228 protein-coding genes, 1 tRNA gene and 4 pseudogenes (1 of these 233 cut by a window edge) are annotated in these 230686 nt (G+C 29.9%); 153 read left to right on the top strand and 80 right to left on the bottom strand.

From position 1 onward, the window contains the following. The 3 genes from radA to SR63_RS05775 form a co-directional block, all read left to right on the top strand. Window positions 1-407: the end of a DNA repair protein RadA gene (gene radA / locus SR63_RS05785; protein WP_002854001.1), read on the top strand. The gene continues 934 nt to the left of window position 1, outside the view; the window shows 407 of its 1341 coding nt (coding positions 935-1341); its start codon lies off the left edge, out of view; it ends in the stop codon at window positions 405-407. Between the two features lie 68 nt (window positions 408-475). Further along, a complete protein-coding gene (locus tag SR63_RS05780) occupies window positions 476-1156 on the top strand; it encodes a F0F1 ATP synthase subunit A (protein ID WP_002858390.1) in 681 nt (226 codons plus the stop codon). Beyond that, window positions 1153-1344, top strand: a complete 192-nt coding sequence (locus SR63_RS05775) for a membrane protein (RefSeq protein WP_002852856.1) — start codon at window positions 1153-1155, stop codon at window positions 1342-1344. The genes SR63_RS05780 and SR63_RS05775 overlap by 4 nt, the downstream gene beginning before the upstream one ends. A gap of 21 nt (window positions 1345-1365) precedes the next feature. Here the strand turns inward: SR63_RS05775 and metF are convergent, their stop codons facing one another. The 5 genes and pseudogenes from metF to luxS all read right to left on the bottom strand — a co-directional run bounded on the left by metF (window position 1366) and on the right by luxS (window position 7078). Continuing rightward, window positions 1366-2214, bottom strand: a complete 849-nt coding sequence (metF, locus tag SR63_RS05770; RefSeq protein WP_002859283.1) for a methylenetetrahydrofolate reductase [NAD(P)H] — start codon at window positions 2212-2214, stop codon at window positions 1366-1368. Window positions 2215-2223: 9 nt separating this feature from the next. After that, window positions 2224-4488, bottom strand: coding sequence for a 5-methyltetrahydropteroyltriglutamate--homocysteine S-methyltransferase (gene metE, locus SR63_RS05765; RefSeq protein WP_002877092.1), 2265 nt, complete (start codon window positions 4486-4488; stop codon window positions 2224-2226). Between the two features lie 11 nt (window positions 4489-4499). Beyond that, window positions 4500-5270 (bottom strand): MetQ/NlpA family ABC transporter substrate-binding protein, encoded by a 771-nt coding sequence (locus tag SR63_RS05760; RefSeq protein ID WP_002877094.1) that lies wholly within the window; start codon window positions 5268-5270, stop codon window positions 4500-4502. A 10-nt stretch (window positions 5271-5280) separates the two neighbouring features. Beyond that, window positions 5281-6272 (bottom strand): annotated as a pseudogene (locus tag SR63_RS05755) (isopenicillin N synthase family dioxygenase). A gap of 311 nt (window positions 6273-6583) precedes the next feature. After that, complete coding sequence (gene luxS / locus SR63_RS05750) at window positions 6584-7078, bottom strand: S-ribosylhomocysteine lyase (protein ID WP_002860433.1); 495 nt, start codon at window positions 7076-7078, stop codon at window positions 6584-6586. Between the two features lie 114 nt (window positions 7079-7192). Here luxS and gatB point away from each other — a divergent pair, with 114 nt between their 5' ends. From gatB to SR63_RS05735, 3 genes are read left to right on the top strand one after another with little or no spacing between them, the layout of a single operon-like run. Continuing rightward, entirely contained in the window at window positions 7193-8611 is a 1419-nt protein-coding gene (gene gatB / locus SR63_RS05745) for an Asp-tRNA(Asn)/Glu-tRNA(Gln) amidotransferase subunit GatB (RefSeq protein WP_002868575.1), read from the top strand. Next, window positions 8608-9504 (top strand): NAD(P)H-dependent glycerol-3-phosphate dehydrogenase, encoded by an 897-nt coding sequence (locus SR63_RS05740; protein ID WP_075888380.1) that lies wholly within the window; start codon window positions 8608-8610, stop codon window positions 9502-9504. Before gatB ends, SR63_RS05740 begins: the two co-directional genes overlap by 4 nt. A 9-nt stretch (window positions 9505-9513) precedes the next feature. Continuing rightward, window positions 9514-10692 carry a metal-dependent hydrolase gene (locus SR63_RS05735; protein ID WP_100644170.1) on the top strand — a complete coding sequence of 393 codons (1179 nt, stop codon included), beginning with the start codon at window positions 9514-9516 and terminating at the stop codon, window positions 10690-10692. Here SR63_RS05735 and SR63_RS05730 read toward each other — a convergent pair. Continuing rightward, a complete protein-coding gene (locus tag SR63_RS05730) occupies window positions 10689-12215 on the bottom strand; it encodes an inorganic phosphate transporter (protein ID WP_002864548.1) in 1527 nt (508 codons plus the stop codon). The genes SR63_RS05735 and SR63_RS05730 overlap by 4 nt on opposite strands. A gap of 141 nt (window positions 12216-12356) precedes the next feature. Between SR63_RS05730 and SR63_RS05725 the strand changes: the two genes are divergently transcribed. Next, complete coding sequence (locus SR63_RS05725) at window positions 12357-13163, top strand: inverse autotransporter beta domain-containing protein (RefSeq protein WP_002877100.1); 807 nt, start codon at window positions 12357-12359, stop codon at window positions 13161-13163. Here SR63_RS05725 and SR63_RS05720 read toward each other — a convergent pair. Next, window positions 13160-14536 carry a cation:dicarboxylate symporter family transporter gene (locus SR63_RS05720; RefSeq protein WP_002898517.1) on the bottom strand — a complete coding sequence of 459 codons (1377 nt, stop codon included), beginning with the start codon at window positions 14534-14536 and terminating at the stop codon, window positions 13160-13162. The two genes, SR63_RS05725 and SR63_RS05720, sit on opposite strands and share 4 nt — an antisense overlap. A gap of 268 nt (window positions 14537-14804) precedes the next feature. On the opposite strand from SR63_RS05720, the gene cetC reads away from it, so the two are divergent. The 17 genes from cetC to argS all read left to right on the top strand — a co-directional run bounded on the left by cetC (window position 14805) and on the right by argS (window position 32345). Beyond that, window positions 14805-15299, top strand: a complete 495-nt coding sequence (cetC, locus tag SR63_RS05715) for an energy taxis response protein CetC (protein ID WP_002855880.1) — start codon at window positions 14805-14807, stop codon at window positions 15297-15299. A gap of 120 nt (window positions 15300-15419) precedes the next feature. Further along, complete coding sequence (cetA, locus tag SR63_RS05710) at window positions 15420-16799, top strand: bipartate energy taxis response protein CetA (protein WP_147498397.1); 1380 nt, start codon at window positions 15420-15422, stop codon at window positions 16797-16799. Window positions 16800-16816: 17 nt separating this feature from the next. Next, window positions 16817-17314, top strand: a complete 498-nt coding sequence (cetB, locus tag SR63_RS05705) for a bipartate energy taxis response protein CetB (RefSeq protein WP_002866200.1) — start codon at window positions 16817-16819, stop codon at window positions 17312-17314. Between the two features lie 85 nt (window positions 17315-17399). After that, window positions 17400-19259, top strand: a complete 1860-nt coding sequence (mnmG, locus tag SR63_RS05700; protein ID WP_002877107.1) for a tRNA uridine-5-carboxymethylaminomethyl(34) synthesis enzyme MnmG — start codon at window positions 17400-17402, stop codon at window positions 19257-19259. Further along, complete coding sequence (locus tag SR63_RS05695; RefSeq protein ID WP_002877108.1) at window positions 19260-20546, top strand: arsenic transporter; 1287 nt, start codon at window positions 19260-19262, stop codon at window positions 20544-20546. 89 nt (window positions 20547-20635) lie between these two features. After that, entirely contained in the window at window positions 20636-21139 is a 504-nt protein-coding gene (gene petA / locus SR63_RS05690) for a ubiquinol-cytochrome c reductase iron-sulfur subunit (RefSeq protein WP_002852880.1), read from the top strand. Between the two features lies 1 nt (window position 21140). Then, window positions 21141-22391, top strand: coding sequence for a cytochrome b (locus tag SR63_RS05685; RefSeq protein WP_147498396.1), 1251 nt, complete (start codon window positions 21141-21143; stop codon window positions 22389-22391). Further along, entirely contained in the window at window positions 22388-23512 is a 1125-nt protein-coding gene (locus tag SR63_RS05680) for a cytochrome c1 (RefSeq protein ID WP_002866195.1), read from the top strand. Before SR63_RS05685 ends, SR63_RS05680 begins: the two co-directional genes overlap by 4 nt. 125 nt (window positions 23513-23637) lie before the next feature. Next, window positions 23638-24801: an SAM-dependent methyltransferase gene (locus SR63_RS05675; RefSeq protein ID WP_002866194.1), complete on the top strand. Its 1164-nt coding sequence runs from the start codon at window positions 23638-23640 to the stop codon at window positions 24799-24801. A 115-nt stretch (window positions 24802-24916) separates the two neighbouring features. Next, the gene (gene rpsB / locus SR63_RS05670; protein WP_002853455.1) at window positions 24917-25708 is read left to right on the top strand and encodes a 30S ribosomal protein S2; all 792 of its coding nucleotides are present in this window, start codon (window positions 24917-24919) and stop codon (window positions 25706-25708) included. Continuing rightward, the gene (tsf, locus tag SR63_RS05665) at window positions 25708-26781 is read left to right on the top strand and encodes a translation elongation factor Ts (RefSeq protein WP_002866193.1); all 1074 of its coding nucleotides are present in this window, start codon (window positions 25708-25710) and stop codon (window positions 26779-26781) included. Before rpsB ends, tsf begins: the two co-directional genes overlap by 1 nt. 12 nt (window positions 26782-26793) lie before the next feature. Beyond that, on the top strand, window positions 26794-27429 hold the full coding sequence (locus SR63_RS05660; RefSeq protein ID WP_012006736.1) for an ABC transporter ATP-binding protein: 636 nt from the start codon (window positions 26794-26796) through the stop codon (window positions 27427-27429). Next, window positions 27416-28183 carry a flagellar biosynthetic protein FliR gene (fliR, locus tag SR63_RS05655; protein WP_002855878.1) on the top strand — a complete coding sequence of 256 codons (768 nt, stop codon included), beginning with the start codon at window positions 27416-27418 and terminating at the stop codon, window positions 28181-28183. The genes SR63_RS05660 and fliR overlap by 14 nt, the downstream gene beginning before the upstream one ends. A 56-nt stretch (window positions 28184-28239) precedes the next feature. Next, entirely contained in the window at window positions 28240-29880 is a 1641-nt protein-coding gene (locus SR63_RS05650) for a hypothetical protein (protein ID WP_002866190.1), read from the top strand. Between the two features lie 2 nt (window positions 29881-29882). Further along, a complete protein-coding gene (gmk, locus tag SR63_RS05645) occupies window positions 29883-30500 on the top strand; it encodes a guanylate kinase (protein WP_002866189.1) in 618 nt (205 codons plus the stop codon). Window position 30501: 1 nt separating this feature from the next. After that, window positions 30502-30741 (top strand): twin-arginine translocase TatA/TatE family subunit, encoded by a 240-nt coding sequence (locus SR63_RS05640; protein WP_002877135.1) that lies wholly within the window; start codon window positions 30502-30504, stop codon window positions 30739-30741. Between the two features lie 11 nt (window positions 30742-30752). Then, window positions 30753-32345 carry an arginine--tRNA ligase gene (argS, locus tag SR63_RS05635; RefSeq protein ID WP_002866187.1) on the top strand — a complete coding sequence of 531 codons (1593 nt, stop codon included), beginning with the start codon at window positions 30753-30755 and terminating at the stop codon, window positions 32343-32345. Window positions 32346-32362: 17 nt separating this feature from the next. Here argS and SR63_RS05630 read toward each other — a convergent pair whose 3' ends face one another. Together SR63_RS05630 and SR63_RS05625 are read right to left on the bottom strand one after the other, a co-directional pair. Next, entirely contained in the window at window positions 32363-32671 is a 309-nt protein-coding gene (locus SR63_RS05630) for a DMT family transporter (protein WP_002780599.1), read from the bottom strand. Further along, window positions 32671-33012 (bottom strand): DMT family transporter, encoded by a 342-nt coding sequence (locus tag SR63_RS05625; protein WP_002777281.1) that lies wholly within the window; start codon window positions 33010-33012, stop codon window positions 32671-32673. Before SR63_RS05625 ends, SR63_RS05630 begins: the two co-directional genes overlap by 1 nt. Before the next feature lie 108 nt (window positions 33013-33120). Between SR63_RS05625 and SR63_RS05620 the strand changes: the two genes are divergently transcribed. The 5 genes from SR63_RS05620 to SR63_RS05600 all read left to right on the top strand — a co-directional run bounded on the left by SR63_RS05620 (window position 33121) and on the right by SR63_RS05600 (window position 36814). After that, window positions 33121-33828, top strand: a complete 708-nt coding sequence (locus SR63_RS05620) for a YebC/PmpR family DNA-binding transcriptional regulator (protein WP_002866185.1) — start codon at window positions 33121-33123, stop codon at window positions 33826-33828. A 9-nt stretch (window positions 33829-33837) separates the two neighbouring features. Then, window positions 33838-34320, top strand: a complete 483-nt coding sequence (locus SR63_RS05615; protein ID WP_002869004.1) for a peptidylprolyl isomerase — start codon at window positions 33838-33840, stop codon at window positions 34318-34320. A 163-nt stretch (window positions 34321-34483) separates the two neighbouring features. Next, window positions 34484-35893, top strand: coding sequence for a DUF3373 family protein (locus tag SR63_RS05610; protein ID WP_002866183.1), 1410 nt, complete (start codon window positions 34484-34486; stop codon window positions 35891-35893). A gap of 10 nt (window positions 35894-35903) precedes the next feature. Beyond that, the gene (locus SR63_RS05605) at window positions 35904-36131 is read left to right on the top strand and encodes a hypothetical protein (protein ID WP_002822505.1); all 228 of its coding nucleotides are present in this window, start codon (window positions 35904-35906) and stop codon (window positions 36129-36131) included. A gap of 80 nt (window positions 36132-36211) precedes the next feature. Beyond that, window positions 36212-36814, top strand: a complete 603-nt coding sequence (locus SR63_RS05600; protein WP_002866182.1) for a DedA family protein — start codon at window positions 36212-36214, stop codon at window positions 36812-36814. Here the strand turns inward: SR63_RS05600 and SR63_RS05595 are convergent. Further along, window positions 36811-37737, bottom strand: a complete 927-nt coding sequence (locus tag SR63_RS05595) for an L-lactate dehydrogenase (RefSeq protein WP_002866181.1) — start codon at window positions 37735-37737, stop codon at window positions 36811-36813. The genes SR63_RS05600 and SR63_RS05595 overlap by 4 nt on opposite strands. Window positions 37738-37803: 66 nt before the next feature. Here SR63_RS05595 and SR63_RS05590 point away from each other — a divergent pair, with 66 nt between their 5' ends. The 7 genes from SR63_RS05590 (at window position 37804) to SR63_RS05560 (ending at window position 43305) form a co-directional block, all read left to right on the top strand. Further along, window positions 37804-38580 carry a threonine/serine exporter family protein gene (locus SR63_RS05590; RefSeq protein ID WP_002866180.1) on the top strand — a complete coding sequence of 259 codons (777 nt, stop codon included), beginning with the start codon at window positions 37804-37806 and terminating at the stop codon, window positions 38578-38580. Then, window positions 38577-39071: a threonine/serine exporter family protein gene (locus SR63_RS05585; RefSeq protein ID WP_002853757.1), complete on the top strand. Its 495-nt coding sequence runs from the start codon at window positions 38577-38579 to the stop codon at window positions 39069-39071. Before SR63_RS05590 ends, SR63_RS05585 begins: the two co-directional genes overlap by 4 nt. 70 nt (window positions 39072-39141) lie before the next feature. After that, entirely contained in the window at window positions 39142-39405 is a 264-nt protein-coding gene (locus tag SR63_RS05580; protein WP_002866179.1) for a zf-TFIIB domain-containing protein, read from the top strand. Between the two features lie 73 nt (window positions 39406-39478). After that, entirely contained in the window at window positions 39479-40429 is a 951-nt protein-coding gene (gene czcD, locus SR63_RS05575; protein ID WP_002866178.1) for a CDF family cation-efflux transporter CzcD, read from the top strand. Further along, on the top strand, window positions 40419-40613 hold the full coding sequence (locus tag SR63_RS05570; RefSeq protein ID WP_002870481.1) for a heavy-metal-associated domain-containing protein: 195 nt from the start codon (window positions 40419-40421) through the stop codon (window positions 40611-40613). The genes czcD and SR63_RS05570 overlap by 11 nt, the downstream gene beginning before the upstream one ends. Continuing rightward, window positions 40613-42712: a copper-translocating P-type ATPase CopA gene (copA, locus tag SR63_RS05565; protein WP_002866176.1), complete on the top strand. Its 2100-nt coding sequence runs from the start codon at window positions 40613-40615 to the stop codon at window positions 42710-42712. Before SR63_RS05570 ends, copA begins: the two co-directional genes overlap by 1 nt. Before the next feature lie 71 nt (window positions 42713-42783). Then, a complete protein-coding gene (locus SR63_RS05560; RefSeq protein ID WP_002853472.1) occupies window positions 42784-43305 on the top strand; it encodes a DUF2165 family protein in 522 nt (173 codons plus the stop codon). On the opposite strand, the gene SR63_RS05555 is transcribed toward SR63_RS05560, so the two are convergent. Together SR63_RS05555 and rho are read right to left on the bottom strand one after the other, a co-directional pair. Further along, the gene (locus SR63_RS05555; protein WP_002877127.1) at window positions 43302-44831 is read right to left on the bottom strand and encodes a DNA polymerase III subunit gamma/tau; all 1530 of its coding nucleotides are present in this window, start codon (window positions 44829-44831) and stop codon (window positions 43302-43304) included. The genes SR63_RS05560 and SR63_RS05555 overlap by 4 nt on opposite strands. A 3-nt stretch (window positions 44832-44834) precedes the next feature. Next, window positions 44835-46133, bottom strand: a complete 1299-nt coding sequence (rho, locus tag SR63_RS05550) for a transcription termination factor Rho (RefSeq protein ID WP_002853705.1) — start codon at window positions 46131-46133, stop codon at window positions 44835-44837. Between the two features lie 109 nt (window positions 46134-46242). Here rho and SR63_RS05545 point away from each other — a divergent pair, with 109 nt between their 5' ends. Next, on the top strand, window positions 46243-48600 hold the full coding sequence (locus tag SR63_RS05545) for a heavy metal translocating P-type ATPase (protein ID WP_072238644.1): 2358 nt from the start codon (window positions 46243-46245) through the stop codon (window positions 48598-48600). Next, entirely contained in the window at window positions 48597-48803 is a 207-nt protein-coding gene (ccoS, locus tag SR63_RS05540) for a cbb3-type cytochrome oxidase assembly protein CcoS (protein ID WP_002877126.1), read from the top strand. The genes SR63_RS05545 and ccoS overlap by 4 nt, the downstream gene beginning before the upstream one ends. A 22-nt stretch (window positions 48804-48825) precedes the next feature. Here ccoS and SR63_RS05535 read toward each other — a convergent pair whose 3' ends face one another. After that, window positions 48826-49128 (bottom strand): c-type cytochrome, encoded by a 303-nt coding sequence (locus SR63_RS05535; protein ID WP_002852762.1) that lies wholly within the window; start codon window positions 49126-49128, stop codon window positions 48826-48828. Window positions 49129-49209: 81 nt separating this feature from the next. Here SR63_RS05535 and gmhB point away from each other — a divergent pair, with 81 nt between their 5' ends. The 4 genes from gmhB to gmhA are packed head-to-tail and all read left to right on the top strand — an operon-like array spanning window position 49210 to window position 52659. After that, entirely contained in the window at window positions 49210-49770 is a 561-nt protein-coding gene (gmhB, locus tag SR63_RS05530) for a D-glycero-alpha-D-manno-heptose-1,7-bisphosphate 7-phosphatase (RefSeq protein WP_002877124.1), read from the top strand. After that, entirely contained in the window at window positions 49771-50724 is a 954-nt protein-coding gene (rfaD, locus tag SR63_RS05525) for an ADP-glyceromanno-heptose 6-epimerase (protein ID WP_002877123.1), read from the top strand. Further along, on the top strand, window positions 50717-52102 hold the full coding sequence (rfaE1, locus tag SR63_RS05520; protein WP_002877121.1) for a D-glycero-beta-D-manno-heptose-7-phosphate kinase: 1386 nt from the start codon (window positions 50717-50719) through the stop codon (window positions 52100-52102). The genes rfaD and rfaE1 overlap by 8 nt, the downstream gene beginning before the upstream one ends. After that, on the top strand, window positions 52099-52659 hold the full coding sequence (gene gmhA / locus SR63_RS05515) for a D-sedoheptulose 7-phosphate isomerase (protein ID WP_002877119.1): 561 nt from the start codon (window positions 52099-52101) through the stop codon (window positions 52657-52659). The genes rfaE1 and gmhA overlap by 4 nt, the downstream gene beginning before the upstream one ends. Before the next feature lie 3 nt (window positions 52660-52662). On the opposite strand, the gene SR63_RS05510 is transcribed toward gmhA, so the two are convergent. The 3 genes from SR63_RS05510 to waaF all read right to left on the bottom strand — a co-directional run bounded on the left by SR63_RS05510 (window position 52663) and on the right by waaF (window position 56289). After that, window positions 52663-53640, bottom strand: a complete 978-nt coding sequence (locus SR63_RS05510) for a hypothetical protein (RefSeq protein ID WP_002866168.1) — start codon at window positions 53638-53640, stop codon at window positions 52663-52665. A 147-nt stretch (window positions 53641-53787) separates the two neighbouring features. Next, complete coding sequence (locus tag SR63_RS05505) at window positions 53788-55287, bottom strand: MBOAT family O-acyltransferase (RefSeq protein WP_002877116.1); 1500 nt, start codon at window positions 55285-55287, stop codon at window positions 53788-53790. Window positions 55288-55338: 51 nt separating this feature from the next. Then, window positions 55339-56289 carry a lipopolysaccharide heptosyltransferase II gene (gene waaF, locus SR63_RS05500; RefSeq protein ID WP_002866164.1) on the bottom strand — a complete coding sequence of 317 codons (951 nt, stop codon included), beginning with the start codon at window positions 56287-56289 and terminating at the stop codon, window positions 55339-55341. A gap of 58 nt (window positions 56290-56347) precedes the next feature. On the opposite strand from waaF, the gene SR63_RS05495 reads away from it, so the two are divergent. Further along, entirely contained in the window at window positions 56348-57166 is an 819-nt protein-coding gene (locus SR63_RS05495; RefSeq protein WP_002866163.1) for a glycosyltransferase family 2 protein, read from the top strand. Window positions 57167-57168: 2 nt separating this feature from the next. Here the strand turns inward: SR63_RS05495 and wlaTC are convergent, their stop codons facing one another. From wlaTC to SR63_RS05480, 3 genes are read right to left on the bottom strand one after another with little or no spacing between them, the layout of a single operon-like run. Continuing rightward, window positions 57169-58128 (bottom strand): class E lipooligosaccharide biosynthesis protein WlaTC, encoded by a 960-nt coding sequence (wlaTC, locus tag SR63_RS05490; protein ID WP_012006735.1) that lies wholly within the window; start codon window positions 58126-58128, stop codon window positions 57169-57171. Beyond that, entirely contained in the window at window positions 58125-59081 is a 957-nt protein-coding gene (gene wlaTB / locus SR63_RS05485) for a class E lipooligosaccharide biosynthesis protein WlaTB (protein ID WP_002869613.1), read from the bottom strand. The genes wlaTC and wlaTB overlap by 4 nt, the downstream gene beginning before the upstream one ends. After that, window positions 59074-59847 (bottom strand): glycosyltransferase family 25 protein, encoded by a 774-nt coding sequence (locus SR63_RS05480; protein ID WP_002866160.1) that lies wholly within the window; start codon window positions 59845-59847, stop codon window positions 59074-59076. Before SR63_RS05480 ends, wlaTB begins: the two co-directional genes overlap by 8 nt. A 70-nt stretch (window positions 59848-59917) precedes the next feature. On the opposite strand from SR63_RS05480, the pseudogene SR63_RS05475 reads away from it, so the two are divergent. Together SR63_RS05475 and SR63_RS05470 are read left to right on the top strand one after the other, a co-directional pair. After that, window positions 59918-60930, top strand: a pseudogene (locus SR63_RS05475) (hypothetical protein). Next, window positions 60927-62180: a DUF2972 domain-containing protein gene (locus tag SR63_RS05470; protein WP_147498395.1), complete on the top strand. Its 1254-nt coding sequence runs from the start codon at window positions 60927-60929 to the stop codon at window positions 62178-62180. The pseudogene SR63_RS05475 and the gene SR63_RS05470 overlap by 4 nt, the downstream one beginning before the upstream one ends. A 31-nt stretch (window positions 62181-62211) precedes the next feature. Here SR63_RS05470 and wlaRG read toward each other — a convergent pair whose 3' ends face one another. From wlaRG to waaC, 12 genes are read right to left on the bottom strand one after another with little or no spacing between them, the layout of a single operon-like run. Continuing rightward, a complete protein-coding gene (wlaRG, locus tag SR63_RS05465; protein WP_147498394.1) occupies window positions 62212-63297 on the bottom strand; it encodes a class E lipooligosaccharide biosynthesis aminotransferase WlaRG in 1086 nt (361 codons plus the stop codon). Continuing rightward, complete coding sequence (locus tag SR63_RS05460; protein WP_147498393.1) at window positions 63294-64370, bottom strand: glycosyltransferase family 2 protein; 1077 nt, start codon at window positions 64368-64370, stop codon at window positions 63294-63296. Before SR63_RS05460 ends, wlaRG begins: the two co-directional genes overlap by 4 nt. Further along, window positions 64367-65293: a hypothetical protein gene (locus SR63_RS05455; RefSeq protein ID WP_144743126.1), complete on the bottom strand. Its 927-nt coding sequence runs from the start codon at window positions 65291-65293 to the stop codon at window positions 64367-64369. The genes SR63_RS05460 and SR63_RS05455 overlap by 4 nt, the downstream gene beginning before the upstream one ends. Next, entirely contained in the window at window positions 65294-66043 is a 750-nt protein-coding gene (locus tag SR63_RS05450; RefSeq protein WP_251826679.1) for a class I SAM-dependent methyltransferase, read from the bottom strand. It abuts the gene before it with no gap. Continuing rightward, a complete protein-coding gene (locus tag SR63_RS05445) occupies window positions 66040-66891 on the bottom strand; it encodes a formyltransferase family protein (protein ID WP_014517058.1) in 852 nt (283 codons plus the stop codon). Before SR63_RS05445 ends, SR63_RS05450 begins: the two co-directional genes overlap by 4 nt. Next, complete coding sequence (gene wlaRB, locus SR63_RS05440; protein WP_144743124.1) at window positions 66888-67289, bottom strand: class E lipooligosaccharide biosynthesis 3,4-ketoisomerase WlaRB; 402 nt, start codon at window positions 67287-67289, stop codon at window positions 66888-66890. The genes SR63_RS05445 and wlaRB overlap by 4 nt, the downstream gene beginning before the upstream one ends. A gap of 21 nt (window positions 67290-67310) precedes the next feature. Beyond that, complete coding sequence (wlaRA, locus tag SR63_RS05435) at window positions 67311-67727, bottom strand: class E lipooligosaccharide biosynthesis 3,4-ketoisomerase WlaRA (protein WP_002932645.1); 417 nt, start codon at window positions 67725-67727, stop codon at window positions 67311-67313. Window positions 67728-67729: 2 nt separating this feature from the next. After that, complete coding sequence (gene rfbB / locus SR63_RS05430; RefSeq protein ID WP_144743122.1) at window positions 67730-68761, bottom strand: dTDP-glucose 4,6-dehydratase; 1032 nt, start codon at window positions 68759-68761, stop codon at window positions 67730-67732. Next, entirely contained in the window at window positions 68761-69639 is an 879-nt protein-coding gene (gene rfbA, locus SR63_RS05425) for a glucose-1-phosphate thymidylyltransferase RfbA (protein WP_002932653.1), read from the bottom strand. Before rfbA ends, rfbB begins: the two co-directional genes overlap by 1 nt. 10 nt (window positions 69640-69649) lie before the next feature. After that, on the bottom strand, window positions 69650-70351 hold the full coding sequence (locus SR63_RS05420; RefSeq protein ID WP_002869594.1) for a glycosyltransferase family 2 protein: 702 nt from the start codon (window positions 70349-70351) through the stop codon (window positions 69650-69652). Continuing rightward, entirely contained in the window at window positions 70348-71226 is an 879-nt protein-coding gene (gene htrB, locus SR63_RS05415) for a lipid A biosynthesis lauroyl acyltransferase HtrB (protein WP_002801091.1), read from the bottom strand. Before htrB ends, SR63_RS05420 begins: the two co-directional genes overlap by 4 nt. Beyond that, window positions 71216-72244 carry a lipopolysaccharide heptosyltransferase I gene (gene waaC, locus SR63_RS05410; protein ID WP_002866145.1) on the bottom strand — a complete coding sequence of 343 codons (1029 nt, stop codon included), beginning with the start codon at window positions 72242-72244 and terminating at the stop codon, window positions 71216-71218. The genes htrB and waaC overlap by 11 nt, the downstream gene beginning before the upstream one ends. A 65-nt stretch (window positions 72245-72309) precedes the next feature. Here waaC and SR63_RS05405 point away from each other — a divergent pair, with 65 nt between their 5' ends. From SR63_RS05405 to pssA, 18 genes are all read left to right on the top strand, one after another. Further along, window positions 72310-73104, top strand: a complete 795-nt coding sequence (locus SR63_RS05405) for a 3'-5' exonuclease (RefSeq protein WP_002877059.1) — start codon at window positions 72310-72312, stop codon at window positions 73102-73104. Between the two features lie 58 nt (window positions 73105-73162). After that, window positions 73163-74149, top strand: a complete 987-nt coding sequence (galE, locus tag SR63_RS05400; protein ID WP_002877060.1) for a UDP-glucose 4-epimerase GalE — start codon at window positions 73163-73165, stop codon at window positions 74147-74149. Then, on the top strand, window positions 74143-75837 hold the full coding sequence (pglK, locus tag SR63_RS05395) for an ABC-type lipopolysaccharide transporter PglK (protein WP_002877063.1): 1695 nt from the start codon (window positions 74143-74145) through the stop codon (window positions 75835-75837). Before galE ends, pglK begins: the two co-directional genes overlap by 7 nt. Then, window positions 75834-76913: a GalNAc-alpha-(1->4)-GalNAc-alpha-(1->3)-diNAcBac-PP-undecaprenol alpha-1,4-N-acetyl-D-galactosaminyltransferase gene (pglH, locus tag SR63_RS05390; RefSeq protein ID WP_072238645.1), complete on the top strand. Its 1080-nt coding sequence runs from the start codon at window positions 75834-75836 to the stop codon at window positions 76911-76913. The genes pglK and pglH overlap by 4 nt, the downstream gene beginning before the upstream one ends. Beyond that, window positions 76906-77835 (top strand): GalNAc(5)-diNAcBac-PP-undecaprenol beta-1,3-glucosyltransferase, encoded by a 930-nt coding sequence (pglI, locus tag SR63_RS05385; protein WP_002866141.1) that lies wholly within the window; start codon window positions 76906-76908, stop codon window positions 77833-77835. Before pglH ends, pglI begins: the two co-directional genes overlap by 8 nt. Continuing rightward, window positions 77823-78920, top strand: coding sequence for an N-acetylgalactosamine-N,N'-diacetylbacillosaminyl-diphospho-undecaprenol 4-alpha-N-acetylgalactosaminyltransferase (gene pglJ, locus SR63_RS05380; protein ID WP_002866140.1), 1098 nt, complete (start codon window positions 77823-77825; stop codon window positions 78918-78920). The genes pglI and pglJ overlap by 13 nt, the downstream gene beginning before the upstream one ends. A gap of 3 nt (window positions 78921-78923) precedes the next feature. Further along, window positions 78924-81065 carry an undecaprenyl-diphosphooligosaccharide--protein glycotransferase gene (gene pglB, locus SR63_RS05375; protein ID WP_002866139.1) on the top strand — a complete coding sequence of 714 codons (2142 nt, stop codon included), beginning with the start codon at window positions 78924-78926 and terminating at the stop codon, window positions 81063-81065. 9 nt (window positions 81066-81074) lie between these two features. Next, window positions 81075-82205, top strand: coding sequence for a N,N'-diacetylbacillosaminyl-diphospho-undecaprenol alpha-1,3-N-acetylgalactosaminyltransferase (gene pglA, locus SR63_RS05370; protein ID WP_147498392.1), 1131 nt, complete (start codon window positions 81075-81077; stop codon window positions 82203-82205). Next, entirely contained in the window at window positions 82198-82800 is a 603-nt protein-coding gene (gene pglC / locus SR63_RS05365; RefSeq protein ID WP_002853498.1) for an undecaprenyl phosphate N,N'-diacetylbacillosamine 1-phosphate transferase, read from the top strand. Before pglA ends, pglC begins: the two co-directional genes overlap by 8 nt. After that, the gene (gene pglD / locus SR63_RS05360; RefSeq protein ID WP_002853531.1) at window positions 82787-83377 is read left to right on the top strand and encodes a UDP-N-acetylbacillosamine N-acetyltransferase; all 591 of its coding nucleotides are present in this window, start codon (window positions 82787-82789) and stop codon (window positions 83375-83377) included. Before pglC ends, pglD begins: the two co-directional genes overlap by 14 nt. 97 nt (window positions 83378-83474) lie before the next feature. Beyond that, window positions 83475-84635, top strand: coding sequence for a UDP-N-acetylbacillosamine transaminase (gene pglE, locus SR63_RS05355; RefSeq protein ID WP_002866137.1), 1161 nt, complete (start codon window positions 83475-83477; stop codon window positions 84633-84635). A gap of 1 nt (window position 84636) precedes the next feature. Then, window positions 84637-86409 carry a UDP-N-acetylglucosamine 4,6-dehydratase (configuration-retaining) gene (gene pglF, locus SR63_RS05350; RefSeq protein WP_063674700.1) on the top strand — a complete coding sequence of 591 codons (1773 nt, stop codon included), beginning with the start codon at window positions 84637-84639 and terminating at the stop codon, window positions 86407-86409. Then, window positions 86409-87302 carry a PDC sensor domain-containing protein gene (locus SR63_RS05345; protein ID WP_002866135.1) on the top strand — a complete coding sequence of 298 codons (894 nt, stop codon included), beginning with the start codon at window positions 86409-86411 and terminating at the stop codon, window positions 87300-87302. The genes pglF and SR63_RS05345 overlap by 1 nt, the downstream gene beginning before the upstream one ends. 112 nt (window positions 87303-87414) lie before the next feature. Further along, on the top strand, window positions 87415-87807 hold the full coding sequence (locus SR63_RS05340) for a chemotaxis response regulator CheY (RefSeq protein ID WP_002866134.1): 393 nt from the start codon (window positions 87415-87417) through the stop codon (window positions 87805-87807). Window positions 87808-87829: 22 nt separating this feature from the next. Beyond that, window positions 87830-88675: a 50S ribosomal protein L11 methyltransferase gene (locus SR63_RS05335; protein ID WP_002866133.1), complete on the top strand. Its 846-nt coding sequence runs from the start codon at window positions 87830-87832 to the stop codon at window positions 88673-88675. Between the two features lie 3 nt (window positions 88676-88678). Beyond that, window positions 88679-90616 (top strand): ATP-dependent zinc metalloprotease FtsH, encoded by a 1938-nt coding sequence (gene ftsH, locus SR63_RS05330; RefSeq protein ID WP_002853468.1) that lies wholly within the window; start codon window positions 88679-88681, stop codon window positions 90614-90616. Further along, entirely contained in the window at window positions 90613-91230 is a 618-nt protein-coding gene (locus tag SR63_RS05325; protein WP_002866132.1) for a phosphatidylserine decarboxylase, read from the top strand. Before ftsH ends, SR63_RS05325 begins: the two co-directional genes overlap by 4 nt. Window positions 91231-91239: 9 nt before the next feature. Further along, entirely contained in the window at window positions 91240-91968 is a 729-nt protein-coding gene (gene pssA, locus SR63_RS05320) for a CDP-diacylglycerol--serine O-phosphatidyltransferase (protein WP_002859122.1), read from the top strand. On the opposite strand, the gene SR63_RS05315 is transcribed toward pssA, so the two are convergent. Continuing rightward, window positions 91959-92756 carry a ferritin-like domain-containing protein gene (locus SR63_RS05315; RefSeq protein ID WP_002866129.1) on the bottom strand — a complete coding sequence of 266 codons (798 nt, stop codon included), beginning with the start codon at window positions 92754-92756 and terminating at the stop codon, window positions 91959-91961. The two genes, pssA and SR63_RS05315, sit on opposite strands and share 10 nt — an antisense overlap. Window positions 92757-92845: 89 nt before the next feature. On the opposite strand from SR63_RS05315, the gene SR63_RS05310 reads away from it, so the two are divergent. The 3 genes from SR63_RS05310 to cetZ all read left to right on the top strand — a co-directional run bounded on the left by SR63_RS05310 (window position 92846) and on the right by cetZ (window position 95216). Continuing rightward, on the top strand, window positions 92846-93205 hold the full coding sequence (locus SR63_RS05310) for a methionine-R-sulfoxide reductase (protein ID WP_002826104.1): 360 nt from the start codon (window positions 92846-92848) through the stop codon (window positions 93203-93205). A 14-nt stretch (window positions 93206-93219) separates the two neighbouring features. After that, window positions 93220-93846, top strand: a complete 627-nt coding sequence (locus SR63_RS05305) for a MarC family protein (RefSeq protein ID WP_002866128.1) — start codon at window positions 93220-93222, stop codon at window positions 93844-93846. A gap of 80 nt (window positions 93847-93926) precedes the next feature. Then, on the top strand, window positions 93927-95216 hold the full coding sequence (cetZ, locus tag SR63_RS05300; protein ID WP_002861827.1) for an energy taxis response protein CetZ: 1290 nt from the start codon (window positions 93927-93929) through the stop codon (window positions 95214-95216). Between the two features lie 22 nt (window positions 95217-95238). Here cetZ and aat read toward each other — a convergent pair whose 3' ends face one another. The 13 genes from aat to sstT are packed head-to-tail and all read right to left on the bottom strand — an operon-like array spanning window position 95239 to window position 107487. Further along, window positions 95239-95886, bottom strand: a complete 648-nt coding sequence (gene aat, locus SR63_RS05295) for a leucyl/phenylalanyl-tRNA--protein transferase (protein ID WP_002826100.1) — start codon at window positions 95884-95886, stop codon at window positions 95239-95241. Further along, the gene (locus SR63_RS05290) at window positions 95861-97990 is read right to left on the bottom strand and encodes an AAA family ATPase (protein ID WP_063674698.1); all 2130 of its coding nucleotides are present in this window, start codon (window positions 97988-97990) and stop codon (window positions 95861-95863) included. Before SR63_RS05290 ends, aat begins: the two co-directional genes overlap by 26 nt. Continuing rightward, entirely contained in the window at window positions 97987-98277 is a 291-nt protein-coding gene (locus tag SR63_RS05285) for an ATP-dependent Clp protease adaptor ClpS (RefSeq protein WP_002856038.1), read from the bottom strand. The genes SR63_RS05290 and SR63_RS05285 overlap by 4 nt, the downstream gene beginning before the upstream one ends. Then, complete coding sequence (locus tag SR63_RS05280) at window positions 98277-98879, bottom strand: TlpA disulfide reductase family protein (protein ID WP_002856169.1); 603 nt, start codon at window positions 98877-98879, stop codon at window positions 98277-98279. The genes SR63_RS05285 and SR63_RS05280 overlap by 1 nt, the downstream gene beginning before the upstream one ends. Before the next feature lie 10 nt (window positions 98880-98889). After that, window positions 98890-99342 (bottom strand): SsrA-binding protein SmpB, encoded by a 453-nt coding sequence (gene smpB / locus SR63_RS05275; RefSeq protein ID WP_002852861.1) that lies wholly within the window; start codon window positions 99340-99342, stop codon window positions 98890-98892. Next, complete coding sequence (locus SR63_RS05270) at window positions 99339-100106, bottom strand: 4-(cytidine 5'-diphospho)-2-C-methyl-D-erythritol kinase (protein ID WP_002877773.1); 768 nt, start codon at window positions 100104-100106, stop codon at window positions 99339-99341. Before SR63_RS05270 ends, smpB begins: the two co-directional genes overlap by 4 nt. Beyond that, window positions 100103-100330, bottom strand: coding sequence for a carbon storage regulator CsrA (gene csrA, locus SR63_RS05265; RefSeq protein WP_002852854.1), 228 nt, complete (start codon window positions 100328-100330; stop codon window positions 100103-100105). Before csrA ends, SR63_RS05270 begins: the two co-directional genes overlap by 4 nt. Then, window positions 100324-101142, bottom strand: a complete 819-nt coding sequence (truB, locus tag SR63_RS05260; RefSeq protein ID WP_002866123.1) for a tRNA pseudouridine(55) synthase TruB — start codon at window positions 101140-101142, stop codon at window positions 100324-100326. Before truB ends, csrA begins: the two co-directional genes overlap by 7 nt. Then, on the bottom strand, window positions 101139-103214 hold the full coding sequence (locus tag SR63_RS05255; RefSeq protein WP_002866122.1) for an ATP-dependent helicase: 2076 nt from the start codon (window positions 103212-103214) through the stop codon (window positions 101139-101141). The genes truB and SR63_RS05255 overlap by 4 nt, the downstream gene beginning before the upstream one ends. After that, entirely contained in the window at window positions 103211-103648 is a 438-nt protein-coding gene (locus SR63_RS05250) for a hypothetical protein (protein ID WP_002866121.1), read from the bottom strand. Before SR63_RS05250 ends, SR63_RS05255 begins: the two co-directional genes overlap by 4 nt. After that, the gene (locus SR63_RS05245; RefSeq protein ID WP_002866120.1) at window positions 103642-105363 is read right to left on the bottom strand and encodes a M3 family oligoendopeptidase; all 1722 of its coding nucleotides are present in this window, start codon (window positions 105361-105363) and stop codon (window positions 103642-103644) included. Before SR63_RS05245 ends, SR63_RS05250 begins: the two co-directional genes overlap by 7 nt. Window positions 105364-105366: 3 nt before the next feature. Further along, window positions 105367-106254: an aspartate carbamoyltransferase catalytic subunit gene (locus SR63_RS05240; protein ID WP_002866119.1), complete on the bottom strand. Its 888-nt coding sequence runs from the start codon at window positions 106252-106254 to the stop codon at window positions 105367-105369. Window positions 106255-106263: 9 nt separating this feature from the next. Further along, complete coding sequence (gene sstT / locus SR63_RS05235) at window positions 106264-107487, bottom strand: serine/threonine transporter SstT (RefSeq protein WP_002866118.1); 1224 nt, start codon at window positions 107485-107487, stop codon at window positions 106264-106266. A 139-nt stretch (window positions 107488-107626) separates the two neighbouring features. Between sstT and metK the strand changes: the two genes are divergently transcribed. Next, complete coding sequence (gene metK / locus SR63_RS05230) at window positions 107627-108823, top strand: methionine adenosyltransferase (protein WP_002866117.1); 1197 nt, start codon at window positions 107627-107629, stop codon at window positions 108821-108823. 237 nt (window positions 108824-109060) lie between these two features. Here metK and SR63_RS05225 read toward each other — a convergent pair whose 3' ends face one another. After that, on the bottom strand, window positions 109061-110386 hold the full coding sequence (locus SR63_RS05225; protein WP_002877769.1) for an apolipoprotein N-acyltransferase: 1326 nt from the start codon (window positions 110384-110386) through the stop codon (window positions 109061-109063). Between SR63_RS05225 and yajC the strand changes: the two genes are divergently transcribed. The 15 genes from yajC to SR63_RS05150 are packed head-to-tail and all read left to right on the top strand — an operon-like array spanning window position 110359 to window position 126295. Continuing rightward, complete coding sequence (yajC, locus tag SR63_RS05220; RefSeq protein ID WP_002786346.1) at window positions 110359-110631, top strand: preprotein translocase subunit YajC; 273 nt, start codon at window positions 110359-110361, stop codon at window positions 110629-110631. The genes SR63_RS05225 and yajC overlap by 28 nt on opposite strands. Beyond that, window positions 110624-112204: a protein translocase subunit SecD gene (secD, locus tag SR63_RS05215; RefSeq protein ID WP_002866115.1), complete on the top strand. Its 1581-nt coding sequence runs from the start codon at window positions 110624-110626 to the stop codon at window positions 112202-112204. Before yajC ends, secD begins: the two co-directional genes overlap by 8 nt. After that, window positions 112204-113175 (top strand): protein translocase subunit SecF, encoded by a 972-nt coding sequence (gene secF / locus SR63_RS05210; RefSeq protein ID WP_002853635.1) that lies wholly within the window; start codon window positions 112204-112206, stop codon window positions 113173-113175. Before secD ends, secF begins: the two co-directional genes overlap by 1 nt. A gap of 9 nt (window positions 113176-113184) precedes the next feature. Then, window positions 113185-115614, top strand: coding sequence for a leucine--tRNA ligase (leuS, locus tag SR63_RS05205; protein WP_002866114.1), 2430 nt, complete (start codon window positions 113185-113187; stop codon window positions 115612-115614). Further along, window positions 115611-116123 carry an LPS assembly lipoprotein LptE gene (lptE, locus tag SR63_RS05200; protein ID WP_002860199.1) on the top strand — a complete coding sequence of 171 codons (513 nt, stop codon included), beginning with the start codon at window positions 115611-115613 and terminating at the stop codon, window positions 116121-116123. The genes leuS and lptE overlap by 4 nt, the downstream gene beginning before the upstream one ends. Beyond that, complete coding sequence (locus tag SR63_RS05195) at window positions 116107-117504, top strand: hypothetical protein (RefSeq protein WP_002858150.1); 1398 nt, start codon at window positions 116107-116109, stop codon at window positions 117502-117504. Before lptE ends, SR63_RS05195 begins: the two co-directional genes overlap by 17 nt. Continuing rightward, window positions 117470-118654: a folylpolyglutamate synthase/dihydrofolate synthase family protein gene (locus tag SR63_RS05190; RefSeq protein WP_072238646.1), complete on the top strand. Its 1185-nt coding sequence runs from the start codon at window positions 117470-117472 to the stop codon at window positions 118652-118654. The genes SR63_RS05195 and SR63_RS05190 overlap by 35 nt, the downstream gene beginning before the upstream one ends. Beyond that, on the top strand, window positions 118641-119543 hold the full coding sequence (locus SR63_RS05185; RefSeq protein ID WP_002866112.1) for a M23 family metallopeptidase: 903 nt from the start codon (window positions 118641-118643) through the stop codon (window positions 119541-119543). The genes SR63_RS05190 and SR63_RS05185 overlap by 14 nt, the downstream gene beginning before the upstream one ends. Further along, window positions 119480-119875 (top strand): polymer-forming cytoskeletal protein, encoded by a 396-nt coding sequence (locus SR63_RS05180; RefSeq protein ID WP_002868630.1) that lies wholly within the window; start codon window positions 119480-119482, stop codon window positions 119873-119875. The genes SR63_RS05185 and SR63_RS05180 overlap by 64 nt, the downstream gene beginning before the upstream one ends. After that, window positions 119875-122811: a DEAD/DEAH box helicase gene (locus tag SR63_RS05175; RefSeq protein WP_002877766.1), complete on the top strand. Its 2937-nt coding sequence runs from the start codon at window positions 119875-119877 to the stop codon at window positions 122809-122811. Before SR63_RS05180 ends, SR63_RS05175 begins: the two co-directional genes overlap by 1 nt. A 1-nt stretch (window position 122812) precedes the next feature. Continuing rightward, on the top strand, window positions 122813-123574 hold the full coding sequence (locus SR63_RS05170; protein WP_002856328.1) for an ATP-binding protein: 762 nt from the start codon (window positions 122813-122815) through the stop codon (window positions 123572-123574). Then, complete coding sequence (locus tag SR63_RS05165) at window positions 123571-124257, top strand: endonuclease III domain-containing protein (RefSeq protein WP_002866108.1); 687 nt, start codon at window positions 123571-123573, stop codon at window positions 124255-124257. Before SR63_RS05170 ends, SR63_RS05165 begins: the two co-directional genes overlap by 4 nt. Further along, window positions 124254-125066: a bifunctional hydroxymethylpyrimidine kinase/phosphomethylpyrimidine kinase gene (thiD, locus tag SR63_RS05160; RefSeq protein WP_002877760.1), complete on the top strand. Its 813-nt coding sequence runs from the start codon at window positions 124254-124256 to the stop codon at window positions 125064-125066. Before SR63_RS05165 ends, thiD begins: the two co-directional genes overlap by 4 nt. Further along, entirely contained in the window at window positions 125056-125688 is a 633-nt protein-coding gene (gene thiE / locus SR63_RS05155; RefSeq protein WP_002877759.1) for a thiamine phosphate synthase, read from the top strand. The genes thiD and thiE overlap by 11 nt, the downstream gene beginning before the upstream one ends. Next, window positions 125666-126295: a uroporphyrinogen-III synthase gene (locus tag SR63_RS05150; RefSeq protein ID WP_002877758.1), complete on the top strand. Its 630-nt coding sequence runs from the start codon at window positions 125666-125668 to the stop codon at window positions 126293-126295. The genes thiE and SR63_RS05150 overlap by 23 nt, the downstream gene beginning before the upstream one ends. On the opposite strand, the gene SR63_RS05145 is transcribed toward SR63_RS05150, so the two are convergent. From SR63_RS05145 to fliW, 5 genes are read right to left on the bottom strand one after another with little or no spacing between them, the layout of a single operon-like run. Beyond that, a complete protein-coding gene (locus SR63_RS05145; protein ID WP_002877757.1) occupies window positions 126292-126744 on the bottom strand; it encodes a hypothetical protein in 453 nt (150 codons plus the stop codon). The two genes, SR63_RS05150 and SR63_RS05145, sit on opposite strands and share 4 nt — an antisense overlap. Next, window positions 126741-127403 carry a hypothetical protein gene (locus tag SR63_RS05140; protein WP_002877751.1) on the bottom strand — a complete coding sequence of 221 codons (663 nt, stop codon included), beginning with the start codon at window positions 127401-127403 and terminating at the stop codon, window positions 126741-126743. Before SR63_RS05140 ends, SR63_RS05145 begins: the two co-directional genes overlap by 4 nt. Beyond that, window positions 127400-127702, bottom strand: coding sequence for a hypothetical protein (locus tag SR63_RS05135; RefSeq protein ID WP_002877750.1), 303 nt, complete (start codon window positions 127700-127702; stop codon window positions 127400-127402). The genes SR63_RS05140 and SR63_RS05135 overlap by 4 nt, the downstream gene beginning before the upstream one ends. Further along, window positions 127699-128430: a pyrroline-5-carboxylate reductase gene (locus SR63_RS05130; RefSeq protein ID WP_002855729.1), complete on the bottom strand. Its 732-nt coding sequence runs from the start codon at window positions 128428-128430 to the stop codon at window positions 127699-127701. The genes SR63_RS05135 and SR63_RS05130 overlap by 4 nt, the downstream gene beginning before the upstream one ends. Then, window positions 128430-128819 (bottom strand): flagellar assembly protein FliW, encoded by a 390-nt coding sequence (fliW, locus tag SR63_RS05125; protein WP_002877749.1) that lies wholly within the window; start codon window positions 128817-128819, stop codon window positions 128430-128432. The genes SR63_RS05130 and fliW overlap by 1 nt, the downstream gene beginning before the upstream one ends. Window positions 128820-128979: 160 nt before the next feature. Here fliW and bamD point away from each other — a divergent pair, with 160 nt between their 5' ends. Next, window positions 128980-129627, top strand: coding sequence for an outer membrane protein assembly factor BamD (bamD, locus tag SR63_RS05120; RefSeq protein ID WP_002877748.1), 648 nt, complete (start codon window positions 128980-128982; stop codon window positions 129625-129627). A 16-nt stretch (window positions 129628-129643) separates the two neighbouring features. Next, the gene (gene lon / locus SR63_RS05115) at window positions 129644-132019 is read left to right on the top strand and encodes an endopeptidase La (RefSeq protein ID WP_002868636.1); all 2376 of its coding nucleotides are present in this window, start codon (window positions 129644-129646) and stop codon (window positions 132017-132019) included. Between the two features lie 60 nt (window positions 132020-132079). Here the strand turns inward: lon and rpsR are convergent, their stop codons facing one another. The 10 genes and pseudogenes from rpsR to SR63_RS05065 form a co-directional block, all read right to left on the bottom strand. Next, window positions 132080-132340 carry a 30S ribosomal protein S18 gene (gene rpsR / locus SR63_RS05110; protein WP_002853032.1) on the bottom strand — a complete coding sequence of 87 codons (261 nt, stop codon included), beginning with the start codon at window positions 132338-132340 and terminating at the stop codon, window positions 132080-132082. Between the two features lie 10 nt (window positions 132341-132350). Then, window positions 132351-132902 (bottom strand): single-stranded DNA-binding protein, encoded by a 552-nt coding sequence (locus tag SR63_RS05105; protein WP_002877747.1) that lies wholly within the window; start codon window positions 132900-132902, stop codon window positions 132351-132353. Window positions 132903-132910: 8 nt separating this feature from the next. Then, window positions 132911-133288 carry a 30S ribosomal protein S6 gene (gene rpsF, locus SR63_RS05100; protein ID WP_002812868.1) on the bottom strand — a complete coding sequence of 126 codons (378 nt, stop codon included), beginning with the start codon at window positions 133286-133288 and terminating at the stop codon, window positions 132911-132913. A gap of 86 nt (window positions 133289-133374) precedes the next feature. Continuing rightward, a pseudogene (locus SR63_RS05095) lies at window positions 133375-134240 on the bottom strand (VirK family antimicrobial peptide resistance protein). Then, window positions 134233-135339: an RIP metalloprotease RseP gene (gene rseP / locus SR63_RS05090; protein WP_002877745.1), complete on the bottom strand. Its 1107-nt coding sequence runs from the start codon at window positions 135337-135339 to the stop codon at window positions 134233-134235. The pseudogene SR63_RS05095 and the gene rseP overlap by 8 nt, the downstream one beginning before the upstream one ends. Continuing rightward, window positions 135336-135872 (bottom strand): CDP-diacylglycerol--glycerol-3-phosphate 3-phosphatidyltransferase, encoded by a 537-nt coding sequence (pgsA, locus tag SR63_RS05085; protein WP_002877743.1) that lies wholly within the window; start codon window positions 135870-135872, stop codon window positions 135336-135338. The genes rseP and pgsA overlap by 4 nt, the downstream gene beginning before the upstream one ends. Before the next feature lie 124 nt (window positions 135873-135996). Then, a complete protein-coding gene (locus SR63_RS05080; protein ID WP_002877740.1) occupies window positions 135997-136602 on the bottom strand; it encodes an NAD(P)H-dependent oxidoreductase in 606 nt (201 codons plus the stop codon). Beyond that, window positions 136602-137222, bottom strand: a complete 621-nt coding sequence (locus tag SR63_RS05075) for an NAD(P)H-dependent oxidoreductase (RefSeq protein ID WP_014517039.1) — start codon at window positions 137220-137222, stop codon at window positions 136602-136604. Before SR63_RS05075 ends, SR63_RS05080 begins: the two co-directional genes overlap by 1 nt. 64 nt (window positions 137223-137286) lie before the next feature. Beyond that, window positions 137287-137712 (bottom strand): GNAT family N-acetyltransferase, encoded by a 426-nt coding sequence (locus tag SR63_RS05070; protein ID WP_002777060.1) that lies wholly within the window; start codon window positions 137710-137712, stop codon window positions 137287-137289. An 11-nt stretch (window positions 137713-137723) separates the two neighbouring features. Beyond that, on the bottom strand, window positions 137724-138812 hold the full coding sequence (locus SR63_RS05065) for a CinA family protein (RefSeq protein WP_147498391.1): 1089 nt from the start codon (window positions 138810-138812) through the stop codon (window positions 137724-137726). A 98-nt stretch (window positions 138813-138910) separates the two neighbouring features. Between SR63_RS05065 and ileS the strand changes: the two genes are divergently transcribed. The 25 genes and pseudogenes from ileS to SR63_RS04935 all read left to right on the top strand — a co-directional run bounded on the left by ileS (window position 138911) and on the right by SR63_RS04935 (window position 167146). Further along, entirely contained in the window at window positions 138911-141664 is a 2754-nt protein-coding gene (ileS, locus tag SR63_RS05060; RefSeq protein WP_002866092.1) for an isoleucine--tRNA ligase, read from the top strand. After that, window positions 141658-141768 (top strand): membrane protein, encoded by a 111-nt coding sequence (locus SR63_RS05055; RefSeq protein ID WP_002869114.1) that lies wholly within the window; start codon window positions 141658-141660, stop codon window positions 141766-141768. Before ileS ends, SR63_RS05055 begins: the two co-directional genes overlap by 7 nt. Continuing rightward, window positions 141765-143126, top strand: a complete 1362-nt coding sequence (gene gatA, locus SR63_RS05050; protein WP_002861786.1) for an Asp-tRNA(Asn)/Glu-tRNA(Gln) amidotransferase subunit GatA — start codon at window positions 141765-141767, stop codon at window positions 143124-143126. Before SR63_RS05055 ends, gatA begins: the two co-directional genes overlap by 4 nt. Window positions 143127-143135: 9 nt before the next feature. Continuing rightward, entirely contained in the window at window positions 143136-144593 is a 1458-nt protein-coding gene (gene guaB / locus SR63_RS05045; protein WP_002856408.1) for an IMP dehydrogenase, read from the top strand. Continuing rightward, window positions 144590-144763: an exodeoxyribonuclease VII small subunit gene (gene xseB, locus SR63_RS05040; protein WP_002853034.1), complete on the top strand. Its 174-nt coding sequence runs from the start codon at window positions 144590-144592 to the stop codon at window positions 144761-144763. The genes guaB and xseB overlap by 4 nt, the downstream gene beginning before the upstream one ends. Continuing rightward, complete coding sequence (locus SR63_RS05035) at window positions 144756-145538, top strand: carbon-nitrogen hydrolase family protein (protein ID WP_002866089.1); 783 nt, start codon at window positions 144756-144758, stop codon at window positions 145536-145538. Before xseB ends, SR63_RS05035 begins: the two co-directional genes overlap by 8 nt. Window positions 145539-145658: 120 nt before the next feature. After that, the gene (murC, locus tag SR63_RS05030; protein WP_072238648.1) at window positions 145659-146957 is read left to right on the top strand and encodes a UDP-N-acetylmuramate--L-alanine ligase; all 1299 of its coding nucleotides are present in this window, start codon (window positions 145659-145661) and stop codon (window positions 146955-146957) included. Beyond that, the gene (locus SR63_RS05025) at window positions 146950-147300 is read left to right on the top strand and encodes a hypothetical protein (RefSeq protein ID WP_002866087.1); all 351 of its coding nucleotides are present in this window, start codon (window positions 146950-146952) and stop codon (window positions 147298-147300) included. Before murC ends, SR63_RS05025 begins: the two co-directional genes overlap by 8 nt. Then, window positions 147290-149500 carry an endonuclease MutS2 gene (locus tag SR63_RS05020; protein WP_079254162.1) on the top strand — a complete coding sequence of 737 codons (2211 nt, stop codon included), beginning with the start codon at window positions 147290-147292 and terminating at the stop codon, window positions 149498-149500. Before SR63_RS05025 ends, SR63_RS05020 begins: the two co-directional genes overlap by 11 nt. 8 nt (window positions 149501-149508) lie before the next feature. Continuing rightward, window positions 149509-153349: pseudogene (locus tag SR63_RS05010) on the top strand (restriction endonuclease subunit S). Between the two features lie 42 nt (window positions 153350-153391). After that, a complete protein-coding gene (locus SR63_RS05005) occupies window positions 153392-154093 on the top strand; it encodes an SIR2 family NAD-dependent protein deacylase (RefSeq protein ID WP_002866083.1) in 702 nt (233 codons plus the stop codon). Continuing rightward, window positions 154086-154685: a LysE family translocator gene (locus tag SR63_RS05000; RefSeq protein ID WP_002866082.1), complete on the top strand. Its 600-nt coding sequence runs from the start codon at window positions 154086-154088 to the stop codon at window positions 154683-154685. The genes SR63_RS05005 and SR63_RS05000 overlap by 8 nt, the downstream gene beginning before the upstream one ends. A gap of 4 nt (window positions 154686-154689) precedes the next feature. Continuing rightward, window positions 154690-155787, top strand: a complete 1098-nt coding sequence (gene dapE / locus SR63_RS04995) for a succinyl-diaminopimelate desuccinylase (protein ID WP_002866081.1) — start codon at window positions 154690-154692, stop codon at window positions 155785-155787. Window positions 155788-155796: 9 nt separating this feature from the next. Next, window positions 155797-157860: an N-6 DNA methylase gene (locus SR63_RS04990; RefSeq protein ID WP_147498390.1), complete on the top strand. Its 2064-nt coding sequence runs from the start codon at window positions 155797-155799 to the stop codon at window positions 157858-157860. Window positions 157861-157864: 4 nt separating this feature from the next. Beyond that, window positions 157865-158590 (top strand): DUF3800 domain-containing protein, encoded by a 726-nt coding sequence (locus SR63_RS04985; RefSeq protein ID WP_022552310.1) that lies wholly within the window; start codon window positions 157865-157867, stop codon window positions 158588-158590. Beyond that, entirely contained in the window at window positions 158590-159093 is a 504-nt protein-coding gene (locus SR63_RS04980; RefSeq protein WP_002866078.1) for a hypothetical protein, read from the top strand. The genes SR63_RS04985 and SR63_RS04980 overlap by 1 nt, the downstream gene beginning before the upstream one ends. Window positions 159094-159218: 125 nt before the next feature. Further along, window positions 159219-160664, top strand: coding sequence for a restriction endonuclease subunit S (locus SR63_RS04975; protein WP_002866077.1), 1446 nt, complete (start codon window positions 159219-159221; stop codon window positions 160662-160664). Then, complete coding sequence (thiS, locus tag SR63_RS04970) at window positions 160661-160852, top strand: sulfur carrier protein ThiS (protein WP_002853007.1); 192 nt, start codon at window positions 160661-160663, stop codon at window positions 160850-160852. The genes SR63_RS04975 and thiS overlap by 4 nt, the downstream gene beginning before the upstream one ends. After that, complete coding sequence (thiF, locus tag SR63_RS04965) at window positions 160849-161652, top strand: thiamine biosynthesis protein ThiF (RefSeq protein ID WP_002853687.1); 804 nt, start codon at window positions 160849-160851, stop codon at window positions 161650-161652. The genes thiS and thiF overlap by 4 nt, the downstream gene beginning before the upstream one ends. 2 nt (window positions 161653-161654) lie before the next feature. Continuing rightward, the gene (locus tag SR63_RS04960) at window positions 161655-162431 is read left to right on the top strand and encodes a thiazole synthase (RefSeq protein ID WP_002866076.1); all 777 of its coding nucleotides are present in this window, start codon (window positions 161655-161657) and stop codon (window positions 162429-162431) included. A 2-nt stretch (window positions 162432-162433) separates the two neighbouring features. Beyond that, window positions 162434-163579, top strand: coding sequence for a 2-iminoacetate synthase ThiH (gene thiH, locus SR63_RS04955; protein WP_002873309.1), 1146 nt, complete (start codon window positions 162434-162436; stop codon window positions 163577-163579). Continuing rightward, entirely contained in the window at window positions 163569-164174 is a 606-nt protein-coding gene (locus tag SR63_RS04950) for a thiamine phosphate synthase (protein ID WP_002866073.1), read from the top strand. The genes thiH and SR63_RS04950 overlap by 11 nt, the downstream gene beginning before the upstream one ends. After that, window positions 164171-165061: a helix-turn-helix domain-containing protein gene (locus SR63_RS04945; protein ID WP_022552309.1), complete on the top strand. Its 891-nt coding sequence runs from the start codon at window positions 164171-164173 to the stop codon at window positions 165059-165061. Before SR63_RS04950 ends, SR63_RS04945 begins: the two co-directional genes overlap by 4 nt. 62 nt (window positions 165062-165123) lie before the next feature. Then, on the top strand, window positions 165124-165975 hold the full coding sequence (locus SR63_RS04940) for an ATP-binding protein (RefSeq protein WP_002866072.1): 852 nt from the start codon (window positions 165124-165126) through the stop codon (window positions 165973-165975). A gap of 7 nt (window positions 165976-165982) precedes the next feature. Then, window positions 165983-167146, top strand: coding sequence for an MFS transporter (locus tag SR63_RS04935; RefSeq protein ID WP_002866071.1), 1164 nt, complete (start codon window positions 165983-165985; stop codon window positions 167144-167146). On the opposite strand, the gene murG is transcribed toward SR63_RS04935, so the two are convergent. Next, window positions 167117-168145: an undecaprenyldiphospho-muramoylpentapeptide beta-N-acetylglucosaminyltransferase gene (gene murG, locus SR63_RS04930; protein WP_147498389.1), complete on the bottom strand. Its 1029-nt coding sequence runs from the start codon at window positions 168143-168145 to the stop codon at window positions 167117-167119. The genes SR63_RS04935 and murG overlap by 30 nt on opposite strands. Further along, the gene (ftsW, locus tag SR63_RS04925) at window positions 168142-169305 is read right to left on the bottom strand and encodes a putative lipid II flippase FtsW (RefSeq protein WP_002866069.1); all 1164 of its coding nucleotides are present in this window, start codon (window positions 169303-169305) and stop codon (window positions 168142-168144) included. Before ftsW ends, murG begins: the two co-directional genes overlap by 4 nt. 139 nt (window positions 169306-169444) lie before the next feature. Between ftsW and SR63_RS04920 the strand changes: the two genes are divergently transcribed. From SR63_RS04920 to SR63_RS04905, 4 genes are read left to right on the top strand one after another with little or no spacing between them, the layout of a single operon-like run. Then, window positions 169445-170890 carry an acetyl-CoA carboxylase subunit A gene (locus SR63_RS04920; RefSeq protein WP_147498388.1) on the top strand — a complete coding sequence of 482 codons (1446 nt, stop codon included), beginning with the start codon at window positions 169445-169447 and terminating at the stop codon, window positions 170888-170890. Between the two features lie 3 nt (window positions 170891-170893). Next, entirely contained in the window at window positions 170894-171145 is a 252-nt protein-coding gene (locus SR63_RS04915) for a hypothetical protein (RefSeq protein WP_002853000.1), read from the top strand. Then, window positions 171145-171864 (top strand): arginyltransferase, encoded by a 720-nt coding sequence (locus SR63_RS04910; RefSeq protein WP_002866068.1) that lies wholly within the window; start codon window positions 171145-171147, stop codon window positions 171862-171864. The genes SR63_RS04915 and SR63_RS04910 overlap by 1 nt, the downstream gene beginning before the upstream one ends. Further along, a complete protein-coding gene (locus tag SR63_RS04905; RefSeq protein WP_002866067.1) occupies window positions 171865-172671 on the top strand; it encodes an adenylosuccinate lyase in 807 nt (268 codons plus the stop codon). Window positions 172672-172695: 24 nt separating this feature from the next. Here SR63_RS04905 and cmeF read toward each other — a convergent pair whose 3' ends face one another. Genes cmeF through cmeD form a run of 3 tightly spaced genes read right to left on the bottom strand, consistent with a single transcriptional unit; the run spans window position 172696 to window position 177727 of the window. Further along, window positions 172696-175713, bottom strand: coding sequence for a multidrug efflux RND transporter permease subunit CmeF (cmeF, locus tag SR63_RS04900; protein WP_002877713.1), 3018 nt, complete (start codon window positions 175711-175713; stop codon window positions 172696-172698). Between the two features lie 2 nt (window positions 175714-175715). Continuing rightward, the gene (gene cmeE, locus SR63_RS04895) at window positions 175716-176456 is read right to left on the bottom strand and encodes a multidrug efflux RND transporter periplasmic adaptor subunit CmeE (RefSeq protein ID WP_022552307.1); all 741 of its coding nucleotides are present in this window, start codon (window positions 176454-176456) and stop codon (window positions 175716-175718) included. Continuing rightward, window positions 176453-177727: a multidrug efflux RND transporter outer membrane subunit CmeD gene (cmeD, locus tag SR63_RS04890; protein WP_022552306.1), complete on the bottom strand. Its 1275-nt coding sequence runs from the start codon at window positions 177725-177727 to the stop codon at window positions 176453-176455. The genes cmeE and cmeD overlap by 4 nt, the downstream gene beginning before the upstream one ends. A gap of 125 nt (window positions 177728-177852) precedes the next feature. Between cmeD and lepA the strand changes: the two genes are divergently transcribed. The 19 genes from lepA (at window position 177853) to SR63_RS04795 (ending at window position 197589) form a co-directional block, all read left to right on the top strand. Continuing rightward, window positions 177853-179649 carry a translation elongation factor 4 gene (lepA, locus tag SR63_RS04885; protein WP_022552305.1) on the top strand — a complete coding sequence of 599 codons (1797 nt, stop codon included), beginning with the start codon at window positions 177853-177855 and terminating at the stop codon, window positions 179647-179649. 76 nt (window positions 179650-179725) lie between these two features. Then, a complete protein-coding gene (mapA, locus tag SR63_RS04880) occupies window positions 179726-180370 on the top strand; it encodes an outer membrane lipoprotein MapA (protein ID WP_002882643.1) in 645 nt (214 codons plus the stop codon). Beyond that, the gene (locus SR63_RS04875; RefSeq protein ID WP_002877707.1) at window positions 180367-180942 is read left to right on the top strand and encodes a ComF family protein; all 576 of its coding nucleotides are present in this window, start codon (window positions 180367-180369) and stop codon (window positions 180940-180942) included. Before mapA ends, SR63_RS04875 begins: the two co-directional genes overlap by 4 nt. Window positions 180943-180982: 40 nt before the next feature. Further along, the gene (gene gyrA / locus SR63_RS04870) at window positions 180983-183574 is read left to right on the top strand and encodes a DNA topoisomerase (ATP-hydrolyzing) subunit A (RefSeq protein WP_002892244.1); all 2592 of its coding nucleotides are present in this window, start codon (window positions 180983-180985) and stop codon (window positions 183572-183574) included. A gap of 63 nt (window positions 183575-183637) precedes the next feature. Continuing rightward, window positions 183638-184153, top strand: a complete 516-nt coding sequence (gene flgP, locus SR63_RS04865; RefSeq protein WP_002866062.1) for a flagellar assembly lipoprotein FlgP — start codon at window positions 183638-183640, stop codon at window positions 184151-184153. After that, window positions 184129-184578: a flagellar assembly protein FlgQ gene (gene flgQ / locus SR63_RS04860; protein WP_002877704.1), complete on the top strand. Its 450-nt coding sequence runs from the start codon at window positions 184129-184131 to the stop codon at window positions 184576-184578. Before flgP ends, flgQ begins: the two co-directional genes overlap by 25 nt. A 56-nt stretch (window positions 184579-184634) precedes the next feature. Then, window positions 184635-185936 (top strand): fla regulon two-component system response regulator, encoded by a 1302-nt coding sequence (gene flgR / locus SR63_RS04855; RefSeq protein ID WP_002892246.1) that lies wholly within the window; start codon window positions 184635-184637, stop codon window positions 185934-185936. Next, window positions 185936-186967 (top strand): aspartate-semialdehyde dehydrogenase, encoded by a 1032-nt coding sequence (locus SR63_RS04850; protein ID WP_002866058.1) that lies wholly within the window; start codon window positions 185936-185938, stop codon window positions 186965-186967. The genes flgR and SR63_RS04850 overlap by 1 nt, the downstream gene beginning before the upstream one ends. 8 nt (window positions 186968-186975) lie before the next feature. Then, window positions 186976-187482, top strand: coding sequence for a YqhA family protein (locus SR63_RS04845; RefSeq protein ID WP_002852919.1), 507 nt, complete (start codon window positions 186976-186978; stop codon window positions 187480-187482). Between the two features lie 51 nt (window positions 187483-187533). Next, window positions 187534-187725: a mini-MOMP protein gene (locus SR63_RS04840; protein ID WP_002853004.1), complete on the top strand. Its 192-nt coding sequence runs from the start codon at window positions 187534-187536 to the stop codon at window positions 187723-187725. Window positions 187726-187733: 8 nt separating this feature from the next. Continuing rightward, entirely contained in the window at window positions 187734-188168 is a 435-nt protein-coding gene (locus SR63_RS04835; RefSeq protein ID WP_002853959.1) for a c-type cytochrome, read from the top strand. 30 nt (window positions 188169-188198) lie between these two features. Continuing rightward, window positions 188199-189314, top strand: a complete 1116-nt coding sequence (locus SR63_RS04830) for an ABC transporter substrate-binding protein (RefSeq protein ID WP_002866056.1) — start codon at window positions 188199-188201, stop codon at window positions 189312-189314. A 21-nt stretch (window positions 189315-189335) separates the two neighbouring features. Then, on the top strand, window positions 189336-190445 hold the full coding sequence (locus tag SR63_RS04825; protein ID WP_002853905.1) for an ABC transporter substrate-binding protein: 1110 nt from the start codon (window positions 189336-189338) through the stop codon (window positions 190443-190445). 18 nt (window positions 190446-190463) lie between these two features. Beyond that, window positions 190464-191360, top strand: a complete 897-nt coding sequence (locus SR63_RS04820; RefSeq protein ID WP_002852952.1) for a branched-chain amino acid ABC transporter permease — start codon at window positions 190464-190466, stop codon at window positions 191358-191360. Then, window positions 191360-192412: a branched-chain amino acid ABC transporter permease gene (locus tag SR63_RS04815; RefSeq protein ID WP_147498387.1), complete on the top strand. Its 1053-nt coding sequence runs from the start codon at window positions 191360-191362 to the stop codon at window positions 192410-192412. The genes SR63_RS04820 and SR63_RS04815 overlap by 1 nt, the downstream gene beginning before the upstream one ends. Then, window positions 192409-193179 (top strand): ABC transporter ATP-binding protein, encoded by a 771-nt coding sequence (locus tag SR63_RS04810; protein ID WP_002853599.1) that lies wholly within the window; start codon window positions 192409-192411, stop codon window positions 193177-193179. Before SR63_RS04815 ends, SR63_RS04810 begins: the two co-directional genes overlap by 4 nt. Next, window positions 193166-193861, top strand: coding sequence for an ABC transporter ATP-binding protein (locus SR63_RS04805; protein ID WP_002852965.1), 696 nt, complete (start codon window positions 193166-193168; stop codon window positions 193859-193861). Before SR63_RS04810 ends, SR63_RS04805 begins: the two co-directional genes overlap by 14 nt. Before the next feature lie 17 nt (window positions 193862-193878). Next, window positions 193879-197124 (top strand): cytochrome c biogenesis protein, encoded by a 3246-nt coding sequence (gene ccsA, locus SR63_RS04800; RefSeq protein WP_147498386.1) that lies wholly within the window; start codon window positions 193879-193881, stop codon window positions 197122-197124. Window positions 197125-197139: 15 nt separating this feature from the next. Beyond that, complete coding sequence (locus SR63_RS04795) at window positions 197140-197589, top strand: hypothetical protein (protein ID WP_072238654.1); 450 nt, start codon at window positions 197140-197142, stop codon at window positions 197587-197589. A gap of 2 nt (window positions 197590-197591) precedes the next feature. On the opposite strand, the gene SR63_RS04790 is transcribed toward SR63_RS04795, so the two are convergent. From SR63_RS04790 to tgt, 3 genes are all read right to left on the bottom strand, one after another. After that, window positions 197592-197668, bottom strand: a tRNA-Arg gene (locus SR63_RS04790). A 52-nt stretch (window positions 197669-197720) separates the two neighbouring features. Continuing rightward, complete coding sequence (locus tag SR63_RS04785; RefSeq protein WP_002866051.1) at window positions 197721-198488, bottom strand: magnesium transporter CorA family protein; 768 nt, start codon at window positions 198486-198488, stop codon at window positions 197721-197723. A 1-nt stretch (window position 198489) separates the two neighbouring features. Beyond that, the gene (gene tgt, locus SR63_RS04780; protein WP_002866050.1) at window positions 198490-199611 is read right to left on the bottom strand and encodes a tRNA guanosine(34) transglycosylase Tgt; all 1122 of its coding nucleotides are present in this window, start codon (window positions 199609-199611) and stop codon (window positions 198490-198492) included. A 29-nt stretch (window positions 199612-199640) separates the two neighbouring features. Here tgt and SR63_RS04775 point away from each other — a divergent pair, with 29 nt between their 5' ends. The 5 genes from SR63_RS04775 to SR63_RS04755 are packed head-to-tail and all read left to right on the top strand — an operon-like array spanning window position 199641 to window position 206577. Further along, window positions 199641-201041, top strand: a complete 1401-nt coding sequence (locus SR63_RS04775) for a COG3400 family protein (RefSeq protein WP_002866049.1) — start codon at window positions 199641-199643, stop codon at window positions 201039-201041. A 45-nt stretch (window positions 201042-201086) separates the two neighbouring features. Continuing rightward, complete coding sequence (aroB, locus tag SR63_RS04770) at window positions 201087-202142, top strand: 3-dehydroquinate synthase (RefSeq protein WP_002866048.1); 1056 nt, start codon at window positions 201087-201089, stop codon at window positions 202140-202142. Next, a complete protein-coding gene (locus tag SR63_RS04765) occupies window positions 202139-203710 on the top strand; it encodes a mechanosensitive ion channel family protein (RefSeq protein ID WP_002866047.1) in 1572 nt (523 codons plus the stop codon). Before aroB ends, SR63_RS04765 begins: the two co-directional genes overlap by 4 nt. Next, on the top strand, window positions 203707-204957 hold the full coding sequence (mtaB, locus tag SR63_RS04760; protein WP_002866046.1) for a tRNA (N(6)-L-threonylcarbamoyladenosine(37)-C(2))-methylthiotransferase MtaB: 1251 nt from the start codon (window positions 203707-203709) through the stop codon (window positions 204955-204957). The genes SR63_RS04765 and mtaB overlap by 4 nt, the downstream gene beginning before the upstream one ends. 3 nt (window positions 204958-204960) lie before the next feature. Next, on the top strand, window positions 204961-206577 hold the full coding sequence (locus SR63_RS04755; protein WP_002866045.1) for an AAA family ATPase: 1617 nt from the start codon (window positions 204961-204963) through the stop codon (window positions 206575-206577). Window positions 206578-206584: 7 nt separating this feature from the next. Here the strand turns inward: SR63_RS04755 and SR63_RS04750 are convergent, their stop codons facing one another. Next, a complete protein-coding gene (locus SR63_RS04750; protein ID WP_147498385.1) occupies window positions 206585-207001 on the bottom strand; it encodes a PepSY-like domain-containing protein in 417 nt (138 codons plus the stop codon). A gap of 97 nt (window positions 207002-207098) precedes the next feature. Here SR63_RS04750 and SR63_RS04745 point away from each other — a divergent pair, with 97 nt between their 5' ends. Together SR63_RS04745 and SR63_RS04740 are read left to right on the top strand one after the other, a co-directional pair. After that, window positions 207099-207617 (top strand): rhomboid family intramembrane serine protease, encoded by a 519-nt coding sequence (locus SR63_RS04745; RefSeq protein WP_002853517.1) that lies wholly within the window; start codon window positions 207099-207101, stop codon window positions 207615-207617. Continuing rightward, complete coding sequence (locus SR63_RS04740; RefSeq protein ID WP_002853673.1) at window positions 207614-208126, top strand: SixA phosphatase family protein; 513 nt, start codon at window positions 207614-207616, stop codon at window positions 208124-208126. Before SR63_RS04745 ends, SR63_RS04740 begins: the two co-directional genes overlap by 4 nt. A 14-nt stretch (window positions 208127-208140) precedes the next feature. Here the strand turns inward: SR63_RS04740 and rpoD are convergent, their stop codons facing one another. Further along, window positions 208141-210009 (bottom strand): RNA polymerase sigma factor RpoD, encoded by a 1869-nt coding sequence (gene rpoD, locus SR63_RS04735; RefSeq protein ID WP_002853451.1) that lies wholly within the window; start codon window positions 210007-210009, stop codon window positions 208141-208143. A gap of 79 nt (window positions 210010-210088) precedes the next feature. Further along, the gene (locus SR63_RS04730; protein WP_002866043.1) at window positions 210089-210970 is read right to left on the bottom strand and encodes a LysR family transcriptional regulator; all 882 of its coding nucleotides are present in this window, start codon (window positions 210968-210970) and stop codon (window positions 210089-210091) included. A 113-nt stretch (window positions 210971-211083) separates the two neighbouring features. On the opposite strand from SR63_RS04730, the gene SR63_RS04725 reads away from it, so the two are divergent. After that, complete coding sequence (locus SR63_RS04725) at window positions 211084-212181, top strand: YeiH family protein (RefSeq protein WP_002876863.1); 1098 nt, start codon at window positions 211084-211086, stop codon at window positions 212179-212181. A gap of 89 nt (window positions 212182-212270) precedes the next feature. Next, window positions 212271-212843, top strand: a complete 573-nt coding sequence (locus SR63_RS04720) for a hypothetical protein (protein WP_002853850.1) — start codon at window positions 212271-212273, stop codon at window positions 212841-212843. A 15-nt stretch (window positions 212844-212858) separates the two neighbouring features. Here the strand turns inward: SR63_RS04720 and rsmG are convergent, their stop codons facing one another. Both rsmG and ribA read right to left on the bottom strand, forming a co-directional pair. Next, a complete protein-coding gene (rsmG, locus tag SR63_RS04715; protein WP_002877903.1) occupies window positions 212859-213425 on the bottom strand; it encodes a 16S rRNA (guanine(527)-N(7))-methyltransferase RsmG in 567 nt (188 codons plus the stop codon). Then, complete coding sequence (ribA, locus tag SR63_RS04710; protein ID WP_002854114.1) at window positions 213426-213986, bottom strand: GTP cyclohydrolase II; 561 nt, start codon at window positions 213984-213986, stop codon at window positions 213426-213428. It lies immediately after the preceding gene. Between the two features lie 57 nt (window positions 213987-214043). Between ribA and hemB the strand changes: the two genes are divergently transcribed. The 6 genes from hemB to SR63_RS04680 are packed head-to-tail and all read left to right on the top strand — an operon-like array spanning window position 214044 to window position 219799. Beyond that, window positions 214044-215027 (top strand): porphobilinogen synthase, encoded by a 984-nt coding sequence (gene hemB / locus SR63_RS04705; protein WP_147498384.1) that lies wholly within the window; start codon window positions 214044-214046, stop codon window positions 215025-215027. Next, entirely contained in the window at window positions 215024-215944 is a 921-nt protein-coding gene (argF, locus tag SR63_RS04700) for an ornithine carbamoyltransferase (RefSeq protein WP_002866038.1), read from the top strand. The genes hemB and argF overlap by 4 nt, the downstream gene beginning before the upstream one ends. Continuing rightward, the gene (locus SR63_RS04695; protein WP_002853412.1) at window positions 215941-216432 is read left to right on the top strand and encodes a DUF2603 domain-containing protein; all 492 of its coding nucleotides are present in this window, start codon (window positions 215941-215943) and stop codon (window positions 216430-216432) included. Before argF ends, SR63_RS04695 begins: the two co-directional genes overlap by 4 nt. Continuing rightward, window positions 216419-217774 carry an oxygen-independent coproporphyrinogen III oxidase gene (gene hemN / locus SR63_RS04690; protein WP_002866037.1) on the top strand — a complete coding sequence of 452 codons (1356 nt, stop codon included), beginning with the start codon at window positions 216419-216421 and terminating at the stop codon, window positions 217772-217774. The genes SR63_RS04695 and hemN overlap by 14 nt, the downstream gene beginning before the upstream one ends. A 1-nt stretch (window position 217775) precedes the next feature. Next, complete coding sequence (locus SR63_RS04685; RefSeq protein ID WP_002877906.1) at window positions 217776-219041, top strand: (Fe-S)-binding protein; 1266 nt, start codon at window positions 217776-217778, stop codon at window positions 219039-219041. After that, on the top strand, window positions 219038-219799 hold the full coding sequence (locus SR63_RS04680; RefSeq protein WP_010891900.1) for a DUF5416 domain-containing protein: 762 nt from the start codon (window positions 219038-219040) through the stop codon (window positions 219797-219799). Before SR63_RS04685 ends, SR63_RS04680 begins: the two co-directional genes overlap by 4 nt. Window positions 219800-219801: 2 nt before the next feature. Here the strand turns inward: SR63_RS04680 and SR63_RS04675 are convergent, their stop codons facing one another. Then, window positions 219802-220008, bottom strand: coding sequence for a membrane protein (locus tag SR63_RS04675; protein ID WP_002853356.1), 207 nt, complete (start codon window positions 220006-220008; stop codon window positions 219802-219804). 234 nt (window positions 220009-220242) lie between these two features. Between SR63_RS04675 and SR63_RS04665 the strand changes: the two genes are divergently transcribed. Next, the gene (locus SR63_RS04665) at window positions 220243-221463 is read left to right on the top strand and encodes a CynX/NimT family MFS transporter (RefSeq protein ID WP_002866034.1); all 1221 of its coding nucleotides are present in this window, start codon (window positions 220243-220245) and stop codon (window positions 221461-221463) included. 1 nt (window position 221464) lies between these two features. Beyond that, a complete protein-coding gene (locus SR63_RS04660) occupies window positions 221465-222616 on the top strand; it encodes a M20 aminoacylase family protein (RefSeq protein ID WP_002866033.1) in 1152 nt (383 codons plus the stop codon). Window positions 222617-222619: 3 nt separating this feature from the next. On the opposite strand, the gene SR63_RS04655 is transcribed toward SR63_RS04660, so the two are convergent. Both SR63_RS04655 and jlpA read right to left on the bottom strand, forming a co-directional pair. Further along, window positions 222620-223360 carry a YaaA family protein gene (locus tag SR63_RS04655; RefSeq protein ID WP_147498383.1) on the bottom strand — a complete coding sequence of 247 codons (741 nt, stop codon included), beginning with the start codon at window positions 223358-223360 and terminating at the stop codon, window positions 222620-222622. 90 nt (window positions 223361-223450) lie between these two features. After that, the gene (jlpA, locus tag SR63_RS04650; protein WP_002866031.1) at window positions 223451-224569 is read right to left on the bottom strand and encodes a lipoprotein adhesin JlpA; all 1119 of its coding nucleotides are present in this window, start codon (window positions 224567-224569) and stop codon (window positions 223451-223453) included. Window positions 224570-224787: 218 nt separating this feature from the next. Between jlpA and SR63_RS04645 the strand changes: the two genes are divergently transcribed. Together SR63_RS04645 and SR63_RS04640 are read left to right on the top strand one after the other, a co-directional pair. Further along, window positions 224788-225627, top strand: coding sequence for a cysteine ABC transporter substrate-binding protein (locus SR63_RS04645; protein WP_147498382.1), 840 nt, complete (start codon window positions 224788-224790; stop codon window positions 225625-225627). Between the two features lie 40 nt (window positions 225628-225667). After that, the gene (locus tag SR63_RS04640; RefSeq protein ID WP_002861719.1) at window positions 225668-226915 is read left to right on the top strand and encodes an MFS transporter; all 1248 of its coding nucleotides are present in this window, start codon (window positions 225668-225670) and stop codon (window positions 226913-226915) included. Here the strand turns inward: SR63_RS04640 and SR63_RS04635 are convergent. Further along, complete coding sequence (locus tag SR63_RS04635; RefSeq protein ID WP_147498381.1) at window positions 226898-228166, bottom strand: M20/M25/M40 family metallo-hydrolase; 1269 nt, start codon at window positions 228164-228166, stop codon at window positions 226898-226900. The genes SR63_RS04640 and SR63_RS04635 overlap by 18 nt on opposite strands. A gap of 67 nt (window positions 228167-228233) precedes the next feature. Here SR63_RS04635 and SR63_RS04630 point away from each other — a divergent pair, with 67 nt between their 5' ends. Together SR63_RS04630 and SR63_RS04625 are read left to right on the top strand one after the other, a co-directional pair. Beyond that, window positions 228234-228761: a thermonuclease family protein gene (locus SR63_RS04630; RefSeq protein ID WP_002866029.1), complete on the top strand. Its 528-nt coding sequence runs from the start codon at window positions 228234-228236 to the stop codon at window positions 228759-228761. Window positions 228762-228769: 8 nt separating this feature from the next. Beyond that, a complete protein-coding gene (locus SR63_RS04625) occupies window positions 228770-228943 on the top strand; it encodes a hypothetical protein (protein ID WP_002866028.1) in 174 nt (57 codons plus the stop codon). Here the strand turns inward: SR63_RS04625 and SR63_RS04620 are convergent, their stop codons facing one another. Continuing rightward, entirely contained in the window at window positions 228944-229522 is a 579-nt protein-coding gene (locus SR63_RS04620; RefSeq protein ID WP_002866027.1) for a hypothetical protein, read from the bottom strand. A gap of 71 nt (window positions 229523-229593) precedes the next feature. Continuing rightward, on the bottom strand, window positions 229594-230484 hold the full coding sequence (gene cmoB / locus SR63_RS04615; protein ID WP_072238651.1) for a tRNA 5-methoxyuridine(34)/uridine 5-oxyacetic acid(34) synthase CmoB: 891 nt from the start codon (window positions 230482-230484) through the stop codon (window positions 229594-229596). Window positions 230485-230686 lie beyond the last annotated feature (202 nt).

The raw sequence follows: 230686 nt of genomic DNA, 5'->3' as shown, positions 1-230686 counted from the left end.
TGTGCGAAAGTTCTTATCCAAAACGCAGCGCTACAGGATATGAAAAAAATCGCTTAGATATGCTTTTGGCTTTGCTTGAAAGAAAACTTGAAATTCCTTTAGGGCATTATGATGTATTTGTAAATATTAGCGGCGGAGTAAAAGTAAGTGAAACTGCTGCGGATTTGGCTGTGGTTGCTGCGATTATTTCAAGTTTTAAAAATCGCCCTTTGAGCAAAGATAGTATTTTTATAGGGGAGCTTAGTTTAAATGGAGAAATTAGAGAGGTTTTTAGCCTTGATACGCGTTTAAAAGAAGCTAAAATGCAAAAATTTAAAAATGCCATTGTTCCTTCTAAGCCTTTGGAAGATATAGGGCTTAAGTGTTTTGTTGCTAAAGAACTTTCGCAAGTTTTAGAATGGATGTAAATTTTCATTAAAATATAAGTAAGATTTTGCTAGAATTCCGAGTTTAGAATAAAATTTTTGAGGAAACCATGAAAGATTTATTTTTATTTAGCTCTTTGCTTGATGCAAGTCATACTTTTTCTTATTTTTTTCACATAGGTTTGGTAGCTTTAATTGCTGTTATAGTGGCTATGATGGCTACTCGTTCTATGCAACTTGTTCCACGCGGTATGCAAAATTTAGGTGAGGCTTTTTTAGAGGGAGTTTTATCTATGGGTAGAGATACCATGGGAAGTGAAAAAGGTGCAAGAAAATATCTTCCTTTGGTTGCAACTTTGGGGATTATAGTGTTTTTTAGTAATATTATAGGTATAATACCTGGTTTTCACGCTCCAACTGCAAGTTTAAATTTGACTTTGTCCTTGGCTATTATAGTTTTTGTATATTATCATTTTGAGGGTATTAGGGCACAAGGTTTTGTAAAGTATTTTGCTCATTTCATGGGACCTATTAAACTTTTAGCTCCTTTGATGTTTCCTATAGAGATAGTCTCTCATCTTTCTCGTGTGGTTTCTTTGTCCTTCCGTTTGTTTGGAAATATTAAAGGCGACGATTTATTTTTAATGGTAATTTTAGCTTTAGTTCCTTACATAGCTCCACTTCCTGCTTATGTGCTTTTAACTTTTATGGCATTTTTACAAGCTTTTATTTTTATGATTTTAACTTATGTATATTTAGCGGGTGCAACTGTTGTTGAGGAAGGTCATTGATCTATATTTTAGAATTTTTCAAAGGTGCATCTTTAGCTTTAATGCTTTTTGGTGCACTTTTCTTCTTTTTTAAATATAATTCTTTTTTCTATCTTTGCTTGGGTATTATACCAGGTTTGCTTTTATCTTTAATTTTTGTTTTACTTATAGAAAACCATAAGCTAAAAAATGAAAATAAGTTAAGATAAAAGCAAAAAATAGTTTATTTTCTAAGCATGAAGCTCTTCTTTAAGCAAATGCTTTACAGCTTCATAAATTTTAATAGCCGCTTTGGATTTATTCATAGTATAAAGATGAATTCCATCTACGCCACTTGTGATTAAATCGACAATTTGATCGCAAGCATAAGCGATACCTGCATCTTCTAAAGCCAAAGCATTATTTTCATATTTTTCTAAAATTTTAACAAATTTAGGAGGGATTTTAGCTCCGCAAAGTTGAGAAATTTTTAAAACCTGTCTTTTGTTAGTAATAGGCATAATACCTGCGTAAATAGGTATGTCAATACCTGCTAAAGCACAATTTTGTTTAAAAGTATAAAAATCTTCATTATCGTAAAAAAGTTGAGTAATGAGCTTGTCTGTTCCTGCATTTACCTTAGTTTTAAGATGGTGTATATCCTCGATGAAATTTTTAGATTCATTATGTTTTTCAGGATAGCATGCGGCATAAATTTCAAAGTATTCTTGTTTTTTTATAAAAGAAATTAAATCACTAGCATAAGAAAAATCTTTACTTTTTTCTAAATTTTCACATATATCGCCTCTTAGAGCAAGAATTTGATTAAGATTTTTTTCTTTGCATTTTTGAAGTATCTGAGTGATTTTTTCTTTACTAGAATGGATGCAAGGTAAATGCACTATGCTAGGAATTTGATATTCTTCCTGGATTAAGCTTGCAACTTCTAAAGTATTTTGTGAGTTAATAGAGCCTCCAGCTCCAAAGGTTACGCTGATAAAATTAGGGCTTAATTGCCCTAAATCATCTAAGATAGCATGAAGATTTTTGATATTTTCATCCTTTCTTGGTGGAAAAACTTCAAAAGAAAAACTACACATGAAAACTCCTTATAATTGTTCTCGTATTTTTTGCGTAGCCGTAACTAAATTTTTAAGAGAGGCTATAACTTCTTCATAGGCTCTTGTTTTAAGTCCGCAGTCTGGATTGATCCAAATTTGCTCCTTAGGTAATTTGTTTAAAATTTTTTCTATAGTTAAACTTAATTCTTCTACGCTTGGAACTCTAGGGCTATGTATATCATAAACTCCTGGTCCCACCTCAGTTTTAAAACGAATAGCTTTTAGGGTATCTAAAAGACTTAAGTTTGATCTTGAAGCTTCAAAAGAAATCACATCAGCATCCATAGCGTCAATTTCTTTTAAGATATCACTAAATTCACTATAACACATATGAGTGTGAATTTGAGTTTTAGCTTTTACCCCGCTATGCACAAGATTAAAAGCAGGAATAGCCCAATCTAAATACTCACTATGCCAATCACTTTTTCTTAAAGGCAGTTTTTCACGCAAAGCCGCTTCATCAATTTGTATGATTTTTATACCTGCATTTTCAAGATCTAATACTTCATCTCTTATAGCTAAGGCAATTTGCTCAGTGCTTTCTTTTAGACTGATGTCTTCTCTTGGAAAGGACCAATTAAGTATGGTTACAGGTCCAGTTAGCATACCTTTTACGATTTTTTGACTTAAACTTTGTGCAAATTTAGACCAAGCTAAGGTGATAGGCTTTGTGCGTGATACATCACCCCAAATTACAGGAGGCTTAACGCACCTTGTGCCATAGCTTTGAACCCAGCCATTTTGAGTAAATAAAAAGCCCTTTAAATTCTCTCCAAAATACTCCACCATATCATTTCTTTCAAATTCTCCATGCACTAAAACATCAAGTCCTATTTCTTCTTGAATTTGTATGCATTCTTTGATTTTTTGTTGGTTAAATTCAGTGTAGTTTTGAGCTGAAATTTTTTCTTGCTTAAAGGCAAGGCGATTAGATCTTACATCGGCACTTTGAGGAAAGGAACCTATGGTTGTGGTTGGTAAAAGAGGGAGTTTTAAAAATTCTTTTTGGATTAAGGCACGTTCTTTAAAACTAGGCGTTCTGGTAAAATCTTCTTTTTTTAAAGCCTTAAGCCTTGCTTTGACTTTTTCATCTAAACGCTCTGGGATATTTTTAAAAAGCTCTTGATTGGCTCTAAAGAGCGGATTTTCTTCGCTAGAATTTAGAATTTCTTTTAAATCTTTAAGTTCTTGAAGTTTTTCTTTAGCAAAGGCAAAAAGTTTAAGATAGCTTGAATCTAATTTGCTTTCAAATTCAGTGCTATAAGGCACATGCAAAAGCGAACAAGAGGTGTTTAAGACGATATTTTGTGTATATTTTTGAAGTTCTTTAATAAGCTTTAGGCTTTTAGCATAATCATTAGCATAGATATTTTTGCCGTTAATAAGACCTGCAAAAAGGATTTTATCTTTAGCAAAGCCGTATTTTTGAATCAAGGCTAAGCTTTGTTTACCTTCGATAAAATCAAGACCCAAAGCATCAAATTTGCTTTCTAAAAGTTTAGGATAAATATCTCTTAAGTCTCCAAAATAGCTTTGAAGTAAAATTTTAAGATCTTTTTTGTGATTTAAAAGCTCTTGGTAAAATTCTTCAAACAAAGCGATATCTTCCTTGCTTAAATCATAAACCAAATAAGGCTCATCAAGTTCAAGCCATGTTACTTTAAGTTCATTTAGTTTATCAAAAAGCTCTATGTAAGCGTTTAAAAGCTTTTCTTTGGCGAGTTTTTGAGTTTTTTCATCTTTAAAGGCAATGAGTTTAAAAAGTGTGAAAATGCCTATTAAAACAGGCTTGCTTTCTATGCCAAGCTCTTTAGCTTCGAGATATTCTTTAAAAATTTTATCCCCTGTTAAAGCTATAATATCAGCATTATCGCACTCAGGCACCAAATAATGATAATTTGTATTGAACCATTTTTTCATTGCTAAGGCTGTAACATCTCCATTTTCTCCTTGATAACCTCGACTTTGAGCAAAGTATTCATCTAAAGCATCTAAATTTAAATTTTTATACTTTGTATGAACAATGTTAAAAAGCACAGCTGCATCTAAGACATTATCATAAAGTGAAAAATCATTACTAGGGATAAAATCAATGCCAGCTTTTTGAATTTCTTGCCAGTGTCTAATCCTTAAATCCTTAGCACTCTTTAAAAGCTCCTCTTTAGAACTTTGGTTTTTAAAGTATTTTTCAATAGCAAATTTTAATTCTCTATTTGCACCTATTCTTGGGTAAGAAATGATTGAATTTTTCATATTTGTTCTCCTTAAAATGTAGGGATTAAAGCACCCTGATATTTTTCTTCTATAAATTTTTTAACTTCATCGCTTTGCAAGGCCTTTACTAGGGCTTTGATTTTAGGAAGGTTTTCATTACCTTCTTTAACGGCGATGATATTGCCATATTCACTATATTTACTTTCTGTATAAAGCCCATCTTTTACAGGGTTTAAACCTGCTAAAATAGCAAAATTGCTATTAATAAGAGAATAATCTACATCATCTAAACTCCTTGTAAGTTGAGCGTCTTTTAACTCTACAAATTTAAGCTTCTTAGGATTTTTAGTGATATCTAAAGGAGTGATGAGCTCATTATCCTTAACTTCTATAAGTCCTTTGCTTGCTACAATGCGTAAAGCACGACTTTCATTTGTAGGATTATTGGGTATAGAAATGCTTTGTCCTTCCTCGGGGTTAAATTTTTTATGTTTTTTAGAATACACTGCCATAGGTTCTATATGGATACTAGCAACTTTTACAAGATGAGTGCCTTGTCTTTGATTGAATTCTTTTAAATAAGGCTCATGCTGAAAATAATTAGCATCTAACTCACCATTTTCAACCATTACATTAGGGATTACCCCATCATTGAATTCATAAATTTTTAAATCATAACCTTGTTTTTGAAGCGCTGATTTTATAAATCTTAAAATATCTGCATGAGGTGTTATAGAAGAGCCAACTTTAAGTTCTTCATTTGCCCATGCAAAACTGGTAAAAAGAGTAGCGACGCAAAAAGCTTTAGTAAATAAAGTCATTTTTTCTCCTTTACGCAAATTTAAATTTTTCTATCAAGTCACTATGATAAATACTTGCCACATCAGGATGAGAGCGTATCATTCTTTTAAAATAATTACTTGCAACATTTCTTAAAAGTGGATTTTAGGATCAGTATCCATACCTTTACTTTCTTTAGCAAGCTCTGGATTTAACTTAAAAATAGGTATATCCTTATCAAGCTGCACTCCAAGAAAATAAGCTATGCTAAAGCGTTCTTTTGGGCTTAAATTCACGCGGTGAATAGTAGCTTTTAAATAGCCATTGGTAGCTAGTTCTAAAAATTCTCCTATATTAACTACAACGCTATTTTCAAGTGGGGGTATACTAAGCCATTTACCATCTATAAAAGCCTCAAGTCCGCTTTGTTTTTCTTGAAAAACAAAAGTGATAAGCCCACCATCTTTATGTGAACCTACGCCTTGAGTGATATTTTTTGAGCTTTTTGGATAATGTATGATTTTACAATGTTCGTAAGAATTTTCTCCATAAAGTTTATCAAAAGCATTGTTAGGTAGATCAAGAGCTTGAGCGAAGGCTTTTAAAAGCTTTAAACAAGCTTTTTTGGTTTGTTTGTGCCAAGTTAAGAAAGTTTTTTTAAGTTCTGGAATTTCACTAGGCCAAAGATTAGGACCTTCTAGTCTTTGCCATAAGGGTGAGTTTAAATTCCAGTTTAAAGCATCTCTTTCTGTGCCTATATCCAGTTGTTCTCTATAATCCTTAGATCCTGCTGTGTATTCAAAACCTTCGCTAGTATAACCTCTAAATTGAGGAGAATGTACCATAGAAATAAGCTCTTTCGAACTTCTAGAAAGATTAAAAAATTCTTTGCCAAGTTTGAATAATTTCTCGTTTAAATTTTTATCTATACTGGTATTGATAAGATAAAAAAAACCTATTTTAGAAGCAATTTCTCTTAAATTTTTAAGAAAAGTGCTTTTATCTTTTTCATAAGCTTGTAAATCAAGTATAGGTAAGTTCATTTTTGCTCCTTAAATTAAAATTAAGGATAAGAAGATATTTTGAATTAAATTTTATTTAGAGAAATTTTTGTAAGTTAAGATTTTAAATGAGTATTTTGAAAAAATAAACTTTTTTGACTTTCTTACACATTATATCTCCTTATCCACTTTTTGGACCTTTGGAAACATAATGTTAAGCCAAAGGACGCACTAGATACTACACATCTCGCACATCAGTTTCATTTTTTCTCCTTTTAAAATAATAAAATTTCAAAATCATATATAAAAATATATTAATTAAAGCTTAATCGTCTAAAAAATAAAGATTCTTTTTAAGCATTCTCGAGTTTTAATTCTTTGTTATTCATTATGCTAATACCTAGATTTAAAACCTTTTGGGCAATTTGTTTGGCTTCATCTAAAGAATGCATTGCGCAAGTTCCGCATTGATAGATATTAAGTTCAGGAATTTTGCTTTGATCGCTTACGCTTAAAACATCTTTCATAGCTTCTTCCCAAGCTTTTGCAACACTTTTTTCATCTGGTGTTCCAATTAAACTCATATAAAAACCCGTGCGACAACCCATAGGTGAAATATCAATAATTTCAACTGAATTTGAATTAAGATGATCTCTCATAAATCCTGCAAATAAATGTTCTAAGGTATGTGTACCTTTTTCGCTCATAATGTCTTTATTTGGTATACAAAAACGCAAATCAAACACGCTAATATCATCACCCTTAGGTGTTTTCATAACTTTAGCTAAACGCACAGCAGGAGCTGGCATTTTAGTATGGTCAACTTTAAAGCTGTCTAATAATGGCATTTTAACTCCTTAAATATAAATTGTCTAAGAATTATAGCATTTAAAGTTAATATTTAAAGCCTTTCTAAAAGAAAAAAAGATAAAATAAAACATTTAAAAATTCAAGGAAATTTTATGTTTGAAGTAGTTATAGGTCTTGAAGTTCATACTCAGTTAAATACAAAAACAAAAATCTTTTGCTCATGTGCAACTTCTTTTGGAGAAGCTCCAAATACCAATGTTTGTCCCACTTGTTTGGCCTTACCAGGAGCTTTGCCTGTTTTAAATGAAGAGGCTGTAAAAAAAGCTATAGCTTTTGGAAAAGCTGTCAATGCAACAATTAATAAAAAAAGTGTTTTTAATCGTAAGAATTATTTTTATCCAGATTTACCTAAAGCCTATCAAATTTCACAATTTGATATCCCTATAGTAGAAAAAGGTGAGCTTTTTATCAATGTAAAGGGTGAAAATAAACGCATAGGTATTACAAGAGCACACTTAGAAGAAGATGCAGGTAAAAATATCCATGAAAATAATTTTTCTAAAGTGGATTTAAATCGTGCAGGAACTCCTTTGCTTGAGATTGTCAGTGAGCCTGAGCTTAGAAGTAGCGATGAGGCGGTGGCTTATCTTAAAAAACTTCATTCTATTATACGCTTTTTAGATATTTCAGATGCAAATATGCAAGAAGGAAGTTTTAGATGCGATGCAAATGTTAGTATAAGGCCTAAGGGCGATACAAAACTTTATACTAGAGTAGAGATTAAAAATCTTAATTCTTTTCGTTTTATCCAAAAAGCCATAGAATATGAGGTAAAAAGACAAAGTGAGGCTTGGGAAGATGGAACTTACGAACAAGAAGTAGTTCAAGAAACCAGACTTTTTGATACAACAAATTTAGTTACAAGAAGTATGCGTGGCAAAGAAGAAGCGGCTGAATATCGTTATTTTCCAGACCCTGACTTGCTTCCTGTTTTGTTAAAAGATGAGTTTTTGGATATTAAAATTCCTGAACTTCCTGATGAGAAGAAAGCACGCTTTATAGACGAGCTTGGTATAAAAGAAAGTGATGCCGAGGTTTTAATCAGTTCTTTAGAAATGAGTCGTTTTTTTGAAAGTCTTATTTCTCAAAATTTAAATTCTAAGCTTTGCGTAAATTGGTTAAATACTGAACTTATGGGACTTTTAAAAGGAGAATTGACTATAGAAAATTCTCCCGTAGATGCTCAAAAGCTTGGAGTTTTAATTAAACGCATAGAAGATGGCACCATCAGTGCAAAAGCGGCTAAAGATGTCTTAGCTTTTGTATTTGAAAATACTAGCGTGGAAATTGATGAAGCTATAGAAAAGCTAGGACTTAAGCAAGTAAGTGATGATTCAGCCATAGAAGCGGTGATTGAACAAATTTTAAATGCAAATGCCGATAAGGTTGCAGAGTATAAAAGTGGTAAAGACAAGCTTTTTGGATTTTTTGTGGGTCAAACAATGAAAGAAGGCAAAGGAGCTTTTAATCCTGCAAAAGTAAATGAAATTTTAAAAACAAAGCTTGGTTGATGCGTATAGCGGTTATTGGTGCGGGAAAATGGGGCAGTGCTTTACATCTAGCCTTAAAAGAAAATCACAATTGTTTTATTAGTTCTTTGCATCAGCGTGATTTAGAAGATTTTGTTAGCATAAAAGAAGCTTTAGAATGTGAATATCTTGTTTTTGCTTTAAGTTCTCAAGGGATGCGTGCTTGGCTTAAAGAAAATTTCATCAACAAGGGACAAAAAATTTTAATTGCTTCAAAAGGCATAGAAGATCAAAGTTGTCAATTTTTAGATGAAATTTTTTTAGATTTTGTACCAAAAGAAAATTTTTGTGTTTTAAGCGGTCCTTCTTTTGCTGCTGAAGTAATGCAAAAACTTCCTACTGCTTTGATGATTAGCGGGATAAATCAAGAGCTTTGTAAAAAATTTGCAAGTTTTTTCCCTGATTTTATTAAAACTTATATTGATAATGATGTTCGTGGTGCTGAAATTTGTGGTGCTTATAAGAATGTTTTAGCAATTGCAAGTGGGATTAGTGATGGGTTAAAACTTGGCAATAATGCAAGAGCGGCACTGATTTCAAGAGGGCTTATAGAAATGCATCGTTTTGGTAAATTTTTTGGTGCTAAAGAAGAAACTTTTTTAGGGTTAAGTGGGGCAGGGGATTTGTTTTTAACTGCAACGAGTGTTTTATCAAGAAATTATAGAGTAGGTTTAAAACTGGCGCAAAATCAAAAATTAGATAGTATTTTAGTCGAACTTAATGAAGTAGCAGAAGGTGTAAAAACTGCTTATGCTATAGAAAAACTAGCAAAAATGAAAGGAATTTATACACCTATTGTAAATGAAGTAGTGGCAATTTTTAAGGGTAAAAGCGTGCAAGAAGCAACGCAGAGTTTATTAAAGCAAAATGATTAAGGAAAAATCATGATAATTAAAAATGCAAAAATTTATGGAGATTCTTTACAAGATATAGAGATTAAAGAAGGAAAAATTACCAATATTGGTTCTAATTTACAAGGCGAAGAAATTTTAGATGCTAAAGGTATGACTTTACTTCCATCTTTTGTGGATTTGTGTGTGAGTTTAAAAAACGATAAATTTTCTTTAGCTAATTTAGAGCTTTTAGAAAATGAGTGTCTAAAAGGAGGAATTTCTAGTATAGTTTTGCGTGATTGCATGGATTTTGATGAAGAAAGTTTTGCTTTATTTTTACAAAATTTAGCTCAAAGAAAGATGCAAATTTTTTCAAGTGTGCGGGTTAAGGATGCAAACGGCAAGCTTAAAAATTTAGCCACTCTTTTAAATAAAGGTGCTTGTGCTCTAGAACTTGACAGCTCTTTAGATGCAAATACTTTAAAAGTAAGTTCACAATATGCTTTTATGAAAGACTCTCCAATTTTTGTGCGTTGTTATGATAAGGATTTTGATGATAATGGAGTGATGAATGATTGTGAAATGAGTTTTGAGCTAGGGCTTATAGGCATGAGTAAAATCGCTGAAACTAGCCAGATAGCTAAAATGAAAGAATTGGCTAAATTTTATAAAAATAAAGTTATTTTTGATCTTTTAAGTTTGAAAGATTCTTTAGTATTATTAGATGAAAAGGATTTAAAACTTGTAAGCATTCATCATCTTATCAAAGATGATAGTGCTTGTGAAGATTTTAATACGGCTGCGAAACTTATGCCACCTTTAAGAAGCAAAGAAGATGTTTTGGCTTTAAGAGAGGCTTTAAAAAAAGGAAAGATTAGCTTTTTAACTTCCCTGCATAGTGCAAAATCAATTTCTTTAAAAGATTTAGCTTTTGATGAAGCGGCTTTTGGAATTCATAGCGTATGCGAATTTATAAGTCTTTGTTATACTTTTTTAATCAAAGAAGGATTTTTAAATTGGCAAGAGCTTTGTCGATTTACAAGTAAAAATCCTAGTGAATTTTTAGGTTTAAATAGTGGAGTTATAGAAGTTGGCAAAGAAGCTAATCTAGTTCTTTTTGATGAGAATGAAGAAATTTTTGCTCCAAAAAGTTCTCTTTATTCTGAGGATAAACTTTTTGGAAAGATTAAAATGCATATAATTAAAGGAAAAAATATTTTAGAAACTTAAATTCCCAAAGATAGTTTAAATCCTAAAAATACAAGTGCTGCCATAATACCAGCGGCTGGTAAAGTGATAATCCAAGCCAATCCTATAGGCTTCATCATAATCCAATTTGCGTTTTTATTATACACTCCTATACCCAATATAGCACCTATGAGTATATGGGTGGAGCTAACAGGAATTCCAAATTGTGTAGCTAAGAGTATAACTATGCTTGCACCAAGTTCTGCAGAAAATCCAGTAGTAGGGCGTATGGTTGCAAGTTTTGAACCCACTGTAGTAATCACTTCTTTACCTAAAAACCAAAGTCCTACAACTAGAGCAACTCCAAACATAGCTAAAGCAGCAAAAGGTACAGGAGAAGTCGCGTTAATTGTGCCGTTTTTTAAGACATCTAAAATCGCTGCAAAAGGACCTATAGCATTGGCTATATCATTGGCTCCGTGTGAAAATGCAAAACTAGAGGCTGTAAATATTTGAAACCATGAGAAAATTCTATCAGTAGTTTTATTAAGTTCTGTTTTTTTAACGATTTTGACTATAGCAAATGTTACAACATAACTTATAGTTCCTATAATTCCGATAATCCAAAAGTTTTGTAAAATATCTAAAGTGCTAACATTATTTAAACCTTTAAATAAAAACATTGCCGAAATGATAGCAGCAGCAATACAAGCAATGATTGGCATATGAGTTTTTAAAATAGAGTAAATATCTATATCTTTTTCTTGATCCTTAAATTCCTTCATTTTATTTCTATAGAAATTATTTTCTTGTTCTTCCTCATCTAAAGCTATAGCGGAAAGTTCTTTGATTTGTTCTTCTTGGGATTTTGTTTTTAAATTTAAAAAGTATTCTTCTTTGAATTTTTTTCTTTCTTTTTTGATATTTTTCAAATCATCATTTAGTTTTTCTGATGGTTTTAAAATTTTCTTATCAATATATGAATAAATAATATAAGCTACAATACCCCCTAAAAGAGGAGAAGCTATCCAAGAAATAGCTATTCTTAAAATTTCACTCCATTTAACCATAGAGAGTGTTTGGATCCCATCAAATTTTAAAAGCCCCATCATAATGCTAGCACCTACAATTCCACCAACTATACTGTGTGTGGTTGATACAGGTAAGCCTTTCTTGGTTGCAATAAAAATCCAAACCCCAGAGCTTAAAAGTGCAGCAAGCATAATGATAACAAAAAGCATAGGATCTAAAGAATTTGGAAAAATAACAATACCGCTGCGTATGGTTTTAGTAACTTCTGCGCCTGCGAAGATTGCCCCGCTTAGCTCAAAAACAGCTGCTATAATTAAAGCTTGTTTAATGGTTACTGTTTTTGCGCCAACGCTTGTTCCAAAAGAATTGGCTACATCATTTCCACCTATATTAAATGCCATAAAAATGCCAAATATAGAAGCAAGAATAAAAAGAATCAATTGATGTTGCGAAATATAACCAAATCCCCAAATAACAAATGCGATAGTACTGATAATAAAAATAACAAAAGCTATGAGGTTGTCTTTTTGCATTAATAACCCTTTTTTATTTTAATTATACACTTATTTACTTTAAATTTGCTAATTTTATTTTTTAGTCTTTGTGGAATTTTTATTTATATTATTTTTTTATAATAAATACTCAAACAAGAAATAATAAGGAATATAAGAATAATGAGGGGTATTTTTTATATAATAGCATTGTTTTCTTTACTCAATGCCGATGAACTTACAGAGGCTTTAGCAAAAAATAATAATCAAAATTCTTGGGAGCACTTTGATTATGAAAATACCAAAGAAGCTCCAAAAATTCAAGAAGAGAATGTGGATTTTAAAAGCACTTTTGATAGCTTACTTTCAAAAACTTTAGAAAATAATAATGGTATAGATAAAACAGATGGGAATTTGGATTTTCAAAACGAAAACGCGCAGGTTAAAAATTTAAGTTCTCTTTATGAGGGGGAGAATAATTCTTTGCTTTTTCAAAAAGAACTTTTTGTGGCTCAAGATAATTATAATTACTCATGGGGTTTAATCAATCGTTATGAAAAAGATGATTTTTTATTTGGAGTTAATGGTTTTATTGATAAACAAAAAGAACAAAAAGATACTAAAAGCTTTGGTACAGAGTTTGGTTATAGTAAATTTATAAAGGCTTATAGTAATTATTATATACCCAATGAAGCAGAAAAAAATTTACAGCTTGGAATGAGTTTTGTAATTCCAACTTATACCGCTTTTGCTTTTGATATAAGTAAGGATAATGATAAAACTAATTATCAAGTATCTTACTCTCCTTATAGTGTATTTAGTTTAAATTTATTGCGTCGTGATTATAGTGCAAGAGAGACTGTTGATGATACTGTTGTTCAAGTTGGATTTAGTTTTAATTTCAATGAAAGTTTTTTAAAGCAATTTAGAAAAAAAGATAATACTTTAGAGGAGGTTAATCGATATGATTTCCTCCAAAGAACCCATTAGTTCATTCCAGCATTATGGAATTTTTCTGGATTATCCATAGCATAGCGGAATTTTTCCCAATCAATTTGTTTATCCCAGATGGCAACGATTAAGGCTGCTACTGAATTTCCACAAAGATTTCCAACCGCTCTCATTTCAGACATAAATTTGTCAACACCTAAAAGAATACCTATAGCAGTTACTGGTAGAACTTGTGCTAAGGTTGCATTTGCTTCTGAAATTTCCATATTTCCTAGAGCCGCAAGCGTACTTCCAAGCACTATAAAACCTGATCCAGTTACACCTACTGCACCTTTTGAGGCTATCATTAATACTATTAAAATACTGATTTCGTGTGCTAAACTTAAATTTACATTGAAAGCTTGTGCTAGAAAGATTAAGCTCATAGCTAGATAAATATTTGTACAATCAAGATTAAAACTATATCCCGTTGGTAAAACAAGTCCGACTGTTGCTTTAGAAAGTCCTGCTTTTTCTAGTTTTCTCATTAAAGGAGCAAGTGCAGACTCGCTTGAACTGGTTGCAAAAACGATCAATACTTCTCTTGAGATAAATCTCATAAATTTGAAGATATTTACTTTTGCAAAATAACAAATCAGACCTAAGATTCCAAATATAAAAACAAGACATGAAATCAGCATTACTAAAAGTAAATATGCTAAGTTGATCAAAGAGCCAATTCCGTATTGAGCTATGAGTACAGCCATTGCTGAAAAGGCGGCAATAGGACTAAAATACATAATGATTTGTAGAATTTTAAAAACAAAATTTTGTGCCACTTCAAAAACTCTTTGAATTGCCTGTTTATCTTCTATTCTCATTAAAGAAATAATCAAAGCAGTAATTATAGCAATAACTAAAACTTGTATGGTTTTTCCTTCTGTAAAAGGCGTGATAATATCAGTAGGCATAGCATCTTTTAAAATATGCATAATCTCAGAGCTCGCACTTACTTCTGTGGTTTGAGAAATGTATTTTTGAACGCTTTTTGTATCAAGTTGACTTGGATCAAGATTCATTCCATGGCCTGGTTGCATAACATTTGCCATAAAAATACCTATAGCAAGTGCTAAAGTACTTACAACTTCAAAGTAAATAACCGCTTTAGCACCAATGCTACCTACTTTTTTTAAACTTTCAAGACTAATGATGCCTAAAACCAAAGTAACAAAAATAATAGGACCTATAAGAACCTTTAAAGCACCTATAAAATAATCAACTCCTGGTTTGCTAGCAATGGCTAATTCTTTATCTATATAGCCAAGTACAATACCTGCAATAATGCCTATAATCACCCAAAATCCAAGACTTTTGATAATACGTTTATATAAAGGCGGTTTTCTTTCAGCTAAAGTTTGACTTAAAGTTTCCAAGTTTATTCACTCCTTTTGATCTTTGTAAAATATAATTTTAACAATGCGTATTGTAAATTTTAACAAAAAAACAAATCTAGAAATACTTTCTTTTATATGATATGATAATTTTTTATATAAATGTTACAAAATTTCTCATTATTTGCATTATAAAATTTAAAATATTTTTGAAAATTTTATAATTTTGCAATTCAGTTTGCTTTTTGTTATTTATTATTGGTAATAATTCTATTTTTGATTTATTTGTTTTATTGGGATGTTTTAAATTATGAAAGAAATAGTTTTGTCTGAAAATGCTTTAATTACTTCTAAAACAGATCTTAAGGGGAATATCATTTATGCCAATAATGACTTTTTAAAATACGCAGGTTATAAAGTTGATGAACTTTTGTATAAATCTCATAATATAGTAAGACATGAAGATATGCCACGCACTGTATTTAAATGTCTTTGGGATTATATTCAAAAAGGAGATGAAATTTTTGCATTTGTGAAAAATAAAGCCAAAGATGGTAATTTTTACTGGGTTTTTGCAAATGTAAGTGCTTCATTTGATACTAATGGAAATATCATCAATTATTATTCTGTTCGTCGTGCACCTAATAGAAAATCTCTTTCTATAATTGAAGAAGTTTATAAAATTTTACTTGAAAAAGAGCAAAAATCGGGCATTAATGCTGGAGTTTCAGCTTTAATGGATATTGTAAGTTCTTATAAAATGACTTATAATGAACTTATTTTTAACTTACAAGAAAATAATTAAATAAGATATATTTAATCTTTTTTATTGTATAATTTTCACCTAGAAATTAAAGTAATATATTATTAAAGTATTGTTTTGATTTATGACTTCAAAAAATTTTCAATAAAAAGGGGTAAATTTATGGTGAAAAATGGATTATTATTAACTATTTTTCTAAGTGTTATCGGTGTTTTAGGTGTCATTTTTATTCATAATTTTGTTGGAGCGATAATTTTTGTTTTAATCGCTGTTTTAATGATTTATTTGCTTAGACAACACAAAGATGAGCAAATAATGATAGATAAACTTTTGGTTCTTTGTAGAGAGTTAAAGGAGGGTAATTTCGACAATAGAATCATCTATGTAAAAACAAAAAGCAAAAAATTAGCCGAAATAGCAGATAATCTTAACAATACTATTGATGGGCTAGAAGCTTACTTAAGGGAAATTAATACTTCTATTTCATGTTCTCAAAAAGGTGAATTTTATCGCAAGGCTTTGCCTGAAGGTTTAAAAGGAATTTTTGCTCATAATATCGAATTTATAAATAAAGCTTTAGCAAACATAGAAGTGACAGCAAGATCTACTTTTAAAAATGCTTTATCAAGAACTTTAATGGATTTAAGCCTTGGAAATCAAAATAAAGACATGTCTCAAATTTCTAGCTCATTAAATCAAGATATTAGCATGATGAAAAATGTATATGATACAGTTGATGCCATTACTCATACAGCTACAGAAAATGGCTCAGAGGTGGATTCTTTGCAAAGTGCTATGGGTTCTTTAATGGATGTTGTAAATTCGAGCAAGGAAACAGTGCAAACTTTTGTGGCTAATTCCCAAAATATTACTTCAGTGGTTGAAGTAATACGCGATATAGCCGATCAAACCAATCTTCTAGCTTTAAATGCTGCTATTGAAGCTGCGCGTGCAGGAGAGCATGGTAGGGGCTTTGCGGTTGTGGCTGATGAAGTTAGAAAGTTAGCAGAAAGAACTCAAAGATCTACAAGCGAAATTTCTATTGCAATTCAGACTATGCAACAAGATTTTGTAAATATCCAAAGTGGCAGTGAGCAAGTTTTTAACATTGTTAGTGAATCTGAAGAAAGAATTAATAAATTTTCTCAAGCTTTTAAACGTCTAGAAGAAAATAGTAGTGCGCTTGGTGTTAATTTTGGATCCTTTGCAAAGAGATTGATTTTGTCTGTGGTTAAAATCGATCATATTCTTTATAAATCAAATATATATTTAAATTTAAATGGGGCTCAAAATTTCAATCTTGAAAGTGTAGATCCAATTTCTAATCTTTGTCAAGATGAGAGAGCTCAAGGTGTTATTAATGAGCTTAGTTCTGAAACTGAGTTAAATTTAGCTAAAGAATTTATAAAAGATAACGCTAAAAAAGCAATAGAAGAATCAAATCAAGATTATATCGATCAAAAAGCTTATGATGCGATTGTAAATGATATTAAATCACTAGAGCAAAGAAGTGCTGAAATCTTAGCAAAATTAAAAATATAAATTAAGAGGGTGGGAAAATGTCAAGAGAAATTTTTTTACAAGAAGATAGTTTAATTACTTCTAAAACGGATTTAAAAGGTAAAATAGTTTATGCAAATGATGATTTTTTAAAGTATGCAGGTTATACTATGGGTGAAGTTTTAAATAAACCTCATAACATAGTAAGACATGAAGAAATGCCAAAAACTGTTTTTAAATATTTATGGGATTATATGAAAGAAGGCAAAGAAATTTTTGCTTACGTAAAAAACAAAACCAAAGATAACAATTACTACTGGGTTTTTGCAAATGTAACTCCATCAATAGACATTAATAATAATATCATAGGCTATTATTCCGTTCGTCGTATGCCAAATAAAAGCGCTATTTCTACAATAGAAAGCCTTTATAGTGATCTTTTAAGAGTAGAACAGCAACAAGGTTTAAATAAGGGTGTTGAGATGCTTAAAAATTTCTGTAAAGATGCAGATAAAACTTATAATGAGCTAATCTTCTCTCTTCAAGAAGCTAAATAAATTTTTGTTAGACTTAAAACGAGTTTGTTTTAAGTCTAAATATTATATAATCTTTCTTTAAAATTCACATTTTTCAAGGCAAAATATGTTTGATGTCATTGTTATAGGTGGTGGACATGCAGGTGTTGAAGCAAGTGCTGCTGCTGCTAGAATGGGTAAAAAAACTTTACTTTTAACTACATTGATTGAGCAAATAGGAGCGGCAAGTTGTAATCCGGCTATAGGAGGGCTTGCTAAAGGGCATTTGGTAAAAGAACTTGATGCCATGGGTGGTCTTATGGGCGAAATCACCGATGAAGCAGGGATACAATTTCGCATTTTAAATGAGAGTAAGGGTGTAGCCGTTCAAGGAAGTAGGGCACAAATTGATATGGATAAATACCGTATCATTGCACGTAATAAACTTTTAAAACTTCCAAATTTAGAAATCTCTCAAGAACAAGCGAGTGTTTTAATCGTAGAAAATGATGAAGTTAAAGGCGTAAAAACAAATTTAGAAAATACATATTTTGCCAAAAAAGTGATCCTAACAACAGGAACTTTTTTAAATGGACTTATTCATGTAGGTGAAAATAAACTTCAAGCAGGAAGGGTAGGGGAGCTTGCTTCGGTAAATTTAGGAAATTATCTACAAACTTTGGGTTTGAAAATGGGGCGTTTAAAAACAGGAACTTGCCCAAGAGTGGATGCAAAAAGCATTGATTTTAGCGTGCTTGAAATTCAAGATGGTGATGTAAATCCTAAAGCTTTTAGTTTTCGTTCAAAAAATTTCAATCCTACTCAACTTCCTTGTTATATCGCACGCACTAATACAACTACACATGAGATTATTAAGAATAATTTTTATCGTGCTCCACTTTTTACAGGACAGATTGAAGGTGTAGGGCCAAGGTATTGTCCTTCTATAGAAGATAAAATCAACCGTTTTAGCGACAAAGAAAGTCATCATCTTTTTATAGAACCTCAAACTATCGATGCGACAGAGTATTATATCAACGGTTTTTCTACTTCTTTGCCTTATGAGGTACAAATTCAAATGCTGCGTTCTGTAAAGGGTTTTGAAGATGCTAAAATAACCCGTTTTGGTTATGCTATAGAATATGATTATATAGAGCCAACTGAACTTAAGCATACTTTAGAACTTAAAAAGATTAAAAATCTTTATTGTGCAGGACAGATTAATGGAACTACAGGTTATGAAGAGGCTGCAGCACAAGGCTTTATGGCAGGAATCAATGCAAGTTTAAGTATAGATATGAAAGAGCCTTTGATTTTAAGGCGTGATGAAGCTTATATAGGAGTTTTAATCGATGATTTGGTAGTAAAAGGTACAAAAGAACCTTATAGAATGTTTACTTCAAGAGCAGAATTTAGACTGCTTTTAAGGGAAGAAAATGCTATACTTAGACTTGGAAAATATGGCTATGATTTGGGGCTTTTAAGCGAGCAAGATTTTACTTATATACAAAATATTGCAAACAATCTTCAAAAAGGACTTGAATTTTTACTTTCTAAAGAATTTACGCCTAATAACCAAAATAATGCTTTTTTAGAGAGTTTAGGAGAAGATAAAATTTCTTCTATAGTCAATCTTCAAAAAATTGTTGCAAGAGCAAGTTTTGATATAGAAAAATTAAAAAAACTTGATCCTATGTTTGAAACTATGGATAATTATTCTTTAAGAGAAATTTTAAACGAGGCAAAGTATTATCATTATATCAGCATGCAAAAAGCTCAAGTAGAAAAAATGAAAAATCTTAGTGAGCTTAAAATTCCTGAAAATTTTGATTTTAAAAGTGTAAGTGGTTTGAGTAATGAGGTTGTAGAAAAGCTTAATCATCATAAACCTCCAACCATTTTTGCTGCAAGTCAAATCAGTGGAATTACTCCTGCAGCGTTAGATATTTTACAAATTTATATCAAAATGCAAAAGAAAAAAGCTTAAATGCTTGCTTTTTTTATTTTTTTATCTACTTTAGTTTTACTTTTTTGGCGTCCATGGAATTTACCTATTTGGGTATTTTCTAGTTTGGGGGCTTTTTTTGTTTTTATTTTTCAATTGGTAGATTTTAAAGACGCTTATTTTGTTTTTTCTTTGGTTTGGGATAGTTCTTTAACTTTAGTTGGGTTGATTATTCTTTCTTTTAGCTTGGAAGCTTTGGGATTTTTTGATTTTATTGCGAGTAAAATTTTGCATTTTTCTAGAGAGAAAAATCAAGAAAAAATTTATATCAGCACAAAAAAATTGATGTTATTTTTGTTGATTTTTGTCTTTTTTCTTTCTGCATTTTTTGCTAACGATGGAGCGATTTTAATCATTACACCTATTATTATAGCTTTATTTTCAACTCTTAAAGATTGTAAAAATCATGCTTTTATTTTAAGTTCTTTTTTACTTAGTCTTTCTTTTTTATGTGATGCAAGTTCAAATGCTTTGGTTATTTCAAATTTAACCAATATCATTACAGCAAATTATTTTAAGATAGAATTTTTAGAATTTGCTAAAAATATGTTTTTGCCCAATTTTTTTGTTTTACTTTCTACTATAGTTATGGTTTTTGTGCTTTATGTGAGAGTTTTGCCTAAAAGGCTTGAATTTAAATTAGTCAAAAAAGAGCAAATTTCATCGAAGTTGTTTTTTCTTTGCATAGTATTTTTATTTCTTTTTGTGATCAGTTTTTTTATAGGTGAAATTTTTGATATTAAAATAAGTTTTTTTGCTTTGCTTTGGGCGGGAATTTTTTGGCTTATTGTTTTAAAAATTCAAGGTAAAAAAAGTATTAAAATTCTTTTTGAAGCACCTTATGGAGTTTTGCTTTTTAGTTTTGGGCTTTATATGGTAGTTTTTGCTTTACATAAAATAGGTGTGAGTGAAATTTTGGTTAAAAGTTATACTTTTTTGATGCAAGATAAGAGTGGAATTTTTGGAGTGGCTTTGATTTCGGCTTTTGGATCTTCTGTGTTTAATAATTTGCCTATGGTTTTAATCGGAGATTTGGCATTAAAAGAATATTTTGAGAATTTTTCTTTTGATTCTTTGATGATTTATGCGCATCTTTTAGGAGTAAATATAGGCCCAAAACTTACCCCAATAGGTTCTTTGGCAACTTTGCTTTGGCTTGGAGTTTTGGCTAGAAAAGGCATTAATATTTCTTTTTGGCAATATTGTAAATTTGGCTTTTTGATAACTTTACCTGTGCTTGTTTTTTCTCTTTTTGCTCTTATTGTCTAAATATCAAAACTTGTTAAACAAAGAAAAAATTTATTTTAATTTCGATAAACTTTTAACTTGGTTAAAAAATAAAATCGAAAGGACAAGTTATGGCTACATCTGAGAGTAGACGAAGCTTTATGGGCTTTGCATTTGGAAGCGTAGCTGCTGTAGGCGGTGTTTTCTCGCTTGTTGCGATGAAAAAAACTTGGGATCCGCTTCCAAGTGTCAAAGCTGCAGGTTTTACTACAGTAGATTTATCAGGAATGCAAGATGGAGAGCTTAGAACTATAGAATGGCGTAAAAAGCCTATTTTTATATTAAAAAAAGATGCGAGTATGCCAAAAGATGAAAAACGTGATGTTGTGGTAGATAACGCAGCTTATACTGTGGTTATAGGACTTTGTACGCATTTGGGTTGTATACCTGCTTACCAACCAAGTGAGCAATTGTTTAAATGTGCCTGTCATGGTGGAGAATTTGACACAAGTGGAAAAAATGTCTTTGGACCTCCTCCAAAGCCTCTTGAAATTCCTCCTTTTAAGATTGATGGAACCAAACTTGTTTTAGGTGAAGAGGGTCCTGAATATAAAAAAATGATAGCGGAGGCTTAAGATGGCACAAATTAGAAAAGCTAATGGCCTTGTAGATTGGCTTGATCAAAGACTTGCAGTACATAAACTGCTTGATGTTTTAATGGTAAAGTATTGGATACCAAAGCAAATTAACTTTCTTTGGGCAATGGGGGTTATTTTAACCACTCTATTTGCAGTGCTTTTTATTACAGGACTTTTACTTGTAATGTATTATAAACCAGATACTGCGCTTGCTTTTGATAGTGTGAATAAGACTATTATGCAAGAGGTGGATTATGGATGGCTTTGGCGTCACATGCATGGTGTTGCCGCTTCTGTTGTATTTTTGATTATATACATACATATGCTAACAGGAATTTATTACGGTTCTTATAAAAAAGGTCGTGAGATGATTTGGGTTAGCGGTATGCTTTTGTTTGTTGTATTTTCTGCTGAAGCTTTTAGTGGGTATATGCTTCCTTGGGGACAAATGAGTTATTGGGCAGCTCAAGTAATCACTAATCTTTTTGGAGGGATACCATTTATTGGCCCTGAGCTTGTGATTTGGATTCGTGGAGATTATGCGGTTTCTGATCCAACTTTAACAAGATTTTTTATGCTTCATGTGTGCTTGCTTCCTATAGTTATCATTGCTATTATAGCATTTCACTTCTATTCTTTAAGAATTCCTCATGTTAATAATGAAATTTCTGAAGAACTTGACTTTGATTTAGAGGCTGAAAAATACATGGCAGGTGACACAAAGGGTTCTAAAGTGATTCCTTTTTGGCCAGGATTTTTATCAAAAGATTTTATGTATATAAGCTTTTTTATGATTTTCTTCTTTTATTTGGTCTGTTTTAAATTTGAATTTGCAATGGATCCAATTAATTTTGATCCGGCTAATGCGCTTAAAACACCAGCTCATATTTATCCTGAGTGGTATTTCTTATGGAGTTATGAAGTTTTAAGAGGATTTTTCTTTGATATTGCAGGTATTAAAGCTTTTGATATAGGTTTGGCTGCATTTGGTATTGCTCAAGCGATTTTCTTCTTGCTTCCTTGGCTTGATAGAAGTGATGTTGTAAAACCGGCTCATGAAAGACCTTTATTTTTCATTTGGTTTTGGATATTGCTTATCGATTTAATTGTTTTAACAGTTTATGGAAAATTACCTCCAACAGGTGTAAATGCTTGGGTAGGATTTTATGCTTCTATAGTATTTTTACTTTTACTTATTGTAGTTTTACCGGTTATTACTATTATGGAGAGAAAAGGAGCTAAACAATGAGAGAAATAAAAATATTTTTAGTTGTGGTAGTTTTTACTGCGCTTGTATATTGGGGGGTAGAGCCTTATGCTCATTCAGTGATGAAACCTCATGTTGCTCCTGCAAATTTTGATTTTGCTGTTGAAGATACTACTTTTGCAAAAGGTATAGTTGAAGCTAAAGAATTAGCTCTAAAAGATGCACAAGCTTCAGGAGATGCTAAAAGAATAGAGAGTGCAAACAAAGAACTTGAAAAAGCAAAAGAAGAATTAAGCAAAGTTGAAACACTTTGGGCAGATGTTGCAAAGATCGATTTTGCTAAGGGTGATGCAAAAAAAGGTAAAGAATTTTTTGAAAATAACTGTTTTGCATGTCATGGTGTAAAAGAAGATGGAATAACAGCTAATATTACTGATTCTTCTATGGGAGTAATACCACCTGATCTTAGTGCAGCTGGTGCTATTTTTGATGAAAAATTTTTAGCTGCTTTGATTATGCATCCTGCGCTTGCTTTAAAAGTAGATCATAAATTTGGTGATGCTTTTATTATGACAGCTTACAATAAAGATACTTCAGGAGAAAGTGAAGAAGCTACAAATGCAAATATAGCCAATGTAATTGCTTATCTTAAAGATGTGAGTGTTAAATTTGAAGCCAATGAAGATGCTACTATTAAGAAAGATGTTGAGGCAAAATATGCTAAAATGGAAAATAGTGCTCAAAAAGTGGCTTTAATGGAAAAAGATATAAAATTTGCTAAAGATAAAGCAACTTTTATTGAGGCTTGCGGACGTTGTCATGATATGAAATACGATAGCTTTTTTACTCCATCAAATCAAAATGATTTAAAAACTTATTTAGGTTCTGTTCCGCCTGATCTTTCTATGATGATAAGATCTCGTGGTGAGCAATATTTACATGATTTTATTAATAACACTCAAAAACTTCTTCCAGGAACCGCTATGCCAAGAGTAGGTTTAACAGAAGCTGCACAGGCTAAGGTTGTATCTTATATTGATCAAGTGGGTGATAGCAAGAAAGAAGAAAGAAAAACTACAGGAATTTATGTAATGATATTCTTTGTAATTTTAAGTATTTTTGCTATAGGTTGGAAGCGTTCTGTTTGGTCTAAATTACATTAATATTACATTTTTTGCCATTATTTAGTGATAATGGCAAAAATCTTATTTTTTCTTCATTTTTATTAATTTTTAAACCTAATTAAGAGATACTATCTAATAATAATTATTATTAATTGGAGTATGTCATGCTTGAAAAACAAATGATTAAATTTATTCTTTCAAAATGGAATTATGGAAATTTTAGAATTGTATTTTGGGATCAAGAAGAATTTCATGTGGGTAATCAGTCTGCTAAATTTTCTTTAATTTTCAAAGAAAAAATACCTTTTTTAAAATTATTTAGTGATACGAGTTTAGTTTTTGCAAAACATTATATGGAGTCTAAACTAGAAATAGAAGGTGATTATGATGAAATAGCTAAAGTTTTGTATTATTTTTCAAATAAGCGTTTTTTAAAAAATACAGAGGATATCTTGAGTAAAATAGCCCAAAAACAGGAAAGTAAAAATATTAAAAGTCATTATGATATAGGTAATGATTTTTATAAGCTTTGGCTTGATGATACTATGAGCTATTCTTGCGCTTATTTTAAAGAGCCTAATAATACTCTTTATGAAGCTCAAATTAACAAAATAGAACATACCCTTAAAAAACTTGATTTAAAAGAAGGAGAAAAGCTTTTAGATATAGGTTGTGGCTGGGGTTGGCTTTCTATTATGGCGGCTCAAAAGTATGGAGTTAAGGTTGTTGGAATTACTATTTCAGAGGAGCAGTGTAAAAAAGCTAAGGAAAGAGTAAAAGAACTTGGTCTTGAAGATAAAATAGAAATAAGACTTCAAAATTATCAAGATTTAGAATTTGAAAATTATTTTGATAAAGTTGTTTCTGTGGGTATGTTTGAACATGTAGGTAAAGAGAATTTAGGACTTTATTTCATGAAAGTAAAACAAGTGTTAAAACCTGGAGGTTCTATGCTTTTACATTCTATTTTAGCCATGTTTGAAGGAAAAACAAATGCTTGGATAGATAAATATATTTTTCCAGGAGGATATTTACCTTCTTTAAGAGAGGTTGTAAGTGCTATGAGCGAGTGGGATTTTCATCTTCTTTTAGCAGAAAGTTTAAGAATGCACTATGCAAAAACTTTAGATTTATGGGATGAAAATTTTAACAAAGTATTAGACAAGGTAAGGGAAAAATATGATGAAGAATTTATAAGAATGTGGGATTTGTACCTTCGTTCTTGTGCCTCTGCTTTTCGTGTTGGAAGCGTGGATTTGTTTCAATTTTTAATCACAAAAGAAATCAATAATAATCTAAGTCTTACCAAGGACTACATATATAAGTAAAAACTAAACTTAAATTTGATAAAATCTTAGCTTCATTTCACACACATCAATCCTTTTTAGCTTGTGTAAATTAAGGGATGTGGAGGAATAAAGCTAAATTTATAAGGAGAAACTCATGGTTAGTATGAGAGATTTATTAGAATGCGGTGTGCATTTTGGACACCAAACAAGACGCTGGAATCCAAAGATGAAAAAATTCATTTTTGGCGAGAGAAAAGGTATTTATGTAATTGATTTACAAAAAACTTTAAGATATTTTAGATATACCTATAATATCGTTCGTGACGCTGCTGCTGAAGGAAAAACTATACTTTTTGTTGGGACAAAAAAACAAGCAGGTGGAGCGATTAAAGAATACGCTGAAAAATGCGGTATGCCTTATGTAAATCATAGATGGCTTGGCGGTATGATGACAAATTTTGGTACCATTCGCCAATCAATTAGAAAATTAGAAGTAATTGAAAAAATGGAAGAAGATGGAAGTATTAAACTTTTAACTAAAAAAGAAGCTTTAATGCTTACAAGAAAAAAAGAAAAATTATTAGCTTATTTAGGTGGAATTCGTTATATGAAAACTCAACCTGATATGATTTTTGTTATTGACACAGTAAAAGAAAAAATTGCTGTTCAAGAAGCAAATAGATTAAGAATTCCTGTTGTAGCTCCACTAGATACAAACTGCGATCCTGACTTGGTAACTTATCCTATTCCAGGAAATGATGATGCAATCCGTTCAGTGCAACTTTTCTGCCAAGAAATGGCTGAAGCGATTAATGAAGGAAAAGCTTTAAGAGAACAAGATGGCGAAGCTTTAGCAAATGAAGAAAAAGAAATCACCGATGAAGAGAAAAAAGAAGTTTTAGATGAAGCGATGAGCGAAGAAGACTTCGGTGAGGAGCAAGAATAATGGCTGAAATTACTGCTGCAATGGTAAAAGAACTCCGCGAAAGTACAGGCGCGGGGATGATGGATTGTAAAAATGCTTTGAGTGAAACTAATGGAGATTTTGATAAAGCAGTACAACTTTTAAGAGAAAAAGGTTTAGGTAAGGCTGCTAAAAAAGCAGATAGACTTGCTGCAGAAGGTTTAGTAAGTGTAAAAGTAAGTGATGATTTTACAAGTGCAACTGTAAGTGAGATTAATTCCGAAACAGATTTTGTGGCAAAAAATGATCAGTTTATCGCTTTAACAAAAGATACCACAGCCCATATTCAAAGTAATAGCTTACAAAGTGTGGAAGAACTTCATTCAAGCATAATCAATGGCGTAAAATTTGAAGAATATTTAAAAAGTCAAATTGCAACTATAGGAGAAAACTTAGTTGTAAGAAGATTTGCAACTTTAAAAGCAGGTGCTAACGGTGTTGTAAATGGTTATATCCATACAAATGGCCGTGTTGGTGTTGTGATCGCTGCAGCTTGTGATAGCGCTGAAGTGGCTTCAAAATCAAGAGATTTGTTAAGACAAATTTGTATGCATATTGCAGCAATGAGACCAAGTTATTTAAGTTATGAAGATTTGGATATGACTTTTGTTGAAAATGAATACAAAGCTTTGGTTGCTGAACTTGAAAAAGAAAATGAAGAAAGACGCAGACTTAAAGATCCAAATAAACCTGAACATAAAATTCCTCAATTTGCAAGTCGCAAACAATTAAGCGATGCAATTTTAAAAGAAGCTGAAGAAAAAATCAAAGAAGAGCTTAAAGCTCAAGGTAAACCTGAAAAAATTTGGGATAATATTATCCCAGGTAAAATGAATAGCTTTATAGCAGATAATTCTCAACTTGATAGCAAACTTACTTTAATGGGTCAGTTTTATGTAATGGATGATAAAAAAACCGTAGAACAAGTGATCGCTGAAAAAGAAAAAGAATTTGGCGGAAAAATTAAAATTGTCGAATTTATTTGCTTTGAAGTTGGCGAAGGTTTAGAAAAGAAAACTGAAGATTTTGCGGCTGAAGTTGCTGCACAACTTTAAAAACGGTTAAAAATGGAACTCTTAAGAGCGGAAAATTTAAGCCATAGTTTTGATTATCCGCTTTTTGAGGGTTTAAATCTTGCTTTAAATACTAAAGATTGCATTGCTATTCAAGGGAGTAGCGGTTGTGGCAAATCTACTCTTTTGCATATATTTTCTTCCTTATTAATTCCAAAAAAAGGTGAAGTTTTTTTTAAAGGTTCTAGTCTTTATCAGATAGATGAAAACGAAAGATTAAAAATTCGCCGTTATGATTTTGGTATTATTTTTCAGACACATTATCTTTTTAAAGGTTTTTCAGCTTTAGAAAATATCGAACTTGCTAGTGTTTTATCGGGTCAAAATTTAGATGAGAAAATTTTAAAAAGATTAGGTATTGATACGCTTTTACATCAAAAAATAGGAAAGCTTAGCGGCGGACAACAACAGCGTGTGAGTATCGCGCGCGTGCTTTGTAAAAAACCAAAGATTATTTTTGCTGATGAAGCAACTGGAAATTTGGATTTTGATAATGCTAAAAATGTTATCGAGCTTTTAATATCCTATGTTAAAGAAAATGATGCAGCTTTATTTTTTGTAACTCACGATAACAAGCTTGCAAGTTTTTGTGATAAAACTTATACTATAAACGCCAATGGAATTTGTTAATTATTTAGGTGATAAAAATGTTGTAACTTTTATGTTGCTTCTTGCTAGAATGAGTGGTCTTATAGTTTTTTTTCCTTTTTTTTCACATAATTCTATTCCTATGGTGATAAAAAGTACTATAGTTTTATTTTTGACTATGTATTTATATCCTTTGGCTAGATTAGAATCTTTGCATTTAGATAGTTTTTTTGTTTTACAGCTTATTAGTGAAGTGATTTTTGGAATGATAGCAGGATTAATGCTTCAAATTATTTTTGCTATTATTATGATGGCAGGTGAGCAGATTGCTTTTACTATGGGATTTACTATGGCAAGTATATTAGATCCAAGTTCTGGAACGAGTATGCCTATCACATCTCAAATTTTAAATTTGCTTGCTTTGATGTTTTTTCTTGCTTTTGATGGTCATCATTTAATGCTTTTGTTTTTAAGTCATTCTTTAGGTTATATCAGTTTAGGTGGCTTTTATCCGCATGAGAATTTAATGCATTATCTAAATATGGGTATGTTTAATATTTTCATCATAGGTTTTACTATGAGCTTTCCTATACTTGGAATTTCACTTTTAGCTGATGTTATTTTTGGACTTTTGATGAAAACAATGCCACAATTTAATCTTTTAGTTATTGGCTATCCTATAAAGATAGCTTTAGGCTTTGTAGTTTTGATCGCTATTTTATTAGTTATGATGCAATATTTTAAAAATTTAATTTTAGAACTTTTCACTCATATGCAAACTCTTTTTTTCTCCTAAGGAAAGGATAAATGAAATTATCGTAAAATAGTGATTATTTTTCAAGGATTAAAGTGATGAAAATTTTACTTTTAAATGAAAACCCTGTAGTTTCAAGACTTGTAAGCCTTAGTGCTAAAAAAATGTCTTATGATTTTGAAGAACTTAATGCTTATAGTGAAAATTTGGGTAATTATGATGTGATTGTCGTAGATAGTGATACTCCAGCACCTTTAAAAATTCTTAAAGAAAAATGTGATAGATTGATTTTTTTAGCCCCGCGAAATCAAAATGTAGATATAGATGCACAAATTTTACAAAAACCTTTTTTACCTACAGATTTTTTAAATTTACTTAATAATAAAGATACAAACAAACATACATCTATTGATTTGCCAATATTAAGTAATGATGAAAATCCTTATGCTGATATAAGCTTGGATTTAGATAATTTAAATTTAGATGATTTGCCTGATGAAAATTCTTTAGATATAAATTCAGAGGGAATGGAAGATTTGAGTTTTGATGATGATGCTCAAGATGATAATGCAAACAAAGCTTTAGAAACTCAAAATTTAGAAGATGAAAATTTAGAACAAGAAACAACTAAAGAACAGACTCAAGAAGACATTCAAACTGATTTAGATTTAACTTTGGAAGATGGCGGAAGCCAAAAAGAAGACTTAAGCCAAGAACATACAGCTTTGGATACTGAGCCTAGTTTAGACGAACTAGATGATAAAAATGATGAAGATTTAGAAATCAAAGAAGATGACAAAAATGAAGAAATAGAAAAGCAAGAATTATTAAACGATTCTAAAGCAAATACATTAGAAATGCAAGAAGAGCTTAACGAATCTCAAGATGATAATGCAAACAAAGCTTTAGAAACTCAAAATTTAGAAGATGAAAATTTAGAACAAGAAACAACTAAAGAACAGACTCAAGAAGACATTCAAACTGATTTAGATTTAACTTTGGAAGATGGCGGAAGCCAAAAAGAAGACTTAAGCCAAGAACATACAGCTTTGGATACTGAGCCTAGTTTAGACGAACTAGATGATAAAAATGATGAAGATTTAGAAGATAACAAAGAATTACAAGCTAATATAAGCGACTTTGATGATCTTCCTGTGGTTGAAGAGCAAGAAAAAGAAATGGATTTTGATGATATTCCTGAGGATGCTGAATTTTTAGGTCAAGCAAAAGATAATGAAGAATCAGAGGAAAATTTAGAGGAGTTTTCTCCTGTTGTGGAAGAAGATGTTCAAGATGAAATGGATGATTTTATTTCAAATTTGAGCACTCAAGATCAAATCAAAGAAGAACTAGCTCAACTTGATGAGCTTGATTATGGTATTGATAGTGATAATAGTAGCAAGGTTTTAGAAGATTTTAAAGATGAGCCAATTTTAGACGATACAGAATTAGGAACAAATGAAGAGGAAGTGGTTGTGCCAAATTTAAATATAAGTGATTTTGATGCATTGAAAGAAAGTGATATACAAGAAGCTCTTGGAGAGGAAATTGTAGAAAAAAATGAAGAGCCTATAGTAAGCAATGCAACTAAAGATGATAATAGTGAAGAGATAGTTAATGAGCTTAGCCAAAGCATAGCAGGAGCGATCACTTCAAGTATTAAGGATGATACCTTAAAAGCTGCTCTTAAGGGTATGAATATGAATATAAATATAAACATTAGTTTTAAAGAGGATTAAAATTGCAAGGTTTTATTTTGTTGATTTCAGGTCCTAGTGGAGCTGGAAAATCAACTCTTTTAAAAAAACTTTTTGATGAATTTGAAGATGAGCTTTATTTTTCTATTTCTTCAACAACTCGCAAACCAAGAGAGGGTGAAAAAAATGGAATACATTATCATTTCATATCCCATGAAGAATTTCAAAAAGGTATAGATGGTGATCATTTTTTAGAATGGGCTAAGGTGCATGAAAATTTTTATGGCACTTCTTTAAAGCACACTCAAGATGCTTTAGATAATGGAAAAATAGTTGTTTTTGATATTGATGTGCAAGGATTTAAAATAGCCAGACAAAAAATGGCTGATAAGATTGTTTCTGTTTTTATTACTACAAAAAATAAAGATGAGCTAAAAAAAAGACTTATTAAGCGAAATACTGATACAATAATACAACTAGAAAAAAGATTACAAAACGCTAGTGATGAAATGAAAGAACTTAGCGACTATGATTATCTTATCATTAATGATGAGCTAAAGCAAAGTTATGAAGCATTGCGAGCGATTTTAATTGCCCATAAATTTAGAACCAAAGGGCAGAATCTAGGACAAATTCAAAATATTTGGAATGAAGGAGAATAAAATGGGTGGTTGGTCAAGTCCAAGTCATTGGTTGATTATTTTATTGATTGTTGTATTGCTTTTTGGAGCAAAAAAAATTCCAGAACTTGCAAAGGGTTTAGGCAAAGGTATTAAAACTTTTAAAGATGAAATGAATAATGATGATGAAGTAGCAAAAAATACTCAAAAAATAGAAGAAAACAAAAACACAACTAATAATACAAGTGCTGATGCAAGTATAGACAAAACAAAAAAAGCTTAAGGTTTAGTCTTTTGAAAAGTATTATTTTTAATGAAATTAAAAAGATTTTAGAGTGTGATTTTACACTTGAAAATCCAAAGGATAAAAATTTAGCACATTTTGCTACCCCTTTGGCTTTTTCACTGGCTAAGGAATTAAAAAAATCTCCTATGTTGATCGCTAGCGACTTAGCGAGCAAATTTCAAAATCATGATTGTTTTGAATCGGTTGAAGCTGTAAATGGGTATTTAAATTTTAGAATTTCCAAAACTTTTTTAAATGAACTTGCAAATCAGGCTTTAGCAAATCCAAATGATTTTTCTAAAGGAGAAAAAAAACAAGAAAGTTTTTTGCTTGAATATGTGAGTGCAAATCCTACTGGACCTTTACATATAGGACATGCAAGAGGCGCTGTTTTTGGAGACACCTTAACAAGACTTGCAAGACATTTGGGTTATAAATTTGATACAGAATACTATGTCAATGATGCGGGTAATCAAATTTATTTACTAGGGCTTTCTATTTTACTAAGTGTGAAAGAAAATATACTTCATGAAAATGTTGAATATCCAGAGCAATATTACAAAGGCGAGTATATAGCAGATTTGGCAAAAGAAGCTTTTGAAAAATTTGGTAAAGAATTTTTTAGTGAAGAAAATATCCCTAGTTTAGCTGATTGGGCAAAAGATAAAATGCTTATTTTGATTAAACAAAATTTAGAACAAGCAAAGATTAAAATTGACAGCTATGTAAGCGAGAGATCGTATTATGACGCTTTAAATGCAACTTTAGAATCTTTGAAAGAGCATAAAGGAATTTACGAGCAAGAAGGTAAAATTTGGCTTGCTTCTTCGCAAAAGGGCGATGAAAAAGATAGGGTAATTATCCGTGAAGATGGACGCGGGACTTATTTGGCAGCAGATATTGTTTATCATAAGGATAAAATGAGTCGTGGTTATGGAAAGTGTATTAATATCTGGGGAGCAGATCATCATGGTTATATCCCTAGAATGAAAGCTGCGATGGAGTTTTTGGGATTTGACTCTAATAATCTTGAGATTATTTTAGCACAAATGGTTTCCTTGCTTAAAGATGGAGAGCCTTATAAAATGAGTAAAAGAGCAGGAAATTTTATCTTGATGAGCGATGTGATTGATGAAATAGGAAGTGATGCTTTGCGTTATATCTTTTTGAGTAAAAAGTGCGATACTCATTTGGAATTTGATATTAGTGATTTGCAAAAAGAAGATAGTTCTAATCCTGTGTATTATATCAACTACGCACACGCTAGAATTCATCAAGTGTTTGCTAAAGCTGGTAAAAAAATCGATGATGTAATGAGAGCTGATTTACAAAGTTTAAATCAAGATGGTGTTAATTTACTTTTTGAAGCTTTGAATTTAAAAGCTATTTTAAACGATGCTTTTGAGGCTAGAGCTTTGCAAAAAATTCCTGATTATCTTAAAAATTTGGCTGCAAATTTTCATAAATTCTACAATGAAAATAAAGTTGTAGGTTCTATAAATGAAAATGATTTGCTTAAATTATTTTCTTTAGTTGCTCTTAGTATTAAAACCGCATTTTCTTTAATGGGTATTGAAGCGAAAAACAAAATGGAACATTAAAACAGCATTTTGCTGTTTTAATAATTTAGCAAAAATACTGCTATTATTACGATAATGATACCTAAAATTCCTATTTTGTTTAATTTTTCTTTATATAAAATCCATCCACCAAGACAAGTTCCTATGATGCCTATAGCACCCCAAGTTGAGTAAGCTATGCTTAAAGGAACATATTTTAAAGAAAAAGAAAGTAGGAAAAAAGCAAGTATAGCATTGACAATCGCAGCCAAGCCCCAAATTTTATGCTTAAAACCATCTGATTTTTTTAGTAATAAATTTGCTACGATATCTAACAATGCCGATAGAACAATGATAAAAATATACATTATTCTTTAACCTCGCCTATGTTAATCATGATAATTCCAACGATAGAAAGAACAATGCCTAGAATTTGAGTTAAGGTTAAACTCTCTTTAAAAACTATAAAAGAAACTAAAAGTATAAGAATAATCCCTAAAAGTTCCCATACAGCATAGGCTATGCCTACTTGAATTTTTTTAATCGCCTTGCCCATAAAAAAATAAGAAAAAGCTATAAATAAAGCCATAAATATATAGCCTAAAATTTGATTTTCCATTTTTAAAAAACTAGTACCTAAAACTTCAAATACAATAGCAGCAATCAAGAAAAACCAAGCAACAAAAAGTTCTTTTTTTGCGATATTCAAAAAGCTTCTCCCCAAAAATAAATGGTAAAATCATACCATTTAAAGCTTTAATTAGCCTTTTTAGTTTATACTTTTAAGTTTAAAAATCTTTAAAGAAAGTGAGAATTTATGGGACGAGCGTTTGAATACCGAAGAGCTTCTAAAGAGGCTAGATGGGATAAAATGAGTAAGCTTTTTCCTAAGCTTGCTAAAGCCATACAAGTAGCTGCTAAAGAAGGTGGCACTGATCCTGATATGAATCCAAAATTAAGAAGTGCTATAGCCACAGCAAAAGCAAATAATATGCCAAAAGATAATATAGATGCGGCTATTAAGCGTGCGAGTGGAAAAGATAGCGCAGATATTAAAAACATTCATTATGAAGGAAAAGCTGCACATGGAGCTTTGGTTATAGTTGAATGTATGAGCGATAACCCTACACGCACCGTGGCTAATGTAAAAGCTATTTTTAGTAAAAATGGAGGAGAAGTTTTACAAAATGGATCTTTAGGCTTTATGTTTGCTAGAAAAGCGGTTTTTCATCTTGAAAAATTTGCAGGAGATTTAGAAGAATTAGAACTTGATTTGATTGATGCAGGACTTGAAGAATTAGAACAAAATGAAGAAGAGTTAGTAATTAGCGGTGATTATACTGCCTTTGGTGAGCTAAGTTCTGCTATAGAAGCTAAGGGTTTAGTTCTTAAAAAAGCAGGGCTTGAGTATATACCAAACAATCCTGTAAGCTTTAGCGAAGAACAGCTTAGCGATATAGAAAAACTTTTAGATAAGTTAGAAGATGATGATGATGTTCAAGCTGTTTATACAAATATAGATTAAGGAGAAATAATGATAAAAACAATCGACACAAGCAAAGTAAATGAATACAAATTTGCTCTCATAGAAACTGAAAAAGGCACAATGAAACTAAAACTTTTTGGTGATGAGGCTCCACAAACGGTTTGTAATTTTGCTACTTTGGCTAATGAAGGATTTTATAAAGATTTAAATTTTCATCGCGTGATCCCAAATTTTGTCATACAAGGAGGTTGTCCGCACGGCAATGGCATAGGTGGGCCTGGATATGAAATCATTTGCGAATGTGATGATCAAGAACATAAACATGAGCGTGGAACCTTATCTATGGCACACGCAGGACGCGATACGGGTGGTTCTCAATTTTTTATTTGTCACAGCCCTCAAGCTCATTTAGATGGAGTTCATACTGTTTTTGGGCAAATTGATCCAAAAGATGAAGAAAGTTTAGAAGTTTTAGACTCTATACGCCAAGGAGATAAAATTTTAGACATAAAAATTTGCGATAAAATTTAAAAATTTAAAATTTTAAAACTTTTTTGAAACTACAATATTTACAAAGCTAGTCATAAGTTTGACTAGCTAAAAATGATTAATGTATAATTTTTTTTTAAACTTTTTTTTCTATAATCACAATTTTAATTTACTAAATGTAACAAAATTACAAGGAGTTATGATTATGAAAACTAAGTTTTCACTTATTTTAAGTGCCTGTCTTCTTTCATCTTCACTTTTTGCTAAAAATACAGATGATGAGATAACCAAGCTTCAAAAACAGCTTGCGCAAATTCAAGCTGAACTTGCAGAAATCAGAAAAGAAAGAGAAGCTCAAGCTAAGCAAAATGAAGCTGTAAAAGCTGAACTTGCTGATCTTAATGATAGAGCCGATGAAACAGAATTTCAAGCTGCTTTAAGCAAGGTTAAATTTGGACTTGAGTTTTCAACAGCGGTTTCAAATACAAACTATAAAGTTGGCGGACAAGATTATAGTGCTAATAACAAATGGATGAATGAGCTTCATTTAAATATGAATGCTGATATTAATGATAAAACCAAATTCTATGGTCGTTTGTCTATGGCTAAAAACTGGTCTCAAATGGGTTGGAGTGGAAGTCCACTTGATTTAGATGCAGGAAGAAATACAAGATCAAGTGGGCCTGTACTTTATGTAGATAGAGCTTATCTTGACTACTATATCACACCTGAGTGGATTGCAACCATAGGAAGACAGCCAGGAACCGATGGTCCAGGAAGTAATCTTAGAAACAATGCTTTAAGACAATCAACTTATCCAGCCTTGGCAATCAACGCTCTAGGTGATGCAGCAGTGATCACTTATAAACCTGAAAGTTTGCAAGATCATAAGGTAGCTATCCGTGCAGCTTATGGTAAAACTTATCAATGGGATGAAGAAAGTGGTAAAGTAAGAGACTGGATGAGCGATCAAAAAGATGCTGATGCAAATCTTTACTATGCTGCAGTAGAAGGAGAGCTTCCTATAGAAGGTATGGGAGATAATCTTATTATCTTCAATGTAGCTCATATGACTGATTTTGCATTGCCTATTCCAGGATCGACGACATTACTAGGTGATGATGATGGAGTTATTAATTTAGGTAATCTTACTTTAGCTAATATTCATTTTGAAAATTACAAAGCTTTTGGTACAAATTTTAATTATTTTGTATCTTTAGGGTATTCTAACGGAGCAAATGCACATACTCTAAGTGCAAATCCTACTGTACAATCTCAATTGGAAATTAATGAAAAAGATGGCTATGCTGTGCATGTAGGCGGACGCTATGATTTTACCAAGGCTTTAAAAGTAGGGTATGAGTTCTTCTGGGGAAGTAGATATTGGTATACTATGAGCCGTCCAAGTATCAATGATCCACTTAATATAAGAATGACAAGAGGAACGGCACATGATTTTTATGTGATTTATCAACTTGATAGATATCAATTCTTACGCTTAAGTTATACTAATATCCAAAATATTTGGGGTAATCGTGGCTTACCATTTGGTGGAGCGAAAAAAGATAAAGCAAGAGCTGATAATATCATGTTAATGTATAATGTAAAATTCTAAGGAGCAAAAGATGAGAAAAATACTTTTTGCAAGTTTATTACCTATCATTGCTTTGGCTGATTGTGCAAGTTTAATGGCAAAATACGAAGCTCCAGAGCCAGAGTCAAAAACAATGAAACAAGTTGAACGCTGGATTAATAAAAAAGTTAGCGATCCAGCTGATGCTGCTGTTTTAAAAGAGTGCATGATCGCTCGTGCAGCAGACAATCCAAATCAAGTTTCAGTTGCAGGTAAATAAAAAAAGCGGTGTAAAACCGCTTTTTACTGTTTAATCTTTTAAGCTACAATTTTTTAAAATTTTCTTCAAATAAGGCTAATATGCAAGAAATCATTTCTTTTATTGTTGAGACGGCTAGTGCTTGGGGGTATTTGGGTATTATTATCTTAATGACCTTAGAGAGTTGTTTTATACCTTTTCCAAGTGAAGTTGTTATGATACCTGCTGGATATTTGGCACATAAAGGCAAACTTGATATCACTCTTTGTATACTTAGTGGGACTTTAGGTTCTGTTTTAGGGGCTTTGATTAATTATTATATTTGCTTTTTTTGGGGTAAAAATTTTGTATTAAAATGGGGTAAGTATTTTGGTATAAATGAAGTCAAATTTGCTAAATTTGAAGAATTTTTTAACAAACACGGGGAATTTTCAACCTTTACTTGTCGTCTTTTGCCAGGGATTCGTCAGTATATTTCTATGCCTGCAGGTTTGGTAAAAATGAAACTTGTAAATTTTATACTTTTTACTGCACTTGGTAGTGCTATTTGGGTGGCTATACTTGTATTTTTGGGTTATTATATAGGACAAAATGAAGAGTTGATTAAAACTTATTTAACTCAAATTTTAATCATTATAATTGTTTTTGTGATTTTAGCAAGTTTAATTTATATCAAAATCAAAAAGCCTTTTAAAAAGGCTTAAATTTTATCTTTTACGCTTTGTATAGCGTTTTTGATTTGTTGTTTTGAATTTTCTAATTTTATTTTTTCTTTTTCATTGAATTTTAATTCAAAAACTTTTTCTATACCATCTTTTCCTATGATAGCGGGCATTGAAAAAGCCATATCATCAAAAACCACACTTACAGGATGTAAACTTTTTCTATCTTCTAGGATGGCTTTGGCTAAATTTGCACAAGAAGTTCCTATGCCAAATTCTGTCCTTCCTTTGCGTTCATAGATGAAATACCCTTCGCTAATCACAGCTTTTTCAAGTTTTTGTATGTCTAAATCTTTGCCTAATTTTTGCTTATAAAAATCTAATAAATTTTGTCCTAAAACGCTTGCATTAGAAAGTGCTGCAAACTGAGAATCTCCATGTTCGCCAATCATACAAGCAAAAATATCTTTTGAATTTATGTTTAAATCTTTGGCTAAAAATTTCTTAAGTCTTGAACTATCTAAATTTGTTCCACTGCCAAAAACATGATTTTTAGGTAATTGGCTTAATACTTGAGTGTAGTAAGTTATGGTGTCATTTGGATTTGTTGCGACGATGTATTTACCTTTAAAATTAGCATTTTTTAAGGTTAAGACAATGTCTTTAAGTTCGAGGATATTGTTTTGAAGTTCTACTAAGCGACTAGGTAGTTCTTTTAAACTTTCTTTTCTAAAAGCTAAAATGATAATATCGCAAGAAGCTAAATTTTCTAAATTTGGCACATGAAAAATTTTTGTATAAGAAAAATGAATGGCTGACATATCTTCCAAATCTCTTGCATGAGCTAGAGCTAAATCTTGTTTTATATCATATAAGTAAAGTTCTGAACAAATTCCTTGAGTAACTATGCTATAAGCACTAGAAGCTCCTACATAACCTAAACCAACTATACCGATTTTTGCCATTTTTTCTCCTTATTTATTTTAAAATTTGCTATAATTATAACAAATTCAATCAAAGATTATTAAAATATGGAAAAACCTGATATACAAAGATTAACTAATTTTTTAATCGTATATACTAAAACTTTGCTAGGTGCTGGAACTTATACAGCTAGGGTGGCAAAATGCGTAGGAAGAATAGCTGAGGTTTATGGCTATGAGATAAATATCAATTTCTTTTTTCATCATATCACTTTAAATGTTGTAGATATGGATGATAACTCCATTCAAAGAACTTATGTTATACCCAATCATCATGCCCATGTTAATTTTAAGCTTATTTTTGATTTAAGTGCTTTAAGCTGGGCTATATATGATCACAAATACGATCTTGAAAAAGCGAAAGTCGTTTTTGAGCAAATTTCTCAACAAAAAAAGCATTCTTATTTGCTTAATCTTTTATTTGTTTCTATGGCAAATTCGGCTTTTTGTAGACTTTTTGGTGGTGATTTTGGTGCTGGAAATTTAGTATTTTTTGCAACATTTGTGGGATTGTTATTAAGATATATTTTAACTAAAGCAAAGATTGATTTAAGAATTCAATATATTCTTTGTTCTTTTATCTCATCGTGGTTTGTATTTTTTGGGCTGGATATGGGATATACCAATACTTCTGATGTGGCTTTGGGTTCTAGTATCTTGTATCTTATACCAGGGGTATTTTTTATAAATTCTGTGATTGATATATTAAAAGATCATATTTTAATGGGACTTAGTCGTATTATCAGTGTAGGGATTTTGATTTGTTGTATAGCGCTTGGAATTTACATGACGCTTAGTATTTCGGATTTTGGGATTTTAAGATGATTGAATTTATTTTAAGAGATATGTTTTTTGCTGCTGTGGCGGGATTTGGTTTTGCTTATGCTTGCAACCCACCTTTAAAAACCCTTATTTTATCTGCTCTTTTAGCAGCAATTGCACATGGGCTTCGTTTTACTTTGGTGGAATATTTTCATTTTCAAACTTTAGCAATTGCAACTTTTGTTGCTTCATTTTGCATAGGATGTTTAGGAATTGCTTTAGCAAAAATCATTAAAACCCCTGCTGAAATTATCGCTTTTCCTGCTCTTATTCCTATGATACCTGGAATTTACGCTTATAAAGCGATTTTGTATCTTATTTCTTTTATACGCAGTGATGATTTGAAGGCTAAGTCTGAATTTTTGGTTCAATTTTTTGATTATTTTTTTACAACTGTTTCTGTGACTTTGGCTCTAGCTATAGGAGTGAGTGTTACTTTGCTTATATTTTTTGAACAAAGTTTTATGATGACTAGACATGCAAAAAAACATTAAAACTTGTTGCAAATTTGTTTAATATTTCTTTTTATAATTTTAAATTAAAAATTTTAAAAAAAGGTATTGTATGTTATGTCCAGTTTGTAATGTAGATTTGGTTATGAGTGATAGGAGTGGAGTTGAGATTGATTATTGTCCAAAGTGTCGTGGCGTTTGGCTTGATCGTGGAGAACTTGACAAAATCATAGAACGCAGTGTCCCTAATACAGCAAATTTTAACCAAGCTTCAAGACAAGAGTCAAGATATAATGACTCAGCTTATCATCAGCACAATGACTACTATAAAAAGAAAAAGAAAGAAAGTTGGCTAGGCGAGCTTTTTGACTTTTAATTTTATAAAAATAACAAATATTTATATCCTTTTTAGCTTAATATCTTAAAATGTCAAGCAAAAAGGATATAAGATGTATAAATTTTTATCACACGAGCCTTTAGCTAACAAATCTTGTCATCATAATCACGAAGAACATTCTCATGAACATCATCATTCCCATGCTGATGCAAGGAGTGTGGATAAAAAGATTTTAAAAATTTCTCTTTTAATGACTTTTTCTATGATGCTTGTGCAATTTATTTATTCAATCCTTTCAAATTCTTTAGCACTTTTAAGCGATACTTTGCATATGTTTTCTGATGTTTTTGCCTTAGCTCTTAGTTTTTTAGCCATTATAGCTGTAGAAAAATGGCAAGATCATCAAAAGACCTTTGGGTATTTTCGTCTTGAAGTTTTAGTGGCTTTTATCAATGCTTTAACCATTATTTTATCGGCTTTATTTATCATTTATGAGGCTATAGAAAAATTTATTAATCCAAAAGAAATTGATGCTAAAACCATGATAATTGTAGCTATTTTGGGCTTTTTGGTAAATGGGATTAATGCTTTGATGATGTTTAAGGGTGCAAATTTAGAAAATGTCAATATGAAGTCCGCTTTTTTGCATATGATGAGTGATTTATTGGGCTCTTTAGCGGTTATTATAGGTGGGATTGTGGTGTATTTTAGTGGTATTGTTTATATAGATACGATTTTAGCTATTGTATTATCAATCTTGCTTTTAAGATGGGCGATTATCTTGCTTAAACAAAGTGCTAATGTCTTGCTTGAAAGTTCTCCTGTGGATATAGAAAAAGTAAGACAAGTTTTGCTTTTAAATCCTAGTGTGGATGAGGTGGTGGATTTGCATATTACTCAAATTACCAATAAAATGTTAGTAGCTTCCATGCATTTAAAAGTAAGAGTTTGCGATCTAAAGGAATTTGAAAAACTATCTCAGGATTTATCCCATAAATTACTACATGAATTTGAAATCGGGCACATTACTATACAACCTATAAGGAGCGAAAATGAAATTTAAAGTAAAAAATGTTAATTGCATGAATTGTGTAAATTTGATCAAAAATTCTCTTGAAGATGAATTTGGAAATATAGAAGTGGATTTGGAGCAAAAAATTTTAAGTTTAAATTTAGAAGAAAATCAAGTATCAAATTTTACAAAAGAATTTCAAGATTTAGGTTTTGAGATCATAGAGCGTTTATAATGGAAGAATTGCGTATAAAAATAGGCAAAATGACTTGCGTTAATTGTTCTAATGCTATAGAAAGAGCTTGTAAAAAAATTGATGGTGTTAAAGATGCTAGTGTTTCTTATGTGAATTCTAGTGGGGTTTTTTTACTTGAAGATCAAGAAAAACGCAAAGATATCATCGCAAAAATTAAAAATTTAGGCTTTGAAATTTTAGAAGATGAACAAAGCTTAAACGCATACAAGGTAAAAAAACACTTAGAATTAAGAAAAAATTTGCTCTTAAGTATAGTTTTGAGTGTGATTATTATGTATTTTGAAATGTTTGTTAAAAGTTCTTTTTCGCAAAATATCCAAATGGCTTTGAGTTTTTTTGGGATATTTTATTGTGGGAGAGACTTTTTTTCTCATGCTTTTTTAGGACTTAAAAGTAAAAATTTAGATATGAACACCCTTGTAGCTTTGGGGACTTTGAGTGCTTTTGTGTATTCTTTTTTGGTGTATTTGCAAATTTTTAAAGAAGAAGATTTGTATTTTAGCGGTGCAATGATGATTATTTCTTTTGTGCTTTTAGGAAAATATCTTGAAAGTAAGGCTAAATTTAAAGCACAAGATTATCAAAGAATTTTAGAAAATATAGACACAAAAAAGACAAAAATTTTGCTTGAAGATGAAAGTATCAAAGAAATTTCAAGTTCTTTTGTCAAAAGTGGCGATGTGCTTTTGGTAAAAGAAGGAGAAAGCATTGTCGCAGATGGAGTGGTGCTTTTAGGGAGTGCAGAGCTTGATATGAGTTTTTTAAATGGGGAGTTTTTGCCTGTTTTAAAAAAAGAAGGCGACGAAGTTCAAGCAGGAGCAGTAGTTTTAAATGGTACTTTAAGGATCAAAGCAAACAAAAAGGCTATGGATAGTACTTTAGAACAAATCAAAAATCTAGTTTTTGAAGCAGGAAATATCAAAAGTCCTTTGGCAAATTTAGCAGATCAAATTTCTAAATATTTTGTAGGGGGTATAATATTTTTTGCTTTTTTAGTTTTTGTTTTTTGGGCGCTAAAAGCAGATTTAAATACAGCTTTTTTACACGCTTGTGCTGTGCTTTTGATCTCTTGTCCTTGTGCTTTAGGGCTTGCAACACCTATAGCTTTGGTTGTGGCAAGTTCAAATGCGGCAAAAAATTTCATTCTTATTAAAAATCCTGCCGCTTTAGAAAAATTAGCCTTAGTTAAGTATGCTTTTTTTGATAAAACGGGTACATTGACAAAGGAAAATTTGAGTATTTTTAAACACAATCTTTCTAAAGATGATTTTGATAAATTATGTCAAATTGAAAGTTTAAGCTCTCATCCTATAGCTAAGGCTTTGCATAAAGATCAAATTTTTGATTTAAAGGGTGAGGGAAGAGTGATTGTGGGTTCTGGTATAAAATACAAAGAAGATAGTGATATTTATCTCGCAGGTAGTGCGAAGTTTTTGCACGAAAATGAAATTGACACAAAAGAAAGTGATATCTTTTTTGATACTTTTAAAGAATATGTTAGGGTGTATTTTGCTAAGAATAAAAAGTGTTTAGGCGGTGTTTTGTTAAGCAATGCTTTAAAAGATGGAGCCAAAGAGCTTGTGTTAAATTTAAAAAAGCAAAATCTTAAAACTTTTATTTTAAGCGGCGATCATGTAAAAAATGTAGAAAAAATAGCCAAAGAATTACAAATAGACGAATTTTATGCTCAACTTAAGAGTGAAGAAAAACTACGAATCATTCAAAAATTTAAAAAAACTCTTTTTGTAGGAGATGGGATCAATGATGCGGCGGCTTTATCTGCCGCAACTGTGAGTATGAGTTTTTCAAAAGCAAATGAACTTGCAAAAAAAACAGGAGATTTTATCTTGATAAAAGATGATTTATCGGCGATTTTTAAATGTTTTAAACTTGCTAAAAAAACACGCAGTATTATTAAGCTAAATCTTTTTTGGGCTTTTATTTATAATGTGCTTTGCATTCCTATCGCGGCAGGATTTGTACCTTTTATCACTTTAAGTCCTCATATAGCAGCACTTGCAATGTGTTTTAGCTCTATTACCGTGGTGCTTAATTCTTTAAGACTTAAAAGAATTTAAAAATTTAATTTTTATTAAGAATATATTATATATAATTAATATTACCAAAATATATTATTAAAGGAGTATAAATGCAACAAAAATGTTTTTGCATAAGCAAAATGATTAGATTTTCAAAAATTATTATTTTGCTTACCGTTGCATCGTTAGCAGGTATAGTGGTTTTTGGAAATGTGACAGATTACAATTCTAATTTCCAATTTGTTTCGCATGTGATGAGTATGGATACAAAGCCTGATTATTTGGGTAATGCTATAGTTTATAGGGCTATTACTTCTCCTGTGATTCATCATATAGGCTATATAGCAATTATTCTTTTTGAAACTTTTATTACCTTAACAGCTCTAAAAGGTGCTTATGATATGTTTAAAGCTAGAAATTTAGATGCCCAAAGCTTTCATAATGCTAAGATTTTTGGGATTATTTCTTTAACTTGTTGTTGTATTTTATGGTTTTTTGCCTTCCAAGTAGTTGCTGCAGAATGGTTTGGAATGTGGATGAGCAAAGTTTGGAACGGTTTACCTGATGCTACAAGATTGGTAACTTATATGTTTTTAGCTTTGATTTTCATCTCTCTTAAAAACGATGATTAATTTTCTATACTAGGCTCTCCAAAACAATCTTTAAGAGCCTCTTTAAGATCTTCTTGTGGGTCAAATTTTTTGGCCCCTTCTTTAAGCATATTAATAGAACTTTGAATATCTATGTTTTTATTTTCATTGTTTGGTAATTCTTGAGTTAAGGATTGAAGCTTATTTTCATCAATTGTTAGTGCTTTTTGCACATTAATTTTAGCATTTTCTCCAAATTTAGCTTTAAAAAGTTCTTGTATGAGTTTAAAACCTTTATTGAGTGTATCGCGATTTTGTCCTTGTGCGTTTGAGCTTATATTTAAGGTATTGTTTTCAAAACTAATAAATTTTGTGCTTTGTTTAAAGCATTCTGCAAGATCAAAATCCCTATCATAAATACTATCAAGCAAGATTTCATAAGCATTTTTTTCTATTTTTTTCTCAAGATTAGGTATGATAGGAGCAGGTGTGATCCTAGGTGTAATATTTGTTGTATTTTCTTGTTTGATTTCTTGGATTTGTGCATCAATTTCTTTTAAATGGCTTGCTTCCATCATCATAAAAGCCATAACACAAAGCGTAAAGCCATCATCATCGCAAAGCATATTTTTAGCTTTTGATAAAATACGGAAAAATCTTTCATAAATTAAAATAGAAAATTCTGTACTTTTTGCAAAAAAGCTTTCTTTTAAATAAAAAAGCATTTCATCAATCACGCTTGAGGCTTCATAGTCTTGTAATTCTTCTAAGTATGCAAAAACTTTTTCCTTGTCTTTTGTTAAGATAGCCTGATAAAAGGCTTTGATTTTTTGAGGATCTAAAAAGCCTAACATATCGGTAATCTTGCTAATGCTGATTTCATTTTGGCAAAAAATAATGGCTTGATCAAGCAAGGTTAAAGTATCTCTTAAAGATCCATTGCCACTTCTTGCTATAAATTTTAAAGCTTCTTCTTCAAATTTAACATTTTCTTTAAGTAAAATTTCTTTAAGATGATTTAAAATTTCACTCTGTGGAATTTGTTTAAAGCGAAAATGTTGCGTTCTTGAAAGCACAGTAGCTGGAAGTTTTAAAGGATCTGTGGTTGCAAGTATAAATTTAACATAACTTGGGGGTTCTTCTAAGGTTTTTAAAAGTGCATTTGCAGCCTGTGGGGTAAGCATATGTACTTCATCAATGATGAAAATTTTAAATCTTGCCATAGAAGGGGTGTATTTGGTTTGTTCGATTAAGGCTTGTATATCTTCAAGCCCACGGTTACTTGCAGCATCTATTTCTATAATGTCTATATGTTTGCCTTCAAGTGCTGCAAGACAGTGTTTGCAAGTGCCACATGGAGTATCGCTTGGTCCTTGTTCGCAAACTAAAGCACGAGAAAAAATTCTAGCACTTGAAGTTTTTCCACTTCCTCTAAGTCCCGAAAAAAGATAAGCATGAGCTAAGCGATTATGATTTAGGGCGTATTTTAAACTTACACTAACTGTTTTTTGTCCTATGAGTTCATCAAAGGTTTTTGGCCTGTATTTAATCGCTAAAGCTTGAAGCATTTTTTACTCGTTCATTATAGATAAAAGTTCTACATTGTCTTTGGTTTTAAGCATTTTAGAATATAAAAATTTCAACGCTTCAACATCATCCATTTGAGAAATCGCTGAACGGATCGCCCAAATTTTTTGAAGATTTGCCACGCCTTGGAGTAATTCTTCTTTTCTTGTTCCTGATTTGATGATATTAATTGCAGGATAAATTCTTCTATCAGCGATATTTCTATCAAGAACTATTTCGCTATTTCCTGTGCCTTTAAATTCTTCAAAAATCACATCATCCATTCTTGAACCTGTGTCAATTAAAGCTGTAGCAACTATGGTTAAAGAGCCTCCATTTTCTATATTTCTAGCTGCACCAAAGAAACGTTTTGGTTTGTGTAGGGCATTAGCATCCACCCCGCCGCTTAGGACTTTTCCACTGCTTGGAGTTGCGGTGTTGTAAGCACGTGCCAGTCTTGTGATGCTATCAAGCAGGATAATAACATCTTTTCCTGTTTCTACCATTCTTTTGGCTTTTTCTATTACGAGTTCAGCTACACGCACATGGTTATAAGCAGGTAAATCAAAAGTAGAGCTAAAAACTTCGCCTTTTACACATCTTTGCATATCGGTAACTTCTTCAGGTCTTTCATCAACTAAAAGCACAATTAAATGCATTTCAGGATGGTTTTTTGCAATAGCAGTAGCAAGTTCTTTCATAAGTTCTGTTTTACCTGTGCGTGGTGGAGCAACGATGAGCCCACGTTGTCCTTTTCCTATAGGGGTAAAAAGATCTAAAACACGACCCGTAAGCTTCATCGCATCGTATTCGAGTTTGATTTTTTCCGTTGGAAAAATAGGGGTTAAGTTATCAAATAAAGGTCTTTCTTTGGCTTCTTGTAAAGGCAGATAATTGATCGCTTCGATTTTTAAAAGAGCATAGTATTTTTCTTGATCTTTAGGTTCTCTAACTTGTCCTGTAACGATATCGCCTACACGCAGAGCAAATTTTCTAATTTGTGAATTTGAAACATAAGCGTCATTAACACTATCGCTAAGATTAGAGTCCATACCTCTTAAAAAGCCATAACCTTCGGAAGAAATTTCTAAAATCCCTGTAAAAAGTATAAAACCGCCTTTTTTTGTTTGTGCTTTTAAAATTTCAAAAATAAGTTCTTGACGGCGAAATTCTCTTGGGTTTTCGATTTCACATTCATTAGCGATTTTAACTAGATTTTCTAGATCTAATAATTTTAATTCTTCGATTTTATAACCTTCCACTGGAACGTGGGTTCTTTGATGTTGTTTTTTTTCTTTTTCCATAAGTCCTCGTAAGATTTAGCAGAATAATTTTTGTAAAATGTGATTTTAGTAAAAAAATGCACTTTTTGTCAAATTTTGTTTATAATTATAAAAAATATTTTTTTAAAGAATGATTATGAAATGTGAACATTGCAAACTTGATTATAAACAAGCTCAAATGATAGAGTATAAGGGTAAATTTTTTTGTTGTAAGGGTTGTGAGAGCGTTTGGGAAATTTTACATGAAAGTGGACTAGATGAGTTTTATGAAAAGCTTGGAAATCAAACCCTAAGCCCTGTAAATTTTCAAAATGAAATGAAAAATTATGATGAGTTTATCACTAAAACCAAAGAAGGATTTAGTGAAATTTATCTCATGATACACGGTATAGAATGTGCAGCTTGTGTGTGGCTTAATGAGAAAATTTTAACCAAGCAAGAAGGAATTTTAGAACTTGATATCAATCATTTAAGCCATAAAGCACGCATTGTTTTTGATGAACAAAGCATTTCTTTGGTGCAAATTTTAAGACTTATTGAAAGTATAGGCTATAAAGCGAGTGCTTATGATGCGAGCAAGGCTTCAAAAAAAGCGGATTTATTAAAAAGGGAATTTTATTCTAAGCTTGTCGTAGCTATAGCTTGTGTGATGAATATCATGTGGATAGCAGTGGCAAAATACGCAGGACTTTTTAGCGGTATGGATAAGGATACTAAGGATATTTTAAATTTTGCTGAATTTATCCTTTGTTCTCCTGTGCTTTTTTATACGGGCTCTCATTTTTATAAAAGTGCTTTTAAAACTTTAAAAATGCATAGTTTAAATATGGATGTATTGGTGATTAGCGGAGCGAGTTTGGCTTATGTTTATTCTTTATGGGCTATGTTTTTTAGGGTGGGGGAAGTGTATTTTGATTCTGTGGCGATGATAATTTGCTTTGTGTTTATAGGAAAATATCTTGAGATGTTTAGCAAAAAGCGTGCTTTAGATACCATAGATGGGCTTAATGATTTTTTACAAAATGAAGTTTTAGTTTTCAATGGTAAAGAATTTGCTCCTAAAAAAGTTCAAAAGGTTTGTTTAGGGGATAGAATTTTGCTTAAAACTGGAGATAAAATTTTAATCGATGGGATTTGTAAAAGTGGTGAAATGAGTGTGGATACTTCTTCTTTAAATGGAGAAAGTATTCCAAAACTCATACAAAAAGAAGATGAAATTTTTTCAGCTTGTATGGTGCTTGATGGAAGTGTGGAGTATGAAGCAACAAAGCTTTATAAGGATTCAAAACTCAGTCAAATTATTCAGCTTTTAGAACTTGCAAGTTCTAAAAAAGCAAAACTTGAAAGTTTGGTTAATAGTCTTTCGGCTTATTTTTCTAGAACGGTTTTATTGATCGCTTTTATTTGTTTTGCTTTTTGGTTTTTTTACAAAGAAGAGAGTTTTGAAATTTCTTTAGTCAATGCGATTGCAGTTTTGATTATCGCTTGTCCTTGTGCTTTGGCTTTAGCAACGCCCGTGAGCAATCTTGTGGCCTTAGGTAGGGCTTTAAAAAAGCATATTTTATTTAAAAGTTCTAGTGTGATAGAAGATTTAAGCAAATGTGATTGTGTGGTGTTTGATAAAACAGGTATTTTAACTAAAATAGAGCTTGAACTTAAAGAGGTTTTTTTAGATAAAGTGCTTGATTTAAATGAGCTTTATAATTTTGTAAAACTTTCTAAACATCCTATATCTCAAAATATTGCGTCGTATTTAAAGCAAAAAGGAGCTAAGGATTTAAATTTGAATTTTAAAAAGCATTCAAGTATTCAAGCTAAAGGTTTAAGTGCTGAGTTAAATGAAGAGTTGCTTTTAGGCGGAAGTTCTAAATTTTTGCAAGAAAAGAGTATTGCAACTAAGGAATTTGATAATACTCATTTTATTTTTGCTAAGGAAGGTAAAATTTTAGCTTTTTTTGAGTTTGATAGTGTTTTAAGAGAAGGTGCAAAAGAGCTTATCGCTTATCTTAAAAAAGAAAAGAAAGAATTAATGATACTTAGTGGCGATCATCAAAAAGCAGTGGAAAAAATCGCTAGAAAGTTAGAAATTCAAAATTATCAAGCTTCTTGTCTACCCGAGGATAAGATGAAAGCTATAGAAAATTTAAGCAAAAATTACAAAGTTTTATTTGTAGGTGATGGGGTAAATGACGCTCTAGCTTTAAAATATGCAAGTGTTTCGATGACTTTAAGAGAAGGAAGTGATCTAGCTATAGAAAGTAGCGATGTTTTGCTTTTGAAAAATGACTTGCTTTCTTTAAAAAAAGCCATCAAATTATCTAAAAACACCTTTAAAATTATCAAGCAAAACCTTGCTTTTTCTTTGTTCTATAATGCTTGTACCATACCTTTGGCTTTTTTAGGTATGATTAATCCTTTATTTGCTGCTATTTCTATGTCTTTTAGTAGTATAATAGTCGTTTTAAATGCTTTAAGGATCAAAGAATGAATAGTATAATCATGATGATGATAGGAGTTTCTATCTTAGCGTTTTTTATCATTTTGGCAACTTTGCTTTGGGGGATTAAGAATAAACAATTTGATGATGATTATAAATTTACTACTTTAAATGATGATGAGGATTCTTTACGTGATGCTATAGAATTAGAAAGGCGTAAAAAAGAAGCTTTGAATAAAAAAAGGCTTTCTTAAAAAGAAAAGCCTTTTTTAGAAATTATTTTAAAGTTTCAATATGAGCTTCGATAGCTTTAAAATCTTCTTCAGTTAAACCTTTAAGGTTAAGTTTCATGATCGCACCTTGACCATAAGCATTTCTTTTGCCTTCTGAATATTCTTTCATGTATTGAAGTCTTTCAGCAGAAGAAAGAGTTTTTAAAGCTGGAACTTTGTTTAAGTAAACTTTGTCAGCATTTGCACCATGACATACTGCACATTTTTTAAAAAGTGTAGCACCATCTGCAGCAAAAGCAGAAACACCAAGACATGCCAAAGCAGAAACTACTAATAATTTTTTCATTTGTTTTCTCCTTAGTAAAAATTAGATTGCTAGGTATTATATATCTTTATTTTTAATAAAAATCTTAAGAAATTAAAGATAATGTTTATTTTCTTTTTAAAAAAGCTATATTATAATGTTTTTATGAAAACAAAAGCATTATTTTTAGATAGAGACGGTGTGATTAATATAGATAAAAAATATGTCTATAAAATAGAAGATTTCGAATTTTGTGATGGAATTTTTGAACTTTGTAGATATTTTTTAGCTAGAAATTATTTGCTTTTTGTAGCGACAAATCAATCAGGTATTGCAAGAAGATATTACAAGGAAAGTGATTTTTTAAAGCTTTGTGATTATATGCTTAAAGAATTTGCCAAGCAAGATGTAAAAATTGATAAAATTTATCATTGTCCGCATTTAGAAGGTTGTGAGTGTCGCAAACCTAAAGCAGGTATGCTTTTAAAAGCAAAAGATGAGTTTGATTTGGATATGAAAAATTCTATCTTTATCGGAGATAATCTAAGCGATATGCAAGCAGGGTTAAATGCTAATATTGGCACTTTGATTTTAGTAAATGAAGAAAAAAAAGAAGGCGATTTTTTTAGACAATTTAAAAATTTAAAAGAAATTTTGAGCTTTTTTAAAGAAAAGGACATTTAAATGAAAATAGCAATCACAGGTGGCGCAGGATTTATAGGTTCGCAACTAGCTTTAAATTTGCAAGAAAAACATGAAATTTTAATCATCGATAAAATGCGTAGTAGTGCGACTTTTGAAAATGGAAATTTGCAAAGTTTTGGGCATTTTAAAAATTTGCTTGAATTTGACGGAGAACTTTTTGCAGGCGATATTAATGATGAAAAAGTTTTAAAAAAGATTAAGGATTTTAGACCTGAAATTATTTTTCATCAAGCAGCAATTTCAGACACTACGGTTTTTGATCAAACTAAGGTTTTACAAACCAATTTAAATACTTTTAAAGATTTTATAGAACTTAGCATAGATCTTAATGCAAAGCTTATTTATGCAAGTTCAGCTTCAGTTTATGGCGATGCAAAAAGTCCGCAAACCGTAGGTAAAGATGAAAAACCAAAAAATCCTTATGCTTTTTCAAAATTGATGATGGATAAACTAGCGAAAAAATACTACGATAAAGCCCATTTGGTAGGACTTAGATATTTTAATGTTTATGGAAAAGGCGAATTTTATAAAAACAAAACCGCTTCTATGGTTTTGCAATTTGGCCATCAAATTTTAGCAGGAAAAAATCCATGCTTGTTTGAAGGAAGTGATCAAATTTATAGAGATTTTACTTATATTAAAGATGTTATTAGTGCCAATTTAATCGCCCTTGATTCAAAATGCGGGGTTTATAATGTAGGCAGTGGTAAAGCAAGAACTTTTCAAGATATAGTTGATATTTTGCAAAAAGAGTTAAAGACTGATTTGCCTTGCGAATATATCCCAAATCCTTATGTAAAATCTTATCAATTTCATACCGAGGCAAAACTAGATCAAACTTGGGATTATCGGCCAAAATTCACTTTAGAAGAGGGTATAAAAGATTATTTAGGCGAGATAAAAAGACTTTTTGAAAAGGAAGTAAATGCTTGAGTTTTTAAGTCAGCAAAAACCTAAAATTTTAATTATAGGGGATTTTATGGTGGATAATTACACTTGGTGTGATTGTTCGCGTATCAGTCCTGAAGCCCCTGTTTTGGTAGCTAAAACCCTTAAAGAAGATAAAAGATTAGGCGGGGCTGCGAATGTTTATGCAAATTTAAAAAGCTTGGGAGCTGATGTTTTTGCGCTCGGTGTTGTGGGTGATGATAAGAGTGGGAAATTTTTACAAGAAAATTTAAAAGGAGAATTTTTGATCCAAAAAGGACGCAAAACCCCTTTTAAAAATCGCATTATGGCACACAATCAGCAGGTTTTAAGACTAGATGAAGAAGACATAAGTGCAATTTTGCTTGAAAATGAACTTATTGCTTTGTTTGATGAAAAGATTAAAGACTTTAAGGCTGTGGTTTTAAGCGATTATGCCAAAGGTGTTTTAACCCCTAAAGTTTGTAAGGCTGTGATAAAAAAAGCTAAGGCTTTAAATATTCCTGTTTTAGTTGATCCTAAAGGCAGTGATTTTAGTAAATATAGCGGTGCAACCTTACTCACGCCTAATAAAAAAGAAGCTTTAGAGGCTTTGAAATTTGAAAATTTAGAGGGTGAAAATTTAGAAAAAGGGATTAAAAAATTAAAAGAAGATTTTGCTTTGCGTTATTCTATCATCACTCTTTCAGAAGCGGGGATCGCACTTTTTGATGAGGGTTTAAAAATTGCACCTGCTAAAGCTTTAGAAGTTTATGATGTAACAGGGGCGGGCGATAGTGTGATCGCAGTTTTGGCTTTTTGTTTGGCAAGTGGGATTGAAATTTTTAAAGCTTGCGAACTTGCCAATGAAGCCGCAGCTGTTGTAGTGAGTAAAATAGGTAGCATGAGTGTGAGTTTTGATGAGATTAAGAGTTTTAATCGTGTGGATTTTGAGAAAAAAATTAAAAGCAAAGAAGAACTTTTAACGCTTTTAAAACAAAATGATAAAAAGATCGTTTTTACAAATGGTTGTTTTGATATCGTGCATTTTGGACATATAAAATACCTTGAGAAAGCTAAAAGATTGGGCGATGTTTTGATTGTGGGCTTAAACTCAGATGCGAGTGTGAAAAGACTCAAAGGCGAGAGTCGTCCTGTAAATTCAGAGTTTCAAAGAGCTTGTATGTTGGCAGCTTTTTATTTTGTAGATTTTGTAGTGATTTTTGATGAAGACACACCTTTAGAACTTATAAGCTTTTTAAAACCCGATATTTTGATTAAAGGAGCTGATTATAAAGATAAGCTTGTTGTGGGTGCAGATATCGTTTCAAAGGTTGAATTAATCGACTTTGAAGAAGGATTTAGTACGAGTAAGATCATAGAAAAGATTAAGGATAAAAAATGATAAATTTAGTGGAAAAAGAATGGCAAGAGCATCAAAAAATCGCTCAAGAAAGTGAAATTTTAAAAGGACAAATCGCTAAAGCAGGAGAGCTTTTGTGCGAGTGTCTTAAAAAAGGTGGCAAGATTTTGATTTGTGGAAACGGTGGAAGTGCGGCTGATGCACAGCATTTTGCAGCTGAACTTAGTGGGCGTTATAAAAAAGAACGCAAGGCTTTGGCAGGTATAGCGCTTACAACCGATACTTCAGCACTTAGTGCTATAGGAAATGACTATGGTTTTGAGTTTGTTTTTTCAAGACAAGTGGAAGCTTTAGGAAATGAAAATGATGTTTTAATCGGTATTTCAACGAGCGGAAAAAGCCCTAATGTTTTAGAAGCTTTTAAAAAAGCAAAAGAACTTAATATGCTTTGTTTAGGGCTTAGTGGAAAGGGTGGTGGAATGATGAATAAGCTTTGTGACCATAATCTTGTTGTACCAAGCGATGATACAGCTAGAATTCAAGAAATGCACATTTTAATCATACACACACTTTGCCAGATTATAGATGAAGGTTTTTAATTTTCAAAAATTTTGATTTTTTATATACTCTACAAATGGTGTTAAGTCAAATTCTTTAATTTTCCTTTCCATTGTATTAAGATATTTAACTATATTTTGGGTATTTAAAATATGCGTATTATCTCTTATGGCATTAAGTTGCATAGAGTTCATATCAGTATTGTAGTGTGCAGGATCTTTATAATTTTTTATGTTGTCAGCGTAGTCCAAATCATCAAATCCATATATTTTTACATTAGGATATTTTTGAGTTTCTTGTATAATCCAACTTAAAATAGCATAATAGTTTGAAAATAGAACACTATCTTTATTATAATATTCCCCATAACTGAGTTTTCTATAGTTTAATCTTGAATAACTTGGTATAATAAGATAAAACTGCGTTTTTTGATATTTTTTAATAAAACTTAAGAGATATTTTTTTGTATAATTTTTAAAATGTGAAATATCTATATCAAAATTTGGTTGAAAATTTTGAGCTTGTAAAATTTCATTTTGAAAATTTTTATCATGCCACCATTCTTTACTCCAGTATTCAATACCTCCAAAGTGGTTTTTATTTTCTAAAAACCAATTTGTTAAAGTATCTAAATTATCTTTTCCTATACATTTTTCTTTTTTTGAAAAAAATATAGCACAATTAATAAAACGACTTGAGAGATATAATTTAAATAAATCAATAGTTTTATCATTGTAGAGTGAAATAAAGTTTTTGTCTTTGGGGGTTTCAAGTTCATTTAAAGCTCTGATGTCTAAAGAATAAATAATGTTTTTAATATCTTTATGTTTAAATAAATAATCTAAAATTACCGCTCTTAATGCAAATGTGCTTCCACCTAAAGATAGATTTATCCAATTACCTCCTAGTTTTTTGTTTGCTTCTTTAGCAGAGGTATTTTCAAGCATAGAAGTGCCTATTATGGCAGAATCAAAATCTTTGTACAGAATGAGTCCTCTAGCTTGCATTCTCATATCTTTCATGTAAGTTTCTTTTCTAAAATATGGTGGATGAAAGAACCAAAAAGGATCGCGAATATAAAGCAATGTAAAAAGAATTATTACGAGAGGCAAAGGACATAATAAAGAAAAAAGAATGAATTTTTTATTAGAAGCAAACAATATTTTTCCTTAAAAATTAAAATAGATAAATTCGGTATATGGTGTAGCAATAAGAGTAATTAAAGCTATATAAAATAAAAACATTACAATAAGGGAATTTTTAAAGCTCGACTTAAAATCTTGAAGCATATTAATGCTATTTTTAAAACAAATACATAGTATAAAGGAGACTAAAATAAAACCTACCATTGTATCATTTCCGCCTATTTTTTTAAATAAAAGCCCTGCTTTGAATTTTAACGGCAATTCCACCCAAATTACCCCAAACATTGATTTTAAGAGGTTTATAGCCCCTTGTAAATTTTCGCTTCTAAAGAAAATCCAAGCTATATTGATAAAATTGAAAGTGATAAACCAAGATATAATTTTATAAATTTTCGAATTTAAAAAAGTTTTGCCTTTAGCCCAAAAACTATAAATTCTATGGCTTATCATAGCTATAGCGTGTAAAATTCCCCATATAACAAAACCCCATCCGGCTCCATGCCATACTCCGCTTAAAAAAGCTACGATAAAAAGATTTCGTAGATTGATAAATTTTCCAAAGCGATTTCCTCCAAGAGGGATGTATAAATAATCTTTTAAAAATCTTCCTAAAGTAATATGCCATTTTCGCCAAAAATCAGCTATATTTAAAGCTTTATATGGAGAATTAAAATTTACAGGTAAAGCTATACCGAAAAAAAGAGCTAATCCTATAGCCATATCACAATATCCACTGAAATCAAAATAGAGTTGAAAAGTATACGAAAGGCTTGTTGCCCAAGCCTCAAAAATATTTAAAAAATTTCCATTTTGCACAACTGTAAATCCTGCATTTGCCCAAGAAGCAAAACTATCAGCTATGTAAACTTTTTTAAAAAGTCCTATAGAAAATATAAACAAGCCCTTTGCTATTAATTTCCAATCGATTAAAGCTTTTTCTTTATTAAGTAAAGAATGAAATTGCGGCATCATTTCTTTATGATGGACTATAGGACCTGCGATAAGTTGCGGAAAAAAACTGATAAATAAGCAATAATCTATAAAATCAACTTTTTTATTTTCTAATAAATCCTCAATATTACTTTTTTTATAACAGTCCACTAAAAATGCAATTTGTTGAAAAGTGAAAAATGAAATTCCTAAAGGTAGTAAAATATGTGGTAAAGGAATATTAAAGTCTAAATGAGCAAGTTTGGAAAAAAGATTAAAATTTTCCAAAAAAAAATCTGTATATTTAAAGATTGCTAGTAAGCAAAGGTTGAAGATAATACCTAGATAAAGTAAAGTATATCCCGCCCTATTATTTTCTTTTCTTAAGATAAGGTTTGCAAGAAAAAAATTTACCAAGGTTGAAAAGGTTAAGATGAAAATATAATCAATTTTAAAATAGGCATAAAAAAATAAACTAGCTAATATTAAAAATATTTTTGCACTTGTATAATATTGCAAAGCTTTTAATATGTAAAAGCCTACCAAAGTTAAAGGCAAGAAGGCAAAAATAAAAGTAAAAGAGCTAAAAAGCATAAACAACCTTATAAAATTTTACAATAGTTTTTTATTCTAACTAAAATTTTTTTATGGAGTGCTTAATTTTTTAATTTCTTCTATCACCTTTTCAGGCTTTAGATCTTTCATGCATTTATGGTGCTTTAAAGGACAGGTTTTTTGCATACAAGGCATACAAGCTAGATCTAAATGCACTAATTTTGCGTTTTGATTTTGCCAAGGTGAAGTTTGAGTAAATTTCGTAGGGCCAAAAATAGCCACGGTTTTTATCTTATAAACCGTACTTATGTGCATAGGACCACTGTCATTTGTGATGAAAAGATCGCAAAAAGCGATATTTTGACAAAGGGTTTTGATGGTGGTTTTATTGCAAAGATTTTTTACTTTTATGTTTTGTTCTTTTAAAATTTGATAAATTTCATTACAAAGTTCTTGTTCGGCTTTTCCTGCGCCAAAGATTAAAATTTCATGACTTTGGCTGAAATTTAAAGCCACTTTAGCAAAATAACTCGCATCCCATCTTTTTGCACTTCCAAAGCTTGCGCCAGGGTTGAGTCCTAGAATTTTTTTACCATTTTTTAAGATAAGAGGGTTTTGAAATTTTAGCTTAAAGGGAAGCTTTAAGTCTTTAAAATGAGCTTTTATACTAAGTGAGTTTTCTATAAAATAAAGGTATTTTAAAACTTGATGTTCTTCTTTGTGCTTGTTTTTGTCAAAAAAATATCTTTGTTTTGTTTTGAGAATATGCAAGATAATCTTAGAAGAAAACGCAGATCTAAAAGCAAAGCTAAGATCGATTTTACCAAGTTCTTTGCGTAAAGATAGGGCTTGTTTGTAGCGGGTTTGTTTATTTTCTATGATGATTTTAGAATTAGGAAATTCCCTAAAAAGTGCTGTGGAAACCAAAGAGCCATAAAGGATAAATTGGGTATTTTTAAAATGTTCTTTTATAGCGTATAAAGCAGGTGAAGCCATCACTGCATCGCCTAGCCAAGTGGGAAGGTGTATAAAAATTTTCATAAATTTCCTAAACTTTGATAGAATTGTTTTTATTATTTTAACAAAATTTAGGAAAAATATGCCACAACTTTCGATCATAATCCCGCTTTTTAATTCTTGCGATTTTATTTCAAGGGTTTTGCAAAGTTGTATAAATCAGACTTTAAAAGATATTGAAATTTTGATTATCGATGATAAAAGTAAAGATAATAGTTTAAATATGGTTTTAGAATTTGCTAAAAAAGATCCAAGGATAAAAATCTTTCAAAATGAAGAAAATTTAGGCACTTTTGCAAGTAGAAATTTGGGGGTTTTGCATTCTAGTTCTGATTTTATAATGTTTTTAGATAGTGATGATTTTTTAACACCTGATGCTTGTGAAATAGCATTTAAAGAGATGAAAAAAGGTTTTGATTTGCTTTGTTTTGATGCCTTTGTACATAGGGTAAAAACCAAACAATTTTATCGTTTTAAACAAGATGAAGTTTTTAATCAAAAGGAATTTTTAGATTTTTTAAGCAAACAAAGGCATTTTTGCTGGTCGGTTTGGGCGAAGTGTTTTAGAAAAGATATGATCTTAAAAATTTTTGAAAAAGTTAAAATCGATGAGCGTTTGAGTTACGGCGAAGATGTGCTTTTTTGTTATATTTATTTTATGTTTTGTGAGAAAATAGCTGTTTTTAAAACTTGCATTTATCATTATGAATTTAATCCAAATGGAAGATATGAGAATAAAAATCAAGAAATTTTAAATCAAAATTATCAAGATAAAAAGAAAAGTAATGAAATCATAAAAAGACTCTCCAGAGAGTTTTTATTTGATGAATTTCATCAGAAATTATTTGAAGTTTTGGAGAGAGAGGAAAAGAGTTTATGTATGAGAGCAAATAAGATTTAGCTTTATAATACTTTATGATTTTTATTTATAAATTTAAAATAGCAATATTTAATTAAATTTATAAATATATTTTTTATATTTTTATTATTAAAATCTTCTTTTAATTTTTCTTTGATTATTTTATAATACTTAATTTGATTTGTATTTATTTTTAATTTTTTTGCAATATTTTGTGGTATAAAATGATATAAAGAATCAAACCAAAAATAAACTTTTATAATGTTATAATTTTTTCGATAATTTCTAGCACACCATAAAAGCATTATTTGATCGTCATCAATTATTCCAAATGAGGTAAAATATTTTATACATTTTTGCATATGATGTTTAAATAAGAGCCAATTTTTTGATTTTGCGAATATAATACCACCCATTAAAAATGTTTCCATGGAAAAGTAAATGTTTGCTAAAGTTTGTTTATCATCATTTTTTATTGAAAAGAGATTAATTTTATTTTCATCTATACTATTTTGTTTTTGTAGATAAAAGTTAAATTGATCTTTATCTACGAAAAAATTTCCTCCATGATTAAAACCAAAATCAAGCCACATTATATTCTCATCAGTCAAACCTCTTTGTATAGCATCACATACAAAAAAAGGTTTTAAATACATAAGGTAGCAATACATAGGAGAAATACATTCTATATTGTTTGGATTTTTTCTATTTATACTTTGATCATAGTTTCTAAAAGTATCTATTATTTTTTTATAACCTTGTTCATCAAATTCTTGTAATTCTTTGGTTATTATTATGGTTTTGTCTTCTAAATTATGTTTTTTTCTTGTATCTAAAATTTTTTCCTTTATATTTTCTTGGGTGTATATAATCATTTTATTTTTGATACCTGCTAAAAATTCAAAATAAGATAAATATTTATCATTATCTCTTTCAAAATTTTTAATATCTTTTCTACCTATATCATAAAAAGCTGTTACTATCGTAATTTCATTATCGATCATATTGTATCCTTAAATAATATTTTATCTATCATGGAATGTTTTCTAATTTTTTTAAAAATTTTTAATGAATGTATGCTTGTTTTATTTTTTATATCATTCCATAATTTATCACTATATTTATCTTTTGCATGATATTGCAAGAGATGAATATCTGTATCATTTGTTATGTATAAATTTAAATTTAAATACTTTTTCTTTAAGGTGTCAAACAATATTTGAAACATAAAATAATATACTAATTTATTCTCATATTTCCAATAATTAATCAATATATCTTGCATTATCTTCATAATCTCATTATTTTTATTTGATAATATAAAACCATTTACAATATTAACTTTAAATTTCTCATCCCAAGAAAAAAAATTATAATTAAAATTTATCCAATTTTTGTAATCTTGCGGTTTTTTTGTAGATCTATGAAAAATAAAAAAATCTTGATCTAAAATTTCTTTTTGAATTTCTCCGCTTAAAAACATACCAGCGTCTAGCCAAATTCCACCATAATTATTGAGCAAAGAAACTCTTAATAAATCAGAAAAAATAGTTATCGTTTTTTCTCCAAATTTTTTATCATCAATTTTTTGATAAATAAAATCAGGAAATATTAAATAATCTTTTATATTATCTTTATCAAGTAAAACAACTTCATAATTACCTTTATATTTTTGAACAGATTTAAAACACTTTTTTATAATGCAAGGTGCATTATCAATACCTTGATACCAAAATTGCCATATTATTTTTTTACCATTTATATTCCGTGTTTTTTTTATCTGTATGTCATCTAATTTATTTTCAAAGTATTTTTTTATATAAGCATTTTCCAAATAATTAGCTATATTCTCATGTTCTTTTTGATGTAAGATCTTACCTTTTATAATTCTTCTATGTTTATTTAAGAAAAATGCAGAATAAATAAAATACAAGCTATATAATACAAAATTATTCATATTTTCTCAATTTTTTTAAACTAGGTATAAAAAATATGATTTTATTTTTTATCTTTTTTATATATTTTGAAATTTTACTTCTTTTTCTATATCTTCTTTTATTATCATCTTGCACATAAGTTTGGGCTCCAAATATCTCATCAGTAGTTATAACAACAGGATATAAAGCATATACATTTATTATATTATCATTACTAGTACAATGATCATATGGAAATATTATTTTTTCTAAGTATTTATACATTTTTAAGGCACCATTTTTATTGATATAATATCCATGGGTTCCATTGCCACCACCAACTAATCTTTTTGCATGATAAAAATCATCTATTTTATAATCATATCTTAAAGAAAATGGGCTTTCTATACGAAATCCATCGTCTAAATAAACTTGCCTATAATGACCAAGTAGGAATAATTCTAAATCTTTTGGAAATTTATCTTTTAAACTTAAAATATAATTTAATTTTTCATCAAAATAAGCATCATCTTCCAATATCAAACACTCATTTAAATTTAACTCAAACATTCTTTCAAAACATTTTTTATGGGATAAAGCACACCCTATCTCACCAAGACTTAAAGTTCTACCTAAATATTTTTCCGATAAAGAAAAATCACTAATATTTTTTACAAAATCACTATCCAACTCTTTTCCATCAACAGCTTGTATGATTTCATAATCTAAGTTATGCTTTAAACATAAATTCTGCATATATTCTTTTCTATCTTTGGCTATTTTTAAATTGATTATAAAAAATTTCATAAATAAAAACCTATCATAATAATTTATAAGATAAAATTATACTATAATATAAATAAAAAAGGTTATGACAATGATATATTATCCGTATTATTTAAAAAAATATTTAGCGAAGATTGCATGCTTGTTTATACCAAATAAAAATATAAGGGCAATAATTAGAGAAAAATTACTCAATCAATTTATGCAAATAAAACTTGATAATTTAAATTCGTATATTCCAAAAGATATAGTAGATAATATAGAAAAATATGATAATGAACATTTTTATAAAATAAATCACATTATAAAATCTAAACACAAAGGATTTTTTGATTTTGACGAAAAATCTAAAAATCCAACATCACCTTTAAATCCATGGGCTTATATAGAGTAAAAAATGAAGCATTAACTTTGAAAGCTTCGTTAAAAAGTATACTTCCGGCTATACAAAGAGGGATTATAGGATATAATGATTGCAATGATGGAAGCGAAGAGATAATCTTAGAATTTTGCAAACAGTATCCTTCTTTTATACCAGTAAAATACCCTTATGAAGTACAAATTGAAAATCCACAAAGTGAAGAAAATAAACTTTATAGTTATTATAATTATGTTGCAAGCTTTATTCCACAAGGAGAATGGCTTATAAAAATAGATGTTGATCATATTTATGATGCTAAAAGATTATACAAAAGTTTTTATATACCTAAAAAAGATTATGATATAGTGGTTTATTCTAAAATGGATTTTCTCATAAATGATGAAGATGCTTTTATAGTTAAGTATAAAAATCTTAATGCTATAATAAACAATAAGAGTAATGATCATTGGTTGATAAAAAATAATCATCTTAAATGGGCAGAAAGTATGCATGAAGATAGGTATTGTATGGAGTATTTGGATATAAAAAAGTTAAAAATTTATCAAACAGAATTTTTAAATTATCATTTTCCATATTTTAAGAGAAGCTTAGATAACAATAAGATAGAATTAATTCCCATAGATGATTTTAGTATCAAAGAATATAAAGATATAATATCGCCTGATATGGTAACTAAAGAAAAATTGCTATATTTAAAAAAATATATAAAGGAAAATCAATGAAAAAATCGAAATCCATACAAATAATCAAACAACAAGGAATAGCTGAATTTATAAAATATAAAAAAAATAAAATATACACTAAATATGAGAAAAAATTTAATATCAATATTTTTACTCCTTATTTATTAAAATTTTGTAAACCTTTAAAAGATGATTATAAATTTATATTATTTAGCTATGGTGTAAGTGGGCATTGGGCTTTTAAAAGTTTTTTAAAATATTGCGAATTAGATGACTTTGTCTTATATCAGAATAATTATAGTTATTATAAAGAATATAAGAATTTTAATAAAAAAAATTATTATGTAGAAATAGCTTGGTATCAAAGTATGCAGCCAAAATATAAGCATATAAGTAAAATTTTAAATAAAAATAAGCCTGTTGTAATTTTGACAAGAGATCCTATATCTAGATTAAAAACAATGGTTAATCATGGTTCTTATAAGATTGAAGAACTTGGTAAAAATGAATTAAAAAATTTTTATATAAATGAAGATATATTTGAAAATTTAGATAGAATAAGATATACAGATAAAAATGGACATAATGCTAATCTTAAAAAACCTGATTTATCATCTATCTATTTTATCGTAAACGAAGAGCTAAGTTTTAGCTATTTTTCAAATATAAATTTGATTAAAAACAAAAATATATTATATGTAGACACGAAATCAATTTCAAAAGATAATGCATTTGCCACTATAAAAACTCTTGCTAAAGAGCTTAATTTTAAAGAACCAAATGATAATGATGAATATAAATTTACGCAGAAATTTTGGAACGAATTGTATTATTTACTACCCTATAGACTTATTGTCAATAATGATATTTTGATAATAGTATCTGATGAAAATAAAGTATTTTTAGACAATGATAAGCATTATAATGAGATAAAAGATGATTTAATTGATATAAAAAAAGAACTTGTAAATACAAAAAGCAAGTTATTTGATAAAATTTCAATTAATATAGAAAATAAAAATTGGACCATTATTAAAGATGATAAAGCTTTAATCAATGATCTTAGAGAATATTTTGAAAAATTTATGATTATTTTAGAGAAAAAAGCGAATGAAAGACTTGAAAATATGGTAAAAGAAGAAGATGTTTTAAATTATTTAAAGGAGCATCAAGATTTAGGAAAAAAAATTAAAAATATTTTGGATTATGAATTGCAACATATAAAAGAGCATAGACCAGATATTATTAATAGTTGGGAATACTATAAAAAATTTCTTGAAATTTTTTAAAGAATAAGCAAATAAAATGGAGAGCGATCTATCAGACTTTCCATTTGTTTAATATATCAGCCACTTTTTTAAAATCATTTTCTTTCATGGTTGGCGATATAGGTAATGACAAAACTTCTTGATGGATGTTTTCTGTTACGGGTAGTTGTAAATGATTTAAATCTTTATAGCATTTTTGCTTATGAGGAGGGATAGGATAGTGTATAATAGTTTGAATATCATGATTATTTAGATAGTGTTGTAATTTATCTCTAAGTTTTGTTTTGACTACAAATAGATGCCAAACATGATCAAATTTATTACTAGGTAATATAATATTTTCATTTTTTATATTTTGTAGATAAAAATTTGCTATATTTTTTCTTTTATTATTGTCTTCATCTAAATATTTTAATTTTATATCCAAAAAAGCAGCTTGTATCTCATCTAATCTAGAATTTAATCCTATATATAAATTTTCATATTTTTTATGAGAGCCATAATTTGCTAAAGCTCTAATTTTGGATGCAAAATTATCATCATTGGTGCAAATACACCCAGCATCCCCTAAAGCACCTAAATTTTTACCAGGGTAAAAAGAAAAACCGGCGGCATCTCCCAAATTTCCAACTCGTTTATCTTTATAAATAGCGCCATGTGCTTGAGCACAATCTTCTATAATTTTTAAATTGTATTTATTAGCTAACAACTGAATTTTTTCCATATCACAAACTTGACCATAAAGATGAACAACCATGATAGCTTTAGTTTTTTTTGTGATCTTTTCTTCTATTAAATCAGGATTTATGTTGTAAGTATTGATATCAGGCTCTATCAGTATAGGTTTGCATTTATTATCAGTTATAGCTAAAATTGATGCTATGTATGTATTTGCGGGAACTATGATTTCGTCATTTTCTTTAAAGTTATAAGCTTTTATGATCAATCTTAAAGCATCAAGCCCATTTGCAACGCCTATGCAATGCTTAACCCCACAATATTTTGCAAAATTATTTTCAAATTTTTCACATTGCTTTCCAAGTATATACCAACCACTTTCTAGAATTTCTTTAAATTTTGTTATAAATTCAGTATTAAATCTATCATTTATTTGTTTTAAGTCTAAAAATTTTATCATTTGATTTCCATTATTATAAAATTAAAAATTAAAATAAATACAATTATACCTAATAATAAAGCTGTATAATTAAACATTTTTTTATATTTTCTATATTTTTTTATAAAAATATCCCCTGTATCACATTTTTTTGCTAATTGTAGATAGTCTTTAAATGTAAAATTATATTTTTCATATAAAATTTTAGCATTGGCATCATTTTTATAAAATTCCATTATTTTATGATAACCCCAATATTTTTTATATATGTTGTCAGATTCTAAAGCCATTATTCCTAAAAAAAAAGGCAATGTCTCTTGATAAGGTTTTATATTTGTTTTATTTACTTCTTTATGAAAAATTTGCTCTAATAAAAATATATTATCAAATTTTAGGTAAGTATCTAAGAGCATTTCTGTTTCTAGGTTTTCTCGAGTTGTTGTGATGCTATTATGAGCACTTATATTTGTTTTGTCCCTAGTTCTTCTGTATCTTATAAGTTGTGTTTCAAGTATTTTAATTTCGCCAATATTTAATATATCAATATGCATCTTCATATCTTGATAGTTGCACATTGAATTTGGTAAAGGATATAATTTTTCAAAAACATCTCTTTTTAAAGATAATCCAACTGATGTTAAGCAGTTGTATCGCATAAATAAATAATATAATAATTCTACCTTATTTCTTTGTTTTAATGGATATAAGTTCCCTAAAATTTCATTATTTTCATCTATACAAATCAAATTTGGATATACAGCTATAATATCATTATCTTTAAATGTTTTATAGATAATTTCTAAAGCATTTTTTTCTAATATATCATCACTTGCACAAAATACTATGTATTCTCCATTTGAGTTTTCAAAAGCTGTATTTAATGTGGCATTTATACCTTTGTTAAATTCATGTTTTATAAGTTTTATTCTTGGATCTTTAAATTTTTGAATTTCTTTTGTGCTATTATCACTTGAACAATCATCTACTATAATGAGCTCAAAATCACTAAAACTTTGCTCTAAAACACTTTGTAAAAAATAACTCACATATTTTTCATGATTAAAACATGGAGTTATGATAGATATTTTTTTCATTTTTTTACTTTATGTAAAAAATTTATTTTTGGCGAACAACTACACCCTATACTTTCTTTATAATCACATAATCCAAAATTTGGAGTAGTATGTAGAGTTGATGTGCCTATGTCAACTATTTTGAAATTCTGATTTTTATAATATAAAAATAAATTATAAGATAAAAAATTCATAGGGCGATATTTATTGCTATTTGTAGTATTTCCCCAATATACCACTCTAGCTATATTTTGGCTCATTATATGAACAATAGCAGATGCTATAGGTATATCATCTTTATATACTAAAAACAAATCTGTAGGTATAATTTTTGATGTCTGTTCTACATCTTCAATTGTCATATTTAAATTATAGTTTTTACTTTCTCTATTTTCTTTTATTATGTTAAAAACAATTTCTAATTTATTTGTTTTAATAAATTTTAATTTGTGCTCTAAAGATGAGTTTAAATTTTTTTTAGCTGCATGTTTTATTGTATTCAGATAATCATCTATATTTTTTAAATAAATTTCATAATTCACATCATAATCGTTTATGCTAAAATTATTAGATATTAACGCATTTTGCAATTTTGTTATATGGCTGTAGTTATAAAATAATGGTGGTGTATTAAAATATATATTTTTTTTACAATTTTCATTAGCCCATTTAATTATAAGTTTAATAGCTTCATGATAATACAACATTTTATTATCTTTTGATATGTTTATTAAACATGAAAATGGTGCTGAAAAAGGAAATAGCATATCATTTTCTTTAATACCACAAGAAATAATAAATCTATTTTTATTATTTTTAAATAAAAAATATTTCACATCATTTACTTTATATTTATTATAATTTATAAAACTGACTAAGTCAAAATATGAAAATGTTAAATCAAAATTATGATATTCGCTTTCTGTTATTTCTAATATATCCATTCAAATCCTAATATTTACAAAAATTTCAGCACCAAATTCATGCATATAATCATTTAATTTGTATAAACCATCTAGTAATTTTTCATCTATAATTTTATTTTCTAAGCATAATGACATTTTAGAATGATTAAAAGGTTTTATAAAATACGAACCACTATCTAATATACACCCCCCCCCGCCAATATGATTTTTTACGAATTGTGTGAGTTTATTTAAATCAAATGTTGTATTTTGTTGAAATTTTATGGCTGTATTTGTCAAATTTCCAAGTTTATTTATCAAACCACTCTCATAAGCCCAAAGCAAATGAAAAGAATTTGAATTCGGGACATTTATATGAATTATAGTTTCTTTAATACATATTTTTAAAATATCTTTTAAAAAACTATCAGGATTATTTACTTCGTGTAATAAGCTGCTACATATTATAAAATCAAAATTATTATTTTTCAATGTTTTTGTTATATTTTCCAAGAAATCATTAAAAATTTCTATATTATCCTTTTCTTTAAAATCGCTTATAGCTTTATTATAAAACGCATCAGACGGTTCTATTATAATTGCTTTATTAAAATTTTTATAATAATTAAAAATAGAATCCATGCCGCATCCTATTTCTAAAATGTTTTTAGGATTGTATTTGTTTAAAATTTCTAATACTTTTTTTCTTCTATAATAAACCATTATTTCTTCAAAATCATGCTCTTTACTTGTGTAATTTTTAGTATATTGTTTGATATTTCTTTTCATAATCTAACCCCTATTTGTAAATTACAATTGCTTAATATAATCTTTATATAAGAATCTTGAGTTTTTATATAGGTATATTTACTATCTTTATTTACAACTGTACCAGGTATGCCTAAATATTTAGTAGTATTTGTATATTTTAGCTCTGTAATTTCGTGTAAATTATTATTATATTTAACAAATAATCCAGTTCCACCAGGTTTTGAAAATATTCTAAATAAATTATAAAAATATTCAGATTTTTGATTCCAATTTGCAATTATTAAATCACTTGATTTTATTTTTGAGCAAAAGAAATAATCACTTTTGTTTGGTTGTTTTTTTGGTTTAATTTTTTTATTGTGTATATTTATTAAAAGCTCTGGTATATTATTGCATATTTTTTCTCTTAATCGTTTATTGGCATTAAAAAATTTTTCATTTTTATGTATGCGTTCTTTTATTATATAATATATAGCACCATCATCCATTTTTTTGTTTAATGCATGCAATGTATATCCTATATATGATTGATTATTTAATACAGCCCATATATTTGCGTAAAATCCTCTCCAGTATGGTAATATGCCTCCGTGAATATTTATATTGATGCCATTTTTAAAGTATTTCATATCGAGTATTTTAGAGTAGGTAATTATTAAACATAAATCATATTTTATTAAAGGTAAATCTTCTAATTGTATTTCTTTGATATTATTTTTATGAAGAAAATCTAAATGTGATTTACTATCTATGTTGGATGTTAAATTTTTATCTATAATGGCTCCTATAACTTTTATATATTTATTTTGTAAAATTGAGTTAAAAATATCAAAATTTGTTGTTGTTCCAATCAATATAATATTCATGTTTTAATAACCTTTAAAAATTCTCCATAGTCTCTAATATATTCTTTTTCATCATAAAAATCACTTGCTAAAACAAGTAATTTTGCTCCATAGGAAAAATTTTTCATCTCTCTCCATATATTTTTACCTATATAAAGTCCTATATCTGGACGATTTAGGCAAATTTTTTCACAATTTTTTCCATCATTTAGTATTATATCACAAGAACCGCTAATCATTATAAGCATTTGTTCTAAATTCTTATGTGCATGTGCTCCTCTTGGAAAATTTGGATCTGTATCAAATATATAATACACCCTTTTTATCTCAAATGGAATTTCTTTATTGCTTTCTAAAGCTACTAATTTACCTCTATCATCTTTTATGGCATCTAACTTTAAAATTTTATAACTTTTTATGCCACTTTTAAGGCATGATTTTTATAGCATACCCCCCCCCATATTATTTTTCAATTCGCAAAAATACTTATAATCATAAATATATTCTTTTTCATCATAGTAAGTATTTGTTAATACCAATAAAATACAATCTTTAGAAAAATTATACATTTGTTTCCATATCATCTTATCTATATATAAACCTTTAGTTTTATCATTTAATATTATTTTTTGTTTTGTTTGTCCATCATCTATTGAAATTTCACAGTTTCCATTTAAAGCTATAAAAATAAATTCTGAGTTTAAATTAGCATGTTCGCCTCTTATTGAATCATCTAAAAAATCATATATATAAAAAATTCTTTTAATTTCAAATGGGCAATTTACATCTTTTTGATGAACACTTAATGTTGAATTTTTACTATTTATAAGTTTAAAATTTAAAATTTGATAATTCAATATCACCCCTTATACTTTTCAATATACCACTTTATAGTTTTTTCTAAACCACTATTAAAATTTTCTTGCGCTTTCCAGCCTATAGTTTTTTGTAATTTTGTAGAATCTATAGCATATCTTCTATCATGACCTGCTCTATCCTTTACAAAAGTAATTTGCTCTTTATAAGAAGTATTTTTTGGCAATACATTATCTAAATAAGAACAAATTTTATTAGCTATGTCTATATTTTGCCATTCTTCATTTGTTCCTATATTAAATACATCAAAAAAGCTATTATTTTCTTTTATCTTTTTAAAAGCATATTTATAAATACTTTCTATAGCTATGCAATGATCTTTTACATATAGCCAATCTCTTATATTCTTACCATCTCCATATATAGGAATTGGAATCTCATTTAAAGCATTTCTTATTATAGTGGGTATAAGTTTTTCATCATGCTGAAAAGGTCCGTAATTGTTAGAACAATTAGAAATAACAGCATTTAATCCATAAGTATGGTGATAACTTCTAACAAGCATATCAGCACTTGCTTTTGAAGCTGAATAAGGGGAATTTGGAGCATAAGCGTTATCTTCTGTAAATTTTCCATTTTCTCCCAAAGATCCATAAACTTCATCTGTACTTATTTGATAAAAGAAACTTTGTTTAAATTCGTCTTTTTTAAGAAAAGGTTCGAGAAACCAAGTTTTATAAGCTGAGTTTAATAAATTCCAAGTTCCGTATATATTTGTTTTTATAAAAATATCTGGATTTTTTATAGAATTATCTACATGTGATTCTGCTGCAAAATTTATAACCGCATTTATTTTATATTTGCTGAAAATTTCATTAACCAAAAAAACATCACTTATATCTCCTTGAATAAATACATAATTAGGATTATTTTTTAATTTATTTAAATTTGATATATTGCTAGCATATGTTAAAAAATCTAAATTTATAATTTTAGCATCTGGATTTTTCTCAAAAAAATATAATAAAAAATTACTACCTATAAAACCAGCTCCGCCAGTAACTAAAATATACATTATTTTCCTTGACTAAGTATTTTATATAAATATTGACCATAATTACTTTTTGAAAGTAACAATGCTCTTTTTTCTAGGATTTCATTATCTATCCAGTTGTTATTGTAGGCTATTTCTTCTAAGCAGGCAATCTTATAACCCTGCCTTAATTCTATGGTTTGCACAAACGAACTAGCTTCTATAAGACTATCGTGAGTTCCTGTGTCAATCCAAGCAAAACCTCTTCCTAAATGTTGTGATTTTAGCTTATTTAACCTTAAATATTCTATATTTACATCTGTTATTTCAAGTTCTCCTCTTGCACTTGGTTTTATATTTTTTGCAATATCTATAGCGTCATTATTATAAAAATATAAACCAGTTGCCACATGGTTGCTTTTTGGATTTTTGGGTTTTTCTTCCAGGCTTAAAACATTTCCATTTTGATCCATTTCTACCACTCCAAATCTTTCTGGATCTTTTACATGATAAGAAAAAATACTAGCAAACCCTTTTTTTAAGTCATCTTTTGCATTTTCCAAAATATCACTAAAGCCTTGTCCGTAAAAAATATTATCTCCTAAAATTAATGCAATATCATCATTTTGAATAAAATCTTGCGCCAAAATAAGTCCTTGTGCTAAACCTTCTGGACGCTCTTGAATTTTATACTGAATTTGCATTCCAAGAAAAGAACCATCTTTGAATAGCTCTTTAAATCTATCAATATCTTTTGGAGTAGAAATAATCAAAACTTCTTTAATTTTTGCAAGCATTAAAACAGATATAGGATAATAAATCATTGGTTTATCGTATATAGGTAAAAGTTGCTTGCATAAAGTTAATGTGCTAGGATAAAGCCTAGTTCCACTACCTCCAGCTAAAATAATGCCTTTCATTGTTGCACTCCTATTTAATATATTTCCAAAAAGTATATTGTGCATAAAGCTTTGCTATGATAAAACCTCTTTTGCCTTCTAAAAAACCTAATTTTACAAAATAAAGTTTAAAAAAAGTCCAATAAGGATTTATTAAAGCTTTAAGAAGGTTATTTTTTTTAGGATTTAGACTTGAGTATTTGTTTTGTTTATCTATAAATTGCTCGATATTTTCATAAGCATAATGTAAAAAATGATGTTTTAATTTCCCTATTTTTTCTTGACAGATTATGCTTTCGTGAACTTCTCTTTCATTAAATTTGGCATATTTTTTATGAAATAGTCTTATGTTATAATCAGGATATAGCCCCATTTTTGTTATTGCTTCTCCAAAGAAAAAATTTAATCTTGCTACTTTGTATGCTTTAAATGATGGATTTTTAATTATTTGTAATACTTCCTCTTTTAATTCTTCAGTAAAAACTTCATCACTATCTAAAACAAATATCCAATCATTAGTTGCTTTTTCAACTCCAAATTGTTTTTGCTTTCCAAAACCAAGCCAATCTTGATGAAAAATTTTGATGTTTTTAAAAGCTTTTGCTATTATTAGACTATCATCTGTGCTTCCGCTATCTATTAAAATAATTTCATTGGCAAAATTAACACTTTGTAATACTTCTTGAAGATATTTTTGACTATTAAAAGTTAGTATTACTATTGAAATATTCATGAGTATATTCCTTGATTATAACTTGCAAAGCGTCTATGAAAAAAAAAGTATTCCCAAGGTCTTTTTTTAATCATTTCTTCGCAACTTTGTGCTTGATAAAGTGTCAGTTCTTCTAAGTTTGCATTTTGAGAATCTTTTGCTTTAAAAAACTCTATGCAAAATTTACCATCTTCTTTATAGGCATAAACAGGGATGATCAAAGCATTGCTTCTTTGTGCGATAAGGCTTGCTCCCATTTGATAATTCACTTCTTTGTTAAAAAATTTTAATCTTACGCTTTCGTTTTCTACGCAGTCTTGATCAGTTAAAATTCCCAAAGCTCGCTCCTTTTTTAGAGCGCTTAGCATTTGTCTTATACCGCCTTTTTTGTCAATAAGCTCTATGTCAAATTGAGTACGACTTTGGCTTAAAATTTCATACATAATTTCACTTTTTAACTTTTTTCCCACTATGGAAATCGCACCATATTTAGCTGCATAAGCAAGGCTTAAAATTTCCCAGTTTCCATAGTGTGCAGTTGTGAAGATAATAGGACGCTTTAAAGCTAGAGCGTCTATAAGAAAATTTTCATTGATAAAATTTACTTTATTGAGAATTTTTTCTTTGGTGGTGTTTTGATTTTGTAAACAATCAATTCCAAATTGAGCAAAATTTTCATAAATTTTCAAAGATAGTTTATCGCGTTCTTTTTGAGTGTATTGAGGGAAGCAGATTTGCAAATTTGTATCGATGATCTTGCGATGTTTTTTGTTAAGATAAAAAGTGATTCTTGCTACAATCAAAGCTAAAAAATGCAAGATACACTCAGGCATAAAAGTAACAAAAAATTTCAAAATATAATAAAGACTAAGATATATTCTATCACTATTTTTCATTAAGTAAGCCTTTGGCAAGTTTGAAGATATCTTCTTCTTCTATACGCGTGATACAAAAATCACTTTTATCGATATGCTTGGTATTTTGGATTTTTTTACCTGCATCAATGATTTTATTGATATGAGTTTGAAAAGCATTGCGGTAGCTTGGTGTTGCACCAAAAATCGTAATAGATGCCTTATTTAAAGCAAAAGCCAAATGTGTTGGGCCGCTATCATTTCCTATGATAAGATCCATCATTTTTGTAAAAGCCATTAGTTCTTCAAGATTGAATTTTGGCGCTAATTCTATATGTGTTTCATCAATACCACTAAGATTTAAAACCTCTTTAGCAAATTCGTATTCTTTTACATTTCCCCAAGCGAGCCAAATTTTTGCTTGTTGAAATTCATTGATTAAAAGTTTGCAAAGTATAGCAAGTTTGGTTTTAGGATAGATTTTATTTTCTACACTTGAACCTACGTGTATGAGTATGTTTTTTTCGTTTTTGTCGAGCTTGAGTTTATTGTTTAAGAGTTGTTTTAAATTTTCATCTACGCTAAAAATATCTTGTTTAAAGGCTAAATTTTTGACATTAAAATCAGTATTTAACATAAAGGAGGTAAGACTTAAGTATCTTACAAATACATTTTCATTGTAATCTAACTCAAGTTTTTGGTTGTAGAAATTATGAGCAAAACTTTCTTTAAGGCTGTTTTTATCAAAACCAAAATTATTTCTACTTAAAATTCGACTTACAATAGCAGATTTTATAAGCCCTTGTAGATCTATTACTGCATTATAGTTGTTTTTTCTTGCTTTAAGAAGAATTTTTAGGCTTTTTAAAATTTTTTTGTCTTTTAAGGGTAGGGCATAGAGTTTGTCTATTAAAGGATGGTTTTTAAGTATGCCTTCAAATTTTTCATCTACAAACCAATGAATTTCTATATCTTTTTTAAAATTTTTGATAAATTGCAAAACCACGGCACTTTGGATAATATCACCAAGTGCTGATAAACGAACAATTGCTATTTTCATTAAAAGCCTAATATTTTAAAATTTTTGCTATGATTTTAGCGAAATTATTTAAAAAAAGGTTAAAAATGGCAAAAAATGAAGGTTATATTTGTGTTTTTGATTGCGAGAGTGTACCAGATGTTGAGCTTATTCGCAAAACTTTGGGTTTTGAAGGAAGTGATTTGGAGGTAAGTTTAAAAGCACTTCAGTGGCAAAAAGAACAAAGTGGGAGTGAGTTTTTGCCTTTGCCTTATCATAAAATCATCAGTATTTGTGCGGTTTTAAGTGATAATTTTGGAAAATTTATCAAAGTAAATAAAATTGATGGGCAAAATGAAAAAGAAATGATTGCTAATTTTTTTAATTTTATAGAAAATTATGAGCCAAAATTAGTCAGCTTTAATGGTAAAAATTTCGATATGCCTGTTCTTGTTTTAAGGGCTTTAAAATACAATTTAAAAGCAGCAACTTATTTAGATACTCAAAGCGATAAATGGAATAATTATAAAACAAGATTTTCAGAATTAAAACATTGCGATTTATTAGAATCCTTAGGATCTAATGGGCGTGGAATAAAGCTTGATACACTTTGTTCTATGGTGGGTTTACCAGGAAAATATGATGTGCATGGCGATGAGGTGATGAAACTTTTTTGTGAAAATGAACTTGAAAAAATTCACGAATATTGTGAAAGTGATGTTTTAAATACTTATATGCTTTTTTTAAAATATGAACTTATTAAAGCTAATGTTAGTGAAGAAGATTATATTGATTTTCTTTCTTATATGAGAGATTTTTTGCGTGCAAAAAAATCAGATCGTTCCTATACAGAAGTTTTTGCAAAAGCTTGTGAGAGTGAAATTTCAAAAGTTCAATCTTAAGTATTTAAGAAAATATATTAAAATTTATTTTTGATATTTTTTAGAAAAAGGAATGATGATGAAAATTCTTATTAGCGGTGGTGCAGGTTATATAGGTTCTCATACTTTAAGACAATTTTTAAAAACAGATCATGAAATTTGTGTTTTAGATAATCTTTCTAAGGGTTCTAAAATCGCAATAGAAGATTTGCAAAAAATAAGAACTTTTAAATTTTTTGAACAAGATTTAAGTGATTTTCAAGGCGTAAAAGCATTGTTTGAGAGAGAAAAATTTGACGCTATTGTGCATTTTGCAGCGAGCATTGAAGTTTTTGAAAGTATGCAAAACCCTTTAAAGTATTATATGAATAACACTGTTAATACGACAAATCTCATCGAAACTTGTTTGCAAACTGGAGTGAATAAATTTATATTTTCTTCAACGGCAGCCACTTATGGCGAACCACAAACTCCCGTTGTGAGCGAAACAAGTCCTTTAGCACCTATTAATCCTTATGGGCGTAGTAAGCTTATGAGCGAAGAGGTTTTGCGTGATGCAAGTATGGCAAATCCTGAATTTAAGCATTGTATTTTAAGATATTTTAATGTTGCAGGTGCTTGCATGGATTATACTTTAGGACAACGCTATCCAAAAGCGACTTTGCTTATAAAAGTTGCAGCTGAATGTGCCGCAGGAAAACGTAATAAACTTTTCATATTTGGCGATGATTATGATACAAAAGATGGCACTTGCATAAGAGATTTTATCCATGTGGATGATATTTCAAGTGCGCATTTATCGGCTTTGGATTATTTAAAAGAGAATGAAAGCAATGTTTTTAATGTAGGTTATGGACATGGTTTTAGCGTAAAAGAAGTGATTGAAGCGATGAAAAAAGTTAGCGGAGTGGATTTTAAAGTAGAACTTGCCCCACGCCGTGCGGGTGATCCTAGTGTATTGATTTCTGATGCAAGTAAAATCAGAAATCTTACTTCTTGGCAGCCTAAATATGATGATTTAGGGCTTATTTGTAAATCTGCTTTTGATTGGGAAAAACAGTGCTAAAAAAACTTTTTTTTATTTTAAGCAAGGAAGATAAAAATTTTTTATTTTTCTTGCTTGTTTTTTCAGTATTTGTTTCTTTTATAGAAACTTTTGCGATTTCTTTGGTAATGCCTTTTATCACTTTGGCTAGTGATTTTTCTTATTTTGATCGTAATAAATATTTAATCAGCCTAAAAGAATATCTTAATATCCCTGTTTTTGAAATCATTGTTTATTTTGGAGTGGGGCTTATTGTTTTTTATGTATTTAGAGCTTTGTTAAATGCGTATTATTTTCATCTTTTGGCAAGATTTTCTAAAGGACGTTATCATGCGATCGCTTATAAGGTTTTTTCTAAATTTTTAAATATTAATTATGAAAAATTTACTCAAAAAAATCAATCTGAAATTTTAAAGTCCATTACAGGGGAAGTTTATAATCTAAGCACTATGATTTCATCATTTTTACTTTTGATGAGTGAAATTTTTGTAGTGCTTTTGCTTTATGCTTTAATGCTTTTGATTAATTATAAAATCACTTTATTTTTAAGTATTTTTATGGTGTTAAATGCTTTTATTTTAGTGAAAATTTTAAGCCCTATCATTAAAAAAGCAGGACTAAGACGCGAAGAAGCGATGAAAAATTTCTTCGAAATTTTAAATACAAATTTAAATAATTTTAAATTTATCAAGCTTAAAACCAAAGAAGATGGAGTATTAAGTCTTTTTAAAGCACAAAGTGAAGCTTTTTCTAAAGCAAATATTACCAATGAAAGCGTAGCTGCGGTGCCTAGAATTTATCTTGAAGGAATAGGCTTTTGTGTGCTTGTTTTTATCGTGGTATTTTTGGTTTTGAAAAATGAAAGTGATATTTCAGGTATTTTATCCACGATTTCTATTTTTGTTTTAGCGCTTTATCGCTTAATGCCAAGCGCAAATCGTATTATCACAAGTTATCATGATTTGCTTTATTATCATTCTTCTTTGAATATTATTTATCAAAATTTAAGACAAGAAGAAGAAAATTTGGGCGAGGGAAAATTAAGTTTTAATCAAGAGCTTAAAATTTGCAATCTTAGCTTTGGTTATGAGGGAAAAAAATATTTATTTAAAAATCTTAATTTAAACATTAAAAAAGGTGAAAAAATCGCTTTTATAGGGGAGAGTGGTTGTGGAAAAAGTACCTTAGTAGATCTTATCATAGGACTTTTAAAACCAAAAGAAGGGCAAATTTTAATTGATAAGCAAGAATTAAATGCAAGTAATGCAAAAAATTATCGCCAAAAAATAGGCTATATCCCGCAAAATATCTATCTTTTTAATGATAGCATAGCTAAAAATATCACTTTTGGAGATGCGGTTGATGAAGAAAAACTTAATAAGGTTATCAAACAAGCAAATTTAGAGCATTTTATAAAAAATTTACCTCAAGGAGTTCAGACAAAAGTAGGCGATGGGGGGAGTAATTTAAGCGGGGGACAAAAACAACGCATAGCTATAGCAAGGGCTTTGTATTTAGAGCCTGAAATTTTAGTGCTTGATGAAGCAACTTCTGCGCTTGATACTCAAAGTGAAGCAAAAATCATGGATGAAATTTATAAAATTTCTAAAGATAAAACCATGATTATTATCGCACATCGCCTTTCTACGATAACGCAATGTGATAAGGTTTATCGTTTAGAACACGGTAAGCTTAAAGAGGAGAAATGATGAAAATAAGCTTTATTATCGCAACTTTAAATTCAGGAGGCGCTGAGCGTGTTTTAGTAACCTTAGCTAATGCGCTTTGCAAAGAGCATGAAGTAAGTATTATTAAATTTCATACAGGAGAATCTTTTTATAAGCTTGAAAATGAAGTTAAAGTTACAAGTTTAGAACAATTTAGATTTGACACGCTTTATCATAAAATCGCAAGTCGTTTTAAGAAATTTTTTGCCTTAAGAAAGGCTTTAAAAGAAAGTAAGGCTGATGTTTTTATTTCTTTTTTGGATACAACTAATATTGCTTGTATTCTAGCTAATATAGGACTTAAAACTCCACTCATCATTAGCGAGCATAGTAATGAAGCGTATTTAAAACCTAAAACTTGGCGTTTTTTAAGAAGGGTAAGCTATCCTTTTTGTGATGCTTTAAGTGTGCTTGGAAGCAGTGATAAGGTGTATTATGAAAGATTTGTAAAAAGGGTTAAGCTTTTATTAAACCCTTGTCATTTTAGCGATGAAATTCCTTTTGATTCTAGTTTTGAAAAAGAAAATTTGGTTCTTTTTATAGGGCGTTTAGATCACAACAAAAACCCTGTAATGTTTTTAAAAGCTATAGCACATTTGGATAAAAATTTGCAAGAAAATTATAAATTTGTTATAGCAGGAGATGGAGAGTTAAGGCAAGAACTTGAATACAAGGTAAAATCTTTAGGAATAAAAGTTGATTTTTTAGGACGCGTTGAAAATGTCAAGGCTCTTTATGAAAAAGCAAAAGTGCTTTGCCTTTGTTCTTTTGTAGAGGGTTTGCCAACGGTTTTAATTGAAAGTTTGTATTTTGAGGTTTGTAGAATTTCAAGTTCTTATTATAATGGTGCTAAGGATTTAATCAAAGATAATCATGATGGGCTTTTGGTAGGTTGTGATGATGAAATAGCACTTGCTAAAAAACTTGAACTTGTTTTAAATGATGAAAATTTTAGAAAAGAACTTGTAAATAATGCCAAACAAAGGTGTAAAGACTTTGAAATTTCTAACATCAAAGAAGAATGGCTTAAGCTTATAGTCGAGGTTAAAAATGCCTAAACTTTCTGTTATAGTGCCAACTTTTAATCGTCAAGTTTTGTTAGAAAAGGCTATTAAAAGCATACAAAATCAAGATTTTAAAGATTTAGAAATCATTGTAAGCGATGATAATTCTAGTGATGATACTAAAAGTGTGGTGCAAAATTTACAAAAAGATGATGATCGCATTAAGTATTTTTTAAATCAAAATTACAAACAAGGCCCAAATGGCAATAAAAACAATGGCTTAGATCAAGCAAGTGGCGAGTTTGTAACTTTTTTAGATGATGATGATGAGCTTTTATCTGGGGCTTTAAGTACCTTGATGCAAAAAGCAAATGAGGGTTATGCTCATGTTTTTGGAAATTGTTTGATAGAAAAAGAAGGAAATTTAAGCAAGGAATTTAGCGGTAAGGGCTTGGAAAAAGATAGTGAAATTTCTAAAAAAGATTTTTTAATGGCTAAATTTAGCGGAGAGTTTTTTTCTGTTTTTAAAAAATCTCTACTTGAAAACAAGCGTTTTAATGAAGAATTTTATGGCAATGAAGCCACGCTTTGGGTAAATTTATACAAGGAAAAAAGTTTTTATATCCATAAGGCTTTTAGGATTTATAGGATTTTTAGGCAAGATAGCGTGACTTTAGGGGCGAGTAAAAATGCTCATAGGGTGTATTTGGGATATTTAGAGCTTGCTAAAATTTTAGAAAATGAACTTAGAATGAGTAAGGATAAAGATTATAAAAAAACTTGTGCGAGTTATTATAAAATGGCAGCTTATTATGCAAAACTTGCAAAAAATTATAAAGCTCTTTATAAGTGTTTGTTTAAAAGCCTGAGTATAAAAATCAACGCTCCTGCTTTGATATTACTCATTTTAAGTATAATTCCAAATAATATGATTGAAAAATTATCAAAAATTCGGGTGGCTTTATGCAAAAATTAGGCATTTTTATTTATTCTTTAGGAAGTGGTGGTGCTGAAAGAGTTGTGGCGACTTTATTGCCTATTTTAAGTTTGAAATTTGAAGTGCATTTGATTTTAATGAATGATAAAATTTCTTATGAAATTCCAGAGTGTCAAATTCATTTTTTAGAATGTTCAAAACCTAGTGAAAATCCTATTTTGAAATTTTTAAAACTACCTTTTTTGGCTTTAAAATATAAAAAACTTTGCAGAAATTTAGGCATTGATACAGAATTTGTTTTTTTAAATCGACCTAATTATATAGCCTTAATGGCAAGAATGTTTGGAAACAAAACTCGCCTTGTGATCAATGAATGCACTACGCCAAGTGTGATGTATGCGAAAAATAATTTTAATTCTTTGGCAAATAAATTTTTAATTTCTTTGCTTTACCCAAAAGCTGATTTAATCTTGCCTAATTCTAAGGGAAATTTAGAAGATTTAGTGCAAAATTTTAGTATAAATCCAAAAAAATGTGAAATTTTATACAATGCCATCGATTTAGAAAATATAGAGCAAAAAGCTCTTGAAGATGTAGCTTTAAAAGATAAATTTATTTTAAGTGTAGGCAGGCTTGATAAAGGTAAAAATCATGCTTTATTAATTCGTGCTTATGCAAGATTGAAAACAGATTTAAAGCTTGTGATTTTAGGTGAAGGTGTGCTTAAAGATGAGCTTTTAGCTTTGATTAAAGAGTTAAATTTAGAAGAAAAGGTTTTGCTTTTAGGATTTGATAATAATCCTTATAAATACATGGCTAAATGCGAATTTTTTGCTTTTGCTTCTGTATTTGAAGGCTTTTCAAATGTTTTAATTGAAAGCTTAGCTTGTTCTTGTGCGGTGGTTTGCACTGATCATAAAAGTGGCGCAAGAGAGCTTTTTGGCGATGATGAATTTGGACTTTTAGTAGAAGTAGATAATGAAAACTCCATGTTTCAGGGTTTAAAGACTATGCTTGAAGACGATAAATTAAGAAAAGCGTATAAAAATAAGGCTAAAACTAGGGCTAAAGCTTTTGATAAAGTAAAAATTGCACGCGATGCTTTGAAATATTTATTAGGATAAAAGATGTTGAAAAAAGAGTATTTAAAAAACCCTTATTTAGTTTTGTTTGCGATGATTATATTAGCTTATGTTTTTAGTGTATTTTGCAGGTTTTATTGGGTTTGGTGGGCAAGTGAGTTTAATGAGTATTTTTTCAATAATCAGTTAATGATCATTTCAAATGATGGCTATGCTTTTGCTGAGGGCGCAAGAGATATGATAGCAGGTTTTCATCAGCCTAATGATTTGAGTTATTATGGATCTTCTTTATCCGCGCTTACTTATTGGCTTTATAAAATCACACCTTTTTCTTTTGAAAGTATCATTTTATATATGAGTACTTTTTTATCTTCTTTGGTGGTGATTCCTACTATTTTGCTAGCTAACGAATACAAACGTCCTTTAATGGGCTTTGTAGCTGCTCTTTTAGCAAGTATAGCAAACAGTTATTATAATCGCACTATGAGTGGGTATTATGATACGGATATGCTGGTAATTGTTTTGCCTATGTTTATTTTATTTTTTATGGTAAGAATGATTTTAAAAAAAGACTTTTTTTCATTGATTGCCTTGCCGTTATTTATAGGAATTTATCTTTGGTGGTATCCTTCAAGTTATACTTTAAATGTAGCTTTAATTGGACTTTTTTTAATTTATACACTTATTTTTCATAGAAAAGAAAAGATTTTTTATATAGCTGTGATTTTGTCTTCTCTTACTCTTTCAAATATAGCATGGTTTTATCAAAGTGCCATTATAGTAATACTTTTTGCTTTATTCGCCTTAGAGCAAAAACGCTTAAATTTTATGATTATAGGAATTTTAGGTAGTGCAACTTTGATATTTTTGATTTTAAGTGGTGGGGTTGATCCTATACTTTATCAGCTTAAATTTTATATTTTTAGAAGTGATGAAAGTGCGAATTTAACGCAGGGCTTTATGTATTTTAATGTCAATCAAACCATACAAGAAGTTGAAAATGTAGATCTTAGCGAATTTATGCGAAGAATTAGTGGTAGTGAAATTGTTTTTTTGTTTTCTTTGTTTGGTTTTGTATGGCTTTTGAGAAAACATAAAAGTATGATTATGGCTTTGCCTATATTGGTGCTTGGGTTTTTAGCCTTAAAAGGGGGGCTTAGATTTACCATTTATTCTGTACCTGTAATGGCCTTAGGATTTGGTTTTTTATTGAGCGAGTTTAAGGCTATAATGGTTAAAAAATATAGCCAATTAACTTCAAATGTTTGTATTGTTTTTGCAACTATTTTGACTTTAGCTCCAGTATTTATCCATATTTACAACTATAAAGCGCCAACAGTTTTTTCTCAAAATGAAGCATCATTATTAAATCAATTAAAAAATATAGCCAATAGAGAAGATTATGTGGTAACTTGGTGGGATTATGGTTATCCTGTGCGTTATTATAGCGATGTGAAAACTTTAGTAGATGGTGGAAAGCATTTAGGTAAGGATAATTTTTTCCCTTCTTTTGCTTTAAGCAAAGATGAACAAGCTGCAGCTAATATGGCAAGACTTAGTGTAGAATATACAGAAAAAAGCTTTTATGCTCCGCAAAATGATATTTTAAAAACAGACATTTTGCAAGCCATGATGAAAGATTATAATCAAAGCAATGTGGATTTGTTTCTAGCTTCATTATCAAAACCTGATTTTAAAATCGATACGCCAAAAACTCGTGATATTTATCTTTATATGCCCGCTAGAATGTCTTTGATTTTTTCTACGGTGGCTAGTTTTTCTTTTATTAATTTAGATACAGGAGTTTTGGATAAACCTTTTACCTTTAGCACAGCTTATCCACTTGATGTTAAAAATGGAGAAATTTATCTTAGCAACGGAGTGGTTTTAAGCGATGATTTTAGAAGTTTTAAAATAGGTGATAATGTGGTTTCTGTAAATAGTATCGTAGAGATTAATTCTATTAAACAAGGTGAATACAAAATCACTCCAATTGATGATAAGGCTCAGTTTTATATTTTTTATTTAAAGGATAGTGCTATTCCTTACGCACAATTTATTTTAATGGATAAAACCATGTTTAATAGTGCTTATGTGCAAATGTTTTTTTTAGGAAATTATGATAAGAATTTATTTGACTTGGTGATTAATTCTAGAGATGCTAAGGTTTTTAAACTTAAAATTTAAGGGTTGAAAATGAGAATAGGATTTTTATCACATGCAGGAGCAAGTATTTATCATTTTAGAATGCCTATTATAAAAGCATTAAAAGATAGAAAAGATGAAGTTTTTGTTATAGTGCCGCAAGATGAATACACGCAAAAACTTAGAGATCTTGGTTTAAAAGTAATTGTTTATGAGTTTTCAAGAGCTAGTTTAAATCCTTTTGTAGTTTTAAAGAATTTTTTTTATCTTGCTAAGGTTTTAAAAAATTTAAATCTTGATCTTATTCAAAGTGCGGCACACAAAAGCAATACCTTTGGAATTTTAGCGGCAAAATGGGCAAAAATTCCTTATCGTTTTGCTTTGGTAGAAGGCTTGGGATCTTTTTATATAGATCAAGGTTTTAAGGCAAATTTAGTACGTTTTGTTATTAATAATCTTTATAAATTAAGTTTTAAATTTGCACACCAATTTATTTTTGTCAATGAAAGTAATGCCGAGTTTATGTGGAATTTAGGACTTAAGGAAAATAAAATTTGTGTGATAAAATCCGTAGGGATCAATTTAAAAAAATTTTTTCCTATTTATATAGAATCGGAAAAAAAAGAGCTTTTTTGGAGAAATTTAAATATAGATAAAAAACCTATTGTTCTTATGATAGCAAGAGCTTTATGGCATAAAGGTGTAAAAGAATTTTATGAAAGTGCTACTATGCTAAAAGACAAAGCAAATTTTGTTTTAGTTGGTGGAAGAGATGAAAATCCTTCTTGTGCGAGTTTGGAGTTTTTAAACTCGGGTGTGGTGCATTATTTGGGTGCTAGAAGTGATATAGTCGAGCTTTTGCAAAATTGTGATATTTTTGTTTTACCAAGCTATAAAGAAGGCTTTCCTGTAAGTGTTTTGGAGGCAAAAGCTTGTGGCAAGGCTATAGTGGTGAGTGATTGTGAAGGTTGTGTAGAGGCTATTTCTAATGCTTATGATGGACTTTGGGCAAAAACAAAAAATGCTAAGGATTTAAGCGAAAAAATTTCACTTTTATTAGAAGATGAAAAATTAAGATTAAATTTAGCTAAAAATGCTGCCCAAGATGCTTTACAATACGATGAAAATAATATCGCACAGCGTTATTTAAAACTTTATGATAGGGTAATTAAGAATGTATGAAAAAGTTTTTAAAAGAATTTTTGATTTTATTTTAGCTTTAGTGCTTTTAGTACTTTTTTCTCCGGTGATTTTAATCACTGCTTTACTTTTAAAAATCACTCAAGGAAGTGTGATTTTCACTCAAAATCGCCCTGGGTTAGATGAAAAAATTTTTAAAATTTATAAATTTAAAACCATGAGCGATGAAAGAGATGAGAAGGGTGAGTTATTAAGCGATGAATTGCGTTTGAAAGCCTTTGGAAAAATTGTTAGAAGCTTAAGTTTGGATGAGCTTTTGCAACTTTTTAATGTTTTAAAAGGGGATATGAGTTTTGTGGGGCCTAGACCTCTTTTGGTTGAGTATTTATCCCTTTATAATGAAGAGCAAAAATTGCGCCATAAGGTGCGTCCAGGTATAACAGGATGGGCGCAGGTAAATGGCAGAAATGCTATTTCTTGGCAGAAAAAATTCGAACTTGATGTGTATTATGTGAAAAATATTTCTTTTTTGCTTGATTTAAAAATCATGTTTTTAACAGCTTTAAAGGTTTTAAAACGAAGCGGGGTAAGCAAAGAAGGCCATGTTACAACAGAGAAATTTAATGGCAAGAACTGAAAAAATTTATATTTATGGTGCTAGTGGTCATGGGCTTGTTTGTGAAGATGTGGCTAAAAATATGGGCTATAAAGAATGTATTTTTTTAGATGATTTTAAAGGAATGAAATTTGAAAACACCTTGCCTAAATATGATTTTTTTATAGCTATAGGAAACAATGAAATTCGAAAAAAGATTTATCAAAAAATTTCAGAAAATGGCTTTAAAATAGTTAATCTTATTCATAAAAGTGCACTTATAAGTCCTAGTGCAAGCGTGGAAGAAAATGCAGGGATTTTAATTATGCCCTATGTAGTGATTAACGCTAAAGCCAAAATAGAAAAAGGCGTGATTTTAAATACTTCAAGTGTGATTGAGCATGAATGCGTGATAGGGGAATTTTCTCATGTAAGCGTAGGGGCTAAATGTGCGGGTAATGTAAAAATCGGTAAAAATTGTTTTTTAGGGATTAATTCTTGTGTTTTGCCTAATTTAAGCTTAGCAGATGATAGTATTTTGGGTGGTGGAGCAACTTTGGTTAAAAGCCAAAATGAAAAAGGTGTTTTTGTGGGAGTGCCTGCAAAAAGAAAAATATGAAATGATTATAAAAAGATTTTTGTTTGATTCTTTGTAAATTTTTTTAGGTAAAATAGAGTTAATTTATAAAAATTTTGTTTTATACAAAGGATAAATCATGAGATTTTTTCTTTCTCCTCCGCATATGGGCGGTAATGAATTAAAATATATAGAAGAAGTTTTCAAAAGCAATTATATAGCACCTTTGGGTGAATTTGTAAATCGCTTTGAGCAAAGTGTAAAAGATTATAGCAAAAGTGAAAATGCCTTAGCTTTAAATTCAGCTACAGCAGCTTTGCATTTAGCTTTAAGGGTGGCAGGGGTAAAACAAGATGATATTGTTTTGGCTTCTTCTTTTACTTTTATCGCTTCAGTGGCGCCTATTTGTTATCTTAAAGCAAAACCTGTATTTATAGATTGTGATGAAACTTATAATATCGATGTAGATTTGTTAAAACTTGCTATTAAGGAATGTGAAAAAAAACCAAAAGCATTGATTTTAACTCATCTTTATGGCAATGCGGCTAAAATGGATGAAATTGTTGAAATTTGCAAGGAAAATGAAATTGTTTTAATCGAAGATGCTGCTGAAGCTTTAGGAAGTTTTTATAAGAATAAAGCCTTAGGAACTTTTGGAGAATTTGGAGCTTATTCTTATAATGGCAATAAAATTATCACCACTTCAGGTGGAGGTATGCTTATAGGAAAAAATAAAGAAAAGATTGAAAAAGCAAGATTTTATAGCACTCAAGCTAGGGAAAATTGTTTGCATTATGAACATTTAGACTATGGTTATAATTACCGTTTAAGCAATGTTTTAGGAGCTATTGGTGTAGCACAAATGGAGGTTTTAGAACAAAGAGTGCTTAAAAAAAGAGAAATTTATGAGTGGTATAAAGAATTTTTAGGAGAGTATTTTAGCTTTTTAGATGAATTAGAAAATTCAAGAAGTAATCGCTGGTTAAGTACAGCTTTGATTGATTTTGATAAAAATGAACTTAATGCTTGTCAAAAAGATATAAATATCAGTCAAAAAAATATTACTTTGCATCCAAAAATTTCAAAACTCATAGAAGATTTGAAAAATGAACAAATAGAAACAAGACCATTATGGAAAGCTATGCACACTCAAGAAGTATTTAAAGGAACTAAGGCTTATCTTAATGGCAATAGTGAGTTATTTTTCCAAAAAGGAATTTGTTTGCCAAGTGGTACGGCGATGAGCAAAGATGATGTTTATGAAATTTCAAAACTGATCTTAAAGAGCATAAAGGCTTAAAATGATTTTTTATAAAAGCAAAAGATTAGCATTTTTTTTAACTTCAGATATTGTTTTAATTTTACTTAGTGTTTATCTGGCTTTTTCTTTGAGATTTAGTGGAGATATTCCGAGTATTTTTTATCATGGCATGATGGTTTCTGCTATTATTTTGCTTGTTTTAAAACTTTCATTTTTGTTTGTTTTTAGAATTTATAAAGTAGCTTGGAGATTTTTTTCCCTCAATGAAGCAAGAAAAATTTTTATCGCTTTGCTTTTAGCTGAGTTTTGTTTTTTTCTTATTTTTTATTTTTTTAGTGATTTTTTTAATCCTTTTCCAAGAAGTGCTATTGTGATAGATTTTGTTCTTTCTTATATGTTTATAGGTACTTTAAGAATTAGCAAAAGAATGCTTGTGGATTTTAAACCTTCTAAAATGAAAGAAGAAGAAACTCCTTGTATTGTAGTAGGGGCAACTTCTAAGGCTTTACATTTGTTAAAAGGCGCAAAAGAAGGTTCTTTAGGGCTTTTTCCTGTGGGCGTAGTTGATGCGAGAAAAGAGCTTATAGGGACTTATTGTGATAAATTTGTTGTAGAAGAAAAAGAAAAAATAAAATCTTATGTAGAACAAGGGGTAAAAACTGCCATTATTGCTTTAAGACTTGAACAAGAAGGGCTTAAAAAACTTTTTGAAGAACTTGTAGCTTATGGTATTTGTGATGTAAAAATATTTTCTTTTACAAGAAATGAAGCAAGAGATATTAGTATAGAAGACTTGCTTGCTAGAAAACCAAAAGATTTAGACGATAGTGCTGTGGCGGCTTTTTTAAAAGACAAGGTAGTTTTGGTAAGTGGAGCAGGTGGAACTATAGGCAGTGAACTTTGTAAGCAATGTATTAAATTTGGTGCTAAGCATCTTATTATGGTTGATCATAGTGAGTATAATCTTTATAAGATCAATGATGATTTAAATTTATATAAAGAAAAAATTACTCCTATTTTGTTAAGTATTTTAGATAAGCAAAGTTTAGATGAGGTATTAAAAACTTATAAACCTGAGCTTATTTTACATGCAGCCGCTTATAAACATGTGCCTCTTTGCGAACAAAATCCACATTCAGCAGTAATCAATAATATTTTAGGAACCAAAATTTTATGCGACAGTGCTAAAGAAAATAAAGTAGCTAAATTTGTGATGATAAGTACAGATAAAGCAGTACGACCAACAAATATTATGGGTTGCACTAAGAGAGTTTGTGAGCTTTATACTTTAAGTATGAGTGATGAAAATTTTGAAGTTGCTTGTGTGCGTTTTGGTAATGTTTTAGGTTCTAGTGGTAGTGTGATACCGAAATTTAAAGCACAAATTGCCAATAATGAGCCTTTAACTTTAACACACCCTGATATAGTGCGTTATTTTATGCTTGTGGCTGAGGCAGTGCAACTTGTTTTGCAAGCTGGAGCTATCGCAAAAGGGGGAGAACTTTTTGTTTTGGATATGGGTAAGCCTGTGAAAATCATAGATTTAGCTAAAAAAATGCTTTTACTTTCTAATCGCAATGATTTAGAAATTAAAATCACAGGTTTAAGAAAAGGTGAGAAGCTTTATGAAGAGCTTTTGATTGATGAAAATGATGCTAAAACCCAATATGAGAGTATTTTTGTAGCAAAGAATGAGAAGGTTGATCTTGATTGGCTTAATAAAGAGATAGAAAATTTACAAATATGTGAAGATATTTCAGAGGCTTTATTAAAGATTGTACCTGAATTTAAACACAATAAAGAAGGCATATAATGTATATAAAAGATATACAAAGATTTGAAGATAATCGCTATCGTGCTAGAGCTTATATGAGTTATATTTTAACAAGAAATCTACCCAATAAACTTCCTGATATTCACCTTGAAACGATTAAAACAGCTTTGGATAAAATAGCTCATGAAGTTGTTGTTTTTGATGCTTTGTATATTTTAGATATTTCAGGCATGCAAATAGAAAATGCGATTTCCTTAAATAAGGCTCATGAAATAGGGCAGGGTGAGGATAGAAGTACTCGTTCTTATTTTTATAGAGCTGTAAAATTAAAACGATGTGTTTTGAGCGATCCTTATCCTTCGGTTTTAAACAATGAACTTTGCGTAACAGCTTCTATACCAATTTACGATGATAAAAATAACTTGCTTTTTGTTGTTTGTATTGATATCAAGCTTGAAGATATTTTAAAGATTATTCAAGCAGGAAAATTTGAGTTTGTTTTTACTCAATTTAGTCGTTTGGTGTATTTTTGTTTCGCACTGGTTTTATTTGTGATTACTTGTTTTTTATTTCAAAAAGGTTTTTTTAGTCTTTTTGATAATCAAGCTATAGGCATAGAACATATGTTTGAAAGTACCATTGCCATAACTTTAGCTTTAGCTATTTTTGATTTGGCAAAAACTTTGATCGAACAAGAAGTATTAGGAAGGACAAAAAAAGAAGAAGGTGGAATTCAAAAAACCATGGTGAGATTTTTGGGTTCTATTATCATTGCTTTAGCTATAGAAGCTTTGATGTTGGTATTTAAACTTGCTATTGGTGATCTTTCTCAGATGATTTATGCGATTTATCTTATCGGTGGAGTGAGCTTGCTTCTTTTAGGTTTAAGTGTATATTTATTTACGGTTAAGTATAAAAATAATAATATTTGAGTAAAAATTTAAGTAAAAGATGATATAATGCTGTTTTTTAAAATTTTTTAGCTTGATTAATAAGGCTAAAAAGGGTAAAATAAAACTATAAAAACTTTGAAAGGACGAAATTGTGAAATTGTTAGTTGTTGATGACAGTTCTACTATGAGAAGGATTATTAAAAATACCCTAACAAGACTTGGACACGATGATGTTTTAGAAGCTGAGCATGGCGTTGAAGCTTGGGATTTATTAACTAAAAATGAAGATGTAAAAGTTTTAATTACAGATTGGAATATGCCAGAAATGAATGGCTTGGAGTTGGTAAAAAAAGTAAGAGCAGAGAAAAAATATGAAGATATGCCTATTATCATGGTTACAACTGAGGGCGGAAAAGCTGAAGTGATTACTGCTTTAAAAGCTGGCGTAAATAACTATATTGTAAAACCTTTTACTCCACAAGTTTTAAAGGAAAAACTTGAAGATGTTTTAGGAACAGGAAGTGGAGAAGGTGCAGCTGAGTAAAGGCTGATTTTTAAAATTCTAAATGCAAAAAAAATATTACGAATTGTTCTTTATCGTAGAAGAGCGGTATAAAAATTTATTTCTTGATTTTGCTTTTGATTTAGGTATAGAAGCCATAGAAGAGAAAGATAATGGTGTTTACATTAGATCCCATGAGAGTTTGGAAGAGCTTTCATGGGCACTTGAAATATTTGCTCAAAAACTTACAACTACTTTCAATTTAAACCATAAAATTATTTCTAATTTAAGTCTTGTAGAGAAAGAAAACAAGGACTGGATACAAGAATATAAAAAAGGCATAAAACCTATTTTAGTGGATAATGTTTACATCCATACCACTTGGCAAGAAGAAAAAAAGAATTTTATAAATATAAAGATTAATCCAGCCTTAGCCTTTGGCTCAGGACATCACGAAAGCACATATTCTTGTGTAAAATTTTTACAAAAATTTTCTAAAAGTAAATTAAGAGCTTTAGATCTTGGTTGTGGTAGTGGAATTTTGGGTATTATTATGGCAAAGTTTGGCTGCAATGTTGAAATTTGTGATACTGATGAGTTGGCTATTGATAGTTCTTTAGAAAATGCAAGATTAAATGGTGTTGATTTTCACAAGGCTTGGTGTGGATCTATAGATAAAGCAAATGGTTTATATAATCTAATTGTTGCAAATATCATTGCAGATGTGATTTTAATTTTAGAAAAAGATATTAAAAACCATTTAGAAGATAATGCTATACTTATTTTGTCAGGAATTTTAGATAAATATTCAACAAGAATTAAAGAAAAATTTCAAGATTTGGAACTCATTGATGAAATGCAAATCAATGAGTGGTGTAGTTTTGTATATAAAAATAATAAAAAAGGATAAGTAATGAATAATAATACCCCAAATAATAAGGGTAATCCGCAGGGTAATAATTTTTTTAACAAAAATCCCATTTTTATTTTTGCGATTTTTGCAATTGTAATGATAATTATTTTTAAGGGATTTTTTGATGGCAATGGTTCTTTTGGCGGGGCATTGAATGGCAATGAAGTAAATAAAAATGTCCCTTATTCTGAGTTAAAAAAGCTTATTGAAAGTGGACAAATCAATCAAGTTAGCATAGGACAAACAACAATCAAAGCGATTTCAAGCTCTCACAATACTGTTTATACAGCAAAAAAAGTTAATGATCCTGAGCTTGTGAGTTTACTAGATAGTAAAAATATCGCTTATGGTGCGTATTCTGAAACAAATTGGTTTACGGATATACTTTTTTCATGGGTTTTGCCAGTATTTATTTTCTTTGGTATTTGGATGTTTTTGGCAAGTCGTATGCAAAAAAATATGGGAAGTTCTATATTGGGTATAGGAAGTTCTAAGAAGCTTGTAAATTCAGAAAAACCTAAAGTAAAATTTAGCGATGTAGCTGGTGTTGAAGAAGCTAAAGAAGAAGTAAAAGAAATTGTAGATTTTTTAAAGTATCCTGAAAGATATATTAAATTGGGAGCTAAAATTCCAAAAGGGCTTTTACTTGTTGGACCTCCAGGTACAGGAAAAACTTTGCTTGCAAAAGCAGTTGCAGGTGAAGCTGATGTGCCGTTTTTTAGTGTTTCAGGTTCATCTTTTATAGAAATGTTTGTGGGTGTAGGTGCTTCTCGTGTGAGAGATTTGTTTGAAAATGCAAAAAAAGAAGCTCCTGCTATTGTTTTTATAGATGAAATAGATGCTATTGGTAAAAGTCGTGCAGCAAGTGGCATGATGGGTGGAAACGATGAAAGAGAGCAAACTTTAAATCAGCTTTTGGCTGAAATGGATGGCTTTGGGACAGAAAGTTCCCCAGTCATTGTTTTAGCAGCAACAAATCGCCCAGAAGTTTTAGATGCAGCGCTTTTAAGACCAGGAAGGTTTGATAGACAAGTTTTAGTTGATAAACCTGATTTTAAAGGTAGGTGTGATATTTTAAAAGTGCACATGAAAGATGTCAAAATATCCCCAAAAGTTAAAGTAGAAGATATAGCACGCTTAACTGCAGGGCTTGCAGGAGCTGATCTTGCAAATATTATTAATGAAGCAGCGCTTTTAGCGGGTAGGGATTCTAAAAAATATGTAGAACAAAATGATTTAGTTGAAGCTGTCGAAAGAGCTATAGCAGGACTTGAGAAGAAATCACGTCGTATTAATGAAAAAGAAAAGAAAATTGTTACTTATCATGAATGTGGTCATGCCTTGATTGCTGAAACAACCAAAGGCGCAAAACGTGTAAGTAAGGTTTCTGTGATTCCGCGTGGTCTTGCGGCTTTAGGTTATACTTTAAATACTCCTGAGGAAAATAAATTTTTAATGCAAAAACATGAACTTATCGCTGAAGTAGATGTACTTTTGGGTGGTCGTGCAGCTGAAGAAGTGTTTATAGGTGAAATTTCAACGGGTGCAAGTAATGATTTAGAAAGAGCAACCGATATCATAAAAGCTATGATTTCTATGTATGGTATGAGTGAAATTGCAGGACTTATGGTGCTTGAAAAACAAAGAAATACTTTCTTAAGTGGTGGGCAAACTATAAAAGACTATTCTGAAAAGATGGCAGAATCTTTAGATGATTATGTAAAGAAAACCTTAGATGAACGCTATAAAGATGTTAAAGATACTTTAAATACTTATAAGGGAGCGATTGAGACTATGGTTGCAGCCCTTTATGAAGAAGAAACTATTGAAGGTAATAAAGTGCGTGAGATTATTAAAGAGTTTGAGGATCAAAATAGTCTACCAACTCGTTTACAAGAACTCGAAGAAGTTAAAACTGAAGTTAAAGTAGAAGAATGAAAGATTTTATTGCAAAAGATGGATATTTAAGTCTTATTATTTTAAGCTTAATTTTTATTTTTGTGTGGATTTTTTATTCTTTTTCCATCTTGCTATTAGCATTAATTGTAATTTGTATTTTTCTTTTTAGAGCGCCCAAAAGAGAACTTGTTTGTAGTGATGAAAAAGCTATTTTTGCACCTATGGATGGTAGGGTTACTAAAATAGAAAATATTCATCATAAAGATTTGGGTGAATGTGTTGAAATTACTATTAAAAACGCTCTTTATGATGCTGGGAATTTTAATACACCTTTTGCAATGTCTATAATAGATATTCGTTTACGACATGGGCTTTTTTTGTGCAGTGAATTAAAATCTGCAAAAATGATGAATGAAAGAGCTTTTATTTTGGCAAAAGTTAAAGAGAATAAAACGATAGCCTTGCGAATCTATGCAGGTTCTTTTGATAGAAAATTAAAGCTTGATAATATTTCTCATGATTTAAAAGCAGGAGATAGAATGGGTTTTTTAATCAATGGCTCTATAAGTTTACTTTTACCAAAAGATACTAGAATTCATATAGGCTTAAATGATGAAATTAAAGCAGGCTCATTGCTAGGCTATTTTGCGTAAGGAAAAATAATGAATAACAGACCGCAATTAATTTATATTTTACCCAATCTTTTTACAGCTGCTTCAGCTTTTTTAGGGGTTATTTCTATTATAGCTTCAATACATGGAAATTATTATACAGCTTTGATTTATATTATTTTATCTTTGATTTGCGATGGGCTTGATGGCCGTGTTGCAAGACTTACAAATTCTACTTCAAAATTTGGAGTAGAATTTGATTCTTTAGCTGATCTAGTAGCTTTTGGAGTTGCTCCAGCGGTTCTTTTTTATATGGCTATAGGTTATGATTTTGGAAAACTTGGATCTTTGATTACGGCTTTTTTTGTGGTTTTTGGAGCTATTCGTTTGGCGAGATTTAATGTTACCACAGGCACTTATGAACCTTCTGTTTTTATAGGTCTTCCTATACCTACTGCAGCAGTTGTGAGTGCTATATGGACTTATGCGTTTATTAGTTATGATTTTTTAAAGCCTTATGGTGTAGTTTTTTTGGTGCTTCAAGCAATTTTAGGGCTTTTAATGGTAAGTAATATACGCTATCCTAGCTTTAAAAAGCTTGATTTTAATCGTTCTAGTGTTTTAAAAGTTTTGATTATTTTAATTATAATATTTTCATTTTTATATCTTTATCCTCTTGAAAGTTTAGTAATTTTAGCAAGCTTGTATGTGCTTTATGGAATTATTCGGGTTTTATATACCATTATTGTTTCAAAATTTAAGATAAGAAATCAAGAGTAAAATTTTTCAATGACTTCGCATTCTTCTTGAGTGAAGCCAGCTTTGATTCTTGCTTGAATGTTAAGTTTTTTTCCTGCAAGAGAGAATTGTTTAAACGTTTTACAAAGCTCGATAAAATCATACTTGTTTTGATTTGCAAATTTCCACCAAGTATCTCCTTTTTTAACGTGTTTTATTTCATCATTAAGTATAATTTCAAGATATTCCATTAAAAGATTTTTAATGGAATGATTGGAGCTTTGAAGTTTTTGAACAACAAAGGGGTTGGCATCAAGCCCTTTAGCTTCTAAACCTCTATGAACTATTCCCATTCTAAAGCTTAAAGAGTCTTTTGTAGCTTCTAGAGCAGATTCTAAATTATCATGCACTGGAAAATCTCCATATTTGTAACCAAGTTCTTCAAGTGCTGAATTTAAAAGTTTGAAATGTTTAATTTCCTCATCTGCCACCTCCAGCCAATCGTAATAAAATTGCAAAGGTAGATTTTTAAAGCGATAACTCGCATCTAAAGCCAGGTTAATTGCATTAAATTCTATATGAGCGACTGAATGAATTATTTTAGCAAGCGCATGAGTTGAATTGACAAATTTAGGCCTTCTTATACGTGTAGGATGAAGCAAGGTAATTTGTTGCGATGTATTTTTTTTGAAAATGCTTTGATGCTCGTGATTAAAAATAAATTTGTGGCTTTTAAAGTCTTCATAAAAATTTTGAAAAGAGTGAAATTTTATAGTTATATTTTTTTCATATAAAATATCTTGAAGTTCTTGAAAAAATTCTTTTTGCATTTAAAACTTTCTTGAAAATTATAAAAATTTATCATTTAAAATTGAAATTTTAATTATATAATATAAAAATTATTTTACAAGGGTAGATCATGAAAGAATTAAATGAAGAAGAAAAAAAAGTAATTTTAAATAAAGGAACAGAAGCTCCTTTTAGTGGGAAATATAATGATTTTTATGAAAAAGGAATCTATCAATGCAAGCAATGTGGAGCTTCGCTTTATAAATCCGAAGATAAATTTAAATCAGGTTGTGGGTGGCCTAGCTTTGATGATGAAATAAAAGGGGCTGTTAAAAGAATTCCTGATAAAGATGGGATTAGAACCGAGATTGTATGTGCAAACTGCAATGGACATTTAGGTCATGTTTTTGAAGGAGAAGGATTTTCTGCTAAAAATGTAAGACATTGTGTAAATTCTATTTCTTTGGAATTTGTAAAAACTAAGGATTGATAGTGTTTTCTAGTATGGGTTCTGAGCTTTATTTGATGTTTTTTGCTGCAATTACTTTACTTGCCATATTAAATCCTTTTGGTAATTTAACTCAATTTTTGGCTATGAGTGATGGATTGCCTTTAATGCTTCGAAAAAAACTTTTTAGAACTATTCTCTATACAGCTTTTACTATAGTTTTGGTATTTTTATTATCAGGACCTTTGTTTATGAACTATATTTTTAGGGTTTCATTAGATGATTTAAGGGTTTCTGGTGGTTTGGTTCTTATTATAATGGCTATTAAAAATTTACTTTTTTCAACAAAAATTGCAACTAAGGATTTTAGTTCTTATCAGGATATGGATGATAAGGAAATTTTAAGACAGAGTTTAATACCTATGGCATTTCCTATGCTTGTTGGGCCTGGAACTTTAGCTAGTGTTATCGTTATAGCCGAAGATGGTGGGCTTGATGTTGCTCTTGGCGGAGTAATGATAGCTTTTATTTTTATGTTTATACTTTTTCATTTTGCAGCTACTATAGAAAAAATAGTTGGAAAATTGATTTTACATGTTTTTTCTCGTATAGCACAAGTATTTATTGCTGCTATGGGGTTTAAGATGATTATTGTAGGTTTAAAGGATATATTTAACTTATAAATTAATATAATTTTAAGTAAATAATACTATATAAATATGATATAATTTTAAAATAATTTATTATTAAAAAGGTGAGTTTTATGTTTGGTGCTAAGAAAAATAATACTGAAATAATTGAACAACTTGAAAAAAAGTGTAATGGTTTAGGAGATATTTTAAGATCTATTGGGAATACCATGGCGGTAATTGAATTTACCACCGATGGCGTTATTTTAGAGGCAAATCAAAATTTTTTAACAACTATGAAATACTCCCTTTCAGAGATCAAGGGCAAGCATCATAGTATGTTTTGTTTGCCTGAAGTTGTTAATTCTTCGGCATATAGTGATTTTTGGAAAGATTTAAGAGATGGAAAAGCCAGAAGTGGTCTTTTTAGACGTATAGCTAAGGGAGGGATAGATGTTTATTTAGAAGCAAATTATCTTCCAATTAGTGATAATAATGGTCATGTTTATAAAATTATTAAATTTGCCAATGATATAACTCAAAGACATTATGAAATGCTTGATCTTAGAAATACTATTGCTGCTGCTAATCGTTCTATGGCTATTATTGAATTTAAACCTGATGGGACTATTATTACGGCTAATGAAAATTTTTTAAGAACTATGGATTTTAATATTGATGAGATTAAAGGAAAGCATCATAGTATGTTCTGTGATTCTAATTATAGACACTCTAAGGACTATGTTCAATTTTGGGAAGATTTAAGAGAGGGCAAATTTCAATCAGGTAAATATATAAGATACGGAAGAAATAATAAAAAAGTATACCTTGAAGCAAGTTATAATCCGGTTAAAAATGATGATGGAAAAATTTACAAGGTTATTAAATTTGCTACAGATATAAGCGAACAAGTTAAAAAAGATCAAGAAAAACTTCGCCTCATAAGCGAACTTGCAGAAAAAAATGATAATCTTACTCAAGATGGAGATCGTGTAATTGAAAACACTGTTTCAAATGTTCAGAATATTGCTGATATGATGTCTCAAAGTTCAAATCTTGTTTCCTCATTAAATCAACAATCAGATGAAATTAAATCTATTATTCAGACTATTAGTGATATTGCTGATCAGACTAATCTGCTTGCTTTAAATGCTGCTATTGAGGCAGCACGTGCTGGTGAACATGGTAGAGGTTTTGCTGTTGTTGCTGATGAAGTAAGAAATTTAGCTGAAAGAACAGGGCATTCAGTTAATGAAATTACCACTACGATTAATTCTATTCGTAATGTTACATCACAAGTGGTTGAGAGTATTAAAAGCGGTTTAGAGGATGTTAATCAGAGTGTTGAACTTGCAAAAGAAGCAAGAGAATGTATGGAGAAAATTCGTGAAAGCTCTGCTGAAGTTGCTAAAGCAATGTCATAAGCGTGATTTTCACGCTTATTTTTTAAGTAATTAAATCTTTAAAATTTTTAAAACCACTTTCTTGATTGCATTTTTCTTTTAAAATATTTAAAAATTCTTTCCTAGAAATATTATGAGCACCCATAAATTCTAAATGTTGGTTATAAACTTGACAATCTATGATAAAATCATAAGGTTTTAATAAATCACAAAGTTTAATCATGGCAACTTTAGATGCATTTTTTTTAATGCTTACCATGCTTTCACCAAAGAAAACCTTGCCTAAAATTAAACCATAAATTCCACCTATAAGTTCATTATTTTCATAAAGTTCAAGGCTATGCGCATAGCCTTGGGTAAATAACTTATAATAAGTGGTAATAAATTCATCATCTATCCAGCTTTGAGAGCGTGTATCGCGACATAATGTAATTAATTTTAAAAAATCATAATCAAGTTTAATTTGATAGAGATTAATAAATTTTTTCATATTTTTTTGGATGTGAATTTGATTTGGAATTAAAATGCATCTAGGATCTGGACACCACCAAGTTACAGGTTTACTTGTCCATGGGAATAGACCAAAAGTATAAGCTTTTACAATAAAATCAGCTTCTAAATTTTGACTTAAAAATACAGGAGCATTTTTAGGTGCATTGAGTAATTTAGAATATAAATTCGAGCTTTCCATTTTTACCAAGTTTGATTTTAGCTATACCGCCTTTTTTAAGCTTCCCGAATAAAATTTCATCACTGATTTTTTCTCCTATTTCCTCAGAAATTATGCGTTTTAAAAGCCTTACTCCAAATTCTTTATTATAGGCTTTTTTAGCTAAATAAATTTTGACTTTATCATCCACTGATAATTTTATATTATTTAAATTTTTAGAAATTTCATCAAGTTCTTTTTCGATAATTTTAACAAGTATAGCATCGTTTAAATCATTAAAATGTAAAATTTTATCAATGCGATTAATAAATTCTGGAGCAAAAAAATCTTTGATAGCACGATTACTTTTTTCTTCATTTTTACTTAAAAAACCAAGCTCATTGCTTTCTTTAAGTCCTAGATTAGATGTCATAATAATGATTGTATTTTTAAAATCTACTTTAAGACCGCTATTGTCGGTGAGTTCAGCATTGTCAAAAATCTGTAAAAAGGTATTGCTTAAATCAGGATGAGCCTTTTCTATTTCATCAAAAAGAACAAGACTGAAAGGATTTTTGCGAATAGCATTGCTTAAAAGTCCACCCTCTTCAAAACCTATATATCCAGCTGGAGATCCTATTAGTTTACTTATAGCATGTTTTTCTGCATATTCGCTCATATCAAAGCGCTCTAAATTTAAACCTAAAAATTCAGCTAAAGCTTTGCAAAATTCTGTTTTTCCAACTCCACTTGATCCAGTAAACAAAAACACTCCGCGTGGTGTATTGGAATTTTTAAATCCTGCGAAACTTTGCTTAAGTGATGAAACAAGGCTATCTATAACTTCATCTTGGCCAAAAATTTTTGCTTTTAAATTTGTTTTTAAATTCATTAAAGCTTTATTTTGATCGAATTCAAACATTTTGTGATGGTGGGTCATTTTTGCTAAAACATTTTCTAAATCTTTTAAATTTGCATTTTTTTTAGCTTTTGGATTTAAAGCAAAAGAAGCGCCAAGTTCATCGATCAGATCTATAGCGCAATCAGGTAAAAATTTATCATTAAAAAATTTTTTACCCCAAATTACAGCATATTGAAGAATTTCATCGTTTAATTTTATATGATGAAATTCTTCATATTTGTTTTTTAATCCTTTAAGAATTTGCAAACTTTCTTCTTGGCTTGGTTCATCTACATTTATTTTAGCAAAACGGCGACTTAGAGGTTTATTTTTATCAAAAGTATTTTTATATTCCATAAAAGTTGTTGCACCTATGCATTTTAAAGTTCCATTACTTAGAGCTGGTTTTAAAAGATTGGAAAAATCAGTATGAGATTCTCCTGTGCTTCCAGCTCCTACTATAGTGTGAATTTCATCAATAAATAAAATAGCATTGGGTATTTTCTCAAGTTCATTTAAAATTTCTTTAATTCTTTTCTCAAAATCTCCACGGTATTTTGTTCCCGCAAGTATACTAGCCATATCAAGACTAAAAATTTTTGCATTTTGTAAGTTTTTAGGCACCTTTTTTTCCGCAATAGCCAATGCTAATCCTTCTACAATGGCCGTTTTGCCAACTCCTGCTTCTCCTACTAAAATAGGATTATTTTTCTTGCGACGTGAAAGAATTTGCATCATTCTTTCAAGTTCAAATTTTCTTCCTATTAAAGGATCAATCTTGCCATTTTGAGCCAAAAGTGTTAAATTACTTGTGTGGTTGCTTAAAATTTGTATATTTTCATGATTTTGAAGTTCTTGAATTTTGGTAAGATTTATGTTGTGTTTTTTTAAGAGATAGCTAGAATAACTTCTTGAATCCTGTATGAGCTTTTCTAAAAAATCTATAATTTTAATTTCATTATTTTTATTTTTAGATGAAAGTAAGATTTCATCTAAAACAACAGATATTGTAGGTTCTATTTCTTGTTTAATAACTTGATTGTTTTGAGAAATGTAATTTTTTAATTCAGTTTCTAGAAGTTCAAGATCTCCATCTGAAAATTCTTCAAATATATCCTTAAAATCAATGCTTAGTTTTAGTAATGCAAACAGTACATGCTCACAGGTAACAAATTCATGGTGGTTTATTAAGCTTAGATTTTTGGCATTATCAAGATATTTTTGTAAATTTTCTTGGTATTTCATTCTTCTTCTACCTTTGCTTGTAGTGGAAAATTAGCAAGTTTAGCCGCATCTATAACTTTTTTTTGTTTTGAAAGAGCTATTTCTTGAGTGTAAATGCCACAAATTCCAGAACCGTTGTGATGAATTTCTAACATTGTTTGACTTGCTTTTTCAAGGTTTTGATGAAAAATATTCATCAAAATTTCTATAACAAAATCCATGGTTGTTACATCATCATTTAAGAGTATAACTTTATACATTTTTGGTTCACTAAGTTTTGTCTGCTCTAGAGTTTGGGTTTTTGGCATTATTTTCCTTTGTAGATTTTATTTAAATCTTCTTGCATGAGTTCTGTTGGAATTTTGCCAAGATAAAAATTTGTTGGAGCATTATTATTCCAGTAATCGCTTATTTTTTGATAAATTCCATTTTTTAAAACAACTTTAAAAGGAAGTTGCTCCATATTTTGATAGTCTATATCTTTTAAAATTTGAGCAATAATACGATCATTAGAACCGCCATTGCTTAGAAAATAGTAAGCACCATAATCATCCGCGAATTTTTTAACTGTTTCATCGCTAACATCTTCAAAATGTGTAAGTCCTATAATGATAAATTTGCTAGAATTATTTTTCCAAAGTTTGCTAAGATCTAAAGCTTCTTCTTTGCATGGGGTGCAAAAAGTGCCAAAAAAATCAAACATTAGAACTTTTCCTTCCTCTCCTTCTACCACAAAACCTTTATCTGTTCTTATTAAAGTTTTGCTTCCACCATTTACACTATTTAATACTATTTTATCTCCTTTGTGATACTCTTCAAACATAAAATCATTTTGAATTTCTTCTTCTTTGGAGCAAGCATTAAGAAAAAATGCTAAACTTATTAAAAATAGGGTTAAAATTTTTTTCATTTAATTTCCTTTATTTATAATTTTTCATAGCAGCTCTAGCTTCTAAATCGGCTTGCTTTTTCTTTAAAGTTTCACGCTTGTCGTGCAAATTTTTCCCTTTAGCTAAAGCAAGAGTGGCTTTTACTTTATTTTTTGTGTTAAAATAAAGATCTAATGCAACAATAGTATATCCTTCTATACTTACTTTACCTAATAATTTATCAATTTGCTTTCTATGCATTAAAAGCTTTCTAGCACCTCTTTCTTCGTGTTTATAGAAAGAATGTGTAGTATGAAGCAATGAAATATGAGAATTAAGTAAAAAAATCTCATTTTTTATAATGCGAACAAAAGAGTCTTTAAGATTTGCTCTTCCTGCTCTTAAGGCTACAACTTCACTTCCTTTAAGGACAATTCCGGCTTCAAAGCGTTCTATGATGCTATAATCAAATAAAGCTTTTTTATTTCTCGCAATAATTTTCATCGATCAACCTTAAAAACACTACTACCGCTACCGCTTAGAAAAAAATCTTCTTGTAAGTAAGACTTCATTTTAGGATATAAAGTTGCACAAGGAGTAAATAAATCATTTAATTCTTTGTTTTTAAAATTTTGTAACAACTCTTTTGTGCTGAGTTTTTTGTAGATTTGCGCTTGATTATTGTTTTTTTGAAAGTCAAATATTCCTCTATCAAATTCATCATAAACAGCTTTAGTTTGGCAAGATATTTGTGGAAAAGTCCATTTTAAATTAGGTATGTCATCTTCAAATTCTTCTATAATTTCGCCACAGCCACTTACATTAGCAGAGTGAAAGCCACTTAAAAAAAAGGCAATATCGCTTCCTAGTTGTATGCTTAAATTTATAAGTTCTTGTAGGTTTAATTTTAAATTTAGGGTTTCATTCATTAGTAGTAAAAAACTCGCACAATCGCTACTTCCACCGCCAAGTCCAGCACATACTGGGATATTTTTTGTGAGTTTTAGGCTTTTTTTGCTAAATAATTCTTTTAATTCGTTGTTATATCTTTTAGAAAGTAGTAAGTAAGCCTTTTGAATAATATTATTTTCGCATTTAAAATTACTAATGATTTCAAATTCTTTTTTAGAGTCTGATTCTTTATCAACAAGCTCAAGCTCATCAAAAAGATCTTTTAAAAGTATAAATCGTGATTCTAAAAGATGATATTTTCTTGAGTCAAAACCGGTAAGTTTTAAAAAAATATTTGCTTTAGCGTAAGCTTTCATTTGATTAGTTTTTTGCTTAAGTCATCAAGTTTAATATCATTCTGAACAACAGAATGCAAATTTTCATCCTTTACTTGTTGAACAAGTTCTTTTCTAAGTATCATAAGGGATTTTGGAGCTTCTATGCCTATTTTGGCATATCCTTTCCCTGTTTGAACGACTTTGATTTCTATACCTTCTCCGATAATTATACTTTCATTTTCTTTTCTTGATAATATTAACATTTTTCAACCTTATTTAGAAGATATTTTACTGTATTTTCTTTAATATTAATTATGCTAAAATATTTTTCTGTTTCAATATAATAATCTCCTTCATCATGAAATTTTAATTCTTCGACAAAAATTTTAGCACCATTTTCGAGTTTATTTAAATCCTTGATAAAATTTGGCTTTAGGTTAATGTATTTTAACACATTTAAGCTTTTCTCATTATTATAAACAAATTTGCCTTCTTTAATGCGCTCTAAAGAGCTTAAAGTCGCATTAATACCTAGTTTTCTAGCAAAAAGTTCGCAATAAGATCTTATATAAGCACCTTCACTGACTGTGATTTCGATATTTAAAAAAGGATGATTATAGCTTAAAATCTTGCAATCAAATACTTCCATTTGGCAAGGTTTTAAATTTGCTTCTATACCTTTTTTTGCAAGTTCATAGGCGCGAGTTCCATTGATTCTTTTGGCGCTAAATTGCGGCGGTGTATAGGAGATAATTCCTTGCATTTGATCAATGATTTGTTGTAAATTTGCAAGATCAAATTCTTTTATATTTTTAATTTCTTTTATATTTTGATCATCAAGACTTAAGGAGTAAACTCCAAGCCATAAAGTAGCTTTATAGGTTTTTGGAGTTTTTTTTAAAAATCGGAAAAGTTTTGTGTATTGTCCAAACGCAACGATTAAAACCCCTTTGGCGAAAGGATCAAGAGTGCCAGAATATCCTGCTTTTTTATTTTTATATTTTTTCTTTAAAGTACTTAAAAAGGCATTAGAACTCAAACCTCTTGGTTTAAAGGCTGCAAAGATCTTATTCATACTGCTTTTTCCACAAAGCTTGCCATGATTACACGCATTATACCACCAAAATTAATATTAAGCTTTTCCTCTTTTCCGCTTTTATTAACTTCAACAACCCTGCCAATGCCAAAAATTTTATGTTTAACTAGATCTCCTTTGCAAAAACTAGTTTTTTGTATATTTTGATTTTTTGATTTTTCATTGATTAATTTACTTTCTTCTAAGAAGCGACTAGGATTGATATTTGCTCTTGAACCATGATAAAAACGAGAATTTGCAACACTTATTGTGAGAAATTTCTTGGCGCGAGTGATGGCAACATAAGCAAGACGGCGTTCTTCTTCGAGATTTTCTTCGCTATTTAAAGGAAAAAATCCTTCATCAAAGCCTATTATAAAAACATAATCAAATTCCAAACCTTTGCTAGCATGAATACTCATCAAGCAAACACATTCTTCATCTAAATTATCTTGATCACTTAATAAAGAAATTTCACTAAGTAGATCTTCTAAAGAAGCTTCGGGATCTTCTTTGAGTTTTTCTCTTAGATTAGCATAAAACTCATCAAGATTTCTGATTCTTTCATCTCCATCATCTTGCTCTGAAAAATAATCTTTGATTTTAAATAATTCTTCTATATTGTCAAAAACTTTTTTTGCATTATCGTAGCTTTTTAGAGTGTGAATATTTTGTATAAAAATATTTGCTTCATTTTGTGCTTTTTTTGTTGTTAAAATTCCTACACCGCCATCGCTTTCACATAAGGCATCAAAAAGTGAAATTTGACGTTTTTTTGCATATTCTTCTAAATTTTTTAGGGCTTTTTCTCCTATGGATCTTTTAGGGCGATTAATAATACGCCTAAACGACAAATCATCATTTGGATTTAAGATAAGTCTAAGATACGAGATTAAATCTTTTATTTCTAATCTCTCATAAAAACGCATACCGCTAAGCAGTTTATAAGAAATTTTTTCCTTCATAAATGCTTCTTCTATTGCTCTTGATAGTGCATTAACTCGAAATAAAACGGCGATCTCTTTAGCTTCTACTCCAGAATTTAGCAATTTTTTCACTTCTTGAGCGATATATAAACCTTCATCTTTTTCGTTTTCGTTTTTTAATATTTTAATATTTTCCCCAGTATCTTTAGTGCAGATTAAAGTTTTTCCAAGTCGTTGCTCATTGTGAGATATGAGATTATTTGCTGCTTGTAAAATAGTCCCTACTGAACGATAGTTTTGTTCAAGTTTTACAAGTTTAACATTTTTAAAATCGTTTTGAAAATTTAAAATATTTTCAATTTTTGCTCCACGCCAACTATAAATACTTTGATCATCATCACCAACAACTGTGATATTTTCATGCATACAACATAGATTTTTTAGAATTTTATATTGCAAGGTATTAGTATCTTGATACTCATCAACTGTAATGTAATTATAAAGTAAGCTTTGTTCTTTGGCAAAATTTATATCATTTTCTAAAATGAGATTGCTTAGCAATAAAAGATCATCAAAATCTACAAAATTTTGCTTTAATAAGTATTCTTCATAAGCACGGTAATAGTTGGCAAATTTGTATTCATTTTGATATTTTTCAAAATTATGTTCTTTTAGTAAATTTAAATCTTCAAAGACATTGCTTACTCTTTTGCCTTCATTTTTGCAATAAGATATGTATTTGATAATATCATAGACATTATCTTTGTTTTTATCATGGATTAAGTCTTTAATTATTTTTTTTGTATCATCTGTATCGATAACAATAAAACTATTTTTACGCTCCAATCTTTCAAAATGGAGTTTTAAAAATAAAAGTCCAAATTTATGAAAGGTGCAAAGCAAGGGATTGTGATTGCCTTGTAGAAAATTTAATGCTCTATGACGCATAACACTAGCTGCTTTATTTGTAAAAGTAAGAGTAAGAGTGTTATGCGAGGGGATGCCTACTTCACCGATAAGATAAGCAAGACGAGTGGTAATAGTTTTGGTTTTTCCACTACCTGCACCCGCTAGGATAAGCATAGCTCCATCAATGTGGCTTACTGCCTGTTTTTGACTATCATTTAAATCTTCAAATAGATTCATTTTTTGAAAATATCTTTATTTTTTGGATTATTTAAAAATATATTTTTAGATTTTTGTAAATTTTTACTATCTTCGCGTTTATAAAGGCTAAAATTAACAAATAAAATGTTATTTTCTATTTGAATTTGCGTGATAGCTCCTAAATCAACCTTTACAAAACTATCAAAATCATCATTTCCAAAACCTGCGTGAAATTGAATGAAATCTTTATTTAGTTGTATGGATTCAAAGGTGTATCCTCCAAGAGCAAAAAGAGCATAAGGATTTTGTTTAACATCAAGCTCTTTGGGAAGTTCAGGGTTAAAATCTATGAAATTTGTATTTGCAACTATGGAAAATTCTATATTTTCTTCTATAAGGTGTGAAATAACTTCATAACAATGCTTTTGCATGGTATGGATAAAATTTTCATTTTTTAAGATTGTTTCTAGCATGATTGTAACTCCATAAATTCATTGATGAGTTTTTGAATTTCTTTTATGCCTATTTCCCAAAAATTTTCATCTTCTATATCAAAGCCAAACATTCCTACTAGTTCTTTTGGACTCACGCTTCCACCTAAAGAAAGCATTTTGATATAAAGTTCTTTAAAATTTTCACATTTTTTACTTTTGTAAAGTCCATAAAGAGCTAAAACTAAAAGTTGTGCATAAGCATAAGCATAGCAGTAAAAAGGAGAATGGATAAAATGAGGAATATAACTCCACCAAGAAGCATAATTTTTTGTAAGTTTTACGCTGTCTTGAAACATCTTTTGAGATTCTTCCATCCAAATTTTATTGATTTCTTCGGTGCTAAGTTCATTTTCTTGAGCATGTAAGCGTCTTTCAAAACAAGTAAAATTAATTTGTCTATAAAAAGTTGCAAAAATATCTTCGATTTTATTTGCATATAAAGATAGGAGTTCTTCTTTTTTTAACTTATCTTTAATAAAATCAAATACCAGCATTTCAGCAAAAACTGAAGCTGTTTCTGCGGTGGTTAAAGGTGTGTTTTGATTTAAGTAGCTTACATTGTAAGAAAGTTTTTGATGGATAGTATGTCCTAATTCATGTGCAAGTGTAAAAAGATCACGCCTTTTATCGGTGTAGTTTAATAAAACAAAAGGATGCGCATCAGAAGTTGCAGAATGTGAAAAAGCACCCCCTTGTTTATTTTCTTGTGGATAAACATCAATCCAGCCTTGATTAAAAGCATTTTTTGCTATATCATAAAATTGCGGAGAAAAAGCTTGAAATGCCTCTAAAACAATATTTTTACTTGTTTTAAAATCAAAACTTGCTTCTTTTCCTATGGGTGCATATCTGTCGTAGTCTTTAAGCTCATCATAGCCTAAAATTTGTTTTTTTCTTTTGTAAAATTGCGATACTAAGTTAAAATGTTTTTGTGCGCTTGCTATCAAAGAATCAACGCTTTTTTGTGAAATTTGATTACTGATATGTCTTGAAATTTCAGCATTTTCATAACCTCTTAATAAGCTTATATTTTTTCTTTCTGTTTTTATCATATTGATAATAAAACTTAAAAGTCTGCTATTTTTTTGCAAAACTTTACTGAATTTTTTAGCAGCTTTTTTGCGTGTTTTTCTATCTTCATCATACATTTTGCTTAGAATTTCTTCTTCGCTAAGTTTTTTACCTTCAAAAGGGATCTTTAAAGCACTCATACTTTCATCAAAAAGTCTACTAAAAGCATTTGCACCTGTATTTGAAAGATAGAGCATAATGCGTTCTTCGTTTTTGCTAAGATTATAGCGTTTGTTTTGCAATAAATTAGAAAGATAAAAATCATAATCTTTGCAAAAAGTTGTAAATTCTTGACTTTTCTCAGGAGCTAACTCGCAAAATTCAAGCTCGAAAAAGAGTAAATTTTCTTCTATTTTTTTGCATTCTTCTTCGTATTGTGCATAAAAAGAACCATTTTGAGTGTTTTTAGCAAAAAGTAAATAAGCATAAGTCATGATTTTGCCAAGGGCTTGATTTAAATTTTCATAATCTTTTAAAGCTTGTAAAAACTCATTAGCATTTAATGCATAAAGTTTATTTTCATAGTTTTTTTTGAAATTTAAACTTTGTTGGATTTGATCTTGTGTAAAATTTTGTAATGCTTCTTTATCGTGGAATAAAGCACTTAAATCCCATTCTAACATTTTTTATCCTTCATTTTCTAATATGAGTTTTTTAAGAACAGCCATTCTAATGGCCACTCCATTTTTAACTTGTTTTAAAACTAAAGTTCTTTCATCGCTCATCATTTCATCGCTTATGTCAATATTGCGATTTACAGGGCCTGGATGTAGTAAAATAAGCTTTTTATCTTTTACTAAGCTTTTTTGAATACAAAAATCATTTGCATAGTCTTTAAGTGAAGCGTAAACGGTTTTATTATGTCTTTCTGTTTGTGTTCTAAGACTCATGATAATATCTGAATTTGCTATGATATTCTCATCAAGCTTATAATGTTTTTTAAGATGGGTATTAGGCATAAAATGCGGTGGAGCTACTAGGGTAATATCAAGATTAAATCTGCTTAAAAGTTCTATATTAGACGCTGCAACGCGGGAATTTTTAATATCACCTACGATGCAAATTTTCTTACCTTCGACATCACCTTGAAAATGATTATAAATAGTAAATAAATCTAGCAAAGCTTGAGTAGGATGGGCGTGTTTTCCATCTCCTCCATTAACAACTGGACAATGTATATGCTTTGCTAATATCAAGGGAACTCCTGAGTTTGCGTGTCTTACAACAATAGCATTAGGACTCATGGCATCTAAATTAGCAGCAGTATCATAAAGAGTTTCTCCTTTGCTAGAGCTTGATCTTGAAACATCAAGGCGTAAAACCCTAGCGCCTAATCTTCTTGCAGCGCTTTCAAAAGATGAAAGGGTGCGTGTAGAGTTTTCAAAAAAAATTGTCGTGATACTTTTTCCTTTAAGAAAAGTTCTAGGTTTTTCATCTAAGAAATCACTTGCTTCTTTAAAAAGCTCCATAATTTCGACTTTATTAAAATCTTTTGTAGTGATGAGATGACGCATGTTTTTACCTTATTTGATATTGTAATTTAATTCATTTTTAGAACAAATTGCTGTAAAAAGAACATCTGTAGAACTATTTAAAGCAGTTTCAACACTATCTTGAATAACCCCTATAATAAAACCTATGGCAACTACCTTCATAGCAATATCATAGTCTATATTAAATAAAGAACAAGCCAAAGGTATAAGCAGTAAAGATCCGCCCGCAACTCCGCTAGCCCCACAAGCTGCAAAGGTAGCAATAATGCTTAATAAAAAGGCTTGTAAAAGACTGATTTCTATACCAACGGTATTGGCTGCAGTAAGGCTTAAAATAGCTATAGTAACTGCCGCTCCTGCCATGTTGATAGTAGCTCCTAAAGGTATAGAAATGCCATAAAATTCTTTATCTATGCCAAGTTTGGCACAAAGTGCCATATTTACAGGAATATTTGCTGCCGAACTTCTTGTAAAAAAAGCAAAAAATGCACTGTGCCTTAAGCAGATAAAAATCAAAGGAAAAGGATTTTTTCTTGTATAAAAAAAGACTATTAAGGCATTAATAACAAAAGTAACAAAAAGCATAGTAGTTACAAGTAAAATTAAAAGTTTTACATAACTTAGTAAACCTTGCGCTCCTGTTTGTGCTACAGAATTAGCCACAAGTCCAAAAATTCCAAAAGGAGCAAGTTTTACTATAAATTTAACAATTTTTAAAACCCCTTCATTGATATCTATAAAAACTTGTTTTGCTTCGTTAGAACAGTGTTTTAATGCTATACCTCCGGCTATTGCCCAAGTTAAAATTCCTAAATAATTTCCACTTGATAGAGCATTTATAGGATTATCGACAATTTTAAATAAAAGATCTTTGAAAATCTCACTCATGTGGGTTGGAGATGAGTTTGTAGCGGTTTGAACTCCATCTAAAACAAGCTTTACAGGGAAGAAAAAATTAGCAAGAACCGCACAAGCTGAAGCAAGAAAGGTGCCTACTATATACAAAATAATAATATTTTTGATCTTAGCACCACTTTGAGAAAAATCTTTAGTGCAAATTGAGGTTAAAATTAAAATAAAAACAAGCATAGGAGCGATAGCTTTTAAGGCACTTGTAAAAAGTATTCCGAGTAAATTTGCAATTTCAGATATTTCTTTAGAGCTAATGCCTATGAGTATTCCTAGTACTATACCTATACAAATTTGAACTATGAGGTTGCCTTTAGCGTAGCTTTGAATGATTTTAGAAAACATAAAAACCTTTTAAATATTTTTTATATCAGAAGTTGATTTTAACTAACTTTTGCTTAATTTTAGTAAATTTTTAATTTATCAAGCTTTGATAAGTTTATTTGGATACAATTGTGGTTCATTTTAAATGAAAGGACTTTTTATGTATCTATTCACTTCAGAAGTCGTAAGTGCAGGTCATCCAGACAAGTGCGCTGATATAATCGCTGATACGATAGTGGATATACTCTTGAAAAATGACAAAAATTCAAGGGTGGCGAGTGAGGTTTTTGTCGCAGGAAATAAGGTTGTGATAGGAGGCGAAGTTAAGTCAAATCACAAGCTTAGTAAAGCTGATTACGATAATTTAGTTAAAGATGTTTTAAAAAACATTGGTTATGACGGAGCAGGGCATTTTAGTAAAGAGCAGTGTTTGCATCCTGATGAAGTTGATGTTATGGTGTTTTTAAATGAACAAAGCCCTGATATCAATCAAGGTGTCGATCAAGAAGATGGCGAAACAGGAGCAGGTGATCAAGGTATTATGTTTGGTTTTGCAAGTTGCGAAGCTGAAGAATACATGCCAGCAGCTATTAGTTATGCAAGAATGCTATGCGATAGAGTTTATGCTTATGCAAAAGCAAATCCACATGAACTTGGAGTAGATATTAAAACTCAAGTAACTATTGATTATGGTACTAAGGCGAATTTTGAAAATTGCGAACCGCAAAGTATCCATACTATAGTAGTTTCTGCACCTTGTGTTGAAAGTATGAAAATAGAAGATTTAAGATCTTTGGTGATGAAACTTATCTTAGATAGTAATTTACCAAAAGAACTTTTTGATCCTAATAAAACTAGAATTTTAATTAATCCAACCGGTAAATATGTTAATCATTCTTCTTTGCATGATAGTGGTTTAACAGGAAGAAAGCTTATAGTAGATAGTTTTGGAGGTTATTCTCCAATAGGTGGTGGCGCACAATCGAGCAAAGATTATACTAAGGTTGATAGAAGTGGACTTTATGCAGGTAGATGGCTAGCTAAAAACATAGTTGCAGCAGGGCTTGCTAAAAAATGTATTGTTCAACTTAGCTATGCTATAGGTGTTGCAAAACCTACTTCGGTAAGCGTGGATTGTATGGGCACAAATACTAGTGTAAATGACGATGTTTTAAGTGATTTTGTTATGCAAAATTTCTCTTTAACACCAAATTGGATTCGTGATAAATTTCATCTGGATAAACCAAGTAAAGAAACTTTTCTTTATGCGGATGTAGCAGCTCGTGGGCAAGTAGGACAAAAGGACTATCCTTGGGAAAAACTTGATGCTCTAGAACAGTTTAAAAAGCTACTTTAAAAAATTAACAATATTATACAAGCTTAAATAAGGCTTGTATAATTATAAAGAATTAATGAGGTTATATTAATTTTTGACTTAGAGGGATATTTTTCAATATCCCTCATAAATATAAAAGTTAGGAAGGAAGCTAAATTAATTTAGCTTTTGGGGTAAAAACCCCTCTAAGTCAAAATATTGTTTGACAGAATTATAATATAAAATAACTTAAATTACTTTAAAATTAAAATTTTAATATTATTTTTTATCATTAAATATTTCTTTGGATAAATTTTTCCAATCTTTACTTAAAAGCTTTTTAGGGAGTATAACTATATTCTCTTTGCCATTTGTAGCATGATAAACACTAACCCCATATTTACTTGCATAAAATTTCATTAAGAGTTGCTGGAGTTTGTATTCGCTGCTATTATTAAACCAAGCATTGTTGCTTAGGGCTATAATAATTTGTGAATTTTGATAGTTTTGTTCTTTGGTAGCTTCATAACAAATTGCATTTGTGATAATTTGATTATCTAATTTATATTTGCTTTGTATAGGACCTTTGGAAAATTCTTCAATATTTTTAAGAAAATATTTTTTTGTTAAGTCTTTAAAAAATGGAATTTCTTCACCAAAGGGAACTAAAAAATGCTTATTTAAAATATAGACATTGCCTTTTTTAAAGATATAAGTGCTATTATAAGTATGCTCTTTTTCAACATGAAATGCTCCTGTAATAATGGTGATTTTATAAGATAATTCTTTAAGTATAAGCTCGTATTTGGTATTTTTTAAATCAAAAGCAAAAGCGGTTTCAGGCAAGATTACAAGTTCTTTTTTTTCATTTATAGCTTGAAGTATATCTTGAATTAAGATATCAGAATTTGATTTTAAATTTTCTTGTAAAAATTTTTGATCTTGAGAGATATTAGTATTGATGAGTTTATAGTTTAAATTAAGAGTTTGAGCTTGTTTTTCATTATATTGAAATCCACTAAAGAATAAAATAAGAACAATCGCTATTTTATAATATCTTGATATATAACCCTCATAGATGAAATATGCTATTAAAAATATGCAAATAATACCACGATAACTTGGGTCAAAAAAACCATAAACTGTAAAAATTCCCCAATTAAGCCAATCAAATCCTAAAGGATGGATAAAACTTATGCAAAAAATTCCACAAAGCCTTAAAAAATCAAATTTTAATAAATAACATAATCTAAAAAGTAGTCCATAAATAAAACCAATGATAATTGGTATAATTGGCACTAAATAGTTTAGATTAAAATAAATTGAAGATAAACCAATCCACCAAAACCAAAGAATCCCTACAAAAAAACCTATCCAAAAATATTGTTTAGAATTTTTACTTTTTAGGAGTAAAACTAAGCCCCAAATAGCTAAAAATGGGCTAATAGTTTGTGTAAAAATATTTTCAAAAAATGATAGATAAATAGAATTTGAAAGTAAAATTGCAATAAAAAAGACTTTTATTATTTTAAAAATGATAGAATTAGTGTTTAATTTTTTTGGAATAAAGGAAAAATATGGCAGAAAATTCAATTTTAACTTCATTGTTACCTCTTGTAGTGTTATTTGCAATTTTTTATTTCTTGGTGATCAGACCGCAACAAAAACAAGCAAAAGCACATAAACAAATGCTTGAGTCTTTGCAAAAAGGAGATAAAATCATCACTAATGGCGGACTTATTTGCGAAGTCGTAAAACCAGAGGAGGATTTTATCAAAGTTAAGCTTAATGAAGACAATGTTACTGCAAAAATTTCAAGAGAATTTATAGCAAAGAAAATTGATGCGTAATTCTAAAATCAATTATCGCTTGATTATTTTTATAGCGGTATTTATTTTTGGAGTGGCTTTTTCACTCCCTTCTTTTTTGCAGTCAGAACGTGGTGCGAAGATTAATTTAGGGCTTGATTTGCAAGGCGGGCTTTATATGCTCTTAGGTGTAGATAATGAAGAAGCTGTAAAATCTAAAATAAAATCAATTGCATCTTCATTGAGTTATTCTTTTAATAAAGAAAATATTTTAAATGATGGCTTAAATACCCATGATGATATTTTAGAATTTACTTTGCTTGATAATGCAGATATTGCAAAAGTTGAAAATTTGCTTAAAGAAATAAAAGGAATTAATATACAAAGTGAAAATATGCACTATAAAATTTCTTTTACCTCAGAAGAAGTAAAAAATATAGAAAATTTTGCACTTTTGCAAGCAGTTGAAACCATAAGAAATAGGCTTGATCAATTTGGTTTAGCAGAGCCAACAGTTGCTAAACAAGGTGATGATAAGATTTTGGTTGAACTTGCAGGGATTAAAACCAAAGAAGATGAACTAAGAGCAAAAGAGCGCATCACAAAAGCAGCACATTTGCAACTTATGGAAGTTGATGATTCTAAAATGGGTCAAGCTTCTACAATGAGCGATGCTGAGGCTGCGAGTTATGGACTGATTTTAGTGTCTGATTCTAGAAATCCAAATTTAAAATATACCTTAAAAAGCATACCTATTTTAGATGGATCTATGCTTACTGATGCTAGAGTAGGGATTAGTGATAAGAGTAATTATCCTGTGATTAATTTTACTTTAAATGCCGAGGGTTCTAAAAAATTTGCTGATTATACAGGAGCAAATGTTGGAAAGCGTCTTGCTATTGTACTTGATAATAAAGTGTATTCTGCTCCATCTATCAATGAACGCATAGGCGGAGGTAGTGGGCAAATCAGTGGAGCTTTTACCCAAGAAGAAGCGCGTGATGTGGCGGTAGCTTTAAGAAGTGGAGCTTTGCTTGCGCCTGTAAAATTACTTGAACAAAGAAGTATAGGACCATCTTTAGGTGCTGATAGTATTAAAATGAGTATGATAGCATTAATCGGTGCATCGGTTTTTATTGTAATATTTATGATGATGTATTACGGTGTGGCAGGAATTTTTGCAAATATTGCAATGTTGGTTAATGTTTTGGTAGTAGTGGCTGTTATGGCTATGTTTGGAGCAACTTTAACTTTACCAGGGATGGCAGGACTTGTTTTAACTGTGGGTATGGCGGTAGATGCAAATGTGATTATCAATGAGCGCATACGAGAACTCTTGCGAGATGGAGTAAATATAAGAGCTAGTATAGAACAAGGTTATAAAAATGCTATGAGTGCGATTATAGATTCAAATATCACTTCTTTAGTTACTTCGGTAGCACTTTATGCCTATGGAACAGGAGCAGTTAAAGGTTTTGCTGTGACTTTGGGAATTGGTATTGTCGTTTCTATGATTACAGCTATTTTAGGAACTCACGGAATGTTTGATTATTTTATGCAACGCATAGAAAAAAGTAATAATACAAGATTTTGGTTTGGTTACAGGAGAAGATAATGCAGTTTTTTAGCGAAAAGAAAATTTATGATTTTATGAGAATGCGTTTTGCTGCTATTTCTCTTTCTTTTATTTTGTTTTTTGGTTCTATTTATTTGCTTTGGGATAGGGGTTTGCAATATGGTATTGATTTTAGCGGAGGAACTTTAGTTCAGCTTAAATATGAAAATGCAGCTCCTATAACACAAATCCGAGAAATTTTAGAAAAACAAGGAACTTTTCAAAATTTATCTGTAACTGAATTTGGAAGCAATGAAGAAGTAACCATACGCTTTTTAGGAAGCAACGATAATGTAAGCAATGATATAGGCGAGCATATAAGCACTCTTTTAAAGGATACGGGAAAATTTGAAGTGCGTCGTGCTGATGTGGTAGGTCCAAAAGTAGGTGATGAACTTAGAAATAAAGGACTTATGGCTATAGCTGTATCTTTGATAGCAATTTTAATTTACATAGCGTTGCGTTTTGAGTGGCGTTTTGCTCTTGCGGCTATAATCAGTGAAATTCATGATGTTGTGATTACTTTAGGGGCAATTTCTTTATTTAAAATTGATGTTAATTTAGATACTTTGGCTGCTGTTTTAACTGTGCTTGGGTACTCTTTGAATGATACAATTATTATTTTTGATAGAATCAGAGAAGGCATTAAAACCAGTAAAAAAACCGAACTTGCACCTATTATCAATGAAAGTGTTTCAGCAACTTTATCAAGAACGGTTTTAACTTCAGGGTTAACTTTAGCAACCGTTGTGATACTTTATTTCTTTGGCGGGGAAATGATACAAGGATTTTCTTTGGCTTTAATTGTAGGTATTATAGCGGGAACTTTAAGCTCTATTTTTGTTGCAAGTCCGACATTATTATGGTTTAAATTTAGTGTGCTTGAGTTTAGAAATAAAGAAATTGAAAAAGCAAAAAGAAAACAAGATAAAGAACGCAATCGTGCAATGTATGAAAAAGGAACAGTGTAAGGAGAATTTATGGCTTATGAAGCAAGTTTAATAGAAAAAAAATGGCAAAAAATTTGGGATGAAAATGAATATTTTGAGCCAAAAGATGATTTAAATTTGCCTAAAAAATATATTTTATCGATGTTTCCTTATCCTAGCGGACGCATTCACATGGGGCATGTAAGAAATTATACTATAGGTGATGCTTTAGCAAGATATTATCGCAAGATAGGATTTAATGTTTTACATCCTATAGGTTTTGATAGCTTTGGTATGCCTGCTGAAAACGCAGCTATTAAACATAAAATTCATCCTAAGTCATGGACTTATGAAAATATAGCTTATATGAAAAAAGAACTTTTTTCTTTAGGTTTTTCTTTTTCTAAAAAAAGAATGCTTGCTACTTCAGATCCACTTTATACAAAATTTGAGCAAGAATTTTTTATTAAGATGTTTGAAAAAGGTTTGATTTACACTAAAGAAGCAAATGTGAATTGGTGTGAGCAAGATCAAACGGTTTTGGCTAATGAGCAAGTTGAAGACGGAAAATGTTGGCGTTGTGGTCATGAAGTGGTGCAGAAAAAAATGCCAGGTTATTATGTAAAAATCACTGCTTATGCTGAGGAACTTTTAAAAGATTTAGAAGAATTAAAAGATAAATGGCCTAATCAAGTTTTAACTATGCAAGAAAATTGGATTGGTAAAAGCGAAGGTTTGGAATTTTCTTTAAATTTAGACGAAGAAAGCAAGCAAAAAACTAAAGAAAGTTCTTTAGAAGTTTTTACTACAAGAGCAGATACAATTTATGGAGTTTCGTATATTGCTTTAGCTCCAGAACATAAAATTGTTCAAAATTTGCTTTCGCAAAATTTATTAAATCAAGATGTATTAAATAAAATCAAAGCTATTCAAAATCAAAGCCCAAGAGAAAGACAAAGTTCTGAAAAAGAAGGTTATTTTTTAGGAATTTATGCCATTCATCCTTTAAGCGGAGAAAAAATTCCTTTATGGGTGGCTAATTTTGTCTTGGCTGATTATGGTAGTGGAGCGGTTATGGCTGTTCCAGCTCATGATGAAAGAGATTTTGAATTTGCAACAAAATATAATCTTGCCATCAAACAAGTTATTCAAACTCAAGAAAATTTACCTTATACGCAAAAATCAGGAAAATTAATCCATAGTCAAGAATTTGATAATCTTGATTGTAATGAGGCAAGATTAAAAATTATTTCTCAGTTTGAAGCTAAAAATATAGGAAAAAGGGTTGTAAATTTTAAAATTCGTGATTGGGGTGTTTCGCGTCAAAGATATTGGGGTGCGCCTATTCCTATGATTAAATGTCAAAGCTGTGGTATAGTACCTCAAAAACTAGAAAATTTACCTATTACTCTGCCTGAAGATGTGCAAATTACAGGAGAGGGCAATCCACTTGATAAACATCCAACTTGGAAAAATTGTATTTGTCCCAAATGTGGCAAAGAGGCTCAAAAAGAAAGCGATACTTTAGATACTTTTTTTGAAAGTTCTTGGTATTTTGCACGTTTTGCAAGTGATGAGAAAACTTGGCAGGAAAAAGCTTTAGATGAAAAAAGTGTGAAGTATTGGATGAGTGTGGATCAATATATAGGTGGTATTGAACATGCAATCTTGCATTTACTTTATGCGAGATTTTTCCAAAAAGCTTTAAGAGACTTGGGTTATTTAACGCAAAATGAACCTTTTGATAGACTTTTAACTCAGGGTATGGTGTTAAAAGATGGTGCTAAAATGTCAAAATCAAAAGGCAATGTTGTAGATCCTGATGAGATTATAGAAAAATACGGTGCTGATACCGCAAGACTTTTTATACTTTTTGCTGCGCCTCCGGCTAAAGAGCTTGAATGGAATGATGATGCTGTTGAAGGGGCTTATAGATTTATTTGCAAACTTTATGATAGGGCGCAAAATGTTAAAAAAGGTGAGCTTGTAGAATTAAAACAAGAAAATTTAAACAAAGAAGAAAAATATGCAAGATTAAAGGTATATGAAGCTTTGAAAAAATCTTTTGAAGTTTATCATCAAAGTTTTGCTTTCAATACTTTAATTGCAGCTTGCATGGAAGCTTTAAATGCTTTAGCGCTTTGTAAAAACGAAGCTTTGGAGCAAGAGGCTTTTTATATTATTTTAAATATTTTAGAGCCTATTATTCCTCATGTTTGTTTTGAGCTTAGCGAGGAGCTTTTTAAATGTAAAAATTTCAAAAAATTAGAACTTAAAGAAGAGATTTTTGTAAAAGATACTTTAAATTTAGCTGTAAGTATTAATGGTAAAAAAAGGGCTGAATTTGAAATTTCAAGTAGTGCGAGCAAAGAAGAAATTTTAGCTTTTGCAAAAGAAAATACTGCTAAATGGCTTGAAGGTAAGAGTATAGTTAAAGAAATTTATGTGGAAGGAAAGCTAGTTAATCTAGTGATTAAATGAAAAAGATTTTAATTTTTTGTATAGGTTTATTTTTAGGTGCTTGTGGATATGTTCCTACATCAAAAATCGCTAATAATATTTTCGATGAGAAGGTTTATGTTAATGTTGAATTAAGTCAACAAGACCCAAAAAATAGTATCTATGTTGCCGATACTTTAAAAGAAATGGTAATTTCAAAATTAGGGCGTAAACTTGCTTTAAAACACGAGGCAGATGATGTAATTAATGTTAAAATGAATAATTTAGAATTTATTCCTTTAGCTTATGATAAAAATGGCTATGTTATTAGTTATAAAGCTAAATTAAATTTAGATTTTAATGTTGTCTTTAAAGATGGTTCAAGTCAGGCTTTTAGTACAAGTGGAAGTTATAATTTTGAAATTTCTCCAAATAGTATTATTAGCGATTCTGCAAGGTATGAGGCTATTCGAGCAGCTTCAAGCGAGGCATTTGATGAGTTTATTTCCGTAATTGCTATTAAAGGGCAAAAACGTGATTCCAAATACTAATGAAATAGCAAAGCAAACTTTAATTGCATTAAAAGAAAGAAAACTAAAACCAACTCCTGAAAATTATACGGAAATTTTTGAAGAATTATCTTTAAAATATGGTATCACAAGCTCAAATAAAGCTAAACTTGACAAATACAAAACCTTGCTTTTACCGATTTATCAACAAGAATTAAATTCTAAAACTATAAGAAGTTTAGAAGAACTAATTAGTTTTTTAATTTCTGTTTTAAATAGACAAAGCGGAAAACAATTTAGTGAATTTTTTGATTTTTTATATACTATATCTAAAACTTTGCAAATAAGTAAGGATAAAAAGATAAGAGATTTGGCTAAGGTGACTTCGATTAGAATTTCTAAAACTATGGATAGTGAAAGTATTTACTTGCTTACTAAAAAATGGAAAGAGCTTGAAAGAAATTACGATGAAAATGACTTAGAAGAACAAGCTCGTAAATATGGCATTAGTAAATATGATGATTATGATAGCGTGATTAAAAAACTCTTAGTTAAACTTGAAGAGCGTAGTTATGAGCACTTTAGTGAATTATTATGCTTGGGTTTAAATCCTTCATTGGTGGAAGATTTAAAAATTCAAGGTTTTATACAAAATTTAACACAAAAGCCTTTTGTGATAGGTGAAGAAAATTTTAAAAATGAACTAATGGAATTTATAAATCATCGTATAATGGTTGATAATATGTATGTCCAAAAAAATTTAAATTTTTTTAATGATAATCTAAAAAAAATCTATGAATTGCTTGTCTTACTTAATAAATCGAATGAAAAAAATATGGATTTTATCAATACTTTAAAACCAGATGAAAATGGGGAAGTAAAACTTAGTTTTGAGGATTTAAAACTAAAATTTAAACAACTTGGAGAAAAAATTACATCTTTAAATAATCAAATTGAATTCACGCAAAGCTTGGAGGAGAGAGAGGCTTGGAGTGTTCTTAAAGAGCTTGATAAAATGGATGAAAATTTTAATAAGTATAAAGTTAATTATTCTTTAGCTTTATTTTCTATAGTAAATTACCGTTTCATTATGGAAAAATACGGCATGGGAAGTTTGAATGAAATTTTTGTTCGATTTAAAAAAATTTTAAAAGATTCTTGTAGCGAATTTGATGAACTGTGGATGATAGATGAAAAGAGTTATTTGATTGTTTCGCCAGGAAAAAGCAAAGATGAAATTACACAGCTTGTAAATACAAATCTTAAAACTATAGAAAATTTTAGATTTATTTATAAGCAAGATATTATAACTCCTAAAATTCACGTGGCTTATCTTGATAAGCAAAGTAAGCCAAGTATTAATATTTTAGATGAGTTAATAAAGCAAATTGCAGCGGTTAATGAACAACATAATGAAAGTTGAGAATTTTTTAGCTCAAAAAAGTATAAATTACGATAAAATTGATCGTTTTTTGATGTTTAGAATGTATGAAAAATATAAGAAATATTTTAAAAATATTCCTATAATTCAACTTATAGGCACAAATGGTAAAGGTAGCACGGGTAGATATTTAACCCAACTTTTAGAAAATTTAAATTATAAAATAGGGCATTATACTAGCCCGCACATTTTCAGTTTTAATGAAAGATTTTATCTTGATGGTAAGATTGCGAATGATGAAGAATTAGAACAAGCTCATATAAGACTTGAAGAAATTTTTAAACAAGACTTGCAAAAATTAAGTTATTTCGAATATGCTACTTTTTTAGCTATGATTTTATTTCAAAAATGCGATTTCATTGTTTTAGAAGCAGGAGTGGGTGGAGAATATGATGCTACTTCTGTTTTTGAAAGAAGAATGAATATTTTTACAAGAATTGGATTTGACCATATTCAAATTTTGGGCAATTCTTTAGAAGATATTGCAAGAACCAAGCTTAAAGTTATGGCGCCTGTAGCACTTATAAGTGATGAGCAAGAGCAAAATGTTTTAAATTTAGCAAAAAAAATTGCTTTTTTAAAAAAAGCTAATTTGCAAGTTTCTTCCTTAAATCCTTTTTTGAAAGAAAAATTTGAGATTTATTGTAAAAAGTTTGTTTTACCTTGTTTTTTAAAGCATAATTTAAAGCTTGCATTAAAGGCTTGTGAAATTTTAACTTCGCAAGAAAAAACCTTAGAAGCTTTAAAAAAGTTACAAGGGTTAAATTTACAAGGAAGATGCCAAGAAATTTCTCCAAATTTTTTTGTTGATGTGGGTCATAATCCCATGGCTGCTAAGGCTATGCTTGATAAATTTCAAGGAGAGAAAATAAATCTTATTTATAATGCTTATTTGGATAAGGATATTTTTCAAATTTTAAATACATTAAAGCCTATTATTGATACAATACAAATATATAAATATAAAAGTGCAGAACGAAAGCTGGCTGATGATGAAATTTATAGTATTGCATCAAAGCTAGGCATACAATGCAAAGAATTTGTAAAATTAGAAGAGAATAAAAAAAATCTAGTTTTTGGTTCTTTTATGCTGGTAGAAAATTTTTTAAAGGAGTGGTGTGGTAAAAAATAAATTCACTATTACCATTACAGATATTAACGGTTCAAGACATTTTTATTTAAATCAAATAATCAAAAAAATAGTTTTTTATACTATTGCTTTTATTGTTTTATTTTTAGTTTTTAGTGGTTTTTATATCAAATATCTCGATAGCAAACTTAGCGATATCAGTGAAAAGCGTGAGGAGCTTTTGAAAAAAAGCAAAGAATTGGAATTATCTAATTCGCAAATGCAAAAAAGCATAGAAGAAAAAACTCAGCAGTATGCAGCTATAGAAGATAAAATAGCTTCTTTTGAAGAGGCTTTGGGCTTAGAAGCAGAAAATAATCTTACAATTAGTGCAAGACTTGATAATCTTCAGCTTACCAATGAGCAGCAACTTGGAATTTTGGGACAAATTCCTAATGGATGGCCTATTGAAAATAAAGGCATTACAGGAAATTTTGGCTGGAGAGAGCATCCGCTTTTAAAAAGAAGGGAATTTCATCCTGGTATTGATTTAAGAGCAGAAATTGGTACTCCTATTTATGCACCAGCAAGTGGAGTAGTGGAATTTTCAGGTTATAGTGATAATGGCTATGGCTATAATGTAATTTTATTGCATAATTTTGGTTTTAAAACAGTATTTGCTCATATGATGCGCAAAGAAGTAGTCAAAGCAGGTCAATTTGTTAGCAAGGGGCAGTTGATAGGTTATAGTGGCAATACAGGTCTTTCTACGGGGCCGCATTTGCACTATGAGGTAAGGTTTATTAATAAAACTTTAGAACCTTTGTATTTTTTAAATTTGCAAAGAAAAAATATGAATGATTTTTTTAATCAAGAAAGGAGAGTTCCATGGCAATCTTTAATAAAGGCGGTATCAGCCCAACATCCAGCTCTAGCTCAGAAACAACAGTAATTTCTTCAGGTGCGAGAATTGAGGGTAAATTTTATTTTGCTTCTATGCTTCATGTTGATGGAGAGTTAAGTGGTATTATTCATTCTGAAAGCATTGTAGTTATCGGAAAAAATGGAAATTTAAAAGGTGAATTACAAGCAGATAAAATTGTAGTAAATGGGTATTTTGAAGGGCAACTTGAGGCCAATAGTTTAGAAATTTTAGCGGGCGGAGTTGTTAATGGCGATATTTCAACGCAAAAAATTTCTATAGAAAATGGCGGTCGCTTTAATGGAACTAGTAAAATTAAAGAAGATACTATCAAACTTATTGAAAATAACAACGAAGAATAATGCAAGCTTCATTTTATGAATACCTACAAAATCCAAAAATTTGTGAACTTTTGCTTTGTAAAGATGAAAAACAAGCAGATTTACTTGCTCAAGTTTCACGATTTAAGGGGTTAAAAACCTTTGTTTTACCTGATTTTAGAGCGCAGTTTGGAGATGATTTAAGGGCTTTTTCCAAAGAACTTTTTGATCTTTGCAAGATTTTAAATGCTTATCATAAAGAAGAAGAAAAAAAAATCCTTATTTCTCCTTTAAATACTGTTTTAAAAAAACTTCCTTCAAAAAAACATTTGCAAAATTATCATATCGATAAAAAACAAAATTTTAATTTGAAATGTTTTGAAGATGAAATTTCAAGATTGGGATACGAATTTGTAGATATAGTTCAGGATAAAGGTGAAATTTCAATTCGTGCGGATATTATTGATATTTTTTGTATCAATGAAGAAAATCCTATTAGAATTTTGCTTTTTGGCGAAGAGATTGAAAGTATAAGATATTTTGATTTGCAAAGTCAAAAGTCTATTCCTAACGAACTAGAACATTTTGAAATTTGTCCTTTTTTAAAATATTTTGACAAAGAAAATTATGAAATTTTTAAGGACAAATTAGAAGATTTTCAAAGTGATACTTTAATACATGATATCAATTCTTTAGGGTTTTGGTGTATTGATGATTTTTTTGATTATTTAGAACTTGATTTTTTAGCTTGTGAAAAGTTTGATATTAACGAATATGAAAAAGATGTAAGTTTTGTGAATGCAAAAATTTTACCTCAAGCTAAAAAATTTAAAGAATTGCAAAGTTCTTACAATAAAGATTTTTTTGAATTTCATAAAAATAAAAAAATCACACTTTTAGCTAAAAACGAAGCTTTATTTAAAGCTTTAGAGCTTGAAGATACTCAAAATATCTATTTTGTAAAAAGTGATTTAAGGCTTAATCTTATTAGTCCTGAAGAGCTAATCATTTCTTTAAATCAAAAAGAAAAACAAAAAACAAGAAAAAAAGCTAGTTTGATTATAGATGAGCTTAAAAATGGGGATTATATAGTACACGAAGATTACGGAGTGGGTAAATTTTTAGGTCTTGAGATGATAGTGATAAGCGGAGCAAAAAAAGAGTTTGTTGCTATAGAGTACCAAAATTCTGATAAGCTTTTATTACCAGTGGAAAATCTTTATTTAATTGATAAATATTTGGGCGTGAGTGGATCTATTCCAAGTTTAGACAAACTAGGTAAAACAAGCTTTATTAAACTTAAAGAAAAATTAAAAACTAAACTTTTAGCCATAGCTTCTGAAATTGTTATTATGGCGGCTAAAAGATCTTTAGTGCAAGCAAAAAAAATCACAGTGGATTTAAGTAGACAAGCTGATTTTATAACTAGTGCGGGTTTTATTTATACAAGCGATCAAGAGAAAGCTTGTCATGAAATTTTGCAAGATTTTCAAAGTGGAAAAGTTATGGATAGGCTTTTAAGCGGTGATGTGGGTTTTGGAAAAACAGAAGTCGCTATGAATGCTATTTATCCAGTAGTTAAAAGTGGATTTTGTGCATTTTTATTTGCGCCTACAACTTTGCTTTCTCATCAGCATTATAAAACCTTAAAAAAGCGTTTTGATCCTTTTGATATAAAGGTTTTTAAACTGGATCGCTTTACAAGTAGTGCAGAAAAAAAACAAGTTTTACAAAATTTAAAAGAAAATAAAGCTTGTGTAGTTGTAGGAACTCATGCGCTTTTAAGTGTAGAATGTGAAAATTTAGCTCTTGTTATTATTGATGAAGAGCATAAATTTGGAGTGAAGCAAAAAGAAAAGCTTAAAGAAATCACTCAAAATTCACATATTTTATCCATGTCAGCAACCCCTATACCAAGAAGCTTAAATCAAGCTTTAAGTTCTATAAAATCTTATAGTGTTTTGCAAACTCCACCAGAAGATAGAATGGATGTAAGAACTTTTGTCAAAGAAAATGATGACGCACTTTTAAAAGAAGCTATAGCAAGAGAGTTAAGACGTGGTGGGCAAATTTTTTATATTCATAATCATATTGCAAGTATAGAGCAATGCAAAAAACATTTATTAGAACTTTTTTCTACTTTGCGTATTTTGATTTTACATTCTAAAATCGATGCCAAGGTGCAAGAAGAAGAAATGTTGAAATTTGAAAACAAAGAATATGATTTGCTTTTAAGTACCTCTATTGTAGAAAGTGGGATTGATTTACCTAATGCAAATACTATCATAGTAGAAAAAAGCGATCGTTTTGGCATGGCTGATTTGCATCAATTGCGTGGGCGTGTAGGAAGAAGTGATAAGCAAGGTTATTGTTATTTTTTAATCGAAGATAAAAATGCTATCACAAAAGATGCTTTAAAGCGTCTTGTTTCTTTAGAAAGCAATTCTTTTTTGGGCGCAGGTTCTGTTTTGGCTTATCATGATCTTGAAATTCGTGGCGGTGGAAATTTATTAGGCGTAGATCAAAGTGGACATATCGAGCAAATTGGATATAGTTTATATCTTAAAATGTTAGAAGATGAACTTAATGCTTTAAGTAAAAATGAAGTGGATCAAAAAGAAAATAAACTTGATTTAAAACTCAATGTTAATGCCTTTTTAAACAGCGAACTTATCAGCGAAGATCGCTTAAGATTAGAACTTTATAGAAGACTTAGCAAGTGTGAGCAAGTTCATGAGGTTTATGAGATCGAAGGTGAAATTGAAGATCGCTTTGGAAAACTTGACATTTATACTAAGCAATTTTTATCTTTGATTATCATTAAAATTTTAGCTTTAAATAAATTTAAAAGTATTAGCAATTATGAGCAAAATATTCAATTTACTGCTTTAAATGATGAAAAAGAACTCATCAAGGCAAAAAGCAAAGACGATGATGATATTTTAGAGGCAATTTTGACGCATTTAAGAAAGGCTTAAAATGGATTGGAATAAAACTTATGCAGCAATTTATAGAGCAAGAAAAGACTATTTAAAGCCTATTTTTGAAATCGATCCTATCACTTTAAAAGATTTAGTAGGTATGGAAAGTCAAAAAAAAGCACTTTATGAAAATACTTTAAATTTCATTCAAGATAAGGGAGCAAATCACGCACTTTTATGGGGATCTAAGGGCACTGGAAAATCAAGTTTAATTAAAGCTATATTTAACGAATTTAAAGATCAGGGCTTAAGACTTGTCGAATTAAATAAAGAAGATTTATTTGCCTTAGTAGATATCATCGATGAAATCAGATTAGAAAATTTTAAATTTATACTTTTTTGTGATGATTTTTCTTTTGAGAAAGGAGATGATAGTTATAAATTTTTAAAACCTTTACTCGAGGGAAGCATAGAAAAAGCCCCAAATAATGTAATTATTTATGCGAGTTCAAATCGTAGGCATTTATTAAGTGAAAGCATTGCTGATAATCTTGATACGCAAATTGCACATACAGAACTTCATTTAAGCGATGCTGCTGAAGAAAGATTAAGTTTGAGTGATAGATTTGGTTTGTGGTTAAGTTTTTATCAGGGAAATTTAGAAGAGTATTTAAAGATGATAGATTTTTATTTTAAAGATTATTCTTGTGATAAAGAGCTTTTACACGCTAAAGCTAAAGAATTTGCTACTCTAAGAGCAAGCAGAAGTGGTCGTACTGCAAAGCAATTTTATTTGGCTTTTAAGGAGAATTTTAAATGACTGGAGTGCAAATTTTTACCAAGCTTTTAAATTTGGATTTAAATTATTATGATTTTGATTGGCTTGAAAATCAAGGATTGAGTGAATTTGAGCTTTTAATTTCTGTGATTTTAACTCAAAATACAAATTGGAAAAATGTCTTAAAAGCTTTAGAAAATTTAAAAAAAGAAAATATTACAAGTTTAGAACAAATCAATACTTTATCCAATTTAGAACTTGCAACTTTAATTAAGCCTAGCGGATTTTATAATACCAAAGCCAAGCGTTTAAAAGGCTTAGTAGAAAGTATCATAAACACTTATGAAAATTTAGAAAATTTTAAAACAAATGTAAGCAGAGAATGGCTTTTAAATATCAAAGGTTTGGGTTTTGAAAGTGTTGATGGGATATTAAATTATCTTTGCAAAAGAGAGATTTTGGTTGTAGATAGTTATAGTTTGCGTTTGGCTTTTCACTTAGGCTATGAGTTTGAAAATTATGAAGAATTAAGAGAATTTTTTCAAAGTGGTATAGAGGGTGAGCAAGAAAATTTGTGTAAAATTTTAGGGAGAAAATGCGAACTTTACGAACTTTATCAAATTTTTCATGCTTTGATTGTAGCTTTTGCAAAACAGAGTTTTAAAGGACAAAAATTAAGCCCTAAGGGTGAAGAATGGATCAAAATTTTAAAGGAAGATTTATGAAAGCAAAAGGAAGCGAACTTATACCTGTTTTAACTATAGCAGGGAGTGATTGTAGTGGTGGAGCAGGGATACAAGCCGATCTTAAAACCTTTAGTGCGCACAATCTTTTTGGCATGAGTGTGGTTTTAAGTGTAGTAGCTGAAAATACCTCAAGGGTGATTTCTGTACACGATATACCTACTCAAAGCGTAGATGAACAAATGCTTGCTGTGTTTGAAGATATAGTGCCAAAGGCAACTAAAATCGGAATGATAGGTTCTTGTGAATTAATGAGCTGTGTAGCTAAAAATTTAAGCGAGTTTAAACCTCAAAATGTAGTGATCGATCCTGTAATGTTTGCTAAAAATGGCTATGCTTTAATGCCGCAAGAAAATTGTGATTTTTTCAAACAAACCATAGTAAAATTTGCAGACATTCTTACGCCTAATATTCCTGAAGCAGAGTTTTTATGTGGTTTTAAGATCGCTAATGAAGAGCAGATGATAAAAGCAGCTAAGCATTTATGCAGCTTGGGGGCTAAGGCAGTTTTGCTTAAAGGCGGACATAGTGAAACAAATGCCAATGATGTGCTTTATAATGGAAAAGAAATTTATATTTTAAAAGGCGAACGCATAGAAACTAAAAATACTCACGGTACAGGTTGTACGCTTTCTTCGGCTATTGCTAGTAATTTAGCTAAAGGCAAGGATTTGTTTCATGCTGTTAGTGAAGCTAAAGAATATGTAAGAAATGCGATTTATTATTCACTCAATCTTGGAAAAGGTTGTGGTCCTACAAATCATTTTTTCAAGTTTTTAGATGAAAAATAAATTAGATCTTAGTCTTTATTTAGTTGCTTCTCAGGGAAATAAAAGCGAGGAGTGTTTTTTAAATACTTTAGAAAATGCTATAAAAGGCGGAGTAAGTATCATACAACTTCGTGAAAAAGAGCTTAATGCAAGAGAATTTTATAAACTAGGCTTAAAGGTGCAAAAACTTTGCAAGGCTTATAAAATACCTTTTTTGATTAACGATAGAGTGGACATAGCTTTAGCCTTAGATGCTGATGGGGTGCATTTAGGACAGGAAGATTTAGAAGTAAAACTAGCTAGAAAGCTTTTAGGAGATGAAAAAATCATAGGCTTAAGCCTTAAAAAGCTAGAACAACTTGAGTTCATACAAGGAGCAAATTATTTAGGTTGTGGAGCCATTAAGGTAACACCTACTAAAGAAAGTTCGCTTTTAAGCCTTGAGCTTTTAAGTCAAATTTGTGATAAAAGTCCTATAGGGGTTGTAGCCATAGGAGGGGTTGATAAAGCAGTGCTTGATGAGTTAAAGGGTATAAATTTAAGTGGTGTAGCTGTGGTTAGGGCGATCATGGATGCTAAAGATGCTTTTTTGGCAGCTAAAGAGCTAAAGTGTAAAATCTATGAAAATTTACCTCTTAAATGAAACTCCTTTTAAAGGGGTGGAAAATCTTATTTTAAATGAGATTGTTTTTTATGATTTTAGTATAGATTTGAGTTTGTATGATGCTTTAATCTGTACTTCAAAAAATGCTTTAAAAGCTTTACAACATGCAAAAATCACTTTAAATTTCAAACTCAATTTATACGCTGTAGGACAAAGTACAGCTCAATACGCTAAAAATTTAGGTTTTAAAAAGATTAAAATTCCATCAAAGGCTTACGGAAAAGATCTTTTTCTTGAATTTAAAGAGGAGTTAAAAACGCAAAAATGTTTGTATTTAAGGGCTAAAAATATTGTTTCAACTTTAAATTTGGATCTTAAAAATGCAGGTATGGATTTAGATGAAGTGATTGTTTATGAAAATGTTTTTAAAAAAGGTAACAAAAAACTTACTCATCCTGCTATTTTTATATTTACCTCTCCTTTAAGTGTAGAAAATTTTTTAAAATTTTATAGCTTAAAAGAAGAAGATAAGGTTGTAGTTATAGGACAAAGCACAGCAAAGAAGCTTTTAAATTTTAAAAATCTTTATATATGCGAAAATCAAAGTCTTTTAGAGTGTGTTAAGCTTGCTAAGACTTTGGTTTAATTTTTTAAATTCCAAAAATTTTCTTTGGGATAAATGATAATGCTTTTTGTGAGTAAAATTTCATCATTGACATTTTTATCACGATTTAAAGCAATGCTAATGTGGACTATAATAACACCATCTTTGTTTAAATTTGCATCGGGATTGAAGTTGGAAAATTTAAAATTAACACATTGTGCAATAGGATAAAAGTATTTTATTTTAATCAAAGCTTTTGCGTAATTAAAATATATATTATCTAAACATTCTTTATTTTCTTGCTTTGCTTGATATAAAAAATATTTAGAAAATTGTGTTGCATTGTGACTTAAAATTTGAGCTTGAAGGTAGTAATAACTATCTTGGATTATTTTTGGAGTGTAGCTAGATATGTTTAAGGTCAAGCTCATCCATAGACTTATTAGTAGTATTAAAAAAATTGTCCAAATTAAAACATAAGCTTTTTTCATAGTAAAATTCTTTTTTCAAGGCAATATTTTGTTTGTCTTTTTAGGCAAATTTTTAATTTATTGTTTTGCAGGTTAAATGAGCTTATGTTTTTAGAAATTAATCCTTGTTGGTTTAATTGTTCATTAAATTTTGGCTTCATTTCATATATAAGTTCTTCATTTTGCAATTTGATAACTAATTGAGCTTGCAAAGGAATAAAACTACCTGTAAAATTTGTAGATATACCATTTTCTAAGATGGATATTTTTTCAATCTTATTAATTTTATAAGCATAGCTAATATGCTCATTGTCATTATATAAATCTTTTCTATTTTGGAGTTGTGTTTTAAAATCAGAATGAGGTGAATAAAGTGTATGATTATTTTCTAAAATAAGAGCAGAATTAATAAGATAAAGTTTATTATCTTTTAGGCTAATTAACTCATCTTTTAAAAGACATTTTAATGTATTTTGTGAAAATGTAATATTAATACAATTTTGTATTAATTTTTCTATTTTAAGCAAGTTTAAATGTGCTTGAGTGATAAGATTATTTGTATGCAAAGCAGTGAAATTTAAATGATAAAAATCCATTAAAGATTTTGAAAGTAAGCTAGTTATAAAAGTAAAAAGTATTAGTGATATTATAAGTTCAAAAAGTGTAAAAGCTTTGCTCATTCTTTAAAATAAACACTATAATTTTGATCTTGAAAGTATAATTTTTGAAATTGAAATATACCATCATTAATAAACTGTTCTTGTAAAACTATAGGTTTTAAGGCTGAAGTTTGAAGTATGATGGTTTTAAAAATGGGCTTTTCATATAATTCTTCTTGAAGTTTATAGAGTCTTTCAAAAATATTTAAATTTTCATAGTTTTTGTAAAGTTGAGTATAGTGATAAAAAATGCCAATGAAAATTAAAGATATGATCGTTATAGCACTAATACTTTCTATAAGTATGAAAGCCTTTTTCATTTAGCGCTGCTAGCATTTATGGCTTCAAAAAAACTTCCGCGAATTCCTTTTTGTTCGAGTATTTTTATGCCTTTTATTGTAACTCCGCCAGGGGAGCAAATATTTTCTTTGATGATAGCTGGATGTTCATGTTCTAGTAAAGCACTAGAGCTTTTAAATAAAGAGCGCGTAAGATTGAGACTAAGTTCTTTTGACAAACCTTCATAAACTCCAGCATTAGCAATACTTTCTGCTATAAGTGCTAAAAAAGCAGGAGCGCAGCCGCTAATCGCCATAGCTGCATTCATTTGTATTTCATTATCTAATTTATAAGCCGAGCCAAAAGTTTTTAAAATGTCTAAAATTTCATTTTCAAAATGAGAGTTTTTAAGTATATATGGTGTAGTTGAAGCCTTATATTTAGCTGCTGTATTAGGCATTATTCTAACATAATTTTGAGCTTTGATGGTTTGTAGTTTTTCAAAATCAACATTAGCTAAAACAGAGATTAAGATGCGTGCTTGTCCTTTTAGCATTTGGGCAATATTTTCTAAAGCATAAGGTTTGAAAGCCAAAATAACATCTTTACCTTCTATGTTAAAATCTTTGTAAAGTAAGGTTTTAAAGCCTTCTTTGGTGAGGGCTTGAAGTTTTTCTATACTTCTTCCTACTATACAAATTTCATAATCATCTTTTAATCCATAGGCTAAGGCTGTTGCCATAGCTCCATTTGCAAGTATATAGAGCATTATTTTTTAATATAATTAGCAATTTGATCAGCTTGAAAAAAGTCCGGATAATTAACTGTATCTAGTATCACTTGTACCATAGTATTATTATCAAGATTAATGACTACTGGAGCTAGAAAATTCACTGTCGATTCTTCAATGCTTTTTGCTATGGCTACTATATTAAAAATTTTCATATTAGATTCAGGTGTTAAAGAAAGAAGCTCTTGATAATAAGTTGGTATATCAAATTCATAATCAGGTCTAATCAAATAAGGATTAATTAAAACAAAAGAAAAGTCTTTACCATTAAGACTTTTAAGTCTTACAAATACTTCATCGATAGTTGAAAATTCCATATTTTTGGTTTCTTCAAAACCTAAGATAGGGCATTTAACAGCTAGGGTCATGTTTTCTCCTCAAGTTATAATGTTTAATATTTTAACATAAAATAAGCAATAATCATTCCAAAATTTTAAATTATTTAATTAATTTTATTATAATTTTAGAAGAACATAATTATAAAATCGTTAAAATATAGATTTTTGAGAATATAAATCAAGGTGAAGTATGAAAAAAGGTATTTTTTTATTGGTTTTTTTAAGTGTTTTTTTTAATGCGTGTAGTACAAAAAATGATGAAGGTTTATACAATCTTAGTGCTAGTGAGTGGTATAAGCAAATTATTAAAGATTTACAGGACAAGGATTTGGAAAAAGCCGATGATCATTATAATGGTATGGCAAGTGAGCACGTTGCCGATCCTTTATTGGAAACTACTTTAATTATTTTAGCACAAGCTCATATGGATGAAGAGGAATATAAGTTAGCTGAATTTTATTTAGATGAATATAATAAAAAATTTGGAAATTCGCGCAATGCTGATTATATTCGTTATCTTAAAATTAAAGCAAAATTTGATGCATTTGCAGTGCCAAATCGTAATCAGGCTTTAATGCTTGAAAGCCAAAAAGAAATAGATACTTTTTTGAAAGATTATCCTTATACAGAATATGAACCTTTGGTTCAAACAATGCTTACAAAATTTAATTTAGCGGTTTTTTATCTTAATAGTACTATAGAAAATCTATACCAGCGCATAGGGCATGATGAAAGTGCGCAAATTTATAAACAAAGACTTCAAGAAAGTGAATTTTATCAGCAAAGTATTATCAAACCTGAGCTTCCTTGGTATAGAAGTATATTTGAAAGATTTTAATAAACAAGGAAAATAAATGCAGATTGAAGAGATACAAAATTATCCAGCAAATTTACCAGTATTGGTTGAAGATGAATTATTTTTATATCCTTTTATGATAACTCCTATTTTTATTAACGATTCATCCAATATGAAAGCTTTAGATCTTGCGATTAAAAATGATAGTATGCTTTTTGTTGCACCTTCAAAGTTGGAAAATGGAAGAAATTTTGATGAAATTTATAATTGTGGAGTGATTGGGACTATCATGCGAAAAGTTCCTTTACCCGATGGAAGGGTGAAAATACTTTTTCAAGGATATGCTAAGGGTAAAATTATAGAGCAAATTTCTAATAAACCTTTAGAAGCCAAGATAGAACTTATAAAAGAAGACTTTTTAGAAGGAACTAAAAAAGAAGCGCTTCTTGAAGTTTTAAAAGAGAAGGTAAAAAATTTGGCAAATATTAGTCATTATTTTTCTCCAGATCTTTTAAGAACAATTGAAGAAGGTTTTGATGCGTCTAGGATTTGTGATTTGATTTTAAATACTGTGCGTATTAAAAAACAAGTTGCTTATGAGTTTTTTGTTTTAACAGATCTTGAGCAAAAATTAGTAAAATTAATAGATTTAATTGCCCAAGAAATAGAAGCCAATAAAATTCAAAAAGAAATTAAAAATAAAGTACATTCTCGTATTGATAAGGTAAATAAAGAATATTTTTTAAAAGAACAATTAAGACAAATTCAAAAAGAGCTTGGTTCTGATACACAAAAAGAAGATGAGGTTAGAGAGTATCAAAAGCGTCTGGAGTTAAAGAAGAAATTTATGCACGAAGACGCTTATAAAGAAATCAAAAAGCAAATTGAAAAATTCGAACGCATTCATCAAGATAATTCCGAAGCATCGATGATTCAAACTTACATAGAAACAGCATTAGATATTCCTTTTGAAAAAATTTCTAAGAAAAAACTTGATATTAAAGAAGTTTCAAAACAGCTCAACCATGATCATTATGCATTAAATAAACCAAAAGAACGCATAGAAGAATATTTTGCAGTTAGGGAACTTTTAGAAAAAAGAAAAATAGCAGAAAAAGATGGTGCTAAAGTTATACTTTGTCTTTATGGACCTCCTGGCGTGGGTAAAACTTCACTGGCAAATTCTGTTTCAAAAGCTTTAAAAAGAGAGCTTATTCGCATAGCCTTAGGCGGACTTGAAGATGTTAATGAGCTACGTGGTCATCGTAGAACTTATATAGGCGCTATGCCTGGACGTATTACCCAAGGACTCATAGAAGCAAAACAAATTAATCCTGTAATTGTATTGGATGAAATTGATAAATTAAATCGCAGTTTTAGAGGCGATCCAAGTGCGGTGCTTTTAGAAATTTTAGACCCAGAGCAAAATTCTAAATTTAGGGATTATTATTTAAATTTTAATATTGATTTAAGTAAAGTCATTTTTATAGCAACGGCAAATGATATTAGCAATATTCCTGCACCTTTAAGAGATAGAATGGAATTTATAGAACTTAGCTCTTATACTCCAAGTGAAAAATTTCATATAATGAAAAAATATTTAATTCCAGATGAGCTTAAAAAACATGGCTTAAAATCCAATGAATTATCTATTGATGATGAAACTATAGAGTTAATCATTAGTGATTATACTCGTGAATCAGGAGTCAGAAATTTGCGTCGCAAAGTGGCAGAGTTGTGTCGTAAGAGTGCTAAAAAACTACTTTTAGAAAATATTAAAAAAGTCATTATTAATACAAAAAATTTGAATGAATTTTTAGATAAAAAAGTTTTTGAAATAGAAAAAAATAATGGAGAAAATCAAGTAGGTCAGGTTAATGGTTTGGCTTGGACAAGTGTAGGTGGAGATGTTTTAAAAGTAGAGGCTGTAAAAATTAAAGGTAAAGGAGAATTAACGCTCACGGGAAGTTTGGGTGATGTAATGAAAGAATCAGCTAGAATTGCTTTTAGCATGATAAAAGTTTTAATCGATGAAGGAAAAATAAAAATACCTAAAAAAATAATTATCGATCCTAAAGTTAATGTTTATGATAGTTATAATATTCATATACATGTGCCAGATGGAGCTACTCCAAAAGATGGCCCAAGTGCGGGCATTACGATAAGCACAGCCATTGCTTCTATTTTTAGTGATAAAAAGGTTAAAGCAGATGTTGCAATGACAGGTGAAATAGATTTAAAAGGAAAAGTTTTACCAATAGGCGGATTAAAAGAAAAATTAATTGCAGCTTATAAGGCAGATATAAAAACAGCTTTAATCCCAAGAAAAAATTACGAAAGGGATTTAAAAGATATTCCTAGTGAGGTTAGAGACAATATGGAAATCATTGCTGTTGATACTTTTAGTGATGTCTTAGAATATACTTTGGTTTAATTTTATTTTGAGAATAAATGTATAAGAAAGCAAACTTTTTACAAGTTTGCTTTTAAAAGATTATAGTCCTTCAAAAGGATTGTTGATTACTTCTTTTCTATCCACTATATAAGGGATAAGAGCTACATGTCTTGCGCGTTTGATTGCAACTTCTACCATTTCTTGGTATTTTTTGCTTGTGCCTGTTAAACGGCGTGGCATGATTTTAAATCTTTCAGATAAAGCATGTTTTAACATTGCTGTATCTTTATAATCAATAAATTCAACTTTTGCTTCAGTGTATTTGCAATATTTGCGAGAGTATTTTCTTTTTTCTGCCATAGTTTATCCTTTAAAATGGTAAATTAGTATCATCGCTATCATAAGCATCGATATCAATTTCTTTTAATTTTTCTTCGTGTTGTGGGTTTTGGTTTCTTTGTGGAGCGGGGTTTGTTTTTGCTTTATTAAAATTTTGATTTTCACTCATATAAGGATCATAGCTTTGATTTTCATAGTTTCCACTATAATTGTTGTTTGAAAAGCTATTATTGCCAAAATTTCCGCCTTGTTGTGGAGCATTGGAATTGCCAAGCATTTCCATATTTTCAACTTGAATGCTATGTTTAGAGCGATTTTGTCCATTTTGATCACTCCATTGTTCAAATCTCAAACGTCCTTCTATGAGTACTTTTGAACCTTTTGTAAGGTATTGGTTTGCAACTTCTGCGGTGCGACCATAAAAGCTTATATCAATAAAGCAAGTTTCTTCTCTTTTTTCTCCATTTGTGGTAAATCTTCTTGTTACTGCTATAGCGGAAGCCCCAATAGCACTACCGCTTTGTGCATAACGCATTTCTATATCGCGTGTAAGATTTCCAACCAAAACAACTTTGTTAAACATCTTTTTCCTTATTGAATTTCAGGAGCATCTAAAGGTTTGATTTCTTTTTTAGATTGCTTAATCCCGTGGCTTAGTTTTTCCCAAGCTGCAATTTCTTTTTTGTTTTCATATTTTACGATTAAAAATCTTATTACTTCTTCAGTGATTCTTAACACCCTTTCAAGCTCAGCGATCAAGTTTGTAGGAGCTTTGAAATAAATCACAAAATAAGTTCCTCTTTCGTATTTTTTGATTTTATACGCTAATTTTCTAGTGCCCATTGGAACAACAGTTTCAATTTCTGCACCATTTTTGGTTAGGACTTCTTTAACGAATTCCAACTTCGCATTCACTTCCTCTTCGGTAAGTGTTGGTTTTAAGATAAATAAAACCTCATAATGTTTCATCTTTTCTCCTTATGGATATTAAAGCCCATTTTTATGAGCAAGGATTTTGCATAAAGCAAGACTAAATTATATCAAAATATACTTAATTAGTCTTGAATATCCAATGTCTTATCTAAATTTACTTTGATTTCTTCAAGCATGGCAAAACGTTTTTTATACATGGAGCGTTTTTGTGAAGGGATTTCTTCTAGGTTTTTTTGCGAGTGGTGGAGTTTATAGTATTTGTGTTTATCGATTTTTATTAATTCTCCACCATTTTCTAGCCAAATTTTTTGATAATCTACAAAATATCCTTTTTCTTTTCCTTTTTGAGAACGGATTTGATTTTTTTCATGTATACCTAAAGTAGCTTGAAGTTTTAAAATTTCACAAAGCATCTTAGAGCATTCTATAAGTAAAGCAACAGGGCGCAAACCATGACATTTTTTAGTTAAAATTTTATTAATTTCTAAAATATTAAAATCTTTGTATTTATATCCTTGTATGCAAGAAAGTAGAAGATTATTTTCTAAAGTAAAGCAAAAATTACATTGTGAGATAGTGTATTTTTTAAATTTTAAAGAAAAAGCCCAAAAACCTTCTTCGTAAACATTATGGTTATATCCTAAAAAAGCTCAAAATCTTCATCAAAAGAAAAAATCATTTGTTCTTCGGGAAGAAATTTAAAACAAGTAAGTCCCTTATCAACATCATAAATAAGTGTTTTAACGCGTTCATTTGCTTTAAAACTTTTATCGCAAAATCTTCTTATAGCATTGTAGCAAGCATAGGGTCTTTGAGAGAAAAAGTCTTTTAAATGTTTATTTTTTTCTTCATTAAGCGTTTTTTCTAGAAGCCTTACTTGAGGAAAATATAGAATTTTTCTTGCTTGAAAACGCAAATAGCGCCAAAAGATGATACTTTTTCTTCTATCAGTAAAATTTGGAATAGGGTAGGAAAATTTTTTATTCACCTATAATCCTTGATATATCATTATAAGTTGCAAAGAGCATTAAGCTTAAAAGTATTGCCATGCCTGTATAGCTTAAATATTCAAAAGCACGCTGTGGAACCTTGCGTCTAAAAATCATTTCATAAAGATTAAAAAGTATGTGCCCTCCATCAAGCATAGGAATAGGTAAAAGATTTAAAATGCCTAAATTTATAGAAATTAAAGCAGTGATAAATAAAAGCAAAGTAAAGCTATTTTGTGCAGCCTTTGAGGTAATTTCAGTCATGGTGATAATACCGCCTAAATTTTTTGCTTCAACTTCACCACTTATGAGTTTTATTATACCCTTGATGATGAGTGTAGAAGCTTGAAAACTTTCTTGTACGGCATATTTAAAACTTTCTAAACCTTGATGTTTTACAAGAGTGCTTGTACCATTTGGACTGACTCCAAGTTGAGGTTTTTCAATAATTTGCCCAAAGTCATTGTATCCTTGTCCTATTTTTGGAGTTAAAATAAATTCTAAATTTTTTCCTTCTCTATTGATTAATATTTTCAAAGGCTCTAAACTTAAATGCTTTGAAATTTCATCAAAGCTTTGAATTTTTACACCGTTAATTTCTAAGATAGTATCATTTTTTTGAAGTCCTATTTCTTGTGCAGCAGAGTTTGGCGCTATGTTTCCTATTTGCGGAGCAAGTTTGTTTAGACCTAAATTTCCTATGATAATATAAAGAAAAAAAGCTAAAATCAGATTAAAAAATGGTCCAGCAAAAAGAATATAAATCTTTTTTAAAGGACTTAAAATGCTATAGCTATCTTTGTCTAGATTTTCAAAACTAGGACGCATATCATCTTGTCCTTTAAGTTTAACATATCCTCCAAGTGGCAAAGCGCTTAAGCGATAGCTTGTGCCTTTAAATTCACGCTCTATAAGACTTTTTCCAAATCCTATGCTAAAGACTTCAACTTTTACACCCAAAGATCTTGCAGCTAAAAAATGTCCTAATTCGTGAAAGAAAATTAAAAATGAGATGACTAAAACAGTTGCTAAAAATTCAATAGAATAAAATTTAATTCCCAAAATCAAAATAACAATTAAAAGCAATAAAGATCTCATTTTTCTCCTTTTTTTTGAGCTTTTATATAAGTATAGATGTATTCAAATCCAGAATAAAGAGTTAAAATCAAAGCTATGTAAAGTAGAATTTCTCCGCCTATCCACTCCATGATTAAAAATCCTATCGCAGTCATTTGAAAAGCGGTTTTAAGTTTGCCTGCAAAAGAAGCATTGACATTTAAATTTTCGCTAATCATCACAACTCTAAAACCTGTGATAAAAAATTCCCTTACTAATATAATATAAATTACCCATTCATTAGCTTTTCCTGTAAGCAAAAGTCCTAAAAAAGCTGCTAAAACAAGCATTTTATCAGCTAATGGATCTAAGATTCCACCCAGTTTTGTAGTTTGTTTCCAAGTTCTTGCGATGTATCCATCAAAAAAATCACTTAAAGCTGCTAATGAAAAAGTTAAGGCAGCAAAATAGTTAATCCAACTTTGATGAATATTTTCAAATTTATAAATTAGTAAAAAAAATAATAAAGGTGCTAAAACCATTCTAAAAATCGCCAAGATATTGGGTAAATTCATAACAAGCCTTGTGAAATTAAATGTAAAATTATAATCAAAATTGTATAAAATTTAAGCAAAGACTTAGTAAAAATACAAAAAAGAATCAGTTTATTTTTATTTAAATTTTGCTTAAAAGCAAAATTTAAATAAATTTTACAACTTCATCAAAACTAAAACGATTTTTTTGAGGATTTTTTTCATCGTTGCAATATCCTAAAGCCACCACCAAGCTTGATCTTTCTTTTTGAATATCAAGTGATAAATAAGAATCAAGCTTTTCTTTATCAAAACCACCTATAGTGCAGCTTGCTATATTTAAAGCATTAGCACTGTAAAGTATGCTAGCTAGAGCTATATGAGCTTGTTCTCTTGCATAAGATATTTTTTGTTCTTGATTTAGAGATTTTAAAAAAGGCATATAAGTATCTAAGCGTTTTTGAATTTCTGTTTCACTCATATCTCTTTTTCTAAGTTTTTCTTCAAAATAATCCAAAAAATCAAGTCTTGAAATGATGATAATTAATGCAGCACAATCTTTTACATGTTTTTGTTGATTGCAAATTTTAGAAAGTTCTTCTTTTCTTTTCTCATCTTGCACTACTATAAATTTCCAAGGTTCCAGTCCTAAGGAACTGGGGCTTAATCTTGCTATTTCTAAAATAGAATTTAAATCCTCTTTATTGAGTTTTTCATTTTTAAAATTTCTACAAGAATATCTTGTGCTAAAAATTTCAAGTTCTTTTTTCATTATTTCTCCTTGTAAAATTCGACGACTTCATTAAAATTTAAGCGTTGAGTAGAATATTTTGGTTCGTGGGCTTTATATCCTAAGGATAAAATTACAGCAGTTTCAAAAGGATAAGTTAAATGAAGAAAATTATCAACCCTAGCTTTTTCAAAGCCACCTATCATACAAGAATCAATACCTAAGCTCATTGCAGCTAGCGACATTTGCATCATAGCAAGATAGCATTGAAGTTGTGCGTAATGATAGAGTTCATTATCATTCATTGCATTGGTTTTATGGGTGTAAATTTTTAAAATTTTTTGAAAATTTTCTTCGCTAGAACCTGAGAAACGACGCACTTGTTTTTGTGCAAATTCATCTTTGCTTTGAAGATCTTTTCTTGCTAGAAAAATAATATTATGACTCGCACTTGCTACATTTTGTTGATTGTAACATAGAGTTGAGAGTTTAAGATTGTGTTCTTTTTGTTCTAATACTACAAATTTCCAAGGCTCAAATCCATGTGAGCTTGGGGCTAAGACTCCACTTTCTAAGATAAAATGCAAATCCTTTTCATTGATTTTTTTATCATTAAAAAGTTTACAAGCTCTGCGTTTTGAAATTAGTTCTTTAAAATTCATTTTATTCCTTAAAATCAAAAAATAATAATATTAATTATAAAATGCAAAGCTTAATCAAAAAATATTATAGTTTGATATTTTTCTTAAAAACAAAACCGGATTTTTCAAAACCCATTTTTTGGATATAAAATTCATGAGCTTGTGTTCTAAAAAAACTTGAACTTAGTTCTAATTCTTCATATCCTTGATCTTTTGCCCAAATTTGGATTTTTTTCAAAAAAGCTTGACCTATACCTTTTCCTCTTAAAGCTTCATCTACGACAAAATCACAAATATAAAGACAATGATTATGATAAAGTACATTAAAGGGCATGACTCCACAAGCTGCTTTGTAGCTTCCCTCATTTTCATAGGCAAAAAGTTTATAATGTTGAGTTTGTGTAGCAAGTTGGATTTTGTCTAAAAAATCTTTCAAAGATAGGTTATTTCTTAATTGTTTTATCAAGGGATAAATTTTTTCCAAGTCTTCTTTTAGCTTAATTTCTTTCATTTTTAAATCCCTTAAATTTCAAAAATCTCAGGTTTTAATTTTAAAAGTAGGCAAAAAGTTGCCAAAACAGCTTGTTCTTGCATAAATTCACGATCTCCATCTAAATAAAGCGTTTCTTGGATAAAAGTTCCATCTCTAAACATTGCACCTATATAAATAGTGCCTGATTTTATTTTTCCCTCATCTTTTTCGCCAACTACTCCGCTAATAGCTAAGGCAAAATCAGGATTAGCTGTTTTAAAAATACCTTTTAGCATAAAATAAACACAACGTTCACTGTATTCGCCATTATTTTCTAAGACGCTTTCGCTAATTCCAAGCCATTCGTGTTTGATGCGGTTGGAATAACTTATAATAGATCCTTCAAAAATTTCACTTACACCTGAAATTTTGGTTAAGGTGCTTGCACAAAGTCCACCTGTGCAACTTTCAGCAAAAGAAATTTTTAATTTTTTTTCTAAAAGTTTAGAGCTTATAAAATGTATAGGATCTTTACCTAAAAATACCTTTTGTCCAAAAAGATTTTTTACGCTATTTAAAAAACCATCAAGTTTTCCAAAATTAGCGCAAGCGGCCTTAATAAGCACAAGATTATCTAAAAGCTTGGTTGATTTTATACTTATCTCATAAGATTTTGTTAGGGTTTGCAGTAGCAATATAGCGCTTTCATCATCCATGCCAAAAATGCAAAAATATGCAAAATTTAATTTTATATGCCCAAGAAGATTGGGTAATTTTTCGCTTGGATTTATTTTAACGACATTGATTTTTGAATTTGAAAAATTACACACAAAGCTATTTTTACTAAATTCTGCTTTATCTGGAACCAAGGTATCATCTTTTAAGATAAGATTATCATCATTTAAAGTTGCTAAAATTTTAGCAACAGTCGCATAATGCAAAGGGCTTGTAAATAAAGTGATAAAATCATACTGATTTAAGAGATTTTCAAGCAAAAAGGGTAAATCTTTATCGGTTTTATTTTGTATGCGAATTTCGTTGATTTCTTTAAATTTTTCTTCATAAGTTCTATAAATATAATTTTTGAATTTTTCGTTTATAGTAAGCTCATCTCCTATAAGATAAAGCAAATGTTTCATAAATTTTCCTTTTTTTCTTATAATTATAGCCAAAAACAAAGTAGAAATTAAAGCTAATTTGAGTAGAATTTAAGATTATTAAAAATTAGGTGGAAAAAATGGACTACAAAGAAACTCTACTTTTGCCCAGCACTACTTTTGCTATGCGGGCGAATTTAGCGGAACTTGAACCGCAAAGATTTAAAAAATGGTTTGAGCAAAATTATGCTTATGAAAAAATGAAAGAAAATCGCAAAAATGCGAAAAAAAGTTTTACCTTACACGATGGCCCCCCTTATGCTAACGGACATATCCATATAGGACATGCTTTAAATAAAATTTTAAAAGAAACTATTATCAAAACGCATTATTTTAAAGGTGAAAGTGTGCGTTTTACTCCAGGGTGGGATTGTCATGGTTTACCTATAGAACAACAAGTAGAAGTAAAGCTTGGAGAAAAGAAAAAAAGCTTAAGCAAGAAAGAAATTCGTGAGTTTTGCAGACAACATGCGAGTGAATTTGTAGATATCCAAAGAGAAGAATTTAAAAATTTAGGCATTATTGCGGATTGGGATAAGCCTTATTTGACTATGAAATTTGAGTTTGAAGCAGCGATTTATAGAACTTTATGCGAGATTGCTAAAAAAGGCTTACTTTGTGAGCGTTCTAAACCTGTTTTTTGGAGTTGGGCGGCAAAGTCAGCTTTAGCGGAAGCTGAAGTAGAGTATCAAGATAAAGAAGATTATTCTATCTTTGTGGCTTTTGATTTAGATGTAAAAGCTTGCGAAAAATTAGGCGTTTCAAAAGCAAGCGCAGTGATATGGACAACTACGCCTTGGACTTTGGTGGCTAATCAAGCTATAGCTTTAAATCCTAATGAAAATTATGTGATCACTAAAGAAGGTTTGATTTTTGCAAGTGCTTTACTTAAAAGTATGGTAGAAAAAGGACTTACAAGTGGAGAAATTCAAAAAGAACTCAACGCAAAAGAATTTGAAAAACTTGAAGCTATCAATCCTTTAAATGGAAGAAAATCTGTTTTAATCATGGGTGAGCATGTATTGATGGATGGTGGAAGTGGGCTTGTGCATACTGCACCAGGACATGGCGAAGATGATTACTATGCTTGTTTGAAATACGGTATTGAAGTTTTAATGCCTGTTGATGATGGTGGATGTTATGATGAAACTTTAAGAGCTAAAGAGCTTTTGCCTTCTCATTTGCTTGAAGAGTTTATAGGTCTTCATATTTTTAAGGCCAATGAAAAAATTTTAGAACTTTTAGGCGAAAAACTTTTACATTCTTCTAAATTTATACACTCTTATCCATTTTGTTGGAGAACGCATAAGCCTGTGATTTATAGAGCTACTAAACAATGGTTTATTTTAATGGATGAGCCAAAACTTCAAGGAAAAACTTTAAGAGAGTGTGCAAAAGAACAACTTTTAAAAACAACCTTTTATCCGCAAAGTGGGGTAAAAAGAATAGGTTCTATGGTGGAAAATCGCCCAGATTGGTGTATTTCAAGACAAAGGGACTGGGGAACGCCTATAGCCTTTTTTAGAGATAAAAACACTAAAGAAGTCATTTTTGATGATGAGCTTTTTGACTTTGTAGCGGCTATTTTTGAAAAACACGGCGCTGATGCGTGGTGGGAGTTTGAAATCAAAGATTTAATTCCTACAAATTCAAAATACAAAGCTGAAAATTTAGAAAAAGTATATGATATCTTAGATGTTTGGTTTGATAGCGGAAGTACTTTTAATGCAGTTTTAAATAGCGGACTTTATGACGCAGGAGAAAAAAGAGCAAGTATGTATTTAGAAGGAAGCGATCAGCATCGTGGTTGGTTTCAAAGCTCTTTGCTTGTAGGTACAGCGATCAATGAAAGCGCACCTTATGAAAGCATTTTAACTCATGGTTTTACCACCGATGAAAAAGGGCAAAAAATGTCTAAATCTAAAGGCAATGTGATCGCTCCTGAATATGTAGCAAAAACCTATGGAGTTGAAATTTTAAGACTTTGGATACTTTTAAGTGATTATTCAAGTGATTTAAAAATTTCAGACAATATCTTAAAACAAGTGGGTGAACAATACCGCAAAATAAGAAACACTATAAGATTTTTACTTGCTAATACCAATGATTTAAAAGATTTAGAAGTTAAAGAATTTAGTTTTATTGATAAATGGATATTAAGTCGTGCAACCAAAGTTTTTAAAGCAAGTAAAGAGGCATTTTTTGCTTATGAATTTGCTAAAGGTTTTAGTTTGCTTTTAAATTTTTTAAGTGCGGATTTAAGTGGGATTTATCTTGATATCAGTAAAGATAGGCTTTATTGCGATAGTGAAAATGCCCAAAGAAGAAAATCCGCTCAAGTGGCTATGGCTTTGATAGCAAAAGAGCTTTTAAATTTACTTGCTCCAAATTTAAGCTATAGTGTAGATGAGGCTTTAGAACATGCTAATGTTTTAATCAAAGGCGATGCAAAAGATGTATTTGATCTAAGTTTAACTCAGGATTTTGATTATGATTTTGGTATAGATGATACATTTTTAATGAGTGCTAGAGAGAAATTTTTTGAACAGATTGATATACTTAAAAAAGATAAAATCATTAAATCTACTTTGGAATTAAATTTAAACATCAGTTTTAATAAATTCCCAAATGAGGAATTAGCCGATTGGTTTATGGTAAGTCAAATCAGCAATGAAAATGAAGAAATTTTGGCTGAATTTGAAGTAGAGAATGAGAAATTTAAAATCACCAAAGCTTCACTTTGTAAATGCCCAAGATGTTGGAAACTTCAAAGTAAAGATGAAGAAACACCTTGTTTAAGATGTGAAGAAGTTTTAAAAGGGATTCAATGCTAGAAAATCCTATTCCAAATAGCATTATCATCACAACTATAGCGGTGGTTTTGGCTTTTAGTGCTTTAGCAGTATTTTTGATCAAAAAAACAAAGGAAAATAAATGATAACTTTAAAAGAAGCTTTAAAATACTCCAAAGAAGAACTTGAAAATTTAAAAAAAGAACTCAATGAAAAAGCAAAAAAAGAAAAAAAAATAGGTGCTTATATCGAACAATTTTTAGATAAAGACTTAAGTGTTTCAGGTGAAGGTGTGCCTGTAGCTATAAAAGATAATATCAGCGTAAAGGGCTGGGAGCTTACTAGTGCGAGTAAGATTTTACAAGGTTATATCGCTCCTTATGATGCAAGTGTGATTGTTAATTTAAAAGCTAATGGTTTTTCTCCTTTTGGGCGTTGCAATATGGATGAATTTGCTATGGGAAGTTCAACAGCGAGTTCTTATTATGGCAAAACTTTAAATCCTTTAAATTTTGAGCGTGTGCCAGGTGGTTCAAGTGGTGGAAGTGCTGCTGCGGTAGCGGGTGGCTTGGCTTTGGCAAGTTTGGGTTCTGATACAGGAGGATCTGTACGTCAGCCTGCAGCTTTTTGTGGTTGCGTAGGATTTAAACCGAGTTATGGAAGAGTGAGTCGCTATGGCTTAGCTTCTTATTCTTCAAGTTTGGATCAAATTGGGGTTTTAACGCAAAATGTAGAAGATGCGGCAATTTTATATGATGCGATCGCAGGATATGATAAAATGGATAGCACGAGTGCAAATATCGAGTTTATCAAAACCGCTCCAAATTTAAATGCAAATAAAAAATTAAAAATTGCAGTGATTGAAAATTATGTCAATGATGCAGATAGTGAAGTAAAAAACGCACTTTTAAAAACCATAGATATGTTAAAAGCTAATGGACATGAGATTGTATATAAAAATTTGCTTGATTCTAAGTTTGATATCGCAGCGTATTATATCATCGCAACAGCTGAAGCAAGTGCAAATTTAAGTCGTTATGATGGGGTGCGTTATGGCAAGCGTTCTGAAAATATCCAAAATTTAAAAGAAATGTATGTAAATACACGCAGCGAAGGTTTTGGAGAAGAAGTAAAAAGAAGAATTTTGTTAGGAACTTTTGTTTTAAGCAGTGGATATTATGATGCGTATTATATTAAAGCACAAAAAGCTAGAGCTTTTATTAAGGCAAAATATGAAGAAATTTTGCAAGATTGTGATCTTATTTTTATGCCTGTAACGCCTACAACGGCTTTTAAATTTGATACTCAAAAAAGCCCTATGCAAACTTATTTAGAAGATGTTTATACTATCTCTGTAAATTTAGCAGGACTTGGAGGCATTAGTGTGCCTGTTGCAAAAGATAAAGAAGAGCTTAATATATCAGCACAACTGATTTGCAAAGCTTATGATGAACAAACCTTGTTAGATGGGGCTTTAAGTTTAGAACAAATGATTAAACATTAAGGATGAAAGATGAAAATTGTAAAAAGAGCTTTAACTTTTGAAGATGTATTATTGCGTCCTGGGTATTCTGAAGTTTTACCTAAGGAAGTAAAAATTCACACTAAATTAACAAAAAATATCACTTTAAATATGCCTTTAATCTCTGCGGCTATGGATACAGTTACTGAACACAGGGCTGCTATTATGATGGCAAGACTTGGAGGGCTTGGAGTGATTCATAAAAACATGGATATAGCCTCACAGGTTAGAGAAGTAAAAAGAGTGAAAAAAAGCGAAAGCGGGGTGATTATCGATCCTATTTTTGTAAGTCCTAAGGCAAGTGTTGCGGAAGCTTTAGAAATTATGGCAGAGTATAGAATTTCAGGTGTTCCTGTAGTAGATGAAGATAAGAAACTAATAGGCATACTTACCAATCGTGATTTAAGATTTGAGAGTGATTTTTCAAATTTGGTTGAAAATGTTATGACTAAAATGCCTTTAATTACTGCTCCAAAGGGTTGTACTTTAGATGATGCGGAAAAAATTTTCAGCACCAACAAAGTAGAAAAACTTCCTATAGTTGATGAACAAGGACGCTTGGAAGGACTTATCACTATAAAAGATCTTAAAAAACGCAAAGAATATCCTGATGCCAATAAAGATAATTTTGGAAGATTACGCGTGGGTGCGGCTATAGGAGTAGGGCAAATGGATCGTGTGAATGCTTTAGTTGAAGCAGGCGTTGATGTTGTTGTGCTTGATTCTGCGCATGGGCATTCCAAGGGTATTATTGATACAGTAAAAGCAATTAAGGCTAAATATCCAAATTTAGATCTTATCGCAGGAAATATCGCCACTGCAGCTGCAGCAAAAGCACTTTGTGAAGCAGGAGTAGATGCGGTTAAAGTAGGTATTGGGCCAGGAAGTATTTGTACTACACGTATTGTTTCAGGTGTGGGCGTGCCTCAAATTTCAGCCATTGATGAGTGCGTGGAAGAAGCAAATAAATTTGGCGTTCCTGTGATAGCTGATGGCGGGATTAAATATTCAGGTGATATCGCAAAAGCTTTAGCTGTAGGTGCGAGTTCTGTTATGATAGGATCGCTTTTAGCTGGAACGGATGAGAGTCCAGGAGAGCTTTTTACTTATCAAGGAAGACAATATAAGTCTTATCGTGGTATGGGCTCACTTGGGGCTATGCAAAAGGGAAGTTCGGATAGATATTTTCAGCAAGGTACTGCTCAAGATAAACTCGTTCCTGAAGGTATAGAAGGGCGTGTTCCTTATGTGGGAAGTATAAGAAGCGTGGTGCACCAACTTTTAGGAGGTTTGCGTTCTTCTATGGGTTATGTTGGGGCTAAAGATATAGAAGATTTTCAAAAAAGAGCTGAATTTGTTGAAATTACTACCGCAGGGCTTAAAGAAAGTCATGTACATGATGTTACTATCACTCATGAAGCACCAAATTACAAGGTCAATCATCAATGAGTTTTGAAGAAAATTTAAAACACGCTAATGAATCTTTGGAAAAATTAAACAATCAAGAGCTTGCCTTAGATGAAAGTGTAAAAATTTACAAAGAGGGTTTAGAAAGTATCAAAAAAGCAAGACTTGAGCTTGAAAAAGCAAAATTAGAAGTGGAGCAAATCGATGAGTAAAATAGCGGCTTTACAGTTTCCAACTTTAGCTTTAAGTGAATCAAGGCTTGATTATTATCTTAAAGCTTCAAAAGACAATGGAGCAAATTTGGTAGTTTTGGGCGAATATGTGATCAATAGTTTTTTTACAGAACTTTTGCATATGCCAAAAAATATGATAAAAGAGCAAAGTGAAGCTAAAAAAGAAAGCTTGATTAAACTTGCTAAAAAATACGAATTAGAAATCATCGCTCCTTATGTAAGCGTTGAAGCTAAAAGTTATAAAAAACTTTGCTTAAAAGTTACTCCAAATGGTGTTAAAAGTTATGAACAGCAAATTTTAATGCCTTATGAACATTGGAATGAAGAAAAATTTTTCAGCAACAAAACTTCATCAGAGTTAAAAATTTTTACTTTTAATTATGAAAAATTAAAATGTGCTTTACTTTTTGGTTTTGAGGCGCATTTTGATATTTTTTGGCAGCAGATTATGACGAAAAAAATTGATTTGGTTATCGTTCCTAGTGCTTGTACCTTTGAAAGTAAACAAAGATGGGAAGAACTTTTAAAAACAAGAGCTTTTTTAAATTCTACAAGCATTTTAAGAGTAAATCGCATAGGCAAAACAAAAGATGAGTGGAATTTTTACGGCGATACTTTGTTTATCAATGCTTTTGGCGAGATAGAAAGTAAATTAGGTTCTGAAGAAGAAATGCTTATCATAGAGCCTAAAAAAAGTGATGAAGCAAGAAAACTTTGGGGTTTTGAAAAGATAATAAAAGAATTTAAAAATTAAATTTATACTTATAGATTTATAAGTTTATAAAAGTTATCTAGAGCTGATAGAAGCTAAGGTTTATATTTTCTTTTTAGTAAAAAAGTGCTAAAATTTAGCCTTTAAAGTATAAAGGTTTAAATCATGCAAAATATCCATTTTATCGGCATAGGCGGTATAGGAATTTCCGCTTTAGCAAGATTTTTAAAAGAAAAAGGTTTTAAGATTAGCGGAAGTGATCTTAAAGAGAGCAAAATCACTAAAGAACTAGAAAAAGAAGGGGTTAAAGTAAGCATCCCTCATCATAAAGACAATATTTTAAACAAAGATTTAGTTATTTATTCTGCTGCTATCAAAGAAGAAAATCCTGAATTTAAACATGCTAAAGAATTAGGCATTAAATGCCTTTCACGCAAGGAAGCCTTACCTCTTATTTTAGAAGATAAGCGTGTTTTTGCAGTTGCAGGAGCACATGGAAAAAGCACGACTTCAAGTATTTTAGCTTCTTTGCTTGATGATGCTTCTGTGATCATCGGAGCGATTTTAAAAGAATTTGGTTCAAATATGATTTATAAAGAAAGTCAAAACCTTGTTTTTGAAGCTGATGAGAGCGATAGTTCTTTTTTAAATTCAAATCCTTATTTGGCTATAGTTACCAATGCGGAAGCAGAGCATTTAGATCATTATGGCAATGAAGTTTCAAAACTCCATCATGCTTATACGCAGTTTTTAGATGTGGCTAAAATTCGCGTGATTAATGCTGAAGATGAGTTTTTGAAAAATTATAAAAATGAGTCAATCAAGCTTTATCCAAGCAAAGATATTAAAAACTGCACCATGTGTATAGAAAATTTCAAACCTTTTACGAGTTTTGAGTTAAAAGATTTAGGTGAGTTTAAAGTTTTTGGTATGGGATATCATTTAGCTCTTGATGCGTCTTTGGCGATTTTGGCGGCTCTAAATTTTTTAGATATAGAAACGATAAGAACTAGGCTTAAAAATTATCAAGGTATTAAAAAGCGTTTTGATATTTTACATGCTGATGAAAATTTGGTTTTAATCGATGATTATGGTCATCATCCTACTGAAATAAAAGCGACTTTAAGCGCAGCACAAGAATACGCAAAATTAGGCGGATATAAAAAAATCACAGCCATTTTTGAACCCCACCGCTACACGCGTTTGGCTGCAAATTTAAAGGAATTTGCAAAGGCTTTTGAAGGTGTTGATGAGCTTGTAATTTTACCTGTTTATGCTGCAGGAGAAGAGCCTATAGAACTTGATTTAAAAGCGGTTTTTCCTAAGGCTTTATTTGTGGAAGATATTAAAAGAGAGGGTAAATTTTTGGTAGCTTCTAAGGGACAGGTTTTTGAAGAAGGGCTTATTATAGGTTTTGGTGCAGGAGATATCAGTAATAAATTAAGGCAAAAGAATGAGTAGGTTTTTTTTATATCTTTTAATCATCTTAATTTTAGCCTTAATTACTTTTGTTTTGCGTGAAAAATTGGGCAAAAAAACCAAACCTTTTTTTGGTGTTTTGCTTGTGATTTTTATTGTTTTAGCAGTATTTTTTGAATTTGAAAATACGCAAAAAAGTCATTTAAGAACAGATATTATCGTAGCTTTTAATCAAAATAAAAATATTTTATGTAAAGATATCAATGTTTCTAAGGCGTATTTTAATTATGAATTTGGTACAGGAAGTTTTATTTCAAAGGATAATAATCAAAGTTTTAATTCTTTAATTATAGATATTAAAGATTGTAGGTTAAATGATGAATGATACAAAAGAAGAATTGATCTCAAAGCTTGATTTAAACAGCTATTTAGAAGAGTTTAAAGCCCTTTTTGCAAGAGATAAAGAGATTTTTTTGCAAGGAGATTCTAATCTTCATTTTAAACGCATACATGAGCTTTGTGAGGTGGAATTTCCTACTATGCCAGAGCTTAGCAATCTTGATAAAGCCTTAGTTCATTTAAGCAAGCAAGGAATTTTGCATTTAGATGAAATTTTTGAATTTGTAAAAATTTTTCGTTATTTTGAAAAGTTAAAAAAAATAAAACTAGGAACAAATTTAGACTCTTGGTTGCAAAAGATAGAATTTGCTAGTGGGGCTTTGGAGCTTTGTTTGAATTTCGATGAAAAAGGGGAGTTAAAAGAAAGTTTAGATGAAAGACTTGTAAATCTTAATACTGCTTTAAGATTAAAAAATGAAAGCATAATAGCTGAGTTTAAGAAATTTTGCTATACAAAAGCTTTAATGCCTTATCTTATCGATACACAAATCCATCTTATAAACAATCTTGAAGCCTTGCTTGTAAGAGGCGGGTTTAATCACGCTATTAAAGCAAAAATCATAGGCAGAAGTAGTGGCGGTGGCTTTTATATCGTGCCTTTAAGTGTTGAGAATTTGCAAAATGATATAGAAAAAATCAAAAATCAAAAAGAAGAAATTTATTATGAATACGCTAAAAATTTCTCAGCTTTTTTAGCAAAAAATCTACCTTTTTTAAAATTTATCAATACAGCCTTTGATCTTTTTGATCATTATAGTGCTAGGGTTTTGTTTGCTAAAAAAAGGGATTTTGAATTTGTTTTGTGTGATCAAAGTACGGATTTGGTTCTTAAAAATTTCGCCCATCCTGCTTTAAAAAATCCAAAAAGCGTGAGTTTGGAATTTAAAAAACAAGTTTTAATCATCACAGGGGTAAATGCAGGCGGAAAATCCATGCTTTTAAAATCCATGTTAAGCGCAGCATTTTTAGCTAAACATCTTTTGCCTATGCATATAAAAGCAAGTGAAAGTAAAATCGGTACTTTTAAAGAATTTGATGCCATCATAGAAGATCCGCAAAATGTTAAAAACGACATTTCAACTTTTGCAGGAAGAATGTTGCATTTTTCTAGACTTTTTTCTAAGAAAAATTTGCTTTTAGGTATCGATGAAATAGAGCTTGGAACAGATTTTGAAGAAGCGGCTTGTTTGTATAGTGTGTTAATTTCAAAACTCATAGCTAATAATCTTAAAATCATCATCACCACGCACCACAAACGCCTTGCTATGCTTTTAGCAAAGAATGAGCAAGTTGAACTCATTGCTGCTTTATATAATGAAGAGCTTTCACGCCCAAAATATGAGTTTTTAAAAGGTACTATAGGAAAATCTTATGCCTTTGAAACCGCTTTGCGTTATCAGATTCCGCCGAATTTAGTTAGCGAGGCTAAAAAGCTTTATGGCGAGGATAAAGAAAATTTAGAAGAGCTTGTGGGTAAAAATATCAATCTTGAATTAGAACTAAAAGCTAAGCTTGAAAATGTTGAGAAAAAAGAGCAAAAAGTCGATGAAATTTTACTTTCTTTAAAAGATCAAAAAGAAAAAAATGAACAAGAATTTCGCACGAGTTTGAGAAATTTAGAATTTAAATTTCACAAAGCCATAGAAGAAGCTAAGAAAACCATACAGCTTAAAGACACAAAAGATAAGCAAAGAAGCCTTAATAAAGCCAATGAACTTAAAAAAGAAATCATCTTGCCAAGTATGGAGCAAAACGAAGAATTGCGTGTGGGGGATTTTGTAAAATATGAAAAAATTAAGGGTAAAATCATAAGCATTTCTAAAAACGATGCTATGGTTGAAAGCGATGGGATCAAACTTCGTGTGCCTTTAAAACTGCTTAAAAAAAGTGGCGCAATGCCAAAAAAAGTAGCAAAAACAAGTATAAGCATAAGCAAACCAAGCAATCTAAGTGTAACTTTGGATTTGCACGGGCTTAGGAGTGATGAAGCTATTTCAAGGCTTGATAAATTTATTTCAGATGCTTTGCTTGCAGGCTTTGATGAAGTTTTAGTTTACCATGGTATAGGAACAGGAAAGCTTGCCTTTGCTGTAAGAGAGTTTTTGAAAACTCATAAAAGTGTCAAGGGCTTTAATGACGCACCGATCAATCAAGGTGGCTTTGGTGCTAAGGTGGTGAGATTATAAGGAAATAAATGATTACAAAAGATAATTTAAAACAAGTTCTAGAAAACTTAGGCTTTAAAAATAAAAATGAAAATTATGTAAAAACAATCAATAATTACACACTTTTAATAGATTATAAAAACCAAAGTATTAATTACCCAAAAGAAATAAAAATTCACGATAAAACTACTTCTAATTTTTCACACCCTGAAAATTTTGTAGTTTTTGAATGTGTGCATAGACTTTTAGAAAAAGGTTATAAGGCTGAACATTTAGAGTTAGAGCCAAAATGGAATCTTGGCAGGGATAAAAAAAGGTGGTAAGGCTGATATTTTAGTAAAGGATAATGAAAACAATCCTTATTTGATTATAGAATGTAAAACCACAGATTCTAAAAATAGTGAATTTATAAAAGAATGGAATAGAATGCAAGAAGATGGCGGGCAGCTTTTTTCTTATTTTCAGCAAGAAAAAGGTGTAAAATATCTTTGTCTTTATACAAGTGATTTTAGCGATAAGTTAGAATATAAAAATTACATCATACAAGCTTACGATAACGAAGAATATCTAAAAGAAAAGGAATTACAAAATTCTTATAAAAAATCTAATAACAATATAGAACTTTTTAAAACTTGGAAAGAAAGTTATGAACTGCAATATTTTAAACAAGGTATTTTTGAAGCAAATGTCAATGCTTATAAAATTTTAGAAATTACTCCAACTTTTGATAATCTTAAGGAACTTAAAGAAGAAGGTAAATATCACGAATTTGCAAAAATTTTACGCAAGCATAATATATCAGGCAAGGAAAATGCCTTTGATAAACTTGTAAATATTTTTCTTTGTAAAATCTATGATGAAACTTTTAATAAAAACAATCTCAAATTTGGATATTTTGGTGTAATGGCAGATACTTATGCAAATATGCAAGATAGATTAATGTGGCTTTATAAAGAAGCTATGAAAGAATTTTTAGGAGAAAAAATTACCTTTGTATCTAATGAAGATATAGAAAAAGACTTTAAGCAATTAAAGATAAAAACTTTAAAAGAAGTAATGCAAAATTACATCAAAGAATTAAAATTTTATTCAAATAATGATTTTGCATTTTTAGAAGTGCATAATAAAGAATTATTCTTAAAAAATGCACTTGTATTAAAAGAAATAGTAGAGCTTTTTGCAAATTACAAGCTTACTCAAAACTCTACAAATCAATTTTTAGGCAATCTTTTTGAACTTTTTTTACAAAAAGGTATGAAGTAAGATGAAGGGCAGTTTTTTACCCCTATTCAAATTTGTGAATTTATTATGTATTCTTTACCGCTTCAAGAAATGTTAAGCAAAAGCTCTAAAGCTTTAAGGGTGATTGATTATGCTTGTGGTGCTGGACATTTTTTAAACACCTATGCCAATGAGCTTAAGCGTTATCTAACAGAAGATGAGCTTAAAGAGCATTATAAAAATATTTATGGTATTGAAAAAGAGTATCGCTTAAGTAAGGTTTCTAAGGTATCAAGTGCAATGTATGGGCAAAATGAAATCAATATTTTATATGCTGATGCACTTGCTTCTTTTGAATTAGCAAATACAAATAATTTAGAAGGAGAAAAAGCAAAACCACAAATAGAATCAAATAGTTTTGATTTGCTTATAGCAAATCCGCCTTATTCTGTAAAAGGATTTTTAGAAACTTTAAGTGATAAATCTAAGAATACCTATAAACTTTTTAACGATGATATAAACATAGAAACAAATAATTCTATCGAATGCTTTTTTTGCGAGCGAGCAAATCAAATTTTAAATGATAATGCTAAAGCTGCCATTATTTTGCCAAGTTCTATTTTAAATAAGGATTCTATTTATAAAAATACAAGAGAAATATTGTTTCAAAATTTTGATTTTATTGCCATTGTAGAGCTAGGTAATCAAACATTTGGAGCAACAGGGACAAATACGATTATTTTATTTTTACGCAAAAAAGAAACTTTTAAACAAGAAAATCATCTTATTTCTCAAGATTATAGTTTGATTAAAGAACGCATAGAAGCTGAAAATTTAAAAGACAATGAAAACTTTTATCAAAATTATCTAAGTGCATATTGTGATTTTAGAAAATTTGATAAAGAGCTTTATAGTAATTTTTTAAATGGAAACTTAGATTTTAATCTTGCAGAGTTAGAAGCCTTTAAAGATTATCGCAATGCATTTAGGCAAACAAGTGATTATAAAAAACTTAAAGAATCTAAAATTTATAAAGAAAGTAAAGATAAGCAAGATTTAGAAGATAAAGCCTTTTTAGCTTATGCTCAGGCAATAGAAAAGGATAAATTGCTTTATTTTAGTCTAAGTCTTAATCAAGAAGTTTTAATCATAAAATCCCCAAGTGATATAAAAGAACAAAAGAAATTTTTAGGTTATGAGTGGAGTAATAGAAAAGGTGATGAAGGTTTAAAAGAATTGCACGAGCCTTATTTGAGCCCACTTTTTGAAAGAGGCAATCCACAAAATGAGACTAAGCTTAATACTTTAATCTACAAATCTTTTTTAAATACGCTTGATGTTATCCCGCAAGAATTACAGACTTATGCTACAAAAGCAAGGCTTGTTGATATGATAGATTTTGAAAAAGTGGAATTTAATAAAGCTATAAGTTTAAATCCAAAAACTCAAAGAGAAGAAATAAAGTCTCAATACCCATTGGTTAAATTGAAAATTTGTGGAGATTTTTTCATGGGAGGAACACCATCAAGAAAAAATATAAATTATTGGAATGGGGATATTAAGTGGCTAACAATTAGCGATTACTCTAACCATCAAGTTATTATGGATACTAAAGAAAAAATTACAAGAGAGGGTTTTAAGAATTCTAATGCAAAAATGATACAAAAAGGTGCTGTTGTTGTTTCAATTTATGCAACTATTGGTAGAGTTGGAATATTAGGCGAAGATATGACAACAAATCAAGCTATAGTAGCTATTATTCCAAATGAAGAATTTATAAATAAATATCTTATGTATGCTATTGATTATTTTAAATTTCAATTATATAACGAAGTTATTACAACTTCGCAACAAAATATAAATTTAGGAATCTTGCAAAATATGGTTATTCCAAAACCACCGCTTGAAATTCAAAAACAAATCGTAGCAGAGTGTGAAAAGATAGAAGAGCAGTATAATACTTTAAGTTTGAGTATAAAAGAGTATCAAAACCTAATCAAAGCAATGCTTCAAAAATGTGGTATTATAGAGGACAATCAAGAATATGAACTAAATTCTATTTTAGATAAAATTAATAATTTGTGTAAAATAAATTTGGATAGTGAATTTTTATCATCATTTAATAAAACAATTAAAGAATATGCTTTATCAAATCCAATTTTTAAACTAAGTATTGGAAAAAGAGTTTTAAATAATGAGCTGCTTGAAAATGGACAAATTCCTGTTTATAGTGCAAATGTGTTGGAAGTATTTGGATTTGTTAATAAAGAAATTTTGCAAGATTATGATAATGATTCTGTTTTGTGGGGTATAGATGGAGATTGGATGGTGGGATTTATACCAAAAAATAAAAAGTTTTATCCAACTGATCATTGTGGGGTATTAAGGGTTGATGATACAAAAATAAATGCTAAATACATAAGTTTTATTTTAAATGAAGCTGGTAAAAAACAAGGATTTTCAAGAAAACTTAGAGCTTCAATAGATAGAATAAAAGCATTAAGAGTTAAACTTCCTTCTTTAGAATTTCAAGATCAAATAGCAGATATAATTGACAAGATTGAGAAAAAAATCAATGAATATAAAATAGAACTTGATAGATTAGAAAAAGAAAAAGAAAAAATCTTGCAAAAATATTTATTTTCTTAAAGCATTTTTCGCTAAACTTTGTAAATTTTATAAGGTTTAGCGATGAAAAACATTATGATATTAAGCGGAGCGGGTTTGTCTGCTCCAAGTGGGCTTAAAACTTTTAGAGATAATGATGGACTTTGGGAAGAATACGATGTGATGGAGGTTTGCTCTGCAACAGGTTTTAGAAAAAATCCTAAAAAAGTACTTGATTTTTACGATGCAAGAAGGGCACAACTTCAAAATGTAAAGCCAAATCATGCTCATGAAAAAATCGCACAATTAAAAGAAAAATGGGGTAAAAACCTTTTTGTCATCACGCAAAATGTAGATGATTTGCTAGAGCGTGCAGGGTGTAAAGATGTGATTCATTTGCATGGCTTTTTGCCCGAACTTCGTTGCCTAAAATGTGAAGGAATTTTTAATATAGGCTATGAAAAATTCACAGATAAACAATGCCCAAAATGCAAAAGTAAGGATTTAAGACACAATATAGTCATGTTTGAAGAGCAAGCTCCTGCTTATGCTACGCTTTATTCTTTACTTCATCAAACTTCATTATTTATTAGCATAGGCACAAGTGGGGCGGTTTTGCCTGTGGGGCAGTATGCTTCAATGTGTGAAAAAAGTATTTTAAATATTTATGAAAAAGATGTGAATTTAGAGCGATATTTTGATAAAATCTATATAGAAGATATTATAAGCGCTATTGATAAAATCACACTTGATATAGAAAATTTTATGAAAGATGGTAATGTTTGATTCTTTTTTAAGTGGAGTTTTTTTGGGCTTTGGAGTGAGTGTGCCTTTTGGACCTGTAAATATTTTGATTTTAACTTATGCACTAAAAGCTTTTAAAAATTCCATAGCTGTAGGACTTGGAGCATTTAGTATAGATATGCTTTATCTTTTTTTGCTTCAATTTGGGCTTTTAAATTTCTTAGACAATGTCATTTTTATGCGTTTTTTGGCGATTTTTGGTTTTTGTTTTTTAACTTATATGGCGTATTTGATGCTAAGAAAAAAGAAAGAAAGCTTAAATTTAGAGCATAAAGAATTTAAAGAAAGTCTTTTGAAAAGTTATATTAAAGGTATCATTTTAAATGGCTCTAATCCTTATGTGATAGGTTTTTGGCTTAGTGCTACAGGCATAGTTTTAAGCAATCAACACACTTATTCTACGATACTGGGGCTTGTTGTTGCTATTCTTTTTTGGATAGGTGCTTTAGCTTTTGTTGTCGCAAAATACAGCTATCTTTTTAGTGCAAAGGTGATTCGTATTATCAATATAGTTTCAGCTTTGATTATAGAGTATTTCGCTCTGAGTTTATTATACAAAACTTTTATAGGATAAAAAAATGAATGCAAAAGAATTTTTAATCGAACTTTTAAAATTTAAATCTGTTACGCCAAATGATGATGGAGCTTTAAATTTCATCGCTATGGAACTGAGTGATTTTGAAGCTTTTTTTATAGAAAAAGAGGGGATTAAAAATCTCTTGCTTACTAAGAAATTTAATGATGAGGGTGAGCATTTAGCTTTTGGTGGGCATGTAGATGTCGTTCCTGCGGGTGAGGGTTGGAAAAATGATCCTTTTGAGCCTTTGGAGGAAGAAGGCTTTATCTATGCAAGGGGTGCACAGGATATGAAAAGTGGCGTAGCTGCTTTTATCGATGCTGTAAAGGATGTTAGCTTTAAAGGGCGGAGATTAAGCCTTATTTTAACAAGCGATGAAGAAGGCGAGGCAAAATACGGAACAAAAGCTGTTTTAGAATGGATGAAAGAAAAAAATATGCTACCTGATTATGCTGTGGTTGCTGAACCTACTTGCGTAAAAAAAATGGGCGATAGTATCAAAATAGGGCGTCGTGGTTCTATCAATGGAAAACTTTTAATCCGTGGAAAACAAGGGCATGTTGCTTATCCTGAAAAATGTATCAATCCTGTGCATGATTTTGCACCGGTTTTAAAGCTTTTAGCGGGTTTTGATCTTGATCCAGGTAGTGCTGAATTTAGTCCTTCAAAAATCGTTATAACTGATATTCGTGGAGGTATGGGGGTATGTAATGTAACGCCAAATGATTTAAAACTTATGTTTAATGTACGCAATTCCCCTGATACAAGCTTAGAAGATGTAAAAAGTTATGTAGAAAAAATTTGTCATGGTTTAAACTATGAGTTAGAGCTAAAACAATCAAGCGAAGCTTTTTTGACAAATATCGATAATAAAATCGTTCAAAAAATGAATGAAAGCGTTCAAAAAATCACTCATGAAGTGCCAGAGCTTAATACCAAAGGCGGTACAAGTGATGCAAGGTATTTTGCAAAATACGGTGTAAAGGTAGTAGAATTTGGGGTTTGTAATGATAGAATTCACGCTATTGATGAAAGGGTAAGTATAGAAGAATTTGAAAAACTTTGTCTTGTTTTTAAAGACTTGATAGAAAATTTTTAAAGGTTTAGAATGATTGAGGAAATTTTAAAAGATAGTGATTATAAGCTAGATCTATTTAGTAAAAAAGCTATTGCTGAATTGGAAACTAAAATTATAGCTAAAACAAACAAAAATAACCAAATTATATACTATACTAATTGCCTTATCCGCGATAAAGAAATTAAACTTACGCCAGAAGAAATTGTGCGCCAGCTTTATATCGATAAGCTTTTAAATGAATATAACTATCCTAAAGATATGATAAAAATTGAATTTGGTGTGCATTTTGGACGCGAAGTAAAAAGGGCTGATATTGTGATAATGGATAAAATCCAAATCACAGTCCCATACATCATTATAGAAGTAAAAAAGCCAAAGTTGAAAGATGGCAAAGAACAATTAAAAAGTTATTGTAATGCTACAGGTGCAACTATGGCTGTGTGGTGTAATGGTAAAGAAATTAGCTATTATCATAGAAAAGATCCAAATTATTTTGAATCTATTCCAAATATTCCTGCATCAAACCAGATATTACCGGATCTGTTGAAAGTAAAATTTACCTTTGATGATTTGATTAAAGAAGATATTTTAAAAAGTCAAAAGCGAAGTTTAAAGAATTTAGTTACAGAAATGGAAGATGAGGTGTTGGCAAATGCTGGAGTTGATGTATTTGAAGAATGTTTTAAGCTTATATTTATAAAACTTTTTGATGAGCTAGAGGGTGCAAGAGATAGAACAAAGAGCTTAGAGTTTAGAAATTATGGAGAGTCTGATTCTGAACTTAAGCAAAAAATAGAAAAACTCTTTGATAAAGCAAAGAAAAAATGGGAAGGTGTATTTAATAATGATGAGAAAATTAAACTTTCTCCTTCGCACCTAAGTGTATGTGTATCATCATTGCAAAATGTAAAGTTATTTAACTCAAATTTAGAAGTGATTGATGATGCTTTTGAATATCTAGTGAATAAATCCTCAAAAGGTGAAAAAGGGCAATATTTTACTCCGCGTTATGTAATAGATATGTGTGTAAAAATGCTAAATCCCAAAAAAGATGAAAGTATGATAGATACTGCAAGTGGAAGTTGTGGATTTCCGATACATACTTGTTTTTATGTGTGGCGTTCAATTTATAAAGAAAGAGGCATAGAAGCAAGTCATCTCTTTACAGCCCAAGAAAAGATTTCTGAGTGTCAAGATTATGTAAAAGAAAAAGTGTTTGGTATAGATTTTGATGAAAAGAGTGTGCGCGTATCAAAAATGCTTAATCTAATTGCAGGTGATGGGCATACAAATGTTTTGTATTTAAATTCCATTGACTTTGATAGATGGGATGAGTGGGTAAAAGATGATGAAGATTGGCAAGATGTGTATTTTGAAGGTTTTAAACGCTTAAAAAATTTAAGAGTAACTAAAAATCAAAATAGAGATTTTAATTTTGATGTTTTAATGGCAAATCCGCCTTTTGCAGGAGATATAAAAGAGAGTAGAATTTTAGCTAGATATGAGCTAGGCAAAAAAGAAAATGGCAAACCTCAAAGTAAGGTAGGAAGAGATATTTTATTTATTGAACGAAATTTAGATATGTTAAAGCCTGGTGGTAGAATGGCTATTGTATTGCCACAAGGGCGTTTTAATAATTCAAGCGATAAATATATAAGAGAATTTATCGCACAAAAAGCTAGAATCTTAGCGGTTGTAGGACTTCATGGAAATGTCTTTAAGCCACACACGGGGACAAAAACAAGTGTTTTATTTTTACAAAAATGGGATGATAAATTATGTCCAAAGTGTGAGGACTATAATATCTTCTTTGCTACTATGAATGAGCCTAGTAAAGATAATTCAGGCGAAAAGATTTATTACCCACTTTTAGATTCTCATGATCATTTAGTAGTAAAACATGATTTATTTCATCCGCATTTAGAAGGAGATGAGCCTATAAAACAAAAAGATGAAAGCCAAGAAGAGTTTGACAAAAGAATACAAGAATATAGATTAAATGTAGAAAAATATAAAGACTTGCAAAAAGATGGCATAGCTGAAGCTTTTATTGAATTTGCAAAAGCAGAAAATTTGAGTTTTTGGAAAGAATAAGTGAATGAATAATATGAAAGAATTTAAAATTTTTTGCGATGAAAGCAATCATTTATTTTACAAAGATAATCCAACTTTGTGTTCAAGGGTTATGGTATTAGGAGCGCTTAAAGTTCCATCATCTGAAATTATTAAAATTAATAAAACAATTAAATATTTAAAGCATAAATACAAATATAATAAAGAAATTAAATGGACAAAACTAAATTTAAGTCAAAAAGGTTTTTATGATGAATTATTAGAATTCTTTTTTTCTTCTGTATATATGTGGTTTAAAGCTGTATTAATTCCAAATAAAACCATTCTACAACATGATATTTACAATCAAGGAGATCATGATTTATTTTATTATAAAATGTATTATCAAGCATTGCATAATTTAATAGATATTGATACAAAAATAAAAATATATCTTGATTATAAAGATACGAAGAGTGGAGATAAAATAAAAGGATTGGAAAAAGTTTTGTTTAATAAATTTAAACAATCAGTAAATATAAAAATTTTTACAATTCAATCACATGAATCAAATATTGTTCAACTTGTGGATTTGTTAATAGGTGCTATTTCATACAAAGCAAGAAATGATATAGAGCATGTAAGCGAAATAAAAAATTATATTATAAATAAAATTGAAACATTGGCAAATATTGAATTGGATGCAGGAACGCCACCTTGGGAAAATAAATTTAATATTTTTAGGATTCAATTGAGTAAAGGTGAACAATAATGTATCACCTCTTGGATTTTAGCACTTGTAAATGTGAAAATGAAAAATTTGACTTAGCTTATAAAATTTTCAAACAAGACTTTATTGAGGTTCCATTGTATTTAGCAGGTTGTATTTATATAGATCCGCAATCACATAAGAAGCATAAGGGGAAAGAAAAGATATTTTGGCATATCACAACACGAGAAAACAAACAAAATAAAACAAGGGAGTTTGATAGCCAAAGAGCTTGCAGAATAAATTGGATTAAACAAATTATTATCAATCATACTCATCCCGAAATTAAAGCTTTTTATTATAAAGAGAAACGGGCAATCCGTTTTTATTTGTGGTTATATAACCATAATTTTATAGTTATTTTACAAAAGCTAGGCAGAAGTAGTTCATTTTTAGTGACAAGTTTCTACATAGATAAAGGATATAATAAAAATATTTATGAAAAAAGATATAGAAATTATATAAACGGAAATGATATAGAGCTAAAGAATTGCGAATGGTTTTAGGGGTTTGGTGCAGATTTAGGCATCTGCAAGAAGCATAAAAGCTAGCCATCTCTTTCTACCACCGGTAGTTGAGCTTTATAATTATAAATATTTTTTACTTAGATTGAAATAAAAAAAGGAATAAAATGAATCTAAACCAAACTTTGCAGGAAAAATATCCACATTTAGAAGTAAGTGTATTAAAGCTTAGTGAAGTGAAAAAAAATATAGATTTTCGCATAGATGATAGTTTTTGGACAATGAAGCTTATTTATAACAATAAGTTGAACTATAAAAAAATAGGAGAATGTTTATTAAAATCTCAATATGGTATTTCAATAAATATGAATGAAGAGGGCGATGGTATCCCTATTTATAGAATGAATGACATTGATAATATGCTTTGTAATTTTGAAGTCAAAAAATATGCTTTAATTGATAAAAATGAATTGCAAACTTTTAGGTTAAATTATGGAGATGTTTTGTTTAATAGAACAAATTCCTATGAGTTTGTGGGCAGAACAGGAATTTTTTATAACAATAGAGAAAACTTTGTTTTTGCTTCATATTTAGTAAGGCTTGTTTGCAATAAGGAAATTCTGTTGCCAGAGTATCTTACAGTTTTTTTAAATACGCATATTGGTAAAAAAGAGATAAGAAGAAGGGCTAGACCATCAATTAATCAAGCTAATGTAAATCCTGAAGAATTAAAAGAAATTAAAATTCCCATTTTCCCTATGGAATTTCAGTTAGAAATTCAAAATTTGGTAAAAGATTCTCATAAGGCATTAGAAGAAAGTAAGGAGTTATATAAAAAAGCAGAGGAAACTTTATACCTTGAGTTAGGACTTGATCCAAAGAATCCATTGCAAAGTTTGCTAGATTCTAAAACAAATAATCCTACAAAATCACTCAATATCTCTATACACACATTAAAAGAATCTTTTCTAAAAACAGGAAGATTGGATTCTGAATATTATCAAAGTAAATATGAAGACATAGAAAAGATGATTAGAAGTTATAAAGATGGCTTTTGTAATTTAAAAGATTTAGTTAATGATATTTCAAGTGGTTTTGCATTTTCAAGTGATGACTACCAAGATGTTGGAGAGCTTGTATTAATTAGGATTAATAATATAAAAAATGCTACGCTAGATTTAAGCAATGTTATCTATCTTAAAAATGAAGCTTATAATTTAAGCCCTAAAGATAAAATAAAAAAAGGTGATATTTTAATTTCTATGTCTGGTAGCATTGGTTTGTCTTGTGTGGTTAGAGATGATATATCAGCTATGGTTAATCAAAGGATTTTAAAAATTTCGATTAAAAATTTTAATAGTGATGTTTTGGTATTGCTTTTAAATTCTTTTATTTGTAAAATGCAATTTGAGAGAATTGGTACTACAGGTGGGGTTCAAACAAATCTTTCTTCAATAGATATGCAAAATATCCTTATCCCTAAAATAGATTCTACAACTCAAGAAAAAATTGCAAAATATATACAAGAAAGCTTTAATTTAAGGAAAAAATCTAAACAATTATTAGATAATGCAAAAATTAAAGTAGAAGAGCAAATACAAGGAAAAATATGATTATCAATGGACAAAAGCTTGAGTTAAAAGAGCTTAAATTTATGGATTTTATCAAAGAAAAAGGCTTGAAAATAGAACTTATCGCCTTGGAATTAAATGGAGAGATTATACCTAAGAGTGAATTTGAAAATTTGATTTTAAAAGAAAACGATAAAGCTGAAATCGTAAGTTTTGTAGGAGGTGGATGATGAGAGTAAAATTCAATGGCAAAGAACTTGATACAGACTTTAAAACAAGTTTGGAATTTTTTGAAAATATCAGCAAAAATGAAAATGATGTATGGATTATCAATGGTTTTGCAACAAAAGAGAATATCGCTTTAAATGAAAATGATGAGCTTTTTTGTATAGAAAAAAATACTTTACCTCCAAAAGACGCACTAGATGCTATGATGAGAGCAAGACATACACCAAAGCTTCACGATAAACTTAAAAATGGGCGCGTGGCGGTGTGTGGTTTAGGCGGACTTGGATCACATATAGCGATAAATTTGGCAAGAAGTGGAGTGGGGTATTTAAAGTTGATTGATTTTGATGTTATTGAGCCTAGTAATTTAAATCGTCAAGCTTACCGTGTAAGTGATTTGGGCAAGTTTAAAACCGAAGCTTTAAAAGAGCAAATTAGCGAAATTAATCCTTATATCAGCGTTGAAATTTGTACTTTAAAAATCGATGAGGATAATTTAGAGTCTTTGTTTAAAGATATAGATATAGTTTGTGAAGCCTTTGATAGTGCTATCGCAAAAGCAATGATAGCGCAAAATTTTCATAGATTTTACAAAGATGGTATTTTAATCTGCGCTTCAGGGCTTGCGGGCTATGGTGATAGCAACAGCATACAAACAAGAAAAATTGCTAAAAATTTCTATGTGTGCGGGGATTTGGTAAATGGTGCTAAGGTGGGAAATGGACTTATGGCGCCAAGGGTAAATATTTGCGCAGGACATCAAAGTAACCTTGTTTTAGAGCTTTTAGCAAATAAGGAGTAAAAATGCAAGAAAATTTAAAAAACGATAAATTAAAAATAGGCAAATACGAGTTTGATTCAAGATTTATTTTAGGTTCTGGAAAATATTCGCTAGAGCTTATAAAATCAGCTATAGAAGAAGCTAAAACACAGATTATCACTCTAGCCTTACGCCGTGCAAATACAGGGGAAATTGCTAATATACTTGATTATATCCCTAAAAATATCACACTTTTACCCAACACTTCAGGCGCAAGAAACGCCGATGAAGCTTTACGCATTGCAAGGCTTTCAAGAGAGCTTGGTTGTGGAGAACTTATCAAGATAGAAGTGATAAGCGATAGTAGGTATTTGCTGCCTGATAATTATGAAACGATTAAAGCTTGTGAGCTTTTAGCTAAAGAGGGTTTTACGCCCCTACCTTACATGCATGCTGATCTTTACGCAGCTAGAGCTATGCGTGATGCTGGAGCTGCGGCTATCATGCCTTTAGCAGCGCCTATTGGGAGCAATAAAGGTTTATGTGCTAAGGAATTTATACAAATTTTGCTTAATGAAATTGATTTGCCTATCATTGTAGATGCGGGTATTGGAAGTCCTTCACAAGCTTGTGAAGCTATGCAAATGGGAGTAAGTGCGGTGATGGTAAATACAGCCATAGCTGAAGCAAAAGATGTTGCTTTAATGGCTAAAGCGTTTTCTTTGGCAGTAAATGCGGGAAGAGCGGCTTTTTTAGCAGGTTTGGCAAGTGTGAGTAAAGCTAAAGCAAGTTCTCCATTAACAGGCTTTTTAAGGGATTGATTATGCAAGATTATATGCAGTATTTACCTCATATGCAGGAAATAAAAAGCGAAATTTTAAACAAGGTTTTAACTCAAGTTCAAAGTTATGATGAGAGTCAATTTAGCGCTAAAGATGTTAAAAATGCTTTAAATCAAACACATTTAAGCATAGAGCATTTAAAAGCTTTGCTTTCAAGTGCAGCAGAAGATTTCATAGAAGAATTAGCCTTTAAATCCGCTAAAGTCAAGCAAAAATATTTTGGAAATTCTATCTCTCTTTTTACCCCACTTTATTTGTCAAATTATTGTAATTCTAAATGTGTTTATTGTGGTTTTCAAAAAGGTAATAAAATCGCAAGAGCCAAGCTAAGTGAAGCTGAAATTCACGAAGAAATGCAAGCCATTGCTAAAAGTGGTTTAGAAGAAATTTTAATGCTAACAGGCGAGGGTAGGGAGTTTGCAAGTGTAGAATATATAGCAAATGCTTGTAAAATAGCTAGAGAGTATTTTAAGGTTGTAGGCGTTGAAATTTATCCTATGAATGAAGATGAATATAAAATTTTGCATGAAAAGGGTTGTGATTATGTGACTGTTTTTCAAGAAACTTACAATGCTTTAAAATATTCTAAAATTCATTTAGCTGGTGAAAAACGCATTTTCCCTTATCGCTTTAATGCTCAAGAAAGAGCTTTAAAAGCGGGTATGCGTGGAGTGGCTTTTGGCGCACTTTTGGGTATAGATGATTTTAGAAAAGACGCCCTTGCTACGGCACTTCATGCGCATTTTTTACAACAAGCTTATCCTCATGCTGAAATTTCTATTTCAGTACCACGTTTAAGGCCTATTATCAATAATGCTAAAATTCATCCTAAAGATGTGAGTGAAAAACGCCTTTTGCAAGTACTTTGTGCTTATAGACTTTTTTTACCTTTTGCAGGCATTACCATTTCAAGTCGTGAAAGAATAGGCTTTAGAGATGAGGTTATTAAGCTTGGTGCTACTAAAATGAGTGCAGGAGTGAGTGTGGGTATAGGTGAGCATAAGGGTGAGAAAAAGGGTGATGAGCAGTTTGAAATTTCAGATGATAGAAGCGTAGATGAAATTTTAGCTATGCTTAAAAGATCCAATTTACAAGCTGTGATGAGCGATAGTATCTATGTGGGATAAAAAAATCATCGCCATAAGCGATAGAAAATGTGTAGAAATAGACTTTTTAAAGCAGATTGAAAAACTTGCTAAGGCTAAGGTAGATGCTATAGTTTTAAGAGAAAAAGATTTAAGCGAATTTGAGTATTATGATTTAGCAAAAGAAGTTTTAAGCATTTGCGTAAAGCAAAAAGTGACTTGTTTTTTGCATTTTTTTGATAGGGAGTGTTTAAAATTGGGGCATCGTTATTTTCACGCACCGCTTTCTTTGCTAAGAAAAGAGCCTAAATTAATAAAATATTTTCATATACTTGGCACTTCAGTCCATAGTAAAGAAGAGCTTTTAGAGGCGATGAGTTATAAGGTAAATTATGCTTTTGTAGGGCATATTTTTGAAAGTTCTTGCAAGGTGGGTTTAGAGCCTAAAGGGATTGATTTTTTAAAATCCTTGCTTGAATTTAGTCAAATTCCACTTTATGCTATAGGCGGTATCAATACTCAAAATATAGAAAATTTTAAAGATATAAATATAGCAGGCGTTTGTATGCGTGAAATTTTAATGAAAGAAAAAGATCTTAAAAAGTATCTTTTAGAATGTAGGCAAAATTTACGATGAATAAAATTCTTTCTTTACCAGAAGATTTAAAGCAATTAAAAGGTGTCAATTATAAAAAAATTAAATCTTGCACTTTTGCTAAATATACACAAACGGATACTTCGCATTCTACTTTTGTTAATGTAGGAAGTCATCTTTTAACTTTTGTTCGCAAAGGATATAAAATTTTACACACTGCATCAAAAGATTATAAGATTAACTCTTATGAAACTTTGTTTTTAAAAGCTGGGAGCTATACTTTAAGCAATGTAGGACTTAGTAAAGGAGTTTATGAAGCTTATTTATTTTTTTTTGACAATGCATTTTTAATTGAACTTATTTATAAGTATAAAGATTTTTTTAAACTAGATCAAAAGTTTCAAAACTATGAAATTTTTTGGGTAAAAAATGATAAGATTTTGCAAGGAATTTTGGAAAGTTTTTCACCGCATTTTGAAGAAAATACGCAAATTTTAGATCCTATAGTGAGTTTGAAATTTGAAGAGATTTTTTTACATTTGCTTTTAAATAAGAATATTTATTTTATTAGTTTTTTATCAGGAATTTTAAAAGAATTTCGCCTCGATCTTTCCCAACTTTTTGAGTATTGCGGTAGAGAATTTTTAAGCGTAAATGAAATGTCTAATTTTGCGAAATTAGATTTAGCAACTTTTTCTAAAGAATTTAAGAAATGTTTTGGACAAAATCCTAAAAAATGGTTAGATGAAAAAAGGTTGCAAAAAGCAAAGATTTTACTTAAATTTTCTAAAAAAAATATTAATGAAATAGCTAATGAGTGCGCTTTTTCTTCGGTAGCTTGGTTTATTGAAAGATTTAAAGAGAAATATGAGCAAACTCCTAAGCAATATCAAAAGACAAAAAACTTGTATTTTTTATCAAAAAACTAGCACATTTTTTTTATCCAAATAAATATAATTCAATGAAAATATTTTTAAATAAAGGAGAAAATATGAAAAAATATGTTTTAAGTTTAGCGCTTCTTGGAAGTTTGCTTGGTGCAAGTGAATTAAAATATCAAGAATTTGATGGTTTTAAAAACCCTGAAAGTATTTTTGTAGATAAAAACTATGTTTATGTATCTAATGTAGGAGAAAAACTTGAACCTTTGGCGAAAGATAATGATGGATTTATTTCTAAACTTGATAAAAATGGCAAAGTGCTAGAATATAAATTTTTAACCCATCTTAATGCACCAAAAGGTATGATGGAGATTGGAAAAACTCTTTATGTGGTAGATATCGATGTTTTACGCGGTTTTGATCTTAAAACTAAAAAAGAAATTTTTAATTTACCTATTAAAGGTGCAATCTTTTTAAATGACATAGAAAAATTAGACGACAATACGCTTTTGGTTAGCGATACTGGCACAGGACTTATTTTAAAGGTTGATTTAAAAACTAAGCAATATGATGAATTATTAAAACTTGATTTAGCAAAATTTGGCGGTCCAAATGGGTTATATCTAGATAGAAAAAAACATAAGCTTTTTATAGCTGGTTATCATCCTGATGGTGTAAGTGGCGGTGTTGTAATGGCTTATGATTTAAATACAAAAGAACTCAGTATAATTAAAAATGAAAAAGAATCTTATGATGGAATAGTTCCTTATAAAGATGGTTTATTGGTAAGTTCTTGGGGAAATAATCTAAATGGATATATTTATAATTTAGATAATGTTAAATCTGTAAAACTTGAACTTCCTTTGATGAAAGGTCCTGCAGATATATTTATTGAAGGTAATATTTTATGGATTCCTAAGATGGCAGAAGGTAAAATATTCAAAGTAGAACTTAATAAATAAGGCTTTTATGGCTTCTTTTAAAAAGATATTTTGGATTAATGTTATTATTGTTATTATTGTAGCTTTTAATCTTAGAGCCCCAATTACTGCAGTGGGGCCTATTATTGATATTATTAAAGATAAGTATTATTTAAACTCAACCGTAGCGGGCATACTTACAAGTCTTCCTTTGATAGCTTTTGGAAGTATTTCTTTTATTGTGGGGTATTTTTCTCCTATTCGTGCTATTGTTTTTGGAATTTTTTTAATTTTTTTAGGCGAAATTATTCGTTCTTATTTTGGTGTATATGGCTTATTTTTAGGAATGTTAGCAATGGGCTGTGGTATTGCAATTGCAAATGTTTTACTTCCTAGTTTTATTAAAGAAAAATTTCCAAAAAAAATGGCAAGTATAATGGGAATTTATAGTCTTGTTTTGAGTATTTCTTCGATTATGGGTATTGCTTTAGCTATACCTTTGCTTAGTGTATTTGATTTAGCTGGAGCTATGTTTTTCTGGGCTATTTTTTCTTTTATAGCTTTAGTAGTTTACTATCCTCAAGCTAAAAATGGTAGATTTTTTCGCATTAAGAAAAAAGCTCATAAAAAAATCAATCTTTTTACAAATTTAACAACTTGGAAAATTACTCTTTTTATGGGATTTCAAAGTTTTTTAGCTTATTCTTTGTTTTTTTGGTATGTTCAAATTGTTGTAGAAAAAGGATTTGATAAAGAATTTTCTACAAGTATGGTTTTATTTGCTCAACTTGTTGCAGCTCCAGTGTCTCTTTTTGGCCCTTTACTTTTAGGAAAATTAAGACAAAATTTACATACTTTTTACATAGCAGGTTTGTGCAGTATGTATGTGATCGCTTTTGGTATACTCTTTATTTTTGATAGCAAAATTTCTATTATTATTAGTGCTTTTATCATGGGTTTTCCATGGGGTGGAGTTTTTGGCATTGCGTTGCTTTTTATTGCACAAAAAAGCTCTAATGCTCAAATAGCAGCGAGACTTTCTGCTTTAGCTCAGGGTTTTGGATATTTAATTGCAGCACAAGGACAATGGATTATAGGTTTTTTGCATGATAAATTTGAAAATTTTTCATTTGCTATTTTGATGTTAGTTTTTGTTGGAATTTTAGTAAATATCTTTGGATATTTATCTTATAAAAGTCAAATTATCAAATAAAGCTTTTTGGATTAGCATATCTGCGCCATTTTTTTGGGTTATATTTTGCAATCTTGTAGAAATATTTTCTAGATTTAGTTTTAATATTGACTTAAAAAATTCATCAAGATTAATAGAGTTTTGCATAAAAATTTGACATAAAGCTTGATCTTGTAAAAATTTAGCATTAAAGTATTGATGATTTTTAGCTGCATAAGGATAAGGTATAAAAATAGTGGGTAAAGTATTAGCGCAAAGTTCAAAAAGAGTACTTGCACCTGCTCTTGATATAGCTAGATCTGCATTTTTCATTTTTTCTTCCAAATTTAAACTAAAATCAAAAATATCAGCTTGGATATTTAAGTTTTGATAATGTTTTTTGCACTTTTCAAAATCATTTTTTCCACATTGATGGATGATTTTGATATTTTGTTCTTGAAGTTTTGGTGCTAAATTTAAAGCTAGTTCGTTGATAAATTGAGCTCCTTGTGATCCTCCTAGGAAAATAATATTTTTTAATTCTTTGCGAATCCTAGCATTATCAAAAAATTTATCTGCTACGGGATAAGGGCTAATTTCTTTTTCAAAGGCGCTAAAAAATTTTGTAGCGAAAGGTTTTAAAAGCATATTTAAAGAGCCGCTTTTTGAATTTTGTTCATGTATAAAAAGAGGCAAATGTGAGAATAAAGCTGCAAAAGATGCAGGAGCTGCACTATATCCACCTACACTAAAAACGGCTTGGATGTGGTATTTTTTAAAAATTTCTCTACAATCTTTGGAGAGTTTTAAGGTGTGGAGTAAAGAACTGATTTTGCCAAATTTGCTTTGATTAACCACTCCTTTAGAGCTTAAAAAAAATTTTTCCTTAAAGCGTACTTCATTTTCAAACCAAGCTTTATCTTGACCATTTTGACTGCCTATGTATACACATTCTATATTTTTTTTAATCGCACTTTCTAATAAGCAACGCACTATGGCCAAATGTCCTCCAGTTCCACCACCTGTTAAAGCTATTGTCATAATTTAACCTTTTTTGAAATCATTAATACATATCCTATGCCTATACAAATTGCCCACATTGAACTTCCTCCATAGCTTAAAAGTGGAACCGCTACACCTTTTAGTGGAGTAAGAGAAATAATACCAAAAGCATTCATAAAGAAAGAAAAAAGTAAAAGTAAAGCTATACCTGAACAGAAAATAAAATCTTGTTTAGCTTCACATCTTCCTGCAATTCTAAAAATTCTTAAAATCATCCAAAGATAAATATAGCAAATAACTCCAAGACCTAAGAGTCCTATTTCTTCAGTAATTCCTGAAAGAACAAAGTCAGTATGCACTTCACTTAAAAAGCCTAATTTAAAAGTTCCAAGTCCTAGGCCTTCGCCAAACATTCCTCCATGGGCTATAGCATTTAAAGAGTGTGAAATTTGATAAGGCTCGCTATTGCTGCTTACTCTTAAAGCATTTGCCAGCCAATCAGGAAGCATAGGTAAAAAAGCATCTTGTATATTCCCCCACCAAGAAGCGATTCTTTGAATTCTTCTTTGGTTGCTAAAAATTACCATTATACCTATCATCATAATGATTAAAGTTCCAAAAGCAAAAAGCCTTTTACTAGCTCCTGCAAAAAAAGCTAAAGCTAGAATCAAAAAGAAAGAAATTACGCTTTGTCCTAAATCGTTTTGAGTGATATAAATATATCCTATAACTATAGAAGCTAAGATACAATAAGGCAGAAGAATTAAAGCCTCGTGTCTGATAGCTTTTTTGCTATCATCAATACGCCTTGTATAGCTCCATGCTAAAAAATAAATCAATCCTATTTTAAAAAATTCCACAGGAGAGATAGAGAGTGGGCCTAAGCGTATCCAGCGTTTAGCTCCTCCGCTAGCTGTTGCTAATACAGAAGGTAAAAATGGCAAAATGATGATAAAGATAAAAGAAATAATCAAAATAGCTAAAATAATTTTTTTAGAAAGTGCTTTATCAGGATCCAATCGAGAAATAAAAAACATTATAAGTATGCCACTAATTCCAAAAAAAAGCTGACGAATAAAAAAATGAAACTCGCTATAGTCAAGAAAAAGAACAGTAAAAGCTGTAAGAGAGTATGAAAATACTATTCCTATGGTGATTAAAATACAACTTAAATAAAATAATCTTTTATCAGCAACCATTATAATTATAACTTTTCTTTATTGGAATTAAAATTTTAAAAAGTTTTATTATAACTAAAATAAATTAAATTTTTTGCTAAGTTTTTGTAAGGAAAATTTGCTAAAATTAACAATAAAAATATAACAAAAAAGGCAAATTATGAATCAAATCCATAAAATTCTCATAGCAAATAGAGCTGAAATAGCTGTTAGAGTAATCCGTGCTTGTAGAGATTTGCATATTAAAAGTGTTGCAGTTTTTACAGAGCCTGATCGTGAATGTTTGCATGTAAAAATCGCAGATGAGGCTTATCGCATAGGAACGGATGCTATAAGAGGATATTTAGATGTTGCTCGTATTGTTGAGATTGCTAAGGCTTGTGGTGCTGATGCGATTCATCCTGGTTATGGATTTTTAAGTGAGAATTACGAATTTGCTAAGGCTTGTGAAAATGCTGGAATTATTTTTATAGGTCCAAAATCTGAAGTAATCCATAAGATGGGAAATAAAAATATCGCTCGTAAGTTAATGGCTAAAAATGGCATACCTATTGTTCCAGGGACTGAAAAATTAAATTCCTATAGCATGGAAGAAATTAAAATTTTTGCTGAGAAGATTGGTTATCCTGTTATTTTAAAAGCTTCAGGTGGTGGAGGTGGACGCGGAATTCGCGTTGTTCATAAAGAACAAGATCTTGAAAATGCCTTTGAATCTTGCAAAAGAGAAGCTTTAACATACTTTAATAATGATGAAGTATTTATGGAAAAATATGTAGTTAATCCCAGACATATAGAATTTCAAATTTTAGGAGATAACTACGGAAATATTATCCATCTTTGTGAAAGGGATTGTTCTATTCAAAGAAGACATCAAAAGGTAATTGAGATAGCACCTTGCCCTGGAATTTCAGATAATCTTAGAAAAACCATGGGTGTTACAGCTGTGGCAGCTGCTAAGGCTGTAGGTTATACAAATGCTGGAACTATAGAGTTTTTGCTTGATGATTATAATCGCTTTTATTTTATGGAAATGAATACAAGAATTCAAGTTGAGCATCCAATTACTGAAGAAATTACAGGTATTGATCTTATTGTAAGACAAATTCGTATTGCAGCAGGAGAAATTTTGGACTTAGAACAAAGCGATATTAAACCTAGGGGTTTTGCTATTGAAGCTAGAATTACTGCTGAAAATGTATGGAAAAATTTTATTCCAAGTCCTGGAAAAATAGGAGAATACTACCCAGCTCTTGGACCATCTGTTAGAGTTGATAGTCATATTTATAAAGACTATACTGTGCCGCCTTATTATGATTCCATGCTTGCAAAGCTTATTATTAAAGCAACAAGTTATGATTTAGCGGTTAATAAACTTGAGCGTGCTTTGAAGGAATTTGTGATTGATGATATTAGAACAACAATACCATTTTTAATTGCCATTACAAAAACAAGAGAATTTAGAAGGGGGTATTTAGACACCTCTTTCATAGAGACACATATGCAAGAATTATTAGAAAAAACAGAAGATCGTCATCAAGAAAATAAAGAAGAAGTTATAGCTGCAATAGCTGCTACGCTTAAAAAAATACGAGAAAGTAGGGAATAATAGATGGATTTTTTAGACAGTCTTAAAAGTATTAAAAAAGAAATGCAAGCTAACACCAATACTTCAAAATTAGCGAAGAAATCAAGCAAGAGTGGAGCAAGTGTAAAAAATTTAGAAAAACTAGCCAAAGATATTCGCGAAAAAAATCAAGAAACAAACATAGATAAGGAAATGCAAGAAATTTTCTTAAAGCAAGAAAAACTACAGGATGAATTTTCCGAATTTATCAAAAATACAGATATTAAGAAAATTTAATGCTTGAGATTGGTTTTTGTACTCTTGAAGATCAGTGTCCTTACTTAAAAGATAAACGCTCAAGAATAGAGTATAAATACATTGAAAATTGCTCTAAAGAAATCAATAATGAGCTAATAAAACGAGGTTGGCGTCGTTTTGGTAGGTATTTTTCACGCCCTATTTGTAAAGATTGTGATGAATGTTTAAGTCTTAGAATTTTAGTTAATGAATATAATTTTTCAAGAAGTGAAAGAAGGGTTATAAATAAAAATATTAACACCAAAGTTATACTTAGAACACCCAATTTAAGCAATGAACATTTGTTTTTATATGATAAATACCATCGTTTTATGGAAGAAAAAAAGAACTGGAAGCGTTATGATTTAAGCTTTAAACAGTATTATAATCTTTATGTTGATGGTTTTATGAATTTTGGATATGAGCTTGCATTTTATATAGAAGATAAGCTCGTTTGCGTTGATTTGATTGATATTTTAGAGGATGGAATTTCAAGCATTTATTGTTTTTATGATCCTGATTTTTCGTATTTTTCTTTGGGTAAATTTTCTTTGCTCAATGAAATACAAATAGCTAAAAAAATGAACTTAGATTATATTTATCTTGGGTATTTTGTAAAAAAGTGTCAATCTTTATCTTATAAAGCCGATTATACACCCAATGAAATTTTAAAAGGCACTAAAGAGCTTTTTGAAAATGAGGTTTTATGGGAGAAATAGATGCAAATCGTGCAAACTTTAGAAACTATCAATGTTAATACAGATGATATTAGCGTATTTCAGTATTTTAAAGACTTGATTACCAAAAATTTCACAAAGGTCATAGGACGAAAAAATAAAATTTTTTCTTTTTTTGAAGAAAATGAAATTCCACAGCGCCGTTATTTCTTAAAAGTTTTAGATCAAAAATATCGCAAAAGCACAAATGAAGGTATAGAGAATTTACAAGATGCTCATTTTAAAACTTTTAGATTAATTTTTGAGCAAAATAATATGCTTAAGCCTATGTTGTTTATCAAGATTGATTTTGTTGCGGGTAGAATTTTGATGAAGTTAAGCTCTAATGAAAAATTATTTATTACTTATATAAGAAATTATTTTCAAGATCATTATATAGAATATAATGAAATGACAAATATTCTAATTTTAGAATATAAAAACGAGAATACCCTTGAACTTTTTGAAGCTTTTGCAGATGAGAGCGAGCATTTAAAATATTGCGTGAATTTTGAAGTTGACCGCGAAGAGTATAAAAAATTTCGCCAAAATATTCACAATAAAGAAAATATGAAATGGAAATTTAATGCTTTAGCTAAGCTTTTTAGTAATTATTTTAATACTTTAGAATGCACTCCGCAAAATGATCTTAGTGAAATCAGACAAAAATATTTGATTTTGGTAAAACTTTATCATCCTGATTTTCATCAAGGAAAAAGTGCAATAGAAAAAGCTTACGCAAGAGAACAGTTTGAAAAAATACAAATTGCCTATGATAACTTAAAAGCACTTTATAAGAATAATACTTAAAAAAAATTAAATTAATCATTTTGGTTAATTTAATTTTTCTCTCTCATAAATTTTTCTTAATTTGCTATCTAGTTTAAAACAGAATTTAAAAAGTGCAGGTACTACGAGTAAGGTAAGCAAAGTCGAACTTATAAGTCCAAAGATAATGGCTATTGCCATAGGAGAATTAGCTTCATAGCCCGCACCCCTTGAAAGAGCAAGTGGGAGCATAGCAAAAATCATAGCAAAAGTTGTCATCAATATAGCCCTTAAGCGCGATTTTCCAGCGATTAAAAGAGCTTTATCGGGATCTAAACCTTCATGGCATTTTTTATTAGCTACATCTACGAGTAAAATAGCATTTTTCCCCACCATACCAAAAAGTAAGATGATGGCAATAAGTACAAAAAGTGAAAAATTATGCCCTGTGATAAAAAGCCCTATAGAAGCTCCGCCAAAGGCTAAAGGCATGGTTATCATGATGATTAAAGGCAGAATAAAACTTTCATAAAGTGCGGCTAAAACAAGATAAATTAAAACAAAAGCAAGTGCTACTGCCATAGCAAAACCTTGCACGGTTTCACCTAAAAGATTGATAAAGCCTGAAAAAGCATAGCTAAGACTTGGATTGTTATTTAAAATTTTATCCATATTATCTAGTAAAAGTTTTTGCACCGCTCCTAAGGAAAGATCATTCACTCCAGCTGTGATTTTCACAGAGCGGTTTTTATTGTAACGATTGATAGTTTTTAAATCTTTACTGTATATAAAATCCACCACGCTTGAAAGTTCTAAATTTATACCTTGGTTGTTTTTAATGCTAATGCGCTTTAAAGCTTCTATGTCTTTTTTAAATTCTGGAGCAAAACTTAGGATAATATCATCTTTTGAATTGCCTCTATCCATGCTTCCTACGCTAAGTTGCGAGAAAGAATACCCTAAAACCCCAGCGATATATTGAGGATTGACATCTAAAAGTTTGGCTTTTTCTTTGTTGATGTGTAAGGCTACTTCATCTTTTGTAGCATTAGCATTATCACTTATATCTACAATGCGTGCATTAGTGCCTAAAATTTCTTTTGCCTGAGAAGCAGCTTCTTTTAGAGTGTTTAAATCATCTCCTAAGATTAAAAATTGCACGGGATCATCAATACCTGCACCCTCTATCTTTGGAAGTTCTAAAATTTTGATTTTTAAACTTTCATCTTGAAATTTTTGACGATATAAACTTACTATGGCACTTTGTCTTAAATTTCTTTCGTCTAAATTTTTAAGTTTAACATAAATTTTAGCCTTTGTAGCATCTTTGGCATCATCATAGCCTACAAGTAAAAAAGCGTATTTGACATTGCTATCATTTTTGATTTTTTCAAGTAAATTTAAACTTTTTTCTTTCATGGCTTCTAAACTTAAATCCTTTTTGCTTTCAAGCAAAACTTGAATTTCACTATCATCTTCCATAGGTAAAAAATCAAGCCCTATGCGAGTGGCTAAAGCAAAAGAAAGCCCTATAAAAACAAGAGTGGCTAGGATAAATTTTACTTTATTTTGTAAAATTTTATAGAGTAAATTTTCATACTTTTGCTCTATTTTTTCAAAAAAAGCTTCTGTTTTTTCATAAAACTTGTTTTCTTTTGGATTTAAAAATCTTGCCCCAATACTAGGTATTAAAAATACAGAAACCAAAAAGCTTATAACTATCCCACTTGCAACGCTTATGCCTAAGGCATTGAAAAAAAGCCCTGATATAGAGTTCATATAAGAAATAGGGATAAAAACACAAAGTAAAACTATACTTATGCTTAAAACACTAAAACCTATTTCATTGATACCTAAAAAAGCAGCTTGTAAAGGCGGATAAGTTTTTAGTTTTTTAGCAATATTTTCAATCACTACTATAGCATCATCGATAAAAATTCCTATGCTTAAGGTTAAAGCTATAAAAGTTAAGCGGTTTAAATCATAGCCTAAAAGATCGATAATAAAAAAAGTTGAAATGATAGAAGTAGGTATAGCTATGCAAGCAATGAGAGTTGCACTTAAATTTCTTAAAAATAAAAACACGATAACAAGGGTTAGAAAAATCCCCAAAACCATATCAAAAATCACTTGAGAAAGGTGCTTGTGGATATTTAAGCTTTTATCATAAAGCATATTAATGCTTATATCTTTTGGAATTTGTTTTTCTAAAATAGGCAAGGCATTTTTGACATTTTTAATCATTTCAAGGGTGTTATAATTTGTGATTTTTCCGAGTTCTAAAAGCACCCCTTCTTTACCTTCGTATAAAGCACTTTGTTTTTCATCTTCATAAAGGCTTGAAATATTAGCAATATCACTTAAAAATACTCCTGTTTTTATGCGAAGATTACTAAGTTCTTCTAAATTTGTGGCTTCAAAATAGCCTTTAATGATATAGTTATCTTGATTGTTATTAAGTTCGCCAAGGGCTTGTTTAAAATTTTGACTTTTGATAATATTTGCTACATCAAGGGCGTTAAGATTGTATTTTCTAAGTTCATTTGGTTTTAATTCTATGCGAATTTGGGGTTCTAAAAACCCCTTAGCTTCGATTTTACCTACCCCTTCAACTCTTTGCAAAAAAGGCTTTATTTTGTCATTGATTTCACGCATGAGTTGTAATTTATCTTTAGAATATAAAAAAAGCGAAATAGCAGAACCAGAATCTGAACTGATTTTTTCAATTTCAGGCTTAGAAGGTAGGCTTAAAGTTCCTATTTTATCACGCACATCATTAGCAGCTACTTCAAGATTTTTACCTAGTTTAAACTCGACTACACTCACACTAAAATTATCATACGCAGCTGAGGTTATGGTCTTTACTCCATCAATCTCACTTAGAGCATTTTCTATTTCTTTGGTGACTTTTGATTCTACGAAATTTAAATCTCCATTTACCTTGCTTGTAATCTTTATAAGAGGTATGGAAACATTAGGAAATAAATTTACACTCATGCTAAAAGCAGAGATTAGCCCAAAAATCATAAGAGCTAAGAAAAACATTAGCACAGTAATTGGTCGGTTTATAGCTAGTTTAAACATTTTTAATCTTTAGTGATGATTCTACCTTCGCCAAAAAGCCCAGGTGTTAGATTTGTAGTTTGCACTTCAGCATAAATTTTTCTTGTTTTTACTTCTATGCTTGGATAAATAAGACTGATTTTTCCTTTCAATTCTGTACCATTTTGATCGATTTTATAAAAGAAATCATCGCCTAATTTAACTTTATCTTTGTATTTTTCATCAAAACTTAAAATCAGTTTGCTTTGTGGATAGGAAAAAATTTCTATCAAAGGTTGAGCTACTCCTCCTACTCCTTCGCCAACTTGTATAAATTTATTTGCGATGATAGCATCATAAGGTGCGCGCAATTCTTTTTTTGTCATGATATTTTTATAATAAGCTATATTGATTTTTGCTTTGTTTAAATTTAAATTAGCAGCATCAAACTTAGCTTTCATATCTTCATAGCTTTGTTTGTCTATAACATTTTCTACAGCTTTGATTTTTTGCATTTTGCTTTTGGTATTTTCATATTCTACAAGGGCAAGTTGATAAGAATTTTGAGCATTTTGAAGAGCTATTTTTTCACTTTCTTGATCAAGAGTAAGTAAAAGTTCTCCTTTGCTGACTTTTTGTCCAATTTCTACAGGAATTTTTTGAACTAAACCTATGCTTTCAAGGGCAAGTTTGCTTTGTTTTGATGCTTCTACATTGAAACTTGCGTAAATTTCTTCGCCAAAGGCGCAATTAAAAGCAAGAAGTAAAAATAGAATTTTTTTCATTCTTTAACCTTTGAATTAAGATCTATACCCGCATTAAAATAATAATTTGCTTTAGTAATTTCAAATTCATTTTTAGCAAGCTCTAAATCGCTTTGTGCTTTAAATTTAGCCTCTAAAGCTTGAAGATATTCCACATAAGAAACAAGTCCTGCTTGGTATTTTTTATCTACACTTTCAAAAGCCAAATTTGCAGCATTTAAGCTAAGATTAAGAGCTAAAATTTGTTCTTGTAAAACTTTTAAACTTTTGTCTAAATAATTTAATTCTTCTTTATTTTTTCTCTCACTAAATCTTGCGTTTGCATTGGCTATTTGAACGTTTAAACGCTCTTTTTCAACTTCTTTAGCCCTTGCATTGAAATCAAAAATTTTCCATTCCATACCTAAAATAAACTGATTACCTTGAGAATATTTTTCTAAGAATTGATCTGCTAAGTTTACAAAAGGAGCTGGAACTTTTGGATTATAATTGTTTTTATAAAAGTTAAAATTATCTTGAATATAAAATTTTGGAAAATATTCAGCTTTTGCTAAATTTACACTTTCTTTAGCAAGATTGATTTGTTCTTTAGCTATCATTACTTCATAGTTTTGACTTTTTTCTTGTTGCGGATTTTCTAAAAAAGCATTCCCTTGCACTTTAAAATCTGTATTGCTTAAAATTTTAATCTCTTTTTGTATATTGGCAAGTTTTAATTCATTTTGACTGAGCTCTAATAAGCTTAAATGATATTTGGCTTTAATGCTTTCAAGTTCATCTTTAGGGCTAAGTCCTGCATCGTAAAATTTTTGCAATCTTTCAAAAGTTGATTTTAAAAAAGCTACTTTTTGTTGATTGGCTAGTAAAATTTTTTCAAGACTTAGGGTGTTAAAATAAAGTGTGATTGCATTTAAGGCAAGGTAATTTTTGCTTTGTTCTTTGTCTAAAAGGCTTAATTTTTCTTTGCTTTCTAAAGCCCTTAAATTGGCCTCTCTAGCACCCCCATCAAAAAGCAAAAAATTAAGAGAAACTTTAGCAAATAAACTTTCTTGTGGATCGATAATGAAGCGATCTTTATTGTTGGCTACATAAGCTGAGTTTAGACTAAGAGAGGGTAGATAATTTCTAAAAGCTTGTTCTTTGTCCAAATTTGCTTGTTCGCTTTGCATTTGTTTAATGAGATAGGACTCATTATTTTGACTTAGTGCTATAAATTCGTGCAAATTAGAAGCTAACATTGCTAAGGGATAAAGAGCTAAAAACATAGCTGATTTTAAATATTTTTCAAACATTTGATATTTTAGTATGCTTTATATAAATTTCAATTGAAGTTTTTTATATAAAATAAAATTTATTTGTTTTAAACATAAATTTTGTTAAAATCCTAGCTTTAAAATTTTATATTTAGGATGAAATTTTGTCGGTAAAAAATATTAGAAATTTTTCTATTATAGCTCATATAGATCATGGAAAATCTACTCTTGCAGATAGGATTATTAGCGAGTGTGGTGCTATTAGCGATAGGCAGATGAGTTCGCAAGTTATGGATACTATGGATATAGAAAAAGAGCGTGGTATCACCATAAAAGCACAATCAGTGCGTTTAAATTATAAATTTAATAATGAAAATTTTGTTTTAAATCTTATTGATACTCCTGGCCATGTGGATTTTTCTTATGAAGTGAGTCGTTCTTTGGCAAGTTGTGAAGGGGCTTTACTTGTAGTAGATGCTTCTCAAGGTGTTGAAGCACAGACTATAGCTAATGTTTATATAGCACTTGAAAATAATCTTGAAATCATTCCTGTGATTAATAAAATCGATTTACCTAATGCTGATGTTGAAAAAGTCAAGCATGAAATCGAGCATATTATAGGTATAGATTGCAAAGATGCAATTTGCGTGAGTGCAAAAACAGGAGTGGGTATAAAAGAGCTTATAGAAACAATTATCACTAAAATCCCTGCACCAAAAACAGATGATGAAGCTCCTACTAAGGCTTTAATTTATGATTCTTGGTTTGATAATTATTTGGGTGCTTTGGCTTTGGTTAGGATTTATGAAGGAAATATAGCTAAAAATGATGAAGTTTTAGTCATGAGTACAGATAAAAAACATATAGTTCAAGATCTTTTTTATCCCCACCCTTTAAGTCCAATTAAAACTCAATCTTTACAATCGGGTGAAGTAGGCGTGGTGGTTTTAGGGCTTAAAACTGTAGGCGATGTACAAGTAGGCGATACTATTACTTTAGTAAAAAATAAAGCTAAAGAAGCCATAGGGGGTTTTGAAAAGGCTAAAGCTTTTGTGTTCGCAGGACTTTATCCCATAGAAACGGATAAATTTGAAGATTTAAGAGATGCTTTGGATAAGCTAAAGCTTAACGATAGTTCTATTACTTATGAGCCTGAAACTTCTTTGGCTTTAGGCTTTGGTTTTAGGGTAGGGTTTTTAGGACTTTTACATATGGAAGTGATTAAAGAAAGACTTGAGAGAGAATTTAATCTTGATTTGATTGCTACAGCTCCAACTGTGACTTATGAAATTTATCAAACCGATGGAGAGCTTGTTAAAATTCAAAATCCTAGCGAGCTTCCTCCTGTTAATAAAATCGATCATATAAAAGAGCCTTATGTTAAAGCCACTATCATTACTCCAAGTGAATTTTTAGGGAATTTAATCACTCTTTTAAATCGCAAAAGAGGAGTACAGGTTAAAATGGACTATATCACACCTGAGCGCGTTTTGCTAGAATATGATGTGCCTTTAAATGAGATTGTGATGGATTTTTATGATAAATTAAAGTCCTTAACAAAAGGCTATGCGAGTTTTGATTATGAACCTATAGAATTTAGAGTAGGGGATTTGGTAAAACTTGATATTAAAGTGGCGGGTGAAAATGTTGATGCGCTAAGCATTATCGTGCCTAATGAAAAAGCACAAAGTAAAGGAAGAGAACTTGTTAGCGCTATGAAAGAAATAGTTCCTAGACAGCTTTTTGAAGTAGCCATTCAAGCAAGTATTGGAAATAAAATCATCGCAAGGGAAACCGTTAAATCCATGGGTAAAAATGTGACAGCAAAATGTTATGGTGGGGATATTACTAGAAAAAGAAAGCTTTTAGAAAAGCAAAAAGAAGGTAAAAAAAGAATGAAAGCTATAGGTAAGGTAAATTTACCTCAAGAGGCTTTTTTGAGTGTTTTAAAGATAGATTGATGATAAATTTAAAACTTGGCTTGAAATTTGCTTGTATTTTTAATACAATTTTAAAATAATTTTCTAAGGAGAAAAAATGTTTAAAAAATTTTTGATTTTTATAGTGCCTATTTTATTTTTGAGTGCTTGCGCAACTAAACAAGATACTTTTGCTCAAGTTAATCAAATTTCTAAAAATTCTCAATGCAGTTCTTGTGAAAGTCCTGATGGCTTTGAAGCAAAGATTAAAGGGCTTTTATACATTAGCGATGTTGGAATTCAATGTTGTGCCAATAAACGCACTTTAGACACTGGTATTGCTTTAAAAAAGGTTTATTTGCATAGATTTTATGATTTAAAAGAAGGGCAAAAAGTTTTAAATGCTAAAGGGAAAAAGTTATTTGTTGATGTGAATTTTAATGCGGTATTTTATACTTATTTAAAACAAGAACTTGAAGCTAGAGGAATAGTTGTGCTTGACAATAACGATCAAAATTCACCTTATGTGAGTAAGATTGATTTAGAATTTATATCTTATGGAGCAACTCAAGATGCTACAGGATTACATTCAAAACTAGTAGGAGTTTTACAAGTTAGCGATATAAACAAAAATAAGAAATTTACAATCCGCACCAAGCAAGATGTACAAGGTTTCGATGATCTAAAAGAAACAACTTTTTATACTCATTTGTTAATAAAACAAATGGCAAATAAAGCAGCTAGTTTAATCTCTGAACTTTGAGGTGTATAAATTGCGGAGCTTTTGCTCTGCTTTGCTTTTGTGATTTATGTGAGCTAGAGCTTTCTGAATTTTCCTTAAATGTAAGAAAGCTTGATAATAATTTCAAAGTCTATTCTTTTTATAAATACCATGAAATACAACACTTGCTTCACTCTAAACATTATTTTTATGGTTATTTCGTTTATAAAATGCTTGCTAAATTAAGTTTTGCAAAATTTAAAGATTTTTTTGATCCTAGAATGACAATTAATGTTATAGCTTTAGATGATAAGGTTGAAGATATGCTTTATTCACATTCTGCTATTTTAGCTAGATATCTTAAAACAAAATTTGTAAAACCTGTTTTTAATGTTTTAAAAGCACAAAATCATATTAAATATTCTGGAAAAAGTTTAGAATTTCGTCAAAAACATAAAAGAAATTATAAACTCTTAAAAACCATTCAAGAACCTGTAATTTTGGTAGATGATATTGTAACGACTGGTTCTAGCCTTTTGGAAGCTAAAAAAGTTTTAGAAGAAAATAAAATTTCTGTACTTTTTGCTCTTGTTTTAGCTGATGCAAAAGTTTAATATGCTATAATCAAAACTTTGAACTAATAGAAGGATTTTTATGGAGAATATTTTTAGCAAAGATTCTGATATTGAACTTGTAGATATAGAAAATTCTATAAAAAGTAGTTATTTAGACTATTCTATGAGTGTTATTATAGGTCGTGCTTTGCCTGACGCAAGAGATGGTTTAAAGCCTGTTCATAGAAGAATTTTATATGCTATGCAAAATGATGAGGCAAAAAGTAGAACAGATTTTGTCAAATCAGCCCGTATAGTGGGTGCTGTTATAGGCCGTTATCACCCACATGGAGATACAGCAGTTTATGATGCTTTGGTTAGAATGGCTCAAGATTTTTCTATGAGATATCCAAGTATTACAGGACAAGGCAACTTTGGATCTATAGATGGTGATAGCGCCGCTGCGATGCGTTATACTGAAGCAAAAATGAGTAAACTTTCTCATGAGCTTTTAAAAGATATAGATAAAGATACGGTCGATTTTGTTCCAAATTATGATGGTTCAGAAAGTGAACCTGATGTTTTACCTTCTAGGGTTCCAAATTTATTATTAAATGGTTCAAGTGGTATAGCTGTAGGTATGGCGACAAACATCCCACCTCATAGTTTAAATGAGTTGATAGATGGACTTTTATATTTGCTTGATAATAAAGATGCAAGCTTGGAAGAGATTATGCAGTTTATTAAAGGTCCAGATTTTCCAACAGGTGGAATAATTTATGGTAAAAAAGGCATTATAGAAGCTTATCGCACAGGGCGTGGTCGTGTGAAAGTGCGAGCTAAAACTCATATTGAAAAAAAGACAAATAAAGATGTTATTGTTATAGATGAGCTTCCTTATCAAACCAATAAAGCTAGGCTTATAGAGCAGATTGCAGAGCTTGTTAAAGAAAAGCAAATTGAAGGAATATCTGAAGTAAGAGATGAGAGTAATAAAGAAGGAATCCGCGTTGTTATAGAGCTTAAACGTGAGGCTATGAGTGAAATTGTTTTAAATAATCTATTTAAATCTACCACTATGGAAAGTACTTTTGGTGTGATTATGTTGGCAATTCACAATAAAGAACCTAAAATTTTCTCTTTGTTAGAACTTTTAAATCTTTTCTTAACCCATAGAAAAACAGTTATTATTAGAAGAACGATTTTTGAACTTCAAAAGGCAAGAGCAAGAGCTCATATTTTAGAAGGTCTTAAAATTGCACTTGATAATATAGATGAAGTGATTGCTTTAATTAAAAACAGTTCTGATAATAATACCGCAAGAGATTCTTTGGTAGCTAAATTTGGTCTTAGTGAGCTTCAAGCCAATGCTATTTTAGATATGAAACTAGGTCGTTTAACAGGACTTGAAAGAGAAAAAATCGAAAATGAACTTGCAGAATTAATGAAAGAAATTGCAAGACTTGAAGAAATTTTAAAAAGTGAAACCTTGCTTGAAAATTTAATTCGCGATGAATTAAAAGAAATTAGAAGTAAATTTGATGTGCCACGTATTACTCAAATTGAAGATGATTATGATGATATTGATATTGAAGATTTGATTCCTAATGAAAATATGGTTGTAACTATTACCCATCGTGGTTATATTAAGCGTGTGCCTAGTAAACAATATGAAAAGCAAAAACGAGGCGGAAAAGGAAAATTAGCCGTTACGACTTATGATGATGATTTTATAGAAAGTTTCTTTACGGCAAATACACATGATACGCTTATGTTTGTAACAGATCGTGGACAGCTTTATTGGCTTAAAGTTTATAAAATTCCTGAAGGCTCAAGAACGGCTAAAGGAAAAGCAGTGGTAAATCTTATTAATTTACAAGCTGAAGAAAAAATCATGGCTATTATTCCAACCACGGATTTTGATGAGAGTAAATCTTTATGTTTCTTTACTAAAAATGGTATTGTAAAGCGTACAAATTTGAGTGAATATCAAAATATCAGAAGTGTAGGAGTTAGAGCGATCAACTTGGATGAAAATGATGAGTTGGTAACTGCTATTATTGTTCAAAGAGATGAAGATGAAATTTTTGCCAGTGGTGGTGAAGAAAATTTAGAAAATCAAGAAATTGAAAATTTAGATGATGAAAATCTTGAAAATGAAGAAAGTGTAAGCACACAAGGTAAAATGCTCTTTGCAGTAACCAAAAAAGGTATGTGTATCAAATTCCCACTTGCTAAAGTACGTGAAATCGGTCGTGTAAGTCGTGGGGTGACGGCTATTAAGTTTAAAGAGAAAAATGACGAATTAGTAGGTGCAGTTGTTATAGAAAATGATGAGCAAGAAATTTTAAGCATAAGTGCAAAAGGTATAGGAAAACGCACCAATGCTGGAGAATATAGATTGCAAAGCAGAGGTGGTAAGGGTGTAATTTGTATGAAACTTACAGAAAAAACCAAAGATCTTATTAGCGTAGTTATAGTAGATGAAACTATGGATTTGATGGCTCTTACAAGTTCAGGCAAGATGATACGTGTTGATATGCAAAGCATTAGAAAAGCAGGGCGTAATACAAGTGGCGTCATTGTAGTTAATGTGGAAAATGACGAGGTGGTTAGCATCGCTAAGTGTCCTAAAGAGGAAAATGACGAGGATGAGTTAAGCGATGAAAACTTTGGTTTAGATTTGCAATAAGTTTAAAGTTGGAACGCTTATTGCTTTTTATTTTACTAATTACAATATTTTGAAGGTGTAAAAATGAAAAAAATTTATTTTATGCTAGCAATAGCAGGAATTTTCGCTGGTTGTGTACCAAGTGCAAACAGTGCAACTAAAAATTCAAGTGCAAATAGCACTCCTCCATCTCAAGATGTTATCGTGCAAAAAGTCGATAAAGATGATGTGCGTGATATTATCAGAGAAGAAAAGATGTTGGCTCCAGATGCTAGCGAAACGGAACTTAGTTTTACAGCAGTTGGTGAAGGAATTGCTCCAATGAATACAGTATCTACTGCTCAAGCCCTAGCTTTAGCAAAAAGAGCAGCGATTACAGATGCTTACAGACAACTTGCAAGTAAGCTTTATGGTGTGAAAGTAAATGGTAAAGATACTGTAAAAGATGCAATGCTTAGAAGTTCAACTATTACTGCGCAAGTAAATGGTTTGATAAAAAATGCAAGTATTATTGATGAGAATTTTAATCAAGGGCTTTATAGAGTAAACTTAGAACTTAAAATCGATGCAGACAAGTGGAAAGAATTGTTTGCTTATTAATCTTTCTTAGCTTTAAGCTTTTTGCCCAAGATGAATTTATTTTTTGGGCAGAGCTTTCTAGTAAAAATTTCATTCTCTTTCATCAAAATCAAAATTTATCCTTAGCAATGACGCAAAGTGAAAATGTTGAAGAACAATGGGTATGTGAAATTTCTTATAGTGATCAAGATATAAAAGTTTTACCTCGAACTTCTTTAGGATTAATTGATGATAATATGCCAAAAACAATTAAATTTAATTTTTTAAATTCTCATAAAGATGAGTTAAGCGATTGCTTTATAGGAGCTAAAATCAGTGTTAAGGATATTGTTAATACTGACTTATTACGTGCTCAAAGTGAAACTTATATTAAAATTTTACCCTTGCGTTTTACCGTGGAATTTGGCGAACAAAATGCGATAATTTATTATCTTAAAAAAAAGTAAATTCAAAATTAAGCGCAAATTGGATACTATAGCAGAAATTTTTTAAAAGGCTTAGGATGAATTTAGTCATAGTAGAAGATGATATTAATATGCGCAAATCCTTAGAAATTGCATTAGCAGAGTATGAAGAATTTAATATTAAATCTTATAAATCTGCTACTGAAGCTTTAAAAAAAATAGATGAGAATACAGATTTGATTATTACAGATATTAATATGCCAGGAATTGATGGCATAGAATTTGTTAAAGCCTGTGAAAATAAATATGATTTTATTATTATGACAGGAAATGCTACTTTAAGTCGTGCTATAGAAGCGGTTCGTTTGGGAGTAAAAGATTTTTTAACCAAGCCTTTTGATGTTGATACTTTAGTCGAGGCTATTAAGCGTGCTAAAATCATAAGAGAAAAAACAGCCGATAAAAAAAGCAAAAAAAATGAAAAAAAAGAAGAAAATAAAGATTTTTTTTCAACTTCTCCTAATTTAGAAAAAACATTAAATTTAAGTCAAAAAGCGGCTAAAACTGATGCCTCTGTAATGTTTTTTGGAGAAAGTGGAGTAGGAAAAGAGGTATTTTCTCGTTATATTCACACCCATTCTAAACGCTCTAATAAGCCTTTTGTTGCTATTAATATGGCAGCTATTCCTGCAAATTTGATTGAAAGTGAGCTTTTTGGTTTTGAAAAAGGTGCTTTTACCGATGCTAATGCAACTAAAATAGGGCTTTTTGAAATGGCTAATGAGGGTACTTTGTTTTTAGATGAAATTGGCGAAATGCCTTATGAAATTCAAGCCAAACTTTTAAGAGCTTTGCAAGAAAAAGAAATTACGCGACTTGGAAGTACGAAAAGCATCAAAATAGATGTAAGAATTATCAGTGCAACTAATGCAAATTTAGATGAAAAAATAAAAAATGGCGAATTTCGTTCAGATTTATATTATCGTTTAAACACTGTTCCTATTAATATCCCGCCTTTAAGAGAGCGCAAAGAAGAAATTTTAGGTATAGCTCAAAAGGTTTTAGAAGATACTTGTAAAGAATATGATTTTAAGGAAAAACAGCTCAGCCAAGAAGCTAAAAATGCTTTACTTGAATATGATTTTCCTGGTAATATTAGAGAATTAATATCCGTTGTACAAAGAGCTTGTATTTTAAGTGAAAATGATGAAATTTCAAGTGAAGATTTGTTCTTAGAAGCTAGAAGTATAAAAAAAGATGTAAAGAATTTAGAGAAAGAATTGATTTGTGAAGTTCTTTTAAGTGTAGATTATGACAAGGATCAAGCTTCTCAAATTTTAGGTATGGATATAAAAATTTTAAATGAAAAAATTAAAAAATATCAAATAAAGGATAGGTAATGTCAAAAAAACAAAAAATAGCCATTGTGGGTGCTACTGGTGCGGTTGGGGAAGAGCTTTTAAATGTTTTAGATGAACTTGATTTTCCAGTGGAAAGTATTTTACCTTTAGCAAGTGCAAAAAGTGTAGGTAGTGAAGTAGAATTTAAAGGCAAAGCTTATAAAGTCAAAGAACTTACTGAAAATGTATTTAAAGAAAATCCTATTGATATTGCTTTTTTTAGCGCAGGTGGAAGTGTGAGTGAAAAATATGCTAAATTTGCAGTAGAATCGGGTGCAGTTGTAATTGATAATACAAGTCATTTTAGAATGGAAAAAGATGTTCCTTTGGTGGTTCCTGAATGCAATCCTGAGGATATTAAAGATTGGAAAAAAACAGGGATTATTGCAAATCCAAATTGTTCTACTATACAAATGGTACAAGTTTTAAAACCTTTAAATGATGCATTTAATTTAAAGCGTGTTGATGTAAGTACCTATCAGGCTGCAAGTGGAGCAGGAAAAGAAGGAATGCAAGAATTGGTTGAAGCCATGCAAAGTTTTTTTGCTTTTAAACTTGATGAATTTGAACCTCAAACTTTTCCTTATACTTTAGCACTTAATCTTATTCCACAAATTGATGTTTTTATGGATAATGATTACACTAAAGAAGAACTTAAAATGGTCAATGAAACTCAAAAAATTTTACATAAAAATTTAGAAGTTTCAGCAACTTGTGTAAGAGTGCCTGTTTTAAGAAGTCATAGCGAAGCCATTACTATGCATTTTGAAAAAGAAATAGATGTAAAAAAAGCTAAAGAAATTTTAGAAAAAGCACCAAGTGTTGTTGTCATAGATGATCCTAAAAATAAAAAATACCCTATGCCTTTAATGACTAGCGATACTAATGAAACTTATGTAGGAAGAATTCGTGCTGATGTGTATGATAAAAAAATACTCCATCTTTGGTGTGTGGCAGATCAAATTCGTGTAGGTGCTGCAACAAATGCTGTGCGTATTGCGCAAAAATGGTTAGAATTAAAAAATAAATAAGGAAAAAAATGTTAGAGAAAATATTTGAATCTTTACTTGTTAGAAGTCGTATTGTTACAATTTTACCCGTAATTTTTGGTTTAATTGGAGCTTTTGTATTGTTTTTTATTGCAAGTTATGATGTTTTAAAAGTTATATTTTATACTTATAATTATTTTTTTGATGCAGGTTCTAATGTGGATTTGCATGAGGATGTGGTGGCTTTAATTATAGGAGCTGTTGATCTTTATCTTATGGCTTTAGTTTTGTTTATTTTTTCTTTTGGAGTTTATGAGCTTTTTATCAGCGAAATAGAAGAATTTAAACAAACAAAACAAAGCAAGGTTTTAGAGGTGCATAGCTTAGATCAATTAAAAGACAAGCTTGCAAAAGTTATCATTATGGTCTTAGTGGTAAATTTCTTTCAAAGGGTTTTGCAGATGAAATTTGCTACTCCTGTGGATATGGCTTTTCTTGCTGGATCGATTTTAGCTCTTTGTGTAGGACTTTATTTTTTACATAAAGGTGGTCATTAACAAGGATTATCTTTTTTTGATATAATCGTTTTTTGTGTTTAAAGAATAAAAATGAAAAAAATATTTTTAATTGGTATGATTTTAAATCATTTTGTTTTTGCAGCTCCTTTAGATGAAGTCTTTAAAGATATAGAAGTTTCAGGGACTGTTCGTTATCGCTATGATATTAAAAAAGAAAAAAAATACAACAAAAAAACACATAGATATCAAAATAAAACACAAACGGAAATTACAATAAAATAAGGAAAATCATGATTATACGATGGTTGTTTATTAGTTCAATATTTGTTGTTGCGCTTTTTGGTATTAATTTGAAATCATTTTTTACTTATACCTTTGATGCAAATAAGCAATATGATATGGAAAAAGCGAAGGCTTTGTATTTTCAAAATAAATGCAATACTTGCCATGGAGATAATGCTGAAAAGAGTGTTATAGGATCTAGAATTTTAAAAGATATGTCTCCTGAGGATATTAAAGGAGCTTTGATAGGTTATACTCTTGATAGTAGTAGTTCTACAACAGCTTCTCAAATGGCTTTTTATGCTAGAAATTTAAGCCACGAGGATATAGATAATATTATTGCTTATATTAAAGGTGGAAATTTTGCGCTTGATTTGCAAGTAAAAGATCTTCTTGAAGAAGAACCTGCGCAAAAAACAAAACATAATATATTTCTAAAATAAAATGTAAAAACTATAATTAAAAGGAATGCTATGAAAAAACTAACTTTAACTTTAAGTGTTTTAACTATGGTAAATTGCTTATATGCTAAGGATATTAATATAGGAGTAGTTTTACCTTTAACTGGAACTGTGGCAGCTTATGGGCAAGATGTTTTTAACGGAATTGAACTGGCTAATAAGCTACAGCCAAAACTTTCAAATGGAGATGTTATTAAACTTATCACAATAGATACAAAAGGAGATAAGCTTGAAACTTCAAACGGAGTTAATCGTTTAATAGCAACAGATAAAGTCCTTGGGATTATTGGAGAAGCTACAACTCCAAATACCATTCAAGCTATTTCTATAGCAGAAGAGAAAAAAATTCCTCTAATAGCTCCAGTGGCATCTGGAGATAAATTGCTAGATAAAAAGAAATATGCAAGTAGAGTTTGTTTTAAAGACAATTTTCAAGGAGATAAATTTGCCACTTATGTATCTAAGGATTTAGGACTTAAAAATGCTGTTATCATCATAGATCAAAGCAATGTTTATTCTTTAGGTTTGGCAAGAGCTTTTGAAAATTCTTTTAAGAATAATGGTGGGAAAATTATAAAAAAACTTGTTATTAATTCAGGAGATAAAGATTTTAGAGCTGTGGTTTCGCAACTTAAGAGTTTAAATCCTGATTTTGTTTATATGCCTATTTATCATCCTGAAGCTGCTTTAATTGCGAGACAAGCAAGACAAATTGGTTTTGATAAACTTTTAGCAGCAGGAGATGGTGTTAATAATCAAACTTTTATAGATCTTGGTGGAAGTGCTGTCAATGGAGTAATTTTCACTGATAGTTTTGATTATAACAATCCATCTACACAATTAGGAAAAGATTTTGTTGCAGCTTATGAGAAAGTTAAAGGAACAAAAGAACTTCCAGCATTTTCGGCTATGGGGGCTGATGCGTATTTTGTAATGTTGAATGCTATGAATGCTTGCGTTGATAATCTTAGCAGCGAATGTATTAATAGTAAAATTCATCAAACTAAAGATTTTCAAGCTGTTGGTGGTGTGATTAGCATAGATGAAAGCGGTAATGCCATTCGTTCTGTTGTGATTAAAGAAATTCAAAATCAAAAACAAAATTATAAAACAATTATAAATCCATAATTACTAAAATAAAGGTAGAGAATGAAAAAAAGTTTAATTTTAGCAAGTATTCTAAGTTTAAGTTTAAGTGCTGCGGAAGTCAAAATAGGAGTTGTTTTACCACTTAGCGGAGCTACTGCAGCATATGGACAAAGTGCACTAGAAGGGATTAAACTTGCAAATTCAATGCAATCAACTTTAAGTAATGGAGATAAGGTTTCTCTTGCTATTATTGATACTAAAGGTGATAAATTAGAATCTTCGAGTGGAGCAAATCGTTTAGTTTCTCAAGATAAAGTTATAGGTCTTATAGGGGAAATGGTTACTGCTAATACATTGCAAGTTATGCGCGTAGCAGAAGATAATAAAATTCCATTGATCGCTCCTGCTGCAACTGGTGATAGATTGCTTGATAAAAAAATATATTCTTCTCGAGTATGTTTTATGGACAGTTTTCAAGGTTCATCTTTAGCAAAATATGTTTTTTCAAAACTTAATTACAAAAGTGCTGTTATTGTAGTAGATCAAAGCACTGACTATTCCTTAGGTTTAGCAAAAGCTTTTGAAAAACAGTACAAGTCTAATGGCGGTCAAATTCTTAGAATTTTAAGAGTTAATTCAGGTGATAAAGATTTTAGAGCTATTGTAGCTCAAGTTAAAAGTTTAAATCCAGAATTTATTTTTTTACCGCTTTATTATAGTGAAGCTTCTTTATTTGCAAGACAATCAAAACTCGCAGGTTTAAATATTCCTATGGGTTCTGCAGATGGAGTTGCTGATCAAACTTTTATTAGTTTAGCTGGAGATGCAAGCGAGGGTTATATTTTCACAGATAGTTTTGATGCTAATAATCCAACTACAAAATTAAGCAAAGAATTTATCAGTGTTTATGAAAAAGCTAAAGGAACAAAAGAAGTTCCAAATTTTTCAGCTATGGGGGCTGATGCGTATTTTGTAATGTTAAATGCTATGAATGCTTGCGTTGAAAATCTTACTAGTAAGTGTGTCAATGAAAAAATTCACCAAACTAAAAATTATCAAGGTGTTTCTGGTGTTATCAGTATTGATCAAACAGGAAATGCAACTCGTTCTGTAGTGGTTAAAGAAATTAAAAATCAAAAGCAAAATTATAAAGATATTATCAATCCTTAAAGGAAAAATAGAAAGATTATGGATTCTACTTTATTTTTACAACAACTTGTTAATGGACTTAGTTTGGGCAGTATGTATGCCCTTATTGCTGTTGGCTATACTATGGTTTATGGCGTGTTAAGACTTATTAATTTTGCTCACGGCGATATTATGATGGTTGGTGCTTATGCAGCTCTTTTTTGCATGACTAATCTAAATGTTCCTTTTCTAGGAGCTTTGTCTTTGGCAATGATTTTTGCTGCCTGTGTTGGAATAGCTACAGATAGAATCGCTTATAAACCTTTAAGACAGGCTCCTAGAATTTCATTGTTGATTACAGCAATTGGTATTAGTTTTTTCTTGCAAAATCTTTTTAATATGCTTTTTACTTCAACACCTAGAACTTTTACACCGCCAAGTTATTTTGAGGAAAGTGTTAATTTTGGCGGAGTGATAACAACTTATGGTTCTTTAATGGTTCCTGCTCTTACATTTGTTATTTTAATAGCAGTGTTATGGATTTTGTATAAAAGCAAGTATGGTATAGCTATTCGTGCTTTGGCATTTGATATACAAACAGTAAATTTAATGGGTATAGATGCAAATCGTATTATTGCTATAGTTTTTGCCCTAGGTTCAGCTTTGGCAGCAGTTGGGGGTGTTTTTTGGGCTGCAAATTATTACTCTGTTGAACCTACTATGGGAACTTTAATAGGTTTGAAAGCTTTTGCTGCTGCAGTTTTAGGAGGTATAGGTTCTGTAGTAGGTGCAGTTTTGGGTGGACTTATTATAGGATTTACTGAAGTTGTTGTTGTGGCTTTTTTTCCAGATTTATCAGGCTTTAAAGATGCATTTGCTTTTATTTTTTTGGTGTTTATATTGTTATTTAGACCTACGGGAATTTTAGGTATAAATTTTGAAAAGAGTAGGTTTTGATGATGGTTAGAATTAAGGTTTCACATTTAATCTTTTTAATTGCTTCAATTGTTTTTATTTTCGTTTCTCCTTATATTTTTGGGGACTATGGATTAAACATTGTTAATCAAATTGCTATTTTTATTATTTTGGCTGTGAGTTACAACCTTATTAATGGTGTAACTGGACAATTTTCACTAGAACCCAATGGATTTGTTGCAATTGGAGCTTATGCGGCTGCTTTAGTTCTTTTAAATGCTGATGCGAAAAATGATCAGTTTTTTTTAGATGGTCCTAGTTCTTTTATTTTAGCCATCCATTCAAATTCCTTTATTCTAGCTTTAATTGTAGCTGGAATTTGTTCATCTTTACTTGCCCTGATTTTGGCTTTTGCTGTATTTCGCGTGAGAGGGGATTATTTGGCTATTGTAACTTTAGGCTTTGGAATAATTATTAAAATAGCTGCTATTAATTTTCCTTCTATTACTAATGGCTCAAGAGGACTGGTAGATATTCCACAATTTTCCACGATTTATTGGACAGGTGGTATTGCTATTGTAGCGGTTATTTTAATTTTAAATATAGTTTATTCTAAATATGGTCGTGCAATGAAGGCTATAAGAGATGATGAAGATGCTGCAAGTGCTATGGGAATAAATACTTTTTGGATAAAAACTTTAGCTTTTAGCACTTCAGCATTTTTAGAAGGTGTAGGTGGGGGACTTTTGGCTTGTCTGTTGACTACCGTATCTCCAACTCAATTTGATTTTTTACTTACTTTTCAGCTTTTGATTATTATTGTTTTAGGCGGACTTGGTTCTACTACAGGTGCTATTATAGGTGCGATATTAGTTATTGGTGGAAGTGAGTGGCTTAGATTTTTAGATGAGTTAAATATAAAAATAGATTCTTTAAATCTTGATATCCAATCAACGCCAGGGCTTAGAATGGTTGTTTTTTCTATTGTTCTGATTTTAGTAATGCTTTTTGCAAGAAAAGGCATAATGGGTTATTATGAGTTGAGTGATGTGATTAGAGGGATTAAAAAGCGTTTTAAAAGGAGTGAAAAATGATTTTGGAATTAAAACAAATTTCAAAAAGTTTTGGTAGTGTTAAAGCTATTAATGAAACTTCTTTTAAAATCAATGAGGGTGAAATTTTTGCTTTAATTGGACCTAATGGGGCTGGCAAAACAACTCTTTTTAATATTATAACAGGTAACTATAAACCTAGTTCAGGTTCGGTTGAATTTCTAGGAGAAAGAATTGACCACTTAAAACCTCATAAGATTGTGCATTTAGGAATAGCTAGAACATTTCAAAATATTAGGCTTTTTTCAAGCATGAATGTGCTTGAAAATGTTCTTATTGGTTTTAATAAACAAATGAAATATAATATTTTTGAAGCCTTTTTGCATTTAGGGCGTTTTGGAAAAATAGAACAAGTATTTAAAGAGAAGGCTTATGCAATATTAGAAGAACTTGGTATTGCAGAATTTGCCTATGAAAAGGCTACTAGCTTAAGTTATGGACAACAAAGAAAAGTTGAGATTGCAAGAGCAATGGCTACTCAGCCAAGATTATTATTGCTTGATGAGCCAGCCGCTGGGATGAATAGCTCTGAGAGCGATGAACTTGCTGAGCTCATTTTTAAATTACGAAAAGATTATAAAATTAGCGTTTTGCTTATAGAACATGATATGAAATTTGTAAATAAATTGTGTGATCGCGTATTGGTACTTGATTATGGAAAAACAATTTTTGAAGGTAAACTTTGCGATGCTGTAAATCATAAAGAAGTAATTGCTGCGTATTTAGGGGATTTTGATGCTAATAGTTAAAGATTTGCATGTTTATTATGGATTAATTGAAGCTGTTAAAGGGATTGATTTTAAAGTGGAAACAGGTCATATTGTTTCTCTTATAGGTTCAAATGGAGCAGGTAAAACTTCAACTTTAAATGCGCTTTTAAACTCAGTTAAAAGAACTGGTGAGGTTAATTTCTTAGGTTATGATACTAAAAGACATTTAACTCATACTTTAGTTCAAAAAGGTATAGCTTTAGTTCCTGAAGGAAGACGTGTTTTTATTAATTTAAGCGTAGAGGAAAATTTAAAAATAGGTGCTTTTAATAATGCTGAAAATTATGAGCATTTAAGAGAGCAAATGTATAAACTTTTTCCAAGACTTGCAAGTAAAAAGCATGCTTTAGCTGGAACATTGAGTGGAGGGGAAGCGCAAATGCTTGCGATTTCAAGGGCTTTAATGAGTGAGCCAAAACTTTTGATGTTGGATGAGCCTTCTTTGGGGCTTGCTCCAAAGATTGTGGGTGAAGTTTTTGATATTATTGTGCGTTTAAAAGAAGAGGGTATAACTATTCTTTTGGTAGAGCAAAATGCTTATTCTGCATTAAAAATAAGTGATTATGCTTATGTTTTGGAAAATGGTCGCATTGTAATGGAAAACGAGGCTAAAAATTTAATAGGTGATGATGAGATTAGAAAGAAATATTTAGGGCTTTAAAATTTAAAGGAAAAAGAATGAAAAATATAATAAAAAGCATAGGGGATTTAAGAGTTTCGGTTGTATTGTTTTTGCTTTTTGCGCTTTTTTGTGCTTTGGCAACTTTTATTGAAAGTGCTTATGGAACTCCTACGGCTTGGGCAATGGTTTATGATACTTTTTGGTTTGAATATATACAACTTTTACTTGGTATTAATTTACTATGCGGGATGTTTCGTTATAAAATGTTTGGGCTTAAAAAATTGCCTTTAATGATTTTTCATATTTCTTTTTTATTTATTTTAGTGGGTTCTGCAATGACAAGATATGCTGGTTTTGAAGGTATTTTACCTATTAGAGAGCATACTCAAAATTCACTTATAGAAAGTTCTAAGACTTCTTTGCGCATTTCTGCTATAAAAGATGGAGAACGCTATAGTGCGGTTAATGATCGTTATATAGGAAATTTGCCTTTTGCTAATTCTTTTAAACTAAAACTTAATTTAGGTGATGATCAAGCTGTATTAAAATATAAAGATTTAATCTTAAATGCTCATTATGCTTATAAAGAAAATAATAATTCTAATCCTTTATTGGTTTTAATGCTTTCTCAAAAAGGATCTCAAGGTGTTGATGTTAAATTTGAAAAAGGTGAAGTTAAGAATATAGAAGGGGTTAACTTTGCTTTTATGAATGATAATGTTAAAGCACCTTTTGTAAAAATTGACGAAAATTTAACTTTAAGTTCAAGTGAAAACTTACATTTTCTAAGTATGCTAGATGGACAAAATTTAGACCTTAAAATTGGAGAAAAGGCAAATGCTAAGGAAAGAAGGCTTTATGAAATTAATGATATTAGTTTTGTAGTTAAAGCTGCTTCTTTGCATGCGCAAGAAGCTTTAGAAGGTTCCAATAGACCTCAAGATGAAAGTTTTTGGTTATGGTTTAAATCTGCTTGGTTAGAAGTGGGTAGAACTATGTTGATTTCTACTTTTGGCGAGCCTCAAAATTGGAAAAATTCTTTATTATTGCATTTTAAAGATTTTGCCTTAAGTAATGAGAATAAAAACTTAGAATTAACTGGCTCTAATGCTTTAAAATTAGAATTAAGCTATAAAAATGAAAGTAAAGAATTTTATATTTTTGAATATAATAAACCTATTATGATAGAACTTGCGGGTCAAAAATTCTTTATTTCTTGGGCGCTTTCTTATGAACAATTGCCTTTTGATATTTATTTGAGAGATTTTGTATTAGATCGTTATCCAGGTTCTATGTCTCCAGCTTCTTATGCAAGTGAAATTACCGTAAAAAATAATAATGAAAATTTTGATTATAGAATTTTTATGAATAATGTTTTAGATTATGATGGCTATAGATTTTATCAAAGTTCTTATGATCAAGATGAAAAAGGGACTGTTTTATCTGTAAATAAAGATCCAGGTAAAATACCAACTTATATAGGTTATTTTTTGCTTTGTCTTGGAATGTTTATGAATTTTTTAAATCCACATTCTAGATTTAGAACTTTGGCAAGATTAATTAATAAAGACACTTTAAAACATGCAAGTGTGATTATTTTTATTTTATTGCTATCTTTTGGTTCTGAAAAGACTTTTGCTCAAGATTTAAATTTGACCTTACCTGTGGTAAATACTAATCATGCTAAAGCTCTTGCTACTTTAATAGTTCAAAAATCAGCAGATGGAAGAATGGTGCCTTTTGATACGCTATCAAGAGAAATTTTAGAAAAAATTCATCAAAGTGATAGCTATAAGGGTCAAAATTCTAACGCTGTTATGCTTTCCATGCTCGTTGATGTAGATAAATGGCAAATGGAACCTTTTATTTTAATGCCACAAAATCAAGCAGTTCGTGATGCTATTGCAAATATTTTAGAAATTCCTAGCACTAAATATATTTCTTATAAAGATTTCTTTGATGAGAATAACCGATATAAACTTCAAAAATATGTTGAAAATGCAAATCGTAAAAACCCAAATGCAAGAGGAGTTTTTGATAAGGAAATTATAAAACTAGATGAAAGAGCTAATGTTGTAAATTTAGTTTTTAGTGGTGAATTATTTAAATTTATTCCTGTTCAAAATAATCCAAATAATGTTTGGCTTGCACCTTTTTCTGCTGTAACTACTCTTAAGGGGGATGAAGGGCATATTGTTTTGGCTTTAATACAGAATTATTTTAGTGCCGTGGAAAATGCTTTTAAAGATGGTAATTGGACTAGAGCTGATGAAGGCTTGAAATTTATCAAAGAATATCAAGAAAAAATAGGATATAAAGTCATGCCTAGTAAAACCAAGGTTGAAATGGAAATTTTTTCTAATAAGGCTGAAATTTTCGTTAAACTCGCTCCTGTATATTTAATTGCGGGTTTTTTACTTTTGATTCTTGTTTTTTCTAAAATGGTCGTACCGAATTTAAAAATCTCTTTTATATTTAAAGTGGTATATGTTTTAAATGTTTTAGCTTTTGTAATTCATACAGTAGGTCTTGGACTTCGTGCTTATTTATCAGGTCATGCTCCATGGAGTAATGGCTATGAAAGTATGGTGTATATAGCTTGGGCATTGTCTTTGTCGGGTATATTTTTCTCTAGAAAAAGTCCTATAGCCTTGTCATTAACTTCTATTTTATCCGGTGTTGTATTAATGGTTGCACATTTAAGCGAAATGAATCCGCAAATTACAAATCTTGTTCCTGTGCTCAATTCTTATTGGCTTAGTATTCATGTATCTGTTATTACTGCTAGTTATGGATTTTTAGGACTTTGTGCCTTACTTGGTATCTTTACACTGTTCTTAATGTGTTTTCTTAAGAAAGATGGAAAATATAATCTTAATATTTTGAGAAATATTACAGAGGCTACAAGAATTAATGAAATGGCAATGATTTTTGGACTTTGTTTGCTTACTGTAGGAAATTTTTTAGGTGCAATTTGGGCAAATGAAAGTTGGGGGAGATATTGGAGTTGGGATTCTAAGGAAACTTGGGCTTTAGTTAGCATTTTGGTTTATGCAGCAATTTTGCATCTTAGAATGATTCCAAAATATTGTAATCAATTTGTGTTTGCTTTATGGAGTATGTTTGCTTATTGGGTTATTATTATGACTTATTTTGGAGTAAATTACTTTTTAACAGGACTTCATTCTTACGCTGCAGGCGAAGCGGCTCAAATTCCTAATTATGTTTATTGGGGATTTGCATTGATGGTGGTTTTAGCTCTTTTTGCAAGAAGGAAGCGAAATTTTGTAGGCAAACTGTAAATGAGCCATATTTTTTTGGTTATTTTTTGTGCTGCTTTAGCGCTTTTATTGTTTTTAGGCATGATTGCTTATCTTATTACAAGTGATGGCAAAAAAACAATTAAAAAGCAAAAAACTAGCCAAAAGCAGCATGTAGCTGAAAAGACTAAAAAATTTGATACAGACTTAGATAAAATGATAATTGCTGCTTCCGATGTTAAACTAACAGATATTGAATTAAAAGAACTTGCTAAACTTTATGTGCAGACACATAAACTTGGTTCAAAAACTTCTAAAGAATTAGATGAAGCAACAAAAAAGAAACTAGAATTTGTTTCTGCTTTGGCTGCAAATATTAATGCAAGTGCACAAACAGTAAGTTACTTAAATAAAGAACTTAAGAAAATTTCTGGATCTTACAAAAAAGAAATTGATGCTTATGAGCATATGGGATTGGCTAAAAGAAAAATTAAAGAAGATAAATAATATGGTGCGCTCAAGAGGATTCGAACCTCTGGCCTTTTGAACCGCAATCAAATGCTCTATCCAGCTGAGCTATGAGCGCAAAAATAAGTTAAAATTATATATAAATATTCTTAAAATAAGCAAAATTTTGCTTATTTTGTTTGTTTTTTAGCTTTTTTACCTTCATCTAAATCAAATTCTTTAGTCTTTTTTGAATGATAAAATATAAAACCTACAATCAAAATACAGCAAATCAAAGAAAAAATATAAAGTGTGCCATAAGGGCTATCTTTGAAAAAAAGATTATTAGTATTCATTCCAAAAAATCCTACGATCAAATTTAAAGGCAAGAAAATAGAAGAAAGTATACTTAAAAGATAAATACTTTTATTCATTTTTTCATTTTTAATTGCACTTGTTAATGTATAAAGAGTATCAACTCTTACTAGATGTTCTTTGGTGTTTTTACTTAAGATGCTGATGGATAAATTTAGAATTTTTAAATGTTTTTTGTATTGTGCTTGTTCGCTAAGCAAAAGATTAAAAGCTTCGCTTAGAAGATTAATTTGCTTTAGATTTTTGTTGATTTTTTGTCTTAACACAAAGGATTTTTTGTAAAAATTTTTAACAAAACCACCTTTTAAGATAATACCTTCTTTGTGTTCTAAAAGGTTTTGAAAATGAGTATTTTGTACTTTAAAATCTTCTAAAATGGATTTAATAAAATTTGAAAATTCTTCTATACTAGAAAGCTTAAATTCTTCATCTTGAAGTTTATAAATTTTTTCATCGTTAAAAAGCCAAGTTTCCAAATTTAATCCCACATAAACAAAAATTTTTTGTCCATAAATTTCACTATAGAAAGTTTCTAAATTCTTTGCTTGTAGGATTTTTTTTAGATTTTCGTGTAGTTCTAGCATTTTATTTGCCTCTTAAGTGATAAAAATTTCTTTTAAATTGCGTAAAAGAATTATTCAAAATTGCTTCACGCATCTTTCTTGCAAGTTCAAGATAATAATGTAGATTGTGCAAACTTGCCAAACGAAAAAAAGTAAGTTCTTTAGCTTTGAAAAGATGGTTTAAATAACCCCTTGAAAAATTACAACAAGTATAACATGAGCAAGCAGGATCTATGGCTTCATGATCGTTGATAAATTCTGCTTTTTTGATATTAAATTTTCCAAAACTTGTGAAAAATGTTCCATTTCTTGCATTTCTAGTTGGCATCACGCAGTCAAACATATCTACCCCTCGCTCAACATTTTCTACTAAATCTTCAGGAGTTCCTACGCCCATTAAATATCTTGGACGATTTTCATCTAGATAAGGGTTTAAGTTTTGGACTGTTTCGTACATCAAGGCGTTTTCTTCGCCCACGCTAAGCCCACCTATAGCTAAACCATCAAATGGCATTTCGTTTAAACTTAAAGCACAACGCTTTCTTTCTTTGTAATCTGTACCACCTTGGATAATACCAAAAATATTTTGCCCTATACCTATACCTTTATTTTGCATACTTTTATGATAAGTAATAGCCTCTTTTGCCCAAAGTATAGTGCGATCAACAGAAATTTTAACCCTTTCTTTGGTTGCGGGTAGGGCTACTAAATCATCTAAAATCATCATAATATCAGAATTAAAATCATATTGAGTATCTAAAACACTTTTTGGAGTAAAAAGATGACGACTCCCATCGATGTGACTTTTAAATTCTATACCTTCATTAAAATGTTTAGAATTTTTACTTAAAGAAAAAGCCTGAAAACCACCACTATCGGTTAAAAAACTTCTATCAAATTTCGTAAAACCATGCAAACCTCCAAAATCTTTTACCACTTTGGAAGTTGGACGCAAGTACATGTGATAGGTATTTGCTAAAATAATTTTTGCATCAAGCTCATTTTTCATATCATTGGCATCAAGACTTTTAACCGCTCCTACTGTGCCAACAGGCATAAAAACAGGGGTTAAAAAAGTGCTGTGTGCGGTAGTGATTTCACAAACCCTTGCCATTCCATCTTTATGCTTTAATTTAAATTCCATTTGTTATAATTTCCTTTTTGGAGTTTAAAATGAATAATATTTTAATTATAATAGACGGTATTTTAGCAAAGCATTTCTTAGAAAGGCTTTGTTTTGAAAAAGGCTTAGGTTACTTTTTTACAGTAGTGTGTCAAAATAGTGAAAAAAATAACTTAAATATTTCTAGTGAGTATATTGACTTGCATTATTTTGATCCTACAAGCACAGCGCGTCTTGAAAATATTATGAGTAAAGATTTTAAACAGGCTTTTATTTATATGCAAGATGAATTTGAAACTAAAAAAAGTTATGAGGCTTTGCGTTCTTTAAATCCAAATTTAGAAATAGAAATAATGGATTTTTGGGGGTTAAGTGTTAATGATACTCATGCAAATTTAGCTGATGCTAGAATGACTTTAAGCCGTAGATTTATGGATTTTTTACCAGATATTGCTTTAACAGCTCAGTATATAGGACTTGGGGTTGGAGAGATTATGGAAGTAAAAATTCCAGCAGGGTCTATTTTTGCTTATAGGCACATAAGTTCAATACAACAAAAAAGGTGGCGCATAGTCCTTATTTATAGAAATTCTAAGATTTATTTTGTAAAACCATCTTTTGTTTTAGAGCCAAATGATAGCATTTTGATCGTTGGAGATCCTGTTGTTTTACAAAGTATTTTTCATAATATAAGAGGCAAAGCAGGGCAATTTCCTATGCCTTTTGGAAGTAATGTTTTTGCTTTAATTGATATGAAAAATATGAATCAAAATATGCAAGAAAGAGTGCTTGATACTACTTTAAAATTAACTCAAAAAAGCAATGCAAAAAGATTTTTTATACATGTTATCAATCCTAAATTAGGGGTAATGTATGAAAAATTAAAAAAACTTTCTGAGGATAAAGAAGGTGTGTTTTTTGATTATTTCAACACGGATTTTAAACAAATTTCCACATGGTTGCAAAATAATGATGTAGGATTAGTTGTAACCGATATAAAAAATTTTGAGAAAGAAAAACAAGCTTTTTTTGATTTAAAAATTCCTATTATGAAAGTGGGTGAAGCTTCTTTTGATGAACTTAAAGAAGCGATTATTTTAAGTGCTGATGAGAGTGAACTTGAAAACAATGCAAATGTCATTACTGATTTAAGTAAACAGCTTGATTTTGGAGTTATTTTATATTATTATAATCCAAATTCTCAAAATACTACAGATATGGAGGAGTATTTTAGAAGTTTATCTAAGCTTTATGATAAAAATATACAAATTATTAATAAAAATGATGAAAACCCTCTTTTAAATTTGCAATATCGCGAAGATTTGTTACAATTTGTGAGTTTTCAAAAAGAATTACTAAATAGAGATTTTGGCAGAAATTTAAGTACAAATTTAAATAGGCATTATTATAAAATGAGACAAAATTACCAACTTTTCATACCGGTAGAATAAATAATTAATTAAATGTGATAGAATAAACGCAAAAAGAGTAGTTCAATGCAAGTAGAAGTTAAGTTAAAAGAAAATGCTTATAAGGTTTATATTGATGAACTTGAAGAATTAGAATTTGATAGTAAGGTTTTTATACTTTCAAATCCTAAGATTTCAGGTCTTCATTTGAAAACATTACTTTCTAAAATTAAGGCAAGAGAAATTTTTATTGCCGCTGTAAAAGATGGTGAAGAATATAAAAATTTAAGCACCATGGAAGAAATTTTAAACCAAATGTTTAATTCTAAATTGGATAGAAAAAGCGTGCTTATAAGTTTTGGTGGTGGCGTGATTAGTGATATGGGCGGATTTGCTGCTAGTATTTATCAAAGAGGCATTGATTTTATAAATATTCCTACTACACTTTTAGCTTGTGTTGATGCAGCAGTAGGTGGAAAAACAGGTGTTAATAATAATTTTGGTAAAAATCTTATTGGCACTTTTTATCAACCTAAAGCTGTATATTGTGAGAGTTCTTTTTTAAAGACTTTGAGCTCTAGAGAACTTGCTGCAGGCATGGCTGAATTTATTAAAATGGCAGCAATGTTTGATGATAGTATACTTGATTTTATAGAAAAAATTGATGAAAAAAGTTTCTTAAATGCTACTTGTGAGAATGAAATTTTTACTCAAATTATAGCAAGAAGCATAGAACTTAAATCAAGGGTTGTTGAACAAGATGAAAAAGAATCAGGGCTTAGAATGCTTTTAAATTATGGTCATACTTTTGCTCATGTTATAGAAAATTTTACAGATTATAAGCTTTATTTACACGGAGAAGCGGTGGCTATAGGTATGGTTATGGCAAATCAATTGGCTTTAAATTTAGGATTTTTGGATAAAATGCAAAGTCAAAAAATAAAAGATATTTTACTTAAATTCGGTTTGCCAATATCATATAAAATCAACAATGTAGATGAATTTTATGAAGCTTTTTTCATGGATAAAAAAAGCTCTAATAAAAAAATCAATTTTGTTCTTGCTGGCCCTTTGGGTAAGGGTTTGATAAAAGGTGATATTTCTAAAGAAGATATAATTGCAACTTTAAGAGAATTCCAATGAAAAAAATTATTATTTTAACCTTTTTTGTTGTTTTTGCTTTTGGTGATGTAAATCGGACTATTATTAATAATATAAATGAGAAAATTAATACTTTAAATACTGTAATCAGTGCTAGTATTTGGAATATACGTTATGAAAATTTTATAAAATATCAAGATATAAATGATGAATTAATCATTTTAAATCTTAATTTAAAAAAGACTTCCGATATTCACCAACAAGAAGAACTTAAACGCAAGATAGCAAATTTAGAAGAGCAATTGAGCTTGCTTAAAGAATATAAAGATTTAAATTTTGCACAAAGTCTTAGTGCCCCTGATAATATAGAAACTTTATCTAAGCTTACTAATCCTTTGGCTATTATAGGAGCTTTTTCTCATATTAAGAAATTAAAAGGAGAAAAGGAAGAGTATATATTTAAATTTAATGATTTTAAAAATTTAGTAGATAAAATCAGGGAAAAAAACTCAGAACTTAAGGAATTAGTTGGGCTTAAACCAAGTGTTGAGAATATAGAAGCTTTAAAAGCTTCGGATAAAAAGTTGGAAGAATTTGAGCAAGCTTTAAATTTTGCTAGTGTTTCTTATTCTGTTTATGAGAAAAAAATTGATGAAGAGCTTTCTCGAGTAAGTGCTGAGATTAAAGTTCAAAGCTTAAGGGCTGTAAATATACTTGTTGCTATTGTTATTGTTATAGCTATAGCTTTTATGTTGAAATTTATTGCTAAAAAATATATTAAAGATAGTGAAAGATATTATACTGCTACGAAGATTATTAATTTTATTAATATAAATATTATTTTTCTTATTTTGCTCTTTGCTTATATAGAAAATATTACTTATCTTGTAACTATACTTGGTTTTGCTTCTGCAGGCTTAGCTATTGCTATGAAAGATATGTTTATGTCTATGCTTGGATGGTGTGTGATTATTTTTGGCGGAAGTTTTAGAGTAGGGGATCGTGTAAAAGTTTTTCAAAATGATACTACCTATATAGGAGATATTATAGATATTTCTTTTTTACGCATTACTCTTTATGAAGAGCTTACGCTTGAAACTTATAATAAAAATCGTCGTAGTGGGCGTATTATATTTATTCCTAATAACTATGTTTTTACAAATTTGCTTGCTAATTATACTCATCATGGTATGAAAACCGTGCTTGATGGCATTGATATAAGTGTTACTTTTGATAGCAATCTTGATAAGGCACAAGAAATTGTGGAAAATATTGTGACACGTCATGCCAAAGGTTATACTGAGCTTGCTAGAAAAAATATAGCTCGTTTACAACATGAATATAGTATTAAAAATCCTAAAGTGGAGCCAAGGTTTTTTATGTTTTTTGAACATTGGGGAATGCGAATTTCTGCATGGTATATGACCAATGCTTATGCGGCTTTAGTATTAAGAAGTACGATTAGTAAAGAGATTATAAAAGAATTTAATAAGCATAAAGATATAAAAATTGCTTATCCATCGCAAAATTTATATTTAGGAAATTTAAATCAAAATCATTTTGAACAACATCATGAAAATATGCATTTTCATGCAAGGAATAAAGATTGAAAGAAAAAGTTTTTTTTAAAACCTTTGGGTGTCGCACAAATATTTATGATACAGAGCTTTTAAAAAGTTATGTAAAAGATTATGAGATTATAAATGATGAGAATAAAGCACAAATTATCGTTGTAAATTCTTGCACGGTTACAAATGGAGCTGATAGCGGGATAAAGTCTTATGTAAATACCATGCAAAAAAAAGGCATTAAAGTTATACTTACAGGTTGTGGTGCTGTAAGCAAAGGTAAGGAGCTTTTAGATAAAAAACAAGTTTTTGGAGTGCTTGGAGCGTCAAATAAAGATAAAATCAATGAATTTTTAGGAGCAAAGACAAGTTTTTATGAACTTGGAAATTTAAATTTTATTGATAAAGATATAGTTTGTGAGTATGAAAATCATACCAAAGCTTTTGTGAAAATTCAAGAAGGTTGTGATTTTGCTTGTTCTTATTGTATTATCCCTAGCGTGCGGGGTAAATCAAGAAGTGTAGATGAAAAAGCTCTTTTAAAACAAGTTGAAATTTTGGGGGCTAATGGCTATAGTGAAATTGTTTTAACAGGGACTAATATAGGTTCATATGGGCTTAAAAATGGCACAAGTTTAGGCAAGCTTTTGCAAAAAATGGGACAAATTTCAGGTATAAAACGCATAAGGTTAGGTAGTTTAGAACCCGCACAAATTGATGAAAGTTTTTTAGAAATTTTAGATGAGACTTGGCTTGAAAGGCATTTGCATATTGCTTTGCAACATACAAGTGAAAAAATGCTTCGCATAATGCGAAGAAGATCGCATACGGATAATGATTTAAAGCTTTTTAATACTATAGCAAGCAAAGGATATGCTTTAGGGACGGATTTTATAGTAGCTCATCCAGGCGAGAGTGAAGAAGTGTGGCAAGAAGCTTTGAAAAAATTTAAAGAATTTCCACTCACTCATATTCATGCTTTTATTTTTAGTCCTAGAAACAACACGCATTCTGCTACCATGAAAGATGTGATAAATGGAACTTTAGCTAAAGAAAGATTAAACATTTTAAAATCCATAGTAGAAAAAAATAATTATGAATTTAGAAAAAAAAATCAAGTTCCGCTTGAAGTTTTGGTGGAAAATCAAAAAGATGGTTTTTTTGAGGGGTATGATCAGTTTTTTAACAAGATCAAAATTAAAAGTGATAAAGATATAGCTAAAGAATGGATCTTTATATCTCAATATGAAGCGCAAGAAAAGTCTAACTTTGCAAATTTAAAAGGCTAGATAATGAAAAATAAAAAGATAATTTTAGCATCTTTTATGGTTTTATGTATGCTTTTGGGAATTTTATATTTTAAAAATGAACCTAAATATATAGATGAAAATCTTTATCAAAGTCTGTTAAGTCAAAATTTAATCCAAAAAGCTGTGATTGATAAAGACGAAATTTGGCTTAAGGCGGAAGGTGAAAATTACGTAATTATAAAAGATGGCATAGATATAAAAACACTTTTAGCAAAAGTTCCTGTAGAGGTTAAAAAAGATAACACGCTTTGGGTGTTTTTTATTTTACTTGTTTTTATTATCGCACTTTTTATAAGTCTTGGCTATTTTGCTCGTAAAAAAGAGTTAGCTAAATATCCAATATCAAATAAGAATCAAAATCACACTCAAGCTCAAAATTCAAATATAAATTTAGAAAGTTCTCATATAAAACCTGTGATTTCAAATATTACTTTTAATGATGTAGCAGGTGTTGATGAAGTTAAAATGGAGCTAAGCGAACTTGTGGATTTTTTACAAAATCCTAAAAAATATAAAGAATTTGGTGTAAAAATGCCAAAAGGTGTTTTAATGGTAGGCCCACCTGGTGTAGGAAAAACATTGATAGCAAAAGCAGTTGCAGGAGAAGCAGGGGTGCCATTTTTTTATCAAAGCGGTTCAAGTTTTGTTGAAATTTATGTAGGTATGGGTGCAAAAAGAGTTAGAGAGCTTTTTTCAAAAGCTAAAATGATGGCTCCTAGTATAGTTTTTATCGATGAAATAGATGCTGTAGGTAAGGCAAGAGGAGAAATGTCAAATGTTGAAAGAGATAGCACTTTAAATCAACTTTTAACTCAAATGGATGGTTTTGAGGATAATAGTGGGGTTATAGTTATAGCTGCGACAAATAAAATCGAACTTATGGATCCTGCTTTATTGCGTTCTGGGCGTTTTGATAGGAGAATTTTTTTATCTTTGCCTGATTTTAAGGATAGACTTAAAATTTTAGAAATTTATATGAAAGATAAAAACAATAATGTCAATTTAAATAAAATCGCCAAAGCAAGCGTAGGTTTTAGTGGAGCAGGGCTTGAAACTTTGGTCAATGAAGCAGCAATTAATGCTTTAAGAAGAAATAGTGCTTTAGTCGAGGAAAGTGATTTTTATGCTGTATTAAATAAAGTTCTTTTAGGCAAGAAAAAGATTTTAAGTTTTAATGATGAAGAGAAGAAAATTCAAGCCACTTATCAGGCTGCAAAAGCTTTGAGTGCGTATTATTTTGACATAGGATTTGAAAAAATCACTCTCATTGAAGATCGTTTTAAAGAATATGAGCATAATATAAGATCAAAATCAGAGCTTATCAATCGTATAAAAGTTTATTTGGCTGGTTCTAGAGCTATGAGATTGATTTATAATGAAAGTTATACTAACTCGCAAGATGATTTTTTAAAGATTAAAGAATTGCTTGATTATATGTTGAGTTTTGATATGTTAGAAGAGCCAAATTTAAATGAACAAAAAAAAGAAATGGATGAATTTTTAAATTCTATGAAGGATAAAATTTTAAAATTATCAGAGCTTTTGCTTGAAAAAGAAAAGATAGAACATGATGATGTTAAAAATATAATGCAGGTTTGATTATATTTTAATCATCAATTTCTTTGTGCAAGATAGTTCCATTAAAATCTATAAGAATTTTTACATCGTTATCAAGTTTAATCTTGTAATGATTGATTTTTCTTTCGACTTCTCTAGCTTTTATATTTGGAAATTCGTTTTTAATGATATTGGCTAAATTTTGAGGTAAAAAATCTAGATCAAAAGGAAAGGCTTTATTTTCAATTTCCTTCCAAGCTCCATCTATGTCAAATTCAAGTTCTGTCCCATCGCTAAGATAGACTTCATAGGAATTTTTGTCTTTTTGTACGATCCCTATGGGTGCTTTGAAATTATGTTGTAAAAATTCTTTAGAAACACTTGGCAAATTATCAGCAGAAATTATTATATCAGCATTTAAAGATAAACTTAAAATAGCAATAATACTTAAAAATTTAATTTTCAATATTTTTCCTAATTATTTTTTAGTAAAATTGTAAAGAATTTATGTGAATTTTATGTGAATTTTAAGACAATATTATAAAAAATAAAGGTTTTATACTTTGCTTACAATTTTTTTAATTTTTTTAAATATTTTATGTTATTTTTTGATTTCTTATGATTATTATAATATCCTTGGTTTGAATATTTTATTTTTTAATGGAGCTTATTGGCAACTTTTAAGTTCAATGTTTTTACATGGAAATTTAACTCATCTTATATTAAATATGATAGTTTTGTTTCAATTTGGGCGTATATTAGAAACTTATTTAGGTGCTTTGCGTTTTATTTTTATTTATTTTATTGGCGGATTGTTGTGTTCACTTTTAAGTGTTTTTTATGTGTATTTTGATTTTAAATATTTCGGAGAAAATATAAATGTCATAGGCGCTAGTGGTGCAATTTGTGTTTTAATGGGCTTTTATGCTGTTCTTGATAAAAATAGCACAAAAGGACTTATAGTGGCAATTTTACTTATGAGTTTTGCGCCATTGCTTATGGGGGTAAATGTTGCTTGGTATGGTCATATTTTCGGGTTTATGTGTGGTTATATTTTAGCTAAAATAAAAGAGGTAAAATGAAAAAAATTTATATTATAAGACATGCAAAAGCAAGTAAGAGTGGGGATATTGATGATTTTGAAAGAAAACTTACTAAGAGTGGAAAGGAAGATTTAAAAAAACTTTTTAAAAATCTTGCCTTACATGAAATTCATCCTGATTTGGTGCTATCAAGTCCTGCTGTTAGAACCGCTAAAACAGCGAAAAAAATAGCCAAATTTTATAATTTTGATAAAAATAAAATTTGTTTTGATGAAAGATTGTATCTTTGTAATGTTGAAAATTTGCTAAAAATTCTGCAAGATATTGATGATGAGTTTAACGAAGTATTTTTAGTGGGTCATAATCCTGGTTTAATGGAGCTTGGAGAGTTATTAAGCTCGCTATGTTTAGCTTCTTTTCCAACTTCTTCTATCTTGTGTTTAGAATTTGATATTAAGGAATTTAAAAATTTAAAAAAACATAGCGGAAAATTAGTTTTTTTTGAACATGTGCGCAAGTTAAAAGAAGAAAAAGATTTGGGTTTTTAGCAAGAGATTGACTCTTACTTCCAACCTTCAATATAATTTTTTAGTTTTCTTCCTACTTTAGGGTGTTTGAGTTTTTTTATAGCTGAACTTTCTATTTGTCTCACTCTTTCTCGAGTGACATTAAGCTCTTTTCCAATTTCCTCTAAAGTTCTATCACTTTCATCATCCATTAAACCAAAACGCATACGAATTACCGCTTTTTCTCTATCGTTTAATTGATCTAAAACTTCATCAATTTGTTCTTTTAAATCATCCTTTAAGATATGATCCATTGGAGAAAGTGAATTTCTATCTTCAACAAAATCTCCAAATTTACCATCATCTTCATTTCCTATTGGAGCTTCAAGAGAAATTGGTTCTTTTGTGATTTTAATAACTTGTTTAACCTTATCTACGCTTAAACCTACTTCTTTAGCTATAACACTGACATCAGGTTCTTTTCCATCTTTTTGTAGATGTTCGCGGATAATTTTGTTAATTTGATTGATGGTTTCTATCATGTGGATTGGAATTCTTATGGTTCTTGCTTGGTCAGCTATAGCCCTTGAAATAGCTTGCCTGATCCACCAAGTTGCATAAGTGGAAAATTTATAACCCCTTTTGTATTCAAACTTATCCACAGCTTTCATTAAACCTATATTTCCTTCTTGAATAAGATCTAAGAAAGGTAGACCACGATTTGTGTAGCGTTTAGCTATGCTTACAACAAGACGCAAGTTTGATTTTGCCATTCTTCCTTTTGCTTCATCAGAGATTTTTTTACCGCGTTTAATTTGCTCTAAAATTTCTTTTAAACGTGATTTTTCAAGATCAAAGCTTTTTTCACTAGCTTCTTTAGTTTGAAATAGTTTTTTAATTTCCATATAAGTGCTTACCATGGTTGTTTCTAAAGCTCGCTCTGTGATTTCTTCTTTGCTCAATTTTGTAATATCTTTTAAAATATCTGCATGGCGTTTTTTAAGTTCATCAGAAAACATAGGTAAGCGGTATTCTAAACGCTTAAGTTCTTTGTCAAATTCTTCATCGCTTTTTAGTGCAGTTTCCATTGATTTTACGATTTCACTAATAAGTTTTGAAGTAGGGCCTAGATCCATTAATTTTTCTTTTAAAATATTTTTTTTGAACGCAATGCTTAATTTATCTAAAAGCTCATCTCCACTTTCTTTGTCTTTGGATGTTTTTAACCAATCTTTTTTAGCTTTTTCTAGAGCTTTAAATTTTTCTATAACTTTTAAAGTTCTTTCATCTTCTTTTTTGCTGTTTTTTTTAGTATTTTCTTCATCTGATTCTAATTCTGTTTCGTTTTCTTCATCTTCATCTATATCAAGTTCATCAAGTTTATCATCACTTTTTTCTTCATCGTCAAAGCTTTTAAATAGTTCTTTTACCCTTCTTTCTCTGTTTATTAAAGGTTCTTTATAATCTAAAATAAAATCTATCAAATAAGGCACAGAACAAAAAGCATCAATGATAATATCTTCGCCAAGTTCTATTTTTTTGGAAATTTCAATTTCTTCATCTTTGTTTAATAAAGCAATTTGTCCCATTTCTCTTAAATACATACGAACAGGAGAGTCTGATCTGCTCCATTCTAATAAATCGTTTTCATTGGCTAAATCAAATTCGTTCTCAAGGCTTGTATCTTGGAGTTTTTGTTTTTCTTCTTGAAGTCTTTTTGCATCTTCTATGTTTTTCATTTGTGCAATTTCGGCTGCTGAAAAAAGTTGTACTTTGTGTTTTTTCATTAATGCTTGCACTTTTTTAGCGGTTGATGCACTTGGTTGTTTTGTAAGATATTTTACCAATTTTTCATATGTGATATAATCTTTTGCATTTTCTTGAAATAATTCTTCTAATTCAGCTTCTTGAGTTTTGGCGTTCATTGATTATCCTTGAAATTTATATAAGCTTTGGATTTTATCTAAAAATTGCTTAACTTTCTATATAAATCGGTTATTATGCTTATGATTTGAATATTTTTTCAAATTTTTCTAAAGCTCTGTTAAAATTATAATTTTTTCTTTTTAAGGTATAAAATTTACGCTTTAGGTCGATATTTTTTAATTTAATTTCATAAAGTGTTGAATTTTTTAATTCTTTTTCTATGCTTTTTTTGGAAAAAATAGAGATTGCTTTTTTTTGTAAAACAAGTTCTTTAATCGCAGCCATTCTATCAAGCTCAAGAAAAATATTAAGTTTTTTTGAGCTTGCACCAATTTCGTTTAAAAATTTATCCCTTAAGCCTGAGCCTGCTTCTCTTAAAATCCACTTTTGTTCCAAAAGTTCATCGATATAAAATTCTTTTTCATTGAGTTTTTTATCACTTGTAGCTACTATAAGTTCATCATCTTGCCAAAAATTTATTTCTAAATTTTCATACTCCACTAAAGCCGGATCAAGTTCTGCTTCAATGATTGCAAATTCTATATTTCCGTTTTTTAGTAAATTTAAACATTCTTTTGAATTCTGCGTTTGAGAGTGAATTTCTATGTTTTTAAATTCTGCCTTAAAATCAAATAAAATAGGAGCTAAAAAATGTTCAGAAATGCTTTGAGTTGAGGCTATTTTTATTTCCCCTAAGAGCATACTTTCGTCGTTTAATTTTTCTAAGCTTTGATAGTAAGCTTGTATAATTTTTAACCAATTTTTTCCTAGTTCTAAAGCTTTTGGTGTAGGTAAGAGTTTTTTTCCAAGTCTTTCAAATAAAATACCATCAAATTTATTTTCTAAATTTTTAATTACTATTGAAACATTAGGTTGAGTTATGGAAAAATTGTTGGCTGTATGAGTTGGACTTTGAGTGTTTAAAAGATCTAAAAATATTTCCATATCTTTGATTTTCATGAGTGATTCCTTTATTTAATAAAAAAAATTTATTATAAAAATTAAAATAATATATTTTTATAATTTTAATAAAAAAAATATAATAACACAAAATTTACAAAAAAGGAAAATAAATGAAAACAAGTTTTTTAGCACATAGCGTGGCTATAGTGCGATCAAATTTTAAGGGTTTGCTTTTTACTGCTTGTATAGTGATTTTTGCTATGTATCTTTCTAGTGTTCAAAGTATCAAAGATACTACCCATTTAGCAGCGACTGCCTTTGCTATCATCATAGGAGTGTTGCTTTCTCCTTGGTTTTTTAAATACCAACATCATTTTCAAGCTGGAGTGCATTTTAGCGCGAAAAAGCTTTTAAGACTCGGTATTGTTTTATATGGTTTTAATATCACTTTAACTGAGCTTTTAAGTGTAGGGTTGAAAGGGTTTTTGCTTTCTGCTATAGTGATATTTTTTGTTTTTATGATTGCTTTATTTGTAGGAATGAAAATTTTTAAACTCGATAAAGAAACTTCTATGCTTGTTGGAGCCGGAAGTGCGATTTGCGGTGCGGCAGCGGTTTTAGCACTAGAGTCAAGTTTGAAAAGTGATCCTTTTAAGGGAATTTTAGCCGTAGGTACGGTGGTGATTTTTGGACTTGTGTTTATGTTCTTATATCCCATAGCTTTTTCTTTAAATCTTTTTCCTTTTTTTGATCAAAATGCTATGGGGGTTTTTATGGGAGCTACTTTGCATGAGGTGGCAAATGTTGCAGGTGCTGCTGAAATGGCAAAAGATATGGCAGGATTTGAGCAAGGTGCTTCTAATGTTGCAGTGATTATAAAAATGATGAGAGTGATTTTGCTTGTTCCTTTTTTGCTTATAGTGACTTATTTTTTCGCTAAAAATCAGCATTCAAGCAGTGGAAAAACTGCAAAAAGTATCACTATACCTTATTTTGCTTTTGCATTTTTAGGTATGATAGTTTTAAATACTTATCTAGCAAGTAAAGAAAGTATTTTAGGTATTGCTACGAGTGATATTATTTCTTTAGGTAAAACACTTTGTACCTTATGTATCGTTTTTGCTATGGCAGCTTTAGGCTTGCAAATTGACTTTAAAAAATTTTTAAAAAGTGGCTCTAGGGTATTTGGCTTGGCTTTTGTTTTAGGGCTTGTTTTGATTTTTGGAGGATATTTTTTAACCTTAGCTTTTAAAGGTATACTTTGGTAATAAAAATTATTTTTTAGAAAATTTTATTTTATTAATCAACTAAGAATATAATTTAATTCATTAATTAAATTTATTAAAAAGGAATAAAGATGAAAAAAATTCTTGTAAGTGTTTTAAGTTCTTGCTTGTTAGCTTCGGCTTTAAGTGCTGTATCTTTTAAAGAAGATAGTTTAAAGGTTTCTTTTGAAGGATATAAAACTAAAGATATGATAGGAACAAAAGGTGAATTTAAAAATGTAGAATATAAATTTTCTAAAAATACAAAGGATTTGGCAAGTTATCTTAAAGGCGCTAAAGCTACCATAAAGCCAAGTAATGCTTTTATGGGTGAAGGCAATGATATTATAACCAATAATATCACAAAAGTATTTTTCCCTGCTTTATTGGGAGATACGGATATTAAAGTTGTTTTTCAAGATGTGATTGCGGGTGAAAATAAAGGCGTTATTTCAGCAAAAATTACTATGGATAAAAAAAGTACTATTGTGCCTTTAACTTATACCATCAAAGATAATAAATTTGAAGCTAAAGGACAACTTGATTTGCATACTTTTAAAAATGGTTCTAAAGCATTAAAAGCATTAAGCGATGTGGCTGCAGGACATGGTGGAATTTCTTGGCCTTTAGTGGATATCAGTTTTAATGCTGATTTAGCAGAATAAAAAGTAGCCTTAGGGCTACTTTAAAATACAATATTTTCTTAAATTATTTTCAAAAATTTCATAATCTTTTATATTTTCAAGTTCTTGATAAATTTCACTACCTTTCCATAAAATAAAAACCGTATTTTCATCTTTTAGATTTTTGCAAATTTCAAGCAAAGGCTTGACATCCATTAAGGCTCTTGAAGTGATGATATCGGCTTTAAAGATATTTTGGTATTCTTGAACTTTTTCTTTGTAAATATGTAAATTTGAAAGTTCGCATTCTATTTTTAGTGTCCGCAAAAAGGCAGCTTTTTTGGGATTGGGTTCGAAAAGATGAAAATTGTTTTGCAGTAAAAAAGCTAAAAATACAGCTGGAAATCCTGCGCCACTTCCTATATCGGCAATATTTTTTGCTTTAGAAAAATCATAAAAATCTAAAATTTTAATACTATCAAAGATATTTTCATCTATATTTTTTAAATGAGTAAGATTGTGAATGCGATTAAATTTAGATAATAATTCTTTATAAATTTTTACCTTTTCTTCAAAGTTTTTTAAATCGTAGTTTTGCAAAAAATCATAATCTTTAAAAATCATTTATTTAAGATGTCCCATTTGAGTTTGTTTTATGTTTAAATACTCTACATTAAAACGATTAGGTTCTATTAAAATCGGTATGCGTGTGATGATTTTTTCCTTAATGGACTCTAGTTTCTCGGGATTATTTGTGAGTAAATTAACCTTAGAAATTTCATAGTGTTTGAGTATAAATTCTACAATTTCATAAGTTCTCTCATCGGCTTTAAAGCCAAGCTGATGATTTGCTTTAATCGTATCAAAACCTTTATCTTGTAAAGCATAAGCATTAACCTTGTTAAAAAGCCCTATACCCCTTCCTTCTTGCCTAAGATAAATCACCATTCCGCCATTCTTTTCTATATATTTTAGTGAAAATTCAAGCTGTTCCCCACAATCACACTTTAAACTTCCTAAAGCATCTCCTGTTAAGCACTCTGAATGAATTCTTAGATTGAGTGTGTCTTTTGGAGTATTTTTAAATATACATAAATGTTCTTTATCATTTTCTTTGAAACTTTGTATTTGGAAATTTCCCCATTTGCTAGGCAAATTCGCAATTTCTGAAATTTTTATTTTCATTTACTACTCTCTATAATCAAATTTATGTTAAGATTTTAGCAAAAAAAGGACAAAAAAATGTTTAAAAGATTTAGAAGATTAAGGCTTAATGAAAACTTAAGAGCCATGGTAAGGGAAAATTCTTTAAGTGTAAATGATTTGATTTATCCGCTTTTTGTGGTTAATGGAACGGGGATAAAAAAAGAAATTTCTTCTATGCCTGATGTGTTTCAAATGAGTTTAGATGAAATTTTAAAAGAGTGTCAAAATGTAGTTAATTTAGGCATTAAAGCCATTATACTTTTTGGCGTTTTGGAAAATGAGAAAAAAGACAGCTGTGGAAGCGATGCTTTAGATGATAAAGGGCTTGTTGCAAGAAGTATAAGAGAGATTAAGAAAAATTTTCCAGATCTTTTTATAATCAGCGATCTTTGTTTTTGTGAATACACAGATCACGGGCATTGTGGGATTATCGATCCAAAAACAAAAAGCGTGGATAATGATGCAACTTTAGAAATTTCAGCCAAGCAAGCCTTAGTTCATGCAAGAGCAGGGGTAGATATGATAGCACCTAGTGGAATGATGGATGGTATTATCACTACTTTGCGCAAAGCTTTAGATAAGGAAGGTTTTGAAAATTTGCCTATAATGGCGTATTCTACTAAATTTGCTTCAAGTTATTATGGTCCATTTCGAGATGTAGCAGAATCAGCTCCAAGTTATGGAGATAGAAAAAGCTATCAAATGGATTTTGCTAATGGTAAAGAAGCTTTAGAAGAAAGCTTAGAAGATGAAGCGCAAGGAGCTGATATTTTGATGGTAAAACCCGCTCTTGCTTATCTTGATGTGGTTAAAGAAATATCCCTTCATTCTAACTTGCCTTTGTGTGTTTATAATGTAAGCGGAGAGTATGCTATGTTAAAGGCAGCTAAAAATGCTGGAGTGATTGATTATGAAAAAGTTTTATATGAAACTATGATAGCTTTTAAAAGAGCAGGAACAAAGCTTATCATCACTTATCATGCCAAAGAATTAGCTAAAATGTTAAAAGGAGAAAAATGAAACATTTTTTAACTTTAAGAGATTTTTCCAAGGAAGAAATTTTAAGTCTTGTAAATCACGCTAGTGAGCTTAAAAAAGAGCCTAAAAAACTTTTACAAGATAAAACTTTGGCAATGATTTTTGAGAAAAACTCTACAAGAACAAGAATGGCTTTTGAATTAGCAATAACAGAGCTTGGCGGAAAGGCTTTGTTTTTAAGCAGTAATGATTTACAACTTAGTCGTGGCGAGCCTGTAAAGGATACAGCTAGGGTGATAGGAACGATGGTTGATTTTGTAATGATGAGAGTCAATAAACACGAAACTTTACTCGAATTTGCAAGATACTCCAAAGCTCCTGTGATCAATGCTTTAAGTGAGTTTTATCACCCTACTCAGGTTTTAGGAGATTTGCTTACTATTAAAGAATGGAATAAAATGCAAAATGGTATAGCAAAAGTTGCTTTTATCGGAGATAGTAACAATATGTGCAATTCTTGGCTTATTGTGGCTGCGATTTTGGGCTTTGAATTTAGTATAGCTATACCAAAAAACTATAAAATTAGCCCTGAAATTTGGGAATTTGCTATGAAACAGGCTTTGATTTCAGGAGCTAAAATTTCCTTAAGTCATGATAAATTTGAAGCCTTAAAGGATAAAGATGTAGTCATTACCGATACTTGGGTTTCTATGGGTGAAGAGAATGAAAAAGAACGCAAGATTAAAGAATTTGAAGGATTTATGATTGATGAAAAGGCTATGAGCGTTGCCAATAAAGACGCGATATTGCTTCATTGTTTGCCTGCTTATAGGGGTTATGAAGTGAGTGAAGAAATTTTTGAAAAACATGCAGATGTGATTTTTGAAGAAGCAAGAAATCGCCTTTATGTGGTAAAAGCCTTGCTTTGCTTTTTGGATAATCAGAGAGGAAGAGAATGAAAGAGCTAGAAAAGTATAGCACTTGCTTAAAACGCATTGATGAATTTAGTCAAAATCTAGGAATAAAGAAAAAAGATAGAACGATTTTTAAAATGAAGCAAAGCGAGAATGAAAACGAAAAATGTTTAGTTCTTGAAAATGGAAGTTTTGATTCTCCTGAGCCTTGGTTTGTGATCGATGAAAACGATGAAATTCACACTTTGCTTTCTTTACAAAGTCTTAAGAATATACTTGAAAGTTTAAAACAAAGTCAAAAAGAGAATTTTGAATTGCGTTTAGAAAAGGCGATTTATCAACAAATTCCTGTAGATTTTAACGATGTTTGGACGGTTGCTATGGATGAGATCAAGCAAAAGGCACAAAATGGCACCATGGAAGTTAGTATTGATCTTGAAAAATTAATTTCTAAAATCAAACAAGAGCATCCAAATTTATTTGTAGATATGCAAGCGATGATAGAAAGGGTAAATCAAAATGAGAGATTATAAAGCTTTTGTAAAATACTCTAAAGCAGGACCACGTTATACTTCTTATCCTACAGCAGTAGAGTTTAATACAAATTTCAAATACGAAGAATATATAGAAATTTTAAAAAAGCAAGATAGATCTTTATCGCTTTATTTTCATTTACCATTTTGTAGGAGTGCCTGTTATTTTTGTGGTTGCAATGTTATTTATACAGCCAAAGAAGAGAGTAAAGAAAGGTATTTAACTTATATTTTTAAAGAGCTTGATATTTTAAATACTATTTTAGATACTAAAAGAGAAGTAGTGCAAATGCACTTTGGGGGCGGAACTCCAACTTTTTTTAGTGCTAAACAACTTCAAAATTTGATTTTAAAAATCAGATCTGTTTTTGGAAATTTTTCTAAAGATGCAGAGATTAGCTGTGAGATCGATCCGCGTTTTTTAAATGAGGAACAAGCCACAGTTTTAACGCAAAATGGCTTTAATCGTATCAGCTTTGGAGTGCAGGATTTTGATGAAAAAGTTCAAAAAGAAATTCATCGCATCCAGCCTTTTGAATTAACACAAAATGCTTTAAATCTTGTAAGAAGTAAAGGCATAAAGTCTGTAAATATGGATTTAATTTATGGTTTGCCTTATCAAAATTTACAAAGCTTTACACAAACTTTAGAAAAAGTTATGCTTTTAAACCCTGATCGTTTGGCGATTTTTAATTACGCTCATGTGCCTTGGCTTAAGAAAAATATGAGAAAATTTGATGAAAATACCTTGCCAAGTCCTGATGTTAAGCTTGAAATTTTAGAATTTTGTGAGAAATTTTTAAGCAAAAATGGCTATAAAATGATAGGAATGGATCATTTTGCAAAAGAAAATGATGAGCTTTTTAAAGCTTTAGAAAATGGAACTTTGCATAGAAATTTCCAAGGTTATACTACTAAAGGCGGTGCTGATTTAGTCGGTGTTGGGCTTACAAGTATAGGTGAAGGACAAAGACATTATGCGCAAAATTTTAAAGATATGTCAAGTTATGAAGCTGCATTAGATAGAGGAGTTTTACCTTTTGAAAGAGGCGTAGCTTTAAGCGATGATGATGAGCTTAGAAAAGCAGTGATTATGGAGTTAATGGCAAATTTTAAGCTTGATATTAAGTCAATAGAAAAAGAATTTTGCATTGATTTTCAGGAGTATTTTAAAGAGGATTTAAAAGCTTTAGAAGAATACAAAGATTTTATTAATTTTGATGAAAATTTTATCAAAGTCAATGAAACAGGTGTTTTGCTTATAAGAAATATTGCTATGTGTTTTGATGCTTATATGAAAAACATTAGTGAAGATAAAAAAGTATTCTCAAAAACGGTGTAAGATGAAATTTAGTCAAATAAGTGATGCTTGTGTTAAATGTGGCAAATGTATACCTGTTTGTACTATACATGAAGAAAATCGCGATGAAATTACTAGTCCAAGAGGGTTTTTAGATCTTTTAGCTGCTTATAAAGAGGGAAGTCTAGAACTTGATAAAGAAGCTAAGAAAGTTTTTGAATCTTGTTTTTTATGCACCAATTGTGTTGAAGTATGTCCAAGTAAATTAAGAGTAGATAATGCCATAGAAGAAGTTCGTTATGATATAGCTAAAAAATTTGGTATAGCTTGGTATAAAAAACTTATTTTTTTCTTTTTAAGAAGACGCAAAATTTTAGATTTGGTAGCTAAGCTTGGCTATGTGTTTCAAAGTTGTGCGTTTAAAATTCAAAATGAGAATGAAAATACAGGTATGAAGGCAAGATTTTCCATGCCTTTTGTTAAAAAGGGAAGATTACTTACAAGTTTTAATAAAAAAAGTTTCTTAAATTCTAATCCAAAATTTATCAATAATGATGGAGAAAAAACCATAGGTTTTTTTGTAGGTTGTTTGGCGAATTATTTTTACATAGATACGGCTAATGCAGTGCTTAAAATCGCTAAGGAATTAAAAATCAATGTGGATTTGATGAAAGAACAAGTGTGTTGTGGAGCGCCGCAATTTTTTACGGGTGATTTTAAAAGTGTTGAAGTTTTGGCTAAAAAAAATATTGAGTATTTTGAAAAAAAAATAGAAAAATTAGATGCTATTATAGTTCCTGAGGCCACTTGTTCGGCTATGTTAAAGATAGATTATGAACATTTTTTTATAATGCAAAATGATTTAGACTGGGCAAAACGCGCAAAATGTGTGTCATCTAAGATATATATGGCTAGCGAGTATTTTTATAAATTTACTTCTTTGGAAGAAATTTTAAAAACAAAAAATAAATTTAATTATAGTATTACTTATCACGATCCTTGCCATGCAAGAAAAATGCAAGGAGTTTTTAAAGAGCCAAGAGAACTTTTAAAAACAAATTATCATTTTGTAGAAATGAGTAATTCTAATACTTGTTGCGGTTTTGGCGGGGTGAGTATGCAAACGGATTATTATGATAGAGCTTTAAGTGTAGGGCTTAAAAAAGCACAAATGATCGATGAAAGTAAGGCTAGTGTGGTAAGCGCCGAGTGTTCAGCTTGCAGAATGCAAATTTCAAATGCATTAGAACAAAATTCAAGCAAGGTTGTTTTTGTTAGTCCTTTAGAACTTATAGCAAAAGCTTTGTGATGATGAAGATAGTATTTAAAGGCAAAAGTTCTGAATACGAAATTCAAAGATCGTGCTTTTGTGTTGATGCTTTTGTGATTAAAGATAAGATTGAAGAACGAGATGGCGTTGATTTTATCACTTCAAATGTAGATCTTTTGGAATTTAGTGATGACAGTTTTACTTTTGAAGAAATTGTAAAACATTTTAATATTTGTGATACTGAAGATATGATTATCGTTGAAGATTTTGACATGAAATCAAACAAAGATAATCAAAACCAAGAAGATGATATAGAACACAACATCTTAAAATCCGAAAAAATAATACATGAAAACACAAAACAAACAAGTATGCAATTTAAAAATTTAAAATTTTTTTCAAGAATTTTTAAAAATGAAAATTTTCTTTCTGATTTTAAAGAAAGTAAGCAAGAAGTTGTTACTATCAAAAAACATGAAAAACTTGAAATTTTTAAAAATTTATCTCAAGAAGATCAAGAAATTAGCTTTGTTAAAATTGAAATTTTAAATTATGATAGTAATGAAGATAGTTTAAGTTTTAATCTTGATATATTTCCAAGCGGTATGAGCTATAAGTACGGAATTTTAAAAGGCTCTATGCATATTATTTTACAAGGTAAAACTTCTAGTACGATGCTTTTTCCGTTTTTAAAAAGTATGATTTATAAAAATAAAAGCGAAAATTCAAGTGAAAAAATTTTTACTTTAATGATAAATCAGAAAAAACACTATAAGCTTATCGCAAATCTTTCTTAGTTTTATTTTATTATATTTTCTATATTAGAGCGATTTTTTTCAATTAAAGAGCGATTTTTTTGAGTTGTTTCTTTAAGATCGGCTATATCTTCTTTCATATTTTGTATGTTTTGGTTGAGTAATTTTATCTTTTTTTCATAGCGAGTAACGATGATAAAGACTACAAATAAAAATATAATAATCAAAAAAATAAATGCTAAAAATTCCATATTTTTCCTTTTTAAAACTAGATTTTGAAATATATCATTTAAATACTTCAAAAAACTTTTACGGGTTTTTTTATTTTGTATTTTAGTTTTTTTATCTTTAAACTTATATATAAATTTTCAAAAAGTAACAAAAAAATATATAAAAAAATAATTAAATTAAAAAAATAATTAAAGATAATAAATATCTTATTTTTTTATGTTATATTTTAATAAATATCTAAAAAGGATTTTAATATGGAAAAATCACTTTTATTTCATTTTAGACGCATTGGAGTTGAATTTATAATTTTTAGTGTTTATGCTGTTTTTAGTATCTCTTGGGCAGCAACAGGGTCTTTAATGCCTTTGATTTCAAATGATCTTGCCCTAAATACTCAGCAAGCTACTTTAATCACTAGCATGATAGTAGTTGCGAAAATTTTTGGTGCTTCATTTACTGCTTTTTTGGTTTATAAATTCGGATTAAAAAAGGGATATTTTTTAGGCTGTATTTTAATGAGTTCGGGTATCTTTTTAAGTTTTGTAGATAGTTATAGTGGTATTTTGGTTATAAGATTTTTAACAGGGCTTGGTTCAGCTTGTGCTTTAGTTTGCTTAGTGCCTATTGCACAGCAATGGTTTGAAAAAAAAGCTTTGCATTTTGTAATTAGTTTTAATATAACTTCAAATTTAGTAGGCATTACTCTAGGACTTATTTTAGCTGAAAGTATCTCAAATTATTTTGGAAATTGGAGAGATTCTTTATCATTTTATGCTTGGATTAATTTGATTTTATTGATTTTGTGGCTTTTTGTAGGTAAAGATGAGAATAAAAAAGAAGAAAAAAAGAATAATGCAAAAGATCTTATTTATGCTCTAAAATCTCGTGTTACTTGGGGTATGATTATTTTTTACATAGGGCCTATTTTATTTTTAAATTCTCTTTTTACTTTTTTACCAACTTTTTATGCACAATATGCAGGTTTTAGTAAAGAATTAGCTGATTTTGCTAAAAAAGAAATTCCAGCCTTGGCTAATTTTGCTATTATTTTTGGTCCTTATCTTGGATTATTTTTTAAAAGAAAAAATATTTCTTTTAAAATAATGCTATTGTCTGGAGGAGCGTGTATTTTTATATGCGGATTTTGTATGTTGTTTTTACAAAATTTAGTATTGATACAGATTTTTGCTGTGTTATCAGGCATTTTTTATTCTATGTGGTTTCCATTTTTCTTTAATCTACCTTCAGAATTAAAAAATTCCAACCCAAATCAAACTGCTTATATTATGAGTGCTTTTTGGAGTATTACCTTTGTTATACTATCATTTAACCTATGGGTAGTATCTTGGAGTGTTGATAAAACCCATAGTTTTACTTTGGGTTTTGTTTATATTTTTGCTTTGATTTTTATTTCAGCGATCTTAGCACAATTTGTTTTACCTAGAAGAGAAAATTTTATACAAGGAGAAAAATAGAATGAATTTAATTCCAGAAATACTAGACTTACAAGGCGAATTTGAAAAAATTCGTCATCAAATTCATGAAAATCCTGAGCTTGGTTTTGATGAATTATGTACTGCAAAATTAGTGGTGCAAAAATTAAAAGAATTTGGTTATGAGGTTTATGAAGAAATAGGAAAAACAGGTGTTGTGGGGGTTTTAAAAAAGGGAAATAGCGATAAAAAAATAGGACTTCGTGCAGATATGGATGCTTTGCCTTTACAAGAATGCACAAATTTGCCTTATAAAAGCAAAAAAGAAAATGTAATGCATGCTTGCGGTCATGATGGACATACTACTTCTTTATTGCTTGCTGCAAAGTATTTAGCAAGTCAGAATTTTAATGGCACTCTAAATCTTTATTTTCAACCTGCTGAAGAGGGTTTGGGTGGTGCTAAGGCAATGATAGAAGATGGATTGTTTGAAAAATTTGATAGTGATTATGTTTTTGGATGGCACAATATGCCTTTTGGTAGCGATAAGAAATTTTATCTTAAAAAAGGTGCGATGATGGCTTCTTCGGATAGTTATAGCATTGAAGTTATTGGAAGGGGTGGTCATGGAAGTGCTCCAGAAAAGGCAAAAGATCCTATTTATGCTGCTTCTTTGCTTGTTGTGGCTTTACAAAGCATAGTATCTCGCAATGTTGATCCCCAAAATTCAGCAGTTGTAAGCATAGGAGCTTTTAATGCAGGACATGCTTTTAATATCATTCCAGATATTGCAACGATTAAAATGAGTGTTAGAGCATTAGATAATGAAACTAGAAAGCTAACTGAAGAAAAAATTTATAAAATTTGTAAAGGTATTGCACAGGCTAATGATATAGAGATTAAAATCAATAAAAATGTTGTTGCACCAGTGACTATGAATAACGATGAAGCTGTGGATTTTGCTAGTGAGGTTGCAAAAGAATTATTTGGCGAAAAAAATTGTGAATTTAATCATCGTCCTTTAATGGCAAGTGAGGATTTTGGATTTTTTTGCGAAATGAAAAAATGTGCCTATGCTTTTTTAGAAAATGAAAACGACATTTATTTACATAATTCTAGTTATGTTTTTAATGATAAGCTTTTAGCTAGGGCTGCAAGTTATTATGCGAAGCTAGCTTTAAAATACTTAAAATAAAAACTAATCTAGAATTTCAAGCACAATTTCTTCCTTTAAAACTTTGATTTGAATTTCTTTGAGTTTTAGGTTTGAAGGAAGGTTTGCTAAAAGCTCTTTATTGTTTTTTACTTGGTTTTTTGCACTTATGGAGAGTAAAATTCCTCTATAAGCTTTAGCAAAATGACTGATGACTTTACCATTTTTTACAAATTTATAAGTATAAAATTTCTTTTTTGGAGTATAAAATTTATCATAAAATCCTGCTCTAAGGTCAAGTATTTCCTCATTTTCTAAGTATTCATCTAAGGCTTTACTAAAATGTTCTTTATAAAATTTCTCTATGGCAAAATTTCCTATTTTAGCCCCTTGCTTGAATTTATAAAAGGGTAGGGTATCATTAGCTCTTACAACGCCAAAAAGATTAGAAAATATAAGAGTATTTTCTAAAATATAAGCTTGGCTTTTTTTATCTAAGGCTTTAAAATTAAGATATTCATAACTTACCCCAGTATAAAGCAATATAGCTTCTTGGGTGGGAGCTTGTTTTAAGTCGTGTTTAAATTTATCAATTTCATTTTCGTTTTTAATGCCAAAAAGTTCTTGTAAATTCTGTAAACTTGCATTTTTGATAAATTCTTCATAATGCTTTAAAGCTTCCATTCTATAAGGAAATAATTCTTTAAATATAAATGAGTTTTCATTGATAGGATTTTTTACGCAATTTTCATTTTTGCTTTCACTAGGGGAGAATAAAATTTTCATTTTAGCCTTTTTTGTTAATGTTATGAAACATTAAGAGCAAAGAATTTAATCTTGCTTTTAATGTTTTTGAAGTTTTTATCATTTTAAAATTTAAAATGACGCTCCGCCCATTAACATGGAAAACATGATAAATGGGAGTATAATTTTTAACGCTTCTGTGGCGTCTTGATTGTTGATGCTTAGTTTTTCTATGCTGTCGATTCCTTGTGTGCTATAGTCACTAACAGGGATGTTTTTAAATTTTAAATCAAGGTTGAGTTTATAATCATCATTTTGAGTGATATTGTTTAAAATAGCTAAAGCTTTATCAAAGATTAATGCTTGTTCTTCATTTTGACTTTGAGCTTTTAAGGTTTGTAGATTTTCCTTAGCAGTTGCTATATAGCTACTAAATACGCCTTCAGTTTTAAGAGTTGAATCAATTTTAAAATTATTTAAGATGATGTATTTTTGGATTGTATTGCTAAAATCTGAAGCTTGTTCGTAGTTTGCCATATTAAGAAGTTCATTGATAGCTTGTTCATCCATAGCTAAAGTTTGAGTGTTAAATTTTATACCCTTAGAATCAAGGTAATTAAGTAAATCTTCTTTTAGATTTATATTTAGATTTGTATTGAAATTTAATTTTGCGTTATAAAATTTTATATCAAGATTATCTAGATAATTGTTTTCTTGTTTGTTGATAGAGTTATCAAATGATAAAGTATAAGAATCCGAGCTTAATTTATTGATAAAAGAGCTGATTTTTGGATCTTGTTGAAATAAGCTTGCATTGATGTCGCTAACAACTTTTTCTCCAAGTTTAAAATTTTCAAAAACCAAATTTGATTGTATGCTTTTTTGGTTTTTAAAAAGATCGTTGTAATATTCTTTAATGCTAATTGATGCATTTGCTTCGCCTTTGTAAATTTCATTTGAGCGAATTTTGATATTTTTTGCTTGAAATAGCTCTTGATACTCATCTTTATTATCTTTTGCAAGAGTTTTGAAATTTGAACTTAAACACGCTATAAAATCACCATCTGCATTGCATTTAAAATCTGAGAATTCAATCTTTATTCCAGAGTCCTGAGAAAGGCTTGCAATTTCTTGTTTAACTGTTTGATTTAGTTGATTTTCATATTTTTTAACTGTTTTTTCATCTATGGAATTTCCGCAAGCTGAAAACAAAACAGCTATTCCAATAGAGAGAAAAATACCTTTTTTCATAGTTTTCTCCTTAAAAATTTTAAAAAAAAGATTATATCTTTTTTTACTTAAAATTTAAACAATGCTAAAAGAGGGTGTGAGATTAATTACATTTTTACACATAGGAAAATCTTTTTAGTTTGTTTCAAATGCATTATTTATAATTTTAAGTATAATTAACTTTGCAATTATTATATATTTTGCAATAGCTTTAAGCTTATTTTAAAGAAAGGAAATGTATGAAAAAAATACTTCTAAGTGTTTTAACGGCCTTTGTTGTAGTAGTATTGGCTGCTTGTGGAGGAAATTCTGACTCTAAAACTTTAAATTCTCTTGATAAGATCAAGCAAAATGGAGTTATTAGGATTGGGGTATTTGGCGATAAACCACCTTTTGGTTATGTGGATGAAAAAGGAAACAATCAAGGCTATGATATAGCTTTAGCTAAACGCATAGCAAAAGAACTTTTTGGCGATGAAAATAAGGTGCAATTTGTTCTTGTTGAAGCTGCAAATAGGGTTGAGTTTTTAAAATCAAATAAAGTAGATATTATTTTGGCTAATTTTACTCAAACTCCGCAAAGAGCCGAGCAGGTTGATTTTTGCTTGCCTTATATGAAGGTAGCTTTAGGCATAGCTGTACCAAAGGATAGTAATATAACTAGCGTAGAAGATTTAAAAGATAAAACCTTGCTTTTAAACAAAGGCACAACAGCAGATGCGTATTTTACGCAAAATTATCCTGATATTAAAACTTTAAAATACGATCAAAATACCGAAACTTTTGCCGCTTTGATGGATAAAAGAGGCGATGCTTTAAGTCATGATAATACCTTGCTTTTTGCTTGGGTGAAAGATCATCCTGATTTTAAAATGGCTATCAAAGAGTTAGGCAACAAAGATGTTATCGCACCAGCAGTTAAAAAAGGCGATAAAGAACTTAAAGAATTTATCGATAATTTGATCATTAAACTAGGCCAAGAGCAGTTTTTTCACAAGGCTTATGATGAAACTTTAAAAGCTCATTTTGGAGATGATGTTAAGGCTGATGATGTAGTGATTGAAGGTGGAAAAATTTAACAAAGGGCTTTTTGCCCTTTATATTGATTTAGGATAAAATATGCAAAAAAAATACAAAAATATTATTTATGCTTCTTTGGGTGGAATTTTGGAATTTTATGATTTTGTGCTTTTTGCCTTTTTTTTGGATATTTTTGCTAAGGTATTCTTTCCGCAAAATGATGCTTTTTGGATGCAGATAAATGCTTATATAGCCTTTGGTGCTGCTTATTTAGCGCGTCCTTTTGGTTCTATTGTGATGGCACATTTTGCTGATAGATATGGAAGAAAGAATATTTTTTATATTTCTATGCTTTTGATGGTTTTGCCTAGTTTTGCTTTAGCTTTTTTGCCAAGTTATGAAAGTATAGGTATATTTGCTACTTTGATTTTATTTACTATTCGTATTTTGCAAGGTTTAGCCGTTGGAACTGAGGTGAGCGGAGCTTGGATTTATGTGAGCGAATTTGTCAAAGGGCGTCAAATTCCTTTAGCTCTTGGTTTTATTTCAGCGACTTTAACCATAGGTTTATTGCTAGGAAATATTGCCACTTTAGGCATAAGATCTTATTTTACCCCAGAAGAAGTTCAAAGCTATGCTTGGAGAATTCCTTTTATCATAGGAGGATTTTTTGGAATTTTAGCTTTGTTTTTAAGAAATAAACTCAGCGAAACTCCAGAATTTGTAAAAGTTCAAAATGAAAAGAAAATTTTAAGTTTTCCATTGTTTGAAGCTTTAAAAACTCATAAAATGAGCATGCTTGTTTGTTTTTTAATGACCATGGTTTTAACAAGCGGTGTGGCAACTTTGATGATTTTGCCTAAGTATTTTGAAAGTCTTTTAGCTATGAGTAAAACTTCTGCTTTATGGGTACAAAATTTTGCTATTTTAGCGGTGATTTTTGGAGCTTTATTTCAAGGTTTTTTAGCAAGCAAATGGGGAAGCTATAGGATTTGTTCTATTTTTAGTATAGCTTTTATTATCTTTGGTATGCTTTTTAGTTTTTATGATGAGAAATTTTTATTTTATTTTTTACTGGCTTGTTTTACACAAGGTATTATCACTTTCGCACCTGTTTTTATGACACAAATTTTTAAAAGCGAACTTAAATTTAGTGGGCTTAGTTTTGCTTATAATATTTCTTATGCGATTTTAGGTTTTTTAACCCCTTTTGTAGTTAATGCTTTTTATAAAGAGTATTTAGGTATTTATCTTGCTATAGTGGGATCTTGCTCCTTATTTTGCGTGTTTTTGTTAAAACGCGTTTTTGCAAGAAGCAAGATTAAAGAATTAAGCATTGTCTTTTAAAACTTCAAAAACAACCTTAGATATTTTTTCAACTGAAGCGATTTCGCAATGCTCATCAGTTGAATGAGGATTATGGATATTTGGACCTATAGAAGCGCATAAAAGCTCTTGTTTTTTCTCTATAATGCCACACTCAAGCCCTGCATGGATAGCTGAAACTTTGGCATTAGGCGATATTTTTTTAAGCGCTTTAAAAACCATGTCGCTAAGTGCGTTTGGTTTGCCTTCCCAAGGTGGATAGAAATTAAAACTTCTTACTTTAAAATCAAAAGCCTTGAAAAATTCTAAAGTTTCAAATTCTACTTGCTTAAGTCCATCAAGTATATTAGATCTTGCAAAAAGTGCGAATTTGATTTGTTTATCTTGCATTCTTAAAGTAGCTAGGTTAATGCTTGTTTGAACTATACCTAGATTTTCATCATAAGCTCTAACTCCATGAGTAAAAGAATTTATAAGGCTTAAAAGTTTGTTACTTTGATCGCAAATTTCAAATTCACCTTCTTCTTTAAAATCGCATTTTATCCAGTTATTGCTCTTTACTTCATTTTTAAAATGCACTAAAGCTTTGGCGTGTTTAGGTATAGAATTGATTCTTTCTCCACCTTCAAAAGAAATGATTTCTCCTTTATTTTCTTGTATGAATTTAGCCATTTCTTTGATGGAGCTTTTTTCGTTGCGTACGATATTTATGCCTGAGTGTCCACCTTTAAAATTTTGCGCGTAAAGCTCATAAATTTTACCCTTTTTTCTAAGGGTATTAAAAGGCAAGCTAGCTTCTATATCTACTCCACCTGCACAGCCTATCATGATCTCATCATCGCTTTCATGATCTAAATTTAAAAGCATTTTAGATTCTAAAGTGTGCTCGAGTGAATTCACTCCCATGGGTCCTACTTCTTCATCGTTTGTAAAAAGACACTCTAAATTTTTAAATTCAGCCATAGCACTCATCATGATGGCTATACCTATACCATTATCCGCGCCAAGACTTGAATTTTTGGCTCTTAAAAAGCCATTTTCTTCATAAACTTCTAAGTTTGGTGCATCGCCCATACAGACCATATCATAATGGCTTTGTAAGCAAATTTTTGGTTTGCCTTTTATGGCACGGATATTTCCTGCTTTATCTACACTCACTTTAAAGCCTTTATCTTTAGCATAAGAGCTTAAAAATTCTTTCATTTGTTCTGTTTCATAACTGCAATGAGGAATTTTACATAATTGTTTAAAATTTTCTATAACATTTTGCATTTTATCTCCTTTGTTTTGATAAAATTATGGCATATTTTTTAAAATTTAAAGGCAAAATGATTAAAAAATGAGAATAAATTATAAAAAATTATTTAATTTAAGAAAATTACTAAGTGATCCAAAAAAACTTTTTTCTGTATTAATTTTTACTCTTGTAGTTGTTTTTATCCAGAATTATATTGCCCAAAATTCTAGTTTTGAAGGAAAAGTAGTTAGAATTATTGATGGAGATACTATAGAAGTTAATCATGAAAACAAACTCACTAGAATAAGATTTTTTGGTATAGATGCACCAGAACTTAAACAAAGTTTTGGAAAGCAATCAAAAGAAGCTTTAAGTAGAATTTTAAGCGGTAAACAAGTTGAAATTATTTATAAAAATAAAGATACTTATGGTAGAATTGTTGCTATTGTAAAGCTTAATAATGTTGATATTAATCGATTTTTAGTAAGCAAAGGCTATGCTTGGGCTGATACTTACTATAGTAACGCTTATATTAAAGAACAAGAAAATGCTAAGAAAAATCATTTAGGTCTTTGGAAAGAGGGTAATCCTATAGAGCCCTATAAATGGAGAAAACACAATAAATTCTAAGGAAAAACATGAAAAAATATACTTTAATGATACTATTAGTTTTAGGAATTTCTGGATGTTTTGTAAATGAAAGAGGAATTTCAAATCGTTTTTATGATGATTGTAAAGAATATTATGATGGAAGTGGAACTTATCATAAGGTTTGCCCAAAGAATTGGGTGGATATTAAAATGACTCCTTGATTATTTTCCACCCACAGAGGCCATTAATGCAGCTGCTACGGCTTCTGGATTGTTGATTTTGGCACCTTGTTCTTGATTTTCTGTAGGTTTAACAGTATTAAGTGGCGGACGCTTGAGTTTAAATATATGCTCATCAGTGCTAACAACTTGTATCGTTCCTTCAAACATTTTAATTTCTTTAACATGCCCGACCACTTTTACATCTCTTTTTTTGGAGGTTTCGTCAAAAAGTGCATGAGCTTCAAGTTCTAAAACATCGCCTAATTTAAGCGGAGCATAAAAAAAACATTTTGATCCAATAATCACTGAAAATTCTTTATTGATAGAGGCTTGTGCTACATAGTTTGCCGCAGCGAAAATAAAGGCATCAAAAATCAATCCTTGATCATCTGCTACCATTTCGCTTGTGGTTATTAAAATTGATTTGGCATAGTTTTTATCAATTTCTATAATGGTTCCAGTAAGCGAAGTGTTTAATTCAGGACAAGTGAGTAATTCTGCTCTAACACGAGATATATCTTCTGCAGATGCGTATTCTTCAAGTTGTGCATATTCTTCAAAATTATCTTTTTTTGCCATATCTAACCTTTAAATTCTACTTATCTACTTCAAAATATCTAAAGCCTAGATCGACAAAAAGCAAAAAGAATTTATATCCCAATACGCACATAAACTCTTTTGGGTGCTTCATAGCCTTCAATGGTAAGATTTTTATCCTTTGGATCTAAGAAATTTTCCAGCGAAAAAGAGTCTATCCATTCTGTTTTTCTTTGTTCGTTTTCATCGGTTTTTTTTGTAGCCAAAACTTCAAATTCTTTAAATCCTGCTCTTTCACACCAGTTTTTTAATGCACTAATGCTTGGTACAAAATAAATATTTGGAATTTTAGAATAAGTTTTATTAGGCACAAGAGCGATTTCTCTCTCATCTTCTATATACATGGTATCTAAAAAAACAACTCCATTTTTATTAAGTCCTGCTTTTAAATCTTTTAGCATTTTTATAGGATCACTTCTATGATAAATCACCCCAAGACAGAAAATCACATCAAATTTCAAGCCATATCTTGGAAGATCTTCTACGCCTAAAAGTTCATATTCTATAGGAGTTTTAGCTAAAGCGTTAATGAGTTCAAATTGCAAACGGTATTTGATAGAAGGATCAAAACCTATGAGTTTTGCAGGATTAAATTCAAGCATTTTAAACATATAATAACCATTATTACAGCCTATATCAGCAACGCATTTTTGAGAAATTTCGTTCATAAAAGGCTTTAAAATATTAAATTTAATAAAACTTTGCCATTCTGTATCGATGAAAAGATCGTCTATTTTAAAAGGACCTTTTCTCCATGGTTTAAGTTCTTTTGTTATAGCTAGGATTTCATCTTTGGCTTGAGAATTTGTAGATAAATTTACACTATCATCTAAAGAAAAATTACAAGCAAGATTGAGAGCTTTAAGTTCTTGAATTTTAGTGTATAAAGGGTGATTTAGAAATTGTTTTTCGAGTAAATTTTCTTGCATTTTTATCCTTGACATTTGCTTTTAATGCTAAATTATAACATTAAAAGCTTTTAGAATTAGCAAGTATAAGCTAAGATTATTTTTAAAATCAAAACCCTTCCGAATAAACCTTATAAAATTCTAAAGCTTCTCTACATTTTTTACATTTGAATTTCTTACCTTGTAATTTGATTTTTTCATGAATTCCAAAAGGCACATCATGGATAGCACCTGAGCA

The organism is Campylobacter sp. 2014D-0259 (assembly GCF_008000505.1).
In the GTDB taxonomy this organism is placed as follows: Bacteria; Campylobacterota; Campylobacteria; order Campylobacterales; family Campylobacteraceae; genus Campylobacter_D; species Campylobacter_D jejuni.
Note: the sequence above shows the minus strand (reverse complement) of the source record. Positions and strands in the feature narration are given on the sequence as shown.

Bases quoted from the DNA above. Each gene is read 5' to 3' on its own strand.
- SR63_RS05780 (WP_002858390.1), top strand. From the start codon at position 476: ATGAAAGATTTATTTTTATTTAGCTCTTTGCTTGATGCAAGTCATACT.
- metF (WP_002859283.1), bottom strand. From the start codon at position 2,214: ATGTGTAGTTTTTCTTTTGAAGTTTTTCCACCAAGAAAGGATGAAAAT.
- metE (WP_002877092.1), bottom strand. From the start codon at position 4,488: ATGAAAAATTCAATCATTTCTTACCCAAGAATAGGTGCAAATAGAGAA.
- SR63_RS05760 (WP_002877094.1), bottom strand. From the start codon at position 5,270: ATGACTTTATTTACTAAAGCTTTTTGCGTCGCTACTCTTTTTACCAGT.
- luxS (WP_002860433.1), bottom strand. From the start codon at position 7,078: ATGCCATTATTAGACAGCTTTAAAGTTGACCATACTAAAATGCCAGCT.
- gatB (WP_002868575.1), top strand. From the start codon at position 7,193: ATGTTTGAAGTAGTTATAGGTCTTGAAGTTCATACTCAGTTAAATACA.
- SR63_RS05735 (WP_100644170.1), top strand. From the start codon at position 9,514: ATGATAATTAAAAATGCAAAAATTTATGGAGATTCTTTACAAGATATA.
- SR63_RS05730 (WP_002864548.1), bottom strand. From the start codon at position 12,215: ATGCAAAAAGACAACCTCATAGCTTTTGTTATTTTTATTATCAGTACT.
- SR63_RS05725 (WP_002877100.1), top strand. From the start codon at position 12,357: ATGAGGGGTATTTTTTATATAATAGCATTGTTTTCTTTACTCAATGCC.
- cetC (WP_002855880.1), top strand. From the start codon at position 14,805: ATGAAAGAAATAGTTTTGTCTGAAAATGCTTTAATTACTTCTAAAACA.
- cetA (WP_147498397.1), top strand. From the start codon at position 15,420: ATGGTGAAAAATGGATTATTATTAACTATTTTTCTAAGTGTTATCGGT.
- cetB (WP_002866200.1), top strand. From the start codon at position 16,817: ATGTCAAGAGAAATTTTTTTACAAGAAGATAGTTTAATTACTTCTAAA.
- mnmG (WP_002877107.1), top strand. From the start codon at position 17,400: ATGTTTGATGTCATTGTTATAGGTGGTGGACATGCAGGTGTTGAAGCA.
- SR63_RS05695 (WP_002877108.1), top strand. From the start codon at position 19,260: ATGCTTGCTTTTTTTATTTTTTTATCTACTTTAGTTTTACTTTTTTGG.
- petA (WP_002852880.1), top strand. From the start codon at position 20,636: ATGGCTACATCTGAGAGTAGACGAAGCTTTATGGGCTTTGCATTTGGA.
- SR63_RS05685 (WP_147498396.1), top strand. From the start codon at position 21,141: ATGGCACAAATTAGAAAAGCTAATGGCCTTGTAGATTGGCTTGATCAA.
- SR63_RS05680 (WP_002866195.1), top strand. From the start codon at position 22,388: ATGAGAGAAATAAAAATATTTTTAGTTGTGGTAGTTTTTACTGCGCTT.
- SR63_RS05675 (WP_002866194.1), top strand. From the start codon at position 23,638: ATGCTTGAAAAACAAATGATTAAATTTATTCTTTCAAAATGGAATTAT.
- rpsB (WP_002853455.1), top strand. From the start codon at position 24,917: ATGGTTAGTATGAGAGATTTATTAGAATGCGGTGTGCATTTTGGACAC.
- tsf (WP_002866193.1), top strand. From the start codon at position 25,708: ATGGCTGAAATTACTGCTGCAATGGTAAAAGAACTCCGCGAAAGTACA.
- SR63_RS05660 (WP_012006736.1), top strand. From the start codon at position 26,794: ATGGAACTCTTAAGAGCGGAAAATTTAAGCCATAGTTTTGATTATCCG.
- fliR (WP_002855878.1), top strand. From the start codon at position 27,416: ATGGAATTTGTTAATTATTTAGGTGATAAAAATGTTGTAACTTTTATG.
- SR63_RS05650 (WP_002866190.1), top strand. From the start codon at position 28,240: ATGAAAATTTTACTTTTAAATGAAAACCCTGTAGTTTCAAGACTTGTA.
- SR63_RS05640 (WP_002877135.1), top strand. From the start codon at position 30,502: ATGGGTGGTTGGTCAAGTCCAAGTCATTGGTTGATTATTTTATTGATT.
- SR63_RS05630 (WP_002780599.1), bottom strand. From the start codon at position 32,671: ATGTATATTTTTATCATTGTTCTATCGGCATTGTTAGATATCGTAGCA.
- SR63_RS05620 (WP_002866185.1), top strand. From the start codon at position 33,121: ATGGGACGAGCGTTTGAATACCGAAGAGCTTCTAAAGAGGCTAGATGG.
- SR63_RS05615 (WP_002869004.1), top strand. From the start codon at position 33,838: ATGATAAAAACAATCGACACAAGCAAAGTAAATGAATACAAATTTGCT.
- SR63_RS05610 (WP_002866183.1), top strand. From the start codon at position 34,484: ATGAAAACTAAGTTTTCACTTATTTTAAGTGCCTGTCTTCTTTCATCT.
- SR63_RS05605 (WP_002822505.1), top strand. From the start codon at position 35,904: ATGAGAAAAATACTTTTTGCAAGTTTATTACCTATCATTGCTTTGGCT.
- SR63_RS05600 (WP_002866182.1), top strand. From the start codon at position 36,212: ATGCAAGAAATCATTTCTTTTATTGTTGAGACGGCTAGTGCTTGGGGG.
- SR63_RS05595 (WP_002866181.1), bottom strand. From the start codon at position 37,737: ATGGCAAAAATCGGTATAGTTGGTTTAGGTTATGTAGGAGCTTCTAGT.
- SR63_RS05590 (WP_002866180.1), top strand. From the start codon at position 37,804: ATGGAAAAACCTGATATACAAAGATTAACTAATTTTTTAATCGTATAT.
- SR63_RS05585 (WP_002853757.1), top strand. From the start codon at position 38,577: ATGATTGAATTTATTTTAAGAGATATGTTTTTTGCTGCTGTGGCGGGA.
- SR63_RS05580 (WP_002866179.1), top strand. From the start codon at position 39,142: ATGTTATGTCCAGTTTGTAATGTAGATTTGGTTATGAGTGATAGGAGT.
- czcD (WP_002866178.1), top strand. From the start codon at position 39,479: ATGTATAAATTTTTATCACACGAGCCTTTAGCTAACAAATCTTGTCAT.
- SR63_RS05570 (WP_002870481.1), top strand. From the start codon at position 40,419: ATGAAATTTAAAGTAAAAAATGTTAATTGCATGAATTGTGTAAATTTG.
- copA (WP_002866176.1), top strand. From the start codon at position 40,613: ATGGAAGAATTGCGTATAAAAATAGGCAAAATGACTTGCGTTAATTGT.
- SR63_RS05560 (WP_002853472.1), top strand. From the start codon at position 42,784: ATGCAACAAAAATGTTTTTGCATAAGCAAAATGATTAGATTTTCAAAA.
- SR63_RS05555 (WP_002877127.1), bottom strand. From the start codon at position 44,831: ATGCTTCAAGCTTTAGCGATTAAATACAGGCCAAAAACCTTTGATGAA.
- rho (WP_002853705.1), bottom strand. From the start codon at position 46,133: ATGGAAAAAGAAAAAAAACAACATCAAAGAACCCACGTTCCAGTGGAA.
- SR63_RS05545 (WP_072238644.1), top strand. From the start codon at position 46,243: ATGATTATGAAATGTGAACATTGCAAACTTGATTATAAACAAGCTCAA.
- ccoS (WP_002877126.1), top strand. From the start codon at position 48,597: ATGAATAGTATAATCATGATGATGATAGGAGTTTCTATCTTAGCGTTT.
- SR63_RS05535 (WP_002852762.1), bottom strand. From the start codon at position 49,128: ATGAAAAAATTATTAGTAGTTTCTGCTTTGGCATGTCTTGGTGTTTCT.
- gmhB (WP_002877124.1), top strand. From the start codon at position 49,210: ATGTTTATTTTCTTTTTAAAAAAGCTATATTATAATGTTTTTATGAAA.
- rfaD (WP_002877123.1), top strand. From the start codon at position 49,771: ATGAAAATAGCAATCACAGGTGGCGCAGGATTTATAGGTTCGCAACTA.
- rfaE1 (WP_002877121.1), top strand. From the start codon at position 50,717: ATGCTTGAGTTTTTAAGTCAGCAAAAACCTAAAATTTTAATTATAGGG.
- gmhA (WP_002877119.1), top strand. From the start codon at position 52,099: ATGATAAATTTAGTGGAAAAAGAATGGCAAGAGCATCAAAAAATCGCT.
- SR63_RS05510 (WP_002866168.1), bottom strand. From the start codon at position 53,640: ATGAAAGATATGAGAATGCAAGCTAGAGGACTCATTCTGTACAAAGAT.
- SR63_RS05505 (WP_002877116.1), bottom strand. From the start codon at position 55,287: ATGCTTTTTAGCTCTTTTACTTTTATTTTTGCCTTCTTGCCTTTAACT.
- waaF (WP_002866164.1), bottom strand. From the start codon at position 56,289: ATGAAAATTTTTATACACCTTCCCACTTGGCTAGGCGATGCAGTGATG.
- SR63_RS05495 (WP_002866163.1), top strand. From the start codon at position 56,348: ATGCCACAACTTTCGATCATAATCCCGCTTTTTAATTCTTGCGATTTT.
- wlaTC (WP_012006735.1), bottom strand. From the start codon at position 58,128: ATGATCGATAATGAAATTACGATAGTAACAGCTTTTTATGATATAGGT.
- wlaTB (WP_002869613.1), bottom strand. From the start codon at position 59,081: ATGAATAATTTTGTATTATATAGCTTGTATTTTATTTATTCTGCATTT.
- SR63_RS05480 (WP_002866160.1), bottom strand. From the start codon at position 59,847: ATGAAATTTTTTATAATCAATTTAAAAATAGCCAAAGATAGAAAAGAA.
- SR63_RS05470 (WP_147498395.1), top strand. From the start codon at position 60,927: ATGAAAAAATCGAAATCCATACAAATAATCAAACAACAAGGAATAGCT.
- wlaRG (WP_147498394.1), bottom strand. From the start codon at position 63,297: ATGATAAAATTTTTAGACTTAAAACAAATAAATGATAGATTTAATACT.
- SR63_RS05460 (WP_147498393.1), bottom strand. From the start codon at position 64,370: ATGAAAAAAATATCTATCATAACTCCATGTTTTAATCATGAAAAATAT.
- SR63_RS05455 (WP_144743126.1), bottom strand. From the start codon at position 65,293: ATGGATATATTAGAAATAACAGAAAGCGAATATCATAATTTTGATTTA.
- SR63_RS05450 (WP_251826679.1), bottom strand. From the start codon at position 66,043: ATGAAAAGAAATATCAAACAATATACTAAAAATTACACAAGTAAAGAG.
- SR63_RS05445 (WP_014517058.1), bottom strand. From the start codon at position 66,891: ATGAATATTATATTGATTGGAACAACAACAAATTTTGATATTTTTAAC.
- rfbB (WP_144743122.1), bottom strand. From the start codon at position 68,761: ATGTATATTTTAGTTACTGGCGGAGCTGGTTTTATAGGTAGTAATTTT.
- rfbA (WP_002932653.1), bottom strand. From the start codon at position 69,639: ATGAAAGGCATTATTTTAGCTGGAGGTAGTGGAACTAGGCTTTATCCT.
- SR63_RS05420 (WP_002869594.1), bottom strand. From the start codon at position 70,351: ATGAATATTTCAATAGTAATACTAACTTTTAATAGTCAAAAATATCTT.
- htrB (WP_002801091.1), bottom strand. From the start codon at position 71,226: ATGAAAAATAGTGATAGAATATATCTTAGTCTTTATTATATTTTGAAA.
- waaC (WP_002866145.1), bottom strand. From the start codon at position 72,244: ATGAAAATAGCAATTGTTCGTTTATCAGCACTTGGTGATATTATCCAA.
- SR63_RS05405 (WP_002877059.1), top strand. From the start codon at position 72,310: ATGGCAAAAAATGAAGGTTATATTTGTGTTTTTGATTGCGAGAGTGTA.
- galE (WP_002877060.1), top strand. From the start codon at position 73,163: ATGAAAATTCTTATTAGCGGTGGTGCAGGTTATATAGGTTCTCATACT.
- pglH (WP_072238645.1), top strand. From the start codon at position 75,834: ATGATGAAAATAAGCTTTATTATCGCAACTTTAAATTCAGGAGGCGCT.
- pglI (WP_002866141.1), top strand. From the start codon at position 76,906: ATGCCTAAACTTTCTGTTATAGTGCCAACTTTTAATCGTCAAGTTTTG.
- pglJ (WP_002866140.1), top strand. From the start codon at position 77,823: ATGCAAAAATTAGGCATTTTTATTTATTCTTTAGGAAGTGGTGGTGCT.
- pglB (WP_002866139.1), top strand. From the start codon at position 78,924: ATGTTGAAAAAAGAGTATTTAAAAAACCCTTATTTAGTTTTGTTTGCG.
- pglA (WP_147498392.1), top strand. From the start codon at position 81,075: ATGAGAATAGGATTTTTATCACATGCAGGAGCAAGTATTTATCATTTT.
- pglC (WP_002853498.1), top strand. From the start codon at position 82,198: ATGTATGAAAAAGTTTTTAAAAGAATTTTTGATTTTATTTTAGCTTTA.
- pglD (WP_002853531.1), top strand. From the start codon at position 82,787: ATGGCAAGAACTGAAAAAATTTATATTTATGGTGCTAGTGGTCATGGG.
- pglE (WP_002866137.1), top strand. From the start codon at position 83,475: ATGAGATTTTTTCTTTCTCCTCCGCATATGGGCGGTAATGAATTAAAA.
- pglF (WP_063674700.1), top strand. From the start codon at position 84,637: ATGATTTTTTATAAAAGCAAAAGATTAGCATTTTTTTTAACTTCAGAT.
- SR63_RS05345 (WP_002866135.1), top strand. From the start codon at position 86,409: ATGTATATAAAAGATATACAAAGATTTGAAGATAATCGCTATCGTGCT.
- SR63_RS05335 (WP_002866133.1), top strand. From the start codon at position 87,830: ATGCAAAAAAAATATTACGAATTGTTCTTTATCGTAGAAGAGCGGTAT.
- ftsH (WP_002853468.1), top strand. From the start codon at position 88,679: ATGAATAATAATACCCCAAATAATAAGGGTAATCCGCAGGGTAATAAT.
- SR63_RS05325 (WP_002866132.1), top strand. From the start codon at position 90,613: ATGAAAGATTTTATTGCAAAAGATGGATATTTAAGTCTTATTATTTTA.
- pssA (WP_002859122.1), top strand. From the start codon at position 91,240: ATGAATAACAGACCGCAATTAATTTATATTTTACCCAATCTTTTTACA.
- SR63_RS05315 (WP_002866129.1), bottom strand. From the start codon at position 92,756: ATGCAAAAAGAATTTTTTCAAGAACTTCAAGATATTTTATATGAAAAA.
- SR63_RS05310 (WP_002826104.1), top strand. From the start codon at position 92,846: ATGAAAGAATTAAATGAAGAAGAAAAAAAAGTAATTTTAAATAAAGGA.
- SR63_RS05305 (WP_002866128.1), top strand. From the start codon at position 93,220: ATGGGTTCTGAGCTTTATTTGATGTTTTTTGCTGCAATTACTTTACTT.
- cetZ (WP_002861827.1), top strand. From the start codon at position 93,927: ATGTTTGGTGCTAAGAAAAATAATACTGAAATAATTGAACAACTTGAA.
- aat (WP_002826100.1), bottom strand. From the start codon at position 95,886: ATGGAAAGCTCGAATTTATATTCTAAATTACTCAATGCACCTAAAAAT.
- SR63_RS05290 (WP_063674698.1), bottom strand. From the start codon at position 97,990: ATGAAATACCAAGAAAATTTACAAAAATATCTTGATAATGCCAAAAAT.
- SR63_RS05285 (WP_002856038.1), bottom strand. From the start codon at position 98,277: ATGCCAAAAACCCAAACTCTAGAGCAGACAAAACTTAGTGAACCAAAA.
- SR63_RS05280 (WP_002856169.1), bottom strand. From the start codon at position 98,879: ATGAAAAAAATTTTAACCCTATTTTTAATAAGTTTAGCATTTTTTCTT.
- smpB (WP_002852861.1), bottom strand. From the start codon at position 99,342: ATGAAAATTATTGCGAGAAATAAAAAAGCTTTATTTGATTATAGCATC.
- SR63_RS05270 (WP_002877773.1), bottom strand. From the start codon at position 100,106: ATGAAAGCTTACGCTAAAGCAAATATTTTTTTAAAACTTACCGGTTTT.
- csrA (WP_002852854.1), bottom strand. From the start codon at position 100,330: ATGTTAATATTATCAAGAAAAGAAAATGAAAGTATAATTATCGGAGAA.
- truB (WP_002866123.1), bottom strand. From the start codon at position 101,142: ATGAATAAGATCTTTGCAGCCTTTAAACCAAGAGGTTTGAGTTCTAAT.
- SR63_RS05255 (WP_002866122.1), bottom strand. From the start codon at position 103,214: ATGAATCTATTTGAAGATTTAAATGATAGTCAAAAACAGGCAGTAAGC.
- SR63_RS05250 (WP_002866121.1), bottom strand. From the start codon at position 103,648: ATGCTAGAAACAATCTTAAAAAATGAAAATTTTATCCATACCATGCAA.
- SR63_RS05245 (WP_002866120.1), bottom strand. From the start codon at position 105,363: ATGTTAGAATGGGATTTAAGTGCTTTATTCCACGATAAAGAAGCATTA.
- SR63_RS05240 (WP_002866119.1), bottom strand. From the start codon at position 106,254: ATGCGTCATCTCATCACTACAAAAGATTTTAATAAAGTCGAAATTATG.
- sstT (WP_002866118.1), bottom strand. From the start codon at position 107,487: ATGTTTTCTAAAATCATTCAAAGCTACGCTAAAGGCAACCTCATAGTT.
- metK (WP_002866117.1), top strand. From the start codon at position 107,627: ATGTATCTATTCACTTCAGAAGTCGTAAGTGCAGGTCATCCAGACAAG.
- yajC (WP_002786346.1), top strand. From the start codon at position 110,359: ATGGCAGAAAATTCAATTTTAACTTCATTGTTACCTCTTGTAGTGTTA.
- SR63_RS05225 (WP_002877769.1), bottom strand. From the start codon at position 110,386: ATGAAGTTAAAATTGAATTTTCTGCCATATTTTTCCTTTATTCCAAAA.
- secD (WP_002866115.1), top strand. From the start codon at position 110,624: ATGCGTAATTCTAAAATCAATTATCGCTTGATTATTTTTATAGCGGTA.
- secF (WP_002853635.1), top strand. From the start codon at position 112,204: ATGCAGTTTTTTAGCGAAAAGAAAATTTATGATTTTATGAGAATGCGT.
- leuS (WP_002866114.1), top strand. From the start codon at position 113,185: ATGGCTTATGAAGCAAGTTTAATAGAAAAAAAATGGCAAAAAATTTGG.
- lptE (WP_002860199.1), top strand. From the start codon at position 115,611: ATGAAAAAGATTTTAATTTTTTGTATAGGTTTATTTTTAGGTGCTTGT.
- SR63_RS05180 (WP_002868630.1), top strand. From the start codon at position 119,480: ATGGCAATCTTTAATAAAGGCGGTATCAGCCCAACATCCAGCTCTAGC.
- SR63_RS05175 (WP_002877766.1), top strand. From the start codon at position 119,875: ATGCAAGCTTCATTTTATGAATACCTACAAAATCCAAAAATTTGTGAA.
- SR63_RS05170 (WP_002856328.1), top strand. From the start codon at position 122,813: ATGGATTGGAATAAAACTTATGCAGCAATTTATAGAGCAAGAAAAGAC.
- SR63_RS05165 (WP_002866108.1), top strand. From the start codon at position 123,571: ATGACTGGAGTGCAAATTTTTACCAAGCTTTTAAATTTGGATTTAAAT.
- thiD (WP_002877760.1), top strand. From the start codon at position 124,254: ATGAAAGCAAAAGGAAGCGAACTTATACCTGTTTTAACTATAGCAGGG.
- thiE (WP_002877759.1), top strand. From the start codon at position 125,056: ATGAAAAATAAATTAGATCTTAGTCTTTATTTAGTTGCTTCTCAGGGA.
- SR63_RS05150 (WP_002877758.1), top strand. From the start codon at position 125,666: ATGAAAATTTACCTCTTAAATGAAACTCCTTTTAAAGGGGTGGAAAAT.
- SR63_RS05145 (WP_002877757.1), bottom strand. From the start codon at position 126,744: ATGAAAAAAGCTTATGTTTTAATTTGGACAATTTTTTTAATACTACTA.
- SR63_RS05140 (WP_002877751.1), bottom strand. From the start codon at position 127,403: ATGAGCAAAGCTTTTACACTTTTTGAACTTATAATATCACTAATACTT.
- SR63_RS05135 (WP_002877750.1), bottom strand. From the start codon at position 127,702: ATGAAAAAGGCTTTCATACTTATAGAAAGTATTAGTGCTATAACGATC.
- SR63_RS05130 (WP_002855729.1), bottom strand. From the start codon at position 128,430: ATGCTCTATATACTTGCAAATGGAGCTATGGCAACAGCCTTAGCCTAT.
- fliW (WP_002877749.1), bottom strand. From the start codon at position 128,819: ATGACCCTAGCTGTTAAATGCCCTATCTTAGGTTTTGAAGAAACCAAA.
- bamD (WP_002877748.1), top strand. From the start codon at position 128,980: ATGAAAAAAGGTATTTTTTTATTGGTTTTTTTAAGTGTTTTTTTTAAT.
- lon (WP_002868636.1), top strand. From the start codon at position 129,644: ATGCAGATTGAAGAGATACAAAATTATCCAGCAAATTTACCAGTATTG.
- rpsR (WP_002853032.1), bottom strand. From the start codon at position 132,340: ATGGCAGAAAAAAGAAAATACTCTCGCAAATATTGCAAATACACTGAA.
- SR63_RS05105 (WP_002877747.1), bottom strand. From the start codon at position 132,902: ATGTTTAACAAAGTTGTTTTGGTTGGAAATCTTACACGCGATATAGAA.
- rpsF (WP_002812868.1), bottom strand. From the start codon at position 133,288: ATGAAACATTATGAGGTTTTATTTATCTTAAAACCAACACTTACCGAA.
- rseP (WP_002877745.1), bottom strand. From the start codon at position 135,339: ATGAGATCTTTATTGCTTTTAATTGTTATTTTGATTTTGGGAATTAAA.
- pgsA (WP_002877743.1), bottom strand. From the start codon at position 135,872: ATGAATTTACCCAATATCTTGGCGATTTTTAGAATGGTTTTAGCACCT.
- SR63_RS05080 (WP_002877740.1), bottom strand. From the start codon at position 136,602: ATGAAAAAAGAACTTGAAATTTTTAGCACAAGATATTCTTGTAGAAAT.
- SR63_RS05075 (WP_014517039.1), bottom strand. From the start codon at position 137,222: ATGAATTTTAAAGAACTAATTTCAAAACGCAGAGCTTGTAAACTTTTT.
- SR63_RS05070 (WP_002777060.1), bottom strand. From the start codon at position 137,712: ATGAAAGAAATTAAGCTAAAAGAAGACTTGGAAAAAATTTATCCCTTG.
- SR63_RS05065 (WP_147498391.1), bottom strand. From the start codon at position 138,812: ATGAAACATTTGCTTTATCTTATAGGAGATGAGCTTACTATAAACGAA.
- ileS (WP_002866092.1), top strand. From the start codon at position 138,911: ATGGACTACAAAGAAACTCTACTTTTGCCCAGCACTACTTTTGCTATG.
- SR63_RS05055 (WP_002869114.1), top strand. From the start codon at position 141,658: ATGCTAGAAAATCCTATTCCAAATAGCATTATCATCACAACTATAGCG.
- gatA (WP_002861786.1), top strand. From the start codon at position 141,765: ATGATAACTTTAAAAGAAGCTTTAAAATACTCCAAAGAAGAACTTGAA.
- guaB (WP_002856408.1), top strand. From the start codon at position 143,136: ATGAAAATTGTAAAAAGAGCTTTAACTTTTGAAGATGTATTATTGCGT.
- xseB (WP_002853034.1), top strand. From the start codon at position 144,590: ATGAGTTTTGAAGAAAATTTAAAACACGCTAATGAATCTTTGGAAAAA.
- SR63_RS05035 (WP_002866089.1), top strand. From the start codon at position 144,756: ATGAGTAAAATAGCGGCTTTACAGTTTCCAACTTTAGCTTTAAGTGAA.
- SR63_RS05025 (WP_002866087.1), top strand. From the start codon at position 146,950: ATGAGTAGGTTTTTTTTATATCTTTTAATCATCTTAATTTTAGCCTTA.
- SR63_RS05020 (WP_079254162.1), top strand. From the start codon at position 147,290: ATGATGAATGATACAAAAGAAGAATTGATCTCAAAGCTTGATTTAAAC.
- SR63_RS05005 (WP_002866083.1), top strand. From the start codon at position 153,392: ATGAAAAACATTATGATATTAAGCGGAGCGGGTTTGTCTGCTCCAAGT.
- SR63_RS05000 (WP_002866082.1), top strand. From the start codon at position 154,086: ATGTTTGATTCTTTTTTAAGTGGAGTTTTTTTGGGCTTTGGAGTGAGT.
- dapE (WP_002866081.1), top strand. From the start codon at position 154,690: ATGAATGCAAAAGAATTTTTAATCGAACTTTTAAAATTTAAATCTGTT.
- SR63_RS04990 (WP_147498390.1), top strand. From the start codon at position 155,797: ATGATTGAGGAAATTTTAAAAGATAGTGATTATAAGCTAGATCTATTT.
- SR63_RS04985 (WP_022552310.1), top strand. From the start codon at position 157,865: ATGAATAATATGAAAGAATTTAAAATTTTTTGCGATGAAAGCAATCAT.
- SR63_RS04980 (WP_002866078.1), top strand. From the start codon at position 158,590: ATGTATCACCTCTTGGATTTTAGCACTTGTAAATGTGAAAATGAAAAA.
- SR63_RS04975 (WP_002866077.1), top strand. From the start codon at position 159,219: ATGAATCTAAACCAAACTTTGCAGGAAAAATATCCACATTTAGAAGTA.
- thiS (WP_002853007.1), top strand. From the start codon at position 160,661: ATGATTATCAATGGACAAAAGCTTGAGTTAAAAGAGCTTAAATTTATG.
- thiF (WP_002853687.1), top strand. From the start codon at position 160,849: ATGATGAGAGTAAAATTCAATGGCAAAGAACTTGATACAGACTTTAAA.
- SR63_RS04960 (WP_002866076.1), top strand. From the start codon at position 161,655: ATGCAAGAAAATTTAAAAAACGATAAATTAAAAATAGGCAAATACGAG.
- thiH (WP_002873309.1), top strand. From the start codon at position 162,434: ATGCAAGATTATATGCAGTATTTACCTCATATGCAGGAAATAAAAAGC.
- SR63_RS04950 (WP_002866073.1), top strand. From the start codon at position 163,569: ATGTGGGATAAAAAAATCATCGCCATAAGCGATAGAAAATGTGTAGAA.
- SR63_RS04945 (WP_022552309.1), top strand. From the start codon at position 164,171: ATGAATAAAATTCTTTCTTTACCAGAAGATTTAAAGCAATTAAAAGGT.
- SR63_RS04940 (WP_002866072.1), top strand. From the start codon at position 165,124: ATGAAAAAATATGTTTTAAGTTTAGCGCTTCTTGGAAGTTTGCTTGGT.
- SR63_RS04935 (WP_002866071.1), top strand. From the start codon at position 165,983: ATGGCTTCTTTTAAAAAGATATTTTGGATTAATGTTATTATTGTTATT.
- murG (WP_147498389.1), bottom strand. From the start codon at position 168,145: ATGACAATAGCTTTAACAGGTGGTGGAACTGGAGGACATTTGGCCATA.
- ftsW (WP_002866069.1), bottom strand. From the start codon at position 169,305: ATGGTTGCTGATAAAAGATTATTTTATTTAAGTTGTATTTTAATCACC.
- SR63_RS04920 (WP_147498388.1), top strand. From the start codon at position 169,445: ATGAATCAAATCCATAAAATTCTCATAGCAAATAGAGCTGAAATAGCT.
- SR63_RS04915 (WP_002853000.1), top strand. From the start codon at position 170,894: ATGGATTTTTTAGACAGTCTTAAAAGTATTAAAAAAGAAATGCAAGCT.
- SR63_RS04910 (WP_002866068.1), top strand. From the start codon at position 171,145: ATGCTTGAGATTGGTTTTTGTACTCTTGAAGATCAGTGTCCTTACTTA.
- SR63_RS04905 (WP_002866067.1), top strand. From the start codon at position 171,865: ATGCAAATCGTGCAAACTTTAGAAACTATCAATGTTAATACAGATGAT.
- cmeF (WP_002877713.1), bottom strand. From the start codon at position 175,713: ATGTTTAAACTAGCTATAAACCGACCAATTACTGTGCTAATGTTTTTC.
- cmeE (WP_022552307.1), bottom strand. From the start codon at position 176,456: ATGAAAAAAATTCTATTTTTACTTCTTGCTTTTAATTGCGCCTTTGGC.
- cmeD (WP_022552306.1), bottom strand. From the start codon at position 177,727: ATGTTTGAAAAATATTTAAAATCAGCTATGTTTTTAGCTCTTTATCCC.
- mapA (WP_002882643.1), top strand. From the start codon at position 179,726: ATGTTTAAAAAATTTTTGATTTTTATAGTGCCTATTTTATTTTTGAGT.
- gyrA (WP_002892244.1), top strand. From the start codon at position 180,983: ATGGAGAATATTTTTAGCAAAGATTCTGATATTGAACTTGTAGATATA.
- flgP (WP_002866062.1), top strand. From the start codon at position 183,638: ATGAAAAAAATTTATTTTATGCTAGCAATAGCAGGAATTTTCGCTGGT.
- flgR (WP_002892246.1), top strand. From the start codon at position 184,635: ATGAATTTAGTCATAGTAGAAGATGATATTAATATGCGCAAATCCTTA.
- SR63_RS04850 (WP_002866058.1), top strand. From the start codon at position 185,936: ATGTCAAAAAAACAAAAAATAGCCATTGTGGGTGCTACTGGTGCGGTT.
- SR63_RS04845 (WP_002852919.1), top strand. From the start codon at position 186,976: ATGTTAGAGAAAATATTTGAATCTTTACTTGTTAGAAGTCGTATTGTT.
- SR63_RS04840 (WP_002853004.1), top strand. From the start codon at position 187,534: ATGAAAAAAATATTTTTAATTGGTATGATTTTAAATCATTTTGTTTTT.
- SR63_RS04835 (WP_002853959.1), top strand. From the start codon at position 187,734: ATGATTATACGATGGTTGTTTATTAGTTCAATATTTGTTGTTGCGCTT.
- SR63_RS04830 (WP_002866056.1), top strand. From the start codon at position 188,199: ATGAAAAAACTAACTTTAACTTTAAGTGTTTTAACTATGGTAAATTGC.
- SR63_RS04825 (WP_002853905.1), top strand. From the start codon at position 189,336: ATGAAAAAAAGTTTAATTTTAGCAAGTATTCTAAGTTTAAGTTTAAGT.
- SR63_RS04820 (WP_002852952.1), top strand. From the start codon at position 190,464: ATGGATTCTACTTTATTTTTACAACAACTTGTTAATGGACTTAGTTTG.
- SR63_RS04815 (WP_147498387.1), top strand. From the start codon at position 191,360: ATGATGGTTAGAATTAAGGTTTCACATTTAATCTTTTTAATTGCTTCA.
- SR63_RS04810 (WP_002853599.1), top strand. From the start codon at position 192,409: ATGATTTTGGAATTAAAACAAATTTCAAAAAGTTTTGGTAGTGTTAAA.
- SR63_RS04805 (WP_002852965.1), top strand. From the start codon at position 193,166: ATGCTAATAGTTAAAGATTTGCATGTTTATTATGGATTAATTGAAGCT.
- ccsA (WP_147498386.1), top strand. From the start codon at position 193,879: ATGAAAAATATAATAAAAAGCATAGGGGATTTAAGAGTTTCGGTTGTA.
- SR63_RS04785 (WP_002866051.1), bottom strand. From the start codon at position 198,488: ATGCTAGAACTACACGAAAATCTAAAAAAAATCCTACAAGCAAAGAAT.
- tgt (WP_002866050.1), bottom strand. From the start codon at position 199,611: ATGGAATTTAAATTAAAGCATAAAGATGGAATGGCAAGGGTTTGTGAA.
- SR63_RS04775 (WP_002866049.1), top strand. From the start codon at position 199,641: ATGAATAATATTTTAATTATAATAGACGGTATTTTAGCAAAGCATTTC.
- aroB (WP_002866048.1), top strand. From the start codon at position 201,087: ATGCAAGTAGAAGTTAAGTTAAAAGAAAATGCTTATAAGGTTTATATT.
- SR63_RS04765 (WP_002866047.1), top strand. From the start codon at position 202,139: ATGAAAAAAATTATTATTTTAACCTTTTTTGTTGTTTTTGCTTTTGGT.
- SR63_RS04755 (WP_002866045.1), top strand. From the start codon at position 204,961: ATGAAAAATAAAAAGATAATTTTAGCATCTTTTATGGTTTTATGTATG.
- SR63_RS04740 (WP_002853673.1), top strand. From the start codon at position 207,614: ATGAAAAAAATTTATATTATAAGACATGCAAAAGCAAGTAAGAGTGGG.
- rpoD (WP_002853451.1), bottom strand. From the start codon at position 210,009: ATGAACGCCAAAACTCAAGAAGCTGAATTAGAAGAATTATTTCAAGAA.
- SR63_RS04730 (WP_002866043.1), bottom strand. From the start codon at position 210,970: ATGAAAATCAAAGATATGGAAATATTTTTAGATCTTTTAAACACTCAA.
- SR63_RS04725 (WP_002876863.1), top strand. From the start codon at position 211,084: ATGAAAACAAGTTTTTTAGCACATAGCGTGGCTATAGTGCGATCAAAT.
- SR63_RS04720 (WP_002853850.1), top strand. From the start codon at position 212,271: ATGAAAAAAATTCTTGTAAGTGTTTTAAGTTCTTGCTTGTTAGCTTCG.
- rsmG (WP_002877903.1), bottom strand. From the start codon at position 213,425: ATGATTTTTAAAGATTATGATTTTTTGCAAAACTACGATTTAAAAAAC.
- ribA (WP_002854114.1), bottom strand. From the start codon at position 213,986: ATGAAAATAAAAATTTCAGAAATTGCGAATTTGCCTAGCAAATGGGGA.
- hemB (WP_147498384.1), top strand. From the start codon at position 214,044: ATGTTTAAAAGATTTAGAAGATTAAGGCTTAATGAAAACTTAAGAGCC.
- argF (WP_002866038.1), top strand. From the start codon at position 215,024: ATGAAACATTTTTTAACTTTAAGAGATTTTTCCAAGGAAGAAATTTTA.
- SR63_RS04695 (WP_002853412.1), top strand. From the start codon at position 215,941: ATGAAAGAGCTAGAAAAGTATAGCACTTGCTTAAAACGCATTGATGAA.
- hemN (WP_002866037.1), top strand. From the start codon at position 216,419: ATGAGAGATTATAAAGCTTTTGTAAAATACTCTAAAGCAGGACCACGT.
- SR63_RS04685 (WP_002877906.1), top strand. From the start codon at position 217,776: ATGAAATTTAGTCAAATAAGTGATGCTTGTGTTAAATGTGGCAAATGT.
- SR63_RS04675 (WP_002853356.1), bottom strand. From the start codon at position 220,008: ATGGAATTTTTAGCATTTATTTTTTTGATTATTATATTTTTATTTGTA.
- SR63_RS04665 (WP_002866034.1), top strand. From the start codon at position 220,243: ATGGAAAAATCACTTTTATTTCATTTTAGACGCATTGGAGTTGAATTT.
- SR63_RS04660 (WP_002866033.1), top strand. From the start codon at position 221,465: ATGAATTTAATTCCAGAAATACTAGACTTACAAGGCGAATTTGAAAAA.
- SR63_RS04655 (WP_147498383.1), bottom strand. From the start codon at position 223,360: ATGAAAATTTTATTCTCCCCTAGTGAAAGCAAAAATGAAAATTGCGTA.
- jlpA (WP_002866031.1), bottom strand. From the start codon at position 224,569: ATGAAAAAAGGTATTTTTCTCTCTATTGGAATAGCTGTTTTGTTTTCA.
- SR63_RS04645 (WP_147498382.1), top strand. From the start codon at position 224,788: ATGAAAAAAATACTTCTAAGTGTTTTAACGGCCTTTGTTGTAGTAGTA.
- SR63_RS04640 (WP_002861719.1), top strand. From the start codon at position 225,668: ATGCAAAAAAAATACAAAAATATTATTTATGCTTCTTTGGGTGGAATT.
- SR63_RS04635 (WP_147498381.1), bottom strand. From the start codon at position 228,166: ATGCAAAATGTTATAGAAAATTTTAAACAATTATGTAAAATTCCTCAT.
- SR63_RS04630 (WP_002866029.1), top strand. From the start codon at position 228,234: ATGAGAATAAATTATAAAAAATTATTTAATTTAAGAAAATTACTAAGT.
- SR63_RS04625 (WP_002866028.1), top strand. From the start codon at position 228,770: ATGAAAAAATATACTTTAATGATACTATTAGTTTTAGGAATTTCTGGA.
- SR63_RS04620 (WP_002866027.1), bottom strand. From the start codon at position 229,522: ATGGCAAAAAAAGATAATTTTGAAGAATATGCACAACTTGAAGAATAC.
- cmoB (WP_072238651.1), bottom strand. From the start codon at position 230,484: ATGTCAAGGATAAAAATGCAAGAAAATTTACTCGAAAAACAATTTCTA.